This is a genomic window from Hasllibacter sp. MH4015 (assembly GCF_020177575.1).
Classification (GTDB): domain Bacteria; phylum Pseudomonadota; class Alphaproteobacteria; order Rhodobacterales; family Rhodobacteraceae; genus Gymnodinialimonas.
In genome coordinates, this window is record NZ_JAHTBK010000001.1 from 992,700 (window position 1) to 1,214,697 (window position 221,998).

At 64.9% G+C, this 221,998-nt stretch carries 222 protein-coding genes, 4 tRNA genes, 2 pseudogenes and 1 riboswitch (1 of these 229 running past the window's edge); of the genes and pseudogenes, 106 read left to right on the plus strand and 122 right to left on the minus strand.

Features of this window, described 5'->3' with window-relative positions; all coding sequences use genetic code 11:
* Positions 1 to 750 carry the 3' portion of a DUF3445 domain-containing protein gene (locus tag KUW62_RS05285; RefSeq protein ID WP_224814471.1) on the plus strand. The gene continues 45 nt to the left of window position 1, outside the view, so the window shows 750 of its 795 coding nt (coding positions 46-795); its start codon lies off the left edge, out of view; the stop codon is at positions 748 to 750.
* Between the two features lie 135 nt (positions 751 to 885).
* Here KUW62_RS05285 and KUW62_RS05290 read toward each other — a convergent pair whose 3' ends face one another.
* The 8 genes from KUW62_RS05290 to KUW62_RS05325 form a co-directional block, all read right to left on the minus strand.
* Complete coding sequence (locus KUW62_RS05290) at positions 886 to 1,959, minus strand: 2'-deoxycytidine 5'-triphosphate deaminase (protein WP_224814472.1); 1,074 nt, start codon at positions 1,957 to 1,959, stop codon at positions 886 to 888.
* 106 nt (positions 1,960 to 2,065) lie between these two features.
* Positions 2,066 to 2,142, minus strand: a tRNA-Pro gene (locus KUW62_RS05295).
* Positions 2,143 to 2,199: 57 nt separating this feature from the next.
* The gene (locus tag KUW62_RS05300; RefSeq protein WP_224814473.1) at positions 2,200 to 2,958 is read right to left on the minus strand and encodes a MerR family transcriptional regulator; all 759 of its coding nucleotides are present in this window, start codon (positions 2,956 to 2,958) and stop codon (positions 2,200 to 2,202) included.
* A 175-nt stretch (positions 2,959 to 3,133) separates the two neighbouring features.
* Entirely contained in the window at positions 3,134 to 3,436 is a 303-nt protein-coding gene (ihfA, locus tag KUW62_RS05305) for an integration host factor subunit alpha (RefSeq protein WP_224814474.1), read from the minus strand.
* Between the two features lie 98 nt (positions 3,437 to 3,534).
* Entirely contained in the window at positions 3,535 to 4,515 is a 981-nt protein-coding gene (locus tag KUW62_RS05310; protein ID WP_224814475.1) for a beta-ketoacyl-ACP synthase III, read from the minus strand.
* Positions 4,512 to 5,609: a phosphate acyltransferase PlsX gene (plsX, locus tag KUW62_RS05315; protein ID WP_224814476.1), complete on the minus strand. Its 1,098-nt coding sequence runs from the start codon at positions 5,607 to 5,609 to the stop codon at positions 4,512 to 4,514. The genes KUW62_RS05310 and plsX overlap by 4 nt, the downstream gene beginning before the upstream one ends.
* Positions 5,610 to 5,641: 32 nt before the next feature.
* Positions 5,642 to 5,848, minus strand: coding sequence for a 50S ribosomal protein L32 (gene rpmF / locus KUW62_RS05320; RefSeq protein ID WP_224814477.1), 207 nt, complete (start codon positions 5,846 to 5,848; stop codon positions 5,642 to 5,644).
* A 229-nt stretch (positions 5,849 to 6,077) separates the two neighbouring features.
* On the minus strand, positions 6,078 to 6,632 hold the full coding sequence (locus KUW62_RS05325; protein ID WP_224814478.1) for a YceD family protein: 555 nt from the start codon (positions 6,630 to 6,632) through the stop codon (positions 6,078 to 6,080).
* A 154-nt stretch (positions 6,633 to 6,786) separates the two neighbouring features.
* Between KUW62_RS05325 and KUW62_RS05330 the strand changes: the two genes are divergently transcribed.
* From KUW62_RS05330 to KUW62_RS05340, 3 genes are all read left to right on the plus strand, one after another.
* On the plus strand, positions 6,787 to 7,251 hold the full coding sequence (locus KUW62_RS05330) for an outer membrane protein assembly factor BamE (RefSeq protein WP_224814479.1): 465 nt from the start codon (positions 6,787 to 6,789) through the stop codon (positions 7,249 to 7,251).
* A 76-nt stretch (positions 7,252 to 7,327) separates the two neighbouring features.
* A complete protein-coding gene (locus KUW62_RS05335; protein ID WP_224817039.1) occupies positions 7,328 to 8,059 on the plus strand; it encodes a GNAT family N-acetyltransferase in 732 nt (243 codons plus the stop codon).
* An 84-nt stretch (positions 8,060 to 8,143) separates the two neighbouring features.
* Positions 8,144 to 8,875 (plus strand): hypothetical protein, encoded by a 732-nt coding sequence (locus tag KUW62_RS05340; RefSeq protein WP_224814480.1) that lies wholly within the window; start codon positions 8,144 to 8,146, stop codon positions 8,873 to 8,875.
* Here the strand turns inward: KUW62_RS05340 and KUW62_RS05345 are convergent.
* Positions 8,872 to 9,924: a GNAT family N-acetyltransferase gene (locus KUW62_RS05345; protein ID WP_224814481.1), complete on the minus strand. Its 1,053-nt coding sequence runs from the start codon at positions 9,922 to 9,924 to the stop codon at positions 8,872 to 8,874. The two genes, KUW62_RS05340 and KUW62_RS05345, sit on opposite strands and share 4 nt — an antisense overlap.
* 54 nt (positions 9,925 to 9,978) lie before the next feature.
* Positions 9,979 to 11,232, minus strand: a complete 1,254-nt coding sequence (gene tyrS, locus KUW62_RS05350; RefSeq protein ID WP_224814482.1) for a tyrosine--tRNA ligase — start codon at positions 11,230 to 11,232, stop codon at positions 9,979 to 9,981.
* Positions 11,233 to 11,275: 43 nt separating this feature from the next.
* Between tyrS and KUW62_RS05355 the strand changes: the two genes are divergently transcribed.
* Positions 11,276 to 12,394 carry an anhydro-N-acetylmuramic acid kinase gene (locus tag KUW62_RS05355; protein ID WP_224814483.1) on the plus strand — a complete coding sequence of 373 codons (1,119 nt, stop codon included), beginning with the start codon at positions 11,276 to 11,278 and terminating at the stop codon, positions 12,392 to 12,394.
* Between the two features lie 46 nt (positions 12,395 to 12,440).
* On the opposite strand, the pseudogene KUW62_RS05360 reads toward KUW62_RS05355, so the two are convergent.
* From KUW62_RS05360 to KUW62_RS05395, 8 genes and pseudogenes are all read right to left on the minus strand, one after another.
* Positions 12,441 to 12,862: pseudogene (locus KUW62_RS05360) on the minus strand (cupin domain-containing protein).
* Positions 12,859 to 14,562: a flotillin family protein gene (locus KUW62_RS05365; protein ID WP_224814484.1), complete on the minus strand. Its 1,704-nt coding sequence runs from the start codon at positions 14,560 to 14,562 to the stop codon at positions 12,859 to 12,861. The pseudogene KUW62_RS05360 and the gene KUW62_RS05365 overlap by 4 nt, the downstream one beginning before the upstream one ends.
* A 36-nt stretch (positions 14,563 to 14,598) precedes the next feature.
* Positions 14,599 to 15,342 carry an OB-fold-containig protein gene (locus KUW62_RS05370; protein ID WP_224814485.1) on the minus strand — a complete coding sequence of 248 codons (744 nt, stop codon included), beginning with the start codon at positions 15,340 to 15,342 and terminating at the stop codon, positions 14,599 to 14,601.
* 156 nt (positions 15,343 to 15,498) lie between these two features.
* Positions 15,499 to 16,854 (minus strand): sensor histidine kinase, encoded by a 1,356-nt coding sequence (locus KUW62_RS05375; RefSeq protein WP_224814486.1) that lies wholly within the window; start codon positions 16,852 to 16,854, stop codon positions 15,499 to 15,501.
* Positions 16,855 to 17,044: 190 nt separating this feature from the next.
* On the minus strand, positions 17,045 to 18,322 hold the full coding sequence (gene eno, locus KUW62_RS05380; RefSeq protein ID WP_224814487.1) for a phosphopyruvate hydratase: 1,278 nt from the start codon (positions 18,320 to 18,322) through the stop codon (positions 17,045 to 17,047).
* Positions 18,323 to 18,422: 100 nt separating this feature from the next.
* A complete protein-coding gene (locus KUW62_RS05385) occupies positions 18,423 to 19,355 on the minus strand; it encodes a DMT family transporter (RefSeq protein WP_370632848.1) in 933 nt (310 codons plus the stop codon).
* 105 nt (positions 19,356 to 19,460) lie between these two features.
* Positions 19,461 to 19,874: a Fur family transcriptional regulator gene (locus KUW62_RS05390; RefSeq protein ID WP_224814488.1), complete on the minus strand. Its 414-nt coding sequence runs from the start codon at positions 19,872 to 19,874 to the stop codon at positions 19,461 to 19,463.
* A gap of 109 nt (positions 19,875 to 19,983) precedes the next feature.
* Complete coding sequence (locus KUW62_RS05395; RefSeq protein WP_224814489.1) at positions 19,984 to 20,892, minus strand: tellurite resistance TerB family protein; 909 nt, start codon at positions 20,890 to 20,892, stop codon at positions 19,984 to 19,986.
* Between the two features lie 151 nt (positions 20,893 to 21,043).
* Here KUW62_RS05395 and KUW62_RS05400 point away from each other — a divergent pair, with 151 nt between their 5' ends.
* Complete coding sequence (locus KUW62_RS05400; RefSeq protein WP_224814490.1) at positions 21,044 to 21,931, plus strand: DMT family transporter; 888 nt, start codon at positions 21,044 to 21,046, stop codon at positions 21,929 to 21,931.
* 9 nt (positions 21,932 to 21,940) lie between these two features.
* On the opposite strand, the gene KUW62_RS05405 is transcribed toward KUW62_RS05400, so the two are convergent.
* From KUW62_RS05405 to KUW62_RS05415, 3 genes are all read right to left on the minus strand, one after another.
* Positions 21,941 to 23,383 carry a YdiU family protein gene (locus tag KUW62_RS05405; RefSeq protein ID WP_224814491.1) on the minus strand — a complete coding sequence of 481 codons (1,443 nt, stop codon included), beginning with the start codon at positions 23,381 to 23,383 and terminating at the stop codon, positions 21,941 to 21,943.
* Positions 23,384 to 23,453: 70 nt separating this feature from the next.
* On the minus strand, positions 23,454 to 23,894 hold the full coding sequence (locus KUW62_RS05410) for a hypothetical protein (RefSeq protein WP_224814492.1): 441 nt from the start codon (positions 23,892 to 23,894) through the stop codon (positions 23,454 to 23,456).
* Entirely contained in the window at positions 23,891 to 24,826 is a 936-nt protein-coding gene (locus KUW62_RS05415; RefSeq protein WP_224814493.1) for a nucleoside hydrolase, read from the minus strand. Before KUW62_RS05415 ends, KUW62_RS05410 begins: the two co-directional genes overlap by 4 nt.
* Before the next feature lie 62 nt (positions 24,827 to 24,888).
* On the opposite strand from KUW62_RS05415, the gene KUW62_RS05420 reads away from it, so the two are divergent.
* From KUW62_RS05420 to KUW62_RS05440, 5 genes are all read left to right on the plus strand, one after another.
* Positions 24,889 to 25,308, plus strand: a complete 420-nt coding sequence (locus tag KUW62_RS05420) for a VOC family protein (RefSeq protein WP_224814494.1) — start codon at positions 24,889 to 24,891, stop codon at positions 25,306 to 25,308.
* A 31-nt stretch (positions 25,309 to 25,339) separates the two neighbouring features.
* Complete coding sequence (locus tag KUW62_RS05425; protein WP_224814495.1) at positions 25,340 to 25,807, plus strand: DUF1499 domain-containing protein; 468 nt, start codon at positions 25,340 to 25,342, stop codon at positions 25,805 to 25,807.
* Between the two features lie 71 nt (positions 25,808 to 25,878).
* Positions 25,879 to 26,934, plus strand: coding sequence for a peptide chain release factor 1 (gene prfA / locus KUW62_RS05430; protein WP_224814496.1), 1,056 nt, complete (start codon positions 25,879 to 25,881; stop codon positions 26,932 to 26,934).
* A gap of 62 nt (positions 26,935 to 26,996) precedes the next feature.
* Positions 26,997 to 27,809, plus strand: a complete 813-nt coding sequence (prmC, locus tag KUW62_RS05435; RefSeq protein ID WP_224814497.1) for a peptide chain release factor N(5)-glutamine methyltransferase — start codon at positions 26,997 to 26,999, stop codon at positions 27,807 to 27,809.
* A 269-nt stretch (positions 27,810 to 28,078) separates the two neighbouring features.
* Positions 28,079 to 28,720: a DUF4167 domain-containing protein gene (locus KUW62_RS05440; RefSeq protein WP_224814498.1), complete on the plus strand. Its 642-nt coding sequence runs from the start codon at positions 28,079 to 28,081 to the stop codon at positions 28,718 to 28,720.
* A gap of 43 nt (positions 28,721 to 28,763) precedes the next feature.
* On the opposite strand, the gene rsmA is transcribed toward KUW62_RS05440, so the two are convergent.
* The 6 genes from rsmA to lptF form a co-directional block, all read right to left on the minus strand.
* Positions 28,764 to 29,606 (minus strand): 16S rRNA (adenine(1518)-N(6)/adenine(1519)-N(6))-dimethyltransferase RsmA, encoded by an 843-nt coding sequence (gene rsmA, locus KUW62_RS05445; protein WP_224814499.1) that lies wholly within the window; start codon positions 29,604 to 29,606, stop codon positions 28,764 to 28,766.
* Positions 29,607 to 29,783: 177 nt separating this feature from the next.
* Positions 29,784 to 30,776, minus strand: coding sequence for a 4-hydroxythreonine-4-phosphate dehydrogenase PdxA (gene pdxA / locus KUW62_RS05450; protein WP_370632849.1), 993 nt, complete (start codon positions 30,774 to 30,776; stop codon positions 29,784 to 29,786).
* 9 nt (positions 30,777 to 30,785) lie between these two features.
* Entirely contained in the window at positions 30,786 to 32,030 is a 1,245-nt protein-coding gene (locus tag KUW62_RS05455; RefSeq protein WP_224814500.1) for a peptidylprolyl isomerase, read from the minus strand.
* 92 nt (positions 32,031 to 32,122) lie between these two features.
* On the minus strand, positions 32,123 to 34,174 hold the full coding sequence (locus KUW62_RS05460; RefSeq protein ID WP_224814501.1) for an LPS-assembly protein LptD: 2,052 nt from the start codon (positions 34,172 to 34,174) through the stop codon (positions 32,123 to 32,125).
* Between the two features lie 104 nt (positions 34,175 to 34,278).
* Positions 34,279 to 35,475 (minus strand): LPS export ABC transporter permease LptG, encoded by a 1,197-nt coding sequence (gene lptG, locus KUW62_RS05465; protein WP_370632850.1) that lies wholly within the window; start codon positions 35,473 to 35,475, stop codon positions 34,279 to 34,281.
* The gene (gene lptF / locus KUW62_RS05470; protein WP_224814502.1) at positions 35,370 to 36,488 is read right to left on the minus strand and encodes an LPS export ABC transporter permease LptF; all 1,119 of its coding nucleotides are present in this window, start codon (positions 36,486 to 36,488) and stop codon (positions 35,370 to 35,372) included. Before lptF ends, lptG begins: the two co-directional genes overlap by 106 nt.
* Positions 36,489 to 36,652: 164 nt before the next feature.
* Between lptF and KUW62_RS05475 the strand changes: the two genes are divergently transcribed.
* Both KUW62_RS05475 and KUW62_RS05480 read left to right on the plus strand, forming a co-directional pair.
* Positions 36,653 to 38,119, plus strand: a complete 1,467-nt coding sequence (locus tag KUW62_RS05475; protein WP_224814503.1) for a leucyl aminopeptidase — start codon at positions 36,653 to 36,655, stop codon at positions 38,117 to 38,119.
* Positions 38,120 to 38,149: 30 nt separating this feature from the next.
* Positions 38,150 to 38,611 (plus strand): DNA polymerase III subunit chi, encoded by a 462-nt coding sequence (locus KUW62_RS05480; protein ID WP_224814504.1) that lies wholly within the window; start codon positions 38,150 to 38,152, stop codon positions 38,609 to 38,611.
* On the opposite strand, the gene KUW62_RS05485 is transcribed toward KUW62_RS05480, so the two are convergent.
* From KUW62_RS05485 to KUW62_RS05505, 5 genes are all read right to left on the minus strand, one after another.
* The gene (locus KUW62_RS05485) at positions 38,608 to 38,805 is read right to left on the minus strand and encodes a hypothetical protein (protein WP_224814505.1); all 198 of its coding nucleotides are present in this window, start codon (positions 38,803 to 38,805) and stop codon (positions 38,608 to 38,610) included. The genes KUW62_RS05480 and KUW62_RS05485 overlap by 4 nt on opposite strands.
* A gap of 21 nt (positions 38,806 to 38,826) precedes the next feature.
* A complete protein-coding gene (locus KUW62_RS05490; RefSeq protein WP_224814506.1) occupies positions 38,827 to 39,444 on the minus strand; it encodes a MarC family protein in 618 nt (205 codons plus the stop codon).
* Between the two features lie 114 nt (positions 39,445 to 39,558).
* The gene (gene abc-f / locus KUW62_RS05495; RefSeq protein ID WP_224814507.1) at positions 39,559 to 41,403 is read right to left on the minus strand and encodes a ribosomal protection-like ABC-F family protein; all 1,845 of its coding nucleotides are present in this window, start codon (positions 41,401 to 41,403) and stop codon (positions 39,559 to 39,561) included.
* Between the two features lie 46 nt (positions 41,404 to 41,449).
* Complete coding sequence (locus KUW62_RS05500; RefSeq protein WP_224814508.1) at positions 41,450 to 41,947, minus strand: DUF2087 domain-containing protein; 498 nt, start codon at positions 41,945 to 41,947, stop codon at positions 41,450 to 41,452.
* Between the two features lie 190 nt (positions 41,948 to 42,137).
* Positions 42,138 to 42,467, minus strand: coding sequence for a helix-turn-helix domain-containing protein (locus tag KUW62_RS05505; RefSeq protein WP_224814509.1), 330 nt, complete (start codon positions 42,465 to 42,467; stop codon positions 42,138 to 42,140).
* 88 nt (positions 42,468 to 42,555) lie between these two features.
* Between KUW62_RS05505 and KUW62_RS05510 the strand changes: the two genes are divergently transcribed.
* Positions 42,556 to 43,203, plus strand: a complete 648-nt coding sequence (locus tag KUW62_RS05510; RefSeq protein WP_224814510.1) for a hypothetical protein — start codon at positions 42,556 to 42,558, stop codon at positions 43,201 to 43,203.
* Between the two features lie 85 nt (positions 43,204 to 43,288).
* Positions 43,289 to 43,711, plus strand: a complete 423-nt coding sequence (gene ndk, locus KUW62_RS05515; RefSeq protein ID WP_224814511.1) for a nucleoside-diphosphate kinase — start codon at positions 43,289 to 43,291, stop codon at positions 43,709 to 43,711.
* Positions 43,712 to 43,729: 18 nt separating this feature from the next.
* Here ndk and KUW62_RS05520 read toward each other — a convergent pair whose 3' ends face one another.
* Positions 43,730 to 44,140: a DUF4112 domain-containing protein gene (locus KUW62_RS05520; protein ID WP_224814512.1), complete on the minus strand. Its 411-nt coding sequence runs from the start codon at positions 44,138 to 44,140 to the stop codon at positions 43,730 to 43,732.
* A 60-nt stretch (positions 44,141 to 44,200) separates the two neighbouring features.
* Entirely contained in the window at positions 44,201 to 44,548 is a 348-nt protein-coding gene (locus KUW62_RS05525; protein WP_224814513.1) for a TfoX/Sxy family protein, read from the minus strand.
* A gap of 809 nt (positions 44,549 to 45,357) precedes the next feature.
* Here KUW62_RS05525 and KUW62_RS05530 point away from each other — a divergent pair.
* The 7 genes from KUW62_RS05530 (at position 45,358) to KUW62_RS05560 (ending at position 51,879) form a co-directional block, all read left to right on the plus strand.
* Positions 45,358 to 45,684, plus strand: a complete 327-nt coding sequence (locus KUW62_RS05530; protein WP_224814514.1) for a hypothetical protein — start codon at positions 45,358 to 45,360, stop codon at positions 45,682 to 45,684.
* A gap of 214 nt (positions 45,685 to 45,898) precedes the next feature.
* Positions 45,899 to 48,790, plus strand: a complete 2,892-nt coding sequence (locus KUW62_RS05535) for a monovalent cation/H+ antiporter subunit A (RefSeq protein ID WP_224817043.1) — start codon at positions 45,899 to 45,901, stop codon at positions 48,788 to 48,790.
* 1 nt (position 48,791) lies between these two features.
* The gene (locus tag KUW62_RS05540; protein WP_224814515.1) at positions 48,792 to 49,163 is read left to right on the plus strand and encodes a Na+/H+ antiporter subunit C; all 372 of its coding nucleotides are present in this window, start codon (positions 48,792 to 48,794) and stop codon (positions 49,161 to 49,163) included.
* Entirely contained in the window at positions 49,163 to 50,710 is a 1,548-nt protein-coding gene (locus KUW62_RS05545; protein ID WP_224817044.1) for a monovalent cation/H+ antiporter subunit D, read from the plus strand. Before KUW62_RS05540 ends, KUW62_RS05545 begins: the two co-directional genes overlap by 1 nt.
* Before the next feature lie 3 nt (positions 50,711 to 50,713).
* On the plus strand, positions 50,714 to 51,205 hold the full coding sequence (locus KUW62_RS05550; RefSeq protein ID WP_224814516.1) for a Na+/H+ antiporter subunit E: 492 nt from the start codon (positions 50,714 to 50,716) through the stop codon (positions 51,203 to 51,205).
* On the plus strand, positions 51,202 to 51,471 hold the full coding sequence (locus KUW62_RS05555; protein WP_224814517.1) for a K+/H+ antiporter subunit F: 270 nt from the start codon (positions 51,202 to 51,204) through the stop codon (positions 51,469 to 51,471). Before KUW62_RS05550 ends, KUW62_RS05555 begins: the two co-directional genes overlap by 4 nt.
* A gap of 9 nt (positions 51,472 to 51,480) precedes the next feature.
* On the plus strand, positions 51,481 to 51,879 hold the full coding sequence (locus KUW62_RS05560) for a Na+/H+ antiporter subunit G (RefSeq protein WP_224814518.1): 399 nt from the start codon (positions 51,481 to 51,483) through the stop codon (positions 51,877 to 51,879).
* Positions 51,880 to 52,061: 182 nt separating this feature from the next.
* Here the strand turns inward: KUW62_RS05560 and KUW62_RS05570 are convergent.
* Together KUW62_RS05570 and KUW62_RS05575 are read right to left on the minus strand one after the other, a co-directional pair.
* Positions 52,062 to 52,136, minus strand: a tRNA-Asn gene (locus tag KUW62_RS05570).
* 59 nt (positions 52,137 to 52,195) lie between these two features.
* Positions 52,196 to 53,077: an MBL fold metallo-hydrolase gene (locus KUW62_RS05575; protein ID WP_224814519.1), complete on the minus strand. Its 882-nt coding sequence runs from the start codon at positions 53,075 to 53,077 to the stop codon at positions 52,196 to 52,198.
* Positions 53,078 to 53,107: 30 nt separating this feature from the next.
* Between KUW62_RS05575 and KUW62_RS05580 the strand changes: the two genes are divergently transcribed.
* On the plus strand, positions 53,108 to 54,415 hold the full coding sequence (locus KUW62_RS05580) for an ATP-binding protein (RefSeq protein WP_370632851.1): 1,308 nt from the start codon (positions 53,108 to 53,110) through the stop codon (positions 54,413 to 54,415).
* 13 nt (positions 54,416 to 54,428) lie between these two features.
* On the opposite strand, the gene KUW62_RS05585 is transcribed toward KUW62_RS05580, so the two are convergent.
* Positions 54,429 to 54,505, minus strand: a tRNA-Ile gene (locus tag KUW62_RS05585).
* A gap of 132 nt (positions 54,506 to 54,637) precedes the next feature.
* Between KUW62_RS05585 and KUW62_RS05590 the strand changes: the two genes are divergently transcribed.
* Entirely contained in the window at positions 54,638 to 55,039 is a 402-nt protein-coding gene (locus KUW62_RS05590; RefSeq protein ID WP_224814520.1) for a hypothetical protein, read from the plus strand.
* Here KUW62_RS05590 and KUW62_RS05595 read toward each other — a convergent pair.
* Entirely contained in the window at positions 55,036 to 56,664 is a 1,629-nt protein-coding gene (locus KUW62_RS05595; RefSeq protein WP_224814521.1) for a hypothetical protein, read from the minus strand. The two genes, KUW62_RS05590 and KUW62_RS05595, sit on opposite strands and share 4 nt — an antisense overlap.
* A gap of 260 nt (positions 56,665 to 56,924) precedes the next feature.
* Between KUW62_RS05595 and purM the strand changes: the two genes are divergently transcribed.
* From purM to rnd, 3 genes are all read left to right on the plus strand, one after another.
* Positions 56,925 to 57,974, plus strand: a complete 1,050-nt coding sequence (purM, locus tag KUW62_RS05600; RefSeq protein ID WP_224814522.1) for a phosphoribosylformylglycinamidine cyclo-ligase — start codon at positions 56,925 to 56,927, stop codon at positions 57,972 to 57,974.
* Positions 57,971 to 58,573: a phosphoribosylglycinamide formyltransferase gene (purN, locus tag KUW62_RS05605; protein ID WP_224814523.1), complete on the plus strand. Its 603-nt coding sequence runs from the start codon at positions 57,971 to 57,973 to the stop codon at positions 58,571 to 58,573. The genes purM and purN overlap by 4 nt, the downstream gene beginning before the upstream one ends.
* Before the next feature lie 105 nt (positions 58,574 to 58,678).
* Positions 58,679 to 59,839: a ribonuclease D gene (gene rnd, locus KUW62_RS05610; protein WP_224814524.1), complete on the plus strand. Its 1,161-nt coding sequence runs from the start codon at positions 58,679 to 58,681 to the stop codon at positions 59,837 to 59,839.
* A gap of 5 nt (positions 59,840 to 59,844) precedes the next feature.
* On the opposite strand, the gene KUW62_RS05615 is transcribed toward rnd, so the two are convergent.
* Positions 59,845 to 60,282, minus strand: coding sequence for a hypothetical protein (locus tag KUW62_RS05615; protein ID WP_224814525.1), 438 nt, complete (start codon positions 60,280 to 60,282; stop codon positions 59,845 to 59,847).
* Positions 60,283 to 60,426: 144 nt separating this feature from the next.
* Between KUW62_RS05615 and KUW62_RS05620 the strand changes: the two genes are divergently transcribed.
* Positions 60,427 to 60,837 (plus strand): SufE family protein, encoded by a 411-nt coding sequence (locus tag KUW62_RS05620; protein WP_224814526.1) that lies wholly within the window; start codon positions 60,427 to 60,429, stop codon positions 60,835 to 60,837.
* A 76-nt stretch (positions 60,838 to 60,913) separates the two neighbouring features.
* Here the strand turns inward: KUW62_RS05620 and gltA are convergent, their stop codons facing one another.
* Together gltA and gltX are read right to left on the minus strand one after the other, a co-directional pair.
* Positions 60,914 to 62,206 (minus strand): citrate synthase, encoded by a 1,293-nt coding sequence (gene gltA, locus KUW62_RS05625; RefSeq protein WP_224814527.1) that lies wholly within the window; start codon positions 62,204 to 62,206, stop codon positions 60,914 to 60,916.
* A 79-nt stretch (positions 62,207 to 62,285) separates the two neighbouring features.
* On the minus strand, positions 62,286 to 63,698 hold the full coding sequence (gene gltX, locus KUW62_RS05630) for a glutamate--tRNA ligase (RefSeq protein ID WP_224814528.1): 1,413 nt from the start codon (positions 63,696 to 63,698) through the stop codon (positions 62,286 to 62,288).
* Positions 63,699 to 63,814: 116 nt separating this feature from the next.
* Here gltX and KUW62_RS05635 point away from each other — a divergent pair, with 116 nt between their 5' ends.
* The 4 genes from KUW62_RS05635 to KUW62_RS05650 all read left to right on the plus strand — a co-directional run bounded on the left by KUW62_RS05635 (position 63,815) and on the right by KUW62_RS05650 (position 69,049).
* Positions 63,815 to 65,962, plus strand: a complete 2,148-nt coding sequence (locus tag KUW62_RS05635; RefSeq protein WP_224814529.1) for a ComEC/Rec2 family competence protein — start codon at positions 63,815 to 63,817, stop codon at positions 65,960 to 65,962.
* A 20-nt stretch (positions 65,963 to 65,982) separates the two neighbouring features.
* A complete protein-coding gene (locus tag KUW62_RS05640) occupies positions 65,983 to 66,150 on the plus strand; it encodes a DUF2256 domain-containing protein (protein WP_224814530.1) in 168 nt (55 codons plus the stop codon).
* Between the two features lie 98 nt (positions 66,151 to 66,248).
* Complete coding sequence (locus KUW62_RS05645; RefSeq protein WP_224814531.1) at positions 66,249 to 68,387, plus strand: malate synthase G; 2,139 nt, start codon at positions 66,249 to 66,251, stop codon at positions 68,385 to 68,387.
* 95 nt (positions 68,388 to 68,482) lie between these two features.
* A complete protein-coding gene (locus KUW62_RS05650; RefSeq protein ID WP_224814532.1) occupies positions 68,483 to 69,049 on the plus strand; it encodes a cytochrome b in 567 nt (188 codons plus the stop codon).
* 286 nt (positions 69,050 to 69,335) lie between these two features.
* On the opposite strand, the gene KUW62_RS05655 is transcribed toward KUW62_RS05650, so the two are convergent.
* The 6 genes from KUW62_RS05655 to KUW62_RS05680 all read right to left on the minus strand — a co-directional run bounded on the left by KUW62_RS05655 (position 69,336) and on the right by KUW62_RS05680 (position 74,687).
* Positions 69,336 to 69,626, minus strand: a complete 291-nt coding sequence (locus KUW62_RS05655) for a hypothetical protein (protein WP_224814533.1) — start codon at positions 69,624 to 69,626, stop codon at positions 69,336 to 69,338.
* A gap of 113 nt (positions 69,627 to 69,739) precedes the next feature.
* A complete protein-coding gene (locus KUW62_RS05660; RefSeq protein WP_224814534.1) occupies positions 69,740 to 70,855 on the minus strand; it encodes an SPFH domain-containing protein in 1,116 nt (371 codons plus the stop codon).
* Between the two features lie 114 nt (positions 70,856 to 70,969).
* On the minus strand, positions 70,970 to 71,599 hold the full coding sequence (locus tag KUW62_RS05665) for a DUF4241 domain-containing protein (protein ID WP_224814535.1): 630 nt from the start codon (positions 71,597 to 71,599) through the stop codon (positions 70,970 to 70,972).
* Positions 71,596 to 72,492, minus strand: a complete 897-nt coding sequence (locus KUW62_RS05670; protein ID WP_224817047.1) for a DUF2927 domain-containing protein — start codon at positions 72,490 to 72,492, stop codon at positions 71,596 to 71,598. Before KUW62_RS05670 ends, KUW62_RS05665 begins: the two co-directional genes overlap by 4 nt.
* A gap of 45 nt (positions 72,493 to 72,537) precedes the next feature.
* Complete coding sequence (locus KUW62_RS05675) at positions 72,538 to 73,743, minus strand: toxic anion resistance protein (protein ID WP_224814536.1); 1,206 nt, start codon at positions 73,741 to 73,743, stop codon at positions 72,538 to 72,540.
* A 5-nt stretch (positions 73,744 to 73,748) separates the two neighbouring features.
* Entirely contained in the window at positions 73,749 to 74,687 is a 939-nt protein-coding gene (locus tag KUW62_RS05680) for a 5-bromo-4-chloroindolyl phosphate hydrolysis family protein (RefSeq protein ID WP_224814537.1), read from the minus strand.
* Positions 74,688 to 75,014: 327 nt separating this feature from the next.
* A riboswitch (SAM riboswitch) is annotated at positions 75,015 to 75,093 on the plus strand.
* A gap of 61 nt (positions 75,094 to 75,154) precedes the next feature.
* Here KUW62_RS05680 and metZ point away from each other — a divergent pair.
* The 4 genes from metZ (at position 75,155) to folE2 (ending at position 78,805) form a co-directional block, all read left to right on the plus strand.
* Entirely contained in the window at positions 75,155 to 76,348 is a 1,194-nt protein-coding gene (metZ, locus tag KUW62_RS05685; RefSeq protein ID WP_224814538.1) for an O-succinylhomoserine sulfhydrylase, read from the plus strand.
* Positions 76,345 to 76,839: a GNAT family N-acetyltransferase gene (locus tag KUW62_RS05690; RefSeq protein ID WP_224814539.1), complete on the plus strand. Its 495-nt coding sequence runs from the start codon at positions 76,345 to 76,347 to the stop codon at positions 76,837 to 76,839. The genes metZ and KUW62_RS05690 overlap by 4 nt, the downstream gene beginning before the upstream one ends.
* Positions 76,836 to 77,594, plus strand: a complete 759-nt coding sequence (locus tag KUW62_RS05695; RefSeq protein ID WP_224814540.1) for a glutamine amidotransferase — start codon at positions 76,836 to 76,838, stop codon at positions 77,592 to 77,594. The genes KUW62_RS05690 and KUW62_RS05695 overlap by 4 nt, the downstream gene beginning before the upstream one ends.
* A gap of 122 nt (positions 77,595 to 77,716) precedes the next feature.
* A complete protein-coding gene (gene folE2 / locus KUW62_RS05700; protein WP_224814541.1) occupies positions 77,717 to 78,805 on the plus strand; it encodes a GTP cyclohydrolase FolE2 in 1,089 nt (362 codons plus the stop codon).
* 82 nt (positions 78,806 to 78,887) lie between these two features.
* On the opposite strand, the gene KUW62_RS05705 is transcribed toward folE2, so the two are convergent.
* On the minus strand, positions 78,888 to 79,208 hold the full coding sequence (locus KUW62_RS05705) for a hypothetical protein (protein WP_224814542.1): 321 nt from the start codon (positions 79,206 to 79,208) through the stop codon (positions 78,888 to 78,890).
* A gap of 89 nt (positions 79,209 to 79,297) precedes the next feature.
* Complete coding sequence (locus KUW62_RS05710) at positions 79,298 to 79,498, minus strand: hypothetical protein (RefSeq protein WP_224814543.1); 201 nt, start codon at positions 79,496 to 79,498, stop codon at positions 79,298 to 79,300.
* Positions 79,499 to 79,683: 185 nt separating this feature from the next.
* Here KUW62_RS05710 and KUW62_RS05715 point away from each other — a divergent pair, with 185 nt between their 5' ends.
* Positions 79,684 to 81,138: a TrkH family potassium uptake protein gene (locus KUW62_RS05715; protein WP_224814544.1), complete on the plus strand. Its 1,455-nt coding sequence runs from the start codon at positions 79,684 to 79,686 to the stop codon at positions 81,136 to 81,138.
* A 145-nt stretch (positions 81,139 to 81,283) separates the two neighbouring features.
* On the opposite strand, the gene KUW62_RS05720 is transcribed toward KUW62_RS05715, so the two are convergent.
* The 3 genes from KUW62_RS05720 to KUW62_RS05730 are packed head-to-tail and all read right to left on the minus strand — an operon-like array spanning position 81,284 to position 84,144.
* On the minus strand, positions 81,284 to 82,468 hold the full coding sequence (locus tag KUW62_RS05720) for an aminoacetone oxidase family FAD-binding enzyme (RefSeq protein ID WP_224814545.1): 1,185 nt from the start codon (positions 82,466 to 82,468) through the stop codon (positions 81,284 to 81,286).
* Complete coding sequence (locus KUW62_RS05725) at positions 82,468 to 83,508, minus strand: DUF1963 domain-containing protein (RefSeq protein WP_224814546.1); 1,041 nt, start codon at positions 83,506 to 83,508, stop codon at positions 82,468 to 82,470. The genes KUW62_RS05720 and KUW62_RS05725 overlap by 1 nt, the downstream gene beginning before the upstream one ends.
* 3 nt (positions 83,509 to 83,511) lie before the next feature.
* The gene (locus KUW62_RS05730) at positions 83,512 to 84,144 is read right to left on the minus strand and encodes a J domain-containing protein (RefSeq protein ID WP_224814547.1); all 633 of its coding nucleotides are present in this window, start codon (positions 84,142 to 84,144) and stop codon (positions 83,512 to 83,514) included.
* Positions 84,145 to 84,220: 76 nt separating this feature from the next.
* On the opposite strand from KUW62_RS05730, the gene KUW62_RS05735 reads away from it, so the two are divergent.
* On the plus strand, positions 84,221 to 84,478 hold the full coding sequence (locus tag KUW62_RS05735) for a BolA family transcriptional regulator (protein WP_224814548.1): 258 nt from the start codon (positions 84,221 to 84,223) through the stop codon (positions 84,476 to 84,478).
* Here KUW62_RS05735 and KUW62_RS05740 read toward each other — a convergent pair.
* The 3 genes from KUW62_RS05740 to KUW62_RS05750 form a co-directional block, all read right to left on the minus strand.
* Positions 84,440 to 84,838, minus strand: coding sequence for a DUF4177 domain-containing protein (locus KUW62_RS05740; RefSeq protein ID WP_224814549.1), 399 nt, complete (start codon positions 84,836 to 84,838; stop codon positions 84,440 to 84,442). The two genes, KUW62_RS05735 and KUW62_RS05740, sit on opposite strands and share 39 nt — an antisense overlap.
* 174 nt (positions 84,839 to 85,012) lie before the next feature.
* Positions 85,013 to 85,780: a leishmanolysin-related zinc metalloendopeptidase gene (locus tag KUW62_RS05745; RefSeq protein WP_224814550.1), complete on the minus strand. Its 768-nt coding sequence runs from the start codon at positions 85,778 to 85,780 to the stop codon at positions 85,013 to 85,015.
* A gap of 151 nt (positions 85,781 to 85,931) precedes the next feature.
* The gene (locus tag KUW62_RS05750) at positions 85,932 to 86,570 is read right to left on the minus strand and encodes a LysE family translocator (RefSeq protein ID WP_224814551.1); all 639 of its coding nucleotides are present in this window, start codon (positions 86,568 to 86,570) and stop codon (positions 85,932 to 85,934) included.
* 58 nt (positions 86,571 to 86,628) lie between these two features.
* Here KUW62_RS05750 and KUW62_RS05755 point away from each other — a divergent pair, with 58 nt between their 5' ends.
* Entirely contained in the window at positions 86,629 to 87,120 is a 492-nt protein-coding gene (locus KUW62_RS05755) for a GNAT family N-acetyltransferase (protein WP_224814552.1), read from the plus strand.
* Between the two features lie 136 nt (positions 87,121 to 87,256).
* Here the strand turns inward: KUW62_RS05755 and gatB are convergent, their stop codons facing one another.
* The gene (gene gatB, locus KUW62_RS05760) at positions 87,257 to 88,783 is read right to left on the minus strand and encodes an Asp-tRNA(Asn)/Glu-tRNA(Gln) amidotransferase subunit GatB (RefSeq protein WP_224814553.1); all 1,527 of its coding nucleotides are present in this window, start codon (positions 88,781 to 88,783) and stop codon (positions 87,257 to 87,259) included.
* A gap of 128 nt (positions 88,784 to 88,911) precedes the next feature.
* Here gatB and KUW62_RS05765 point away from each other — a divergent pair, with 128 nt between their 5' ends.
* The gene (locus tag KUW62_RS05765) at positions 88,912 to 89,472 is read left to right on the plus strand and encodes a type 1 glutamine amidotransferase domain-containing protein (protein WP_224814554.1); all 561 of its coding nucleotides are present in this window, start codon (positions 88,912 to 88,914) and stop codon (positions 89,470 to 89,472) included.
* 55 nt (positions 89,473 to 89,527) lie between these two features.
* Here KUW62_RS05765 and KUW62_RS05770 read toward each other — a convergent pair whose 3' ends face one another.
* Complete coding sequence (locus KUW62_RS05770) at positions 89,528 to 90,052, minus strand: hypothetical protein (protein WP_224814555.1); 525 nt, start codon at positions 90,050 to 90,052, stop codon at positions 89,528 to 89,530.
* Positions 90,053 to 90,297: 245 nt separating this feature from the next.
* Between KUW62_RS05770 and KUW62_RS05775 the strand changes: the two genes are divergently transcribed.
* Both KUW62_RS05775 and KUW62_RS05780 read left to right on the plus strand, forming a co-directional pair.
* Positions 90,298 to 90,909 carry a transglycosylase SLT domain-containing protein gene (locus tag KUW62_RS05775; protein ID WP_224814556.1) on the plus strand — a complete coding sequence of 204 codons (612 nt, stop codon included), beginning with the start codon at positions 90,298 to 90,300 and terminating at the stop codon, positions 90,907 to 90,909.
* A 93-nt stretch (positions 90,910 to 91,002) separates the two neighbouring features.
* Positions 91,003 to 91,920: a transglycosylase SLT domain-containing protein gene (locus tag KUW62_RS05780; protein ID WP_224814557.1), complete on the plus strand. Its 918-nt coding sequence runs from the start codon at positions 91,003 to 91,005 to the stop codon at positions 91,918 to 91,920.
* On the opposite strand, the gene KUW62_RS05785 is transcribed toward KUW62_RS05780, so the two are convergent.
* Positions 91,917 to 92,330: a hypothetical protein gene (locus KUW62_RS05785; protein WP_224814558.1), complete on the minus strand. Its 414-nt coding sequence runs from the start codon at positions 92,328 to 92,330 to the stop codon at positions 91,917 to 91,919. The genes KUW62_RS05780 and KUW62_RS05785 overlap by 4 nt on opposite strands.
* 160 nt (positions 92,331 to 92,490) lie before the next feature.
* Here KUW62_RS05785 and KUW62_RS05790 point away from each other — a divergent pair, with 160 nt between their 5' ends.
* On the plus strand, positions 92,491 to 93,228 hold the full coding sequence (locus KUW62_RS05790) for a DUF1624 domain-containing protein (protein WP_224814559.1): 738 nt from the start codon (positions 92,491 to 92,493) through the stop codon (positions 93,226 to 93,228).
* Here KUW62_RS05790 and pepN read toward each other — a convergent pair.
* The 8 genes from pepN to KUW62_RS05830 form a co-directional block, all read right to left on the minus strand.
* Positions 93,225 to 95,789 carry an aminopeptidase N gene (gene pepN / locus KUW62_RS05795; protein ID WP_224814560.1) on the minus strand — a complete coding sequence of 855 codons (2,565 nt, stop codon included), beginning with the start codon at positions 95,787 to 95,789 and terminating at the stop codon, positions 93,225 to 93,227. The genes KUW62_RS05790 and pepN overlap by 4 nt on opposite strands.
* A gap of 159 nt (positions 95,790 to 95,948) precedes the next feature.
* Complete coding sequence (gene lexA / locus KUW62_RS05800; protein WP_224814561.1) at positions 95,949 to 96,629, minus strand: transcriptional repressor LexA; 681 nt, start codon at positions 96,627 to 96,629, stop codon at positions 95,949 to 95,951.
* A gap of 126 nt (positions 96,630 to 96,755) precedes the next feature.
* Positions 96,756 to 97,955 (minus strand): gephyrin-like molybdotransferase Glp, encoded by a 1,200-nt coding sequence (glp, locus tag KUW62_RS05805; protein WP_224814562.1) that lies wholly within the window; start codon positions 97,953 to 97,955, stop codon positions 96,756 to 96,758.
* Positions 97,952 to 98,431: a cyclic pyranopterin monophosphate synthase MoaC gene (moaC, locus tag KUW62_RS05810; protein ID WP_224814563.1), complete on the minus strand. Its 480-nt coding sequence runs from the start codon at positions 98,429 to 98,431 to the stop codon at positions 97,952 to 97,954. The genes glp and moaC overlap by 4 nt, the downstream gene beginning before the upstream one ends.
* Complete coding sequence (gene trpC, locus KUW62_RS05815) at positions 98,431 to 99,231, minus strand: indole-3-glycerol phosphate synthase TrpC (protein ID WP_224814564.1); 801 nt, start codon at positions 99,229 to 99,231, stop codon at positions 98,431 to 98,433. Before trpC ends, moaC begins: the two co-directional genes overlap by 1 nt.
* 42 nt (positions 99,232 to 99,273) lie before the next feature.
* The gene (locus KUW62_RS05820; protein WP_224814565.1) at positions 99,274 to 99,777 is read right to left on the minus strand and encodes a hypothetical protein; all 504 of its coding nucleotides are present in this window, start codon (positions 99,775 to 99,777) and stop codon (positions 99,274 to 99,276) included.
* Positions 99,774 to 100,805 (minus strand): anthranilate phosphoribosyltransferase, encoded by a 1,032-nt coding sequence (gene trpD / locus KUW62_RS05825; protein WP_224814566.1) that lies wholly within the window; start codon positions 100,803 to 100,805, stop codon positions 99,774 to 99,776. Before trpD ends, KUW62_RS05820 begins: the two co-directional genes overlap by 4 nt.
* On the minus strand, positions 100,802 to 101,389 hold the full coding sequence (locus KUW62_RS05830) for an aminodeoxychorismate/anthranilate synthase component II (RefSeq protein ID WP_224814567.1): 588 nt from the start codon (positions 101,387 to 101,389) through the stop codon (positions 100,802 to 100,804). The genes trpD and KUW62_RS05830 overlap by 4 nt, the downstream gene beginning before the upstream one ends.
* Positions 101,390 to 101,544: 155 nt before the next feature.
* On the opposite strand from KUW62_RS05830, the gene KUW62_RS05835 reads away from it, so the two are divergent.
* Complete coding sequence (locus KUW62_RS05835; RefSeq protein WP_224814568.1) at positions 101,545 to 103,290, plus strand: divergent polysaccharide deacetylase family protein; 1,746 nt, start codon at positions 101,545 to 101,547, stop codon at positions 103,288 to 103,290.
* On the opposite strand, the gene trpE is transcribed toward KUW62_RS05835, so the two are convergent.
* The 4 genes from trpE to KUW62_RS05855 form a co-directional block, all read right to left on the minus strand.
* Positions 103,287 to 104,798, minus strand: a complete 1,512-nt coding sequence (gene trpE / locus KUW62_RS05840) for an anthranilate synthase component I (RefSeq protein ID WP_224814569.1) — start codon at positions 104,796 to 104,798, stop codon at positions 103,287 to 103,289. The genes KUW62_RS05835 and trpE overlap by 4 nt on opposite strands.
* Before the next feature lie 11 nt (positions 104,799 to 104,809).
* A complete protein-coding gene (locus tag KUW62_RS05845) occupies positions 104,810 to 106,663 on the minus strand; it encodes a SurA N-terminal domain-containing protein (RefSeq protein ID WP_224814570.1) in 1,854 nt (617 codons plus the stop codon).
* Between the two features lie 79 nt (positions 106,664 to 106,742).
* Positions 106,743 to 107,930, minus strand: a complete 1,188-nt coding sequence (locus KUW62_RS05850; RefSeq protein ID WP_224814571.1) for an aminotransferase — start codon at positions 107,928 to 107,930, stop codon at positions 106,743 to 106,745.
* A gap of 78 nt (positions 107,931 to 108,008) precedes the next feature.
* The gene (locus KUW62_RS05855; RefSeq protein ID WP_224814572.1) at positions 108,009 to 108,530 is read right to left on the minus strand and encodes a single-stranded DNA-binding protein; all 522 of its coding nucleotides are present in this window, start codon (positions 108,528 to 108,530) and stop codon (positions 108,009 to 108,011) included.
* 191 nt (positions 108,531 to 108,721) lie between these two features.
* Here KUW62_RS05855 and KUW62_RS05860 point away from each other — a divergent pair, with 191 nt between their 5' ends.
* Entirely contained in the window at positions 108,722 to 109,291 is a 570-nt protein-coding gene (locus KUW62_RS05860; protein ID WP_370632852.1) for a lytic transglycosylase domain-containing protein, read from the plus strand.
* Entirely contained in the window at positions 109,275 to 109,877 is a 603-nt protein-coding gene (locus tag KUW62_RS05865) for a hypothetical protein (RefSeq protein WP_224814573.1), read from the plus strand. The genes KUW62_RS05860 and KUW62_RS05865 overlap by 17 nt, the downstream gene beginning before the upstream one ends.
* Before the next feature lie 11 nt (positions 109,878 to 109,888).
* Here KUW62_RS05865 and KUW62_RS05870 read toward each other — a convergent pair whose 3' ends face one another.
* The 3 genes from KUW62_RS05870 to KUW62_RS05880 all read right to left on the minus strand — a co-directional run bounded on the left by KUW62_RS05870 (position 109,889) and on the right by KUW62_RS05880 (position 111,960).
* Positions 109,889 to 110,107: a hypothetical protein gene (locus KUW62_RS05870; RefSeq protein WP_224814574.1), complete on the minus strand. Its 219-nt coding sequence runs from the start codon at positions 110,105 to 110,107 to the stop codon at positions 109,889 to 109,891.
* 6 nt (positions 110,108 to 110,113) lie between these two features.
* A complete protein-coding gene (locus KUW62_RS05875) occupies positions 110,114 to 111,259 on the minus strand; it encodes an aromatic ring-hydroxylating dioxygenase subunit alpha (protein WP_224814575.1) in 1,146 nt (381 codons plus the stop codon).
* A 119-nt stretch (positions 111,260 to 111,378) separates the two neighbouring features.
* Positions 111,379 to 111,960 (minus strand): RNA polymerase sigma factor, encoded by a 582-nt coding sequence (locus tag KUW62_RS05880; RefSeq protein WP_224814576.1) that lies wholly within the window; start codon positions 111,958 to 111,960, stop codon positions 111,379 to 111,381.
* Positions 111,961 to 112,287: 327 nt separating this feature from the next.
* Between KUW62_RS05880 and KUW62_RS05885 the strand changes: the two genes are divergently transcribed.
* Complete coding sequence (locus tag KUW62_RS05885; RefSeq protein WP_224814577.1) at positions 112,288 to 112,557, plus strand: hypothetical protein; 270 nt, start codon at positions 112,288 to 112,290, stop codon at positions 112,555 to 112,557.
* Positions 112,558 to 112,638: 81 nt separating this feature from the next.
* On the opposite strand, the gene KUW62_RS05890 is transcribed toward KUW62_RS05885, so the two are convergent.
* Genes KUW62_RS05890 through KUW62_RS05915 form a run of 6 tightly spaced genes read right to left on the minus strand, consistent with a single transcriptional unit; the run spans position 112,639 to position 117,472 of the window.
* A complete protein-coding gene (locus KUW62_RS05890) occupies positions 112,639 to 113,229 on the minus strand; it encodes a hypothetical protein (protein ID WP_224814578.1) in 591 nt (196 codons plus the stop codon).
* Positions 113,230 to 113,232: 3 nt separating this feature from the next.
* Positions 113,233 to 113,790: an acetolactate synthase small subunit gene (gene ilvN, locus KUW62_RS05895; RefSeq protein WP_224814579.1), complete on the minus strand. Its 558-nt coding sequence runs from the start codon at positions 113,788 to 113,790 to the stop codon at positions 113,233 to 113,235.
* A 55-nt stretch (positions 113,791 to 113,845) separates the two neighbouring features.
* Positions 113,846 to 114,487 carry a hypothetical protein gene (locus KUW62_RS05900; RefSeq protein ID WP_224814580.1) on the minus strand — a complete coding sequence of 214 codons (642 nt, stop codon included), beginning with the start codon at positions 114,485 to 114,487 and terminating at the stop codon, positions 113,846 to 113,848.
* The gene (locus KUW62_RS05905; protein ID WP_224814581.1) at positions 114,484 to 115,098 is read right to left on the minus strand and encodes a hypothetical protein; all 615 of its coding nucleotides are present in this window, start codon (positions 115,096 to 115,098) and stop codon (positions 114,484 to 114,486) included. Before KUW62_RS05905 ends, KUW62_RS05900 begins: the two co-directional genes overlap by 4 nt.
* Positions 115,095 to 115,718 (minus strand): hypothetical protein, encoded by a 624-nt coding sequence (locus KUW62_RS05910; protein ID WP_224814582.1) that lies wholly within the window; start codon positions 115,716 to 115,718, stop codon positions 115,095 to 115,097. The genes KUW62_RS05905 and KUW62_RS05910 overlap by 4 nt, the downstream gene beginning before the upstream one ends.
* A complete protein-coding gene (locus tag KUW62_RS05915) occupies positions 115,715 to 117,472 on the minus strand; it encodes an acetolactate synthase 3 large subunit (RefSeq protein WP_224814583.1) in 1,758 nt (585 codons plus the stop codon). The genes KUW62_RS05910 and KUW62_RS05915 overlap by 4 nt, the downstream gene beginning before the upstream one ends.
* A 390-nt stretch (positions 117,473 to 117,862) precedes the next feature.
* Here KUW62_RS05915 and KUW62_RS05920 point away from each other — a divergent pair, with 390 nt between their 5' ends.
* From KUW62_RS05920 to KUW62_RS05935, 4 genes are all read left to right on the plus strand, one after another.
* Positions 117,863 to 119,752: a PhoX family phosphatase gene (locus tag KUW62_RS05920; RefSeq protein ID WP_224814584.1), complete on the plus strand. Its 1,890-nt coding sequence runs from the start codon at positions 117,863 to 117,865 to the stop codon at positions 119,750 to 119,752.
* 504 nt (positions 119,753 to 120,256) lie between these two features.
* Positions 120,257 to 121,339: a TRAP transporter substrate-binding protein gene (locus KUW62_RS05925; protein ID WP_224814585.1), complete on the plus strand. Its 1,083-nt coding sequence runs from the start codon at positions 120,257 to 120,259 to the stop codon at positions 121,337 to 121,339.
* Between the two features lie 141 nt (positions 121,340 to 121,480).
* Positions 121,481 to 122,377, plus strand: coding sequence for a TRAP transporter small permease subunit (locus KUW62_RS05930; protein ID WP_224814586.1), 897 nt, complete (start codon positions 121,481 to 121,483; stop codon positions 122,375 to 122,377).
* A 63-nt stretch (positions 122,378 to 122,440) separates the two neighbouring features.
* Positions 122,441 to 124,795, plus strand: coding sequence for a TRAP transporter large permease subunit (locus KUW62_RS05935; RefSeq protein WP_224814587.1), 2,355 nt, complete (start codon positions 122,441 to 122,443; stop codon positions 124,793 to 124,795).
* Between the two features lie 108 nt (positions 124,796 to 124,903).
* On the opposite strand, the gene KUW62_RS05940 is transcribed toward KUW62_RS05935, so the two are convergent.
* The 5 genes from KUW62_RS05940 to KUW62_RS05960 form a co-directional block, all read right to left on the minus strand.
* Positions 124,904 to 125,296 (minus strand): VOC family protein, encoded by a 393-nt coding sequence (locus tag KUW62_RS05940; protein WP_224814588.1) that lies wholly within the window; start codon positions 125,294 to 125,296, stop codon positions 124,904 to 124,906.
* On the minus strand, positions 125,297 to 126,139 hold the full coding sequence (locus tag KUW62_RS05945) for an arginyltransferase (RefSeq protein ID WP_224814589.1): 843 nt from the start codon (positions 126,137 to 126,139) through the stop codon (positions 125,297 to 125,299).
* Between the two features lie 98 nt (positions 126,140 to 126,237).
* Positions 126,238 to 126,675: an RDD family protein gene (locus KUW62_RS05950; protein WP_224814590.1), complete on the minus strand. Its 438-nt coding sequence runs from the start codon at positions 126,673 to 126,675 to the stop codon at positions 126,238 to 126,240.
* A gap of 83 nt (positions 126,676 to 126,758) precedes the next feature.
* Positions 126,759 to 127,196: a DUF2852 domain-containing protein gene (locus KUW62_RS05955; RefSeq protein ID WP_224814591.1), complete on the minus strand. Its 438-nt coding sequence runs from the start codon at positions 127,194 to 127,196 to the stop codon at positions 126,759 to 126,761.
* A 76-nt stretch (positions 127,197 to 127,272) separates the two neighbouring features.
* Positions 127,273 to 127,680 carry a DUF2852 domain-containing protein gene (locus tag KUW62_RS05960; protein WP_224814592.1) on the minus strand — a complete coding sequence of 136 codons (408 nt, stop codon included), beginning with the start codon at positions 127,678 to 127,680 and terminating at the stop codon, positions 127,273 to 127,275.
* Positions 127,681 to 127,882: 202 nt separating this feature from the next.
* Here KUW62_RS05960 and KUW62_RS05965 point away from each other — a divergent pair, with 202 nt between their 5' ends.
* Entirely contained in the window at positions 127,883 to 128,383 is a 501-nt protein-coding gene (locus KUW62_RS05965) for an SRPBCC domain-containing protein (protein WP_224814593.1), read from the plus strand.
* A 194-nt stretch (positions 128,384 to 128,577) separates the two neighbouring features.
* On the opposite strand, the gene mmsB is transcribed toward KUW62_RS05965, so the two are convergent.
* The 4 genes from mmsB to KUW62_RS05985 form a co-directional block, all read right to left on the minus strand.
* The gene (gene mmsB / locus KUW62_RS05970) at positions 128,578 to 129,453 is read right to left on the minus strand and encodes a 3-hydroxyisobutyrate dehydrogenase (protein WP_224814594.1); all 876 of its coding nucleotides are present in this window, start codon (positions 129,451 to 129,453) and stop codon (positions 128,578 to 128,580) included.
* A 19-nt stretch (positions 129,454 to 129,472) separates the two neighbouring features.
* Positions 129,473 to 130,510 (minus strand): enoyl-CoA hydratase/isomerase family protein, encoded by a 1,038-nt coding sequence (locus KUW62_RS05975; RefSeq protein ID WP_224814595.1) that lies wholly within the window; start codon positions 130,508 to 130,510, stop codon positions 129,473 to 129,475.
* A 93-nt stretch (positions 130,511 to 130,603) separates the two neighbouring features.
* Complete coding sequence (locus KUW62_RS05980) at positions 130,604 to 131,749, minus strand: acyl-CoA dehydrogenase family protein (RefSeq protein WP_224814596.1); 1,146 nt, start codon at positions 131,747 to 131,749, stop codon at positions 130,604 to 130,606.
* 72 nt (positions 131,750 to 131,821) lie between these two features.
* Positions 131,822 to 132,958, minus strand: a complete 1,137-nt coding sequence (locus KUW62_RS05985; RefSeq protein WP_224814597.1) for a carboxylate-amine ligase — start codon at positions 132,956 to 132,958, stop codon at positions 131,822 to 131,824.
* Positions 132,959 to 133,174: 216 nt separating this feature from the next.
* Between KUW62_RS05985 and KUW62_RS19030 the strand changes: the two genes are divergently transcribed.
* Positions 133,175 to 133,306: a hypothetical protein gene (locus KUW62_RS19030; protein WP_255598592.1), complete on the plus strand. Its 132-nt coding sequence runs from the start codon at positions 133,175 to 133,177 to the stop codon at positions 133,304 to 133,306.
* A gap of 167 nt (positions 133,307 to 133,473) precedes the next feature.
* On the opposite strand, the gene KUW62_RS05990 is transcribed toward KUW62_RS19030, so the two are convergent.
* The gene (locus KUW62_RS05990; protein ID WP_224814598.1) at positions 133,474 to 133,899 is read right to left on the minus strand and encodes a hypothetical protein; all 426 of its coding nucleotides are present in this window, start codon (positions 133,897 to 133,899) and stop codon (positions 133,474 to 133,476) included.
* A 56-nt stretch (positions 133,900 to 133,955) separates the two neighbouring features.
* Positions 133,956 to 135,452: a CoA-acylating methylmalonate-semialdehyde dehydrogenase gene (locus KUW62_RS05995; protein WP_224814599.1), complete on the minus strand. Its 1,497-nt coding sequence runs from the start codon at positions 135,450 to 135,452 to the stop codon at positions 133,956 to 133,958.
* Between the two features lie 96 nt (positions 135,453 to 135,548).
* Between KUW62_RS05995 and KUW62_RS06000 the strand changes: the two genes are divergently transcribed.
* The 6 genes from KUW62_RS06000 (at position 135,549) to KUW62_RS06025 (ending at position 139,789) form a co-directional block, all read left to right on the plus strand.
* On the plus strand, positions 135,549 to 136,442 hold the full coding sequence (locus tag KUW62_RS06000; protein ID WP_224814600.1) for a LysR family transcriptional regulator: 894 nt from the start codon (positions 135,549 to 135,551) through the stop codon (positions 136,440 to 136,442).
* A gap of 84 nt (positions 136,443 to 136,526) precedes the next feature.
* A complete protein-coding gene (locus tag KUW62_RS06005) occupies positions 136,527 to 136,961 on the plus strand; it encodes a CBS domain-containing protein (protein ID WP_224814601.1) in 435 nt (144 codons plus the stop codon).
* 92 nt (positions 136,962 to 137,053) lie between these two features.
* Positions 137,054 to 137,548, plus strand: a complete 495-nt coding sequence (coaD, locus tag KUW62_RS06010; RefSeq protein ID WP_224814602.1) for a pantetheine-phosphate adenylyltransferase — start codon at positions 137,054 to 137,056, stop codon at positions 137,546 to 137,548.
* A gap of 51 nt (positions 137,549 to 137,599) precedes the next feature.
* Positions 137,600 to 138,100, plus strand: a complete 501-nt coding sequence (locus tag KUW62_RS06015; protein WP_224814603.1) for a peptidylprolyl isomerase — start codon at positions 137,600 to 137,602, stop codon at positions 138,098 to 138,100.
* The gene (locus tag KUW62_RS06020) at positions 138,093 to 138,698 is read left to right on the plus strand and encodes a peptidylprolyl isomerase (protein ID WP_224814604.1); all 606 of its coding nucleotides are present in this window, start codon (positions 138,093 to 138,095) and stop codon (positions 138,696 to 138,698) included. Before KUW62_RS06015 ends, KUW62_RS06020 begins: the two co-directional genes overlap by 8 nt.
* Positions 138,699 to 138,820: 122 nt before the next feature.
* Complete coding sequence (locus tag KUW62_RS06025) at positions 138,821 to 139,789, plus strand: DUF3179 domain-containing protein (RefSeq protein WP_224817049.1); 969 nt, start codon at positions 138,821 to 138,823, stop codon at positions 139,787 to 139,789.
* Between the two features lie 4 nt (positions 139,790 to 139,793).
* Here the strand turns inward: KUW62_RS06025 and KUW62_RS06030 are convergent, their stop codons facing one another.
* Positions 139,794 to 140,660: a porin gene (locus KUW62_RS06030; protein WP_224814605.1), complete on the minus strand. Its 867-nt coding sequence runs from the start codon at positions 140,658 to 140,660 to the stop codon at positions 139,794 to 139,796.
* Positions 140,661 to 140,820: 160 nt separating this feature from the next.
* Here KUW62_RS06030 and KUW62_RS06035 point away from each other — a divergent pair, with 160 nt between their 5' ends.
* Positions 140,821 to 142,632 (plus strand): ABC-F family ATP-binding cassette domain-containing protein, encoded by a 1,812-nt coding sequence (locus KUW62_RS06035; RefSeq protein WP_224814606.1) that lies wholly within the window; start codon positions 140,821 to 140,823, stop codon positions 142,630 to 142,632.
* Positions 142,633 to 142,638: 6 nt separating this feature from the next.
* Here KUW62_RS06035 and KUW62_RS06040 read toward each other — a convergent pair whose 3' ends face one another.
* Both KUW62_RS06040 and KUW62_RS06045 read right to left on the minus strand, forming a co-directional pair.
* A complete protein-coding gene (locus KUW62_RS06040) occupies positions 142,639 to 143,082 on the minus strand; it encodes a DMT family transporter (RefSeq protein WP_224814607.1) in 444 nt (147 codons plus the stop codon).
* A gap of 11 nt (positions 143,083 to 143,093) precedes the next feature.
* The gene (locus KUW62_RS06045; protein ID WP_224814608.1) at positions 143,094 to 143,780 is read right to left on the minus strand and encodes a hypothetical protein; all 687 of its coding nucleotides are present in this window, start codon (positions 143,778 to 143,780) and stop codon (positions 143,094 to 143,096) included.
* A gap of 112 nt (positions 143,781 to 143,892) precedes the next feature.
* On the opposite strand from KUW62_RS06045, the gene KUW62_RS06050 reads away from it, so the two are divergent.
* Entirely contained in the window at positions 143,893 to 144,291 is a 399-nt protein-coding gene (locus tag KUW62_RS06050; protein WP_224814609.1) for a c-type cytochrome, read from the plus strand.
* Here KUW62_RS06050 and KUW62_RS06055 read toward each other — a convergent pair.
* Entirely contained in the window at positions 144,288 to 144,692 is a 405-nt protein-coding gene (locus KUW62_RS06055; protein WP_224814610.1) for a PaaI family thioesterase, read from the minus strand. The genes KUW62_RS06050 and KUW62_RS06055 overlap by 4 nt on opposite strands.
* Positions 144,689 to 145,117 (minus strand): DUF4440 domain-containing protein, encoded by a 429-nt coding sequence (locus tag KUW62_RS06060; RefSeq protein WP_224814611.1) that lies wholly within the window; start codon positions 145,115 to 145,117, stop codon positions 144,689 to 144,691. The genes KUW62_RS06055 and KUW62_RS06060 overlap by 4 nt, the downstream gene beginning before the upstream one ends.
* Positions 145,118 to 145,561: 444 nt before the next feature.
* Between KUW62_RS06060 and KUW62_RS06065 the strand changes: the two genes are divergently transcribed.
* Positions 145,562 to 145,720, plus strand: a complete 159-nt coding sequence (locus tag KUW62_RS06065; RefSeq protein ID WP_224814612.1) for a hypothetical protein — start codon at positions 145,562 to 145,564, stop codon at positions 145,718 to 145,720.
* Positions 145,721 to 145,972: 252 nt separating this feature from the next.
* Here KUW62_RS06065 and KUW62_RS06070 read toward each other — a convergent pair whose 3' ends face one another.
* From KUW62_RS06070 to KUW62_RS06085, 4 genes are all read right to left on the minus strand, one after another.
* A complete protein-coding gene (locus KUW62_RS06070; RefSeq protein ID WP_224814613.1) occupies positions 145,973 to 146,665 on the minus strand; it encodes a DUF4145 domain-containing protein in 693 nt (230 codons plus the stop codon).
* Positions 146,662 to 147,090, minus strand: coding sequence for a hypothetical protein (locus tag KUW62_RS06075; RefSeq protein WP_224814614.1), 429 nt, complete (start codon positions 147,088 to 147,090; stop codon positions 146,662 to 146,664). The genes KUW62_RS06070 and KUW62_RS06075 overlap by 4 nt, the downstream gene beginning before the upstream one ends.
* The gene (gene parE, locus KUW62_RS06080; RefSeq protein WP_224814615.1) at positions 147,083 to 149,044 is read right to left on the minus strand and encodes a DNA topoisomerase IV subunit B; all 1,962 of its coding nucleotides are present in this window, start codon (positions 149,042 to 149,044) and stop codon (positions 147,083 to 147,085) included. Before parE ends, KUW62_RS06075 begins: the two co-directional genes overlap by 8 nt.
* Positions 149,045 to 149,167: 123 nt before the next feature.
* Complete coding sequence (locus KUW62_RS06085; RefSeq protein WP_224814616.1) at positions 149,168 to 150,340, minus strand: Bcr/CflA family efflux MFS transporter; 1,173 nt, start codon at positions 150,338 to 150,340, stop codon at positions 149,168 to 149,170.
* Positions 150,341 to 150,661: 321 nt separating this feature from the next.
* Between KUW62_RS06085 and KUW62_RS06090 the strand changes: the two genes are divergently transcribed.
* Together KUW62_RS06090 and ppk2 are read left to right on the plus strand one after the other, a co-directional pair.
* Entirely contained in the window at positions 150,662 to 151,867 is a 1,206-nt protein-coding gene (locus KUW62_RS06090) for a Hint domain-containing protein (RefSeq protein WP_224814617.1), read from the plus strand.
* 71 nt (positions 151,868 to 151,938) lie between these two features.
* Positions 151,939 to 152,865 (plus strand): polyphosphate kinase 2, encoded by a 927-nt coding sequence (gene ppk2, locus KUW62_RS06095; RefSeq protein WP_224814618.1) that lies wholly within the window; start codon positions 151,939 to 151,941, stop codon positions 152,863 to 152,865.
* A gap of 89 nt (positions 152,866 to 152,954) precedes the next feature.
* Here the strand turns inward: ppk2 and KUW62_RS06100 are convergent, their stop codons facing one another.
* Positions 152,955 to 153,464, minus strand: a complete 510-nt coding sequence (locus KUW62_RS06100; RefSeq protein ID WP_224814619.1) for a hypothetical protein — start codon at positions 153,462 to 153,464, stop codon at positions 152,955 to 152,957.
* 169 nt (positions 153,465 to 153,633) lie between these two features.
* Between KUW62_RS06100 and KUW62_RS06105 the strand changes: the two genes are divergently transcribed.
* A complete protein-coding gene (locus KUW62_RS06105) occupies positions 153,634 to 154,290 on the plus strand; it encodes a DUF1007 family protein (RefSeq protein ID WP_224814620.1) in 657 nt (218 codons plus the stop codon).
* On the plus strand, positions 154,278 to 155,249 hold the full coding sequence (locus KUW62_RS06110) for a nickel/cobalt transporter (RefSeq protein ID WP_224814621.1): 972 nt from the start codon (positions 154,278 to 154,280) through the stop codon (positions 155,247 to 155,249). The genes KUW62_RS06105 and KUW62_RS06110 overlap by 13 nt, the downstream gene beginning before the upstream one ends.
* An 8-nt stretch (positions 155,250 to 155,257) precedes the next feature.
* On the opposite strand, the gene KUW62_RS06115 is transcribed toward KUW62_RS06110, so the two are convergent.
* Complete coding sequence (locus KUW62_RS06115; RefSeq protein WP_224814622.1) at positions 155,258 to 156,607, minus strand: MATE family efflux transporter; 1,350 nt, start codon at positions 156,605 to 156,607, stop codon at positions 155,258 to 155,260.
* A 161-nt stretch (positions 156,608 to 156,768) separates the two neighbouring features.
* On the minus strand, positions 156,769 to 158,142 hold the full coding sequence (locus KUW62_RS06120) for a M20/M25/M40 family metallo-hydrolase (RefSeq protein WP_224814623.1): 1,374 nt from the start codon (positions 158,140 to 158,142) through the stop codon (positions 156,769 to 156,771).
* A gap of 396 nt (positions 158,143 to 158,538) precedes the next feature.
* Here KUW62_RS06120 and KUW62_RS06125 point away from each other — a divergent pair, with 396 nt between their 5' ends.
* The 8 genes and pseudogenes from KUW62_RS06125 to KUW62_RS06155 all read left to right on the plus strand — a co-directional run bounded on the left by KUW62_RS06125 (position 158,539) and on the right by KUW62_RS06155 (position 166,336).
* Positions 158,539 to 159,135 carry a cytochrome P460 family protein gene (locus tag KUW62_RS06125; RefSeq protein ID WP_224814624.1) on the plus strand — a complete coding sequence of 199 codons (597 nt, stop codon included), beginning with the start codon at positions 158,539 to 158,541 and terminating at the stop codon, positions 159,133 to 159,135.
* Positions 159,136 to 159,321: 186 nt separating this feature from the next.
* Positions 159,322 to 160,581, plus strand: a complete 1,260-nt coding sequence (gene hemA / locus KUW62_RS06130) for a 5-aminolevulinate synthase (RefSeq protein ID WP_224814625.1) — start codon at positions 159,322 to 159,324, stop codon at positions 160,579 to 160,581.
* 287 nt (positions 160,582 to 160,868) lie between these two features.
* Positions 160,869 to 161,177, plus strand: a pseudogene (locus tag KUW62_RS19070) (helix-turn-helix domain-containing protein); the annotation flags it as partial.
* Positions 161,178 to 161,315: 138 nt separating this feature from the next.
* Entirely contained in the window at positions 161,316 to 162,317 is a 1,002-nt protein-coding gene (locus KUW62_RS06135) for a DUF4115 domain-containing protein (RefSeq protein ID WP_370632917.1), read from the plus strand.
* Positions 162,318 to 162,431: 114 nt separating this feature from the next.
* Positions 162,432 to 163,565, plus strand: coding sequence for a flavodoxin-dependent (E)-4-hydroxy-3-methylbut-2-enyl-diphosphate synthase (gene ispG, locus KUW62_RS06140; RefSeq protein WP_224814627.1), 1,134 nt, complete (start codon positions 162,432 to 162,434; stop codon positions 163,563 to 163,565).
* Between the two features lie 10 nt (positions 163,566 to 163,575).
* Complete coding sequence (locus tag KUW62_RS06145; protein WP_224814628.1) at positions 163,576 to 163,956, plus strand: rhodanese-like domain-containing protein; 381 nt, start codon at positions 163,576 to 163,578, stop codon at positions 163,954 to 163,956.
* A gap of 250 nt (positions 163,957 to 164,206) precedes the next feature.
* Positions 164,207 to 165,616, plus strand: a complete 1,410-nt coding sequence (locus tag KUW62_RS06150) for an FAD-binding oxidoreductase (protein ID WP_224814629.1) — start codon at positions 164,207 to 164,209, stop codon at positions 165,614 to 165,616.
* A complete protein-coding gene (locus KUW62_RS06155) occupies positions 165,617 to 166,336 on the plus strand; it encodes a VIT family protein (protein WP_224814630.1) in 720 nt (239 codons plus the stop codon). It abuts the gene before it with no gap.
* On the opposite strand, the gene KUW62_RS06160 is transcribed toward KUW62_RS06155, so the two are convergent.
* Positions 166,333 to 168,456 (minus strand): Wzz/FepE/Etk N-terminal domain-containing protein, encoded by a 2,124-nt coding sequence (locus KUW62_RS06160; RefSeq protein WP_224814631.1) that lies wholly within the window; start codon positions 168,454 to 168,456, stop codon positions 166,333 to 166,335. The two genes, KUW62_RS06155 and KUW62_RS06160, sit on opposite strands and share 4 nt — an antisense overlap.
* Positions 168,457 to 168,772: 316 nt before the next feature.
* Here KUW62_RS06160 and KUW62_RS06165 point away from each other — a divergent pair, with 316 nt between their 5' ends.
* Entirely contained in the window at positions 168,773 to 170,629 is a 1,857-nt protein-coding gene (locus KUW62_RS06165) for a nucleoside-diphosphate sugar epimerase/dehydratase (RefSeq protein WP_224814632.1), read from the plus strand.
* A 112-nt stretch (positions 170,630 to 170,741) separates the two neighbouring features.
* Here KUW62_RS06165 and KUW62_RS06170 read toward each other — a convergent pair whose 3' ends face one another.
* From KUW62_RS06170 to KUW62_RS06185, 4 genes are read right to left on the minus strand one after another with little or no spacing between them, the layout of a single operon-like run.
* Positions 170,742 to 171,854 carry an N-acetylglucosamine-6-phosphate deacetylase gene (locus KUW62_RS06170; protein WP_224814633.1) on the minus strand — a complete coding sequence of 371 codons (1,113 nt, stop codon included), beginning with the start codon at positions 171,852 to 171,854 and terminating at the stop codon, positions 170,742 to 170,744.
* Positions 171,851 to 172,696 carry a BadF/BadG/BcrA/BcrD ATPase family protein gene (locus KUW62_RS06175; RefSeq protein WP_224814634.1) on the minus strand — a complete coding sequence of 282 codons (846 nt, stop codon included), beginning with the start codon at positions 172,694 to 172,696 and terminating at the stop codon, positions 171,851 to 171,853. The genes KUW62_RS06170 and KUW62_RS06175 overlap by 4 nt, the downstream gene beginning before the upstream one ends.
* A gap of 23 nt (positions 172,697 to 172,719) precedes the next feature.
* The gene (locus tag KUW62_RS06180) at positions 172,720 to 173,808 is read right to left on the minus strand and encodes a Gfo/Idh/MocA family protein (RefSeq protein WP_224814635.1); all 1,089 of its coding nucleotides are present in this window, start codon (positions 173,806 to 173,808) and stop codon (positions 172,720 to 172,722) included.
* An 18-nt stretch (positions 173,809 to 173,826) separates the two neighbouring features.
* Positions 173,827 to 174,561 carry a GntR family transcriptional regulator gene (locus tag KUW62_RS06185; RefSeq protein WP_224814636.1) on the minus strand — a complete coding sequence of 245 codons (735 nt, stop codon included), beginning with the start codon at positions 174,559 to 174,561 and terminating at the stop codon, positions 173,827 to 173,829.
* A gap of 96 nt (positions 174,562 to 174,657) precedes the next feature.
* Here KUW62_RS06185 and KUW62_RS06190 point away from each other — a divergent pair, with 96 nt between their 5' ends.
* Positions 174,658 to 175,812, plus strand: a complete 1,155-nt coding sequence (locus KUW62_RS06190; protein WP_224814637.1) for an LLM class flavin-dependent oxidoreductase — start codon at positions 174,658 to 174,660, stop codon at positions 175,810 to 175,812.
* Complete coding sequence (locus tag KUW62_RS06195) at positions 175,812 to 176,702, plus strand: aldo/keto reductase family oxidoreductase (RefSeq protein WP_224817050.1); 891 nt, start codon at positions 175,812 to 175,814, stop codon at positions 176,700 to 176,702. The genes KUW62_RS06190 and KUW62_RS06195 overlap by 1 nt, the downstream gene beginning before the upstream one ends.
* Here the strand turns inward: KUW62_RS06195 and KUW62_RS06200 are convergent.
* From KUW62_RS06200 to KUW62_RS06210, 3 genes are read right to left on the minus strand one after another with little or no spacing between them, the layout of a single operon-like run.
* A complete protein-coding gene (locus KUW62_RS06200) occupies positions 176,699 to 177,646 on the minus strand; it encodes an ROK family protein (RefSeq protein WP_224814638.1) in 948 nt (315 codons plus the stop codon). The genes KUW62_RS06195 and KUW62_RS06200 overlap by 4 nt on opposite strands.
* A 26-nt stretch (positions 177,647 to 177,672) precedes the next feature.
* Positions 177,673 to 178,977, minus strand: a complete 1,305-nt coding sequence (locus KUW62_RS06205) for a GH1 family beta-glucosidase (protein WP_224814639.1) — start codon at positions 178,975 to 178,977, stop codon at positions 177,673 to 177,675.
* Between the two features lie 36 nt (positions 178,978 to 179,013).
* Positions 179,014 to 180,048 (minus strand): LacI family DNA-binding transcriptional regulator, encoded by a 1,035-nt coding sequence (locus KUW62_RS06210; RefSeq protein ID WP_224817051.1) that lies wholly within the window; start codon positions 180,046 to 180,048, stop codon positions 179,014 to 179,016.
* Between the two features lie 260 nt (positions 180,049 to 180,308).
* Between KUW62_RS06210 and KUW62_RS06215 the strand changes: the two genes are divergently transcribed.
* The 5 genes from KUW62_RS06215 (at position 180,309) to KUW62_RS06235 (ending at position 186,788) form a co-directional block, all read left to right on the plus strand.
* Positions 180,309 to 181,658: an ABC transporter substrate-binding protein gene (locus KUW62_RS06215; protein WP_224814640.1), complete on the plus strand. Its 1,350-nt coding sequence runs from the start codon at positions 180,309 to 180,311 to the stop codon at positions 181,656 to 181,658.
* Between the two features lie 154 nt (positions 181,659 to 181,812).
* Positions 181,813 to 182,796 carry a carbohydrate ABC transporter permease gene (locus tag KUW62_RS06220; protein ID WP_224814641.1) on the plus strand — a complete coding sequence of 328 codons (984 nt, stop codon included), beginning with the start codon at positions 181,813 to 181,815 and terminating at the stop codon, positions 182,794 to 182,796.
* Between the two features lie 12 nt (positions 182,797 to 182,808).
* Entirely contained in the window at positions 182,809 to 183,957 is a 1,149-nt protein-coding gene (locus KUW62_RS06225) for a carbohydrate ABC transporter permease (protein WP_224814642.1), read from the plus strand.
* 14 nt (positions 183,958 to 183,971) lie between these two features.
* Complete coding sequence (locus tag KUW62_RS06230; RefSeq protein WP_224814643.1) at positions 183,972 to 185,636, plus strand: alpha-glucosidase family protein; 1,665 nt, start codon at positions 183,972 to 183,974, stop codon at positions 185,634 to 185,636.
* An 18-nt stretch (positions 185,637 to 185,654) separates the two neighbouring features.
* Complete coding sequence (locus KUW62_RS06235) at positions 185,655 to 186,788, plus strand: ABC transporter ATP-binding protein (protein ID WP_224814644.1); 1,134 nt, start codon at positions 185,655 to 185,657, stop codon at positions 186,786 to 186,788.
* A 24-nt stretch (positions 186,789 to 186,812) separates the two neighbouring features.
* Here KUW62_RS06235 and KUW62_RS06240 read toward each other — a convergent pair whose 3' ends face one another.
* Positions 186,813 to 187,808, minus strand: a complete 996-nt coding sequence (locus tag KUW62_RS06240; protein WP_224814645.1) for a YihY/virulence factor BrkB family protein — start codon at positions 187,806 to 187,808, stop codon at positions 186,813 to 186,815.
* Between the two features lie 194 nt (positions 187,809 to 188,002).
* Between KUW62_RS06240 and KUW62_RS06245 the strand changes: the two genes are divergently transcribed.
* From KUW62_RS06245 to KUW62_RS06265, 5 genes are all read left to right on the plus strand, one after another.
* Positions 188,003 to 188,398 carry a BLUF domain-containing protein gene (locus KUW62_RS06245; protein ID WP_224814646.1) on the plus strand — a complete coding sequence of 132 codons (396 nt, stop codon included), beginning with the start codon at positions 188,003 to 188,005 and terminating at the stop codon, positions 188,396 to 188,398.
* Positions 188,399 to 188,506: 108 nt separating this feature from the next.
* Positions 188,507 to 190,312, plus strand: coding sequence for a phosphogluconate dehydratase (gene edd, locus KUW62_RS06250; RefSeq protein ID WP_224814647.1), 1,806 nt, complete (start codon positions 188,507 to 188,509; stop codon positions 190,310 to 190,312).
* Between the two features lie 191 nt (positions 190,313 to 190,503).
* A complete protein-coding gene (locus KUW62_RS06255) occupies positions 190,504 to 191,142 on the plus strand; it encodes a bifunctional 4-hydroxy-2-oxoglutarate aldolase/2-dehydro-3-deoxy-phosphogluconate aldolase (RefSeq protein ID WP_224814648.1) in 639 nt (212 codons plus the stop codon).
* A gap of 159 nt (positions 191,143 to 191,301) precedes the next feature.
* On the plus strand, positions 191,302 to 191,928 hold the full coding sequence (locus tag KUW62_RS06260) for an outer membrane protein (protein WP_224814649.1): 627 nt from the start codon (positions 191,302 to 191,304) through the stop codon (positions 191,926 to 191,928).
* Between the two features lie 260 nt (positions 191,929 to 192,188).
* Positions 192,189 to 192,782: an outer membrane protein gene (locus KUW62_RS06265; RefSeq protein WP_224814650.1), complete on the plus strand. Its 594-nt coding sequence runs from the start codon at positions 192,189 to 192,191 to the stop codon at positions 192,780 to 192,782.
* Positions 192,783 to 192,841: 59 nt separating this feature from the next.
* Here KUW62_RS06265 and KUW62_RS06270 read toward each other — a convergent pair whose 3' ends face one another.
* The gene (locus KUW62_RS06270) at positions 192,842 to 194,017 is read right to left on the minus strand and encodes a pyridoxal phosphate-dependent aminotransferase (RefSeq protein ID WP_224814651.1); all 1,176 of its coding nucleotides are present in this window, start codon (positions 194,015 to 194,017) and stop codon (positions 192,842 to 192,844) included.
* 100 nt (positions 194,018 to 194,117) lie between these two features.
* The gene (locus tag KUW62_RS06275) at positions 194,118 to 194,435 is read right to left on the minus strand and encodes an MmcQ/YjbR family DNA-binding protein (protein WP_224814652.1); all 318 of its coding nucleotides are present in this window, start codon (positions 194,433 to 194,435) and stop codon (positions 194,118 to 194,120) included.
* Between the two features lie 229 nt (positions 194,436 to 194,664).
* Here KUW62_RS06275 and cysS point away from each other — a divergent pair, with 229 nt between their 5' ends.
* The 5 genes from cysS to KUW62_RS06300 all read left to right on the plus strand — a co-directional run bounded on the left by cysS (position 194,665) and on the right by KUW62_RS06300 (position 199,765).
* Positions 194,665 to 196,005: a cysteine--tRNA ligase gene (gene cysS, locus KUW62_RS06280; RefSeq protein WP_224814653.1), complete on the plus strand. Its 1,341-nt coding sequence runs from the start codon at positions 194,665 to 194,667 to the stop codon at positions 196,003 to 196,005.
* 130 nt (positions 196,006 to 196,135) lie between these two features.
* Positions 196,136 to 197,755: a citramalate synthase gene (gene cimA, locus KUW62_RS06285; RefSeq protein ID WP_224814654.1), complete on the plus strand. Its 1,620-nt coding sequence runs from the start codon at positions 196,136 to 196,138 to the stop codon at positions 197,753 to 197,755.
* A 52-nt stretch (positions 197,756 to 197,807) separates the two neighbouring features.
* Positions 197,808 to 198,296, plus strand: a complete 489-nt coding sequence (locus KUW62_RS06290) for a hypothetical protein (protein ID WP_224814655.1) — start codon at positions 197,808 to 197,810, stop codon at positions 198,294 to 198,296.
* Positions 198,297 to 198,299: 3 nt separating this feature from the next.
* Complete coding sequence (locus KUW62_RS06295; RefSeq protein ID WP_224814656.1) at positions 198,300 to 199,022, plus strand: trans-aconitate 2-methyltransferase; 723 nt, start codon at positions 198,300 to 198,302, stop codon at positions 199,020 to 199,022.
* A complete protein-coding gene (locus KUW62_RS06300) occupies positions 199,019 to 199,765 on the plus strand; it encodes a squalene/phytoene synthase family protein (RefSeq protein ID WP_224814657.1) in 747 nt (248 codons plus the stop codon). Before KUW62_RS06295 ends, KUW62_RS06300 begins: the two co-directional genes overlap by 4 nt.
* 9 nt (positions 199,766 to 199,774) lie before the next feature.
* Here the strand turns inward: KUW62_RS06300 and KUW62_RS06305 are convergent, their stop codons facing one another.
* Positions 199,775 to 201,007, minus strand: coding sequence for an MFS transporter (locus tag KUW62_RS06305; protein WP_224814658.1), 1,233 nt, complete (start codon positions 201,005 to 201,007; stop codon positions 199,775 to 199,777).
* A 116-nt stretch (positions 201,008 to 201,123) separates the two neighbouring features.
* On the opposite strand from KUW62_RS06305, the gene KUW62_RS06310 reads away from it, so the two are divergent.
* The 9 genes from KUW62_RS06310 to pgi all read left to right on the plus strand — a co-directional run bounded on the left by KUW62_RS06310 (position 201,124) and on the right by pgi (position 210,316).
* Entirely contained in the window at positions 201,124 to 201,759 is a 636-nt protein-coding gene (locus KUW62_RS06310) for a DNA-3-methyladenine glycosylase (RefSeq protein ID WP_224814659.1), read from the plus strand.
* A gap of 27 nt (positions 201,760 to 201,786) precedes the next feature.
* Positions 201,787 to 202,452: an alpha/beta hydrolase gene (locus tag KUW62_RS06315; RefSeq protein WP_224814660.1), complete on the plus strand. Its 666-nt coding sequence runs from the start codon at positions 201,787 to 201,789 to the stop codon at positions 202,450 to 202,452.
* A gap of 192 nt (positions 202,453 to 202,644) precedes the next feature.
* The gene (locus KUW62_RS06320; RefSeq protein WP_224814661.1) at positions 202,645 to 203,241 is read left to right on the plus strand and encodes an HNH endonuclease; all 597 of its coding nucleotides are present in this window, start codon (positions 202,645 to 202,647) and stop codon (positions 203,239 to 203,241) included.
* A 113-nt stretch (positions 203,242 to 203,354) separates the two neighbouring features.
* On the plus strand, positions 203,355 to 204,311 hold the full coding sequence (speB, locus tag KUW62_RS06325; protein ID WP_224814662.1) for an agmatinase: 957 nt from the start codon (positions 203,355 to 203,357) through the stop codon (positions 204,309 to 204,311).
* 70 nt (positions 204,312 to 204,381) lie between these two features.
* On the plus strand, positions 204,382 to 205,602 hold the full coding sequence (locus KUW62_RS06330; protein WP_224814663.1) for a reductive dehalogenase domain-containing protein: 1,221 nt from the start codon (positions 204,382 to 204,384) through the stop codon (positions 205,600 to 205,602).
* Positions 205,603 to 205,706: 104 nt separating this feature from the next.
* Positions 205,707 to 206,357 (plus strand): LysE family translocator, encoded by a 651-nt coding sequence (locus KUW62_RS06335; protein ID WP_224814664.1) that lies wholly within the window; start codon positions 205,707 to 205,709, stop codon positions 206,355 to 206,357.
* Positions 206,358 to 206,555: 198 nt separating this feature from the next.
* Positions 206,556 to 208,001, plus strand: a complete 1,446-nt coding sequence (gene zwf / locus KUW62_RS06340) for a glucose-6-phosphate dehydrogenase (RefSeq protein WP_224814665.1) — start codon at positions 206,556 to 206,558, stop codon at positions 207,999 to 208,001.
* 24 nt (positions 208,002 to 208,025) lie between these two features.
* Complete coding sequence (gene pgl / locus KUW62_RS06345) at positions 208,026 to 208,697, plus strand: 6-phosphogluconolactonase (RefSeq protein WP_224814666.1); 672 nt, start codon at positions 208,026 to 208,028, stop codon at positions 208,695 to 208,697.
* Between the two features lie 5 nt (positions 208,698 to 208,702).
* Positions 208,703 to 210,316, plus strand: coding sequence for a glucose-6-phosphate isomerase (gene pgi, locus KUW62_RS06350; protein WP_224814667.1), 1,614 nt, complete (start codon positions 208,703 to 208,705; stop codon positions 210,314 to 210,316).
* Here pgi and KUW62_RS06355 read toward each other — a convergent pair.
* On the minus strand, positions 210,313 to 210,801 hold the full coding sequence (locus KUW62_RS06355) for a thioesterase family protein (protein WP_224814668.1): 489 nt from the start codon (positions 210,799 to 210,801) through the stop codon (positions 210,313 to 210,315). The two genes, pgi and KUW62_RS06355, sit on opposite strands and share 4 nt — an antisense overlap.
* Positions 210,802 to 210,862: 61 nt before the next feature.
* Here KUW62_RS06355 and gph point away from each other — a divergent pair, with 61 nt between their 5' ends.
* Entirely contained in the window at positions 210,863 to 211,510 is a 648-nt protein-coding gene (gph, locus tag KUW62_RS06360; RefSeq protein ID WP_224814669.1) for a phosphoglycolate phosphatase, read from the plus strand.
* Positions 211,511 to 211,519: 9 nt separating this feature from the next.
* Positions 211,520 to 211,702 (plus strand): hypothetical protein, encoded by a 183-nt coding sequence (locus KUW62_RS06365; RefSeq protein WP_224814670.1) that lies wholly within the window; start codon positions 211,520 to 211,522, stop codon positions 211,700 to 211,702.
* Between the two features lie 16 nt (positions 211,703 to 211,718).
* Here KUW62_RS06365 and KUW62_RS06370 read toward each other — a convergent pair.
* The 7 genes from KUW62_RS06370 to KUW62_RS06400 form a co-directional block, all read right to left on the minus strand.
* Positions 211,719 to 211,792, minus strand: a tRNA-Gly gene (locus KUW62_RS06370).
* A gap of 294 nt (positions 211,793 to 212,086) precedes the next feature.
* On the minus strand, positions 212,087 to 213,685 hold the full coding sequence (locus KUW62_RS06375) for a VCBS repeat-containing protein (protein ID WP_224814671.1): 1,599 nt from the start codon (positions 213,683 to 213,685) through the stop codon (positions 212,087 to 212,089).
* A gap of 184 nt (positions 213,686 to 213,869) precedes the next feature.
* A complete protein-coding gene (locus KUW62_RS06380; protein ID WP_224814672.1) occupies positions 213,870 to 215,915 on the minus strand; it encodes an ASKHA domain-containing protein in 2,046 nt (681 codons plus the stop codon).
* A gap of 11 nt (positions 215,916 to 215,926) precedes the next feature.
* Complete coding sequence (locus tag KUW62_RS06385) at positions 215,927 to 216,718, minus strand: hypothetical protein (RefSeq protein WP_224814673.1); 792 nt, start codon at positions 216,716 to 216,718, stop codon at positions 215,927 to 215,929.
* A complete protein-coding gene (locus KUW62_RS06390) occupies positions 216,690 to 217,757 on the minus strand; it encodes a methyltetrahydrofolate cobalamin methyltransferase (protein WP_224814674.1) in 1,068 nt (355 codons plus the stop codon). Before KUW62_RS06390 ends, KUW62_RS06385 begins: the two co-directional genes overlap by 29 nt.
* Before the next feature lie 27 nt (positions 217,758 to 217,784).
* The gene (locus tag KUW62_RS06395) at positions 217,785 to 218,729 is read right to left on the minus strand and encodes a methylenetetrahydrofolate reductase (protein ID WP_224814675.1); all 945 of its coding nucleotides are present in this window, start codon (positions 218,727 to 218,729) and stop codon (positions 217,785 to 217,787) included.
* A gap of 24 nt (positions 218,730 to 218,753) precedes the next feature.
* Positions 218,754 to 219,065, minus strand: a complete 312-nt coding sequence (locus KUW62_RS06400) for a virulence factor (RefSeq protein WP_224814676.1) — start codon at positions 219,063 to 219,065, stop codon at positions 218,754 to 218,756.
* Positions 219,066 to 219,358: 293 nt separating this feature from the next.
* On the opposite strand from KUW62_RS06400, the gene KUW62_RS06405 reads away from it, so the two are divergent.
* From KUW62_RS06405 to KUW62_RS06415, 3 genes are read left to right on the plus strand one after another with little or no spacing between them, the layout of a single operon-like run.
* Positions 219,359 to 220,534, plus strand: coding sequence for a Ppx/GppA phosphatase family protein (locus KUW62_RS06405; protein ID WP_224814677.1), 1,176 nt, complete (start codon positions 219,359 to 219,361; stop codon positions 220,532 to 220,534).
* A complete protein-coding gene (locus KUW62_RS06410; protein WP_224814678.1) occupies positions 220,509 to 221,177 on the plus strand; it encodes a pyridoxamine 5'-phosphate oxidase family protein in 669 nt (222 codons plus the stop codon). The genes KUW62_RS06405 and KUW62_RS06410 overlap by 26 nt, the downstream gene beginning before the upstream one ends.
* 18 nt (positions 221,178 to 221,195) lie before the next feature.
* Complete coding sequence (locus KUW62_RS06415; protein WP_224814679.1) at positions 221,196 to 221,897, plus strand: RlmE family RNA methyltransferase; 702 nt, start codon at positions 221,196 to 221,198, stop codon at positions 221,895 to 221,897.
* Positions 221,898 to 221,998: the final 101 nt, after the last annotated feature.

Genomic DNA, 221,998 nt, shown 5'->3' on the forward strand with positions numbered 1-221,998 from the left:
GCGGAGGCCACGCGGCGCTTGCCGGGTATGCAGCCGCTGGCGGAGGGCGAGGATTGGCTGCAGCGGGACGAGGCCTTCGCGGCACAGATGGCGTTGCGGGATCGTCTTGTACGGACCCGGCCGGGGGAGGTGATTGCGGACGTGCCGGGCTCCGATAAAGGCACCGCGGAGCTCTACGAGCGCGTTCTGGCCCACCTTCGCCAGGACGCGGGATACACGTGGGCCGACACATCCTGCCGACGTCCGGACGGGGTCGAAGTGACGTTGGAGCCGACAGATCCGCTTGGTACTTTGGCGCGGTTGGTGCAGCAGGATCTTTGCCTGTTGGAGAAGCCCGCAGGCGCGCGGGAGCATGTGTTGACGGCGGCGATCCTGTGTTTTCCCGCCTCGTGGTCCCTGCACGAAAAGATCGGGCGACCACTCACGACGATCCACGATCCGGTCTCGCCCTATGACGCAAGAATGGCGGGGCGGGTGCAGCGATTGTTCGACCATCTGCGGGTCGATACCGCCCTTTGGCGGCAGAATGCGCTGATTTATCGTGACCCGCGGCTTTTCCAGCCGCGAAGACAAGCGGATCCGCGGATGGATCGGGACGGCGGCGGTTTCCTCCGATCCGAGCGGCAGACGATCATGCGATTGAAAGACAGCCGGGCGGTCGTGTTCTCCATCCATACTTATGTTGTGGCACTCGATGCGTTGACGGAGGAGCAGCGGGCCGGGTTGGGAGAGGTCGCGCACCCAACCTGAATGGGTGGTCGGGGCCCACACGCGTTTGCGATTGCGTTGGCACGCAGCCATACGGGCCCATGGCCCGTTCCGGGGCGCGGCCCCGGACCCCGGGATATTTGGAGCACATGGAAGACAGGCGCCGTAATCGTCGGCTCAAGTTCTGAAATGCTTGGAAAGTTTCAGGCCCTGGCCCTGGTAATTCGACGCGATGTCCACCCCGTAGAGCTGTGAGGGTGCGGCGGCCATGCGTTCGTAGACGAGGCGACCCACGGTCTGCCCGTGTTCGAGCACGAACGGGCTTTCGTGGCAGCGAACCTCCAGCACGCCGCGCGCGGGCACGCCATGGCCGAAGCCGGGGTCGAAAAAGCCCGCGTAATGCACCCGGAATTCGCCGACCATGGCCAGATAAGGGGCCATTTCGGCGGCGCAATCGGGCGGAATGGTCACGGCTTCGCGGCTGACGAGAATGTAGAAGGCACCGGGATCAAGGATGATGCGGCCTTGATCCGTGTGCAGCTCCTCCCAGAAATCCGCGATCTCGTGTGTACCAATCCGGGTCAGGTCGATGACGCCGGTATGGGGTTTGGCCCGGTAGCCCACCAGGGTCTTGTCGGCAGGTGAGAGGTCAACGGAAAATCCGAGCCCCTCGTCGATGAGCGGCGTGCCGTCCACAAGCGGGGTCTCCGTGTGGCGCGCGCGAAGATCGGCGTCGCTCAGCACCGCCTGGCCGCGGCGGAAGCGGATTTGGTTCAGGCGCAAACCCGGCTCCACCTTCACCGAAAAAGAGCGGGGACAGATTTCGGCGTAGAGCGGGCCGTGGTAGCCCGCCGGGATCCGGTCGAATTCCACGCCGCCATCGGCGATCACGCGGGTCAGGCAATCGACACGGCCCGTGGAGCTCTTTGCGTTGCAAACGGCGGTGACGTCGCCCGGAAGCGCGAGTTCTTCCATCAGCGGCACGAGATAAACGCAGCCCTTTTCCAGCACCGCGCCCTGGCTCAAATCCATCTCGTGCATCGTGAAATCCGGCAAGCGGTCGGCTATGGCACGGGTCGGTCCGGCAAGGAAAGAGGCGCGCACACGGTAGGCGCGCGACCCCAGCCGAAGATCGAGGCTGGCGGGCTGGATCTGCCCCTCGGGCATTGTGTGGGATGCGGCGACGGCACCGTCCTCGATCATGGCGGTGATCGCGTGGTCGGGCAGGACGCCTTCGGTCTTGTCGCTCATGTCTTGGTGATCCTTGCCCCGCCATCCCGTTCGGCGCAGACCAAAGCCGAAACGCGCCCCCGAGGCAAGGCACCCGGATGGCGGTGGAAGGGGTAGTGCGGTGAAATGGTCGGGCTAGCAGGACTCGAACCTGCGACCTTCCGTCCCCCAGACGGACGCGCTACCAGGCTGCGCCATAGCCCGACTTGCTGCCCTTCTACCCATTTCTGGGGGCGGCGCAAGGGCGGTTCGCGGCGAAGCTCAACGGGTGGGTGGGGGTGCGGCCATCCGCGATTGCAGGCGGGAAAGGTCAGCGATTTGCGAGCGGTGCAGCGCGCGCGTCTGCGGCGGGAGCAGAGAGATGGCTGCAAGCGTGTCGAGGCGCCCCTCGGCCGGGTCGGCAGCGGGCAGGGGGGACGGCGAAGGTGTCGCGGCTTGCGGTTCCGCACCGGTCTGGGGTTGCGGCGCATCTTCGGGTGACGCAGCAATCTCAGGCTCAGGCTCAGGCTCAGGCTCAGGCTCAGGCTCAGGCTCAGGCTCAGGCTCAGGCTCAGGCTCAGGCTCAGGCTCAGGCTCAGGCTCAGTGTCCACGTCTGGCTCAGGGGCCTTGGAGGTGGCCGCCTCCTCGTCGCTCGCGTTCGATTTCGCATCTTCGGAGGAATCGATTTTGGCTTCGGCCTCCGCGTCCGCATCCCAGGCATCGGAAGCCGGAAGGTCGACTACATCGGCAGTATCAGCCATGGTATCGACCGGCGGCGACAGGGCGGTCACCGCCGCGATGCCCTCGTCGGAGATCATCTTCTGCACGCCGCGAATCGTCATGCCGCGGTCATGGAGGAGGACCTTGATGCCGCCCACCAGCGCCATGTCATCGGGGCGATAATAGCGTCGACCGCCGGCGCGCTTGACCGGTTTGATCTGCGAAAACTTCGATTCCCAGAACCTCAGGACATGGGCGGCGACGCCGAGCCAATCGGCGACCTCGCGGATCGTGCGGAAGGCTTGTGCGGATTTCGCCATGGCTCCTGTCCTCTGCTCGGCGGGGATGGGTGTGGCCCGCCATCGGCCAATTCCGGCGGGTCTCCCCGCCTATCGCCTTTGGCGGTCCGAGCGGGATATTTCCGTCCCGTGCCGCCGTGGATGCCTCTGCCTGCGGATCACCCTCTTGCTTGGGGCGGTTCCGCATATCGTGTCTTCAGCTTTTGTTGCCCGCCGCAACGCGGTCTTTCATCAGGTGCGACGGGCGGAAGGTCAGCACGCGGCGCGGGCTGATCGGAACTTCCTCGCCGGTCTTGGGATTGCGACCCACGCGGGCCGTCTTGGAGCGGACCGAAAACGTGCCGAAAGACGAGATCTTGACCTGCTCGCCCTCCACCAGACCATCCGACATCAATTCCAGCACACGCTCGACCAGCTGCGCGGATTCATTGCGTGACAGACCCACCTCACGAAACACCGCTTCGCTCAGGTCCATGCGCGTCAAGGTCTTTGCCGCCATAATATATGTCCCCCATCTTTGCGTGGCAGATTGAGACATGCGGATTTATTAGTCAATCCAGTGCGTTGCCCGTTCGCGTTCGTCCGGCACTTCAACGCCTACCAGCGGAGGATCACCGCACCCCAGGCCAAGCCACCGCCAATCGCCTCGGTCACCAGCAGATGTCCGGGCTGGATACGGCCATCCTGTACACCGACCGACATGGCGAGCGGGATGGAAGCAGCGGAGGTATTGCCGTGGTCCTGCACCGTGACGATGACCTTCTCCATCGGCAGGCCGAACTTTTTCACGGTGCCGGTGATGATGCGGATATTGGCCTGATGCGGTACGACCCAGTCGACATCCGCGACGCCGACGCCGGCCTTATCCAACGCGATCTCGGCGGTTTTCGCAAGTTTCTCAACGGCATGGCGGAAAACTTCCTTGCCCTGCATTTTCAGAACGCCGGTCGATTGGGTAGCGGAAACGCCGCCGTCCACGTAGAGCAGGTCGCGGTGTGTGCCGTCGGAATGCAGGTCGGTGGACAGGATGCCGCGGTCGTCGGATGTGCCCGCGCCCTCCTGCGCTTCAAGGATCAGCGCGCCGGCGCCGTCACCGAAGAGCACACAGGTCGTGCGGTCGGTCCAATCCATGATGCGACTGAACGTTTCCGCCCCGATGATAAGCACACGGCGGGCCTGTCCGGAGACGATCAGAGCATTGGCATTCGACAGCGCATAGACGAATCCCGCGCAGACAGCTTGTACGTCGAACGCAAAGCCCTGCGTCATGCCAAGGCCTGATTGCACCATCGTTGCCACCGACGGGAATGTCAGGTCCGGTGTCGAGGTTGCCACGACGACCGCATCGATGTCATCGGGCGCAAGGCCTGCCATGGCCAATGCATTTCGTGCGGCGGCGATGGCCATTTGGCTCGTCGTCTCCCCCTCGGCGGCGAAATGACGACGCTCGATCCCGGACCGCGCGCGGATCCACGCATCCGACGTATCGAGCCCCTCCATCGCTTCAAATTCCGCGTTCGGAACAACACGTTGCGGGAGGTAATGGCCGATTCCAACCGGGACTGCACGGATCGTCATTTTGGCAGGTCCTCTTGCTGGATCACGCTCGCTGCCGCGACTTCGGCCTGGGCGATGCGTGCAGCCAGACGCCGTGAGAAGCCCGATTGCCCCAATTGCGCGGCGAGCTTGATTGCGGCCGCAACGCCCGTGGGGTCGGCGGAGCCGTGGGATTTCACGACCGTCCCGTTCAGACCCAGGAACACCCCTCCATTGACGCGGCGTGGGTCGATACGTTTCCCGAGGCGACGCAGGGATGTGTAGGCCAGAAGGGCGGCAATGCGCGAAAACGGGGTCTTCTTGAACGCCTGTTCAAGCAATTCGCGTATCAGCTTGGCCGTGCCTTCGCCGGTCTTGAGGGCTACGTTGCCGGTAAATCCGTCCGTGACGATCACGTCAACACGGTCCGACGGAAGGTCGGAACCTTCGACAAAGCCCACATAATCGAAATCGGCAGCGTCCGCGGCCCGCTCGATCAGCTCGGAAGCCACTTTCAACTCCGCCCGGCCCTTGTGTTCTTCCGTGCCCACGTTCAGCAGGCCGATCCGGGGGCGCGGCAAATCCATGCCGTTGCGGGCGTAGCTTGCCCCCATCAAGGCGTATTGCAACAAATCCTCGGCATCGGCACGGATATCGGCGCCCACGTCCAGCATCACGTTGAAGCCCGACGGATTGCGGGATGGCCAGAGGCAAGCGATGGCGGGGCGGTTCACGCCTTCCAGCTTGCGCAGGCGGATCATAGATATCGCCATTAACGCGCCGGTATTGCCACACGAAACCGCGACGGAGGCGTCGCCCGCGCGCACGGCTTCGATGGTCGACCACATGGACGTGTCCTTGCCGTTGCGCATCACGTGGCTCGGCTTGGCGTCCATCGTCACCACGGACTCGGCGTGGCGGATTTCACATTTTCCGGCAAGTTCGCGCCGCTTGGCGATCAGGCACTCCAATTCGGCCTGATCCCCGTGAACGATATAGCGCAGATCGGGGTTCTTGGAGGCGGCCTTGGCCAATCCTGCAACGACCGCAGAGGGGCCCAGATCGCCCCCCATCGCGTCCACGGACAACACGGTGCCGTCCACCGCTTCTGCCGTTAACGCTGTGTCATCGCTCATGTAACCGGGCCCGCCTCAGGTCAGGCGGCAGATTATGCCGCGTCTTCGTCGAGGTCGATTTCGTCGGCCAGGGCGATCACTTCACGTTCGTTGTAGGTGCCGCAGGACGGGCACACGTGGTGCGGGCGCTTCAGCTCGCCACAGGACGGGCATTCGTTGGGGTTTGCGCCGTCCAGCGCATCGTGGGCGCGGCGCATATTGCGCTTGGAACGGGTCACGCGATTCTGGGGGACAGCCATGTCACAACCTCGGGGTTCAGGGACCGCGCCGCCCCATTGGCCACGCTTTGTCCGATCATCATCAAATCTCTGCTCGTCCGACCGGGGATTTTCCTGTGCCAAACGGGCCTGCGCGACGGTTTCGCGGCAAGGCCCTGAGACGTGAAAATCCGGGGGCGAATGAGGCCGGGAACATACTCGGATTCCCCGGCCATGCAAGCCCTTTTCCCACAGGGTGCGTGTGCAGCGTTCAGCCTTCGTTTTCGTCCCCGTTCCCGTTGCCCGAAAGCCTGTCACGCAACGCCGCCAGACCGGCCAGCGGCTTGGCATCTTCGTCGCGCATCGGGGTGACGCCGGGGGCGGCGAAAATGGCCTCACCCAGTTCCACCCCCTCGGCGCGGGGATAGTCAGGCAAGGCCAGGGCCAACGCCTCGGTCAGAAGGGCCATCAGATCGACCTCGGCGCGCAGCGGCTCCAGCGTATCGTCCTCGGGCATCTCCATCTCTTCCCCCGATGGCTCGGGCATGTGGGCGCGGTACTGGCGAACAAGTGGCACGTCGATCCGCGTCGTGACAGGCTCCAGCGTGACAACGCAATTCTGCACGGCTGTTGCCCCCAGCTTGGCCTCCAGCCGCCAATCGGCCTTGCCTTCGGGGATCGCGCGACCGTCGAGCCGCACCTTGCGCAACGCCGGAACTCCGAGGTCACGGGCCATGGAGGCGCGCGCATCCGCGTCCGGTTCAACCTTGAACGGCGTCTCCGTGGCGCGGTTCAGGCGGGCCAGGGGAAGATTATGATCTGACATGATACCTCCATGCGCGGGATCGTGAGGGTCGCATCGCTTGCTACAGACGTGTGGCTGCGCTAAGCCGATAGGCAGGTTAAGGCGCGTTCGCAAGCGCACGAATACCGTGATGCCCCGATGGGGCCGGTCGAGCAATGATACACAGGGCGTCTGCATGAAACGTCAGTCGAGTTTTCCGATGGTCCGCCCGCTGGCCCTGGCCCTTGGCTTGGTCCTGGGATTGGCGGCCTGTTCGGCAACCTACACCAATCACGGCTACGTGCCGCCGCCCGAAATCTTGGCGGAAATCGGTGTCGGTGCGACGCAGGAACAGGTGGCGGAGCTGGCCGGCGCGCCGGGATCGGCCGGTGTGATGCGAGACGAGGCGTGGTTCTATACCCAGTATCGGGTCCGCAATTTCACCTACAACGCGCCGCAGGTCATTGAACGCGACATCGTCGCGATTTCCTTCAACGAGGCCGGGCGCGTGTCCAATATCGAACGGTTCGGTCTCGAGGACGGGCAGATCATCCAATTGTCGCGCCGGGTCACCGAAAGCTCCGTTCGCGACATCGGTTTCCTGCGGCAGATCTTGTCGAATTTCGGGCGGATCAACCTTGGCGATGCGCTCGCCAACTGAGGCCCCTTTCTCCGACAGGGCGCCATCGGCGCCCTCCATCGCCGTTCGCCTTCCGGCCAAGGAAAAGCGCGATACGATGTTGTCCCTGCGCCGGGGCCGCTATGCCTCTCGCATCGCCGAGACGGAGGCGGATTTCGCCGCGGCGCAGACCCTGCGCGCGCGCGTCTTTCCGACAGACGCCGCCCGGAAGGCCGATCCGTTCGATGACCACTGCATCCATGTGCTGGTGGAGGATACGCAGACCGGCACGCTCGTGTGTTGTTTTCGCCTGCTGCATCTGTTCAGCGGGAGGGAGATCGAACGCAGCTATTCGGCGCAATTCTACGACCTCTCCGCCCTGCAGACCTTCAACGGCCCAATGGTGGAGCTGGGTCGGTTCTGCGTGGACCCCGATACCGCGGACGCGGATATCCTGCGCGTGGCTTGGGGCGCGATGACGGCTTATGTGGACGGGCAGGGGGTGGAGATGCTGTTCGGTTGTTCGTCCTTCGCAGGAACCGAACCGAGCGCCTATGCCGACGCCTTTGCAATGCTGCGAGACAAGCATCTGGCGCCTGATCGGTGGTTGCCGTGCGTCAGGGCACCGAAGGTTTTCGCGTTTGCAAAGAGGCTAGACATGCGCGCTGACCCGAAGCACGCGCAGGCGCAGATGCCGCCACTTCTGCGCACCTACCTCGTGATGGGCGGCTGGGTCAGCGACCACGCCGTGATCGACAGGGAAATGGGGACGTTGCACGTTTTCACCGGGCTGGAGATACGCGCCGTGCCACCGGGGCGCGCGCGATTGCTTCGGGCGATGGCGGGCTAGCCCCGCGGTCGGGATTTCCCCCAATGGATGCGCGCGGTTCAATCGCTTATGGTGCGGAAATTCATTGGTTTTCGGGACATTTCCATGGCTGCTGACTTTGAGGATGAAAACCCCGTCGCCACTTTGTTGTCGCGCAGATCCGCGCCAGATCTCGTGGGCGGCCTCCGCCTTCCTGAGATAAGTGACGGGCCAGTCGTGGTGGTGTACGGGGAAGGGCGGCCCGGCTCCCGCGCGATCAACGGCAATGTGCTGACGCTCCTCATCGGGGCCCTGTGCGTTCTGATTAGTGGGATCGTCACGATCAACGCGGTCAGGTCGGGGAATTTCGACCTGAATAATGTCATGGGCATTGTCCTGCCGCTCGTGATCGGCGCCTTCATCGCGGGGCCGAGCCTCCTTCGGGCCAAGGGCGGGACGTTGCAGTGGACAAGGCGCGCAGAGCTGCGGGCTGACGAGGTCGTCGTGACAGACAAGACGGGATCGACTGAGGTCCGTTGGTCGGAGCCGCTTGCCGCCTACCGCGACATCCACCAGGCGTTTGTGCATCTGTCCTCCCCAGATGGGGAGGGGGATGGCCTGACGCTGGAAACCGTCACCCTGCGTCACCGCGATCGCGGCAAGGACATCTACGTGCTCGGGACCAAGAAGACGGTCATGGGCGGAATGAATTTCTCCGACATGGTCCGGGCGGGGCGCGAAGGTCGCAAGGCGGACGTGGAGGCCGCGTTCGGCGACACCCGCAACCCACAGGTGGAGGCGATTGTGGCCGCATTGGTGGAGCGGACGGGTTTGCCCCTGACCCAAGATCTCGACTAGTGCCGCGCGCGTGGCCCGCTGTCGGCGGGGCTGCGGCTTGCGCTTGTGGCCGCGTCGGGCAAGGCGCGTGCCGACGCACTTTGCGCTGAACACGTTCTCTCATGTACCGTGACGGACGGTCGCTCGCTGCGTGTAACGGGTCGGCGGCGCATCCACCCGGTATCGAGCCAGGTTGAGGATAGCCAAGTCCCACCAAGCGGTCGGATTCGCGCACCGGTGCCGCATTTGAACCGCGCAAGTCCGGGGTTCTGGCCGCTATCGGCAGATCCCAGATCAAGAAGCTCCACACCCATTGTCTGCAAATCCAGCATCGCCCGCCACATCAGGGCGTGGCCTGCGCACTTTTCCCGACCCGCGCGCGTGGTCCAGCCGATCTGATAGGTGGCACGTCGCCCGTGCCGCAGGAAAACCAGTGCGGCCAACTTCTCCGCCCCAAGGTAGGCGGTGAAAATCTGCGGGGCACCGGGTGTACATGCGGCGATGGCGGCGATGAGCCGCGGCGGAAGCGGTTGGTAGGACAGCGCCTTCGCCTGTGCCGCTTCCGCCCGAAAAATCCAGTGGGAGGGGGAGGGCGGAAGCGGACGGCGCGTGACAAACAGTCCCGACGACAGGCCCTTGCGCAGGCGATTGCGCCATTTGCCGTGGAGCCCCGCGGCCATCGCATCGCTCGATGGATCAAGCGACACTTCCGCAATCTGACGGGGGGCGGCCATGCGCCGGAACCCGGCGGCACGTAACGCATCCGCATCGTCGGGCGTTTCTGCGTTCACCAGTAAGTGCCGTGTGCCGCATAGCGCGCGAAGTTCCCGGGCGGCCGCTGGTGTCAGATCAAGCTGCGCCCTGGTCAGGAGCGCCGTGTTCCCGATCACCGGCTTGGTTTGCCTGATGACCAGGGCGGTGTGATCGCCGAACGCTTCGATCCGGGCGTCACGGCCAAGCAGCCGCAAGGCCCGCAGCCATGGGCGGCTTTGCTGAAGGGGCGCATGTGGCTTGGGTCCGGATACGCGCGTGTCGGCGCAAGACGTCTCTGAGGGGGCGAGGTCAAACATGACGGGACCATTGACCACGATCCCTGAATTCGAGGTTAATGCCCGCGTGGGCCCTCAGCCCTCCAGCACGACCAGCGCGTGTCGTTTCTTTCCGGCCGACAATTTGATCGGCTCCGCCAAATCCACTTGCCCGATCATCAGCCCGGCTTCCGACAGGGCCGCGTCGTTCATCCTCGCACCGCCCTCGGCAATCAGGCGCTTGGCATCTTTGCCGGATTTCGCGAGACCAGACCTGGCGAACAACTGCACGATGGAGATGCCGTCACCGATATCCGCTGCGCTGAGCGTGAGCGTTGGCAGATCATCGCCGGTTCCGCCCTTCTCGAACACCTCCCGCGCGGTCGCTTCGGCGGAGGCTGCCGCATCGGCGCCGCGGCACAATGTGGTCACTTCATTGGCGAGAATGACCTTGGCAGAATTGATCTCCGCCCCGTCCAATGCGCCCAGACGGTTGCATTCGTCGACAGGAAGTTCCGTAAACAATTTCAGGAACTTGGCGACATCAGAGTCATCGACATTGCGCCACCACTGCCAGAATTCGTAGGACGACATCCGCTCCTCGTTCAGCCAGACGGCCCCATCGGCGGATTTGCCCATTTTCTTGCCGTCGGCGCGTGTCACCAGCGGGGTGGTCAGCCCGTAAGCCTCCCCCGCATCGACGCGCCGGATCAGGTCCGCGCCGGAAACGATATTGCCCCATTGATCCGAGCCGCCCATCTGCAAGACGCAGCCATGGCGGCGGTACAGTTCCAGATAGTCATAGGCCTGCAAGAGCATGTAGTTGAACTCGATGAAGCTGAGCGCCTGTTCTCGGTCCAGGCGCGACTTGACGCTGTCGAACGCCAGCAGGCGATTGATCGTGAAGTGTTTTCCGATGTCGCGCAGAAAGTCGATGTATCCCAGTTTGTCGAGCCATTCGGCGTTGTTGACGAGCGGGCTGTCGGTGGGCCCATCGCCGTAGGAAATGTAATTGGCAAACACTGTGCGGATGCCGTCGGCATTGGCGTTGATCTGATCGACGGAGATGATCTTGCGCATCTCGTCCTTGCCGGACGGGTCTCCGACTTTCGTCGTCCCGCCGCCCATCAACGTGATCGGGCGGTTGCCGGTCTTTTGCAGCCAGCGCAGAAGCATGATTTGCACGAGATTGCCGATATGGAGGCTGGTGGCCGTCAGGTCGAAGCCGATATAGCCCGTAATCGGTCCTTTCAGCATCGCTTCATCCAGCCCTTGCAGGTCGGTGCAATCGGCGAGGAATCCGCGTTCGACAATGATGCGCAGGAAGTCGGATTTGGGCTGGTAGGTCATGGAATGTCCAGGCAATTGTGGGCCGAGGGAGGGTCTATCGGGAATGTCGAAAAAGGAAAAGGGGCCGGTTTGGGCGGCAGGGGCGATGTCGGGCACGTCGTTTGACGGGGTCGATGTGGCAGTGATTGAAACCGATGGTCTCGACATCCTCGATTTCGGCGACATCCACGAGGTGATCTACTGCGATGAGGACCGGGACGTCTTGCGCGCGGCGATGGGTGCATGGCCGGGGGCGGCGCGCGCAGACGCAGCCGCGCTCGTGGTCGAAAACGCCCACATCGCCGCCATGGCGGGCCTTCCCGATGTGGCGGTTCTGGGATTTCACGGACAGACTTTGGCCCATGATCCCGACGGTGGGCGCACCCACCAGGTCGGCGATGGCGCGCGTCTTGCGACCGCTTTGGGCTGCGAGGTGATCTGGGATTTTCGCAGCGCGGATATGGAAATGGGCGGGCAGGGCGCGCCGCTTGCGCCCTTCTACCATTGGGCCTGCGCGCGCTGGGTGGGGGCGGAAGGGCCCGTGGTATTTCTCAATCTTGGCGGCGTCGGCAACCTCAGTTGGGTCGATCCCACAATGGATGCGCCGGAGCTGCTGGGCGCGTGTCTGGCCTTCGATACGGGACCGGCCAACGCGCCCATGGATGATCTGATGGCCGCGCGCGGGCTTGGGCGGTTCGATAGCGACGGGGCGTTGGCGGCGCGAGGACAGGTTGATCTGGGTATCCTCGAAAGAGCTCTGGGCGATCCCTGGTTCGATCTGGCTCCACCGAAATCCCTCGACCGTGACGCCTTCGCGGGGCTCCAGGACGCGGTCGCGGGCCTTGCCGATGCCGACGCGCTGGCCACGCTTGCGGCGTGCGCGGCGGGGGCGGTCGGGCGCGGCATCCCGCACTTGCCGCGCCGCCCGGAAAGGATTTTCGTGACCGGCGGGGGGCGGCGCAACAAGACACTCATGGCGATGCTGGCGGAGGCCACCTCCTGTCCCGTCTCGCCGGTGGAGGAGGTTGGCCTGAACGGAGACGCGTTGGAGGCGCAGGCCTTCGCCTATCTCGCCGTGCGCGCTTCCCGTGGATTGCCGACCTCCGCCCCTGGCACGACGGGCGTCGCCGCGCCGGTTGGCGGCGCGCGGAGGTCGCGGCCCGGAACGCGCGCACTGAGCTAAACGACCGGTTCGCCGGCAAAGGGGGCCAATTGCGGCCTGCCGCGCTTCAGACCCTCGGAATGTCAAAACCGGACGGCGCGAGGGTGAAACCGTCAAAGGAGAACCCCGGGGAAACGGTGCAGGAAACCAGCGTGAACGCACCGGTCGTGCGGGCGGCCTGCCAATGATCCTTCGGCACGATCAGTTGAGGGGCACCTTGCGTCAGGTCCGGGGTCAGCAGGTGGTCTTGGGCGGGTCCTTCATCGCTGTCCGAAAGTGAAAGGATCAGCGGTGCGCCGGAATGGTAGAGCCAGATTTCCGTCGCATCCACGCGGTGCCAGTGGCTCGCCTCGCCGTCCTTCAGAAGGAAATAGATGCAGGTTCCGCTCGGGCGTCCGCTGCCCGTATCATCCACCCACGTCTGACGATAATGGCCCCCTCGGGATGGGGGGCCAGGTTCAACGCCTCGATGATCTCATCGGCGGTCATTCTGCGGGGCGTGCGTCGCCATTGGATTGTGCATCGGCCGCTGGCGGCTCGATCGCGCCGGGCGCCGCGCCGTTGGGCCGGTCTTTGAGCGCACTGTCGGCCAACCCTTCGACGCCGTTCTCCAGGCTCAGGCCCAGTTCATCGCCGAGCTTTCGCAAGGCCGGCATCTGAACCGCCATACCCATGATCGAATCGAGCGCCTGGTTCACGACGGGCTTGTCGCCCGCGCCGCCCGTTGACCCGCCGGCCCCGTTGCCACCGCCAAGGCCACCGACCTGGTGGATCTTGATCGAGTCGATCTTCTCCACCGGCTTGACCATCTGTTCCATGATCGCGGGGATTGCTTCGATCCGTGCCATGTCGACCTTCATGCCGACGATCTGCTCGGACAACGCATTCTCCGCCTCGGTGATGGCGCGCGTGCCTTCCGCCTCGGCCAGCATATCCTTCTTCTTGGCGTCGGCCCGGATGGAGATCGCGTCGGCCTCGGCCTGCGCTTCCTCCCTGCGGGCTTCTGCGCGGTCGGCGGCGGCAATTTTCTCGGCTTCCGCCGCGACACGGATACGTGTGGCTTCGCGCTCGGCCTCGCGGGTGGCTTCGATCAGGGCGATCTGCTTCTGGCGCTCGGCTTCCGCGACTTCGCGGGCGGTTGCCACGGCTTCCGTCGCCTTGGTGGCTTCGGCCCGGGCGAGGTCGGCGGAGGCGCGCGCGCGGCTTTCCTCTTCGGACTTCTGCTGGATGATGATCTGGCGTTCCTGCTCCGCCACTTCCAGCTCGCGTTCCTTGGTGATTTCGGCGTCACGAATGTTGCGCTCGCGGGCGATTTCGGCGGAGCGGACCTGCTCCTCCCGTGCAATCCGGGCGCGCTCGCTTTCGCGCATCGAGTCTTCCCGCCGCAGGGCAATCTCCATCTCCTGCGCGGCTTTCATGGTCTCCACTTCTTGGACCTGCGCAATCGCGGCGCGCTCTTCCTCTTCCTGGATGCTGAGCTTCTGGCGCTCGGCTTCCATCGCGGCGCGGCGCACGGCGACTTCGGCTTCCGCGTCGATCTCCGCGCGTTCCTTCTTGGATTTCGCGATCACCTCCGCCAGCTTGCGCATACCCACGGCGTTGAAGGCGTTATTTTCATCGAGCGATTCAAACGGCGTCTGGTCCAGCGCGGTGAGTGAGACCGATTCCAGCGACAGACCGTTCTTCAAAAGATCCTCGGAAATCGCGTTCTGTACCTGCTGAACGAAGTCCGAACGGTTTTCATGGAGATTGTCCATCGTCATCTTCGCGGCCACGGCGCGCAGGCCGTCGATCAGCTTACCTTCGATCATCTCACGCAGCTGGTCCACGTAGAAGGTGCGGTCGCCGAGCGTCTGGGCGGCCCGGGCAATGCCCTCATCGGTCGCCATGACGGAGACGTAGAATTCCACTCCCACATCAACGCGCATCCGGTCTTGCGTAATCAATGCACCTTCGCCCGTCCGGCGCACTTCAAGGCGCAGGGTTTTCATATTGACCGGGCTGACCTCGTGCAGGAGCGGGATCACGAGCGTGCCGCCATCCATGATCACCTGCTTGCCGCCCGCACCGGTCTTGACGAGCGACACCTCGCGCGTGGTGCGTTTGTAGAGCCGTCCGATGACGAGGCCCAGAAAGACCAGTGCCCCGATGATGGCGATGACGATAATTCCAAGAAATCCGAGTTCCATATGTTCAACCTTTCAAATGTTTGCGCCCGAAGGGGATCAAAGCGCGATCAAGCGGAAACCGCCGGTAGGGCGGTGGCGCAGTACCAGTACCTCTGCGCCTTGGGGAATGACGTCCGCGTCCTTCATGGGCTCGGCGCGGATATAGTGGGTGTTGCCGTAACGGTCGGTGACGCGAACCTCTGCAGGTGCCCCACGAGCAGAGGTGCCTTGCGTCACGATACCCTTGCGACGGCCCAGTTGGCGGGCGGACACCGATTGGGTTTCCGTTTTCGGGAGGAGGCGGGCGAAAATTGCGCCGAACCTCGCCGTGAACCAGATCGCCACAATGGCGCAGGGGATGACCGCGATCCCCGCCGGAAGCGGCCCGCCAAGCAATGTGGTCGCGACGCCCTGCAGCGCCACGCCGGACACTCCGAAAGACAGGAAGATGGAGGCCAGCCAGATCAGCGTGGGCATTCGCCCCAATCCAAGCCAGTGGAGCGGATGGTTCGGCACGCCCTGCGGCACGTCCACCGCGATATCTTCGGCTGCGGTGACGTCGAATTCTGCGGTGTCGATGTCGAAGGATTCAAGATCGAATGCCTCAAGCTCGACATCAAGGTCCAGGTCCATGTCGAGATCCGGCCCATCAGCGATCTCAGGCCCGTCAACGTCACTCCCGTCGCCCATCAGGGACCCGCCGATCAGCAGAAACACAACCTCCAGTGCCAGAAGCGCGAAGAGCAGGGCGAGCGAGAGAGTAAAGGGCACAAATGGCCCAGACAGAAGCGTGTCGAGCATTAAGATCCAGTCTTATCAGTATACAGTGGTATACAATAGATATAGGCGTTCATGGGGCCGTTGCAAGGGGATGGCGCGGGAAGGGGTGCGCAGCTTGGCGACAGGATTGCGAAGAAAACGATGGGGGACAACGGTGTAAAACCCGCACTTGCGGGGCTATTGCTGGTCTGTGACCGTTCCGCCGCGTCCGGCGGCCAATGGCAGGTGCAATTCCACGATTGTCCCGTCGGGCGAGCTCTTCAGCCTCAACGCGCCACCTGATTGTTCGGCGAAGCCCTTGGCCATGGACAGGCCAAGGCCGGAGCCGCTTCCTACCGTCTTGGTTGTGAAAAACGGCTCAAACACCCGGTCACGGATAGTGCGGGGAATGCCGGGCCCGTCGTCCGCAATCGAAAAGACGACATGGGTGTCGAGGTCATGCTGCGCCGGCACGTTTCCACCACCATCGGCGGGCCCGCAGACCAGATCGGCCGCCAGCGTGATCTGACCGCGACCGTCCAACGCGTCCCGGGCATTGAGGATCAAATCCAGCAATGCCGCGTGAAGCCCGTCGGCATCCGCCAGCGCCATGACCCCGTTCTCCGGTGCGCGGCTGTCGAGCGTCACGCTGTCGGGCACCAAATGGGAGGCCAACGCACGCATGTCGTCGATGATCTTGGCCGCGTCGACCGGTTGCGGGTCCAACGGCGCGCGGCGCGCGAATGCCAGAAGGCGCGACACGAGGCCCGATGCGCGCTTGCTGGCAAACTGCGCCTCCTCCACCAGCGCGTCGCGTTCCTCTCCCGGAGGCATGACGTGGTAGAGGTCGAGACTGCCCTGAAGCGCCGTGAGAATATTGTTGAAGTCATGGGCCATGCCGCCGGAAAGGCGTCCGATGGCTTCCATCATCTGGGCCGTGGATTCGCGTTCAGCCGCCGCGCGAAGGTCGGCCCGGACCTTGCGGGTCGTGATCAGGGCTATCGCGTAATAGGCGCCAACCACAACGCAGATCAAAGTCATCACGCCCTGGGCGGCGAGGCTGGGTTGCGGGGCCACGAACTTGATCCACACGATCAAGATAGCCACCCAACCCACGGCAATGTCGATGGGCTGCACGATGGCGGGCGGCTCCTCCCGAAACAGCGTGAACGCGCCAAGACCCACGATGGCAAGCATGCCGCAAAACGCGAGCACGAGGTCATCCGATGTCATCAAGTAAAGCGGCAGAGATGCGAAGGTCAGGGCGATGAACACATGGCTCGCGATCCCTATCCCCCAGGCAGAGGGGCGCGTCGGGTCGGTCGGGCGCATTGTGTAGTAGGATGCGAGCAGACCGCAGAGATAGAGACATGCCCAGATCGGCCCGATCAGCGATCCGCTGTAAAGCCACAATCCGCCGCCCGCCGCCGCGACGGATGCGATGCGTGTATAAACCTCGGGCGGTTGGCCGAATTGCGCGAACCACAGGCGGTCGAGGTCCGACAGGTCGGCAAGTCTGCGTTCCGCCTGGGCAGTGTGGTAGGCAACGGCCAAGGGATCAGAACCTGTCTTTGTATAGGTTATATTTGTCATACCCTTGTTTGCTTCGCTTTGTCAGCCCCATCGCCGCGAAAATCGGCGGCGCGGCGGGGTCACACCTGCATCACGGCCCTGAGCCCATGAAAAAAGGCGGCGCAGGGGGCGCCGCCTTCCTCGAAATGAACGGGTCGGGTCGAAGCCGGGGTCAACCTCGCAGAATCGACTTGCCCGCGTAAGTTGCCGTTTCGTCCAACTGTTCCTCGATCCGGATCAACTGGTTGTATTTCGCCAACCGGTCGGAACGGGCCAGCGACCCGGTCTTGATCTGTCCGCAATTCGTGGCCACCGCCAGATCGGCGATCGTGGCATCCTCCGTCTCACCCGAGCGGTGGGACATCACGGAGGTGAAGCCCGCGCGGTTGGCCATATTCACGGCGGCCAAAGTCTCGGTCAGGGTGCCGATCTGGTTCACTTTCACCAGAAGAGAGTTCGCGGCACCCCGCGCGATGCCATCGGCGAGGCGGTCGGGGTTCGTTACGAACAGATCGTCGCCCACAAGTTGCACCTTGTCGCCAAGGGCCTCCGTCAGGGCAATCCAGCCGTCCCAATCGTCTTCACCCATGCCGTCTTCGATGCTGAGGATCGGGTAGTCCGCCACCAGGGAAGAGAGGTAGGCAACGTTTTCCTCCGACGTGAGCGATTTGCCTTCGCCCGCCAATTCGTACTTGCCATCGCGGTAATATTCCGTCGCCGCGCAATCGAGCGCCAGCATCATGTCGTCGCCGGGTGTGTAGCCTGCCTTCTCAATCGACTTGAGCACGAAATCGAGCGCGTCTCGGGTGCTGCTCAAATTCGGCGCGAAGCCCCCCTCATCCCCGATGCCGGTGGACAGACCCGCGGCGGACAACTCGCCCTTCAACGTGTGGAACACCTCTGATCCCATCCGCACCGCCTCCGCAATCGACGTGGCGGAGATCGGCATGATCATGAATTCCTGGATGTCGATCGGGTTGTCTGCGTGTTCACCGCCATTGATGATATTCATCATTGGCACGGGCAGAACATGGGCCATCGTCCCGCCCACATACCGGTAGAGCGGCTGCGCGGTGTAATCCGCGGCGGCCTTCGCGGTGGCGAGGCTGACGCCGAGGATCGCGTTTGCGCCAAGGCGCCCCTTGTTGTCCGTGCCGTCCAACTCGCACATGGCCCCGTCGATGGCGACTTGTTCGGTGGCGTCGAAGCCCAAAAGCGTCTCCGCAATCTCACCGTTCACGGCGGCCACGGCCTCCCGCACACCCTTGCCCTTGTACCGAGACGTGTCTCCGTCGCGCATCTCCACCGCCTCATAGGCGCCGGTCGATGCGCCGGACGGAACCGCCGCACGCCCCATGGTACCATCGTCCAGCGTGACATCGACCTCTACCGTCGGGTTGCCCCGGCTATCGAGGATTTCGCGGGCGTGAATGTCGATGATCGTGCTCATGCGGCCGTCTCCGGACTAAGGGTGGTTTTGCGCGGGCTATAGCAGAGGGGGCGTTGAGGCAAAAGCGACATGTTACCGCTAACAGTGCTGCCGACCCGGTTCAGGCCGCGACTGCCCGCTCTCGGAAGAGGGTGTAGAGGCCGGTTGAGATCACGATGGCTGCGCCAATGAGCGTCCAGGCGTCGGGCCGCTCCCCGAAAATAAAGAAGGCCAGTGCCATGGCGAAGACGAGCCGCGTGTAGCGGAACGGGGTGACGGCGGCGATCTCGCCCACGCGCATGGCGGCGGTCACGGCGTAATAGGCCACAAGCGCGCAAAGCAGCGCGCCGGTCAATTGCAGGGTCAGGACCGCATCGGGCCACACGGCGCCGCCTTGCACCAACAAGATGCCGAGGCCCGCAATCCCCGCCGCGAGGAAACCCCAGGCGGCCAAAAGCAAGGTCGAGATGGTCTGTGGTATCGCGCGTGTCGCAAGGTCGCGGCCCACAAGTCCGAACGTCGCGCCGATACCCAGAAGGCTTGCGGCCTCGAACCCGGCCATGCCGGGCCGCACGATGATCAATACGCCCACCAAGCCGATCAGGATCGCAACCCAGCGCCGCCAACCAACCCGTTGGCCAAGGAACAACGCCGCGCCCAGGGTCACGAGAAGCGGGTTTGCCTGGATGATCGCCGACAGCAGCGACAGGTCGATCAGCGACAGCGCCATCACGAAACAGACCGTGCCGAATACTTCGAAGACAAGGCGCAGCACGAATGCGCGGGTGAATAGCTTCCGGTCCATTACACGCTCGCCACGCGCCTTCGCCCATAGCCCGAAGATCGCCGCCCCGCCGAAACCGAAAACGGCAATGACCTGTCCCACGGGCAGCGCACCCAGGGTCAGTTTGATGAACGTGTCGGCAAGCGCAAAGCCCAACATGGCCAGCGTCATCCATGCCATGCCCTTGTAATTGTCCATGGCCTTCATCCCGCGCTGCCCTTGCCGGAACCGCTCTAGTGCGCCGGTGGGCCGAGGGGAAGGCTCGGTCATCACGCGCTGCCAGCAATGCTGGTCTTTGCTGCATGACGTGGCTCGGGGGATGGTGGAGCCAAGGGCAGCGCCTCTTCCGCCCTCTGACACGTCAGGACGGCCCGATCAGCCCTTCTTGATCGGCACGCCGTAGAGTTCCAGCTTGTGGCCCTTCAGCCGATAGCCGAGCTTTTCGGCAATCTTTTCCTGCAACGCCTCGATCTCAGGGTCGACGAATTCGATGACCGCGCCGGAATTCATGTCGATCAGGTGGTCGTGGTGATCCCGCTCCGCATCCTCGTAGCGTGCGCGTCCGTCACCGAATTCCAGCTTTTCGAGGATACCCGCCTCCTCGAACAATTTCACGGTCCGGTAGACGGTCGCGATGGAAATCCGCGGATCGACGGCACTGGCACGGGCGTAAAGTTCTTCCACATCGGGATGGTCGTCGGCCTCGTCCAAGACCCGGGCGATCACCCGACGCTGCTCGGTCATGCGCAGCCCGTTCTGGGCGCAGCGGGCCTCGATCGTGTCACTCATCGGCGCGGTTCCTGTTGCAATCGGCGCGTAGACGCCGGTCGGACAGGAGATGGTCTATGGGATTCCCCCGCCCGGATAAAGACCGGGCAGGGGCAGTCGTCAGGCGCGTCTACTTGCGGTAGGGGCTGCGCTGACCGCCCGGCGTGCCTTGCATTCCCTTTGCCCCGTGCGCGCGTCCGCCCGCACTTGTGGGCGCGGTGATCGGTTGGGAATACGCGCGGGTGTTGTCGGACTTCTCCCACGGTTGATCGGGCGGCGCGCCGTAGGTGCCAGACATGCGCCGTTGCACATGGCCGCGCGCTTTGTCTTCCAATCCCAGCGCGTTGGCGAGGTCTTCGGCGAATTGCCGTTCGCGCGCGCTGTCGATGTCGATCGCCGACATGGCGGCGGCAAAGATCTGCGCCTTGAGCGCCGGATGGTCTGGGACGTCGCGCGCGAAATCGTCGATGTCGATCCTTGCGTTAAGCTCTTCCATGACGAAAGCCCGTTCGCCGGGATCAAGATCGCCCAGATGGCGGGTCAAGGCTTCACGCTCTGCGCCGTCGATGCGGCCATCGGCCTTCGCGGCCATGATCATCGCGCGGATCATCAGGCCTGCCATCGCCTCCTCATCACGGGTGGGCGGGTCCTCGGGCTCCCCGCCGTTCATCAAAGCCTGATTGAGGCGTCGCCCGAAGGCCGGTTGCTGGCTCGGGCTGCTGCCGCCCCCCAGCAATCCGCCAAGCAGCCCGCCCGCGGCGCCGCCACCCAGCATGCCACCCAGGCCGCCCATCGCGCCGGAGCCTCCGAATTCTTCCAGAAGATCGCCAAGGCCGCCGCTCGACCGCCCCTGCGATCCCCCGCCGCCCAAAAGCGCGCCGAGCCCGCCCGCGCCGCCACCTCCGCCATGTTCGCGTAGGCTGTCGAGCAAGCCTCCGCCGCCCGAGGCGGCACTGCTGTTGCGATTTGCAAGGGCTTGGGCGCCCTTCGTTGCGGCCACGCCCACCGCGACGGCGGCCAGGGTTCTCATCAAGCTCATGGTTCATCCTCCCAGAAATGATCCTCTCCCGTCAGCATGGCAGAGGTGGCGCGCAATCTCCACGCCTTTACCCCTTGGCGTGTTCCGCGCGCGCCTTGACACCGACGCGGATTCCTTATCGGGTCGCCCGACCCACTTGCCGGAGCCCCCCATGCCACCCAAGAGCCGCATCGACGCCTTCGGCGCGATCTCCCTGACCGGCTTTGCGGTGTTGCTGGCGTTCAATCAGGTCGTCATCAAAGTGGTGAACGAAGGCTTGCAGCCGATCTTCTTCGCGGGCCTGAGATCGCTCGGCGGTGCGTTGGTCATCTTCGTGTGGATGAAGATGCGCGGGATGAGCACGTCGATTGCACCGGGAACGCTGCGCCCCGGGCTCTGGATAGGGGTGATCTTCGCGGTGGAATTCGTCTGCCTGTTCATGGCGCTGGACCTGACCAGCGTCACGCGGACCTCGGTGATCTTCTACACGATGCCGATGTGGCTGGCGCTAGCGGCGCATTTCCTGATCCCGGGCGAGCGGTTGACAGCGACGAAATCGGCGGGCCTGGGCCTTGCATTCGTCGGCGTTGTGATTGCCATCGTGATGCGCGGCGGCGGCGGAGAGGCATCGCTGCTTGGCGACGCATTGGCGCTTCTGGCGGCGATCGCTTGGGCGGGCATCGCGCTCTGCGCCCGCGCCACAACCCTGCGGGAGGTGCGCCCGGAGATGCAATTGCTCTGGCAATTGGCGGTCTCCGCCCCGCTTCTTCTGCTGGCAGCCCCCCTGTTCGGAGAATTGCTGCGCGACCCGCAACTGATCCACTGGGCGGGCCTTGGCTTCCAGATCATCGCCATCGTGTCAGCCGGTTTTCTGTTCTGGCTGTGGCTCCTGACAATCTATCCCGCCAGTTCCGTCGCCGCCTTTTCGTTCCTGGCGCCGGTCTTCGGCGTGGTGATGGGGTGGCTCTTGCTGGGGGAGGAGGTCGGGCCCGGCTTGATCGTGGCGCTGGTCTGCGTCTGCGCGGGCCTCATCCTCATCAATCGCCCGGTACGTGGCTGACCGGAGGGGTCACGTCCCGCAAAACGTCTGTGTTACGCGTTCGTCCTGCCGCGGCGCGAGTTGCAGATCGGCGATGTCCGCGCGGTCCGTAAACGGGTCCTGCAAGGCAGAATTCAGACGATGGAACGGCGCGTAATCGCCGCCCAGGGCGGCTTGGATCGCCTCTTCCACCCGATGATTTCGTGGGATGAGGGCGGGATTGGCCGCTTGCATCATGGCCACGCGCCGCGCCTCGGGCAGTCCGTCCTTGGTCAGCCTCGCCCGCCACTCCTCAAGCCACGGCGCGAAGGGGGCGGGTGCCGCAAATGCCTCCGCCGCGCGGTCGGGCGTGGGGGAGGAGAGGAGGCGGAAGGTCTGCGTGAAATCGGCCCCGCCCTGCGCCATGCGGTTGAGGAGGTCGAACGCCAGCGCCGCGTCCCCGTCTTCTTCCGACGCAAGGCCCAGTTTCGCGCGCAACACGCCGTGCCATTCTGCATCGAACCGGCCCGCGAACCCATTCACGGCCTCGGTAAATTCCTCGATCGCCGCATCCCGGTCGGGCATCAGGGGAAGCAGCGCGGTGGCCAGCTGTGCAAGGTTCCAGGCGCCGATCTGTGGCTGGTTGGCGTAGGCATAGCGTCCGCCATGGTCGATGGACGAGAACACCATCTCCGGATGGTAGGCATCCATGAAGGCGCAGGGGCCGTAATCTATCGTCTCGCCCGAAAGGGTCATGTTGTCGGTGTTCATCACGCCGTGGATGAAGCCCACGCCCATCCAGGCCGCGATCAACTTGGCCTGTGCCCCGATCACCGCGTTCAGCAGGCCGGACGGCCCTTCGGCACCCGGATAGTGGCGCGCGATTGTGTGGTCGAGCAGCGCCTGCAACGCTTCGGTGTCCTGTCGTGCGGCGAAGAACTGAAACGTGCCGACGCGGATATGGCTTGCGGCCACGCGGGTCACGATAGCACCGGGCATCCGGCCCTCCCGAAGCACGATGTCCCCCGTCTCCACCGCCGCCAGGGCGCGGGTCGTGGGAATGCCGAGGGCCGCCATGGCTTCGGACACGATGTATTCGCGCAGCACCGGCCCGAGCCACGCACGTCCGTCGCCCATGCGCGAATAGGGCGTTTGCCCCGCGCCCTTCAACTGGATGTCAAATCGCGCGCCGTCGGGTGCCACGACTTCCCCCAACATCACCGCACGTCCATCGCCCAATTGCGGGGACCATCCGCCGAATTGATGCCCCGCATAGACCTGGGCCAGGGGTGTCGCACCATCGGGCAGGGTGTTCCCGGCGAAAATTTCGGCCAGGTCCGCATCGTCATTCGGCAGGGAGAGCCCCAGACGCTCGGCCAATGGGGTGTTGATCGCGATGAGCTTGGGCGCGGAAACGGGGACCGGTGCCTGCCGCGTGAAGAAGCGGTCGGGAAGGCGGGCGTAGGAATTGTCGAAGGGGAAGGCGACGGTCATGATCGTATATCCTGGCGCTGTTGCCTCTGATGTAGAGGTCGGCGGCAGGAGTTGCCAGTGGCCGCGAGGGTTATGGCGACCGCAGGGACACCTCGACATTGTAGGGCATGGGAATGATTGCGCCGGTCGCGTCGGGGGCCAGCGCCTCTCCAGCGACGGTAAACTGTCGATCAAGACCGGTGCCCGTCACCGAAACGCTGTGCGGCGGACCGAGGGCCGGAGTGATGCCACCGGTCTGTTGCAGGTCGATATGGTCGACATGCCAGCCCGCGTCGTCTTCGATCAGGCGGATCGTCAGGATCGGCGGCATCGGAAACCCCAGGTGCAGTTGCGCGAACCGCAGGGACAGCGTCGTCCCGTCTTGGTGGATCATGGGATGGGCGCTTGCGTCGTTGTCTGCGGACAAGGTGAGTGTGCGTCCGTCGATGGTCAGATGCGCCAGCGCGGGACCATCGGCTTGGGCCGGGCAGGTGGCCAGCGACAGGACTATCGCGACCGCGCCGGCCTTCACAGGGTGCCGATCCGTTCGGTCAGAAGCGCGAAGAACCCCTGCGCGTCGACATCCCCCATGAACATCGCGTTGGGGGCGCGGTCGGTGACGCGCCACCAATCCGCAACGCTCATCCCCCGTGTGAGCTCCGACTGCGTCTCAATCTCCACATTCACATGGCGACCGGAGAAGAGGTCCGGGTCGATCAGGTACGCGATCACGCAGGGATCATGGAGCGGCGCGCCGGCAGAGCCGTATTTTTCCTTGTCGAAACGCTCGAAGAAATCGGTCCATTCCGCGACCATCGTGCCGGGCTTTGTACCAAGGTCCCGGAACGCCTGCACGCGCGGTGCGGTGGTCAGCGCCTTGTGGGTCACGTCCAGCGGCATGACCGTGACCGGTCGTCCGCATTTGAACACGATATCAGCGGCTTCCGGATCGACGTAAATGTTGAATTCGGCGGCCGGTGTAATGTTCCCAACCTGGAAATAGGCCCCGCCCATAAGCACGATCTCTTGCACGTTTGCGACGATGTCGGGGGCTTTCTCGAATGCCGTGGCGATGTTCGTAAGCGGGCCAAGAGGGCAAAGGGTGACAGTTTCCGGCGCTTCTTCCCGCAGCGTTTCGACGATGAAGTCCACGCCGTGCCTGTCCTGCAACGGCATCGTCGGCTCGGGCATCACCGGGCCGTCGAGGCCGGTTTTGCCGTGGACATGCTCCGCTGTGACCAGCGTATGTCGCAGGGGCCGATCGCATCCTGCAAACACTCTCACGTCCGGCCGCCCCGCCAATTCGCAGACGATCCGCGCGTTTTTTGCCGTCAGTTCCAACGGGACATTTCCGGCCACGGCGGTGATCCCCAATACCTCCACCTCGGGTGAGGCCAACGCGAGAAGGATCGCGACGGCGTCGTCCTGTCCGGGGTCGGTGTCGATAATGATCTTGCGCGCCATGGCTGCCTCCGCTTGCGGCGCTATCTGAGGCGAGGCAGGGTGCGGATGCAAGGAGGGCGGACATGAAACTGACGCTACATCACGTAAACCTGGTGACCGACGACGTGCCGCGGGCGGAGGCGTTCTGGCGCGATGTGATGGGGCTGGCCCGCCCGACGCAAGGATTGCCGAAGCTGGAAAAGGGCAGGGGATATGCCGGTGACGTGGCGTTCCTGAGTGATGGAGCGATCCAGACGCATTTGGCGCAAAAGGATATGGGCGCGGGGTTCCGTGCGGGTCAATTCGTCAACCCGGTCAGTCGAGGCCATATCGCCTATCGCTGCGATGATCTGGACGCGTTCATCGCGCGCCTCGATGCACAGGGCGTGCCGTATTCCGATTGGGGCGATCAGGCGGTGCAGGGCTGGCGGCAAATCTTCTTCTACGACCCGGATGGCCACGTGATCGAAGTCCATGAGGTCGCCCCGGGAGCGGAGACTTGACGCGGCCCGCCCCACACAGCATGTCAAAGGGATGCGGATCGTGCTCTATATCCTGATCGCCCTTGTCCTTCTGGCCGTGGCCGCCGCGATCTACGTGCGCGTGGCCCCGCTGGATGTGGAGGCGCTCCATGTCGATCCGTCAACGGCGACACCACCGAGTTCACCCAACTACGCACTGATGGCGGGCACCGGCGGCTCTTACATCGACGCCGATCCGGTGGAGGTTGCCAGCCGTCTGCACGCCGCTGCCGAAGCCGACGATGCGACGGTCCTCGCGGGGTCGCACCTTGAGGGACATGTCACATACGTCGTCCGCTCGCGCCTGATGGGGTTTCCCGATGTCATCTCCGTCCGGTTCAGCCCGGAGGGGGAGGGCACGCAGGTCGATATCTTCTCCCGCTCCATCTACGGATATTCGGATATGGGCGTGAACACGGCACGGGCACAGCGGTGGATGCAGGCCGCACGCGGGGCGACAGTGTTCAACGACGGCGATTAGCGGACGCTTGAATTGCCTCAAAATGGTGCGCCGGGATGGCACACCAACATCCGCGCCAGGAAGCCCCAAGCATGTTGCCCCAAGACCGCCTTCGCCAGATCACTGACCGGTTCGAGTACCTCGAAGCGCAACTGAATGCCGGGCCAGATGCGTCCCAGATCGCCCAGATCAGCCGCGAATACGCGGAGCTGAAGCCGGTCGTCGGGGAAATCGCCGCCTATAATCAACTGCTTGCGGATATGGCCGAGGCAGAGATGATGCTGGATGATCCCGACATGCGGCCGCTTGCCGAGGAAGAGCTTCCCCGCCTTCGCGATGCCATCCCGGCGGCCGAAAAGTCGCTGCAACTGGCGCTTCTGCCCCGGGACGCCGCCGATGCGAAACCCGCCATGATCGAAATCCGCCCCGGTACCGGTGGTGACGAGGCCGCCTTGTTCGCGGGCGACCTTCTTCGGATGTATACCCGGTACAGCGAGACGCGCGGCTGGCGGCTCGAAATCATCGACCTCGCCGAAACCGAGCTTGGCGGGATCAAGGAGGTCACGGCGCGGATCGAGGGCGAAAACGTCTTCGCCCGGCTGAAATTCGAATCCGGTGTCCACCGGGTGCAGCGCGTTCCGGAAACCGAATCCGGCGGACGCATTCATACGTCGGCTGCCACCGTCGCCGTCCTGCCGGAAGCGGAGGAGGTGGATATCGACATCCCCGCGCAGGACATCCGCATCGACACGATGCGGGCCAGCGGGGCAGGGGGACAGCATGTGAACACCACCGATTCCGCGGTGCGGATCACGCACCTCCCCTCGGGGATCGTTGTCACCAGTTCCGAGAAGTCGCAGCACCGCAACCGGGAGATCGCGATGCAGGTGCTGCGCGCCCGGCTCTACGATGCCGAACGCCAGAAGGCCGCCGATGCGATGGCCGCGGACCGCAAGGCGCAGGTGGGCTCCGGCGACCGGTCGGAACGGATTCGCACTTACAATTTCCCGCAAGGTCGCTTGACCGATCACCGGATCAACCTGACGCTTTACAAGCTGGACCAGGTGATGGCGGGGGATCTGGACGAGATCATCGACGCCCTGACCGCCGAGGATCAGGCGATGAAGCTGGCGGAGATGGAGGGGTGAGCGCGCAGTCCGCGCGTCCCGGCATGATTGACCAGAATGGCCCGGCGACGTTGCGGGAGGCGATGGCATTTGCGCTTTCCATTCCACTTGACGCGGCGCAGGGGCCAGAATTTGCCCGCGATGTGTGCTTGCTTATGGCGGAGGCGACGGGCCTCGACCGGGCGCAGGTCCTCATTGAACCGGACCGCCGCCTGACCCATGAGGAAGAAGCGAAATTCCTGCATCTCGTTGCCGAAAGGCGGAAGGGAAAGTCTCTCGCCCATGTGGTGGGCCACGTGGCCTTCTGGAACCGCCGCTTTCGTGTGACCGAGGACGTGCTGGTGCCGCGTCCGGAGACCGAAACGCTGATCGCGCTGGCCCTTGAGGAGCCGTTTCGCGATCTTCTGGATCTTGGCACCGGATCGGGGGTCATCGCCGTGACCCTTCTGGCCGAATGCCAAGACGCCGTGGGGATCGCTTGCGACATCTCCGCCACGGCCCTTGCGGTGGCTGAGGGCAACGCGCGCTCTCACGGTGTCGCGGACCGCCTGCACTTGGAGCAGTCCGATTGGTTCGAATGCATTGGCGGGGACTACGACCTCATCGTCTCCAACCCGCCCTACATCACGGAAGACGCCTACGCAGACCTGGCGCCCGAGGTCCTGCATGAGCCGCGCATTGCGCTGACCCCCGGTGGCGACGGGTTGGCGGCCTACCGCGCCATAACGGCGGAGGCGCAAACCCATTTGCGGCCCCGCGGCCGCTTGATCGTCGAGATCGGATACGACCAAGGCGCCGCCGTTGCCGAACTTTTCCGCGAGGCCGGTCTTGACGAAGTCGCGGTGCATGCCGATCTGGATGGCAGGGATCGCGTCGTCGCGGGCCGATCCACCTGACATGAGCCGTCACGCCGGATCACCGCGAAAACCCGCCCATTTGTTAAGAAAACCGCTCTATGGGGTGTTTTGCGCTGGACAGGCCCGCGCGGCCATGCTTACTCAAGTCTAGGTGCGAAACTCGGCCCTTCCGGCCAGCCGCGCCTTTCTTACCAGACAGCGCAGGTGCCGGTTGCTAGCAACGGGCCAGCCGCAAACTGAGACCTTTTCGGGCCCCGCCGCATCGCGTGTGAGAGGCCGCCCACCAGGATAACTGGACAAGACCACACATGAGATCATCGAAGAACCGCTCGCGGTCCAAGGGAAATCGCAACCGCTCCGTCGGCAATATCGTCAATCGGGTGTTCGACAGTTCCGGCCCCGAAGGCAAGGTCCGCGGCACGCCGCAGCAGATCATCGACAAGTACAACCAGCTGACGCGCGATGCGCAGTTGTCCAATGACCGTGTCGCGGCGGAAAACTTCCAGCAGCATGCGGAGCATTACCTGCGCATGTTGGGCGAGGCGCAGCGCGAGCAGGACGCCAAGCGCGACCAACAGCAGAACAACCAGAACCAGCAAGGCGGTGGCGGCAACAATCAGAACCACCAAGGCGGCGGAAACAACGCCAACCAGGGCGGCAATAACCAGCAAGGCGGCAACCAGAAAAACCGCTCTGGCGGTGACAATCAGCAACCCAACGGACAGCAGCCCTCCGCGGATGCGTCCGACGGGCAGGGCGCGTTCGACGCGGTGATCGACCCGGCCGCGGACAGCGATGCCGGTCTCGTGCAGACCCCCGAAAGCGCGCCCAAGCCGAAACGGCAACGTCGCCGTCGCAAACCCGATGCTGAGGATGCGGCAGGTGACGGTGGCGGTGGCGGCGGCGAAGGCGGCGGAGGCGGTCAGCCCCCGCAAGAAGCCGCCGAATGACCGGATCGGAAAGGGGGCCACGCGGCCCCTTTTTCGTGCGTCCCTAACCCCGCGCCATAATTCGGGCCAGGGCACAGAACCCTTCAATGGGCACCTGTTCGGCCCGGTCGGTCGGCCTCAATCCTGCCTCCGCCAACCGGTCCTCGATATCGGGCGCCAGAGCCTTGAGCGCGGCACGTAGCATCTTGCGCCTTTGTCCGAATGCCATTTGCACAACGCGCGACAGGATCTCCGGATCGGCCGGGAACCGCGGCTCGGGCAAGGCCGTCAGGTGAACCACCGCCGATCGCACTTTCGGCGGCGGGGTGAAGGCTTCGGGTGGAAGGGTCATTGCGATCCGCGCATCGGCGCGCCATTGGGCCAAGACCGCCAGCCGTCCATAGGCTTTCGATCCGGGCTGCGCCACGATCCGATCCGCCACTTCGCGCTGGAACATCAAGGTCAGGCTGTCCCATTGCGGCGGCCATTCGGGCGGGGTCAGCCATCGGACCAGCAATTCCGTGCCGACATTATAGGGCAGGTTGGCCACGATCTTGCGCGGGGGCCGCAACTGCGCGGCCCAGTCGATGTCCAGCGCGTCGGCGTTGAGCACCTCCAACCGACCGGGGTAAGCCGCCGCGATCTCCGCCAAAACCGGCAGGCAGCGCGCATCCTTTTCCACCGCCACCACGCGCCGCGCGCCTTCGGCCAAAAGCCCGCGCGTCAGCCCGCCGGGGCCGGGTCCCACCTCCAGAACATCCGTGTCCGAAAGATCGCCCGCCACGCGCGCGATCTTGGCGGTCAGGTTGAGATCCAGCAAAAAGTTCTGCCCCAGCGCCTTGCGCGCGCTCAATCCGTGGGCGGCAATCACCTCCCGCAAGGGCGGCAGGTCATCAATCGCGGCCATCGACCCGCCCCTCTTTGCTTCTCAAGTACCTTCGGGGGGGCTGCGCAGCAGCGGGGGGCAGACAGCCCCCCTCCGCCGCGTCCGTTCGCACCTTCCGCTCCGCGATATCGCGCAAAAGCGGCGCAGCCGCCACCGCGCGCGCAGCGCGCAACCGCCGAAGGCGGACAGAGCATCGTGTCATCCCGGCCCCCCCGCGGCCCGGGCCACCGCCATGTCGCGCGCCAATTCCAACGCCGCAACAAGCGATGTCGGATCGGCCACACCCTTGCCCGCGATGTCGAAGGCCGTGCCGTGGTCGGGGGAGGTGCGGATGAACGGCAGGCCAAGGGTCACGTTCACACCGCCTGCGAAATCTATCGTCTTGATCGGGATCAGCGCCTGGTCGTGGTACATTGCGAGGGCCGCGTGATAGCCGCGCCGCGCGCCGGGATGGAACATCGTGTCAGCCGAATGCGGACCGCTCAATCCCAGGCCCTCCGCGCGCAAGGCGTCCAGGATCGGAACGATCACCTCAATCTCCTCACGCCCCATTGCGCCGCCTTCGCCGGCATGGGGGTTAAGGCCCGCCACGGCAATTCGCGGCGCCTCAATCCCGAAATCGCGGCGCAACGCCCGGTCCGTGATCCGGATCGTGTCGCTCAGAAGGGTGGGGGTCAGGGTCGCCGGCACGTCAGAGAGGGCGATGTGGATCGTCACCGGCACCACGCGCAATGCGTCGCAGGCCAGCATCATCACCACCCGGTCGACGCCCGCCAGATGGGCGAGGTACTCGGTATGGCCCGGAAAACGAAAGCCGGCCCCGTCCATCAGTGCCTTCTTGTGAATCGGTCCCGTGGTCAGGGCCGCCGCCTCGCCGCGCATCACAAGATCAACACCGCGCGCGATCACGTCGATCACACCCTGGGCGTTCGCCGGATCGGGCAGGCCGGGCCGTGCGTCGCCCGCGAAGTCATGGGGCAGGACAGGCAGCCCGCGAGAGGTGGCCCCCATCGCATCGGCAGGGGCGGCAATTTCGTGGATCGGGCAGCCGTGGCCTGACAGGTGGCGCGGATCCCCGATCACGAAAAACGGCAGGCGTGCGCCCAGACGATCCCAGGCGCGTGCCGCAATCTCCGGGCCGATGCCGGACGGCTCCCCCACGCTGACTGCAATCGGAAGCGGCAGACCCATGCGGCGACGTCAGTTCAGGTAGACGATATTGGCATCCGCGCGCAGCTCTTCGAGGTAGCTGTTGGCATAGGCTTCGATGCGCTGGCCGACCAGGCGTTCCCGCACCGCGTCGCGGCCAATTTCGGGCTCCGCCGTGACACGGTCGCACAGCATGAGCGCCAGAAGAACCGTGCCGTTGTTGCGGGTGACGGATGTGGACATTTCGTGGTTGTCGAGCGAGCGGAGCGCCAGTGCCACGTCGTCGGGCAGGGCGCCGGGGGCCACGCTTTGGCGTTCGAACCCGCCGGGTATCACGCCATTGAAATCGTTGCAGGTATCGACCGAAACCCGCAATTGCTCGGCCCGCGTCAGCGCCTCGGTGCTGCGCCCCCCGGGGATCGCGATTGAGACATAGTCGATCGCCGTGATCGGCAATTGCGGTGCCTCCACTTCACGTTGACCGCGCATCTGGAAAAGCGCGTAGGCCTGCCCGCCGCCAAGGGGCACCGGCTCGGTCACACGGCCGACGCCCATGGTCAGGAACCGTTCGCGCAGACCTTCGGGCAATTCCTGCAACGGACGCCAGCCGGTCAGGCCGCCGTTTTCACGGGTGGGTGCGGCGGAGAAACGGCTTGCGGCCTCCGAGAAGACCTCCGTCCTGCCACCGATCTGCTCGCGCAGGCGCAGAAGCTCTGACACCAGGTTGGCCTGGTTTTCGGGCGTGACCGGAATGATGATCTCGGCAAGCAGGATCTCGATCCCGCCGCCCAGGACCGTGCCAAGCTCGATTGCCTCGTCGATATCTTCCTCGGTGATCTGCGCGCGCGATCCAAAGCGGGTGCGCACGACGTTGCGCCACGTGATCCCGTTGGCGATGAAGTCGCGCACGGTTTCCGGCGCAATGCCGGCCTGACCCATCTGGTTGAGGAATTGTTCCGGCCCAAGATTGGCGCGGGCGGCGAATTCGTTCAGCCCCGCCTCGATCTCCTCGGGTGATGCCGAAACGCCCAGGCGCAGGGCTGCGTCCACCTGAAGCCTCTCGTTCACCAAGGCGTCAATCGCCTGCTGGCGCAAATCGCCTTGCGCGTTGAGGACCTCGAGAAATCGCATCCGTTGCGAGATCTCGAAATTCGTGACGATCTGGTCATCGACGCGCACCGCCGCCTCGAACGGGTTCTGGGCCGCGACCGGTGTACCGAGCGCGAGGGTAAGGGCAAATGCACAAGGTGCGATGCTGCGTGCCGCGCGGTGGATCGCTTGGAAGATGCCGTTCATGCCCGAAACCCCAGTCACTTTTCATTCGCCCCCACGGGACGTGTGTTGTCCATTGCCGCCTGGTCTGGCGTGGCGCGGCGAAGGCGCGCCCGTCATCCCCTGCAACTGCGCGCCGTTGACCGGCCTTCGCGTCCGGCGCCGAAGCCCGCTAGAGACACGGTAAATCCGAAGCTGGTGGCCGGTTCAAGCGTCGCCGATGTCGTATAGCGGCGCGAGACGGAAAATTCCATATCCACGCATTCGTTCTCGAACCCCAGCGACAGGCCCGCGCGCGAGGGTCCCGCCTCGATGAAATCGTAGCGCCAGTTGACCCCGGCCTCCCATCCGCTGGCAAGGCCGTAATTGGCATCAAAGGCCCATTCCGAGAGATCGCGCGGGCGCTGCTCGCCCAGATCAGCCTCCAGGAAGGTGTAGCTTGTCACGACCTCGTGCCTGTCCCCGGACCAGTAGAGCGAAAGCTCCGACGATGTGAAATCGAAGGAGGAGTCGAAAAGCGACCGGTTCACCAGCGTCAGTTGATCGTTGAAGCCCAGATGCGTGGCCATCAGGAAATCCGATTGCGTCCCGTTCAGGCCCGACCCGTCGGTCAATTGCCCCTGTTCATCGGTGCGGAAGACAACACCGCCCGCCACGCCAAGGCGCCAGCCCGATGGGGAAAGCCGGGAATAGGCGAGGCCCACATTGGCCCGCGGCCCCACTTCGCGCAGATCCGATCCGGGGAACCGGTCGAGGGAGAAGAGGTTCGCTTCATCGAATTCCACGATGAAGCTGTCTTCGTTCGGCACGGCGTTGCCGTAGGTTTCTGACCAGACAAGTTGCGCCACGGGCTCGATCACGTGGCTGACCCCACGTGCGCTGATCGCTTGCAGGGGATAGCGGAATTCGATGGCCCCATAGGGCGTGATGCGGGTTTCCGCGCCGTCGAGCGGGCCATCTTGCTGGGTGGCGTAATACCCGCCGTGTAAGGCCGCCTCGAACGTGGTCAGAAGGCCGCCGAAGGTCTCGGTCCGTCGCCAATCCAACTGGCCGGTCACGCGGGCCACGTCGCGACCATTGACCATCGTGCCGACGGTATCGGCAGTCGAGAAACGGTAGAAGCCGGTCCCTTCCAACTCCGCCGTCAACATGCCGCCGATCAGGGGCGGGGTGATCCGGCGGGTGATCTCTGCATGGGCGACGCGGGTGGGCAGGACATCGTTGTCCTCCCCCTCGATCAGCGATTGGTAAAGCGTGGCGGAGGCTTCGATGTATTCCTCTCGCCGGACGCGGCTGATCCGCGCGAAGGTTTCAAGGATGTCGGGATCCTCGAACCCGTAGGTCGTCAGGTAGGCCCGGTCGCTGACGGCCTGGACCTGCAGGTCCAGCGTGAATTCCCGCGGCAAATCGAATTGGCCGGTCCCGAACAGGTAGGCGCGGGTCGGATCGTCAGTGATGTCATCCCAAGACACGGCGCCCTGCAAGGCGATCTCCCCGTTGCGGAAGGCATGGCGATAGCGCGCCTCCAGCGTTTGGGAGCCTGGTCCGATCCAGGGCGTGACGGTGATGTCCGCGTGGTCGCCCAGACGCACGAAATAGGGTACGCGCACCTGCGTACCGGTGCGGTCATTGGCGCGGATGGACGGGGCAAGGAACCCGGTCGCGCGGTCCAGCGTCGGATCGGGCAGACGCATGCGGGGCAGAAAGAAAACCGGCACGCCGAGGACGCGGAACTGCGCATTCTCGAAATAGAGCTGCTGCTCCTGCTCGTCATGGATGACACGCCGGGCACGGATCTCCCACAAAGGTGTCGGGTTCTCGAAACAGACCTCGCAAGATGACGCGACGGCCTGGTAAAGCTGCGTATAGCGCCCTTCCGACCGCTCGATCTCGGTCGCGGCGATCTGAAGCTGGCGATCCAGCACAAGGCGTGCAGATTGCAATACACCGTTCTGCAGATCGTCTGAAAGCTCAGCGAAGTCTGCCACGATAACCGAATTGCCCGACGCATCGGTCAGGGTCAGCGGACCCTGGACCTGAAGCGTGTCGGTGCCGCCATCGTAACGGATGGATTGCGCGCGCAGGCGTGCGCCGTTGAAGAAGACCTCGACCGAGCCACGGGCGGTGACGTTCTGCCCGCCATCAAAGCGGATGTTGTCGGCAATCAAGGTGGCGGGGGCAAGCGTAGGGACGCCCTGCGCTGTCGGGGGAGCCCCCCAGCAGACGGTCGCAGCCAGTACTGTGGCTGCCAGCCTATGGCTCACCCAGCGCCTCACCCGTCCTCCGTATGCAAAAGTAGGCCCGTGGCCAAGAGAATTGCGGCAATCGGCGGCGTCCAGGCGACAAGTGTTGCCGAAACCTGACCCGTTTCCCCAAGCACCTCGGCAAACCGCCGCAGGAACACCACGCCGAAGCCCAGAAGGATCGCGCTCATCACCATGATGCCGGTCTTGCCGAACCGCGTGTGGCGCATGGTAAAGCCGGCCCCGATCAGGACCATGGCAGCCAAGAGGAGCGGGGACGACAATTGCATTTGGAACCAGGTCCGGTGTTGCAGCGCGGCAAAGCCTGCGTCGTTGAGTTGCCGGATGAACCCCGGAAGCTCGAAGATCGGCACCGTTTCGGGATTGCCGAAGCTGTCGCGGATCTGCTCGGCCGTCAGGGTAGAGGGCAGGGTCAACGTCTCGAAATCCTCGGCGTCGGCCTCCGGATTGCCGGACCCCGCGATGGGCCATCGTTTCACATCCGTCAGGGTCCAGGCGCCGAAGCTCAGGATCGCTTCCCGTGCGTCCAGCCGTTCGGTCAGTACGCCGTTCACATCGAAGGTGAAGAACGAGGCATCGAACAGATGCGTCCCGTCGGAATTTGTGGCGCTGGCACGGATGACCGTCTGTTCGCTGGCCACCCCCTGGCGCAGCCAAAGCCCCTGTCCCGTCACGGAAACGGTGCGGCTTTCCAGCCCGGAGAGCCGCGCCAGCGTCAGATCGTACTGGCGCGCGGTGCTTGCAACCAGCGGGTTCAGCAGGACCAGCGACAGGATCCCGATCAACAAAGCCACGATGACCGGAGATGCGGCAGATCGCAGGGCGGAGCGTCCGGCGGCGCGCACCACGACCAGTTCGGACGTGCGCGACAGGCCAAGAAACAGGACCAGCGTCGCTAGCATTACGAAGAGCGGCATCAGCCCGATCAGGCCGCGCGGCAGGTTCAGCAGGGCGAGCGACAGGACCGCCATGAAGCCCTGGTCCGATCCGATCCGGCGCAATTGGTCGGCCATGTCGATCGGCAGGATGATGGCGATGAAGACGGCCAGTACGATCCCGAAGGCCCGCAGGAAACGGCGCGCGATGTAGAGGTGCAGGATCACGCCGGGATCCCCCGCCAGCCCTGTCGCCGCCGCATCGCCAGCGCCACCATGATCGCGGCGACGATTGCCGCCACCGCCGGTTGCGCATAAGCCATCAGCCACGCGTCGGCATCGGCGCGCACGGCGGCTTCTCCGGCATTGCGCACGATCTGCATCGGCAAGACCAGCGCCACGGCGATCAGGACCTGTTTCCAGACGCCGAACCGAGAAAACGTGCCCAACATCAGAGATGCGGCCCCGATCAGCGGCACGAAGATGACGAAGAGGGATTGCGCGATCCTGTCATGGCCTTCGAAGACCATGTGGGCCAGCGGCAGGTTCAACTCCTCCGCCATCTGGGCGTCCGCGCGCAGCAAGGTCGGGGTCGAGACCTCTCTCACATCCACGCGGCGCGTGGTGTCCGGGTTGATCAACCCACCCACGTCATAGGTGAAATCGCTGAATTGCACGGTGCCAAGTCGCCCCGTCTCAAGATCCAGGGTCTGGGCCACGCCATCGAACATCACCAGCCGCGGACCGGTGTCTGACCGAACCAGAAGCGCGTTCGTGGCGGTGTAGGTGACTTCCACGCCGGGATTGGTGGCGTCTTGCAGGAAAATGTCCTGAAACTCGCCCAAGTCGCTGATTTCGCGGATGTAGACGGTCAGGCCAGCGGTGGGGTGGATAAACTCACCCGCGCGCAGGAACTTGCCGGTCAAGTCGTCGCGCACCTCATCTTGGCGCATCATGAATTGTGACCGGGCGGCGGGGGCCAGAACGTTGCCAAGAACGCCCACCAAAAGCGCCATCAGGATCCCGAAATAGAACACCGGACGCAGCAACCGCAGTGCCGACAGGCCCGCGGTTTGCAAAACCACCATCTCGGACTCGCCGATCATGCGGTTGAAAATGTAGAGCGTCGCAACGAACGCCGCGACGGGCAGGATCAACTGGATGATCCAGGGCAGGGTCAGGGCCGAGAATTCAAGAAAAACCCCGACATTCTGACCATCGGCGATCAGCGAATCGAACAGGCGCGCGGCCTGGTTCACCCAATAGACCGAGACCAGCACCAGGCTGAAGAACCCGAACAGCATCACCAACTGGCGCAGAATATATTTGTCGAACTGACCCAAGCGGCCCGGACCCCCATATGCGGTATCCGGATGGCAGTCCGACCGCGTCATCTATGTTTTAATGCAGTTTTTCGGGGATGCGTAGGGGCGATCTGGCCAAGGCCATGTCTCCGCCCTAAGGTCGCGTCCTGAATGTCACGCTTTTCCCAGTCAGGAGCCCGTTAATGACCAGTGTCGCCCCCGTGGATTTCGCCGAAACCGACCTCGATACGCTTGCGGAATTGGAGGGGAAGCTGGCCATCCTCGTCACGGCGGACGGCAAGCTGGACAATGCCGGACGGCGTGTGAACCGCCTGTCGAAACAGGCCGTCGCACGGATGTTGGAAAGCGAAAGGTGGGAGAAGGTGAAATCCGGCGAAGGGTTCACCATGGGGTTTCCGGCGGGGCTCGCGGCCAAGGCGCTGTGTGTCATCAAGCTGGACCGGCGTCCATCGGTGGAAGATGCGCGCAAGGCCGGCGCGTCCCTTGCGAAATTCAAGGGTAAGGACCCTCTGACGATCTGTGCAGGCTCCACCACGCGGTTGAGCGACCTCGCCCTTGGCCTCGTCCTGCGCGACTACACGTTCGATGCCCATAAGACGGCTGACAAGACCGTGGCGGAAGGTTCTGTGATCCAATGTAACAAACCCGAAGACGCTAAGGCCGACGCCGAAGCGGCGATGGCCGTGGCAGACGGCGTGTTCTTCACCCGCGATCTGGTCAATGAACCGGCCAACGTCTTGACAACGCAGGAATTCGCAGACCGGCTTGAGGCGATGCGCGACATCGGGCTGGACGTCGAGGTGCTGGAGGAAAAGGACCTCGCCAAGCTTGGAATGGGCGCCCTTCTGGGGGTGGGGCAGGGCTCCGACGCGCCATCCAAGGTTGTGGTGATGCAATGGAATGGTGGCGCGGATGAGAAGCCGCTGGCCCTGATCGGCAAAGGCGTGGTCTTCGACACCGGCGGGATCAGCCTGAAGCCTGCGGGCGGCATGGAAGACATGACCATGGACATGGGCGGCGCGGGTGTTGTGGCGGGCGTGATGCGAACGCTGGCGCTTCGCAAGGCCAAGGCGAACGTCGTGGGTTTGGTCGGATTGGTGGAGAACATGCCCGACGCCCGCGCGCAGCGCCCGGGCGATGTCGTGACCTCCATGAAAGGTGATACGATCGAGGTCATCAACACCGATGCGGAGGGGCGCTTGGTTCTGTGTGACGTGATGTGGTACGCGCAGGACCGGTTCGAGCCTTCGGGCATGATCGACCTTGCCACGCTGACCGGCGCGATCATCATCGGGTTGGGGCACGAGAATGCGGGTGTCTTCTCCAACAACGATGCGCTTAGCAATGCCTTTCTCAAGGCCGCGGCTTCGGAGGGGGAAGGGGCATGGCGCCTGCCCATGGGCCAAGCCTATGACGACCTGCTGAAATCGCGGATCGCCGATATGAAGAACGTGGGCGGACGGGCCGCCGGTTCTATCACCGCCGCGCAATTCCTGGGCCGTTTCGTGAAGGATGACACGCCGTGGATCCATCTGGATATCGCCGGTGTCGCGTCGGTGAAGTCGGAAACGAAGCTGGCCCCCAAGGGTGCGACAGGCTGGGGCGTGATGGCTCTCGACCGGTTGGTGCGCGACGAATACGAAAGCTGATGCAATACATGAGGAACCACTCGTAAGCCCATGGGAGACTGTTATTTCTACCATCTGACGCAGGCTCCGCTGGAAGTGACCTTGCGGGTGCTGCTGGAGAAGAGCTTGCAGGCCGGATGGCGCGTGGCCGTGCGCGGGCGGAGCGACGCGCTGCTCGACAGGCTCGACGCACAGCTATGGCTTCAGCCTGAGGATGGCTTTCTTCCCCATGGCCGCGCGGGTGGGACCCATGACGCCGACCAGCCCGTGTTGTTGACGACGGGGGACGCCGCAAACAACCCAACCTGCATCGTCGCCGTCGAAGGTGCGGCTGTTACGGTGGAGGAAATTGCGGAAATGGCGCGGGTCATGGTGCTGTTCGACGGCCATGACGACACAGCGCTGCAAACCGCGCGCGAACAATGGAAGACGCTCACCAATGGGGGCGCTGCGGCGAAATACTGGTCCGAGGCCTCGGGCAGGTGGGAGATGAAGGCGGAAGCGGGCGGCTAGGGTGTCGATCCGCCAAAGATCGAGTCGATGAGCGCGATGCCCGCCAGAAGCGCAAGGAAAATTCCGCCCCAGATAAGTCCGTATTTGGCCATCTGACCCAGATTCTGCTCTCTCCGCCCGCCGAAATAGAGCGCGATTACCCCGCAGAGCAGCACGATGAGGTAGATCAGGTTTCCGGTCACCATCGAATCCATGATCCCAGATATAGCGCCTTGTCAGACAACTTGCAGGTCCCGAAGCCCGTCGATCACGAATTGCACCGACAGGGCGGCGAGCAACATGCCAAGAAGCCGCGTGACGACGTTGATACCGGTTGGACCCAGAAGGCGCTCCAACGGCGCGGCAAGCAGGAACAGGGCAAAGACGCAGGCCACGACCAGCGCCATGACCCCGTGGACCGCAGCGATATGGGCGACAGAGCCATCCTGTCCCGTCAGCAGGATCATCGAGGCGATGGCACCGGGGCCGGAGATCAGCGGGATGGCCAGTGGGAATACGGATGGATCGGTATTGTCAGGCTCCGCGTCGGCCTGACCCTGGCGCCGCTCGGTCCGCCGTTCAAACAGCATGTCGAGCGCGGTGAGAAACAGCAAGATGCCGCCGGCCATGCGGAAGGCGGGCATGGAAATGCCAAGGAAATTGAGCACCGCTTCACCGGCAAGGCCGAAGAGCGTCAGAAGCGCGAACGCCACGAGACACGACCGGATCGCAATCGACCGTCGCCGTGCGGCATCCGTGCCCGCGGTCAGCGCCACGAACAGCGGGGCGAGGCCGATCGGGTCGATCACCACGAAAAGCGTGACGAAAGCGGGGATGTAGGTGGCGATGTCCATTTTGTGTTTCTTGTTAAATTGTGCGCCTTTGGCGCATTCGTTGGCTTAAGTGTGTTGGGGCGCTGCCCCGGCCTTCGGCCCCCCCGAGGTATTTTGGAAGCAAAGAGGGCGGGGTCAGCCGGTTTGCACCCGGTCGAGCGTGTCTTGTGCCTTGAGCCAGAGGGATTCCGCGCGGTCGAGCCCCTCCATCACCTCGGCATATTTCTTCTGCCACGTTTGCAGCTCCCCCACGCGGGTTTCCTCGTAAAGGGCGGGATCGGCGAGCTTCTTGGCGAGTTTCTCGCGCATCTCCTCGATCTTCTGGACGCGGGCCTCCGCGCGTTTGACCTCGGACCGCAGGTCCTTGATCTGGTCGCGGCTCAGTTGCGGCTTCTTCTTCTCCTTGGCGGGTTTGGACGGCTTCGTTTCCTGCCCCAGAAGCGATGCGCGGTAGGTTTCCAGATCATGGGCGTAGGGCGCCACATGCCCATCCTTCACGAGCCAGAGCCGGTCGGCCACGAGGCTGAGCAGGTGCATATCGTGGGAGACGAGAACGACCGCGCCGGAATAGGCGGTCAAGGCTTCGACCAGCGCCTCACGGCTTTCAATGTCGAGGTGGTTGGTCGGCTCATCGAGGATCAGCAGATGCGGCGCATCGAGCGTGGCCAATAGCAGCGACAGGCGCGCTTTCTGGCCGCCGGAGAGTTTGGCGACAATCGTGTCGGCCTGATCCACCCCAAGCCCGAATGAGGCGAGGCGCGCGCGCAGTTTCGGCGGCGCGTCGGCAGGGCGTTCCCGTCGAATGTGGTCAAGCGGCGTCTCATCCAGGTGCAATTCATCGACCTGATGCTGCGCGAAATAGCCGATGCGCAGCTTGGAGGAAGACGTAATCCGCCCCTCCATCGTCTTGAGTTTTCCCGCCAGCAATTTCGACAAGGTCGACTTGCCTTCGCCATTGCGTCCCAAAAGTGCGATGCGATCATCTTGATCCAGCCGAAGGTTCAGGCGCTTGAGGACCGGCGTGTCGGTATAACCGACGGCGGCATTGTCCATGGCCACAATTGGGGGGCTGAGTTCCTCGGGCTCGGGGAAGGTGAAGACGGTGCGCGCGGCATCTTCGGGGGCGCGGATCGTCTCCATCTTTTCCAGCATCTTCACACGGGATTGTGCCTGTTTTGCCTTGGACGCCTTTGCCTTGAACCGGTCCACGAAGCTTTGAAGGTGGGCGCGCTGCGCCTCCTGCTTCTTGGCGGCCGCCGCCTGTACGGCGCGCCGCTCCGCCCGGGTCTTGGCAAAGGTGTCGTAGCCGCCCGCGTATAGCGTCAAGTCCCGGTCGGCGAGGTGCAGGATGTGGTTCACGGCCCGGTTCAGAAGCCCGCGGTCGTGGGAAATCACAAGCACCGTGTGGGGGTATTTGGCCAGATAAGCCTCCAACCACAGGGCACCTTCCAGATCGAGGTAGTTGGTCGGCTCGTCCAGCAAAAGCAGGTCGGGTTGGGCAAACAACACACCGGCCAGGGCCACGCGCATCCGCCAGCCGCCGGAAAAGGCGGAACACGGCATCAGCTGTTCGTCGTGGGTGAAGCCAAGACCCTTGAGGATCGTGGCCGCCCGCGCCTCCGCCCCCCAGGCGTCGATGGCTGTCAGACGTTCCTGCACTTCGGCAATGCGGGCCGGATCGTCCGAGGTTTCCGCCAGGAGGGCGGCGCGTTCGGTATCGGCTTCCAGCACCGTGTCGATCAGGGATGTGTCCGAGGAGGGCACTTCCTGCGCGACGCCTCCGATCTTCGCGCCGGACGGCAGGGTGATGGAGCCGGCATCCAACGTCAGCTCCTCCCGGATGAGGCGGAAGAGCGTGGTCTTGCCCGTGCCGTTGCGCCCCACGATGCCGACCTTGTGGCCAGTGGGAATGCTGGCGCTGGCGCCTTCCAGCAGGGGGCGGCCCGCTACCGAATAGCTGATGTCCGAAATCCGTAGCATGGGGCGCGGCCTAGCAGAGGGACGATCCCTCCGCTAGGGGCGGTGATCAGCGGCCCGACAGCGTCTGGATCAGGACCAGCGCATCGTCGGGCGGGCGCTGCTCGATCCGTCTGTTCACCCGGCCGTCGCGGGACCGCGCCATCATCCCGTGATCCACCAGGGAACGCCGCAGCAGTGCATGGTCCCCGAAGCTGTGATGGGCGTTCAGGATCGCATTCACCTCGGGCTCTTCCATCTCGCGACGCGGGGGCAGGTGGTGCCACATCACCCAAAGGCACAGGCCCTGGATCACCGTCTGCTTCGGCCAGCGGACCATCTGCCCGTCCGCGAAGCAGCGCATGGCGCGGCCCACCCGGTCGGACGGGCGCGGGGTGAGTCGCGCGGCGCGGCGCGTTTGTTGATTACGAAACCCTGCGGCCTTGGCGATCAGGTCCATCATCTTCGCCTGACCGGGCGGCGCGGTCTGTGCCTCCAGTGCGGTGCGGAGCGATTTGGCGAAAAGCGACAAGTCCGCGATGAAAAGCGGGTCGGGTGAACGGGTCATGTGATGTGCCTCGTGCAGCATGCCATCCCCCGCGCGGCGGGGTCCGAGTGTCGCCCTTGTCGGTGGCATGCGGGACAATCACGCATGGAACCGTCTGCAACTGACAGGTTTAGCGAAGGCTGAATGCCCGGCGACGACTGGGTGAACTGCGGACCCTTGCGCGGCCTATAGCAAGCGCACGGGCGTGGGTCTAGGCATTCGCCTCACCCCACGCGCGCATGGCGCCGATCACGGGCAAGAGCGACCGGCCCTTGTCGGTCAGACTGTACTCCACACGTGGCGGGATCTCGGCGAAAATCTCCCGATGGAGCAACCCATCGGCCTCCATCTCTCGCAATTGCTTGGTGAGCATCTGTTTCGTGCAACCCGGTGCCGCGCGTTGCATCGCGCCGAATCGGTTCACACCATTTGTGACCATGAACAGGATCACAGGTTTCCATTTCCCGCCGATCATCGACAGGCATCGTGTGACGGGGCAGGCGGGATCGCCCTGTTCCGGCACCAATGGTTCTGTATTCATGACTACCTCAATTTCGAATGCCTAGTTGCAGAAAGCATATTGAAGCGCGCATGCCTTGGCCATCGAAATCATGACCCGGAGATTCCAGATGACACGGCTTCCCCTTTCCATCGCCCTGATAGTCGCGGCCACGCCGACCGTCGCCGATACGTCCCTTGAAGGTCTGCAGGAGCGGATTGTCGGTACCTGGACCTCCATCAGTTGCGAGTTGCGCCCGACCGCCGATCCCGAAGGCGGCGCGCCGACCCCGTCCTACCTGACACGCGACTTTGTCTATGATGCCGAGGGCGGGTTCACCGCTAACATCACCGTCTACGCGGACCCGGCTTGCGAGATGCCCGCCGTGGCCTATGACTTCGCCGGCGAAATCGAGTGGCACGGCCCCAACCCGGCGGTCGACGGCGCGTGGAGCCAGGATTACGTCCTCAACCGTCAACTGGAACTGACGCTTCTCGCCCCGCCGATGGTGGAACAGATGAACACGCTGCCCGATGGGGCCTGCGGGGAGGGGCCGTTCGTGCTCAACGAAGTGCGTGACATCCTCGGTCAGCCCTGCGCGCTTCTGAATTTCGTGGAAGGCTCCGACATCGTCGTCGATCACGATTTTCTCTACGTGCGGGAAGACACACCCAACATGCTGTTCATGGGTGGCAAGCATGTGGACGGCACCGGCTTCTACTACCCCGAAAACCGGCCCGAAGTGGGGCTGCAACAGCCGCTGATCCGCGTGGAGTGACAGGGCAGGGGGAGGGCCTTTCCAAAGGCGGGTGGGCATGGTAGCCCGCCCGCGAATTGACTGACGCCCTCAATGGAGCATCCCCATGGCTATCCAACGCACCTTCTCGATCATCAAACCCGACGCCACCAAGCGCAACCTGACCGGCAAGATCATTACCAAATTCGAGGAGGCGGGGCTGCGCATCGTCGCCTCCAAGCGCATCCAACTGACGTTGGCTCAAGCGCAGGCGTTCTACGGCGTCCACAAGGATCGCCCGTTCTTCGATGAGCTGTGCGAGTTCATGATTTCCGAGCCGATCGTGGTGCAGGTCCTCGAAGGGGAAGACGCGATCGCCAAGAACCGCAAAGTGATGGGGGCCACGAACCCGGCCGAGGCGGCGGAAGGCACGATCCGCAAGGAATTCGCGCTTTCTATCGGTGAGAATTCCGTCCACGGCTCCGACGCGCCCGAGACGGCAGCGGAAGAGATCGCGTTTTTCTTCTCCGGTCTTGAGCTGGTTGGCTAAGTCGAAGGGTCAGTTGCCCTAGATCGTTTCCTGAAGACGGGCCGCGTGTGCGCGCGGCCCTTTTTTGTGGCGCATCGTGGGGTTCTGCCGCTCCACATGCGCCCGTACCAAGGCAACGTTGCGCCGGTTCGCCTTGAAGGCCGCGTCAAACAGGTCGCCCAGAACCGGAATACCGCCGATCAGCGTATCCAGGGCCACATTGCCCCCCATCCGGGCCAGCCGGGGCAGGGACACGCCCATCTGCCAAGCCTTCCAGAGAATGTAGAGGGAGGGAGCGAGGGTCAGCGCATCGCCGATGCCCGGGATCAGGCCCACGATTGAATCGTAACCCACACGGAACCCGGTGCCGGGGATGCGAAACGCGCTGTCCATGCGAATGGCCAGCCGTTCCAGATGTTCGATATCTTCCAGTGGATCGCGCTCGGTCATGCCTTGGCTCTGCAATTTTGGGGCTTAGCCATATAACCGACGAAAGGGCCAAACGGTTCCCTAGCGTCGCAATCCCGTGCCGATGGAATTCAGCAAGCGTTCCAGCTCCGGATCGTTTCCGGCGGCGGCTTCCTCTGCCTTGAGGGCATCGAACCTCGCGCGCAAGGCATCCTTTTCCGCCCCCTTGCAATCATTCCAGGGTCGATTCTGCGCCGCCATGTGCAGCACGTAATATGTAATGAAGTGGGGACGCGCGCCGGTTCGCAAAACCGCGCGATACGTCTCGTGTGCGCCAACATCGCGAAACTGCGTCGCGGTAACGATCCCGGCCTTGCCGAGGATCTCGGCCAAGGCGGGGCCGATATTTCGGATCGCGGTGACAGGGTCGCCGCTTGGATCATCGCTCATGAGACCTCCAAGGAGGTCCGGTCTATCAGATGCTGGCCCAATCGGAAAAGCGGACAGGCACCGGGCGTTCCTTGGTGGGGGACTGGCCCTTGGCGGGGGTGGGTTTCTGCGTTGGCATCGCGCTGCTCCTATTATTGTTTTGCGTCGATAACTCCGTACGGTGCGCGCGAAATCGGGCAAAACCCGGGGCAGAAATGTGGCGACAATGGGGCAGGCGATGGAGAGGGGGCAATAAAGGAAGGCGCTGGCGACCGGCCAAATGGAAGAGAGACGAGGAGGCAGGCCGCCAGCTTCAGGTTATGCTGATCACCCAGAGGTCAGAAAGGGAGGAGACGACCCAAGGCTGCATCAACTGACCCCACTATTCCGTCCGGGCCCGCGCCGGGGGAAGGGCTGGGTGCAATCTGGGACGGTCGATTTCCGGGCCGCACAAGAAATAGGCGTCACACCGGGCGCCTGAGTTCGATTTACGCGGGATGCCAAGGAAGCGACGCTCGGGCGATTCCCCCCGAAGCCGCCCCAAGCCCGGCGACCGCATCCGCCACACCCCAGAATATTTCAGCAAAGCGCCGGAATTCTCACGGCGCCGAGACCGGGGCTCACGCATCCGTGGGCTCCGTGCGCTTCGAGCGGGTTGTGTGCACATGCGCACCAATATTACCGGATTCTCGCGCTTCCGTGTCTGGATTGAGAGCGCCACCCCCCGCATATTCATTCCATCGACGGGCCACAGAGGTTCGCCAGAGAGACACACCAAACCAGGGGCCACAATCAAAGCCGGTCCCAACACACTCAAAAGGATAGAGAAAATGAAAAAGATCGCACTCATCGCCGCCGTTGCCGCCACCGTCGCCGCCCCGGCCTTCGCCCAATCCGCAGCGTCCATCTTCGCGTTCGACCACTTCAACCAATCCGCCGAAAGCACCTCTGACCTGCGCTTCGCACCGTCGGGTGAGAACACCTCCCGCGTGGCATCGACCGGCGCGCTCGGCACCGCGTTCGACGTCGTCAACGCGTCCCAGGACACGCCCTCCGACCTGCGCGGCCTGAACGGCGCCACGCTCGTCAACGGCACCCCCGCCCACGGCGCCGACATCTTCGACCGCCTGCGCGCCGCATCGCTCGAAGACGAGTGATCGCCACCAGATAGAGCTTCCCGCTCTCTCTCCGGATGCCCCTCGCCACCATGGCGGGGGGTGTCTGCGTTCGGGGGGGCCGGTTTTGCGCCCATTTGCCACGATCGCGTCCGGTAAGCGGTCAAACAGATTGTCGCTGACCGCCAAGTCGTGTTTTACACCCGGAAGGGCTGCGGATAACGATGGTCCGAAGGCGACGGGACAAGGGCGCATGATGAGCCTCGGGGGCACATTACTGATCTATATCGCGGTTTTACCGTTCGTGGGCGCGCTCTTGCCGGGCGTCATGATCCGCGCGGGCCGCAATGCCTGCGCGATATTCACGGCGGTCCCCACGGCGCTGGCCCTGATCATGCTCTTGTCGTTGGCCCCCGCCGTCCTGCGAGGGGAGGTGATCCAGGCGGAGCTTGATTGGCTGCCGCAACTGGGCCTGTCGGTCTCTTTCTTCCTCGACGGGTTGGGACTGCTCTTTGGGTGCATGATCCTCGGCGTCGGCCTCCTCATCACGCTGTATGCGCGGTTCTACCTGTCGGGCGACGACCCGATGGGGCAGTTCTTTACATATCTGCTGTTGTTCCAGGGCGCGATGCTGGGGATCGTGATTTCCGACAACATTCTGCTCTTGCTGATCTTCTGGGAACTGACCTCCCTGTCCTCCTTCCTGCTGATTGGCTATTGGAAGCACTTGCCCGAGGGCCGCCAAGGCGCACGCATGGCGCTCGCCGTGACCGGTGCAGGCGGGCTGGCGATGATCGGGGGCATGTTGATCCTCGGCAATATCGTGGGCAGCTACAACCTGACGGACATCTTGCAGGCAGGGGAGGAGATCCGCGCCTCGGATTGGTACATGCCTGCGTTGATCCTGATCCTTTTGGGCGCCTTCACCAAATCCGCGCAATTCCCGTTCCATTTCTGGCTGCCCCACGCGATGGCGGCACCCACGCCGGTCAGCGCCTACTTGCACTCGGCCACGATGGTCAAAGCGGGCGTGTTCCTGCTGGCGCGAATGTGGCCGGTTCTGGCGGGGACGGATGCGTGGTTCTACATCGTCACCACGACCGGGCTCATAACGATGGTTCTGGGCGCGCTGATCGCGCTTTTCAAGGATGACCTGAAGGCGCTTTTGGCGTTTTCGACCGTCAGCCACCTTGGCCTTCTGACCATGCTTCTGGGCTTCGGCACGACCGCGGCAGCGGTGGCGGCAGTCTTCCACATCATCAATCACCTGACCTTCAAGGCCGCGCTTTTCATGACGGCGGGGATTGTGGATCACGAGACCCATACGCGCGACATCAAGCGGCTTGGCGGGCTCAGGCACCTGATGCCGATCACCTTTGCAATCGGAACGATAGCCGCGCTGTCGATGGCAGGTATTCCGCTTTTGAACGGCTTCCTCTCCAAGGAAATGATGTTGGAGGAGGCGTCGCATACCGACTGGCTCGGCAGCCATTACGTCGTGCCGATCGCGGCCACGCTTGGCGCGTTGTTGTCGGTGGCCTACTCCTTCCGCTTCGTGGCTCATGTCTTTCTGGGACCCAAGCGCGATGATTATCCCGCCACTCCCCATGATCCGCCCTTCGGCATGTGGGCCGCGCCCGCGCTGCTTTGCGTGTTGGTCGTGGCAATCGGGGTGGCTCCGTTCCTCGCCGAAGGGATCGTGACCGCGGCGGCAAACGCCGTCACTGGCGCGGATCTACACCCGCATCTGAAGATCTGGCACGGCGTCACACCGGCCCTGTGGATGTCAATCACAGCCATTGTCGGTGGCGCGATCCTTCTGGCGCTGCACCGCTGGCTCAACGGCGCATGGCTTGCAGCGCCACGGCCCGAGGCAAAGGCAATATTCGACTGGCTCGTCGCCGGCATCGTCGGTCTGGCGCGGTCCGTCACGTGGGTCAGCCACAACGGCGCAATCAGCAGATACCTTGCCGTCTTCACCGTGGCGTCTGTGGCGTTAGGATGGGTCGCCTATTCCGGCAGCGGTCTATCGGCTCCGACGCGCGAACACCTTCCGGTGCCGCCGGTGATCTTCGTGGTTTGGGTCATGGTGGTCGTGGCCACGATCTCAGTCGTCGTGATGCACCACCACAGGTTCCGCGCGCTTGTTCTGATCGGGATTATCGGCCTCTCGATCTCGGCCGGGTTCGCGTATCTCTCGGCCCCCGACCTCGCCCTCACCCAAATCTCGGTGGAGACGGTGACGATCATGCTCCTCCTGCTGGCGCTGCATTTCATGCCGAAAGTCACGCCGCGCGAAAGCTCCGTCGCCCGCAGGGTGAGGGACGGTATCATCGCCCTGACAGCGGGCGGCGGCGTGGGGGCCTTGGCCTATGCGTTCCTGATGCGTGACATCGACACGATCTCGGACTTCCATATCGCCAACAGCTATGAAGGCGGCGGCGGCACGAATGTGGTCAACGTGATCCTTGTCGATTTCAGGGGTTACGACACCTACGGAGAGATTATCGTCCTGGGGATCGCGGGATTCGTGATATATGCGCTTATGCACGCGCTCTTGGACGGCCCCGCGGCGCGGCGGCTCAAGAACATGGACTATTCCCAGGATCGGTCGCGCGACCGCCACCCCCTGATGATGGTGATCGTCACCCGCGTGCTGATGCCCATCGCGGTGATCGTCGGCATCTACATCTTCTTGCGCGGCCATAACGAACCCGGCGGCGGTTTCGTGGCCGGGCTGGTGATCGCCATCGCTCTGCTCATGCAATACATGGCGTCCGGATTCGCCTGGGCGCAGGAACGGCAGAGGATCGAATACCACACGATGATCGGCCTTGGTGTCGTGATCGCCGGGCTGACGGGGGCGGGCGCGTGGTTGTTCGGGTATCCGTTCCTGACCAGCGCCTACACCTATGTCCACCTGCCCCCGATCGAAGAGTTCGAGCTTGCCACCGCCATGCTGTTCGACCTTGGTGTGTTCCTGACGGTTCTGGGGGCTGTGATGCTGATGCTCTACAGCCTGTCGCGGATCGCGCGCTTCGCCGGGGAAACAGTGAATGTGAGTCCGATGGATTACGACCCGGGCGAGGAGGCCGCATCGTCGGCACCGACCGGCGCACCTGCCCCCGCCCCGAGGGGGGACAGCTGAGATGGAGATGATTGTCGCAAGCACGATCGGTATCCTTACCGCAGGCGGCGTTTACCTGATGCTGCGCCTGCGGACCTTCCCGGTGATCCTGGGCCTCACGCTTTTGTCCTATGCGGTGAATGTGTTTCTGTTTGCCAGCGGGCGCCTGGCCATCGACCTTTCACCGATCCTGTCGCCTTACGGGGAGGGCAGCTATACCGATCCGTTACCCCAGGCCCTTGTCCTGACGGCAATCGTGATCTCCTTCGGGATGACGGCGGTTCTGGTGATGATCGGCCTCGGCGCGTTTCTTGAGGCGGAAAGCGACCGGATTGACATGGATGCGGAGGACGACGCGCCCGCGTCATCCGACGAGAAGGACGGATCGGCATGATGATGCACTGGATCATCCTTCCGGTATTCCTGCCGGCCATTCTTGCGCCGCTGATCGGGTTCGTGATGCGCCACGATATGGTGCTGGCACGAGCCGCCTCTCTCACCGGGACGGTGGTTCTTCTGGGCATCGCGCTCAAGCTGATGGTGATGGCCGCAGACGGCACCACCCATGTCTACCGCCTGGGCGACTGGCCCGCGCCGTTCGGGATCGTGCTGGTGCTGGACCGATTGTCAGCGCTGATGGTCCTGATGACGGCACTTCTGGCACTGATCGTGGTCGTGCATGCCACGTCGACCGGGTGGGACGCGCGGGGCCGTCATTTTCACGCGCTTTTCCAGTTCCAGCTGATGGGCATCTGCGGCGCTTTCCTGACGGGCGACATTTTCAACCTGTTCGTGTTCTTCGAGGTCCTTTTGATCGCCTCTTATGGTCTGATGATCCATGCAGGCGGGCGGGAGCGTATCCGCGCGGGCCTGCAATACGTCGTGATGAACCTTGCGGGATCGACGTTGTTCCTCTTCGCGCTCGGCACGCTTTATGCCTCCACCGGAACGCTGAACATTGCTGATCTGGCCGCGCGTATCCCAGAGATACCCGTGGAAGAGGCCGCATTGGTGCGTGTCGCCGCGATCCTTCTGATGATCGTCTTCGCGGTGAAAGCCGCGCTCTTTCCAGTCCAATTCTGGCTACCCGCCACCTATGCCAACGCGCCCGCGCCCGTGGCCGCCTTGTTCGCGATCATGACCAAGGTGGGCGCCTACGCGATCCTGCGCATCCATACGACCGCGTTCGGCCCCGGCAGCCCGGGGACGGAGGATCTGGCGGGCACATGGCTGTTCCCGGCGGCCATCGTCACAATCGCCGTGGGCGCATTGGGTGTTCTTGCCGCGCGGCGTCTTATGAGTCTAATCGCCTTCTCGGTCGTCGGCTCCATGGGGACACTTCTGGTTGCCGTCGCCGCGTTTTCGCCCGATGCAACATCGGCCGCCCTTTACTACATGGTACATTCCACCTTCGCGGCCGCCTGCCTGTTCCTGATCGCTGATCTGGTGGTCACGCAGCGGGGGGCCGACACGCTGAAGCCGGTGCCTGCGACCGTACAGAACGGCCTCTTCGCCGCGCTCTTCTTTGCCGGTGCGATCGCCATGGCCGGGATGCCACCGCTCAGCGGGTTCTTGGGCAAATTGCTTGTCCTCGACGCGCTGCGTGACCCCGGCACATTGGTTTGGGCCTGGTCTGCAATCCTGATCGGATCGCTTCTGACCATCGTGGGCTTCGCCCGCGCAGGCAGTGCCCTGTTCTGGAAATCGACGGCCACCCTGCCGCCTGCGCCCGATCCCGAGAAAATCACGGTTCATGCCGTCGCGGAGCCGTTGCGCGCCTCGTCCCTGCAACTCGCCCCCGCCATGGCCGCCATCGCCACGCTGGCGCTTCTCGCGGCGTTCGCGGGTCCCGTCGCCGCGTATCTGGAAAGCACCTCGGCGCAGCTTTTCGACCGCCAAGGCTACGTCACTTCGGTCATAACCGCGGAAGAGGAGGGCTAGGCCATGCTGTCGCGTCTCATCCCCCATCCGTTGCTGAGCGTAACCCTGACCCTCGTCTGGCTTGGCCTCGTCAATACCTTCACCCTGGGCAATCTGATCCTGGGCAGTTTTTTCGGGCTTGTGATCCCCATGGCGACCGCCGCCTATTGGCCCGACCGGCCCAAGCTGGCCCGTCCGCTCAAAATAGTGGAATATGTCCTTGTGGTGATCTGGGATATCATCGTGGCCAACGTGCAGGTCGCGCTGATCATCCTGTTTCGGCGCGAGCCCACGATCAATTCCCAATGGGTGCCGGTCCCGCTGGACCTCACCTCCGCCGAGGCGATCACGGTTCTGGCCGGAACGATCACCATGACGCCCGGAACGGTATCGGCCATGTTGTCCGCCGACGGTCGCTCCATCCTCGTCCATTGCCTGCACACCGACGACCCCGACAGCGTCCGGGACGAGATCAAGACCCGGTACGAGCGGCGATTGAAGGAGATTTTTCCATGATCGAATACGCCTTGATGTTTGCGGCTGGCTGCTATGGCGTGGCGCTCCTGCTGGACCTTTGGCGCATCGCCGTGGGGCCGGACGCCGCCGACCGCATCCTCGCGCTCGACACGATGGTGATCAACGTGATCGCGCTTTTGGTGCTGTATGGCGTCTGGCGCGGGACGGCGATCTATTTCGAGGCCGCGATGCTGGTCGCCATGGTCGGCTTCGTATCCACAGTCGCGTATTGCAGGTTCCTGCTGCGCGGCGACATCATCGAGTGAGGTAAGGCCATGAATTTCATCGCGGAACTCCTCATCTCCGGCTTCCTCGTCATCAGCGGGATCTTCGGCTTTGTCGGCTCTTTCGGCCTCGTGAAACTGAAGGACACCCTGCAACGCCTCCACGCGCCGACAAAGGCGACGACCCTCGGCGTCGGTGGGGTTCTTTTGGCGTCAATCCTCTATTTCTATGTCGATACCGGCCACGTGTCGGTCCACGAACTGCTGATTTCGCTGTTCTTGTTCCTGACCGCTCCCATCACGGCGAATTTCATCGCCAAAGCCTACCTCTCTCACAAAGTGCGCGCGAAAGACCTGCCTGACACGGGCGGGGCATATGGCTGGTCCGTCTATGATGACGCGCCGGATGGATCCCAGGACGCCAGACAGAAACGCGAGCCGTCTGCCTGAGTCTAGCGCGTGAAGGATTTGCCTTGCCGGTGCCCGCTGGACCAACCTTGCCACGCCGAAGTGCTTTTCAGATTGGCCAACCAATAGGTTCTGTCCGAGCGTCCGAATTCGGACGGCGCTCGGACACTCGGACGGCAGGCATAAGCCGCTACCCGTAACGCTCTGTCAAATATGGACGAAATTGGCTCCGGCGGTAGGGATCGAACCTACGACCAATTGATTAACAGTCAACTGCTCTACCGCTGAGCTACGCCGGAACTGAGCGTCGATATAGCAAGGTGGATTCGGGGCGTCCAGTGGGGGAAACCGGTATTTTTCATCTCAGCGCGAAGCGGGCATTCGCCGCGATTTCGCTTTCCGGAAGCGTTGCGGATTTTTCCGTGAGATCAATGAGATGGGCAAGGACGTTGCGTTCCGCGGCGCGCAGAAGGGCTGGGGCGACGTCGGTGTAGATCGCGCGCGCAAGCTCGGACGCCGTGCTTGGCCCCAGATCCTCCAACGCCGCCATGATCTGCGCCTCCCGCTTTTTTCGATGGGCGATCAAGGCGTTGGCGCGATCCTGCGGGTCGGGAATTGGTTCTCCATGCCCGGGGTAATAGACGCGGTCATCACGGGCAGCGAGCCGGGTGGTGGAGGCGAGGAAAGCGGTCATGTCCCCGTCGGGCGGGGACACGAGGGAGGTGGACCACCCCATGACCAGGTCGCCGCTGAAAAGCGTCCCGTTCCACGCAAAGCTGAGGTGGTTGGCCATGTGGCCCGGCGTGGCCAGCACGTCGATCCGGCCCCACGCGCCCTCCACGTTGTCTCCCTCCTTGATCTGTGTGTCGGGGGCGAAGCTCTCATCCACGCCCTCGCCGCCGCCAAGTCCGCCTGCATCGGCCAGCGCACGCATCACCGCAGAGCGGCCCCAATCGCTCGGGCCAGCGGCCAGGACCGGCGCACCCGTCGCCTCGGCCAAGGGCCGGGCAAGGGGCGAATGGTCCAGATGGGAATGGGTCACGAGAATTTGGGCCACACGCTCACCCGGCTCCAGCGCGCCCAGGATCGCGCGAAGATGCGCTTCCATCGCAGGGCCGGGATCAATGACCACAACCTCGCCTTCGCCGATCAGATAGGTCTGGGTGCCGGTAAAGGTCATGGGCGAGGGGTTCGGCGCGGTGATCCGGCGCACGCCATCCTCCAGCCTTTCGCTTTGCATGGCGCGTGCCCCCTCGCTTAGATGTGGCCCATGAAACTGTCACAATGGATCAAGAAATTCCTGCCCCGCGGCCTTTACGGTCGTGCGGCCCTGATCCTGATCGTGCCGGTGGTCACGATCCAGCTTGTCGTCAGTTCCGTGTTTCTGCAACGCCATTTCGAGGACGTGACCCAGCAATTGACCAACGCCCTGTCGCTGGACCTCAACCTGATTTTGCAGACTTGGGACGCTGAGGGAGAGGACGCCGCCCGTGCCATCGCGGAGCAGCTGGACATTGGGATTGACGAACGGATCGCGGAACCAGGCGAAAACCGGTGGTTCTATGACTTGTCGGGGGTCGTTGTGCAGGACGTGCTTGAGGCTCGCGTAAGTGGTGTCATGGGCCTCGATCTGGCAAGCGAGGACCGGGAGATTGCGATCCTGGTGGAGCCGGACACCCGCGATCCCGTCGTCTTCAGCGCGGCGCGGCGGCGGGTTTCTGCGGCCGCACCCCACCAGTTGCTGGTCATCATGGTTGCCACGGGCGTGCTCATGACGCTTGTGGCCTTCGTGTTCCTGCGCAACCAATTGCGCCCCATTCGCCGTCTGGCCGGCGCGGCGGAGGCGTTTGGCAAGGGTCAGCCCGCCGAGTATCGCCCCTCCGGCGCATTGGAAGTCCGCTCTGCGGGACGTGCGTTTCTTGAGATGCGCGCGCGGATCGAAGGCCATCTGGAACAGCGGACGTTGATGCTGTCGGGGGTGAGCCACGACCTGCGCACCCCGCTGACCCGGATGCGGCTGGCGCTTGGCATGATGGAGCCGGGGCCCGACCGCGATGACCTGGCCCGCGATGTCGACGAGATGGAGGCGCTTCTCAACACCTTCCTCGATTTCGTGCGGGGGGAGGCGCTTGATGATCCCGAACCGGCTGACCCCGTCGCGCTTGCGCGCAAGGTGGTCGATGCGGCCCGGCGAGGCGGGGGAGAGGTGGCGCTGAGTGTGCCCGCGGATGGGGCGGACGTGCCGATGCGTCCAATGGCCGTGCAGCGGGCGCTGACGAACCTCGTCTCCAACGCGTTGCGCTATGGGAAGACGGCGCAGGTTTCCGTCGCGCTCTACGATCGGGCGGTGCGGTTCTCGGTGGAAGACGACGGGCCCGGCATCCCCGAACATCGCCGCGCGGATGCGATGCGGCCCTTCACCCGGCTGGACGCGGCCCGCAACCAGAACCTCGGCTCCGGCGTCGGCCTCGGCCTCGCGATCGCCAACGACATCGCGCAGCGCCATGGCGGGTCCTTGCGGCTGTCGGAAAGTACGACGATGGGTGGGCTGCGCGCGGATCTGACATTGCCGCGCTAAGCAGGGGGAGTTTTGGTAGGCCCGGCAGGACTTGAACCCGCAACCAAAGCGTTATGAGCGCTCTGCTCTAACCAATTGAGCTACAGGCCCCCATGATCGCTGCGAGAGGTAGCAGAGCCACCCGCCGGTGAAAAGCGGCCTTCTTGCGGCCTGCGGCGTTGCGCGGCAGCCGCCGACCCCTTACCAGATGCCCCGCAAATGGCCCTTCAGGAGACGCCCGCCATGCCACCGATCACCCCCCTGGCCCTGCGCTATCTTCTTTGGCTGATCGGCTTGCGCATCCTCTATGTCGGTGCGGTGAATTTCCTTGGCCTGCCCAACAGCCTGGCCACCACGGTCATTCTTGCCGCTGCCCCGGCGATGGATATCGGGGTGCAAGCGGTCCGCCGCGCCACGCGGGCTTTGATGCTCCGGGATTGGGCGATCCTTTGGGCCGTCCTGGTTGCGATCTACGCGATCCTCAACATCGCCATTCCTGCGATCCTCGTGGCTGAATTCCGCGCGATCCTGACGGGGCCTGACGGACTGCGCGGCCCGTTGATCGTGGCTTGCGCGACGGCAGCCATGATCGCCCTGTTCCTCTGGATCGGTGCACGCACGGGGCGGGGACAGCAGGCGCCCTAGCGCTTGTGGATCACCGCGACCTGGTGCCGGGCGCTGCGGTCATAATTCTCCTGGAACACGAAACAGCCCGAGATGTCGGGGACTAGCGCATTGAATTCTTCCCCGATCTCCGGATTGGAGTGTTTGAATTTCCGCGTGCGTTGGAATTCGTCGAACAAGTCGCCGGTCTTCGTGATCCCGCGCTGCTCCATCACGCCCGGTTGCCAGCGCAGATCCTCGATAATGTAGAGCCCGCCGGATTTCAGGCGGGGAAACAGCTCCAGAAACCCGTTCTGCTGATGGTGTGATGCGTGGGAGGCGTCGTCGATGATGATGTCCATCGCGGGCATCTTGTCGGCCGCCGCCACGATATTCTCGCGCGTGTCCATGTCACAGCGGAAGAATTCGAACCGCTCGTGTTTGAACCAGGAGAAATCTGATACGTCGAGGCCGTGGATCTTGGCGGTGCTGAAGAAATCGAGCCACATGCGGATCGACGGGCAATCCCGTGTCTCGCGATCCTTGCTGATCGAATGCTCCGGCCCCCCGATCAGCAGCCCCATCTCCAGGAAATTGATCTTTCGGTTGGCGTAGGGCCAGAAGAGCATCTGGTACAACTCGGTGTAGCGGTGCTTGCTCGGACCCTTGTCCGATCCATAAAGTGCCGCAAGATCGGACAGGTTGTGCAGCCGCCCATCCGCAAGGTGACGTTCCACCATGCCGGGGACGACGAATTTGCGATGCGCCCAGGCCAGGACCTCGCCATAGGTGTCGATGAATTCACGCGTCACCTTCTTGCCGAAGAGATGCTCGATATTCATCACCGCCGCATACCCGACGGACGGGTGGTGGCGCAGGATCGTACCGAAGGTGTGGTAGTGGGCGATGGCGATGTCTTCGCCACTGGGCACGCCATGGGCCTGCACGTTGTAATTGATCGCCTGACGGCCTTGTGTGAACTTCGCCCCGATCCGACGGATGGTGATGGGATAGATCGTCTGATCCAGCCCCTCGCGCGCATCGTCGAACCCGTCGGCATGGTCCAGCTTCAGGCAATCGGCCAGCCATGCCTCCCCGAAATGTTCTTTCGTCTTGCCAATGGGCTTCTCGCGGAAGATCGAAAAGCCGCCGTTGAAATAGGGCGGAAGCTCCAGCTTGCGACCGGCAAGAAGGGCGATCCGCTCCTCCGGCAGGTCCATGCCGAAGAACTCGTAGACCTCGCGCCACGCCTCGGGGCTGTTGAGCGCGCCGAAGCTGTAATCGGCGACGCAGGCCAGCACTTCGCCGTCGCCCAATTCCGCCTCGAAATCCACCGGCTTCATCATCACCATATCGGTGTCGAGGTAGACGGAGATGTCGCAATCGCGCTTCTGGGCCTTGGCGAGATTCTTGTTGCCCACGGGCCAGGGCCGTGACCACGGGTTCGGGTCATCGGGGCCGGTATCGGGCAGGGGGACCAGCGTGACCTTGCAGCGCTTGAGAAAGGATTTCACGAAGCTCGACAGCTCGTAATCCTGCCGATGATACGCGATGACGGGGGTTGATTTCGGCATGTGGCGCCGGATCGAGGCGGCCAGCAGACAGGCCTGCGCTTCCAGCTTTTCGCCGTCCACGACGAAAAACAGACACAGTTTCGATTTCGCCATGGTCCCGCTCCGTAACCCCGCCGCGCTGCCCGCACCATCGATGCGCGTGGCGGCCTTTTCTCGCGCGCTTGGATGCGCGCCTGTGTCATTGCGCGAAACCCTAGCCGCACAGCACCCCGTCACGCAACGGATCTGCAAAGTGATGCCTGTTCGGGGCGGGAACGTGTTGCCGCAAAGCAAGGGCCATGGACGCCGCCGGGGCAGGCTGGTATCGGGCGGAGCATCCAGAACGTGCGCGTGATGACCAGGGGGATCGGGACATGAGCGACGGGCCAAAACCGGGGCTGACCTATGCACAGGCAGGTGTTGATATCGACGCGGGCAACGCGCTTGTGGATCGAATCAAACCAGCCGCCGCGGCCACGACACGTCCCGGCGTCATGGCGGGCCTTGGCGGGTTCGGCGCGCTCTTCGACCTCAAGGCGGCGGGCTATCACGATCCGGTTCTGGTGGCGGCGACCGACGGGGTCGGCACGAAGCTCAAGATCGCCATCGACACCGGCCAATTCGACACGATTGGCGTCGACCTTGTGGCGATGTGTGTGAACGACCTGGTGTGCCAAGGCGCGGAGCCTTTGTTTTTCCTGGATTATTTCGCCACGGGCAAGCTGGAGGTCGAGGCCGCTTCGACCATCGTTGAAGGCATAGCGGCGGGCTGCAAGGCGTCCGGCTGCGCGCTGATCGGGGGGGAGACGGCGGAAATGCCGGGCATGTACGCGCCGGGCGATTTTGACCTCGCAGGCTTTGCCGTGGGTGCGATGGAGCGTGGCGCGGCCTTGCCCGCCGGTGTGGCCGAGGGTGATATTCTCTTGGGCCTTGCCTCGGATGGGGTGCATTCCAACGGATATTCGCTTGTTCGACGGGTGGTTGAGCGTTCGGGTCTGGGCTGGGATGCACCGGCGCCGTTCGCGCAGACCACCCTCGGCGCGGCCCTTCTGGCGCCCACACGGCTTTATGTCACCCAAGCCCTCGCGGCGATCCGCATCGGCGGGGTCCACGCGCTCGCCCATATCACGGGCGGCGGGCTGACGGAAAACCTGCCGCGTGTTCTGCCCGACGGCCTCGGGGCGGAAATCGACCTCAGCGCGTGGCCGCTTCCGCCTGTGTTCGGCTGGCTGGCATCGGAAGGGGGGCTTGCAACGGACGAGATGCTCAAGACCTTCAACTCCGGGATCGGCATGGTCCTTGCCGTTTCGCCGGATCGCGCGAAGGACGTCACGCAAGCCCTTGAAGAAGCGGGCGAAACCGTGTTCCGGATCGGCCATATCGCGGCTGGGGAGGGTGTGCGCTATTCCGGCAGCCTGAAATGACGAAACGGGTCGCGATCCTGATTTCGGGCGGCGGGTCCAACATGGTGGCGCTTGCCCGCTCCATGCACGGCAATCACCCGGCGCGGCCCTGTCTCGTGATGTCCAACGTGGCGGGGGCAGGCGGGCTGGCCAAGGCGCGCGATCTCGGCATTCAGACGGCGGTCGTGGATCACCGCCCATTCGGAAAAGACCGCGCCGGGTTCGAGGCGGAGTTGCATAAGGCGCTCGCCGCCGCCGCACCCGACATCATCTGCCTTGCGGGGTTCATGCGCATCCTGACCGCCGATTTCGTGTCAAAATGGAACGGTCGGATGCTCAACATCCACCCCTCACTCCTACCGAAATACAAGGGCCTCCACACCCACGCCCGCGCGATCGAGGCGGGCGACGGGGAGGCGGGCTGCACCGTGCATGAGGTCACGGCCTCCCTCGACGATGGTCCTATTCTTGGACAGGCCCGCGCGCCGATCCTACCGGGCGACACCCCTGACACTTTGGCCGCCCGCATCCTGCCTCTCGAACACAGCCTTTACCCTGCCGTCCTGCGCCGCTTCGCCGATGGCGATCGGACGCCTCTGTTCCTGCCGGGAAGCGATTGATCGCGCGTCCTAAGTCATTCCCCCCGGGCCTCCCTTTTCATCGGCGCTCTCCTCCTCTATCACGCTTCCACGGCCTATTTCCCCAGCAAGAAAACTCCTCATTCCGTGCCCAATACCCTGACCACCACCGCCGCACTGGCCGAGTTTTGCGCCCGTGCCGCCGATGCCCCCTATGTGACCGTCGACACCGAATTCCTGCGGGAACGCACCTATTTCGCACAGCTTTGCCTCGTTCAACTGGCATTGCCGGGCACCGATGATTCCGATGCCGTCCTTGTTGATCCACTGGCGGACGGCATGTCGCTTGACCCGCTTTACGATCTGTTTCGAAGTCCCGACGTGGTGAAGGTCTTTCACGCCGCCCGGCAGGACCTTGAGATCTTTCATGTCGAAGGTGGCGTCGTTCCCGCGCCGCTGTTCGACACGCAAGTGGCCGCGATGGTCTGTGGCTTCGGCGATCAAGTGGGCTACGAGACACTGGTGCGCCGGATCGCCAAGGCGAGCCTCGACAAATCCTCGCGCTTCACGGATTGGTCACGCCGCCCGTTGTCGGACGCGCAGAAGACCTATGCGCTGGCCGATGTCACCCATCTGCGCCAGATCTACGAATACCTCTCGGCGGAATTGGCGCGGACCGGCCGCACACATTGGTTGGAGGAGGAGCTTGCCTATCTCACCAATGCCGACAATTACGTGGTCGACCCCGAGGAGGCGTGGCGCCGGCTGAAGCTGCGGTCGAATTCGGGCCGGATGCTGGCGATTGCCAAGGAACTGGCGGCCTTCCGCGAGCGCTATGCGCAGGAACGCAACGTGCCGCGCAACCGGATCGTGAAGGATGATGCCTTGGTGGAGCTGGCCTCGACCAAGCCGAAATCCGTGCAGGACCTTGGAAAATCACGACTCTTGCTGCGCGATGCCCGGAAGGGTGCCATTGCCGAAGGGCTGGTGGCCGCCGTTGCGCGGGGTCTCGCCGTGCCCAACTCAGAGCTGCCGAAACCAGCACCGGGCAAGGACCGGTCCAACCTCAACCCCGCGCTTGCCGATCTGCTGCGCGTGCTTCTGAAGGCCAAGGCGGAAGAGGCGAACGTGGCCCCGAAGCTGCTCGCATCCTCCAGCGACCTGGATGACATCGCATCGGGCCACGTGGAAGGGGCATGGTCCCACGGATGGCGACACGAAGTGTTCGGGGCAGACGCCGAACGTTTGCTGCGCGGTGAGATTGCCCTGTCGGCGAAAGGCCAGAAGGTGAAGATCGTCGCGGTCTGAACGGATCAGCGCCGCGAGACGGAGCGGCGATTGTTCTGCGCGATCACGGTGATGGTCCGAATGCCCGCCAGCTCCCCGAAACTCAACGAGACACCCGCCACGATCTCTTGCAGACCGGGTGTCGCGTTGTCCAATGGCGGGGCGGCCCGGAAGTCGTAGACCAGCGAATTCGGCGTACGTTCCACAAGAACCAGTTCCGCCTCGTAGAACCCCTGCAACCCGGTCACGCCGGTGGCGCGCACGATGGCGCCGGAATTGGTTTGCTCCACGGACAATTGCGTGATTTCACCCACAAGCCCGCGCGGGTCGATCACCGTGCCGTCCACCGGATCGACCTGGATGCGCTGTTCGCGATCGCCCCCGAACCAGTTGAGCGGATTGAGGTTGCTGTTACAGGCCCCCAGCGACAGGATCACGGACAGGACAATCAGGCTGCGCAACATGGGGTGGTCTCTTTTCGGCAAACGCGTCGGTGTCTTTGCCTAGCCCATTGCCAGCGTGTTGGGAAGTGCGCGCGCCCGCCCTTTACCTTGCACGGCCCGCGGCTTACCTCAGGGGCAACATACGCACCTCGGGAAAGGGTCGGAATGGCCAGCGAAGCCTTTGAAGAAATTGCCGAAACCTTTGACTTCCTTGACGATTGGGAAGACCGCTATCGCCATGTCATCGAATTGGGCAAGGCCATGCCTCCGATGGACGACGCGGTAAAAGTCCCCGCAACCAAGGTCGACGGCTGCGCATCGCAGGTCTGGATCCTGCCGCGTCTGGAGGGGAAGACCTTTGATTTTCAGGGCGACAGCGACGCGATCATCGTGCGCGGGCTGATCGCGGTTCTGCACGCACTTTATGGCGGGTTGCCGGTGGATGAGGTTCTGGAGGTCGATGCCGGGGCCGAATTGGCGCGGCTGGGGCTGGACGAACACCTGTCCTCGCAACGCTCCAACGGCGTGCGCGCGATGGTGGAGCGGATCCGCCTGCTGGCATCGGACGCCGCCTAGGGCACGACGATACTGGCCAAAGCAAAACGGCCACCCGAATGGGGTGACCGTCTGTCGTTCTAAAAGGGTTTTCGACCTACCGCTTTTCGATCGGTACGTAATCCCGCATCGTCTCACCCATATAGAGCTGCCGGGGCCGCCCGATCTTGAGCGCCGGATCGGCCAACTGCTCTTTCCACTGCGAAATCCAGCCCACGGTGCGCGACAGCGCGAAGATCGGGGTGAACATCGAGGTGGGGAAGCCCATCGCCTCCAGGATGATGCCGGAGTAGAAATCGACATTCGGGAACAGCTTCTTGTCCGAGAAATACGGATCGTCGAGCGCGGCCTTCTCCAGCGCCTTGGCGACCTGCAGCTTCGGGTTGTTCTCGACCCCCAGAAGCTCCAGCACCTCGTCCGCGGATTTCTTCATCACCGTCGCGCGGGGATCGAAGTTCTTGTAGACGCGGTGGCCAAAGCCCATCAGGCGGTAATCGTCGTTCTTGTCCTTGGCCCGCGCGATGAATTCCGGGATGCGGTCCACCGAACCGATCTCCTCCAGCATCTCAAGGCAGGCCTGGTTCGCGCCGCCATGGGCCGGCCCCCAGAGGCAGGCAATGCCGGCCGCAATGCACGCGAACGGATTGGCGCCGGAGGAGGACGCCAGACGCACGGTCGAGGTCGAGGCGTTCTGTTCGTGATCGGCGTGCAGCGTGAAGATGCGGTCCATCGCCGTCTCGAGGATCGGATCGACGACATATTCCTCGGCCGGGACGGCAAAGCACATGCGCAGGAAATTCGCCGCGTAGGACAGGTCATTGCGCGGATACACGAAGGGCTGCCCGATCGTGTATTTGTAGGCCCAGGCCGCAATCGTCGGCATCTTCGCGATCAACCGGTGGGACGCGACCTCTCGCTGGTGCGGGTCGTGGATATCGGTGCTGTCGTGGTAAAACGCGGACATCGCGCCCACGACGCCGACCATGACGGCCATCGGGTGCGCATCGCGGCGGAACCCCCGGAAGAAGTTCGCCATCTGCTCGTGCAGCATCGTGTGATTGGTGATGGTGTGCTCGAACTTGTCGAGTTCCGGCTTGGTCGGCAGGTAGCCGTAGAGCAGCAGGAAGCAGACTTCGAGGTAGTGGGAATGCTCCGCCAACTGATCGATCGGATAACCGCGGTGCAGAAGCTCCCCCTTGCCGCCGTCGATGAAGGTGATGGACGATTCACACGCCGAGGTGGAGGTGAAGCCGGGATCGTGTGTGAAGACGCCCGCTTGCCCGTAAAGCTTGCCGATATCAATGACATCCGGGCCGGCGGTCGGTGAATGGATCGGCAGATCGTAGGATTGCCCGTCAACGGTCAAAGTGGCGGTTTTGGTTTCGGCCATGGTCGTCCCTTCATGCATCTGGCGGGCCAGCGCGTTCGCTGGCTGTGGGGCAGGGGACGTATCCCCCAGGCAACCCCCATCAGTCGCTGAGGGAGGCCGCATCCGTCAGGCGGCCGAGCGTTTCGTCCCGGCCAATGACAAGCATCATATCGAACACGGAAGGCGTGACGCTGCGCCCGGCCAGCGCCGCACGAAGCGGGGCAGCCAGCTTGCCGAATTTCAACCCACGGGTGTCTGCGGCGGCGTTCAACACGCCCTCCAGCGTGTCACGGTCCCAGCTAACATTCTGCAACTGCGTAGTCAATTCCGACAGTATACGACGGGATACAGTATCAAGGGCGCCGCGCGCCTTCTCATCCATGTCGACGGGCCGGTTTATCAATGAAAACCGTCCCTTATCCAGAAGCTCGGGCAGGGACTTCGCCCGATCCTTGAGGCAATACATCGCGGATGTCAGGCGATCTTTCTGCGCCTGCGAAAGGGAGGACTGCCCCGTCAGGGCAAGGAAATCGGTGATTTCGGTCACCAGTTCGGCATCTTCGGTCCGCGCGATATGCCAGCCAGCCACATTGCCCAGTTTCTTCATGTCGAGCCGGGCAGGGGATTTGCCGATCCCATCGAGGTCGAACCAGTCGCGGGCCTGCGCATCGGTGAACAATTCGTCGTCGCCGTGGGACCAGCCAAGGCGCGCGAGGTAATTGCGCATCGCGGCGGCGGGTATGCCCATCTCGGCGTATTCCATCACACCCGTGGCCCCGTGGCGCTTGGACAGCTTCTTACCATCCTCGCCGTGGATCAGCGGAATATGGGCCCAGATCGGCTCCTCCCAACCATTCGCGCTGTAGACCTGGATCTGACGGGCCGCATTGTTGAGGTGATCGTCCCCCCGGATCACATGGGTCACGCCCATATCGTGATCGTCCACCACCACCGCATGCATGTAAGTCGGCGTCCCGTCAGAGCGCAGGAGGATCATGTCGTCGAGCGTGGCATTCTGGATCGTGACGTCCCCCTGAACCTTGTCAGCGATGAGGGTCTGTCCCTCCCTCGGGGCCTTTAGGCGGATCACGTAAGGGGCGCCTTGGGGATGATCCGTGCGATCCCGCCACGGGCTGAGGAAGAGCGTGGAACGCCCCTCCGCTTTTGCGGCGTCCCGGAATGCCGCGATCTCTTCTTGGGTGGAGAAACATTTGTAGGCGGTGCCGTTTGCGAGCATCGACTCGGCCACTTCGCGGTGACGGTCGGCGCGGGCGAATTGGCTCACGGCCTCCCCGTCATGGTCCAATCCCAGCCACGCCATTCCGTCAAGGATCGCCTGCGTCGCCTCCGGCGTGGAGCGTTCGCGGTCCGTATCCTCGATCCGCAGCAGGAATTGCCCGCCGTGCTTGCGCGCGAACAGCCAGTTGAACAGCCCCGTGCGCGCGGTGCCGATATGCATGTAGCCAGTCGGCGACGGCGCGATACGGGTCACGATGGGGCGATCGGTGGACATCTGGAAACCCTTTCCGGCACGGGCGGGCGGCCGCGTGCGTTAACCTTTTGGAAACCATGCTCTGGTCAAGTTAACGGCGAGATAACTTGGTGGGCGCAGCGGAGCAAGGGCAGGTCTTGGCAGAGACGGCAGGACAGCTATGGCGCACGGTGAACGCGGTCCAGCAGCGCCAGCGCGGGGCGTTGATGCCGTGGGCCGCCGTGATGCTCGGCATCGGCGTCGCGCTCTATTTCTCCCTCTCGGTGGAGCCGGGGGCATCGGGTTACGCGCTTGCAGCTTGCGCGGGCCTGCTTGGCCTTGGTATCCTGGCATGGCGTCGCGAAACACTCGGCCCCCTTGGCGTTGCCGTGATCTGCATTGCCGTGGGGTTCTGCGTCGCGGGGTGGCGCGCCCACCAGGTCGCGGGCCCGGTGATGGAGTTACGCTATTACGGTCCCATCGAGGGGCGCATCGTCGGCATCGACCGCTCCGCCAGTGACGCGATCCGGCTGACGCTTGACCAGGTGCGGCTCGACGATGTGCGCGACACGCCGCTCCGGGTTCGCGTCTCGCTCCACGGGGACCAGGATTACCTCGACCCCGAACCGGGCGCGCTTGTGATGATGACCGGCCATCTGTCCGCCCCCGGCGGTGCTGCGGAGCCCGGCGGTTTCGATTTCCAGCGCCATGCGTGGTTCCAATCCCTGGGCGGCGTCGGATATACCCGCGTCCCCGCGCTTCTGCTGGCCCCGCCGGAGGATGGCGCGACCCCGCTCTTCCACCTCAGGATGCGGATGTCCGCCGCCATTCAGGACGCGATCCCGGGACAGCCGGGTGCGTTTGCCGCGGCGGTCCTGACCGGCGACCGGTCGGGGCTGGAGCAGGGGCCGATCCAGGACATGCGTGACAGCAACATCGCGCACCTTCTGGCGATCTCGGGCCTGCACATGGGCCTTCTGACCGGCTTCGTCTATGCCGCTTTGCGCGTGGTGCTCGCCCTGATCCCCGCGCTCGCCCTTCGCTACCCGACGCGGAAATGGGCCGCTGCCGTGGCGCTCGTGGCGGGCGCGTTCTACCTCGCGCTGTCCGGCGGCAATGTCGCGACGGAACGGGCCTTCGTGCAGGTCGCCGTGATGTTCACCGCGGTTTTGCTGGACCGGCGCGCCATCACGCTGCGGTCGGTGGCGATTGCGGCGGTGATCGTCCTCCTGCGACGTCCGGAAACGTTGATGTCCCCCGGGTTCCAGATGTCGTTTGCTGCGACCACGGCCCTTGTCGCCGTCTTCAACGGGATGCGTGGTGTCACGTGGATGCAGCATTGGCCCGGCTGGGGGAAGGGGGCCTTTGCGCTGGTGATGTCGTCGGTGGTGGCGGGCGCGGCAACGGCACCCTTCGCGGCGGCGCATTTCAACCGTATCGCGGTCTATGGCCTGCCTGCCAACCTTCTGACGGTGCCGGTCATGGGCTCCGTCGTGATCCCCTGCGCGGTGCTGGCACTTCTGCTGATGCCGTTCGGCCTGTCGTGGGTGGCGTTTTGGGTGATGGAGCAGGGCCTGATCTGGATCCTCGCCGTGGCAGAGCGGATCGCCGACATGCCCGGCGCTGTGGATTGGGTCGCCAGCCCGCCCGGATACGTGCTTGCCATGATTGCCATGGGTGGCATCGGCTTGTGCCTATGGTCGGGGCGCGGGCGCGTGGTCGGAGCTGTGCCGATGATCGCAGGTCTGCTCCTGTGGCAGATGGCGGACAGGCCCGCGATCCTCGTCTCCTCCACCGGCGGACTGGTGGGCCAGATCGAGGACGGCGAACGGGTGTTGAGCCGCGCGCGGGGCGATGGGTTCGTCGCGCGGATCTGGTTGGAGAATGACGGCGACGGCGCGGATCAGGCCAGCGCCGCCGCGCGGGTCGGCTGGATCGACGATGGCTCGGGCCTGATGACCACGTTTGGCGACATGACCCTCTGGCACGGTGCAGGCCGGGCCGCATCCCGCGAGGCTCAGGCCGCATGCGCAACCCATGACATCGTCGTCCTCAACAATCAGCCGGAAGATCGTGCGCCCTGGCTGGAGGTGGCGATCGACGAAAGCCGTGCCCGACTGGCCGATCCCGGCGCAGGACCGGGGGCGGCCCTGGCGTCCACCGAACTGCCCGACACGTCGTGCCTTTTGCTTGCACCGGCCACTCTGACCAGACCGGGCGCCGTCGCGCTTGATCTGCGCGACGGAACGCTCGTGCTCGATACCGCGCAGCGCCATCAGGGCCGTCGCCTCTGGTCCCCGCGCTAAGGTTCACTAGATCCCTGCCCATGGCCAAGACCCGCAAGAAATCCGACCTTCCGCAAAAGCTCTGCGCCACCTGCGGGCGTCCGTTCGCGTGGCGCAAGAAATGGGCGAAGGTCTGGGAGGAGGTCCGCTATTGCTCCGACCGATGCCGGGGCGCGCGCAAGGGGTCCGGCTCGGTGCCGGGGGGATAGGCGCGCCGATATTGCCTCTTGCCGCCTTTTTGCCTAACCGAGTGTCGGGAACCGGGGCGCATACCACGGTCCACAATGACGCAAAGGGAGGGGGCAGCATGGGCACCCGTGTAGATCGCAACGGCCTGCAGGTTGATCGAATTCTGGCCGATTTCATCGAAGATCACGCCTTGCCCGGTACCGATGTCGCCCCCGACGCGTTCTGGGCCGGCTTTTCGGACCTCCTCCACGACCTTGCCCCGAAGAACGCGGCCCTGTTGCAGGAGCGGGAGGATTTGCAGGCAAAGATCGACGCGTGGCACATCGCGCGCCGCGACGATGCGCACGATCCCGACGCCTACCACGCCTTTTTGCAGGAGATCGGGTATCTGCGCAGTGAAGGGGATGACTTTGAGGTCGAGACGACGAAGATCGACCCGGAAATCGCTACGGTTGCCGGTCCACAGCTTGTGGTCCCGATCACAAACGCGCGTTTCGCCCTGAACGCCGCCAATGCCCGCTGGGGCAGCTTGTACGACGCGTTCTACGGCACCGATGTCATGGGGTCGCGGCCTGCTCCTGGCGGCTATGACCGGGGCCGCGGCGCGCGGGTCGTGGCGCGGGCGCGGGTCTTCCTGGACGAGGCCTTTCCGATCGCGGGGGCATCCCACGCCGATATCCGTCGCTACCATGTCGAAAAGGGTGCGCTTCTGGTGGATGACAAGCCCTTGTCCGATCCCGCGCAATTCGTGGGTCATACCGGGCGCGCCAAGGCCCCAGACTCGGTGCTTCTGGTCAACAACGGGTTGCATGTGGAGTTGGTCTTCGACCGCGCCCATCCAATCGGCGCGCGCGATCAGGCGGGGCTGGCCGATGTGCGGATGGAGGCAGCGGTCAGCGCCATTATGGATTGCGAGGATTCCGTCGCCTGCGTCGATGCGGAAGACAAGGTGCTGGCCTATTCCAACTGGCTTGGCCTGATGCGCGGCGATTTGACGGAGACGTTCCAGAAGAGCGGGGCGGAGATGACCCGTCAGCTCGCCGACGACAAAACCTTCACCGGCCCCGACGGTTCGGACCTGACGATCAAGGGCCGCGCGCTGATGCTGGTGCGGAACGTCGGCCACCTGATGACGAACCCCGCGATCTTGTTGCGCGACGGCTCGGAAGCGTTTGAGGGGCTGATGGACGCGATGATCACCGTGCTGATCGCCAAGCATGACCTTGCGCGGCAGGGCGGCAATTCCGTTGCGGGCTCTGTCTATGTCGTGAAGCCGAAGATGCATGGCCCCGACGAAGTGGCGTTTTCCGACGAGATTTTCACCCGCGTGGAGGCTGCACTGGGATTGGAGCAGAACACGGTCAAGCTCGGCATCATGGACGAGGAACGGCGCACCTCCGTCAACCTCAAGGAGTGCATCCGCGCGGCAAAGCGCCGGGTGGCGTTCATCAATACCGGTTTCCTCGACCGCACGGGCGATGAGATCCACACCTCGATGGAAGCGGGTCCGTTTTCCCGCAAGGATTTCATCAAGCGCAAGGGCTGGATCACCGCCTACGAGAACCAGAATGTCGATATCGGCCTGGAATGCGGCCTGCGGGGCCGCGCGCAGATCGGCAAGGGCATGTGGGCCAAGCCCGACGCCATGGCGGAGATGCTGGAGCAAAAGATCGAACACCCCCGCGCGGGCGCCAATTGCGCCTGGGTCCCTTCGCCCACCGCCGCCACGCTCCACGCACTGCATTACCACAAGGTCAACGTGGCGCAGGTGCAGCAGAAATTGGAGCAGGGCGGCCGCCGCGCCTATGTCACGGCGCTTCTGGACATTCCCCTGGCCGCCTATCGCCGCTGGACCCGCGAACAGGTGATCCGGGAGGTAGAGAACAACGCCCAGGGCATCCTTGGCTATGTGGTGCGCTGGATCGACCAGGGGATCGGGTGCTCCAAGGTGCCAGACCTGAACGGCGTGGGCCTGATGGAGGATCGCGCGACCTGCCGGATCAGCGCGCAACATATCGCCAACTGGATGCATCACGGCGTCATCACCGAGGCCGATGTGGGCGACGTGTTCCGCCGCATGGCCGAGGTGGTCGATCATCAAAACGCCGCCGACCCTGCCTACATCCCCATGGCGCCCGGCTTCAACGGTATCGCCTACGCCGCGGCGTTGGACCTGGTGCTGAAAGGCCGCGCGCAGCCATCGGGCTACACTGAACCGGTGCTTCACGCGCGCCGCCTGGAATGGAAGGCGGCGTGAACCGACGCCTCCGCCTCTCGGCATTTTGAGGGGAAATCGCTGGCGCAACCAAGGCGTGTCTTCCATGGTGCGTGAAAGTGCGTGGGAGAAAACCGATGGGCCTGACCAATTCCGCCGCCGGATACGGCAGCCTGACCAAGCTGTTTCACTGGCTGATCGTGATCCTTTTCGCCGCGCAATATCTGGGCGGGAATATCATGGTGGCGATCGGTTTCAATTCCAGCTTCGCGGGGATCGAGACCAACACCTATTACAACTGGCACAAATCCCTTGGCCTGTTGGCGCTTCTGGTGGCCGTGCTGCGCCTGATCAATCGCCGGGTGGGCGAGTTGCCGCCCTGGGCCCCGACACTCACGAGTTTTGAGCAAAAATTCATCCACCGGGTGGAGCAGGTCTTCTATACCGCCATGTTCGTCATGCCGATCTCAGGCTGGCTTTACGTGATGTACGGCCATTACGGGGTGAACCTGTTCGGCATCTGGGAAATGCCGCGCCCATTGCCGCGCGATGACACCCTGCGCGATGTGTTCAAGTGGGTGCATATCGTGGCCGGCTGGGTCCTTCTGGCCGCGATGGTGGGCCATATCGGATTGGTCCTGCGGCACAGTTTGGTCAAGAAGGACGGGTTGCTGAAACGGATGCTGCCGGGGCGGGGGGAGTAGCGGCCGGATTTACGCCGCCAATTGCCACGGGGTCGTGTTCTGCTTCAGCAAGGTGGCGACCAACGCGGCCTCATGCCGACGCAGAACCCGTTCGGCCGTATGCCCGAATTGCTGTGCGGCCAGCGGGATATCCGGGAAAAGTGTTCTGAGGAGACGGAAACTCTCGCTCCCCCGACTTCCAGCACAGCGAATGATCTGGTGGGTGTCAGGCAAAAGGTGATGGTATGTCACCTTATCTACGTCTCGCGGCGTGATCCCCGGAACGCCAACGCCATGTTTTTGCGCATCACGTGCACGCAGATCCTCGATCCGTTGCCGCCTTGCCGACGAGCCCACCCAAGGAGCTTGAGATGACGACAAAGGTGTCGTTGTCGAAGGCAACGAACCTACGGGTGACCATGGCGGGATCCTTGGAATACCAGCCCGGAATCCGCGGCGGAACACTGCGGTGAAAATGTAAAGGTTCAGTGGCGAAACCCAGCTGGCGAACCGCTTGCCGCTTGGCGCGCACTACGATCACGGGAATTTCCCCGAATACACGCTCGAACGATTGCCAAATGGTAAAGCGATAAGGCACCAGAATAGCCGCCTGCGCAGGACGTTCAAAGGCGACGTCTTTGGGTGCGCCGGCGTGTCGAAGCGCAAAAAAGGCCCCGGCGCTGTGACGCGGCAGGGCCTTAAATCAGGGAATTACATCGGCGGCGGCGGAGGCGGCGGCATCACGGTGAAGAGCTGCGCCAGCTCCGTCACGTCGCCCGCGCCCATCCAGCCATCCTGACCGGCGGTCCAAACCATCGTTTCGCGCGTCAGCGAGCCGTCGGACACCATGCGCCCCAGATCAGCCTTGGAGAACGGACCCTTCGTCTGACCGTTCTCGGCCACGTGCCAGACATGCTCGACCGGCGGTGGGGGCGGGGCCGCGTGGGCCGCTTGGTGGGGCTGCGCCTGGGCTGCGTTCATGTTGTTGGCCATCTGGTTGGCCATCGCCATGCCCATACCCATGCCAAGGCCTTCGCCCATTCCCCCGCCGGGGGTGGAGGCGGCGGCGGCCATGGCCTCTGCCGTCTGGAATTGCGTGTATTTGTTGAGGTCACCGACCACACCCATCGACGTGCGCTTATCCAGCGCCTCCTCCACCGCGGGCGGCAGGGAGATGTTTTCGATATACAATTCCGGCAGGGTCAGGCCGTAGGACGCGATCGTCTCGGAGATCCGTTCCGCAACCAGATCGCCCATCTGGCCGGTATTGGCGGCCATGTCGAGGACCGGGATGCCCGATCCGGCCACGGCCTGGCTGAATTGCTGTACGATGATGTTGCGGATCTGGTGCGTGACCTCGTCGGTGGTGAATTCCCCGTCGGTCCCCACGATCTCGGTCATGAACAGGCCCGCATCGGCGACCTTCACGGTGTAGGTGCCGAAGGCGCGGATGCGTGTCGGGCCGAAATCGCTGTCGCGGATCATGATGGGATTTTTCGTGCCCCATTTCAGATCCGTGAAGCGGTTCGTGTTGACGAAGTAGATCTCGGATTTGAACGGGCTCGCGAAGCCATGATCCCAATGCTGGAGATTGGTCATGATCGGCATGTTGTTGGTCTCAAGCATATAGAGACCGGGGGTGAACACGTCGGCCAGCTGCCCTTCGTGGATGAAGACCGCGACCTGGCCCTCGCGCACCGTCAGCTTGGCGCCGTACTTGATCTCATGCCCGTACCGCTCGAAGCGGTAGACCATCGTATCACGGCTGTCGTCGGTCCATTCGATGACGTCGATGAACTGACCCTTGAGGAAATCCATAATGGGCATGTGGTGCGAACCCCTGTTTCTGAAAAGGCTGTTGGTTTTCCCCTATGATATAGGCACCCCTCGTCCCAAGCCATAGGGAAATGGGGGAGGGAATTCCGTAGCTCTTTTCACCGCTTATCCGCTTGCCCGCGCGCAGGGCGGCGGGAGGAGCCAATCGTCGGACCCGCCGATGAACTGGGCGTAAAGGGCAACCATGTTGCCGTCGGCATCATAGAGGCTTGCGACCGGATATCCGCCATCCCCCCAACCGGACCCGGTGGCCGGAAAACGCGCGCCGCCCGGCAATTGCGCGATGAAGGGGATCGTTGGAATGGCGGCATCCAACTGCTCTGCATAGGTGCCGTGATAAGGCCCAAGGCTGGGGTCGGCATAAGCGTCGAGCGCGCGCGCATCGGACGGGGTCAGGAAGGCCGCGGTCCCGGTATCCACACCTATCGTGCGCAGGTCTTCACCGCATGCCACGGGCGCATTGGACCAGATCAACGCAAAGATCGCCGTGCGCCCCTGTTCGGTTTCCAGAAGGCCGATCACGCGGGCAGGGGCGTCAGGGACCCGGATCGGCTCCCCCTCTGCTTGCCACAGGATCAGGGCGTCGGTGGCATAGATCGCGCCACCCCTGGGGTGCCACATGTCGCTGACATGCAGGTCCGTTTGCATACCGATCCCCTGGCGCAACCAGGTCGTGGCATCTTGGGCCAGCACCGGTGACCCGAGGAGGGACAGGCAAAGCACCGCACGTATCAAGATGGTCCGCCAACGAGTTCGCCGGCGATACGCCGGACCATGCCGCGCGCCTCCGCCGGGGTCAGGCCGGGGGACAAGCGATCATCGTAGAGGATTCGCAACATCAGTTCATCTTGCCGGGTGAGGAAGGCGAATTCCTGGTCCTCGTTGAAGATGGACGGCCGCGCGGAGGGGCTGTCATTGGGCAGGCCCAGGCCTTGCGCGATCTCCTCATGCACGCAACCACGGCGCAGCAGGTCGGGATGCTCGTCGCGAATGATGGCGATCGCGGAGACGTATTCGGATTGCCCACTGGGTGAAAACGCGAAGACTACGCAAAAGAACGAGCGGCTCATATTCGTGATCGTGCGGATCGTGGAGGGGCCGATGCTCGGTACCAATTCACGCAGCAACGGCTCCGACGCGGCAAGGCTGTCGGAATTCATGTAAAGGACGTGGAAATTGCCGCCCGAGGCGACGGTGCTGACCGGATGGCCGGTCAGGCGCCCCAGCCGTGCGGCATAGGTTGTGAGGACCGCGCGGTCGGCGGCGCGCTGTTCGGCATCGACCGACGCGCCGAAATGGGCCTGAAGGCGCACCGGCACAGTCCAGCGGCGCAGGCGCGATTCCGTTTGCTGCGCCACGAACCGGCCCCCTTGCAGGGAATACTCGTCGTAAAGCGCGATGCGCTCGAAATTTTCGGCCAGTTGCTCGGCGGTGAAGGGCGTGTCCGGTCCGCCGCCGTCGGTGCGCAACATGCCCTGGCCCACCAGTCGCGCCTCGACCGAGCGGTAGTAGCGCGCGAAAGCCTGGCTTTCTGCGGACGGCTCCGCCACGACCGGGGCTTCCTCCCGCGGCTCGGGCCGGGGAGAGATTTCGGGTGGCGTCGGGACACAGGCCGCAAGGGCCAGCATCCCGACAATTGCAAGGGCGGTGAAACGCGCCAAAACGGGCTCCGGTCAGCTTTCGGTGGCAGTCCCGTCGACGACATCGCCATCGGTGGCACTGGCCACGGGGCGGCGGGCCGACGCGGCGGACAAGGTATCGCGCAACTCGGCTTCCATCTTCTCCATCTCGCGCTCTGCCTCGGCCCGCTTGCGCTTGCCTTCATCCGCGATTTCAAGGCTTTCGTTAATGGTCGCGATCAATTCCGCATTGGCCTTCTTGACCGCTTCGATATCAAAGACACCACGCTCCATTTCCTGGCGGACCATACGGTTGCTTTCGCGCAGGTTTTCCGCGTTCTGGGTCAACAGCTCGTTGGTCAGGTCGGTCGCTTCCTTCACGGCCTTCGCCGCTTCGGTGGAGCGTTGGATCGTGACCGCCTGGGCCAGTTGGGTTTCCCACAGCGGCACGGTGTTCACGAGGGTGGAATTGATCTTCGTGACCAGGCTCTTGTCGTTTTCCTGCACCAGGCGGATCGACGGCAGGGATTGCATCGTCACCTGGCGCGTCAGCTTGAGGTCATGGACCCGGCGCTCCAGGTCGTCGCGGGCCGCCCGCATATCGCGCAATTCCTGCGCCTTGATGATCTGCTGATCCTCGGGCGCGGCGTTCACCTCCGCTTCCTTAGCGGGGATCGTCGTCTCGTCGAGTTCCTTCAGCTTCTCTTCACCGGCGGCGATGTAAAGCGCCAACTCGTCGTAGAAATCGAGCGTCTTCTCGTAGAGTTTGTCGAGCGACTTGATGTCCTTCATCAGGACATGTTCGTGTTGCAGCAGATTGTCGGTGATCTTGTCGATCTGCTCCTGCACGTCCTCGTACTTGGCCATGAAATCGTGGATCGGCTTGGCGCGCCCGAACAGGCGCTCCCACCAGCTTTGCTTGCGGTTGGGGTCCAGCTCATCGACGGAAAAGCCGCGGATCGTGCCCACGATCTCTCGCAGGCTGTCACCGGCAGGGCCCGCGTCCTTGTTCTTCACACCCGCCAGCATCGCCTGGGAGATCTGCTGCAATTCCGCCTGGGCCGACGACCCGAAGGACACGATGGAATTCGTGTCGGTCATGTCGATCTCCGCCATGCGGGCGCGGATCTGCTCGGCCGTGGGTTCATCGGCGGCCGGCAGCGGCACCAGATCGGCGGACGGTTCGGGCAGGACAACCGCGTTCAACTCGTTGACGAGCGTTTCGACTTCCTGGGCTTGCTTGTGGGTTTCAGATTGCATGGCGTTTATCCCTGTCTTTCCAGATATTGTGTTTCGCGGTTCAGGCGGTCTTGCAGGACCTCGATCTCCACGTCGAAATTGGTGCGATCGTCGATCAGAAGCGTTTCCTTGCGGGCCGCGAAATTCTGTTCGAGATCGTCGAGAAAGGCGATGTAATCGCTGCGGATCTGATCATCGCGCTTGTTGGCGTAAAGGTTCGCGAATTGCACCGTCGCATCGCGCGCGCCTTGCAAATAGACGCCAAGATAGCGGCGCGCGGCGTTCAGGTCGCGGGGGTCTTCCTCCACCTGCCGGAACAGGGTCCGCACGGTCGCCTGGAACTGATCGACGCGGGCCTCCAGCTGCCGGTCGCGGGCGCGCAGGATGGCGTCCTTCTGTTCGGTCAGCAACGCCTCCGCCTCCTCGATCTTGCGGGCCACGCGGTCGGAGGTGAAGGTATCCACCCCCTCCAGCCCCTTGTTCTTCAGGGGATCAAGACCGAAGGCGAACATGTGCAGACCCGCCGCAAGGAACCCCACGATATTCGCCCCGACAAGGTCAGACACGCCAAAGCCGGAACCGCCGAGGATCAGCAGCGCCACGCCGATGCCGGTGCCGATGGAGCCGAAGATTTTGCGCGGGATCGCGGGTTTGCGCGCCACCTTGCGCTCGTTGAATGCATCCTCGGCCCGCACGCCGTCGCGCGTCAGCCACGCCGACAGCAGCAGCATCGCGCCGCCCGCCAGGTCCGTGGCCATCTGCGTGACGCCGGAATTGAATAGAACTGCCGGGAAGATCACCAGAAGCGGCAAAAGGAACAGGATGTTGAGCTTCGCCCCGTGGCGCATGGGCTTGCGGCCCTTGAAGGGCGCCACTTCCATCGGCTGATGGCTCACGGTTTCGCGGGGGGTCTCACCGGATCGCTGGCCGGTCGGGCTGTATGCGCCACCAAATCGTTTCGACATGGCTCTACAATACTCCGAAGCCGCCAAAGATCGCGCCGAGGATCACGAGGACCAGCACGAAGAAAGACACGCCTTGAAGAAAGCTGGATGACATAATCGCCCCGTTCATCGTTCTTTTCACACTCCTGCCACGGCGGGCAGGTGGTTTCCACAGCTAAGATTTGCAGGATTCCCCGCAAATAACCAGAGAGACAGGCGGTTTGACGCCGAGCTTTCCGGATAGGGATCAAATCGGGTGGACAGACCCCGATCGCAAGGGGGAAAGCCGACATCGACCTCCCCCGGCGCGCGCAGATGCGCCTTGACGGACGGGGCGCGCGGGCGTAGCCAAACCCCCGTGGCGATTTGTGAACCGGATTGCGGGCCACTCTAAACATACCGCTAAAGAGGTCGAGGGTGTCGGATACGGCGCTATCCCCGACCATAATGTCGACCGCCTGGCCGGTCCGAAGCATGGAGAATGGGGCATGAAAGATACCGCCCGACACACCTGGTCCAAACGCACCCGCGCGGTGCATTCCGGCACAAGACGCAGCCAATACGGAGAGCTGAGCGAGGCGATGTTCCTGACCCAGGGCTTCGTTTATCCCAGCGCGGAAGCCGCCGAGGAACGCTTCATCGAAAGCGGACCCGATGAATTCATTTATGCCCGGTACGGCAATCCGACGGTCGCGATGTTCGAGGATCGCATCGCCGCGCTGGAAGGGGCGGAGGCGGCCTTCGCCACGGCCAGCGGCATGGCCGCGGTCAACGGCGCGCTGGTGTCGATGCTGCGCGCGGGCGATCACGTCGTCTCGTCACGGGCCCTTTTCGGATCGTGCCACTATATCCTCGACGAGGTTCTGACGCGCTACGGGGTGGAGGTGAAGTTTGTGGACGGCACCGACCTCGACGCATGGCGTGCGGCCGTGCGGGCAGACACGAAAGCTGTCTTTTTCGAGAGCCTGTCGAACCCGACGCTGGAGGTGATCGACATCCCAGCCGTGGCGGAGATCGCCCATGCGGTCGGCGCCACGGTGATCTGCGACAATGTCTTTGCCACGCCCGTCTTCTCCGACGCCATCGCGCAGGGGGTGGATGTGGTCGTCTATTCCGCCACCAAGCATATCGACGGGCAAGGGCGGTGCCTGGGCGGGGTGATCCTTGGGACGGAGGCGTTCATCCGCAAAACGGTCGAACCCTACCTCAAGCATACCGGCGGGGCGATGTCGCCGTTTAACGCCTGGGTCATGCTCAAGGCGTTGGAGACGATGGATTTGCGGGTCCGTGCGCAGGCGGCGTCCGCCGTGGCCGTGGCGGAGGCGTTGGACGGTGCCGCGGGCGTGGCGCGCGTGATCTTTCCCGGCCTTCCCTCCCATCCGCAACAGGCCTTGGCCGCACGGTTGCTGGAGCAGCCCGGCACCGTGATCGCGCTGGAGATCGAGGGCGGGCAGGCGGGGGCTTTCCGGTTCCTCAACGCGCTTGAAATCGTGAAAATCTCCAACAATCTCGGCGATGCGAAGTCGATTGCGACCCATCCCGCCACCACGACCCACCAGCGGCTGACCGACGAGCAGCGCGATGCGGCGGGCATCACGCGGGGACTTGTGCGCCTTTCGATCGGGCTCGAAGATCCGGGCGATCTTATCGCCGATCTCAAGGGGGCTCTGGCGGCTTTATGAACGGGCTCATCATCAGGCCGTACCGGCCCGCCGATGCCATCGGGCTTGCCACGCTTTTCCACCGCGCGGTTCAGGAGGGGACGTCGCGGCATTACTCCCCCGAACAGCGGGAGGCGTGGTGTGATCGCCCGCCCACGTCGGCCGGCTGGCGCGCCCGGGTGGAGGAGGCGGAGACGATCGTGGCGGAGCGCGACGGCGCTTATCTGGGCTTCATGACACTGGATATGGAGACCGGATACCTCGATTTCGCCTATGTCGCGCCGGAAGTGATGGGCAAAGGCGTGGCCGATGCGCTCTACGCCGTGGTGGAGGGACGCGCGCGGGTGCGCGGGCTGGACCGACTGGACACCGAGGCCAGCCTTCTGGCGCAGCCCTTCTTCGCGCGCCACGGCTGGCGACTGATCGCGCGCCAGGAGGTGGAGCGCGCGGGCGTGAAAATCCCCAACGCGGTGATGGAAAAGCGCCTTGGCGCGCGGGTCGCGGCGGCATGACCCGATCACCGGACAGCGGTACTTTCCTGATTCTGCAACTGCGCCCTGAAACGGAGGCCGCGGACGAGGAATTCGCGGCCTTCCTGTCGCGGGGCGGCTTGGACGAGGCGGATGTGACGCGCCTGCGCCTGGACCAGACGCCCATGCCCGCCCTGTCGCTCGACGATTTCGCTGGCGTCATCGTGGGTGGCGGCCCCGGTTGCATCAGCGACGATCCCGTAACCAAGGACCCGCTGGAGGCCCGGATCGAGCGCGATATCATGGACCTGATGCCGGAAATCCTGGCGCGCGACATGCCCTTTCTGGGCTGTTGCTACGGTATGGGGATCCTGGGCGCAGCCCTTGGCGCATCGGTCGGCAAGGGCCGGTTCGGGGAAGCCATCGGCGGTGTGGACTGCGCCATCACCGAGGACGGCGCGCGTGATCCGTTGCTGGCGGACCTGCCCCGGGAATTCCGTGCGCTGGTGGGCCACAAGGAAGCGGTGGAGGATTTGCCTGAGGGGGCGACTCACCTCGTCTCCTCCGCCCCGTGCCCGTTCCAGATGATCCGGGCGGGCCAGCACGTCTATGCCACGCAATTCCACCCCGAGGCGCGGGGCGAGAATTTCGCTCAACGCATCGCCATCTACCGCGACCGGGGCTATTTCCCGCCCGAGGATGCGGGCCGACTGACCCGCGATGTGCTGGCAGAGCCGATCACGGTGCCCGAACGCATCTTGCACAATTTCGTGACGCGGTTCCGCGCGAACGCCTGAAACGCAAGGGCATCACGCGCTCCAACGTCTCGCTAGTGTGGAACATTCCGAAAACAAGTCTTGGGAAGTCGCCCTGCTGCGCCATATTGTGACGTGCAACCAGAGACAGGGAAGGGTGGCTCATGAATATGCATGTTAAGACCGCCGACCGGCAGCCGTCGGACGGACAAGTGAATGACGCGTTGCTGGTGCTGAGTATGTGGGCGGACACGGCCACGCCCTCTCAGATGGACGCGCTCGACCCCGCCATCGCGCGGCTTCTGCGCGAACGGACCTATCCGGAGTTCAAACGGGATTATCCCGCGGATTTCGCCGTCGATGAGGCCTACAAGGCCAGCTTGCCCGATCTGCAAAACGGCCCCGCCAGCCTGATCCGGGGCGAGAACCGTCGCATCCAGCATGTCGGCATCTCCAACTTCCGCCTGCCGATCCGCTATGGCGTGCGCGATGGGGGGGAGGTGTTGCTTGAGACCTCCGTGACCGGCACCGTCAGCCTCGAGGCCGACAAGAAGGGCATCAACATGAGCCGCATCATGCGGTCCTTCTATAAGCACGCCGACGCAGAATTCGGGTTCGACGTGATCGAAGCGGCTTTGGATGATTACAAGGCCGATCTCGACAGTTTCGATGCCCGCATCCAGATGCGCCTGAGCTATCCGATGCAGGTGGAAAGCCTGCGCTCGGGCCTGAAAGGTTGGCAGTACTACGACATCGCCTTGGAGCTGGTGGAAAAGGATGGAGTCCGGCAGCGGATCGTGCATCTCGACTACGTCTATTCCTCCACGTGTCCGTGCTCGTTGGAATTGTCGGAACATGCCCGCGCTACGCGGGGCCAATTGGCCACACCCCATTCGCAACGGTCTGTCGCGCGGCTTTCGGTTGAGTTGAAAGGCGAGGGTCTGTGGTTCGAGGAACTGATCGAGATGGCGCGCGACGGCGTGCCGACCGAAACGCAGGTCATGGTCAAGCGCGAGGATGAACAGGCCTTCGCGGAACTCAATGCCGCCAATCCGATCTTCGTGGAAGACGCGGCGCGGTTGTTTGCGGAGCAGCTTCAGGCCAATGACGGCGTGGGCGATTTCCGCGTCATGGCCAGCCACCAAGAAAGCCTGCACAGCCACGATGCCGTCAGCCTGCTGACCGAAGGGGACACCTTTGCCGAGGTAAGCCTTGATCCGAAGCTCTTCCCCTCGCTGATCCACGTGGGCTGAGCATCACCCGCCAATGTGTTGACCCCAAAGAAAAAGCCCCGGCCAAACGGTCGGGGCTTTCGCGTTGCAGCCTTGCGGCGCTTCAATAATAGGGTGCGCCGCGGCCATAGCCCACGCGGTCGGTGATGTTGCCACCCCAATCGCGGTCCGTGATGCCGGAGCGGTAGGCGAGCGGCGAGCCGCGCCCTGCACCAACCGGATCGGTGATGTTGCCGTTATCGACGTCCGTGATGCCGTAAGGCACACAGGCCGAGACGCCCACGGCACCCGCACCGAGACCGGCGAGGCCGACGGAGCGCAAGACCGTACGGCGATCGACGCGCTTGGATTTGATCTGATCTTCGGAAAGCGGCTTGCCGGCAGAGGCGGCCTTGCCCTTCTTGTCGTTGTTATTCTCGTCCATGTGACATGTCTCCCTTGCGAAATGGGCTGGGGTTGAAATGGCTTGGCACCTGATGCCCTGGTCGGGCATTGGCGCTTCTTATGGCGGTGTCAGCTCGTATCCTTATCGGTCGGTGCGGCGGCATGGGAATCCACGTCGGTGGCCGCGTGCGCATCTGTACCAACGTCCGAATGGGCATCGGAATCGGTGCCGGGCGCTCCGGCACCGGGCCCGCCGCGGCGCGCATAGGTTGCGATATCCTTGTCGCTCAGGCTCGGTTTTTCACTTGTTTTTGCGGTGTCGTCAGACATCGGCAGCATCCCCTTGCGCGCATCCCGCACGCCGATCATGGCGGATCAACGGATGGCGGACACTCCCCCGATCCCGTTACTTGAACAAAACGGTAGCCGGGAAGATGGGCCAAATCAATCATTTAGTGCCACCGTCACCGGGCGGTTCTTGACACCGGCAGGGCCGCGCGCCAACGCTCCGCCCCATGTTCGATCTGCGCCCCGTGGGCTATGTCCTTGGCCTGTTGGTCATGACGCTTGGCGTCACCATGCTGATCCCGCTGGCCGCGGACGTGATGGCGGATAACGGCCACTGGGGTTCTTTCGCGGAGGCCGCGGCGATCACGGGCGTCACCGGGCTGTTCCTGACGCTGGCCTGCGCCAACGGCGTCACGCAGGGCCTTTCGATCCAGCAGACCTTTTTTCTGACCACCGGCGTCTGGCTCGTTCTGCCGATTTTCGGCGCGCTTCCCTTCGTGTTGGGAGAGACCGATGCCCGCTTCGTCGATGCGGTGTTCGAGGCGATGTCGGGCCTGACGACGACAGGGGCCACGGTGCTGAGCGAACTGGACCGGCTGCCCGTGGGCCTGAACCTCTGGCGGGGCCTCATGCAATGGTTCGGGGGCATCGGGATCATTGTGGTCGCCATGGTCTTCTTGCCTGAATTGCGGGTGGGGGGCATGCAGATCTTCCGCTCCGAAGGGTTCGACACGTTCGGAAAGATCCTGCCCCGTGCGGGCGAGATCGCGAGCCGCATTTCCGTCATCTACCTCGTGCTGACGGTGGCCTGCGGGCTGACCTACCTGTCGCTCGGGATGGAGCCGTTCGATGCGTTGATGCACGCGCTCACCACGCTGTCGACGGGCGGATTCTCGAACCACGATGCGTCGTTCGGCACCTTTGCGGGGCCCTTGGAATATGCCGGTGCGGCCTTCATGCTGCTCGCGAGCCTGCCCTTCGTGCGCTACATTCAACTGGTGGCCGGCAGCGCGCGGCCGATCCTGCTCGACAGCCAGATCCGGGCCTACCTGCTGACGGTACTGGCCCTCACGCTGGCCTTCACGCTCTACCGGGTGGCGGTGAACGGAACCGGGTTCGAGTTGAGCCTGCGCCAGACGATCTTCAACGTCACCTCGATCATTTCCGGCACGGGCTATGCCAGCACCGATTACCAGACCTGGGGCACGGTCGCGGTGCCCGCGTTCTTCTTCATCGGCCTGATCGGCGGCTGTGCAGGCTCCACCTCGTGCTCGATCAAGGTGTTCCGGTATCAGCTGCTGTTCGCGGCCATCTCCACCCAGGTGCGCCGCCTTTATGCGCCCCACGGCATATTCGAGCCGCGCTATGACGGGCGCAAGGTGGCGGAGGAGGTTATCTCCTCCGTGATGGCGTTTTTCGTGCTGTTCTTCGTCACGCTTGGCATCACGGCGGTCCTTCTGGGGCTGACGGGCCTCGACGTTGTCACGGCGGTGTCGGGGGCGGCGGCGGCGCTTGGCAATATCGGCCCCGGTCTTGGCGATCTGATCGGACCTGCGGGCAATTATGCCCATCCCGAGATCAGCGACGCGGCCAAGTGGATCTTGTCGGCGGCGATGCTGATCGGGCGGCTGGAGCTGATGGCGGTGCTGGTCCTGTTCACGGCGACCTTCTGGCGGACGTAGGCGGTTCTTTCTGAATAGGGCGGGCAAAGCCCGCATTCTCTTGCCTCGCCGTCGCGCGCAAAGCGCGCTTTGGGCTCAGGTCAGGGGGCGCTGCCCCCCGCCTTGCGGCGTCCCCCGAGGTATTTTCAAAGCAAAGAGGGGCGTGTCAGCCCTGGAGGGCGCGGGCGGCAGCCATGGCGGAACTCCACGCCCACTGAAAATTGTAGCCGCCGAGCCAACCGGTGACGTCCACAGCCTCCCCGATGACATAAAGGCCGGGCAGGTGGTTGGATTGCATGGTCTTGGAGGACAACCCGTCGGTGGCGACGCCGCCCAACGTGACCTCGGCCGTGCGGTAACCTTCGGAGGAGGTGGGCGTGACGGGCCAACCGGAAAGGTGGGCGGCAAGGGCGTTCAGGGCCGCATCGGATTGATCCGCGAGGTTGCTGGACAAATCGAGGTCGGCGGCAAGGTGGGTGACGAGGCTTTTCGGCAAAACCTCCGCGAGGATCGTGGTCAGGGATTTTGCGCCCCCCGTTGCGCGCCGCGCGCGCAGGTGCTCCAGAAGCGGCAGGTCCGGGCGGAGATGCAAAGACAGGCTGTCACCCTCCCGCCAGTAGGAGGAGATTTGCAGGATCGACGGGCCGGACAGGCCGCGATGGGTGAACAGCATCCCCTCCTCGAAACTGGTGCCGTTGCAAGAGACGCGGGCGGGGATGGACGTGCCCGACAGCGCCGCGAAACGCACCTTTGCAGGGCCGTCGAAGGTAAGCGGGACAAGGGCCGGGCGCGTCTCTGTCACGCGGTGGCCGAATTGCGCCGCGATGCGATAGGCGAGGCCTGTGGCGCCCATCTTAGGGATGCTCTTTCCGCCGGTCGCCAGGACGAGATTGTCGGCAATGATCTGGATCGACCGTCCCTCTCGTGTCACGCGCACATGGAAACACCCGTCGCGGTAGGTCACGTCGTCGATATTTGTCTGCAACCACAGCTCCGCATTGTCCATTTCCGCCAGCAACATGGCGATGATGTCCTTGGCGGAATTGTCGCAAAAGAGCTGTCCGAGGGTCTTTTCGTGCCACGCGATGCCGTGTTTCTGCACGAGGTCGAGGAAATCCCATTGGGTGTACCGGCTGAGCGCAGATTTGGCGAAATGTTTGTTCTCGCTCAGGAAATTCTCGGGAGCCGTGTGCATGTTGGTGAAGTTGCAGCGCCCGCCGCCAGAGATGCGGATTTTCTCTCCCGGGGCTTTGGCGTGATCGACCACGAGCGTGTCCGGCCCAGCATGGGCGGCGCACATCATCCCCGCCGCGCCTGCGCCAAGGATCAGCGTCCGGACCGCGCGCGCCATCAGGTGCGCTGACTGATCGCCCAGACCTGGCCCAGCGCATCCGGCGCGGCAGGATCGGGGCGGTGTTGCACGTAGAGATCACCGTCGCCCCAAGTCGACGGAAAGGCCGAGAGGTAGCTTTCGCCCGCGATGCTGAACAGATGCGCCCAGCGCATCGGGTCCCACCGGCCCTGCTGTTCCGCCTGCGTGACGGGGCGCAGGATCGGTTCTACGACCGCAAAAAGGTCACGCTCGACGTTGTTCTGGATCGGATGGGGGTGGCCGCCCAGTTGATCGCCGAAAAAGATCGGGGCGTCGGGGCCGAGGCCGCCCATGAGCGGAAGGAAATCGGCCAGGTGAAGCTCCCTCAACGCGCGGCGCGCATCGAGTGGCAGGCGTTGCGCGTCCATCGGCAGCGTGATCGCCGCGTGGGGCGTCAGCGCCTCGCATTGGGAGAGGTCGCGCGGTGTTCCCAGATCGCGCCCGACCTCCGCGTTTTCCCTGGCGCGCATCGTATCGAAGATTTCAGGCGGGGGCGCGCGCCGCGCGAGATCCGCCACCTCCGTTCGGTCGTGGATCACCTCCAGCCAGCCCGCATCCCGATGCGATGCGCCGCTTGAGAAACTGGCGACATCCACGAAGAGGAGCAGGCGACCATGGGCAGGTAATCCGATGTCGAAAGGACCGATTTCGCGCAGGTTGGAGAGGTTAAATTGCCCAAGAAAAGCAAGGGGTTGGGGCGTCTTCAAATGGCCGGTATAGAACGCCATCAGCAGGGCGTTGGCGACATAGCCGCCCGGCCCATAGGTGAGCGACAATTGCTCCAGCATCTCGGGCGCATGGGGATAGGGCGGGCGTGTCGGCCAGTCCATGTTCTCCGGCAGATCGGGCGCGCCGCCGAGTTTGGAGGCTCCGATCTCCGTCTCGTCCTCCGGCTGCACCTGGCGCGTGAAGACCAGCGCATCGCGCGCCGCGTCGGTCAGGTCCGCGATTTGCGCGGCGGGAAGGCCCGCCTCGTGAAGCTGATCCTCGGCGCTGTCCAGATTCGCGAAGGTGGCCATGGGTCAATCCGCGAAATTGCGGCTGACTTTCAGCTGGTCCCAGGCCCACACGACTTCTTGCAGACGATCCTCGTCGGACCGGTCGCCGCCGTTCATGTCCGGGTGCAGCACCTTAATGAGCGCCTTGTAGGCCTTGCGGATCTCGGGCTTGGTGGCGTTGTCCTTGATCTCGAGGATCTCCACGGCGCGCCGTTCGGTGGGGGGCAGGCGGCGGCCCTTCGTGCCAGCGCCGCGTCCGGGATTTTGCGTGGCGTTCTGGCCCAGAACCTGGTGCGGATCCTCGATACCGAGGCGCGCCCAGGCGCGTTCCTCCGCCGATTGCTTGAGCGGTTTGGTGGGCCGGTCCCAAACCCTGTCGCGGTCCATCTGGGCGTTCATCTCGGCCTCTGTGGTGCCTTCGAAGAAGTTCCATTTCAGGTTGTATTCGCGGACATGTTCGCGACAGAACCAATGAAAATCGTCAAGGTTATCAGGGCCTTTCGGCGCACGGTACTGTCCTTGCTCTTCGCAGCCCTCATGCTCGCACACGCGCTGGGATGTCTCGAACGCGCCGGACATGCCGCGCCGTCCGGTGCGGCGTTTCTTCTTGTCCGTGGAGACGCGAAGATCGAAATTGAACGGATCTTTCTCAGCCATGTGCCCAACCTGTTCGACTCGGAAGAAGCAGTTTAGGGTTTTGACGGCTGAGGGGAAGGTCTTGACGGGGTAAAAGATGACGCGGACGGAGAAAATTGAAGCGGCTTTGCGGGCGGCGTTTGCGCCGAGGGTGTTGGAGGTTGTGGACGACAGCGAAGCGCATCGGGGCCATTCAGGATACCAGGATGGCGGCGAGAGCCACTTCAACGTGGTGATAGAAAGCGAGAAGTTTCAGGGCCTTAGCCGGATCGCGCGGCACCGGGCGGTGCACGATGCGCTGGGGCGGGAGCTGATGTCAGAGATCCACGCGCTTGCGCTCACCCTCAGGGCGTGAGGGGGCGTTTTCGTCTTCGATATCAAGGGCTTGCCAAAGGTTCGTGACCTCTTCGTCGTCGTCCGGGAGGGCGGGCGGTGCGGGTGTGTCTTGCGGGGTCGGATCGGCGGCGACGTCGGCCTCGTCATCCTCAATTTCGCGCTGGAAAACCAATAGGTTACGGTAGGTTGTGGTCTTGTTTGTCAGGCCCGAACGCTCCTCCTGCGGGAGGGTATCGGCGCGCACGTATTGCCAGCCGTCCGCGCCCAATTCGTTCATCACCTCTTCCAGCGCGTGGGCGAACAGGGCAGGACCCTTCAAGCCCCTGACCTTACGCGCTTTTTCGGGGGCGGGGACGACTTTGTATTCGTAACTGGGCATGGGATGTTCCGGGTCGGTTTCGGCGGATGTTATGGCCCCCGCCGGGCGAGGCGGCAAGGGTATAGGGACGGTATAGGGCCGGTATAGGTTTGGTATATACGCGATCAGCGCACCGAAGCAGGGCGCGTGCGCGAAGTCAGTGCATCGGCGCAAGGGGTGGATCGGGTCGGATCGCTAGCGGTATCCGGGCGCCCCACGGCGCTCGTACAGGATCACGGGCTCGGGTCGCAGCATCCGGCACAAGTCGCAGATGCGGACGGCTTCGGTGATGCCCATGATGGCAAGATCGCGGAAATCGGGCAGGGCGTAGGTGTCCGCGCGGGCGTAATCGACGCCGTAGCCCAGATCCTCGAACGCGGCCAGCGACAGGCGTGACAGGGGGCGGTCGGTGCCGGAAAGGAAGCCGGTCAGAAGCTCGTCCCCGAATACCAGCTCGCGCCAATGCCCCTCCCGCGTGCCGGGGCCGCCGGTATTCGCGATGGGCACGCCGATTGCCGCATCACTGCCCACGAGCGCGCGGTATTCCCCGATCGCGCGCGGGCCGGTGAATTCGGGGTTCATCGTGCCCGACCCCGCGATCAGGCCAAACATGCCCCAAAGCGTCCCGAAGCCGAGCACATGGGCCATCTCGTGCAGGATCACGTCCTGAAAGCTGCCCTGCAATTCGAGGCGTTCCAGATCGGCGGCGTCGAATTCCATGACACCGCGGGCGGGCAGGCGGGTGTCGGGGCGCAGATGGGTCGGCCCGGCCTGACCAAGGACGCCTTCGGGGCCGTCGATGTCTGTCACGGAAACCTCGATCAGGACACCAGTTTCGGGCGTGCCATTAAGGTCAACCTCGGGGAAATCGGTGATGAGAACCTCGTTCCAGCGGGCGGCGGCGGCATCGAAGACGGTGCGGCGCGCGTCGGAAAGATCGGTGGCGTAGGTCAGGTGGATCATGTGCCTACGGTAGCCGGGGAATTGGGGGTCGCGAAGGCGGATGTCGGGTGGTGGTTTGAGTCGGCGGAAAATGGCGGTATTGCGGACTTAGCTGCCGTTCCGCTTTGCCAATTGAAGGTCTGCTTTGGCATGCGGTCGGGAATTTACCGCACTACGACGGACTGCGCGACGCCATAAGACCTGCACCAAGGGAGATGAAAGTCAGCCCGGTCACTTGTGCGATCCGTTCCTTGATCTTCGCTGAAACGATCCGGCCCCGGACAGCGCGGGCGGCGTACCCGTAGGACAGGTGGATAGCCAAGATCACAATCGCATTGGTCAGATACATGACCGCAAGCTGTGGGGCGAGCATCCGCTCGGGATCGAGGAACTGCGGAAGCAGAGCGGCAAGGAACAGGACCGTCTTGGGATTGCTGGAGGAAACCAGAAACGCCTCTACAAAGCGCCGCCTAGATGGCGGAGGGGCCGCAACCACGTCTGCTGTCACCTCCACGGATGAACTGGACCGGGCGTTCAGCAACATCTTGAGGCCGAGATAGATGAGGTAGAGCGCGCCAATGGTCTTCATCGCAAAGTAAAGAAGGGGTGTTTGCGCGAGAATTGCGCCAAACCCATAGACGACCAGAGTCATGAAGATGAGTTGGCTCGTGAGGTTGGCCGTGATCGTGAGCAAGCCAGCCCGCATTCCGTATTTAGCCGAATGCACCATGACAAGCAGCGTGTTTGGCCCCGGCGATAGGGTCGTGATGAGAGAGGTCAGTAGAAAAACGCTCCAGATCGCAAGCTCCATGTGCTGCCACTCCCTTCAAATCATTGATGCTACGGCCCCTTTATGGTGCAGTCTCCGCATGAAAACTAGCCGATCCAAACCTTCAGGCGTTGTGGTAGTGCGACCCGCAAATGCCGCTGACGTTGCGACCATCGTTCACATGCTTTGGGATGATGAGCAGGGCCGCAAACGAGAGAGCGTTTCGCAAGATCAGGCCAGCACCTACCTTTCGGCTTTTGAATTGATCGAACGCGATCCCAACAGCCAGGTTCTTGTTGCAACGATTGATGACGCGGTGGTGGGCTGCTTGCAGCTTACAGTAATTCCGGGCTTGTCGTACCGAGGCGTCAAGCGCGCATTGGTGGAAGACGTGCGCGTTGTGAAATCTCATCGAGGGCACGGCATAGGTAAACAGATGCTCGCTTTTGCCGAGTTCAAAGCAACGGAGCTAGGGTGCGGACTGATCGAACTCTTCGTCCACGATGGTCGAAGTGATGCTCATCGGTTCTATGAAAGTGCAGGATATTCCGGTGCCCATCGCGGTTTCAGGAAGAACTTGAACTCGGGATAGCCGGTCCGTTTTCGGTCGTTCGCCGCTGCGCAACAACTTAGTAGGTATGGGCTCAAAGCCGCCATTCGCTGCAAGCGCAGGCGCAGCGCGGGCGTTCGCGGCGGGACAAGTGCCGCCCTACGGGCGAGGCGTATCGTCAGCCGTTCAGCTTTTGCGCGACGATCTGGTTGACCGCTTTCGGGTTCGCCTTGCCGCCGGTGGCCTTCATCACCTGACCGACGAACCAGCCCGCAAGTTTGGGATTTTCTTTCGCCTTGGCGACCTGGTCGGGGTTGGCGTCGATGATCTCGTCCACCGCGGCTTCGATGGCGCCGGTGTCCGTCACCTGTTTCAGGCCCTCCGTCTCCACGATCTCTTCGGGGTCGCGGCCTGACGTGTAGCTGATTTCGAACACGTCCTTGGCGATCTTGCCGGAGATGGTGTCGGCCTCGATCAGCGCGATGAGGGAGGAGAGCTGGTCGGGGGTGACGGGGCTGTCCTCGATCTGGCGCTCGTCTTTCTTGAGGCGGCCGAAGAGCTCGTTGATGACCCAGTTGGCCGCCAGCTTGCCGTTCGTCTTGCCCGCGACCGCCTCGAAATAGGCGGCGGCGTCGAGGTCTGCTGTCAGGACGGAGGCGTCGTAATCCGACAGGCCGAAATCGGCGATGAAGCGCGCCTTCTTGGCGTCGGGCAATTCGGGGAGGTTGGCGGCGATGTCGTCCACGAAGCTTTGCTCGATCTCCAGCGGGAGGAGGTCGGGGTCGGGGAAATAGCGGTAATCATGCGCCTCTTCCTTGGAGCGCATGGAGCGGGTTTCGCCTTTGTCCACGTCGTAGAGGCGGGTTTCCTGGACGATCTCTCCGCCCGCTTCCAGAATGGCAATCTGGCGCTTGGCCTCCACCTCAATGGCGGCCTGGATGAAGCGGGTGGAGTTCATGTTCTTGATCTCGCACCGCGTGCCGAGATGGGAGAAATCCTGCGTCGCCTGGTATTTCTCGTATTGGCCGGGGGCGCAGACGGAAACGTTGACGTCCGCGCGTAGGTTGCCGTTTTGCATATTGCCGTCGCAGGTGCCCAGATAGAGCATGATCTGGCGCAGTTTCAGCAGGTAGGCGGCGGCTTCTTCCGGGCCACGGATGTCGGGGCGGGAGACGATTTCCATCAGGGCGACGCCGGTGCGGTTGAGGTCCACGAACGACAGCGCGGGGTCCATATCGTGGATCGACTTGCCCGCATCCTGTTCGAGGTGGATGCGTTCGATGCGGACCGTGCGCGCCGTGGGAGTTCCTGAAGAGTCGGGGCCCAGTTCCACCAGCACTTCGCCTTCGCCCACGATGGGGTGGTAGAGCTGGGAGATCTGGTAGCCCTGGGGCAGGTCCGGGTAGAAGTAGTTCTTGCGGTCGAAGGCGGAGCGGAGGTGGATGTCGGCCTTGAGCCCCAGCCCGGTGCGCACGGCTTGCGCCACACAGGCCTCGTTGATGACGGGCAGCATACCGGGCATGCCTGCATCCACGAAGGCAACGTTGGAATTGGGTTCCGCCCCGAATTGCGTGGAGGCGCCGGAGAAGAGCTTGGCGCGGGTGGCGATCTGGGCGTGGACCTCCATCCCGATCACAAGCTCCCAATCGTGCTTGGCACCGGCGATCACTTTGGGTTTCGGGGTCTCGTAGGTCAGGTCGAGCATGGGGGCCTCCGCGCGTGCAACGGCCCCGGTCTTAGGGCAGGGCGCGAAGGCGGGCAAGGCCGAGATGGAACGCAATCGCGGCAGGGCGCGTTTGTGTGCCGAACCCCAACGCAAAGAGGAGATGCAAGATGCCATCCATCGACCAGTCCAAGATCCTGATCCTGTCCACCAACGGCTTCGAGCAATCGGAGCTGGAATTCCCCCGCGACCAGCTGCGCGCGAAGGGCGCGACGGTGCATGTCGCCACGCCCGACGGGGAGACGATCCGCGGCTGGGACGGCGACGATTGGGGGCGCGACGCGGAAGCCGATCTGGGCTTCGACGAGGTGAAGACCATCGAATATGACGCGCTGGTCCTGCCCGGCGGTCAGATCAACCCCGATATCCTGCGCGTGGACGACCGCGCCATCGAGATCATCCAGACCTTCGCGGAAGAGGGCAAGATCATCGCCGCGATCTGCCACGCGCCGTGGCTGCTGGTGGAGGCGGGCATCGCCAAGGGGCGCGAGATGACGTCCTACCAGTCGATCAAGACCGATGTGATCAATGCGGGCGCCGATTGGGTCGATCAATCGGTCGCCATCAGCAACGGCATCATCACCAGCCGCAATCCCGACGATTTGAAGGATTTCGTGGCCAAGATCGTGGAAGAGGTCGAGGAAGGCCGCCACGAGCGCCAGGCGGCGTAGGCCGGGGCGACCGCGATACAGATCGGAGGAGGGGGCTGCGGCCCCCTTTTTCACGTCAGCGCCGGAAAATGCGCTGCAAATCGTGGAGCGCGTCGCGCTGGCTGTCGGTCAGGCCGCCCGAGGCGCCCGCGACATCGTTGATGACCTGCAACGGCGCATCGAGGGCGTGGGAGCCTGTCAGCTTCATCAGCCGCTTGCCGAGCCGTGTCACGGCGGGGGCGGGGCCGCTGCATTCATTGACGAGCCAATGGCCCATCACCAGAAGCTCCTCCGCCTCGTCCTTGCCGATCACGAAGTGCTTTTGCAGCGCGAGGATATGGGTGCGGCGCATCTCCTCCGTCTGGGTCTGGCCGAGATCGAGGAAGGCGACGGTCAGCGCGCCGGCCGCGAGCGTCGTGTCGTCAATGCAATCGACGGGATGCATGTCGTGGCGGCGGCGAAAGCCGAAGCGGCGTGCCGCGCCCATCACCGTGCCGGCCATATCGGCCAGGTCGGATGCGGCCGTCGCGGCCATCCGCGCGCGGTAGACCCAGAAGACGATGCCGCCGATCACGGCGAGTAATCCGACAAGAATATGCATGGCTCAAACTCTTTTCCTGCGCCCCCGACAGACCGAATAGCACAGGGGCGCAACGCGGGAGAATGGAGGATGTCCGTAACTCGCAACGCCGCCGCGCAATGTTGCCGCGCTACAACCGCCGCCGCGCGCCACCGGTTTTGGGCGAAAAGGCGCGCATGTGCCGCGTGGCTTGCGAGGCGGGCTTGCGCTGCGGTGGATAATTCTGGAAACGTGCCGCGTCTGCAACGGTTTACGGTTTTATGAGAATGCGAGTTTTGTTGAGATGGGCCGTGGGGGCGGCTGCCATCTTGTCACTGTCGTCCTGTGCGGCTTTGACGGATATCGAGTTTCCGGGTTTTGGGGCGAATGAGCCCGAGGCGGAAGTGGTGATGCGCTGGGATCACCGGCCGGAGGCGGGGGAATGGACGCGCACGGCCTTTGCCGCGCTCGACACCCATGCCGCGATCCTGCCCACATTGGTTCCCGAAGACATCGAGGCGTGGTGCCCGGCCTACGCGGAGGCCCCGCAGGACGACCGCGAGGCGTTCTGGATCGGCCTGATGTCGGCGCTGGCCCGCCATGAAAGCACTTGGAATCCCGAGGCCGTGGGCGGCGGCGGACGCTGGTTCGGCCTGGTTCAGATCAGCCCCGCCACGGCGCGCCATTACGGGTGCCAGGCAACCTCTGGCCAGGCGCTGCTGGACGGATCGGCCAATATCGCCTGCGCCTTGCGCATCTGGGCGCGCACGGTGCCGCGCGACGGTGTCGTGGCTCAGGGCCGGGGCGGTGTCGCGGCCGATTGGGGCCCGTTCGTGCAAACGCCCAAGCGCGAGGAAATGCGCGCCTGGATCTCGTCCCAGCCCTATTGCCAGCAATAGGCGCCGGGGCGTCCCATGACATTTAGTGTTGCCCGAACGCGGCGGGACCGGCATTCTTATGGCTTCGTGCCAGACCTGGGGGGGTGTCGGCCCATGGGCGCTTTGCGTCTGCTGTATCTGATCGCCGGAGTGACGGGGTTGAGCGCGGCCCTGACCGATCCTGTTCACGGGCAGGAGGAGGCCGCGGCCCTGGGTGCGGCGGTCGAGGTGACATCGAGCATTCTGGACGAGGGCGCGTTGCCCGACTTTCCCGACGTGGCGGAGGAGGCGCTGGAAGAGGTGGCCCCGCTTCTGGGCGAGGCGCTGCCGGATGGCGGCGCGCTGGCCGATTTGCCGGAAGAGATTTCGCCCCTTGCCCCCGCTGTTTCGCTTCGGCCGGAGCCGCGGGATACCTGGGCGGTGCCCGCCGCGGCATGGGATGACCATCCCCGCGGCCCGGCCTGGACGGCGGCCGTCCTGTCGGCCCTGCGCGGGCCGGGGGCGGCGTTGCTGGAGGTGGAGCCGCGCGACATCCGCGCGTGGTGTCCGGGATACCTCGAGGCCACGCCATCGCAACGGGCGGCGTTCTGGACCGGCCTCGTCTCCACCCTCGCATGGCACGAAAGCACCCACAGGCCCCGTGCGGTGGGGGGCGGCGGACGCTGGTTCGGGCTGGTGCAGATCGCACCGGGCACGGCGCGCTGGCGGAATTGCGATGTGGGATCGGGTGAGGCGCTGCTGCACGGGCCGTCCAACCTGCGCTGCGGCATCCGGATCATGGCGATCACCGTGCCGCGTGATGGCGTGGTGGCCGACGGGATGCGGGGGGTGGCCGCGGATTGGGGGCCGTTCCATTCCAGCCGCAAGCGCGAGGAGATGCGGAGCTGGGTGCGGGAGCAATCCTATTGCCAGTTGCCGCCGCCGCCGATGCGTCCGGTCATGCGCCCGGTCGATTTGGGCGTGACGGCGGACCTGACGGCCTCAGCCGATGACGGACGGCTGCGCCCGATGCCGCGGCCGGCGGTGAATTAGGAGAATTCACGCACCGGGATGCCGCGGGCAGTGGCTTCGCGGATCAGCTCCAACGGGCCGGGAACCACGTCTGAGGACAGCACGACCTCGGTTCCATCGACGAGCATCAGCCCGGCGCGCAGGACGCCGTTGCGATCCACGATCTTGAGATACGAGATCTGGCCCGTGGGGATGGCCATTTCCTCGTGCCCGCCCAGGATGTGCCAGTGGCCCGGCGTGATGCGGATGCCGTAGGTCGGGACCCGCGCCAATTGCCAAAGGCAAACCGCCAGCGTCGGGATCATGAACAGGAGAGCGAACCCGGCAGAGGTCTGCCACAGGAACGCGGTGAGCGCGCCAAGGCCCGTGAAAGCGACGACGCTCAGCGTGGCGCTTCCGGGGCGGACGGTATATTCAAACGTATCGGTCATGGGATGCATGTAGCCGCTCAATTGTGCCCGGAATGAGGAACGGGTCGGTCGGGGGCGCGGCGGGTCTGGCGTCTTTTCTGGACATGTTCCCGGCCAGATTTGGACCACGGCTTCGATGATCCATGGGCAAGGGCAGGGCGGGCTGATAGAGGATTGCGCCATGAGCGATGTGACCTTGCCCCGCGCCCGTATCCCCGCGCTTGACCTGGCCCGCACGGCGGCGCTGGGGGCGATGGTCGTGTTCCATTTCGTCTTCGATCTGGAATTGTTCGGCTACGTGGCGCCCGGCACCACGGGGGCGGGGTTCTGGCGCGCGTTGGCGGTGGCGACGGCGGGGTCGTTCCTGTTCCTGGCGGGTGTGTCGCTGTGGCTGGCCCATGGCGACGGCATCAGGTGGCGCGCGTTCTGGTGGCGCTTCGCGAAGGTGGCGGGAGCCGCGGGGCTGGTCAGCATCGGCACCTATATGGCGTTTCCCGATGCGTTCGTGTTTTTCGGCATCCTGCATTCCATCGCGTTGTGCAGCCTGTTCGGGCTGGCCGTCCTGAGGCTGCCCTTCTGGGCGCTGGGGATCTTGGCGGTCGCGGTGTTCTTTGCGCCCGATTACCTGCGGTCCGATGCGTTCGACGCGCCCTATTGGTGGTGGAGCGGGTTGCAGACTGTGCCGCTGCGCACCGTCGATTACGAGCCGATCTTCCCGTGGTTCGCACCGTTCCTGGCGGGGATGGCGATGGGCAGGCTGTTCACGCAAGCGGGGATCTGGGCGCGGCTGGCCGATCCCGCGCCATCGCGGGGCGCGCGCATCTTCAGCTTTCCCGGGAAGCACAGCCTCATCATCTACCTGGTGCATCAGCCGATCCTGATCGGCGTGATCTGGAGCGTCACGCAGGTCCTGCGCTAGGCGTCGTCGCCGCGCATCCGGTCGATCATCTCGCCCAGATCCCTGCTGAGCGACGGGGCGGCGGAAATACGCTCCAACTCCCCCAGGATCAGCGCCTGCCGGTCGGCATCGTAGCGGCGCCAGGTCTCGAACGCCGTGGACATCCGCGCGGCGGTCTGGGGGTTGGTCTGGTCCACCCGGATCAGCCAATCGGCAAGGAAGCGATACCCCGCGCCGGAGCGGTGGTGGAAACCGGCGGGATTGGCCGCGGTCAGCCCGGCCATCAAAGCGCGGAAGCGGTTGGGGTTCTTCCAGTCAAAGAGCGGATGGCGGGTGAGCCCTTCGGCGATCGGCACGGCGGCGTCGGGCGCGGCCTCGCTCACCTGCAGCATGAACCATTTGTCCATCACCAGCCGGTCGTCGCGCCATTGCCCCTCGAACCTTGCGGCGATGTCGGGATCGCCCACCTCCAGCAGCGCGGAGAAGGCGGCGATCTGGTCGGTCATGTTCGTGGCCCCATCGTAATGCGCACGGGCAAGCGCCGGCCCTTCGGCGAGGGTGAGGTAGGACAGGCAGGTGTTGCGCAAGGTGCGGCGCGCGGCCTGGGGCGCGTCGGGGCTGTAGGGGCCATCGGGGGCCATGGCGTCGAACTGGCGACGAAATTCCGCCGCCATCGTCGTGGCGATGTCGTGGCGCACCGCCCGCCTGCTGTCGTGGATCGTGTCGGGATCGGGCACGATACCCGCATCGACGCAGGCCTGGGCCAGGTCATCCTCGGATGGCAGGGCAAGCATCAGCGCCCGGAAGGCGGGATCGAGACTTTTGTCCCGCAGGTTGACCTCCAACATCGCCAAGAGGCCGGGCGGCACGAATTTCTGGCCCTTGATGTGGTTCACGAGCGTTTCGCGCATCGCGCTGCGCCCGGCCTCCCACCGGTTGAAGGGATCGGAATCCTCCGCCATCAGGGCAAGGCGCTGGCCGAAGCGCAGGGGCGCATCGAGGATCACGGGCGCGGAAAAGCCGCGCAGGATCGAGGGCGCGACCTCCGCCAGCGGCGGCAGGTCCTTGAGCGGCCAGCGCAACGTCATTTCCGGGCTGTCGAGCAGGACCAGCGTGTCGGGCACAATCTCCGCCCCGCTGTCGTAGAGCGCGAGGCGCACGGGGATCAGCATCGGCTCCTTCAGGGGTTGGCCGGGCGTTGGCGGCACGTCCTGGCGCAGGGTGAGGGTGAAATCCTCCGCCTCCACCGCCCAGGACGCGCTGAGAACCGGGGTGCCGGCCTGGGTATACCACCGCTTGAACTGGCTGAGGTCCTGGCCCGCCACCTCCTCGAAACAGGCCAGCCAATCCTCGATCGTGCAGGCCTGCCCGTCATGGCGGTCGAAATAGAGATTGCAACCCGCGCGGTAGAGATCTTCCCCAAGGATGGTGCGCAGCATCCCGATCACCTCCGCGCCCTTCTCGTAGACGGTGGCGGTGTAGAAATTGTTGATCTCCACGTAGCTTTCGGGCCGGACGTTGTGGGCCAGCGGCCCCGCATCCTCCCGAAACTGGCGGGCGCGGAGTTGCAGGACGTTGCCGATCCGCTCCACCGCCGCGGAGCGCATGTCGGCGCTGAATTGCTGATCGCGGAAGACGGTCAGCCCCTCTTTCAGGCACAGTTGGAACCAGTCGCGGCAGGTGATGCGGTTGCCGGTCCAGTTGTGGAAATATTCGTGCGCCACGATGGCCTCGATGAACGCATAATCGCGGTCGGTCGCGGTTTCGGGCGAGGCGAGGACATATTTGGAGTTGAAGATGTTCAGCCCCTTATTCTCCATCGCGCCCATGTTGAAATCGTCCACGGCCACGATGTTGAAGACGCTCAGGTCGTATTCGCGGCCGTATTCCCGCTCGTCCCAGCGCATGGAGCGTTTGAGGGCGTCCATGGCATATGCGCATTTGTCCTCATCCCCCGGACGGACCCAGATGTTGAGGTCCACGGGCGCGCCGCTGGCGGTGGTGAAGGTATCGGAATGGGCGACCAGATCGCCCGCGACCAGCGCGAAGAGATAGGCGGGCTTGGGCCAGGGATCGTGCCAGAGACCGGGGCCTTGCGGGTCGCCATTGGACAGGAGCACGGGAAGGTCGCTGTCGATCGCGACGGTGAAGGGGGCCATCACGTCGGGGCGGTCGGGGTAATAGGTGATCTTGCGGAAGCCTTCGGCCTCACACTGGGTGCAATACATGCCGTTCGACATGTAGAGGCCTTCGAGCGCGGTATTCGCCTCCGGATTGATCTCCACCTCCGCCTCCCACGTGAAGGGGGCGTCGGGGACGGCGGCTTCCAGCCCGGTATCGGTGAGGGTCGGGGCGCAGTCCTGCCCGTCGATGCGGGCGGAGATCAGCGTCAGCCCTTCCCCATGGAGGAAAAAGCGCCGGTCGCTGGCATCGGGGTTGGGGCGGAAGGTGATGCGGGATTTGACCCGCGTGGCGGTGGGGTGGAGCGTGAAAGACAGATGCACCGCGTCGATAAGGAAGCCGAAGGGCGTGTAATCGGCCAGGCGGACCGGCTGCGGGGCCGGGGGGACGGCGTCTTTCATGGATGAGGCTCCGATGCGAGGGTTTCGGGGCAAGCTAGGGCGTGGGGCGCGGGCCGGCAACCAGACGGCGCGCATGGGGGCCGTGAACGTGGAAACGGCGGCGACACGTTTCCGTATCACCGCCGCTTTGATATCGGGCGCCGGGGCCCCGGAGGATCGTCAGTAGGTGCGGATCAGCCCGACGAGCTTGCCCTGCACCTTCACCTGATCGTCGCGGAACACCCGCGTCTCGTAGGCCGGGTTGGCGGCTTCGAGTGCGATCATCCCGCCCTTGCGGCGCAGGCGTTTCAGCGTCGCCTCATGATCCTCCACCAGTGCCACGACGATATCGCCGCTGTCGGCGGTGGTGCCTTCCTCGATCACGACGATGTCGCCGTCATTGATGCCTGCGTCGATCATCGAGTCGCCCTTGACCTCCAACGCGTAATGGTTCTGGCCGGAATTGAGCATCTGCTGGGGCACGGCGACATGGGCCGCGACCTGGCTGATCGCCTCGATCGGGACACCGGCGGCGATCTTGCCCATGACGGGCAGTTCGGTGGCGGCGGCGGCGCGGACCGACAGAGCGCCGGCGGGCGGATCGCGGCGGTCGCCTTCGATCACGCGGGGCGCGAAGCCTTCCATCCCCTCGGGCATCTTCACGATCTCGATGGCGCGGGCACGGTGGGCGAGGCGGCGGATGAAGCCCCGTTCCTCCAGCGCGGTGATCAGGCGGTGAATGCCGGACTTGGACCGCAGGTCGAGCGCTTCCTTCATCTCATCGAAGGATGGCGGCACCCCGTCCTTCTGCATCCGCTTGTGAATGAATTCCAGAAGATCGCGCTGTTTGCGTGTCAGCATATCTCACCCTCCAATGTGCATCGGCCCGGTGGCGGGTCCGATCCCAAACTGCTCTGACATGACGGACCACGTTTCGGGACCGTTCCTTGTATGTTCTACACCTGTTCCGAACAATCTGTCAACGAATCAGGAAAACAGCGGGGTGAGGGGGATGTATTCGACGATTTCGCCCGCACGGCGGCGGGGATCGTCGATGGGGCGCACCATGAGCGCGGTGGCGCTGGACAGGATCGTCAGGAGCGAGCTGTCCTGCACCGAATAGGGCGCGATCTGCGGCAGGCCATCGCCCGGCGTGACCTCCGCGCGCATGTAATGTTCCCGCGGGCCGTTGGCGGGCAGATCGACGGAGAGTTCCGCGCGAAGGCGCGGGCGGGCGCGGCCAGGCAAGCCCATCATCGCGTGCAGCATCGGGATCAGGAACAATTCCCCGCACACCATGGCGGAGACGGGGTTGCCCGGAAGCCCCAGCAGCGCGGATTTGCCCAGGCGCCCGGCCATGAGCGGTTTACCGGGGCGCATGGCGACCTTGTAGAACGCGCGGTCGAGGCCCAGATCGGCGGCGACGTCCCCCACCAGGTCGTGATCGCCCACGGATGCGCCACCCACGGTCACGATGATGTCGGCATCCTTGGCCAGATCGAAAACCTGCTTGAGGCTGTCGCGATTGTCCCGCGCGATGGGCAGGAGGCGGGCCTTGGCCCCCTCTGCCTCGATCCGCGCTTTCAGGCCATAGGTGTTCGACGCGATGATCTGGTCGGGGGCGGGGTCCTCGCCCGGTGTCACCAGCTCATCCCCCGTGGCGATCAGCGCCACGTCCGGGCGCTTGCCGACGCTGAGGCGCGGGGCGTTCATCGACGCGGCAAGGGCCACATCGGCGGGCGACAGGCGACGCGGCGCGGCGAGCGTGTCGCCCACGACGAAATCGGCGCCCGAGGGGCGGACGTTGTGGCCCGAGGACAGGTTGCGCCCCAGCGTGATGCGGTCGCCGTCGCGTTCCACATCCTCCTGAATGACGACGCGGTCGGTGCCGTCGGGCAGCGGCGCGCCGGTGAAGATGCGCAAGGCTTCGCCCGGGCCGATCGTGCCCGGCCAATGGCGCCCGGCGGGGGCCTCCCCCACGACCTTCAGGCGACGGCCGGGGATCGCCTCCACATCGCGGACGGCATAGCCATCCATCGCAGAGGCGGAGAAGGGTGGCTGATCCCGGCTGGCCACAACCGGTTTCACAAGGACGCGGCCTCCGGCCTCGGCCAGCAGCACCGTCTCGGACCCGAGCGGCGTGGCCAGACCCAGGCATTCTGCCAGCGCCTCCTCGACGGAGATCACGGTGCGGCCTCGTACCGGCCGGATTTGCCGCCGTCTTTCAGGACCACGCGCAGACCGCCGATTTCCATAGTCTTCTCCGCGGCTTTCAGCATGTCGTAGACCGTGAGCGCGGCGGTGGAGGCGGCAGTGAGCGCCTCCATCTCAACCCCGGTCTGGCCAGTGGTCTTGACGGTGGCGGTGATGCGGATGCCCGGAAGCGTGTCGTCGGGGACCAGATCAAGGGCGACCTTGGTGATCGGCAGGGGATGGCAGAGCGGGATGAGGTCGGCACATTTCTTGGCACCCATGATGCCCGCCAGCCGGGCTACGCCAAGCACGTCGCCTTTTTTGGCGGTGCCTTCCACAACCTTTTCAAGGGTTTGCGGCAACATCTTCACATGCGCCTCCGCCACGGCGACGCGGTCGGTCACGTCCTTGTCCGAGACATCGACCATATGGGCCGCGCCGGTCTCGTCGAAATGGGTGAGGTCCGCCATCAGGCCGGCACCGGTTCGGCCAGAAGCGCGCGGGTCGCGGCGGTGACATCGTCCTGCCGCATCAGGCTTTCGCCGATCAGGAAGGTGCGCGCACCGTGGCGGGCCATGTCGGCGAGGTCTTGGGGCGCGAAGAGGCCGGATTCGGAGATCACCATGCGGTCGGACGGGACACGCGCGGCGAGGTCGCGGGTGGTCTGGAGCGTCGTCTCGAACGTGTTGAGGTTGCGATTGTTGATCCCCAGAAGCGGGGATTTCAGCGCCATGGCCCGGTCCAGTTCCGCGCCGTCATGGACCTCGATCAACGCATCCATGCCCCAGGCGAAAGCGGCGTCTTCCAGCTCTGCTGCCTGGGCGTCGCTGACGGAGGCCATGATGATGAGGATGCAATCCGCGCCCCAGGCCCGCGCCTCCGCCACCTGGTAGGTGTCGTAGAGGAAATCCTTGCGCAGGCAGGGCAACGCCACGGCCGCGCGGGCGGATTGCAGGAATTCGGGCGCGCCCTGGAAGGACGGCGTGTCGGTCAGAACCGAGAGGCAGGTGGCCCCGCCGTCCTGATAGGCGCGGGCAAGTGCGGGCGGGTCGAAATCGGCGCGGATCAGGCCCTTGGACGGGCTGGCCTTCTTGATCTCCGCAATCAGGCCGTAGCCGGTTTTCTGGGCCGTCCACAGCGCGTCGGCAAAGCCCCGGACGGGGGCGGCGTCACGGGCGGCGGCCTCAACCTCTTGTGGCGGGCGGGCGGCCATGGCGGCGGCCACTTCCTCCAGCTTGTAGGCCTTGATCTTGTCGAGAATGGTGCTCATGGATTTTGTCTTAGGCGAGGGGGGTGGGCCTGTCGAGGGCAGCTAGGGCGCACCGGCGCGTTTGCGCACAACAAGGCCCGCGATCGCGCCGATCAGGGCGAAGGTGATCCCGAAGGCGGCGCAGACGACGATGGTGAGGGTCTGGCCCCTTGCGGCGTTGAGGCGCGCGCCCCGGCTCCGCTCGATCTCAAGCGGGTCGTCGGGGAGGTAGAGGATGGGCACGCGCACCTCCTCTCCCGATGAAAACGCGGTGAAATCCGCCTCGTTGATCGTAAGGGTGGTGACCGCGCGCCGACCTTCCACGAGGTAAACGATCTGCCCCAACGCAAAGTCCGACGGGCGGCACACCTTGATCGTGCCGCCGCGGCACGACAGGCGTTCGCGGTGTTCGGCGGTCACGAGAAGGGCGTCGGTGGCGACGCCATCGGCCACCAGCCGCTCGCCGATACGCAACTCGGAAAGCATGTGCAGGTAAAGCACCAGCGCAAGGGCAAGCATGGCCAGGCCGATGAAGCCGAAGCCGAAGGGCAGGGCGTAGCGCGTCACTTGGCGGAGGTGATCCGCGCCACGGTATCGACCGCCGCCTTGGCCTTGCCACTGTCGATGGCGTCTGCCGCGATCTCCACCCCGTCGCGCAGATCCGACACGCGGTCGGCCACGATCAGGGCGGCGGCGGCGTTCATCAGGACGGCATCGCGGTAGGCACCGGGTTCACCGGCCAAGACGGCGCGGAAAGCCTGGGCGTTCTCCTCGGGCGTGCCGCCGAGGATATCGCGGAACGGATGCACCGGAAGGCCCGCATCTTCGGGGTGGATTTCCCGCCCGCGCAGGGTGCCGTCGCGCAATTCCACGACAGATGTGGGGCCTGAGATTGAGATCTCGTCCGTGCCGTCGGAGCCGTGGACGAGCCATGCGGCCTCCGACCCCAATTCCTTGAGGGTCTCGGCCATAGGGTAGATCAGGTCGATGGCGAAGGCCCCGGTCAGTTGCCGTTTTACGCCGGCGGGGTTGGTGAGGGGGCCGAGAATGTTGAAGATCGTCTTGCAGCCCAGTTCCTGGCGCACCGACATGACATGTTTGACGGCGGGGTGGTGCATCGGGGCCATCATGAAGCCGATCCCGGCCTCCTTGATCGACGCCTCCACCACGTCCGCGCCGACCATGACGTCGATGCCCATGGCGCCCAGAACGTCCGCTGCGCCGGATTTGGAGCTGAGGTTGCGGTTGCCGTGCTTGGCCACCGGCACGCCCGCGCCTGCCACCACGAAGGCCGTCGCGGTGGAGATGTTGAGCGTGCCCATCCCGTCACCGCCGGTGCCGACGATATCCATCGCGCCGTCGGGGGCGGCGACCTTGACGCATTTGTCACGCATCACCTGGGCGGCGGCGGCATATTCCGCGACGGATTCACCGCGCGCGCGCATCGCCATGATGAGCCCGCCCATCTGCGCTTGCGTGGCGGCCCCGTCGAACAGCGCGTGGAACGCCTCTTCCGCCTGGGCGCGGCTCAGCGGGCCTTCGGAGGCGGCGAAGATGATGGGTTTCAGCGCATCGAGCGCCTTTGTGTCTGTCATGCCGTCACTTTCTGGCGCGTGGTCTTGAGGAAATTCTCCAGCATCGCGTGGCCGTGTTCGGAGCGGATGCTTTCGGGGTGGAACTGCACCCCTTCGATGGGCAGCGTCCGGTGGCGCAGGCCCATGATTGTGCCGTCCGCCAGATCGGCGGTGATCTCCAGCACATCGGGCAGGCTGGAACGCTCCACCACGAGGCTGTGGTAACGGGTGGCGGCAAGCGGCGAGGGCAGGCCCGCGAAGACGCCCGCGCCTTGGTGCCGGATCTGGCCCAGTTTGCCGTGCACGATCTCCGAATGGCGCACGACCTTGCCGCCGAACGCCTCCCCGATTGTCTGGTGACCCAGGCAGACGCCCAGAAGCGGCATGTTCGCGCCGGCGGCGGCCTTGGTGAGCGCGAGGCAGATGCCGGCCTGGGAGGGATCGCAGGGGCCGGGGCTGAGCACGACGCCGTCGGCCCCGCTTGCCATGGCGTCCTGCACGGTGATCTGGTCGTTGCGCACGACGCGGATATCGGCCCCAAGCTCCCCCAGGTAATGGACGAGATTGTAGGTAAAGCTGTCATAATTATCGATCAGCAGGAGCATTCGGGCCACCTCGGGGCGAAAAGGGGTGAAGGCGTCGCGCGCCCGCGCTATACATGTTTCAAAGCCGCGCGCAGTGGTCAAGCTATGGCCGCGAGCCCGTGGCATCGACCTGCCGGGGATTTCAGCCCCGGGGCGAGCAGACAGGAGCATGGGCCATGGGCGGGCTGAGCGTTGGTGTATTCTGGGGATTGATCGTGTCGGCCATCGGGCTGGCGGCGGTGTCGTTGAGCGTGCCGTTGCCGCCGAGGGACGGAACGGCGGCGGTTGAGGTGGCGGCGGAGGCGGCTGAGGACAGCGCGCCTGCGGAGGTGGATGCGGTGGCGGAGGAAGCACTAGCGCCACTGCCAGCGCCAGCGCCGGAGGCTCCGGTGGAGGAGGCGACCGTAGGGGACGCCCCCGCCGCCGAAGCCGAACCCCCCGCAGAAGACGCCGCGCCCGCAGCCCCGGCAGAAGATGCGGCCCCTGACGCGGAGGAGGTCCCGGCGGAGGAGCAGGACGCGACGCGGCCCGCGACCGAAGTGCCTTTGCCCTCGGGCAGTGAATTCAACCGCCCGCCGCCCGAAGAGGAAGCGGTCTTGCCCGCCCCCGATGCCGCCCCCAGCACCAATGCGCCCGCGCCCCTGGTCGTGGCGGATGTCGAGGCTCCGACGCTTGATGTGGCCCCCGCCGCGCAACCCGATGTTTCCGTCGACGCGCCCGCCGCACCGGTCGTTGCCGCGCTCGGCGCCGCGCCGGAGCAGCCATCGGCCAATGCCCGTCCCTCCGTCGCCGCGGAGCCCACGACGTTGAGCCAACCCGTCGCCAGCGCCAATCCCGATGTGGACACGGCAACGGCGGCGCTGCCGGAGCCCGAGGCCGCGCCCGAGCCTGCCCCCGTGGTGGCCCCCGAAGAGGACGTGGCAGAGGCCGCTGGCGTGGGGGAGGATGCCGCGCCGGAGTCCGACCCCGCGCCCGATCCCACGCCCGACCCAGCGCCCGAAGCCATCGCCGAAACGCCCCAGATCGCCCCAAGCCTTCCGACGATCAGCGCGCCCCCAGCGGCACCTGCCTTGGGGGAGGAGACGGCCGGTCTTGCCACGCCCGTTTTCCCGCAGACCTCCGGCCTTCCGCAGGTCACGCCCGGCGCGGGGGAGGTGGACGTTCCCGCCTTCCCGCAAGCGCCCGAAACGGAGGGCGACCTGGCCGAGGTCGCGGTGGAGGCTGACCCCGATGCCACGTTACCGGCCATCGAAGCCTTCGCCGCGCCGTTCGATACCAGCGAGGAGCGTCCGCTTCTTGCGGTTGTCCTGATCGACGATCCCGAAAGCCGGATCGAATTGGCGACGCTCACACGGTTCACCTTCCCGGTGGCATTTGCGGTGGACCCGCTGCATCCCGACGCGCAGATCCGCGCCCAGACCTACCGCGAGGCGGGGTTCGAGGTGGTGATCCTTGGGTCCATGGTCCCGGAAGGGGCCACGCCAGCCGATCTGGAAGTGGCTTTGTCCTCGGCGTTGTTGATCTTGCCGGAAGCGGTCGCGGTCATGGATACGCCCGGCGGCCGCATCCAGTCCGACCGCCCGATCCTGGACGCGACTGTGGCGGCATTGGGGGAGACGGGCCATGGCTTGCTGGCCTTCCCCCGGGGTCTGAATGCGGCGGAGCAGAGCGCCAGCCGTGCGGACGTGCCGGCCGCCACGCTTTTCCGGCTTCTAGATGACGAGGATCAACGCGCGACCGTGATCACGCGCTACCTGGCCCGCGCGGCGTTCACCGCATCGCAGGAAGGGGCCGTGATCGTCGCGGGATATACCCGGCCCGACACGGTGACGGCGCTGTTTTCATGGGCGCTTGGCGGACGGTCAGAGGCGGTGGCGATCGCGCCGGTATCCGCCGTGATCCAGCGGGCATCCGCGCCCTAGGAATTGCCACCGCGCTGGAACAGGGCCGCGTCTTCGGCGGCCTTGCGGATGGCGCGGGACTTGTTGACGGTTTCCTCGAATTCCGCCTCGGGGTCGCTGTCATAGACGACGCCGCCACCCGCCTGGATATAGAGCTTTTCGTCCTTCACCACCGCCGTGCGGAGCGCGATGCACATGTCCATGTCGCCGCCCGCGCTGAAATAGCCGACACCGCCGCCGTAGACGCCGCGTTTCTCGGGCTCCAGCTCATCAATGATTTCCATCGCACGGACCTTGGGCGCGCCCGAGACGGTGCCGGCGGGCATGCCGGCCATGAAGGCCGAGAGCGCGTCTTGGTCGTCGGCCAGCTCGCCCACGACGTTGGAGACGATGTGCATGACGTGGGAGTAACGCTCGACGATGAATTCCTCGGTCGGGCGCACGGTGCCGATTTTGGAGACCTTGCCGGTGTCGTTGCGGCCCAGATCGAGCAGCATGAGGTGTTCGGCCAGTTCCTTCTGGTCGGCCAGCAGATCTGCCTCCAGCGCGCGATCCTCATCGGGGGTGGCGCCACGGGGGCGGGTGCCCGCGATGGGGCGGATCGTGACTTCACCATCGAACACCCGCACGAGGATTTCGGGGGACGCGCCCACGACCTGGAAGCCGCCGAAGTTGAAGTAGAACATGAAGGGCGAGGGATTGGTGCGGCGCAGCGCGCGGTAGAGCGAGAAGGGGGCCTGGGGAAAATCGAGGGTCCAGCGCTGCGAGGGCACGACTTGGAAAATGTCGCCCGCGCGGATGTAATCCTTGGCGACTTCCACCGCGTCGAGATAGCCTTGGTGGGTGAAGTTTGAAACCGGCTCCCCCAAGGGTTGTGCGTCGCCCATTTCGCGGGCGGCCACGGGCGGCGCGCGTTCCAGATCGCGCAGCGCGTCGGAGACGCGTTCGGCGGCCTGGGCATAGGCGGCCTTGGCCGAGAGGCCGGTGGATTGCCAGGCGGGGGAGACCACGATCACCTCTCCCTTCACGCCGTCGAGCACGGCGATGACGGAGGGGCGGATCAACACCGCATCGGGCAGGCCGAGGGGATCGGGGTTTACGTCGGGCAGATGTTCGACGAGGCGGATCATGTCATAGCCGAGATAGCCGAAAAGGCCTGCGGCGGCGGCGGGCAGGTCGGCGGGCATGTCTATGGCGCTTTCCGCCAGCAGCGCGCGGATCGCATCGAGCGGCGGCTCCGCGCAGGGCGTGAACGTCTCCCGGTCATAGCGGGCGGCGCGGTTGGTCTGGCTTGTCTCGCCCCGGCATTCCCAGACCAGGTCGGGTTTCATGCCGATGATGGAATAGCGCCCGCGCACCTCCCCCCCGGTCACGGATTCAAGGATGAACGCATCGCGACCCGCATCGGTCAGTTTCAGCATGACGGAGACCGGCGTATCGAGATCGGCGGCCAGGCGCGCGTGGACCAGCTGGTTTTCCCCCCGCTCCCACGCGGCGGAGAAGGCGTTGAAATCGCTGAGCTGAGCCATGGGCGCTGCCTTTACGGGAAGGAGGCGTGGACGGAGTTGATGACACCGGAATTCGTGGTGATCCCCGCCTCGGCCTGGGCGGCCTGACCGTAAGCCTCAAAGATATCCTGGGCCAGCGATTGCGCGATGGTCTGCTCAAGGATCGTGAGCAGGATCGAGGTGTCGGGCGCGTTGCGCGCGGCGGCGTTGATCGCGTCCAGCCGCACGATATGGGCGGCCTGCGCGCCGGGGATCATCACGACATCGCCGATGTTTTCCAGCTGGAAGACCTGCGGCACGGTGGTGGGCGGCAGATCGGGCAGCAGGTCCTGGCGGCGGATCAGGCGTTCTTCGGCGGTGTCGCCCAGATCCTCCAGCGTGGCACCGGTGGCCATTTGGCCCACAAGTTCCTGCGCGCGGGCGGCCACGGCATCGCGCACGGCGGTCATGTCCCAGGCGGCTTCGACCTCCTCCACGATCTCGTCGAGCGGCGGCAGGGTCGGCGGCACGATTTCGTCGAGGCGCAGGGCGAAGAGGCCGCCATCGGACAGCTCCAGCAATTCCGGGAAATCGCTTTCCTCCACCGCATCGGCGGCGTCTCGGAAGGCGTCGTAGCCCGCGATGCCGTCCTCGGACGACACGGTATAGTCGATCGTGCCGAGCACCATGTCGGTGTCTTCGGCCACCTCTTCCAGCGTCGCACCGCTGGCCAGCAGATCGTCGAGTTCCTCGCGCATGGCGTCGATGGCGCGGCGCGCGGCCTCATCGGCCAGTTCCTCGCGCAGATCGGCGCGGGCGTCCTCGAACGGGACTTCGGAGGCTTCCAGCACGGCGTTCACCCGGAAGATCGCGGGCCCGAGGCTGCTTTGAACCGGGCCGATGATCTCACTCTCGTCATCGGCGAAGATCATCTCGGCGGCGTCTGGGTTGAGGTCTTCGCGGGCGACCTCTCCCACATCCACGTCTTCAAGTGTCAGATCCCGGTCCGCGACGAGTTGATCGAAATCCGTCTCCTCCGCGGCGATAGCGTCCACAGCTGCCTGCGCCTCTTCCTCGGACCCGAAGACAAGGCGCTCCAGAAGGCGGCGTTCGGGCTGCACGTATTCGTCGATACGATCCTCGTAAAGCTCCCGCAGGGCGTCCTCGTCCACGTCGACCTCGTCGATCAACTGGCTGGGGATGATCCACGCATAGGTGATCGCGCGCGCCTCGGGGCGGGTGAAGCGCTGGGGGTTTTCCTCGTAATACGCGGCAAGGTCTTCATCGGTGGGTTCCGGCACGCCGTCGACCAATTCGTTGCGGGTAATGGTGACGCGGGTGAAATCACGGGTCTCGCCCTGGTAGGCGACGATGGTTTCCGCGAAAATGTCGGGCGGCGTCAGGCCGCCTATCACGGCGGTTTGCAGAATGGCGCGGGCGATATCCTCGCGCGTTTCCTCTTCGTATTCCCGCGGTGTCGCGCCTTGCTGTTGCAACAGGAATTCGTAGGTCGCGCGGTCGAACTGGCCCGCCGTGCCCTGGAATTGCGGGGTCTGCTGGATCTGGCGGGCGACCTCTGCATCGCCCACGGAAATCCCCATCTCGTTGGCTTCATGGCTCAGGGCTGCGCGTGCAACAAGCCCCGCAAGAACCCGTTCGTCGATGCCGCGTGCGCGCAGGGACGCGAAGTTCACGGGCTGGCCGGTCTGGGCGATCTGGGCCGAAATCTCGTTATTGAGGGCGCGGAAGTAATCCTCCGCCGTGATCTCCACGTCGCCGACCGATCCGACGCGCGATGCGCCGCCGGTGAACGAGCCGATGCCGAAGCCCGCCAGGGCCACGAACAGCAGGCCCATCAGGATCCAGACAAAGATGTTGGAGGCTTTCTTGGCGGCGGTTCTTGCCATGTGTGTGTCTCGCCCTTCGCGCGCGTGGAACTCTTGGGGCAAACCGATACGCAACCTCGCTTGCGGGGGCAAGGGCGGGTCAGGCGGTGAGCGTGCCGAGCCTGTCGATGAGATCGGAGATGCCGGTGCGGTCCGCGTTTGCGAACGCGATGCGCAGCGTCGCCTCCGCCTGGCCCGATCCGCCCTGCGCGCGGGCAGGGCCGAACATGGTGCCGGGCAGGATCAGAAGGCTCGCGCGGTCCACGAGGTCGCGCGCCACGGCGTCGGAGCGGGCGTCGAACGGGTGGCGGACATAGGCGAAATAGGCGCCGCATCCCATTAGCGTCCAATCGGGCAGCCGGGCAAATCCCTGGGTGATCGCATCGCGCCGGGCGAGGATTTCGAGCCGCTCGCCCGCCAGCCAGTCGCCCAAGTTCCGCATCCCCCAAAGCGCGCCGATCTGGCCGATCTGGGGCGGGCAGATCGCGACGGTATCAAGGAATTTCTCCACCTCCGCCAGGCGCGCCGGGCTCGCCATGATCGCGCCGACCCGGTGGCCGGTCAGCCGGTAGGCCTTGGAGAAGGAATAGAGGTGGATCAGCGTGTCGTCCCAGTCGGGGTCGCGGAACAGGTCGTGGGGCGCACCGGGGGCGGAGTGAAAATCGCGGTAGGTCTCATCCACGACAAGCGCCAGCCCGTGGGCGCGGGCGAGGTCGAAGAACGCCCGCAGAAGGGGGGCCGGATATTCCACGCCCGCCGGATTGTTCGGGGAGACGAGCACGATGGCCTTGGTGTCGGGCGTGATCAGCGCCGCCGCACGCTCCGGATCCGGTAGCAGATCGTCGCCCGTGGGCAGGTAGGCCGCGCGTATGCCGGCCATGTCGAGCCACATCTGGTGGTTGAAGTAATAGGGTAGGGGGACGATCACCTCATCCCCCGCGCGGGCCAGCGTGGCGATGGTGGAGGTGAAGGCCTGGTTGCAGCCCGCCGTGACCGCGACCTGGTCAGACGTGACGCTGCCGCCGTAGTTTGCGGACCATTGCGACGCCAGTTCGGTGCGCAGGTCCATGCGCCCCAGGACGGGGCCGTAAAGATGCGCCGCCGGATCGGTTAGGATCGCGTCGGCCATGGCCTGCATCAGGCCCTCGGGCGGGGGATCGACCGGGGCGGCCTGGCTGAGGTTGAGAAGCGGGCGGTGGGCCGGGAAGTTCCTGCCGTCCACCCAGCGGCGCGCCTCCATCACCGGGGGGGCGAAGGTATGCGTGAAATTCGGGTTGGTGGGTTGCATCGCAGGCCCTTCCGAATGCGGCGCGCCCGTTACCCGTGGCCCCTGGCCGGTGCGGTCAGCGGGCGCGCGGGTCAGGCATCAGAACGGGATTTCGTCGTCCAGATCGGAATTGCCGCCGAAACCGCCGCCGCCGCCCTGGCCACCGCCGCTGCCGCCGCGATCGTCGGACGGGCCGCCGAAACTGCCGCGATCGTCATAGCCACCGCCGCTGTCGCCGCCGCCGTAACCACCGCCACCGCCGCCGCCATCGCGACCGTCAAGCATCGTGAGCGTGCCGCCGTAGCCTTGCAGAACGACTTCCGTGGAATAGCGGTCCTGGCCGGACTGGTCCTGCCATTTGCGGGTCTGAAGCTGACCTTCGATGTAGACCTTGGAGCCTTTGCGCAGATATTGCTCTGCCACGCGCACGAGCCCTTCCTGGAAGATCGCCACGGAATGCCATTCCGTCTTCTCGCGCCGCTCACCGGTATTGCGGTCTTTCCACGTCTCCGATGTCGCGATGCGGAGGTTGCAGACCTTGCCGCCGTTCTGGAAACTGCGCACTTCCGGGTCGCGGCCCAGATTGCCGATTAGAATGACCTTGTTGACGGACCCTGCCATCGCTCTTCCCCCATTTGTCTCGTCCTGCCGGGCGGGCCGCCCGATTCCGGTTCGCGCCCGCGTTTGCCCGGTTAGACCACCCCATCAAGGTTAATAAAAGCCTTATCCCGCCGACAATGCGCGATGCACTGGCACAAAGCGGTCCAAAGCGTTAATGTCGCGCGCATTATTGCAATCGGTCCGAGGATATCGTGCCAGTATTTCGTCTGCTTGTTCCCGCCATTTGCGGCGTCTGCCTTGCCCTGCCTGCCACCGCGCAAAGCGGATTGGACCGGCTGGACCGGGCGATGGGGGTGCTCGATAACCGGGCGGCCACCCAGTATGAATTCTCCTCCCGCCTGCGCCCCGAAAGCGAAGAGACGCGCGGCCTGCCGCGTTACGAGGGCGGCTATGACGGCCCGTTCCTTGGCGTGGCGCAATCCGCCGCCCGGCGCCATGGCATTCCCGAGGACATCTTCCTGCGGCTCGTCCAGCAGGAAAGCGGCTGGAACACGGAGGCGTTGAGCCATGCGGGCGCCATCGGTCTGGCGCAGCTGATGCCCGACACGGCGCGGCTGCTTGGGGTCGATCCGACCGATCCGGTCGCCAACCTTGACGGTGGCGCGCGGTACCTTGCGCAGCAATATCGCCGGTTCGGCAACTGGCGGCTGGCGCTTGCGGCCTACAATGCGGGGCCCGAGGCGGTGGAGCGCCACGATGGCGTGCCGCCTTATGCCGAAACCCAGCATTATGTCCGCGTGATCCTTGGCACAAGAAGCTGAGCCCGGCGGGCCGGACGGCCCCGGGCAGGAACCGGACCCGCAGCCGATCAACCTCGACTGGGCGTTGCGGGTACTGGAAGGGGTCATCTTCTGCTGCCTGTCGGCACTGGTTCTGTTCTGGGTGGGCGACCGGGTGCGGAGCCTCGATTTCGATCCGTTTGTCCTGACCCCCTGCACCGGGGCGGACTGCGAAACCTATGACGGGCCAAGCGCGGCGCGGCCCTATAACCAGTTCACCAATATTCTGGAGCCCCGCCGCGTCACGACCTTCGCGCACGCCGATCTCTGCCGCTTGGTGGGCGACTTCGTTGAGACCTACGGCGCGGAGGCCGACGGCGTCGATCTGGTCCTGACCCTGATCGTGGAGCGGGGCACAATCGTTCTGACCCCCGCCGAGGACGGGGTCCTTGTCGCGTCGCCCGGCCCGGCCAATGATACTTGGGACGACGTGCTGCGCGACGCCCTGCACTTCGCGCCCGCGCGCGGCTGCCACCCAATCAATTACAGGCCGGTCTTCTGGCCGCTTTTGTTCAGTTGGATGCTGTTGATGGGATTGCGGTTCTACCGCAAGAGCGCCGGGACGTAGGCGGACCTGCCCTAGGGCGCTTCGGCGTTCAGGGCCACGAGGCGCGCCTTGAGCTCTTTCGCGACGGGATCATTCGCCTCCAGCGCATGGACGTAGGCGTGGGTGAGGTAGAACGCCTCCGACACCGGATTCGTGTCGGCGGCTTCCCTGTAGAGCGCGATCACCTCTGACCAATCCCCCGACCGCTCCGCCAGGGCGATGGCGGCGTGCAGCTTTGCATCGTCCGCCAAGGTGCGTCAGGCCCCGGCCGCGTCGATCCGGCTGGCGATCCAGGCGTGGAACAGATGCGTCGGCCCGTCCATCGCGGGGGAGAAGCGGCCCCCGTCAAAGCCCGACGCGGCGCGTCCACGCTGCATGCCTTCGACCACGAAGATATCCTCCTCGAACACGCTTCTCCATTGGGCGGAATTGGTCGCGCGCAGGGCGTCGTCGGTCTCGGGCGTGGGATAGTAGATATGGACATGCTCCCGGGTGCAGTCATGGGCGACCGGTTCCAGCACGATGGCGTAGGCATGGTCGCGGTGCACGCCGAGAAGCACGTTGGGGTAGAGCGCGATATACTCCGCGCCCGCGTCCCAATGGTCGCTCAGCCCCGCGAAATCGGGGAAGGTCTTGCCATCCTCGCCGATCAACTGGCGATAGACATAGGTGCCCTGGCCGGAAAACTGGCCCGGCGCCTCGATATGGTAGTGATCTTCCAGCCGCGAATAGGTGTTGAGCGACGGATGCACCCAGGGCAGGTGATAGCTTTCGCAGTAATTCTCCACCGCGAGCTTCCAGTTGGTCGCGACCTCCAGGGTGAAGCTGCTGTCGGCACCGCCGTGATACTGGGGCTGTTCGAATTCCGCCCACCGTTTCAGCAGGTCGGCGTGCAGCTCTTCAAAGGCCGGTGCGTCGCCGGAAAGATTTATGAACACCACATCACGCCAGATATGGCTGCGCACCTCGCTCAGGCCGAGGGTGGCGCGGTCGATCCCCGCATGGGCGTTCTGGCCCGGCCCGCCGACATGGGGCGTGGCCACAAGGCGACCGGACTTGGAATAGCACCACGAATGGTAGGGGCAGCGGATAGCGCCTTCGATCCGGCGCGGTTCTTCCACAAGGATCATGCCCCGGTGGCGGCAGATGTTGAAAAAGACGCGGATCGTCCCGTCTTCGTCCCGCAAAAGCAAGAGCGGCTGACCCAGGAATTCGATCGGCTTGGCATCGCCGGGTTCCGGCACGTCGGCGCCGACGGCCAGCGCGGCCCATGTCGTCTCCAACACCGCGCGGTTTTCGGCGGCGATGGTGGCGGGGTCCGTGTAATGGGCGTTGGGCAGGCCGCGGGCGCGGTCGATGGGGGCCATCACATCGGCCAGCGGGCGCATCAGATCGTCGGGCATCGGGCAACTCCGTCCAAACCTATGGACCGGATCGTGGCGCAGTTCCGCCGGGCGCGTCTTGCCGCACAGCGACATATCCTTTTCCCATCAAGACATGGGCCGGGGGCGACGAGGCGGGCTCAGCTGCCGCCCAGAAGGTCCGTGACCGGCGCGCCGGGGGGCAGGTCCAGCGCCTCGCGCATCGCCGCGCGCCCGCGCGCAAGCCTTGAGGTGACGGTGCCAAGGGGCAGGCCGGTCTTCTTGGCAATCTCCGCATAGCTCAACCCGTCCATCGCGCGCATCCGCAAGAGCCGCTGCTGATCCGCCGGCAGATCGTCAAGCGCGGCCAGGGCTTCGGCACAGCCAAGACGTGTGGCGGCGTCAGAACCGCGCGGTGCCGGGAAATCCTCATCCTCCGCCTCCAGGGGCGGCGCGATGGAGAACCGCGCGAAGGCCCGGTGGCGCAGGGTGGCAAAGGCATAGGCGCGCAAATCCTCGATCGGGGCGGCATCGGAGGCGGCCTCCGCCGCCATGGCCATGCGCGACCAGACCCGCAGGAGCGTGTCTTGCACCAGGTCATCGGCATCCTGGGCGGAGCGGGTCAGGCGACGGGCGGAGGCCCTGAGATCGGACAGCAGGGCCGCGAAGATGCGGGATTGGGGCAGGGGGCCTGCCTTTTCTTCATCCTTGAGCGGAAGCGCGGGGGCGGAGGGACGGGGCATGGGACCTCGGGGGGGCGAAGGGGAACATTCCGTGAGTGATCGAAACGCTGCGCCCGCCGTCCGCCTTGCCGCAAGATGGCGGTTGACGCGTGGGCCGATCCGGGGGCCTTCCCGCCCATCGCGGGCGATGTCTTGCCGATCTGCGTTCCCCTCGGCGGGACGTCGCGGGGGACGTGCGCGTGATTGGGCGAGGTGCCGCCGATGGCACGGGCTGTCGTCGGTCGCAGGGACGAAACCACCCCCCGGACCGCTCTTCCCAAGTAGGCACCACGCCAATCCCGGCGAACCCGGTGCCTGACACGCAACCTTTATGGAGGGATAATTCCCATGCGATCCGAATTCGACAAACCGCGCCTTGGGGCGATCACACTTGCCACCGCCTTCGCTGTGCTTGTGGGGGGCGCAAGCCTTGCCATGGGGCAGGCCGAAAGCGTCGATGGTGACGGCGACGGTATGGTCAGCTTCGCAGAGCTTCTCGTGTTGATGCCTGCCCTGACCGAAGAGGAGTTCCAGGCGCTTGACGCGGATGCCGACGGCCTCCTGAGCGCGGACGAGATCGGCGCGGCGCAAGAAGCGGGCCTGATTCCGGCCGGCTGAGTGCAGCGTCTTTCAAGCCGTCCGCCCCGGACCGGCTTGAGAGTGGGCGCGGGGGAGGGGCAGACGTCCCCCGCGTCTTCGTTATTCCGCCTGGTGCGGAAAAGGATCGGCAATGGGCCGATATCCCTCCGGTACATTTCTGTCGACACCGCGCGTTGCGGCCATGTAACTCGCCCGGCCAACCATGATGGTATTCAATACACCTTCTCGGACGGTGTCCGCTGACGCCGTTTCGATGGGCTGGTGGGTCACGAAGATCACGACACTATCCGTGCCTTCGATCTCATAACTCAGGTAATGGGCGAGGATCGTATCGGTGGCCACGAAGCGGCCCCGATCCGCATAGGCGAAGCCGCCGGAGCCGAACCGCGCGACGATGTCTTCGGTCGTAGTCTCTCCAAACCGGATCCCGTCAATGGGGGTGTCGTGCGCGACCTCGGCGTTAATCCACATTTCTATGTAGAGGATTTCCCCGGTTTCCGCATCGCGGCTTGCGGTCAGGCCAATCTCGTCTTCGAGGGCCCAGATCGTAATCGCGAACGGCTCGACGATATGGGTGCCCAGGGGGTCCGGCGCGGTGTCCGGTATCAACTCACCGAGGGTCAGGCCGCCCAACGTCTGCGCCGACGCTGACCCGGCAAGAACGGCAAAGATCAGCGCCGCAAGCCGCATCGCTCAGAGACCGCGCGCAATCGCGGCCACGCCCGTCCGGGCCAGTTTCACATCGCCCAGGGGTCGCATCAATTCGGTGAAGGCGTCGATCTTCTCGGGCATGCCGGTCAGCTCGAAGACGAAGCTTTCAAGGGTTGAATCGACCACGTTGCAGCGGAAGATCTCCGCGATGCGCAGCGCCTCCACCCGGTGTTCGCCCTTGGCGATGACCTTGATGAGCGCCAGTTCGCGGCTGACGAAGGGGCCTTCGACCGTCAGATCCGCGACCTCGTGGACCGGCACCATGCGCTCCAGCTGCATCTTGATCTGGTTGATGATCTGCGGCGTGCCGGAGGTAACGATGGTGATCCGCGACCGGTGTCCGCCATGGTCGACCTCGGCCACGGTCAGGCTCTCGATGTTGTAGCCCCGGCCCGAGAACAGGCCGATCACGCGCGCCAGCACGCCGGGTTCGTTTTCCACGAGGATGGCAAGCGTATGGGTCTCGATCTCGTCGGACATGTGCGAGCGCAGGTCATAGGCGGAATGGCTGGTGGAGCCTTCTTCGATCTTGAGGGGCATGGGCAGGTCTCCTTTGCGGGCGGTCTTTGCCGCCGCAGGTCTCAAATGGCAAGGGTCAGGGCAGGAGCGGCGGGAACGCCTCCTCCAGCGGAACCGGGAAGAGGATCGGGTCGTCCCGCGCGTCGTCCAAGAAATCGGCGGGGCGGCGCAGGCTGTCGGCTTGCGACCAGAAGGTCAGGTTGGCCGCGACGAAGACCGTGTCAGCGAAGGCGTCCAACCTGTCGCCCGGTGCCACGTCCCGGTCCAGGGCGCGTTCGCCCGCAAAATCGAGAAACAGCACGAGGTCTGGCTGATCGGGTATGTCGTAGACAAGCGACAGGCGACCGGGCGCCAGTGGGTCGGCGAAGATCAGGCCCGGTGTCTCGATCCGGGCCGCGTCACCGCCCAGGCGGTCGACCACGTCGCGCAGCGTCATGGCGCGCAATTGAAGACCGCCCGTCTCCGGCGCGTCGGGCGCGTTCGGTGCGGCGAAGGTCGCCACGAATTGCACGCCGTCCTCGGGGGAATAATCGACCATCAAGCGTTGTTCGAACGGCAGGGGGTAGATCGCGCTGTATCCCTCGTCCGTCTGCAGCAGTTCAAGCGGTTCGCCGATCGGCCCAAGCGCCGAGGCGGGCATGCCGGGGCGCAGACCGCGGAAATCCTGCGCCGAGGCGGGCAAGGCGACCAACAGGCAAAGGGCAAGCGCGCGGATCATGAGATCGGAACTCCGCAGGCCGGTTCGGGGGGAAGCTGCGGGAAATCGGCGTCGAAGCTTTCGAGCGCCACGAAAGGATGTTCGGGCAGCAGGTAGGGCGGCTCCCCATCCCTGAGGCCATAGCGGTCGCCCGGGAACACGCCGCCTTCGACCACGGTTTCAAAAAGGTCCCGCTCCGTGAAGCAATGGAAGCCGCCGGGATCGAATGGCCCGAACGCGCCGGGCGCATATTCGTAACAGACCTGCGCGCCCGAGGTCGGCGTGTTGAACAGATCGCCGCTGTCCAGCCCGCCATCGCGCCCCTCGTCGCCCGAGCCGTCATTGCCGCGCTCCGCGACCTCCGCATCGGAATAGACGCCCCAGGTCCCCACGATGACGTCCTCGATCCCGTGGAACCACAGATAGGCCGTTCCGTCGCCCGCCGTGTATTCGATCTGGTTGCCGGAGGCGTCGTAGAAATGCACGGTTCGCCCGCACAGAAGGTCGAAGAGGGCATCGACGGCGCCCTGTGCATTTGCCGGTGCTGAAAGGGCCAAGGCGGCCAGCGTCGCAGCGCCGGCACATCGCGAGAGACGCGCGGCAGCGGCCTTTGGTGCATCTGCGGCATTCATTCGTTCAAAAGATCCCTGATAGAGCGCCCCATCCGGCGCTGTTCGGCTCCGTTGAGCGTGTGGAGGTCGAGTGACTGGCCCGCTACGGACATGGACATCACCATGATGGCCGACAAGACCGCCTCATCCGGGACGTAAGTCGAAAGCTGATCTTCGGGCAGGGTGTCCGCCGTGAAGGTCAGCTGCAGATATTCGCGCGGGACGCCCGCGACCGGCCATGTAACCCGCCAGGACCATTGATCATCGACGGGCAACATCAGTGTATGGGCCATGTCCAACGCCGCTCGCCCGCCAACGTGTGCAAGGAGGTCGTTGACGGTGGTTGCGCCAATCTCGATGCCGGCCTCACTACGATATGTCTCCGCGCGCATGGCGAGGGTTTCTCCGTTTGGGGCGATCCAGACCCGCACGCTAAGTGCGAGCGCCTCTGCGCCACCACTGATCTCGTAGTCCCGAACGCGGACGCCTTGCGCCGTGGTGATGTCGCTTTCCGGATCGCCGAGAACAACATCGACGAGATTGACATCAGCCCCCACGGTCAGCCCGCGAAACGGATCGGCCTGCCCGACAATCGGGAGACAGGCCAGACCCGCCGACAGGAAAGCTGCGGGTGTCTTCACACCAGAACCCCGCCGCCCGCGTCGATAACGCCCTGCGTCTCGGCCTCTCCCAGGAGCATCTCGTTATGGGCCTTGCCGGACGGGATCATCGGGAAGCAGTTCTCGTGCTTCTCCACCAGGCAATCGAAGATCACCGGGCCGTCGTAGGCCAGCATCTCCATGATCGCGTCGTCCAGATCGGCGGGGTCGGAGCATAGGATGCCCTTCGCGCCGAACGCTTCGGCCAGCTTGACGAAATCGGGCAGCGCCTCGGACCAGCTTTCCGAATACCGCTCTCCGTGGAGCAGTTCCTGCCATTGGCGGACCATGCCGAGGCGCTCGTTGTTGAGGATGAATTGCTTGACCGGCAGGCGGTATTGCACCGCCGTTCCCATCTCCTGCATGTTCATCAGCCAGCTCGCCTCACCGGCCACGTTGATGACCAGCGCATCCGGATGGGCCACCTGCACGCCGACCGAAGCCGGGAAGCCGTAGCCCATTGTGCCAAGGCCGCCGGAGGTCATCCAGCGATTCGGATCATCGAAGCCCATGAATTGCGCGGCCCACATCTGGTGCTGGCCCACCTCGGTCGTGATGTAGCGCGCCTTGTGGTCCTTGGTCAGCGCTTCCAACCGCTCCAGGGCGTATTGCGGTTTGATCGTCTTGCCTTCCTGCGTGTAATTCAGGCAGCGCACGGCCTTCCATGCCTCGATCTGGGTCCACCACGTCTGCACCGCGGCGGAATTGGACGTGCGCCCGCGCGCCTTCCACACCCGCAGCAGATCCTCCAACACATGCGCCACATCGCCGATGATTGGGAAATCGGCATGGATCACCTTGTTGATGGATGACGGGTCGATGTCGATATGGGCCTTGATCGAATTCGGGCTGAAATCCGCGATGCGGCCCGTGATGCGGTCGTCGAACCGCGCGCCGATATTGATCATCAGATCGCAGCCATGCATCGCCAGGTTGGCCTCGTAGGTGCCGTGCATCCCCAACATGCCGAGCCATTTGTCGCCGGAGGCGGGGTAGGCGCCCAGACCCATGAGGGTGGAGGTGATCGGGAAGCCCGTCGCGTCCACCAATTCACGCAGCAGCGCGCTGGCCTTGTCGCCGGAATTGATGACGCCGCCGCCGGTATAGAAAACCGGGCGCTCGGCCTGTTCCATCGCCTCCACCAGCGCGGTGATGACCTCGATATCGCCTTTCATCTTGGGCTGGTAATGGCTGACGCGCGCCTTGGGTTTGGTCGTGTAGCTGCCGGTCGCAAACTGCACATCCTTGGGGATGTCGACCAGAACCGGGCCGGGACGCCCGGACGTGGCGATATGGAACGCCTGGTGGATCGTGTCGGACAGCGCGTCGGTCTCCTTCACCAGCCAGTTCATCTTGGTGCAGGGTCGCGTGATGCCGACCGTATCGGCCTCCTGAAACGCGTCCGAGCCGATCATGAAGGTGGGCACCTGGCCCGTCAGGCAGACAATCGGGATCGAGTCCATCAGTGCATCGGTCAGGCCGGTGACGGCATTGGTCGCGCCCGGCCCGGACGTCACAAGAACCACGCCGGGCTTGCCGGTGGACCGCGCATACCCCTCGGCCGCGTGGACCGCACCCTGTTCGTGGCGCACCAGGATGTGCCGGATCGCGTTTTGCTGGAAAATCTCGTCGTAAATCGGAAGGACCGCACCGCCGGGATAGCCAAATACCGTGTCGACGCCCTGTTCCTTCAGGGCCTCGACGATCATCTTCGCTCCGGTCATTTGCTCTGACATTGCGCTTGGTCCTTCTCTTCGCGCTTCACCGTTCGTCTGCGACACAAAAAAGCCCCCGGGGTTTGATCCGGGGGCGCATGGGTTCCGTTATGGATGCCGGTTTACCGACCCATGCGCCTTTTTTCTACAAGTACGAGAATGCCGGACATGTCCGAGGCTCCTGTTATCGCGTGGGCGGGACGATAGAAAGCTGCTCCGGCGGCGTCAAGCGGTGGAAGGGCGAGTCCCGGAATAAAATGTCGCGGATCGGCGGTTTTGCGAAACTTCTGTCAGCGGGCCGCCTGTCGTCAATCTGTCGTCAGACCATTACATCCCTGTCGCAATCCCCCGGTAGCGTCCGTCGCGGCGCGGCACGGGTCGCGCAATGCGCATCCAGGGGAGTTATCCAAGATGAAAGATATCGACACGAGCGACCTGAGTTGGGACGACTGGGACGAAAAGGTGCGTCCGGCCCCCGAGACCACGGATTTCGACCAGGTTGTTGATCGCGCCATGGGCCGACGCGGCTTCCTCGGCTCCATCCTCGCCATCGGGTCCGGCGCGGCGGTGATGGGCACCGGTTTTCTGCGGGGCACGACGGCGATGGCCGACACGCAAGGCGCGGGCTTTGCGTTCAACCCGATCCCGATTTTCACGGACAACGAGGTTCACGTCCCCGAAGGCTATATCTGGCGCGTGGTCGCCCGGTGGGGGGATCCTTTGTTTTCCAATGCGCCGGAATTCGCCAACGGGCATGGCGTCGACGGCTCCGACCTGATGTTCGGAGAGAACACCGACGGCATGGAGCTGTTTGAGATCGACGGGGCGGAAGTCATCGCGATCAACCATGAATATGTGAACCCCGCCATCAACATCCCCGACCGGGGGGAGGGCGTGCCGCCGACCGCCGATGATGTCATGACGTTGATGAACCTTCAGGGCGTCTCCGTCATGGAAGTGGCGCGCGGGGAGGACGGCTACGAGGTCGTGGTCGACAGCCCCTATAACCGCCGCATCCACCACAACACGCCGATGACCATCGCGGGACCTGCCGCCGGTCATGCGCTGTTGCAGACCTCCGCCGACCCCAGTGGCACGCAGGTGCTTGGCACGATGAACAATTGCGGGTCGGGGCGAACGCTTTGGGGCACGTATCTGACCTGTGAGGAGAACTTCAACGGCTATTTCGGGTCCACCGATCCGGAGCTGGCGCTGCCCGAGGGATTCGATCGCTACGGCATCGACCATGACAGCCGCTATGCCTATGAGCTCTATCACGCGCGCTACGACATCTCCCAGGAGCCGAACGAGGCCAACCGCTTCGGCTATATCGTGGAGATCGACCCCGCCGATCCGGAGGCGCAGCCGGTCAAACGCACCGCCCTGGGGCGCTTCAAGCACGAAAACGCCGCGATGACCCTGGCCGCCGATGGCCGCGTCGTCGTCTATATGGGCGATGATGAGCGTGGCGAATTCATGTACCGCTATGTCTCCAACGGGACCTACAGCGAGGGCGGCTCGACCGAGGGGCTGCTCGACGACGGCACGCTCTACGCCGCGGTCTTCCATGACGATGGCACCGGCGAATGGCGCGCATTGACGCCCGAGGCGACCTCGATGGATCAGGCGATGATCTGCATTCATACCCGCCAGGCGGCCTCTGCCGTGGGGGCGACCACGATGGACCGTCCGGAATGGATCGCGGTGTCGGGCGTCCATCCCGAGGCCTATTGCTGCCTGACGAACAATTCCCGTCGGGCCGAGGGATTCACCAATGCGGGCGGCGATCCGGCGGGCTACGCGCCCAACTCCCCCAATCCGCGCGTCGACAACCATTATGGCCAGATCGTCCGCTGGCGCCCGGCGGGCGAAGACCACGGGGCGGACGGCTTCGATTGGGATCTCTACGTTATGGCGGGAAACCCCGTTGTCGGCATGGGGCCCTATGCTGGGTCGGACAACGTGACCGAGGGCAACATGTTCAACTCGCCCGACGGGATGCAGGTCGACACACACGGCATGGTCTGGATCCAGACCGATGGGGACGACAGCAACGAAGGCCCCTATGCCGGGATGGGCAACAACCAGATGCTCGTGGGCGACCCGGTCAGTGGAGAGATCGCACGCTTCCTGTCCGGTCCCTCGGGCTCGGAAGTGACGGGTCTGACGTGGAACGCCGATCGCACGGTCGCGTTCGTGGGCATCCAGCACCCCGGCGGCACCTGGCCCGACGGCGGTGACGCGCTCCCCCGATCCTCCGTGATCGCCGTTTGGCGGGAGGATGGCGCGGCGATCGGCTGAGTCGCCGATTGCAAACTCGCGCAGCTAGGGCCGCCTTCGGGCGGCCCTTTTTTGGTTGAGCTTGGTGCGGACGGTGCGCGTGTCACACGCGTTGGTTCGTCATCCAACGGCTTGTCCCGTTCGGGGTTCGGCGGCTCCGCAACGCCGCAGCATTCTGCGGTCCAGCGTTGATCACGCAATATTGTGATGAAACGCCGCGGAGATTCGGAGGATTGTTACCCGTACGTCAACCAAGCAATTTGCTAAGCGCCTATTATTTGGGCATAATTTCCGCCGTTTGCCGATCATTTCCACCAAGTGCTGTTAGCGCAAAATGCAACTATCTCAGGCGTGTAACGGGTGTTTTGGGCGAAATTGGTAAGAAAATTTTACAAAAAACACCCGTTCAGACAAGAAAACCTGTTTTCGACGGGGCCTGCCTTCGCTAACGTGCCGACACTTATAAACCATCCACGGCCCAGGAGGGGTCGGGAGGAAAGATCCAAACGGGGAGGAAATATACTCATGGATCGTCGTTCTTTCTTGCGCACGTCCGCCGTTGGCGGTGCCGCCGCTGCCACAACGTCGCTGGCCGCTCCGGCCTATGCCCAGGGCAACCGCACGCTGACGCTTGTCACGACCTGGGGTCGCGGCCTGGCTGGCGTGCATGACGCCGCGCAGCACGTTGCCGACAGCATCACCGCCATGTCCGATGGCTCTCTGACCATCGACCTGCGCGCCGCCGGCGAACTCGTCGGTGCGTTCGAGGTGTTTGACGCCGTGACCTCCGGTCAGGCGGACATGTACCACGGTGCGGACTACTACTTCGTCAACCAGCATCCCGGTTACGCCTTCTTCACCGCCGTGCCCTTCGGCATGACGGCGCAGGAACTCGTGAACTGGTACTACCACATGGGTGGGCACGAGCTGCATGACGAACTGGGCCAGATCTTCGGCCTGAAGTCGTTCCTGGCGGGCAATACCGGCGCACAGGCCGGTGGCTGGTTCCGTTCGGAAATCACCAGCCCCGAGGATTTCAACGGCCTGCGCTTCCGTATGCCGGGCCTCGGTGGTCAGGCGCTCGGTCGTCTTGGCGCATCGGTGCAGAACCTTCCCGGCGCGGAAGTGTACCAGGCGCTGGCCTCCGGTGCGATCGACGGCACCGAATGGATCGGCCCCTGGGCGGACCAATCGGCCGGTTTCCAGGAAATCACGCAGACCTACTACACCGCGGGCTTCCACGAGCCGGGTGCCGGTCTGTCGCTGGCGACCAACCGCGAAGTCTTCGAAGAGCTGAGCCCCGCGCATCAGAAGATCATCGAAGTCGCCGCCGCAGAAGCGCACCAGTGGTCGCTGTCGCAGTTCCTGTCCAACAACGGTTCGGCCCTGCAGCAGCTGGTCAATGGTGGCGTTCAGGTTCGCGAATTCCCCGATTCCGTCTGGGATGCGTTCGGTCAGGCCTCCAACGAAGTGCTGGAAGAGTACATGAGCGACGAGCTGTTCGCGCGCATCCGCGAAAGCGCGATGGAATCCATGGCGTCGTCCTCCAGCTGGATCACGGCTGCCGAAGGCACCTACCGCACGCAGCGTGACCGCGTTCTGGGCTAATCCCCTGATCCGCACCTGATATCGACCCCGCCCGCCGAATATCGTGCCGGGCGGGGTCCCTCCAAAACCCGCTGATCCCGCCGGGGACAACATGGCTGGATCCCACGGGTCACTTCGACCGACTGCTGAGGGGCGATCACCATGCTCGACGCCATTTTATGGGTGCTGACCAACCTGGCCATGGCACCGGTCAATCTTGTCCGGGCCCTGCTTGATCCCGGCGCGTGGTTGAACTGGTCCGATGGCGAGGCGTTGGCACGGTTCATGTATTACGGCGGGTCCGTCGAATTCTTCTTCGTCGTTCTGGTCTTCTTCCTGACGCTGACTTTCATCGGCTTCTGGAAGCGCGAATTCCTGTGGGGCGCCGTCGGGGTGCTGGAAGGCTTCGCCAACGGCATCGGGCGTTTTGCCGCGTGGGCGGGCCTTCTGATGGTCCTGCAACAGGTAATGATCGTCTTTTTGCAACGCATCTTCCGGGTGGCGGAGATCGGGATCGGCCCGATCGGGATCGGCTTCACCCAGGACCTCAGCTGGTGGTCCGAAGAACTGAAACTCTACAACGCCCTCATTGTCTGCCTTTGCGTCAGCTACACCTTCGTGCAGGGCGGACATGTGCGGGTCGACCTGGTCTATGCCGCCGTGAAATTCCGCACCAAGAAGGTGATCGACATGTTCGGTGCGGTGTTCTTCATGATGCCGGCGATTGTCCTGACCTACATGTATGCGTGGTTCTTCATGTGGCGGCACCTTGTGGTGCCCAACCCCTCGGCTTCGTCGGATCTGGACCGGATGCTGATGCAGGCCCGCGCGCTGCGCTGGAACGTGGAGACGATCGGGTTCAGCCCCAATGGCTTCAACGCTTACTTCCTCTTCAAGGTGCTGATCGTGGCCTATTGCATCCTGGTCTTCCTCCAGGCTTGGGCGATGCTGTGGCGGTCGTATCTCGAATGGAAGGAGGGGGAGGCCTCGGAAGGCAAGAACCTCGACAAGGATGTGCTCGGCGATGAGGACGCGGAAGCCGCGGCCGCCATCCACTGAGCGAAGAATTAGAGCGTCCCGAAACGGGCCGCCAATAAGAACGACGAAGGATTGGGGACAGCCATGCTGTTTGGATTGGACGGGGTCGAAATTGGCCTGATAATCGTGTTCCTCACGCTGTTTGGCGGGATCATGACGGGCTTCCCGGTGGCCTTCTCGATCGGCGGGGCAGGGGTGATCTCGTTCGCGATCATCGCGGCGCTGGACAGCTCGGGCCTGCTGATCCACCAGGCCATCGACACCAGTTCCGCGGAATACGCCGCTCTCGTTGCCGAAGGGGTGACGCGCGAAAGCATATCCGTCTTCCGATACCCCGAATTGCCGCGATACGGGGAGCCGCTGTTCCCGCAAGGCTGGGAAACCGCGCTGGACCGCAACCTCGCCTTCATCGTCAACCGCATGAACGAGCGTGTGATTGCAGGCCAGTCCATCGAGACGTTGCTGGCGGTTCTGATGTTCGTGATGATGGGCATCACGCTGGAACGCTCCAAGATCGCCAATGACCTGCTGACCACCATGGCGCGCGTCTTTGGCCCGCTGCCCGGCGGTCTGGCCGTGTCCATCGTGATCGTGGGCGCGTTTCTTGCCGCCTCCACCGGCATCGTCGGCGCGACGGTTGTGACCATGGGCCTGCTGGCCCTGCCAACGATGCTGCGCAACAATTACTCGCCCGAGCTTGCGACCGGTGTGATTGCCGCCTCCGGCACGTTGGGGCAGATCATTCCACCCTCCATCGTGATCGTCTTGCTCGGCACGCTGGCGGGGGACCTATACGCCACGGGGCAGGAGACGCGGGCGCAGCTTGCGGGGTGCCGTGATGCGCTGACCTTCCTGGGCGAACCGGCCGTTCTGTCGGTCGGCACGCTGTTCCAGGCGGCCCTTCTGCCGGGCATCTTCCTGGCCTTCCTCTATGGCGCCTATGCGTTCGGCTACGCGCTTGTCTTCCCGTCCCGCGCGCCCGCCGTGCAGATGGGCGAGGGCACCGGTGAGCCGGTCACGCGCAACGAGGCGCTGACCTGGTTCCTCGGTCTGCCCGCGGCCCTGATCATCGGTGTCAGCCTGATGGCGTCGGCCGGGATCATCGGTGGCCAGGCCATCAACGTCTCCAGCTACTCCGACGCGGGCGAGAGCGCCTCGCTCCGGACCAATGTGCCCGAGCAATGCGCGGCCGCAATGATCGACCTGCATGGCCAAGCCGCCTGGGACCGCGCGGTTGCCGAACAGGCCGCCATTGACGAGGCCGGGGGGGCGGAGGCCGCCCACGAGCGTTCACCCGAGGAATTGGAAGCCGCGACCAACGCCGCACTGGCCGCCGCGGCGCCCATCGGCTCGGGCGTTGCTGCGCTCTTCACCATCCTTGCGCTGACGCTGATCCTGGCGCGCGGCATCTCGCCGTCATCCAACCCGGTTCCGCTCATCGTGGGCGGGTTGGGTGTCGTGTTGGCGGTGATCGTCGACATCGCCCTCATCACGCCGCTGACCGGGCCGGGGGCGACCTTCGTGCTCCTCGCCATCCCCTTCGCCTTGACGATCTATGGCTGCTACCACGCGGTGCTCCGGCTTTCGAAGAACGACCTGTTGCGGGTCGTCTTCCCGCCGCTCGTGCTGATCGTCGCGGTTCTGGGCTCGATCCTCGGCGGGATCACCAACCCGACGCCCGCCGCCGCCCTGGGGGCCGCGGGCGCGATCATGCTGGCGGCCTATCGCAAACTCGGCGACGACCGCAAAGGCTCCAAGATCATCATCTGGGCCAGCTTCGCCGTGGTCATCATGATCCTGGTCGGCGTGAATTTCGATCTGCGCCTCGGTCGGGAATCCGTCACCGGAGCCGATTACATCGCCTATATCGTGACGCAGATCGCCTACCACTTCTCGTTCTTCGGGCTGCTTTTTGCCTGCTGGGTGTTGTTGCGAACGAGCGTTCTGGGGCCGGTGGTGCGCGAGACGGCGAAGGTCACGAGCATGGTCTTCACCATCCTCATCGGCTCACAGGTTCTCAACCTGACACTGATCGCCTTCGGCGGCGAACATTACATTCAGGACTTCCTGAGGGCATTCGACCAGGAATGGGTCGTGTTCCTCCTGGTGATGGCGATCCTGTTCGTCCTCGGCTTCGTGCTCGATTTCCTTGAGATCATCTACATCGTGATCCCGATCGTGGGGCCGGTGATCTATGGCGGGACGCTGGATCCGAAATGGGTGACGATCATGATCGCGGTGAACTTGCAGACCTCGTTCCTGACGCCACCCTTCGGTTTCGCGCTCTTTTACCTGCGCGGGGTCGCGCCGAAATCGGTGACGACCGGCCACATCTATCGCGGGGTCATACCCTTCGTGGGGATCCAGGTGATCGGATTGGCGATCCTGTGGTTCTTCCCCGGCATCGTGACGATCGTGCCCGACCTGCTTCCAAACTGACCCCGGGTGACAAGACGGATGCGGAGGGGGGCTTTCTGCCCCCCTCTTGCTGTCCGGGGGACAGCAATTCACCCCCCGAGGATATTTGGGGCACATGGAAGAGGGGGGTCAGGCGCGGGGCGGTGCGATCAGGTCCCACAGATTGCCCCATGGGTCGCGCCATTGGGCGACCCGGCCATAGGGCTCATCGCGCGGCGCCTCGATGAAGGTGCCACCGGCGGCGGTGATCCGCGCCGCGTCCCGCTCGAAATCGTCCGTTTGCAGGAAGAACCCCACACGGTCCCCGGTTTGCTGCCCGAGGGCCGCGCGTTGCGCCGGGGTTGTCGGAACGGCGAGGACAAGCGACGGCGCGTCCGGCGCAGCCAGATCCCGCGTCACCACGACCCAGCGTTTGCGCCCCTGGTCTTCGTCGCTGACCAGATCCCAGCCAAGCCCGTCGCCGAAGAAGCGCAGGCCGGTATCGTAGTCGGGAACGAGAAACGTGATGAGGCCGAGGCGCACCTAGCCGTCGCCGCGCAGGTCCGGCAGCGTGATCTGGGCCACCTGCTGCGCAATGGGATCGGTGGACAGCGGGTGGGTCTGGGTCGAGTACTCTTCCGGATCACCGAGGCTTTGCCATTGCCCGCCCACATAAACCTCCAGCGCCGGGAAGCTCGCCTTGTATCCCATCTTGGACGATCCCGGCACCCAATAGCCGAGATAGACATAGGGCAGCCCCGCTTCCTGCGCGAGGGTGACGTGGTCGAGGATCAGGTAGGTCCCGAGGGAGGATTTCTGCAACGCGGGCTCGAAGAACGAATAGACGAGGCTCAACCCGTCATCGAGGATGTCGGTCAGGCACACGGCGGCCAGCGGCCCCTCTTCATCCGTGTCCGGTCCGATCCGGTCGGGGTCGCGATATTCGATCACGCGGGTGCGGACCGGCGTTTCCTCGATCATCGCGGCGAATTCGAAGACATCCATATCCGCCATGCCGCCATCGGCGTGGCGCGCATCGAGGTAGGTGCGGAAGAGGTTGTACTGCTCTTCCGTCGCCCAGGCGGAGCGCGGCGCGCGGGTCAAGCGCGCATTGCGCCGGGCGACCCGGCGGTGGCTGCGGGTGGGGGCGAAATCCGCCACCCGGATCCGCGCCGAAAGGCATGCCGCGCAATCGGTACAGGACGGACGGTAAAGGACATTCTGCGACCGCCGGAAGCCCTGCTTGGACAGGGAATTGTTCAGGGTCTCCGCCTGGTCGCCCTGCAACGCGGTGAACAGCTTCCGCTCCCGCCGCCCATCGAGATAGGGGCAGGCCTGTGGGGCCGTCACATAGAATTGCGGCGCGATTGGCAGGGTATGGCGCATGTCACGGTGGTCCTGAACGTCTGCAAAACAGCCTGCAACAGGGGCGGGGCGGGGGGCAACAGCTATTTCCGTGGTCGGTTACTGCCGCGTGCCCCGGGTCAGGCGCAGCGGTTGAGCATGACCGATCCCACAATCTCGTCCGGCAGCGACCGGTTGAGCGGCCGCCCCAGCATCATCGCGATGGACACAAGCTGGAGGAGGAAAAAGAACGCGAAGCCCAGGAAGCTGACGGTGTGGATCGCGGCCTCCCCCGAGGTCAGGGGCGCGCCGTTTGGCCCACGCAACTCGATATTCATCACCCGCATCCCGAAGGTGGCCGACCGGTTCTTGATCGTCGTCCAGCGGTAGAGGAAAGCGAGGGTCGCGTGTACGGGAATCCACAGCACGAACGCGATGCCCGCGGTCACGATGCTGAGCAGGATCATCCCGGCGACGATCAGGCTGGCGTCGATCACCCAGGCGAAGAGGCGCTTGGGCAGGACACCGTCATAGAACGCGGCATCGTAATGGGGATCGGGCAGACTCGCATTGGTCATGACATGGGACATGGGAAACGGATTCCGGGTTTGAAAGGGGAAAAAGGGCGGGGCGCGCGCCACGAATTCGGGCGCGCCCCGGATCAGGCGTCTATCGCCTCCGCACTCAGGCGGACGCGGCGGGCGCGGTCATCCATGAAGGTGTCGAATTCCCGCTTGTCCTTGGCATCGCGCAGGCGGTCGAGGAAGCCTTCGAACTGGCCCTGCTCCTGCTCCAGCCGGTGCAAAAGGGTGGCGCGATAGGCATCGAAACTGGAATTTCCGCTGGCGGGTTGTTCCGCCATTTCCGCCACGTCGGGACGCAGGGCGGCGATCCCGTCTTCCAGGGCGAAACGTCCGCTCAGCACCGGGATGCGGCCCCATTGCCAGGCGAAAAGGGCGGCCAGCGCGATGCCGATCATGCCGAACATCGCCATCGTCACGATGGAGACGGAGATCGCGAAGCCCGCGTAGAGCAGGATCGAAATGACCTGTACGGCCGGGGCAACCGGGGCAGCGGGGGAGGGTGCGGGTTCAGCCATGATCGGATCTCCTTGCGCAGGGCGTCATTCCTCAAAAAAAACCGGGCCCGGATCATCTCCGGGCCCGGCCATTCTATCAGGCGGAGGCAGGTTTGCCGTCGTCGGATTTCGCGCGATCTTCCATGAACTGGTCGAATTCCGCCTTGTCCTTGGCTTCCCGCAGGCGCTGGAGGAAATCCTCGAACGCGCCCTGTTCTTCTTCCAGGCGGCGCAACGTGTCGGCCTTATAGGCGTCAAAGGCGTTGTTGCCGGTGGTGCGGAAATTGGCGCCGCGGTGGCGGCGGGACGAACACGATCCGTTGAACATGCGTTTGCTCCATATCATATAGGCCAGAAGGGCGAGGCCGAGCGGCCAGAAGAAGATGAACCCGAGCACCATGGCGGCGATCCATGCGCCTTTGCCGCGGGCGTCGAGCCAGGATTCCGCCTTCGACAGCCAGCCCTGATGGTCGGCTTGAATGGCGGGGGCTGCGGTACTTGTCATATCTGTCTCCTGTTTGGTGTGTTGGTGAATGTAAATGTTAATCACATTAACTCATATGGGATCGTCCACGGCGGAGGCAAGAGGAAAGTGAATCTTTTTTACATGCCGTCCCGCAAGCCGATTTCCGGAACGCGCAACGGCCTGTTAGGATAGGGAAGCTAGACAATGCTCTGATTGTGCAACGGCACCAAAGGATGAAGCCATGCCCGAGCCCTGCAAGGTGACAGAAGACGGCGACAGCGCCCTTGTGATCGACCGCCAATTCGATGCTCCGCGTCCGGACGTCTGGCGCGCCAACATCGAACCGGATCAATTGGTGCAATGGCTTCTTGGGCCACCGGGCTGGGACATGACCCTTTGCGAGGTGGAGGCGCGGGCCGGCGGCACCTACCACTGGCGCTGGCGCAACACGCAATCGGGGGAGGAATTCGGCTTTTCCGGCATCTATTCGGAGGTCGATCCAGGCCGAAGGCTTGCCGACACCCAGACGTTTCACCAAGGCACGAGCGATGCGGCGATGGGGCCGCCCACGAAGAACATCGTCACGTTTGAGGATACGGAAGGGGGCGGAACCCTCGTGCGTACCCGTATCGAATATGCCGACGCGGCGACCCGGAAAATGGTGCTCGACCATGGCATGGTCGACAGGATGGAGATGTCCTACGCCCGGCTTGACGCGCTGTTGGCGAACGGCCGGGCCTGATCCCAAAAAGAAACGCTCCGCAGGTTAGTGCGGAGCGTTCTGTGACACATCTGTCCGACGATCCCGGGCGGCAAGAACGAGGTGCACCTTCCAAATGCAGCGTACGGGACCGACGAGGTGGACATATCTTGGAGTGTCTTGCATCAGTATGCCACATTTTCGCAACAACACCTAGAAAAAGAAAATGAGCACCTTCAACCGCTTCGCCCCCGTGATTCGAAGCGTGGCAGCATGGCGGAGAAATCTTGTCCGCGTCCGTCCTCGTCCTCCACGAATTGCCGGTAGAGCGCCAGCGCCGCAGCGCCCATGGGCGTATCTGCATCCGCCGCCTCCGCCGCCGCCTGCGCAAGTCCCAGATCCTTGACCATCAACTCCGCCGCGAAGCCGGGTTTGTACCCGTTATCCGCCGGGCTCTGCGGCCCGACGCCGGGGGCGGGGCAATAGGCGTTCATCGTCCAGCTATAGCCGGAGGAGGTGGAGACGACGTCGAACATCGCCTGACGGCTCAATCCCAGCTTGTCGGCCATGGCGAAGGCCTCGCAGGTGGCAATCATCGTGACGCCCAGGATCATGTTGTTGCAGATCTTCGCGGCTTGCCCGTTGCCGGCGGGCCCACACAAAACCGCCTTCTGCCCCATGATTTCGAAAAGCGGCTGGACCGTTTCAAATGCTGTCTCCGACCCGCCGACCATGAAGGTGAGCGTGCCGCCCGCCGCCCCGCCCACACCGCCCGAGACCGGCGCGTCCAGCCATCCCAGGCCCTCTGCCTCGGCCTGTTTGGCCACCTCGCGCGCCGCGTCGACCTCCACGGTGGAGCAATCGACGAACACGGCGCCCTGCGCCATGGCCGGGATCACTTCCGTCGCGACACTGCGCAAGATCGCGCCATTGGGCAGCATGGTGATGACCACATCCGCACCCTTTGCCGCCTCCGCGGCGGAGCTTGCGCGCGTCACGCCCTCTGGCGCATCGGCGATGGTATCGAAACCGCGGACATTGTGGCCCGCCGCCGCCAGATTGGCCGCCATCGGCGCGCCCATGTTCCCCAATCCGATGAACCCGATCTCCATGGCCTGGCCTCCCTCTCACTCAAATCTTCAGTTCGTCCGGCCCCAGCGGGCGCAGCATGTTCGATACGTCCAAGGGGGACGGATCGGTCAACCCCGCGTGCTTCCACGACGGGTTGCGGTCCTTATCGATGATCGCGGCGCGGATGCCTTCAAGGAAATCACCGTGCTCCATCGACCGCGCAGTGAACCGGTATTCGTTCTGAAGCGCGTGGCCGATATCGTCGCGCAGACGCGCGCGATGGACCAGCTCGATCGCGCAGGCCATCGAAAGCGGCGAATTGCGCGCCATCATCTTCATGGCCTCCCGGCAGGTGACGCTGACGCCGTCATTTTGTAGGTCCGTCGCCACATCGCGCAGCGTCTCTCCCCCGAAAAGCCGATCAATCGCGTCTTGCTGAAAGTTCAACACGCCCTGGGGCGGGGCCTCGGCGGCGCGGTCCACCGCCTCCCAATCGCCGGTCTCGATCAGCGTATCCTTCAGGCTCTGCCACGTGTCCTCGGGGATGTAGTAATCCGCGAATTCGGCATAGATCGCGTCGGCGGGCCCCATGCGGGCTGCCGTCACGCCCAGATATTCCCCCAACCGCCCCGGCGCGCGCGCGAGCAGCAACGAGCCGCCGACATCCGGCACCAGCCCGATCCCGCATTCCGGCATCGCGATCTGGGAGCTTTCGCAGACGATCCTGTGCGACCCATGGCAGCCGACGCCGACGCCGCCACCCATGGTGAAGCCGTGCAGGAACGTGACCACCGGCTTAGGGAACCGGAACATCTTGGCATTCATCCGGTATTCATCGGCCCAGAACCGGCGGCCATAGGCGAAATCGCCCGCCATCCCGGTGTCGTACATCTCCTGAATATCGCCACCCGCGCAAAAGGCCCGCTCGCCCGTGGCGTCGATCAGGACCAATTCGACTCGGTCGTCACCGGTCCAATCATCCAGCGCGGCCTCGATCGCGAGGCACATCTTGTAGGTGATCGCGTTCAGCGCCTCGGGCCGGTTCAGCGTGATCCGCCCGGCGCGGCCTTCGATGCGAATGTGGATGTCGTCGCTCATCTGGCGCAGGCTCCCTGTATGATCTTGCCGAAGAACCGCCTGCCTGGGGCATCCGGTACCGGCCATTCTCGGACCATGACGCGTCTACGCGGCTCAGCCACGGTCGGCCAGCATTTGGCGGGCCACGATCATCCGCATGATCTCATTCGTGCCTTCAAGGATCTGATGCACCCGCAAATCGCGGACGATCTTCTCGATCCCGTAATCGGCGAGGTAGCCATAGCCGCCATGGAGTTGCAGGCATTGATCGGCGATGCGTGACCCGGCCTCGGTGCAGAATTTCTTGGCCATCGCGCAGGCCTTGGTGGCATCGGGCGCGCCGGTGTCGAGCTTCCACGCCGCCTGGCGCAGGAACACGCGGGCGGCTTCAAGCTCGATCTCCATATCCGCGAGCCGAAACTGCAACGCCTGGAACTGGTCGATGCTTTTGCCGAACGCGCGACGTTCGCCCATGTAATCCAGCGTTGCACGCAGACCCGCCGCCGCAGCCCCGAGGGAGCAGGCCGCGATGTTGAGCCGCCCGCCGTCCAGGCCCGCCATGGCATAGCGGAACCCCTTGCCCTCTTCGCCAAGCAGGTTCTCTGCCGGGATCGCGCATCCGTCCAGCTGCACCTGGCGCGTCGGTTGCGACCGCCAGCCCATCTTTTCCTCAAGGCCCCCAAAGGACAGCCCGTCAGCGCCGTCCTCGACAATCACTGCCGATACGCCCTTCGGCCCGTCCTCGCCCGTGCGGCACATCACGATATAGGCGTCCGAATAGCCGCCGCCCGAGATGAAAGCCTTGGTGCCGGTCAGGCGATAGCCCTCGTTCGTGCGCTCAGCCCGCGTTTTCAGAGCTGCCGCGTCCGAGCCGGACCCGGGTTCCGTCAGACAATAGGAGAAAACGGTGTCCATCGTCAGGGCGGGGGGCAGAAACCGCGCGCGCATCTCGTCCGACCCGAAGGTCTCGATCATCTTGGCGCACATGTTGTGGATCGACAGAAACGCCGCAACCGACGCGCAGCTTTCCGACAGCGCCTCGAACACCAGCGTCGCCTCCAGCCGTGACAGGCCTGATCCCCCGTTCTCCTCGGACACGTAAAGCCCCGCAAAACCCAGTTCGGCCAGTTTCGGCCAAAGCGCCTTGGGAATGTCGCCGTCGCGCTCCCATTGCAGGGCGTTCGGCGCGATCTCGGCCTCACCGAAGGCCCGCGCCATGTCGTAGATCGCCGTGGCCTCTTCGCTCAGTGCAAAATCCATCTCCGCCCCTCCGAGGAATTGAACGCTTGTTTAATTACCGAGTGTTGCAGGACTTTTGCAAGCGGTGGCCACTCAAAGGTCCATGTGGAATTCGTCGACCAAATGCTCGACCACGCTGCGCATCCCCGCGTCATGGTCGCCACCCGCGTTCCGGATCCCCTGGTACACCTTGCGCTGTCGGTCGGCGCTGGTCTCGGTGGCCATGCTATGCAGGCGCTCAAGCTCCTCCCGGCAGCCAAGGATTTCGGCATCCTCCTCCACCAAAGCGATCAGTTCCTTGACCAGCACGCCCATGTCCACGATCTCCCCGCGTCCGAAATCGATCAGCCCTTCGGACACGCCGTAGCGTTGCGCGCGCCAGCGGTTTTCGTTGATGAGGAACCGGTCATACACCCGCCAGCGTTGATTGTTCTGGCGCAGCCGCATCAGCATCCGGACGAGGCACTGGATCAGGGCCGACAGCGCCAGCTGATCCTCCAGCCGGGGGGACACGTCGCAGATCCGCGTCTCCAGCGTCGGGAAATTCGCTGACGGGCGCAGGTCCCACCAGATTTTTGACGTATCCTCGATCACCTCCAGCCCGAGCAGCACCTCGACGGAGCGGCGGAACTCCCCGAAGGAGGAGAATTCGGGCGGCAACCCCGTGCGCGGAAGATTGTCGAACACGGTCAGCCGGTAGGATGCGAGGCCGGTATCACGCCCCTGCCAGAAGGGAGAGGACGTCGAAAGCGCCAGGAGATGCGGCAGGAAATAGGCCAGCTGCCCCATGATGTCGATGCGCACGTTCTCGGCGGGCAGGCCCACGTGGCAATGGGCCCCGCAGATCAACATGCGCTGCACGACGCCGCCCAGATCGCGCGCCAACTGGTTATAGCGGTCGCGGTCGGTGTGGGGCTGGTCCTTCCAATCGGCGAAGGGATGGCAGGACACGGCGATGGGCGCGAGGTTGAAGCGTTCGGCGCAATCCGCAACGGTGGCGCGCAGGCGGCCAAGATCGGCGCGGGCGTCGGCGATCGTCGGGCAGATCCCGGTGCCGACCTCGATCTGGCATTGCAGGAATTCCGGGCTGACCTGCCCGGCCAGCTTGTCGACGCAGGCGGCCATCAAACCGTCGGGCGCTTCGGCCAATTCATAGGTATCGCGATCCACGAGGAGGTATTCCTCCTCCAACCCGAGGGTGAAGTGGTCGTCATCGAAGCTATAGGCCATGGCATCCCTCCCGCATCCCATGCAGCGTGGGCCGGGGCAGGGGGGCTTGGCAAGTGGGCAGCGGCGCGGTGGGCGGTTTCGAACCACGCAGGCAACGGCCTCGGGTACGGATTCCCCGACCGGTCCGGCACCTGAGGGTAGGGTTTCCCGCAATCGCGGAACACGGGGGCGGGGCGGTAGGGTGATCTCAACAAAAGCCACCAAGGACCTCGCCCGATGCTGATCCGCTCCATCCTGACCATCGCCGTCCTCGGCTCCCTCGTCTTCGGAGCCGCCGCGAATGCCGCGCCCCTGGCCGTTCCGGTGACGGGCAGCGCCCCCCAGATTTCCAGCGTGGCCTCGCGCTGATCCCCCACGACCCTCCCTCCCTGTTGGACTTGCCCCCGGAGCCTGCTCCGGGGGTTCTTTTTTGCGCCGGGGGCAGGGCGTATCACGCGTGATAAATCGCGTAAGTCATTGAAATACTTTGAAGTCGAATGTGATTTTAACGGAATGTTAACCCGTCGGAGAGCCGCTCAATCCTCCGCCACACGGCGCTTCAATTCGGCGATGCGCGTCTCCGCACAGCCTACGAGGGCCAGTGCCTCCGCCTCATCCTCAATCATCGCAAGCGCGGGTCCACCCACGCCGTCCCAGCTTTTGTAGACCATTTCGGCCATGCGGCGGGCGATGGGCGTGGGGCAGAAATAGACCAGCATCGACGGCATGATGGGCAGGCCCAGTTCCCCGGCCTTGCGGGCCTGGAGCGCCATAAGGCGGGGAAAATCCTGTTCCACCTCCGTGACCTGTGACAGGTCGATCAGGTGCTTCTGCCCCGGCGCGGCGTCGGGATGCTGCGCGAATTGGGCAAAGACGCGGCCCGTCTCCTCGATCTCGGCCCGACCGATATAGGTGATGACAACCAGGCCGCGATCGGGGAAGATTTGATAATTCAAGGACATAGACGACAATTAACCACGGACGCCCCGCCCCCCGCAAGGGGCGCGGCGCGGGGGACTTATTCCATCACGGGAATGGTGAATTCCCCGCCTTCCTTGATGCCCGAGGGCCAGCGGGAGGTGACGGTCTTGGTCTTGGTGTAGAAGCGGAAGGCGTCCGGTCCGTGCTGATTCAGGTCGCCAAAGGCCGATTTCTTCCATCCCCCGAAGGTGTGATAGGCCAGCGGCACGGGGATCGGGACGTTGATGCCCACCATGCCCACGTTCACACGAGACGCGAAGTCCCGCGCCGCGTCACCGTCCCGGGTGAAAATCGCGGTGCCGTTGCCGTACTGGTTGTCCATCGCAAGTTTCAGGGCTTCCTCGTAAGATCCCGCGCGCAAGGTGCTGAGGACCGGGCCGAAGATCTCCTGCTGGTAGATGTCCATGTCGGGCGTCACGCGGTCGAAGAGGTGGGGACCGACGAAAAAGCCATCCTCGTAACCTTGGAGCGAGAAGTCGCGACCATCGACGACCAGCTCCGCCCCCTGTTCGACGCCGGAATTGACCAGCTTGAGGATGTTGTCCTTCGCCATCGGCGTGACGACAGGGCCATAATCCACGTCATCGCCCGAGGTGTAGGGGCCGACCTTCAGCGCCTCGACCTTCGGGACCAGCTTCTCGATCAGGCGATCCGCCGTCTCCTCCCCCACCGGGACGGCGACGGAGATTGCCATGCAACGCTCACCCGCCGCGCCGTAGCCCGCACCCACAAGCGCATCGGCGGCCTGATCCAGATCCGCGTCGGGCATGATGATCATGTGGTTCTTGGCCCCGCCGAAGCATTGCACGCGCTTCCCGTTGGCGCAGCCACGGCTGTAGATATATTCGGCGATCGGCGTGGAGCCGACGAAGCCGATGCCCGCGATGGTCTCATTATCCAGGATCGCATCGACGCTTTCCTTGTCGCCGTTGACGACCTGCAGGACGCCATCGGGCAGGCCCGCCTCTTGCAGCAATTCCGCCAGCATCATCGGAACGGACGGATCGCGTTCGGACGGCTTGAGGATGAAGGCGTTGCCGCAAACGAGCGCGGGGGCCATTTTCCACATCGGGATCATGGCGGGGAAGTTGAAGGGCGTGATCCCTGCCGCCACGCCGATCGGCTGGCGCATGGAATACATGTCGATGCCGGGGCCAGCGGCGTCGGTGAATTCGCCCTTGAGGTGATGCGGGGCGCCGATGCAGAATTCCACCACTTCTAGGCCGCGCTGCACGTCGCCCTTGGCATCGGGGATCGTCTTGCCGTGTTCGCGGCTGAGCGCCTCGGCCAGTTTGTCCATGTCGCGGTGCAGAAGCTGCACGAAAGCCATCATCACGCGCGCCCGGCGCTGCGGGTTCATCGCGGCCCAGGCGGGTTGCGCGGCGGCGGCGTCGGCCACGGCCTGATCCAACTCCGCCTTCGAGGCAAGGGCGACCTGCGCCTGAACCTCACCGGTGGCCGGGTTCCACACATCCGCCGTCCGGCCCGAGCCGGCGACATGGCTGCCGTTGATCCAATGTCCGATCTGCTGCATCTGATCTCTCCCCAATAAACGTTATGCGCAGCTTACCCTTGCATTCTCGCCGGGAAAAGAGACAGGTTCGCAGGATCATTTTGCGGAAATACAAGAATGAACTGGGACGATCTGCGTGTATTCCTGGCCACGGCGCGGGCCGAAAGCCTGACGGCGGCCAAGGGCGCGCTGCGGATGGACCCGGCCACCATCGCCCGCCGGATCGCGCGTCTGGAGGAGGCGGCGGGCGCGAGCCTGTTCCTGAAATCGCCACAGGGCTACCGCCTGAGCGAGGCAGGCCAGCGCCTTCTGACCCATGCGGAGGAGGCGGAGGGCGCGTTGGCGCGCGGCGTGGGGGCCCTGACGGGGGCGGGGGAGCGCCTGTCGGGCGCGATCCGCATCGGTGCGCCGGACGGGTGTGCCACCTATCTTCTGCCGCAGGTCTGCGCGCGGATCGCGGAGAGCCACCCGGATCTGGACCTGCAAATCCTCGCCCTGCCGCGGATCGTGAACCTGTCCCGGCGGGAGGCTGATCTGGCGATCAGCGTCTCACGCCCGCAGACGGATAAATTACTGGCGGAGAAGTTGGGGGATTATCGCCTGTCGCTGGCCGCGTCCAAGGACTGGCTGGCGCGAAACGGCGCGCCGCGCGGGGTAGCGGACCTCCGCGATGCGCGGATGATCGGCTATATCCCGGACATGATCTTCGATGCGGAGTTGGATTACCTCTCCGCCCTCGGGGTGGTGCGGGTGCCGCTCACCTCCACCTCGATCTCGGTTCAATTGCAGATGGCGCGCGCGGGGGGCGGGTTGGCGGTGGTCCACGATTTCGCCCTGCCGGCCGCCCCGGAACTGGTGCGGGTCCTGCCCGGCGATGTCGCGCTCACGCGGACCTTCTGGCTGACCCGCCATGCGGGGCAACGGGACGCGCGGCTGGACCGGGTGGCGGGGCTTCTGGGCGATGGCATCCGGGGTGAGATCGCGCGGCTGGAGGCGCAGAGCCTTGGCTAAATGGCGCAAAACCTTGACAGAACGCCCCGTGCCGGGGGACGCTTGCCCATGCAATCGAGCCACAGGTGGTAAAGGAGCGTTCCCATGCTGGTCCAAGAAATCCTGAAGGACAAAAGCGGTGACGGCGTGGTGTCGGTGGCACCGGGCTCCAGCGTCGGGGATGCGGCCAAGATCCTGTCGGCCAAGCGGATCGGCGCGGTCGTGGTGTCGTCGGACGGCACCTCCATGAACGGCATCTTGTCGGAACGCGACATCGTGCGCGCCATAGGGGCGACCGGCCCGGGCTGCCTGAGCGATCCGGTGGAAAAGTTGATGACATCCAAGATCATCTCCGCCACGCGGGACGAGACCGTGGACAGCGTGCTCAAGAAGATGACCGAGGGGCGGTTCCGCCACATGCCCGTGATGGACGGGGCGGAGATGATCGGCCTGATCTCCATCGGTGACGTGGTGAAGGCGCAATTGGCCGAGCTTTCGATGGAAAAGGCCGCACTTGAAGGCATGATAAAGGGCTTCTGACCGCCGACGCCCCGCCGCCCGTCCCCTGACTCGGTTGCAACCGGCGCGCCAATCGTGTTTGCCTCCGTCGCGACGCACGAGGGAGGGCGCCGATGCGCACAGGGCTTTATCCGGGGACATTCGACCCGATCACGCTTGGCCATGTCGATGTGATCAAGCGGGCCTGCAAGCTGGTCGACAAGCTGGTGATCGGCATCGCGATCAACCGCGACAAGGGGCCGTTGTTCGACCTCGATGAACGCGTCGCGATGGTTGAGGCCGAATGCGCCAAGATGACCGATGCCTTCGGGACGGAGATCGTGGCCCACCCGTTCGAGAACCTGCTGATCGACTGCGCCGTGGACGTGGGGGCGGAATTCATCATCCGCGGCCTGCGCGCGGTGGCGGATTTCGAATACGAATTCCAGATGGTCGGCATGAACCGGAAGCTGAACGCCGACATCACCACCGTCTTCCTGATGGCAGAGGCCGAACACCAGGCCATTGCGTCGAAACTCGTCAAGGAAATCGCGCGCCTTGGCGGGGACGTCTCCCCCTTCGTGACGCCCGCCGTCCACAAAGCGCTGAACGAGAAATATGCCCGCTGAGGCGGGACATCCCGGACACTTCACACAACAGACATCTCAAGGAGAGCCAAATTGGCCGATATCAAAGACCCCGAAAACACGATCCTCATGGAACTCAAGGACGGCACCGTCACGATTGAGCTGATGGCCGATGTCGCGCCCGAACACACCAACCGGATGAAGGAGCTGGCCCGCGAAGGTGCCTATGACGGCGTGGTCTTTCACCGGGTGATCGACGGCTTCATGGCGCAAACCGGCGACGTGCAGCACGGCAAGGACGGCGGCAATCTGCGCATGGCGGGGACCGGCGGGTCGGACAAGCCGGATCTGCCGGCGGAATTCTCCAAACTGCCCCATGCACGCGGCACCCTTGGCGCGGCGCGATCCTCCAATCCCAATTCCGCCAACAGCCAGTTCTTCATCAACTTCAAGGACAACGATTTCCTCAACGGTCAATACACGGTCTATGGCCGCGTCATCGACGGGATGGAGCATGTGGACGCGATCACCCGGGGGGAGCCGCCCGCGAACCCCGACAAGATGATCTCCGTCAAGGTGGCCGCCGATGCGTAAGGGGCTGGTCCTTGCGATGATCGTGGCGGGCGCGGCGACGCAGGCCGCGGCCACCGGGCTGGAGATCGATATCGCGGGCGAAGGCGAAGGCACGATCATCATCGACCTGTTCGAGGAGACCGCCCCGCTTCATGTGGAGCGGATCGTGACCCTGGCCGAGGAAGGCGCCTATGACAACGTGGTCTTTCACCGGGTGATCGACGGCTTCATGGCGCAGACGGGCGACGTCGAATTCGGGCGCATCGGCATGGACATGCGCTATGCCGGGCGGGGTGGGTCGGAATATCCCGATCTTCCCGCTGAATTCTCGGACCTGAGCTTTGAGAGGGGCACCATCGGCATGGCCCGCGCGCAGCGGCCCGACAGCGCCAACTCGCAGTTCTTCATCATGTTCGAGCCCGCCGCGCATCTCAACGGCAGCTACACGATCGTGGGGCAGGTGGTCGAAGGCATGGAGCATGTCGATCTGATCCGCCGGGGCCGGGGACGGAACGGTGCCGTGGTGGGGGAGCCGGATCGCATGGTCGCGGTTCGCGTCCGCGCCGATGATCCCGTGCCGCCGCCGCCCGAGGACGAAGAGGCCGAGGTGACGGAGTAACCTCTCGCCCGCGCACATCTGCGTGAAAGGGGCTGTGACCCGCCTCGTCCGCCTGACATCCTGAACGGGCGCGTCCGAGCGAACGGCGCGCCCGTTTCTTGTGGGAGGGGACGCAGATGATGATGGGACATTTGAAACCGTTGGCGCTGGCCGCCGCTCTGCTGGCCGCACCTGCCGTGGCCCAGGGCATCGACCCGACCGCCGGCTGGCCCAACACCGATTTCAGCACCGCGATTGTCGATCTGTCGGAGGTCCGCTCCGGCGGGGTGCCGCGCGATGGTATCCCCGCGCTCGACATGCCCCGGATGATCGACGCCGCGCGCGAAGACGGCCTCGCGGGCGCGGAGCCGGTTCTGACCGTCGCCTTCGAGGGCACCGCCGCGCGCGCCTATCCCCTGCGCTACCTGACCTGGCACGAAATCGTGAATGATGAAGTGGGCGGGTTCCCCTTTGCCGTCACCTATTGTCCTTTGTGCAACTCCGCCATGGTGTTCGACCGGCGCGTGGGGGGCGAGGTGCTCAGCTTCGGGGTGTCGGGCAATTTGCGCCATTCCGACATGATCATGTTCGACCGTCAGACCGAAAGCTGGTGGCAACAGGCGGTCGGAGAGGGGATTGTGGGCGTCCATGCGGGCACGGAGCTGGTGCAGCTGCCGGGCTGGCTGGAAAGCTGGGAATCGTTCCGTGCCGCCTATCCCGACGGTGTCGTCATGGCCGAACCGCGCGGATTTCGCAGGCCTTATGGGCGCAACCCCTACGTGGGCTACGATACGGAGAATTGGCCGTTCCTCTATTCGGGGGAGGAGCCGCCCCACGGCATCAGCCCGCTGGCCCGCGTGGTGCGGGTGGGCGACCGCGCCTGGACGCTGGAGCGCCTGTCGCAGGTGGGGGAAGTGACGGAGGCGGGGGTGACGATCACGTGGGAAGCGGGCGCGGCCTCCGCCCTCGACGCGGCGCGGATCGCCGACGGGCGCGATGTGGGCCAGATCCGCGTGCGTAACGCCGCGGGCCAGGACCTGCCCCACGACGTCATGTTCGCGTTCGCCTTCCACGCCTTCTGGCCGGACGGCACCTGGATGCTGGGGGGTTGAAGGCCTACTCCATCACGCCGCCGGACAGGGCCGACCAGTTTTCGAGGTAGCCGAGATCCGCCATCGTGGTCATGGGCCCCTGGCCACCGAAGCGGTAGGTGGCTCCGAGCGAGATTGTGTTGTCACGCATCTCCTCACCACCACTTTCGTCCTGGAAGAGCCGGGTTTGCGTGATCTCAGCGTGCAGGAAGAGGTTCTGTACGCTGGGGACATCGAAATCCATCCGGACGGAGAAGGTGCTCGCTTCCATGTCATCCCCGTCCATCCGTCCGTTTGCATCCGCGAACGATCCGGTCAGAGTGACAAAGTCGGACAGGTCATAACTTGCGCCCAGAAGATAGAAGTCCGCGTCGTGAATGGAATCGTCACCACCCCCATCGGTGCCGCCCGGCCCCCCGATCTGACCGATCTGCACAAAGGCGGTGACGTTCTGCGGAAGACGATAGCTGCCTTCGATGCCCCAGAATTCACGTTCACTCGTTCGATTGTTGGCATCGTTATCCTGGATCGTCTCGAACGCGCCGTAGAACGCACCAATGACAAACGTTCCGCCGACATAGCCACCGCGAACAGCATAGCGATAGCTGCTGAGATAGGCGTCCTCCACCGTCTGATCATCGAGGTCCGTTTCGGCGCTGCTGAATTCCAGCTGCCCGTAGACCATGTCATTCCAAAGGTATCCGATCGTGCCGGTATAGCGATGCAACGTGTTGTCGAAGGGTTCGTTCGTCGGGCTACCTACGATCGGATTTTGTGCGACATTGCTCAGATGAGTGTCGCTGAACGTGAAGCCCGCCGAGCCATAGACCTGCGCCTGGGCCGCGACGGTGCCGAGCGCGAGGAGGCTCGTGGAGAGAATCAGGGTCCGCATATTGAAATCCTTCAAGAAATGGGCAGCTTTCCTGCGGGTACTATCGTGCAGAGGTGACCCCACGGCAATCGCCCCGTAGCCAACAAAACAAGACCTGTGACCGATCTGTCTCACCACGGATCGCCTTGACCGCGGCGGGCGCGGGGACTAGCCCGGGGCCATGGCCAGACCTCCGCTTCTGCAACTCTCTGACATTGCCCTCACTTTCGGGGGCGATCCGGTTTTCGCGGACCTCGAATTGATCGTGCAGGCGGGGGACCGTATGGCGCTGGTGGGGCGCAACGGGTCGGGCAAGTCGACGCTGATGAAGGTGATGGCGGGGCTGGTGGAACCCGATGCGGGCAGCCGCGTCCTGCCCGATGGCACCTCCGTGGGCTACCTGGAGCAGGACCCGGATTTCACCGGGTTCGCCACCTTGCGGGACTTCGCGCTCGCCACGCTCGGCCCGTCCGAGGAATGGCGGGTGGAGGCGGCGGCGGAGGGGCTGAAGCTGCGCCTGGATGCGGATGTGGCGGCGGCCTCGGGCGGGGAACGGCGGCGCGCGGCGCTGGCGCGGCTTCTGGCCGAAGCGCCGGACCTGATGTTGCTGGACGAACCCACGAACCATCTGGATATCGAGGCGATCGAGTGGCTGGAGCGGGAATTGTCGGCCAGCAAGGCCGCGTTCATCGTCATCTCCCACGACCGGGCGTTCCTTCAGGCGCTGGCGCGCGGCACGCTCTGGCTCGACCGGGGCGTGGTGCGGCGCCGTGACGGGGCGTTTGACGGGTTCGAGGCATGGCGCGACACGATCTGGGCGGAGGAGGATCTGGCCCGCCACAAGCTCGACCGCAAGATCAAGGCAGAGGCGCGGTGGGCCGTGGAGGGCATCAGCGCGCGGCGCAAGCGCAACATGGGACGGGTGCGTGCGCTTGGGGAATTGCGCGCCGAACGCTCCGCCATGATCCGGCGGCAGGGCACTGCGGCGATGGCGTTCGAGGCCGGGACCCAATCCGGCAAACGCGTGATCGAGGCGCAGGGGATTTCCAAGACCTACGGCGACACGGTGATCCTGAAACCTTTCGACCTGCGCGTCCTGCGTGGGGATCGTGTGGCCTTCGTCGGGCCCAATGGCGCGGGCAAAACGACGCTTCTGAACATGCTGACGGGCAGGCTTGCGCCCGATACGGGGTCGGTGACGCTTGGCACCGGGATCGAAATGGCGGTCTTCGATCAGACCCGCTCCGCCCTTGACCCGAACCAGACGCTTTGGGACGCGCTGGCGGGTGATCCGGAGATCGGGGTCAGTGGCCGGGCCGATCAGGTCATGGTGCGCGGCACGCCCCGGCATGTCGTGGGCTACCTCAAGGATTTCCTGTTCGACGATGCCCAGGCCCGCGCGCCCGTGCGTTCGCTCTCGGGCGGGGAAAAGGCGCGGCTCCTGCTGGCGCGGATCATGGCGCGGGAAAGCAACCTGCTGGTCCTCGACGAACCGACCAACGATCTGGATGTGGAAACGCTCGACCTGTTGCAGGACCTGCTCGGCGATTATCCCGGAACGGTCCTGCTGGTCTCCCACGACCGCGATTTCCTCGACCGCGTCGCGACGGTCACGGTGGCGCTGGAAGGGGCGGGGCGGGCCGTGGCCTATGCCGGCGGCTGGTCCGACATGCTGGCGCAGCGGGGCGACCGGACGCTGTTGCAAGGTGCTCCGACCAAGGCCAAGCCCATGAAGGTCGCCGCGCAAGCCGCTGAAAAACCGGCGAAAGACGGCCTGTCCTATACGCAGAAGCACCGGTTGGAGGAACTGCCCGCCTTGATCGAGCGGCTGGAGGCGGAGATTGCCAAACTCTCCGAGCTTTTATCCGATCCCGACATCTATACCGCCCATCCCGTCAAGGCCCAGAAGGCCACGGAAGCTCTGGCAGAGCGGCAGGGCAAGCTGGACGCGGCTGAAATGGAATGGCTGGAGCTGGCCGAAAAGGCCGGCTGAGCGTCCCTAGCGCGCGAGGCCCAACTGGGTGATCGCCACGCCGATCCCCATCACCGCGATCCCGGCAAGGCGCAGGCCCGTCACCGGGGCCACCTGCGCGCCGAACAGGCCGAAATGGTCGATCGCCGCGGCGCTGACCAATTGGCCCAGAAGCACGAAGAAGACCGCGTTTCCGATCCCGAAACTGGGCGCGACATAGGTGATGCTGAGCACGTAGAACGCCACCAGGAGCCCCGCAAGGAACAGGTGTTTTGGCTGACCGGGCAGGGCGCGCAAGGGCTCCACCCCCGTCAGGATCATCGTCGCCCCCGCCGCACAGAACGCCACGATGAACAGGATCGTGGCCGCCGCCGCAGGAGAGCCGATATTCGCCCCAAGCCGCGCATTGAGCGCCGCCAGAAGCGGAATGCCGATCCCGGCGGCGAACATGATGAGCGCTTGGGTGGGCATGGGACCCCCGATCAGGAACAGATACCGGAGAGGGGCGCATCCTCCCACGGCAAGAAGATGGGTGTGCTGTCGGCCCGCTCCCGCAGGGGGGTGACGGGCATGACCTGTCCGATCAGCGCCTCCAGCCGCGCGGTGCGCCCGCCTTCGGGATGGACGGCACGGCAGCAGACATATTCCTCCACCAGCGAGGCCTGCTGCTCGAAGCCGTAGGACAGGAACGCCCGCGGCTCATCGGTGGAGAACAGGTACGGGTCCTCGATCGTCGCATGTTCCCAGAAGGCGCGGAACGGGTGGTAATTGGTGATCGCCCGGTTCTGCCATTGCCAGATATGGGTCATCTCATGGGCGAAGAACATCGCCGCGACAAGGCCGCGCGTTCCATCGGGGAACCGGGTGTAATCGGGCAAGACGAGGTCTTCGCGCAGATGCAGCGTGTTGAAAAACACGATCCCACCGGTGCGCGCGGAAATGGTGGCGGTCTCGGGCGGCGGGACGATCCGTTCGCGGCAGGTCACGGGCGGGCGCGTGGGGTAGGTCTGGGTGAAGATGCCCACCAGCGGGTTTTCGGCGATCCGAACGGGGCGAGGGTCGAACGTGTCACCCTGAAGCTCGGCCATATAGGCGGCCTCAGCCTCGGTCAGTGGACGGCCGCAGGCAGCGAGGATCAGGGTCAGAACAATCAAAAGCGTGAGGCGCATAACCGGCACGTTGGCGCGAATCCCCGTCCGGCACAAGCAACACCGAACCGGTTTGACGGGGATCAAGGCGCGCGCCGTTTCAACCTTTAATCTGGGGGGAGGAGGATCACCCATGTCATTTCTGCGCCACCTTGCACTGGCCGCCCTCATCGCGCCCATGCCCGCCGCCGCCCAAGACCTTGAGGCGGGGGCGACGCTTTATGCCGAGAACTGCGCCGTCTGCCACGGCATTGACCTGCGGGGCAATGGTCCGATGGCAGAGATCCTGGTGATCCCGCCCCCCGACCTGCGCCAGATCGAGGCGCGCTATGGCGGCTATTTCCCTCGTGTGGGCGTGGCGTGGTTGATTGACGGGCGCGACCCGCTGGTGGGCCATGGTGGCGAGATGCCGATCTTTGGCCGGGTCTTCAGCGACATGAGCGAGGTGATGACCAGCCCCGGCGGGCAGACGGTGCTGACCAGCCCGGAAGTGGTGGACCTCGTCGCTTTTCTGGAAAGCCAGCAGGATTAGGGCAGGGCGAGCGTGGCGGTGACCGTGGCGACGGGTTTGCCGCTCTCCTCCGCGCGCAGGTCGGCCCGGGCGAAGGCGAGGGTCTTGCCCGCCCGGATGATCGTGGCGTGGCAGAGGATCGCGGTCCCGCTGCCGGGGCGCAGGAATTGCGTGTCCAGCGTGACGGTGCCTGCGGGCACGAAATCCCCCACATAGCCCGCAAGCGCGAGGATCATCGTCGTGTCGGCCTGGGCCGCCAGCGCCTGGCCGCAGACGATGCCGCCCACCCGCGCGAGCCGGGGAGTGAGGGGCAGGCGGGTCAGGGCGTGGCTTTCGCCGATCTCCGCCACGCTGAGATTCAGGTCGAGGACCCAGGGCGCGAAATGGTCGGCGAGGAGCGTCTGGGCGTCGGCGGGCGTCACTGGATCGACAGGACGTGATACATGTCGCGGGTCAGGAGGATCTGTCCGTCGATCACCTCCCACAGATGCATGTAACGGGTGACGACGCGGTTCTCCCCGGCTTGCAGAACGGTCTCTCCCACCTCCACGGCGGTGGCGTCGGTGGAGCGGATGTCGAAGGTCATGAACTGCACGTCCCGCGCGCCGGAGGCGATGGCGTCGGCGTAGTGCTGGACGATGGCCTCGCGCCCCAGGATCGCGGCCTCCCCCGGCGGGAAGAGGGCGGCATCCTCGGCATAGATCGCGCCGATCGCGGCGAGGTCCTGGGCGTTGTAGGCGGCGACCAGCTGAGCCATGCGGGCGATGATCGGGTTGGAGGTGTCGTTGGTCTGGGCCTGGGCCGCGAGGGGCAGGAGGAGGGCGAGGGCAAATATGAGGGCGCGCATGGGGTCTTCCTTATGGGTCAATCAATGGGCCTGAGTGTGGGCGCGGGAGGTGGGGTGTGGCAAGGGGGAGTGGGTTGCAAGGTTGCAACCGGGGGTTAAGGTGTTGGTTTTGTTTGGGAAAGGGATTTTTGTTAACGGTTTGTTAAGGGGGGGGGCGTGGAAGAGGGAGGGTTGGCCGCAGCCGAAAAACGCGCGTTTTCCGGTCCGTTTTGCGGGCGCAAAACGGCAGTGCGGTGGGAGCGCGAAGGGCGGGGTTTGACCCGGCCGATGGGGAGACGGCGGGACAAGTCCCGCCCTACAGTCGAGCGGGCCAAGGCGCGAGTGGCGGACGGTGAGACTCCGGGCTGAAGCCCGGTCTACGGGCGAGGCGGAGACCCAAGCGCGGAACAGCACCTGTGGTGCCCGCGCCAGCGCCTGCCCGTTCCGGCGCACCGGAGATGCGCCGTGTATGAGCGGCACGCCTTCGGCGTGACGGGCTGGCGCTTTGGTGAGGCTGGGCGTGCGGCAGATGGCCGGGAGGGGTTTGGCCGGGATAAAGTGGAGCAAACCGGCGTCGCTGCGCCATCCCACGGGCAGGCGATGGCGCGTCTGATCTACGGATGAGCAGAGGACCCGGCCACGGAATCAAGCGCGCAGCGCGCCGTGGCCAGCGCCGACCCGCCCCGTCGCACCGGAGGTGCGCCATGATTAGTCGGCACGCTTTTGGCGTGACGGGGCGGCGCTTTGGTGGATCTTGGTCCGCGGTTGATGGCTAGGAGTGCTTTGGCTGCAATAAAGTGGGTCGATCAGAGGGCGGATGCGCCGCCCCGCGGGTCTACGTGTAACCTTCAGACGAAGATCCACCGAGGTTTTGCGTTATTCGGCATCCAAATGACGTTTGCTGCGAACATGTTCAATTCTTGCAGGAAGACTAAAGGTAAAGGTCAAAAAGAGGTCGGCAAAGTCACGAGCTGCGTCGCAATCTTCTTTGGTTGGATCTAGATCGTCATGAATGGCGTCGTTACCAAAAAGGCGAACTTCATCGAGCAGGTCGACTAAGGATTTGGGTAAGGAACGCTCTTTTTCGATCTTTCGTATTCTCGAATTGAGCATGCCTTTTCCTGCAGAGTCCAGTATCCTGACAGCCCGCTCAATAGCTTTTCGGTAGCATGAACCGGCTGCGGAAAAATGACCTGCGATGAAACACTCTTCCGCTTCCGCAAGCGGCACTGAAACTTTTTCAGGAATGTGTGCGGCCAACTTTGGCTCAGGGGGCTTTGGATAAAATCCCACAAGAGTGTATTTTGTAATGCCGTCTTCCTGTTTAGCGTTTTCGATTGGTCCCGCGCCCCGACCAGAATGCAAATACTGGAACTGGAGTAAGATATTTCGCCTGCAAACCCCGCACGCCCCTATAGTGCTAACCATTCTATCAGTACCCAAGTCGGGATAATCTCGAGCGAGTTCAAATGCCGATTTTCTTGAGCCACAGTGCGGACAATCCAACGCAATCGATACCATTTTAGCTCCACAGTTCTTTGCTTTTGGAAAGCTGAAGTCCAGGCTCACGACACCTGCAAATCAAACACTTCCCCGTCCGTTGTCTCACACACCCCAATCGCCGTGATGTTCACGCCCGTATACCTGAACTCACACCGCATGGAGCGGCCGCCGTCGCTGGTCAGGATCGCCGTGCCGAAGCCGGCCTCGGTTTCGGACAGAAGCTCCGCCGTGCCGCGGAGGATCGACCCGCCGGCGTAGCTTTGCAGCAGCTCGAGCCCCTGGTTCGCGCCCTCGCGGACGGCGACCCAGCGGCCGGTGAAGGTCTCGTATTGGGTCTCGATCCGCATTTCGCCGGAATTGCGCAGCGCGCCTTGGGTGATCTCTCCGCTGCCGGTCAGGCCGGTGCGGCGGGACATGATGAGCGTCTCGGGCGCACTGCCGCATGCGGCGGTGGCGAGGATGAGGGTGGCGAGGCAGAAGCGGTTAAACATCCAACTCCTCCACGAACCGCGCGTTTTCCTGGATATACTGGAAGCGCAATTCCGGCTTCTTTCCCATCAGGCGTTCGACCAGATCGCCGGTTTCCCCGGGCGCGTCTTCGTCCACCGACACGCGGATCAGCTTGCGTGTGCGCACATCCATCGTCGTCTCCTTGAGGTCCTTGGCATCCATCTCTCCCAGGCCCTTGAAGCGGGAGACGTCGATCTTGCCCTTGCCGCCGAGGCCGCGTTCGAGCCATTCGTCACGCTCCGCCTCATCAATGCTATAGACGCGCTTGGCGCCTTGGGTCAGGCGGAACAGCGGCGGGCAGGCGAGGTACAGGTGGCCCGCGTCGATCATCGGGCGCATCTGGGAGAAGAAGAACGTCATCAGCAGCGCCGCGATATGGGCGCCGTCGACATCGGCGTCGGTCATGATGATGACCTTGTCGTAGCGCAGATCCTCGATATTGAATTTGGTCCCCATGCCGACGCCGAGGGCCTGGCAAAGATCGGAAATCTCGGCGTTCTGGCCGAGCTTGGAGGAGGCCGCCCCCAGCACGTTGAGGATCTTGCCGCGCAGGGGCAGGAGGGCTTGGGTCTTGCGGTCACGCGCCATCTTGGCCGACCCGCCCGCGCTGTCGCCCTCCACGATGAACAATTCGGTGCCGTCGCGGGTGGCGGTGGAACAATCGACGAGCTTGCCGGGCAGGCGCAGCTTCTTGGTGGCCGATTTGCGCTGCGTCTCCTTTTCCTGCTTGCGGCGCAGGCGTTCCTCGGCGCGCAGGACGAGGAAATCGAGGATCGCGCCCGCTTCCTTGGTGTTGGAGGCGAGCCAGATGTCGAAATGGTCGCGCACGGCGGCCTCCACCAGCCGGTGCGCTTCGGTGGTGGCGAGGCGGTCCTTGGTCTGGCCCACGAATTCCGGTTCGCGGATGAAGCACGACACCAGCGCGCAGGCCCCGGTGATCAGGTCGTCGCGGGTGATCAGGCCCGCTTTCTTGTTGCCCGAAAGCTCCCCGTATCCGCGGATGCCCTTGTGGATCGCGACCCAGAACCCGGCTTCGTGGGTGCCGCCTTCGGGGGTAGGGACGGTGTTGCAGTAGGATTGGATGAAGCCGTCACGCGCGGGCGTCCAGGAGATCGCCCATTCGACGGAGCCGGGGACGGAAAAACGCGCCTCGAACTCGACCTTCCCGGCGAAGGGCTGCTCGGTATAGGTGGCGGTCTGGCCCAGGGTTTCCTTGAGATAATCGCTGAGGCCGCCGGGGAAGTGAAAGGTCGCCTCCGCCGGGGTTTCGCCGTCGTCGATGGCGGTTTTCCAGCGGATCTCCACCCCCGAAAAGAGATAGGCCTTGGAGCGGACCATCTTCATCAGGCGGGCGGGTTTGAACCGCAGGGAGCCGAAGATCTGCTCATCGGCATGGAACGTGACGGTGGTGCCGCGCCGGTTGGGGGTGGCGCCGAGGGATTGGACAGGGCCTTGCGGGACACCACGGGAGAAATCCTGAGCGAAGAGCTCCCGGTTGCGGGCCACCTCCACCCGGAGCGTGTCGGACAGCGCGTTGACGACGGAGATGCCGACGCCGTGCAAACCGCCGGAGGTCTGGTAGGCCTTGCCGGAAAACTTGCCGCCCGCGTGGAGGGTGCAGAGGATCACCTCCAACGCGGATTTGTCGGGGAATTTCGGGTGCGGGTCGACGGGGATGCCGCGTCCGTTGTCGCGGATGGTGACGGAATGGTCGGCGTGCAATTCGACCTCGATCCGGGTGGCGTGGCCCGCGACAGCCTCGTCCATGGAATTGTCGAGCACCTCGGCCACCAGGTGATGCAGCGCGCGTTCATCGGTGCCGCCGATATACATGCCGGGGCGCTTGCGCACGGGCTCCAGCCCCTCCAGCACCTCGATGGAGGAGGCGTCATAGGCATTCGCGTCGGGCTGCCCTGAAAGAAGGTCGTCGGCCATGGTGCTGCTCTATCTTGTGTGCCTGAACGCCAATAATGGCAGGTTTGGGGGGCCGGGGGAAGAGGATACGGCCCATGGACGTCGCGAATTCGGCGGCGTGCGGGGAATTGCGTGGCGTGGCGCTCACACCCCGCCCCGTCGCGCGGCCATGGCGGCCAGAAGACCCACGGCGGAGGCGCTGAGCATCAGCCCGAGCAAGACGGCAGGGGCGGGGTGGTCGGAGACGAGCGCGCCCGCCAGCGCCGTCAGCGCCGCCCCGGTGCCCACGGTCAACGCGCCCATGACACCGGCCGCGGTGCCTGCCAGATCGGGCCGGACGGACAGCGCGCCGGAATTGCTCGACGGCATTGTCAGCCCGTTGCCGAGGCCCACGCAGATCGTCGCCGCAAAGAACGTGAGGGGCGTTACGGCGCCAAACGCCACCGCGATCAGACCCAGGGACAGGCCGAGGCAGGCAGTGATACGGCCCACAAGCATCATGCCCGTCACACCCACGCGCGCGGCAAGCCGGGTCGTGAGGAAAGAGCCGGTCATATAGCCCGCGGTGATCGAGCCGATGGCCACGCCGATCCCGGCGGCCCCGATGCCGAACGTGGCGCTCGCCACAAGCGGTGCGCCAGTGATGAAGATGTAGAAGGCCCCGGTCGAAAACGCGGTGCAAAGCGCGAAGGCCCAGAAGCGCGGCTGGGCCAGCAGCGTCCAGGCCCGTTGCCGGGGGCGGTCGGGATCGGCCTTGCCCGCCGTCTCCCCCAGATCGTGCCAGCACCACGCGAACAGCGCGGAGCCGGCCAGTGCATAGGCAAGAAAACTCGCGCGCCAGCCCAGAAACGTCTCGATCAGGCCGCCGAGCATCGGCCCCAGCATCGGGGCGAGCGCCATGAACATGGCGATGGTGGCGATGCGCGCGGCCGCAGCCTCGGGCGCGGTGGTGTCGCGGGTGATGGCCAGCGACATGGCATAGCCCGCGCTGATCGCCGATTGGGCGAGCCGCGCGGCCAGAAAGACCCAGATGGATTGCGCAATGGCACAGACAAGCGAGGCGATCACGAAGATCGCCAGACCGCCCAAAACCACGGGCCGTCGCCCGATCCGGTCCGACAAAGGACCCACGACCAGTTGCGCCAAGGCGGTGACGGCGAGGTAGCCCGCAATGGAGAGCGAGACGAGGGCGTAGTCGGCCTCCAACGCCGCGGCGATGGCGGGCAGGGAGGGCAGGAACATGTTGAGCGACAGCGTTGTCAGCCCGCTCAGCAGGATCAGGGTCAGAAGGCGGGGCGGGTGCCGGGACGATTGCATGGGACGGGCCGGGATGAAGGGACGGGGGAGGGGACGAAAAAACCCCCGACCATCTGGGCGGGGGCGCGTGGGACAGGCAAAGATAGCTCCGCTCAGCGGGATCAGGGCCTGTCGCCGGGCGGTACGAATGGAATGCGATGCGTCATGGCAGGAACCCTAGGCGCGATCGCCCGGTTGGGTAAAGGAAAACCGTGCCGAGCGCGGCACGGCCCGGCGCGCCGCGCGCGCCATAATCCTACCGCAAAAGCCCGGTAGCCTGCGCGTTACACGCGCAAGCCGGTAACCCGCGCGGTGCACGCGCAAGAAAGGTAGTCAGGCCCCATGCCCGATACGCTGCTGGGTGGCATAGCGATCAACGAGGTCCTGGTGGACCCCAACAGCTCGGGCGGGTTCAACACCGACACCGATGGCAGCGGCGTGGCCCGTGGCGGAGACGAATACCTGGAACTGGTCAACACGTCCGGGTCGGCCATCGACATCTCGGGGCTGGAATTGTGGGATGCCGGGCGCGGCAATTGGTTCACCTTCCCGCCGGGCACGGTTCTGGAGGCCGGGGCCCACGCGGTGGTGGTGCGCAATGTCCAGAATGGCGGCAACCTGCCCGCGACAACCGGCGACAACCTGGCCTTCGACGCGGATTTCGGTGGCGGGGTCTTCAACAATGGCCGCGACAACATCGTCGTCTACGACCCTGCGAACGACGAATATATCCAAGCCACGTATAACGGCGACACGCTTGATGACCCGCCCAATGACTACGCCGGGTTCTCCGGCACCGCGACCCGATCGGGCAGCGGCGAGGATCTGGGCAATGATGTCGACGGACGCTCCATCCAGCGCGCCTCGACGGGCTTCGACAATGACGAGACGCCGACGCCGGGCGGCCCGAATATCTGTTTCACCGGCGGCACTCCGATCCTGACGCCCCGGGGGTTCGTGGCGGTGGAGGCTTTGCGCCCCGGCGATCTGGTGGTGACGCAGGACGCGGGTCTGCAGGCGGTGGCCTGGGTCTTCAGCCGTGATGTCAGCGTGGCGGAGGCGCGCGCCGATCCCGCGCTTTGGCCCGTGTCGATCAAGGGACCGGCGGGCGGATCGCTGCGCGTGTCGCGCCATCACCGCATCGCCGTGCGCGGCCCCGCCGTGGCGCGCATGTTCGCGGCGGCCTGCGTGCTGGCCCCCGCCAAGGATCTGCTGGGCCTGCCCGATGTGCGGGCCGAGGCGCCAAAGGCGCCGTTCCGGTATGTCCACCTGTTGCTGGAGGGGCACCATATCCTGAGCGCCGGCGGGATCGCGGTCGAAAGCCTGCTTCTGGGGCCCCAGGCGTGGGACGGGATGAGCGACGGGGCGCGCGCGGACCTGCACCTTCTGTTCCCCGATGGCCTGCCCGAGGATCTGCACGGGCCGGAGCGGTCGGGCGACGTGCTTGCGATGGGCCGCCGGGTGCGGTCGCTGGTGGCTGGGGCGGCCAATGGCTCCACCGCCTTGTCGTTCGATTTTGCGGGGGTGTCGGCATTGCACGCGGTTTGACATGGCTCAAGGCGCGGGCGGGCGAAGCGGTCTAATCTGCGCGGCAGATCCAACCGAACAGGGGCGCTGCCATGAAAGACATCGTTGAACTGCCAAGCCGGGCTAAGGCGAAGGCCAAGGCCACACCCGCATCCACACCCGAACCGACCCGGCGCGAGATCGAGGACGTGTTCGAGACGGGGTCCTACCCCTATGAAGACCGGCTCGACCGCGGCACCTACGAGCGCGAGAAGGCGAAGTTGCAGGCGGAGCTTCTGAAGGTCCAGAAATGGGTGGGCGAGACCGGCGAACGGATCGTGATGCTGTTCGAGGGCCGCGATGCGGCGGGCAAGGGCGGCACGATCAAGCGCTTCAACGAGCATCTCAACCCGCGGGAGGCGCGCGTGGTCGCGCTCAACAAACCCACCGACGAGGAGCGCGGGCAATGGTATTACCAACGCTACGTGCAGCATCTGCCGACGGCGGGCGAAATGGTGTTCTACGACCGCTCCTGGTACAACCGCGCGGGTGTGGAGCGGGTGATGGGCTTTTGCGAGCCGGGTGAATACCTGGAATTCATGCGCCAGACCCCGGAATTCGAGCGGATGCTGACGCGCGCGGGCATAAGGCTCTACAAATACTGGTTCTCGGTGACGCAGGACGAGCAGAAGCGCCGCTTCGCCAGCCGGGAGACCGACCCCCTGAAACGCTGGAAGCTGTCGCCCATCGACAAGGCGAGCCTTGATAAGTGGGACGACTACACGGAAGCCAAGGAGGCGATGTTCTTCTACACCGATACCGCCGACGCGCCGTGGACCGTCATCAAGTCCGACGACAAGAAGCGCGCGCGGCTCAATTGCATGCGCCATTTCCTGTCGACGCTGGACTATCCCGACAAGGACGACGAGGTGGCGCAGGCGCCCGATCCCTTGATCGTGGGCCATGCGGGGCAGGTGATCCATCGCACGGATCACATCCTGGGCGCGGCGCTGCATCCCAAGGGACGGCGGAAACCGTAATCGTCGCCATCCGCGCGCTTGCGCGAACAGAAAAACGCGCCCGGTGCGGAGGCACGGGCGCGGCTGTGTCATCGGAAGATGGCCGGAGGTCAGCCTGAGCCGGTGGATGTCGGGGCATCGGCGACCGTCATGTAATACGGATCGCTGCCGTCGAGGCCGAAATAGTGGTTCAGGATCGCGTCATCGACGATATTGCGCTGGAACGCGACCGAGGCCATGGAGATCAGCTGCACCAGCTCTTCTGCGGTGATCGTGCCATCCTCGATCTCAGCGATACCGGCGGTCAGCGCCTCCACCAGGTCGTGGTTCATCATGCCGTCGGCGATGTTGTAGAGTTCTTCGGCCTGGGCCTCGTCGATGAAACCGGTTTGCAGCACGGGCTCGAAGTGGACGGCCATGAAGGTCACCCATTCCTGCGCGAGGTTCCGGGAGCGCAGTTCGGCGTCCATCCGGCTGCCCAGGATGTCGATCGAATCCGACATCACCGCCGTGGTGGCGATCGCCATGCCCACCGCGGCCGCCGATAGCACCGTCCAGTCGACGGTGACGGCACCGCGATCATCGGCGAGGAAGTGCTTGAATGTCGTCTGGCCTGCCACTGGGTGCGTCCCTTGTACTGCTTACCTGCCGGGTCTGCCCTACAAACCGGGCGCAAATGTGGCGGATTGGAGCGGCATGGGGAACAATACCCGGCGGATTTGTGAACAATCGTCCTGACCCGGTGACAATCGGCTTGCGGGCCGGGGCCGGGCGGCCAATATCTGCGCCATGTCGCGCGTTCCCCGCAAATCCCTTTTCCTTGCCCTGAGCGCCGCCCTTGCCCTCTGGCCCGCCGCGCCGAAGGCCCATCCCCATATCTTCATCGACGCGGGCCTGCGCTTGATCGTGGAGGAGGGCCGGGTGACGGCGGTGGAGGTGACGTGGCTCTACGATGAGCTCTACACCCTGATCTTGCTGGAGGATTACGGGCTGGACGAGGATTTCGACCTGACCCTGACGGAAGACGAGGTCGCGGCAACGCTGGGCTTCGATCTGAACTGGAACAGCGGGTTCGAGGGCGGTCTGACGCTCTTGCGCGGCGACACCGCGCTGGACCTGGGCGCGCCGGAGCCGGTCAGCCTTGACCTGGTCGCGCCGGGGCAATTGCGCACGACCCATCGCCGGGCGGTCAGCGATCTGGGGGACGGCGCCCTGACGGCGCAGGTCTATGACAGGGAGTTCTACATCGCCTTCGAGATGACCGGGGCGATGGAGGTGGCCGGTGCCGATTGCACCGATGAATTGATCCGTGCGGATCTTGACGCGGCCTATGACGCATTGGAAGCGGCGATGGAGGAGATCGGCGGCGTGATCGCGGCGGAGGACAATTTCCCGCCCGTGGGCGCGCTTTTCGCGGACAGGGTGGTGTTCGAATGCGCTGGGTGATCGTGGGTGTGGCCGTGGCATTGGCGGCGGGGCTTCTGGGCCTTTGGCTGGCGGGCGCGGACCGCGTGGTGACGGCCTGGGCGCTCGACGGCCAGCGGGAGGCGCAGGGCGCGATGGCGGGCGCGCTACGCCGTTTGCGCGCGGGCGATCCCGGCGCGGTGGCCGCCCTGATGGCGGTGACATTCGGATACGGGTTCTTCCACGCGGCGGGGCCGGGCCATGGCAAGCTGCTGATCGGCGGCTATGGCGCAGCGCGGGCGGTCGGGGCCGTCAGGTTGTCGGCGGTGGCCCTTGCCTCCAGCCTCGCCCAGGGGGTCACGGCGGTCGCGCTGGTGGGCGTCGGCCTGTGGCTGGTCGGCTGGGGACGGGAACGCATGACCGACATGGCCGATCAGGTCTTCGCACCGCTCAGCTTCGCCGCGATTGCGCTGGTGGGTCTGTGGCTGGTCTGGCGCGGGGCGCGCGGCCTGTGGCGGTTGCGCGCGGCGGGGTCGGGCGCGACCCACGGGCATGACCATAACCACGACCATCACCACCACGATCACGACCACCATCACCCCCACAATCACGCCCATACCGGCGACGACCATGTCTGTTCGACCTGCGGCCATGCCCATGCGCCGGACCCCGCGGCGCTTGCCCAGGCGACGTCGTGGCGGGAGGTTGCGGCCCTGATCGGCGCGGTGGCGATCCGGCCCTGCACGGGCGCGCTGTTCCTGTTGATTCTGACGGCGCAAATGGGAGTGTTCTGGGCCGGAGTGCTGGGGACATTGACCATGGCACTTGGCACGGCATCGGTGACGGTGGCCGTCGCGGTGGCCGCCGTGACCCTGCGCAAGGGCGTGCTGGCGGGGTGGAGCGAGAGTGTCGTGCTGGCCCGCGCGCAGCCGATCCTGGAGCTGGCCGTGGGCGCGCTGGTCGCCGTGCTGGCCTCCCAACTGGCGCTGGCCGCGCTTTAGGTCGCGCGTCAGGTGGCCCGCGCCCGGCGCAGGATGCCGAAGAACCGCGCCATCATCAGCGCCGCCGCAATCGCCAGCCCCACGACCAGTCCCGCCCAGATGCCTTCGCCGCCCCAGCCCATCGGCAGGCCAAGCACGTAGCCCGCCGGAACCCCGATCGCCCAGTAGGAGATCACGGCATAGATCATCGGCACGGTCGTGTCCTTGACCCCGCGCAACAGCCCCAGCGCCATGACCTGCCCCGCATCGGCCAGCTGGAAGATCGCGGCCACGACCAGAAGCGAGGCACCGATCGTGATGATCTGGTCACGCAGGGGATCGGTCGGGTCGACGAACAGCCCGATAAGCGGCCCGGCGAGGGTGATGAGCAGCACGATGGTGGCCGCCACGGTGATCCCCGACAGAAGCAGGGCCGCGCGCGCAGCTTGGGCCAGCCCCTCCGCATCGTTCTTGGACCAGGCGCGACCGGCGCGGATCGTCGCCGCGGAGCTGAGCCCGATATGGATCATGAACGTGGTCGAGATGATCTGGAGCGCGATGCCGTGGGCCGCAAGCTCCGTCGTGCCGATCCAGCCCATCATGATCATCGTGGCCATGAAGATCCCGGCCTCCGCCAGAAGCGTCAGGGCGATGGGCCAGCCGAGGCGGAAGACCTCTGCGATGGCCTGGGGATCGGGGCGCCAGAAGCGGGCGAAGAGCGTGTAGTCGCGCATGCCCTGCGCACGGGCGGCATAGAGCGCGAGGATGGTGAAGATCAGCAGATGCGTGCCGAGAGAGGCGATGGCCGCGCCGCGGGCCCCCAGTTCCGGGGCACCGAGATTTCCGAAGATCAGGATCCAGTTGAGGGCCGCGTTCAGGACCAGCCCGCCCAACCACGCGTAAAGCACGATATTGGGCCGATCCAGCGCCGAGAGGTGGGAGCGGAGCGTGATGAGTAGGACACCGGGCCAGATCGACCAGCCCGCGATCATCAGGTACTCCGACGCGATGGACGCGATGACCGGATCCTGGCCCGCGGCCAGCAAGATCGCCTCCGAATACCAGAAGACGGGCATGACGAGCGCGCTGAAGGCCAGCCCGATCCAGAGGCCCATCCGCGTGACCCGGCGCACTTGCCGCGCGTCGTCGCGCGCCGAGGCCTGGGCCACCATCGGCATCACCGCCAGGCCGAAGCCCATGCCGAGGATCAGGATAAGGTGGAAATAGGTGGAGCCGAGTGCGACGGCGGCCAGCTCCTCCACCCCGTACCAGCCAGTCATGATCGTGTCGGTGACGCCCACGAAGGTCTGCGCCAATTGCCCGCCGATCAGCGGCAGGCCAAGTTTCAGCGTGGCGCGGATATGATCGGCGAAGGTCATGGCCTGCGCTTACGCCGGGGCGAGAGGCCCCACAAGGGTGCGCTAGGGCGACGAAGCGACGCCCGGTTGCGCAGCGAAACCGGAGGACTGGACGCCGCGCATGGTGCGGTGGCGGGGCAGGATGCGCCGACCGATGCGCCCCCGTCGCCGCCTTGGCCGCCTCAGCCCGACAGGCCGTGCAGGATGCGCGCCCAGGACCGGATGCCGTGGTGGAAGCTCGACAGGTCGTATTTCTCGTTGGGGGAGTGGATCGCGTCGTCGTCCCGCCCGAAGCCCGCAAGGATCGAATCCATGCCCAGGATCTCCTTGAAATAGCCCGCGACCGGGATCGACCCGCCCGAGCCGATGAAGGCGGCCTCGTTCGGCCATTCCTCCGACAGCGCCGTGCGCGCCACGTCGAAGGCGGGGTGCGAGATGTCCATGGTCGAGGCGGGCGAGGCACCGTGGGCGATGAAATCGGCGCTGCAATCGGGCGGCAATTGCGCCTGGACCCAATCACGGAAGTTCTCCCGCAGGCGCAGCGGGTCCTGGCCCGCGACAAGGCGGAAGCTGATCTTGGCATGGGCCTGGCTTGGCAGCACGGTCTTGAAACCCGCACCGGTATAGCCGCCCCAGATGCCGTTGACCTCTGCCGTGGGGCGCGACCAGATCATCTCAAGCGGGGTACGGTCGGCTTCGCCGGCCGGGTGGCTGAGGCCGACCGGGCCAAGGAAGCCTTCCACGTTGAAGCCCAACCCCTCCCATTGTGCGCGCAACTCCTCCGACAATTCCGGAATGCCGTCGTAGAAACCGGGGACCTGAACGGTTCCCTGCGCGTCGTGGAGGTTGGCAAGGATGCCGGACAGCACGCGGATCGGGTTCATGGCGACGCCGCCGAACATGCCGGAATGCAGGTCGATGGACGGCCCGGTGATCGTGATCTCCTCCTGCAACATCCCGCGCAGTTGGGTCACGATGCCCGGCGTGCCGTCGGAGAAGAGGCCGGTGTCGCAGATCAGCGCGACCTCTGCCCTCAGCTCCTCGGCATTGGCTTCAAGGAACGGGACGAGGGAGGGGGAGCCGGATTCCTCTTCCCCCTCGAAGAAGATGGTGACGCGGGCGGGCAGTTTGCCGGTGACGGCTTTCCAAGCGCGACACGCCTCCACGAAGGTCATCAGCTGGCCGTTGTCGTCGGACGCCCCGCGCGCGCGGATCACCTTCACGCCATTTTGCTCCTCGATCGCGGGATCGAACGGGTCGCGGTGCCAGAGATTGAGCGGATCGACCGGTTGCACATCGTAATGGCCGTAGAAAAGCACGTGGGGCCCGTCATCGGCGCCATGGGCCACGACCATCGGGTGGCCCGTCGTGGGCCGGACGGAGGCGTCGAAGCCGATGCGGCGCAGATCCGCCGCCAGCCATTCGGCGGCGCGCGCGACCTCCGCATCGAAGGCGGGATCGGTGGAGATGGACTGGATGCGCAGAAGCTCCATCAGGCGCGCGGTCGATTGGTCGAGGTCGGTGTCGATACGGGCGAGAACGGCGTCGAGGGACATGGAGGCTCCTGCGGGATTTGGGGTTGTGGCGGCCATAGTGGAGGGGTGGGGCAGGGGGTGCAAGGCGGGACCGTTGCCGACCTGCCGGGGCGGCATTGCGACCGATGGATCGAGGCAGTTTATGCTGGCCAAGTCATCTGCGCGTGCAACCGAAGCGCGCTGGCTGGCCAAATCGCCACCCCGGTGGGGCGGGGCGGCGATGGTTCGGCGGCCTGACGGCCTATGTTCCGAACCTGGCGCGACATGGCGGCGGCGGGTCAGCGACGGACCGGCGTGCAACCCCCACTCCCGCCTTTGTGATCGGCCTTGTGTTTCTTTTTCGCGCGCGCCCGGTCTACCGTCGCATACGCACGGCCGCATTGGCCAAGGGACACCAAACCAGCAGGGACGCCAGTCATGAATACCCGCCTTCTTCTTTCCGCCGCGATGCTTGCGGCGCTTTTCGGCACTTCCGCCGCCGCCGACAGCCATGCCGATGGCTGCACGTTCGAGGCCGAAATCCCCGATTTCACGCAAGAGCAGATCGACGCGCTTTACGCCTGTGTCGAGGCCGAGTTGCTGGAGAATTACACATCCGGCGACAACGAAGTGGCGGCTGTCTACCGCGAATGGGGCCATGCCCAGACCGGACCCGCCGCGCCGGGCTTCCATGGCGGGCGGTTCCTGAACACCTTCGTCAATGACGTGGGATACGACGCCTATATCCAGTACGAGGAAGATGACGAGAGCTTCGAGATGCCGGTGGGCACCGTGATCGCCAAGGAAAGCTATACGTTGCGCGAAAACGCCCCGCGCCGGGGGCCGCTTTTCATCATGACGCGCGTGGCGACGGACGAAGCACCGGACACGGACGGATGGGTCTATTCCGCGGTGCAGCCCAACGGCAATCCGATGAGCATCTCGCAGGCGTTTTGCCACGATTGCCACGGCGGTTTCGCGTTCTCCGACAGCTTGGGATATCCGGCGGTCGAGGTGCGCCTCGGCGCGGAATAACGCAACGTCACGGGCCGCGTCCCCGGGCGCGTAGGGGGGCTGCCCCCCCCTGTTCCATGGACCGATCCCGCGCGGCTTGACCCAGATCAAGGCTTGCCTCGCGGCAAATTGTAGCTTGGCCAAGACGCATGTTGCGCCATATGAACGGCCAAACCGGGTGCGCCCGGACGACAGCCAGCGATCGGAATGCGTGCGGTGCACGGGTTCCGGAGGAGACCGCCAGTGACTTACGACCACGCGCTCGACGCCGCCTTGGGCAAGCTGCACGAGGAGGGGCGCTACCGCACCTTCATCGACATCGAACGGCGCCGTGGCAATTTCCCCCATGCGGTCTGGACCAAGCCCGACGGGTCCGAACAGGACATCACCGTGTGGTGCGGCAACGACTACCTCGGCATGGGGCAGCACCCGGCGGTCCTGGCGGCGATGCACGAGGCGCTGGAGGCGACCGGCGCAGGCTCGGGCGGGACGCGCAACATCTCCGGCACGACGATCTATCACAAGGCGCTGGAAGATGAGCTGCGCGACCTGCACGGCAAGGACGCGGCCCTGGTTTTCACCAGCGCCTATATCGCCAATGACGCGACTTTAAGTACGCTGCCCAAGCTCTTCCCCGGCCTCATTATCTACTCCGACGCGCTGAACCACGCGAGCATGATCGAAGGGGTGCGCCGCAATGGCGGGGCGAAGCGGATCTTCCGGCACAACGACGTGGCCCATCTGCGTGAATTGCTGGAGGCCGACGACGCGGACGCGCCGAAGCTGATCGCGTTCGAATCGATCTATTCCATGGACGGCGATTTCGGCCCGATCGAGGCGATTTGCGATCTGGCGGAGGAGTTCAACGCGCTGACCTACCTTGATGAGGTCCATGCCGTTGGTATGTACGGCCCGCGTGGGGGCGGCGTGGCCGAACGCGACGGGCTGATGGACCGGGTCGACATCATCAACGGCACGCTTGGCAAGGCCTTCGGCGTCCATGGCGGGTACATCGCGGCGAGCGCGAAAATGTGTGACGCCGTAAGGTCTTACGCGCCGGGCTTCATCTTCACGACGTCCTTGCCGCCGGTGGTGGCCGCAGGTGCCGCAGCGTCGGTGCGGTGGCTCAAGGACCATCCCGAACTGCGCGACCTGCACCAGGAACGGGCCGCGGTTCTGAAACTGCACCTGAAGGGTCTTGGCCTGCCGATCATCGACCACGGCAGCCATATCGTGCCCGTCATGGTGGGTGATCCGGTCCATACCAAGGCGATCTCGGACATGCTGCTGGAGGATCACGGCATTTATGTTCAACCGATAAACTATCCCACCGTGCCGCGCGGGACGGAGCGTTTGCGCTTCACGCCGTCGCCGGTCCATGACCCCAAGATGCTGGACGCCCTGGTGCAGGCGATGGACGGCCTATGGTCCCATTGCGCGCTGAACCGGCAGGAACTGGCGGGCTGACGCCGCGCGTTTCCGGGCGGGAATGCGCCATTTTTTCCGGGGCCGTGCCGATTTGGCGCGGCTTTTTTGCAGGTGCCTGAAATACCGCGGAAATCATGGGCTGAAACACGCCGAAACGCACCGTTCGGTGGGTCAACAGGGTGCAACACCCGCCCGCGCCATGGTAATCGGATTGAAATGTCACGGATGGCCTTTGGGAATCATCCGTTTTGGGGTAACATCTAGGGACACAAGGGACGGCCACCACTAGGCATGGTGGTACGACCCATAGAATCGGGGCAGGCCACATGGGCCAGGACAAGGGTCAGTATCGGGACCGGGACGATCGGGACGGGGCACGCGCCTTCGATCCGTCGTCGCAGGTCGTGCAACCGGCCCCAGCCCCCGGATTTGACGGATATGACCTGCTAGACGTGCCGCTCGGCGATCTGCTGCGCGGGGAGCGTGCGACGCTTGGCAAGTCGCTGCTGGACGTGGAGCGGGAGCTTCGCATCCGTGCCACCTATATCGCGGCCATCGAAAATGGTGATGTGGGCGCGTTCCAATCCCCCGGCTTTATCGCCGGTTACGTACGGTCCTACGCACGCTACATGGGGATCGACCCGGAATGGACCTTCCGCCGCTTCTGCGAGGAGACGGGGTTCCAGGGCATCCACGGGGGCAATTCCTCCAAGGCCAGCGACGTCAAACGCTCCATCTCCGACGCGCCGCGCCGCATGGACCCCAACGAGGTCATGTCGTCGTCGCGCATCTCCTACGCGCCGGAGCGTGACAGCGTGTTCGCGCGGGTCGAGCCCGGCGCGCTTGGCTCCATCGCCGTGCTGCTCGTCCTCGCCATCGGCATCGGCTACGGCGCCTGGGCGATCCTGAACGACATCCAGCGCCTGCAGATCGCGCCCATCGACGAGGCCCCCGCCGTGCCGCTGGCGCAGTTGGACCCGCTGTCGGGCGTCGCCGAAGGCGCGTTCGACGTGGCCCAGGGCTTCGATATCGCGGTGCCGGGGCCGGAAACGGCGGATCGCCTCTATCGTCCGCAGGCGCTGGAAGCGCCGGTGCTGACGCCGCGCGATTCCGCCCTGTCCACGCTCAACCCCGATGAGGTCGGCACGCTCGGCACCATCGCGGCGGAGGATCGCGCCGCCCCGCAACTGGCCGGTGCCGCGCCGCAGGCCGCCGCCAGCCCGGTGCAGGTCACGCAGGCCAGCGACCAGGTGATGATCTTCGCCACGCGCCCCACCTGGGTGCGGGTGACGTCGGCCAGCGGCGATACGATCGACGAAATGACGCTCAATGCCGGGGACAGCTACCTCGTGCCCGAGGATGTCGGCACGCCGCTTCTGCGCACGGGCAATGCCGGATCGCTCTATTTCGCGGTGAACGGCGTGGCGCTTGGCCCGGCCGGGCAGGGGGCGACCATCGTGCGTGACGTGGAGCTGACCGCCGATGCGCTGTCGGCCAATTTCACGATGGCCGATACCAGCGCCGATCCCGACTTGCCGGAAATCGCGTCGCTCGTCCTGGACGTCAGCGCCTTGCCCGCCGCCCCCGTCACCGTGCCGGAACAGCCGCAAAGCATCGTCTACGATCCCACAGGCGCGGCGGAGGCCGAGGCGATGCAGGCGGCCTATGCCGATCTGCCCGCGGACGTGGCCGCGGCCCTGGTGGCCGCCAACGCGCGGCCCGTCGTCGTCCTGACCCCGGGACCGGACGTGCAGCGGCCCGAGCAGCGGCCCTAAGCCAGGTTCTCCGCCCGGCCGCATCGGGCAATTCGCAGCACCTGGCGCGCGCGTCATTGTCCAGCCCGCCTGACATGTCTATCTTGGCCCCAAGCTGTGCGAAAAGGCCCGAGCATGTCCCACAATCCGATCCGTCCCTGGCGCAATATCGACCGCCGCAAGACCCGTCAGATCAGGGTGGGTAACGTGCCGGTGGGCGGCGACGCCCCGATCTCCGTCCAGACGATGACGAACACGCTGACCACCGATGCCAGCGCCACGATCAAGCAGGTGATCGCCTCGGCGGAGGCGGGGGCGGATATCGTCCGCGTCTCGGTGCCCGACGCCGACAGCGCGGCGGCCATGCACGAGATCTGCCGCGAAAGCCCGGTGCCGATCGTGGCGGACATCCATTTCCACTACAAGCGCGGGATCGAGGCGGCGGAGGCCGGCGCGGCCTGCCTCAGGATCAATCCCGGCAATATCGGGGACGCGGCCCGCGTGAAGGAAGTGGTGCGCGCCGCCCGAGACAATGATTGCTCAATCCGGATCGGGGTGAATGCGGGGAGCCTGGAACGGCACCTGCTGGAGAAATACGGCGAGCCGTGCCCTGACGCGATGGTCGAAAGCGGCATGCATCACATCAAGCTGCTGGAAGACAACGACTTCCACGAATTCAAGATTTCCATGAAGGCGTCGGACATCTTCATGACCGCCGCCGCCTACCAGCAATTGGCCGATCAGACCGACGCGCCGTTCCATATGGGGATCACGGAAGCGGGCGGATTTGTCGGCGGCACGGTGAAATCGGCGATCGGCCTTGGCAATCTGCTCTGGGCCGGGATCGGCGACACGATGCGCGTGAGCCTCAGCGCGGACCCGGTGGAAGAGGTGAAGATCGGCTTCGAGATCCTGAAATCGCTCGGGCTGCGGCACCGCGGCGTCAACATCATCTCCTGCCCGTCCTGCGCGCGGCAGGGCTTCGACGTCATCAAGACGGTCGAGGTACTGGAGCGGCGGCTGGAACATATCAAGACGCCGATGAGCCTGTCGATCATCGGCTGCGTGGTGAATGGGCCGGGCGAGGCGCTGATGACCGATGTGGGCTTCACCGGCGGCGGGGCGGGCAGCGGCATGGTCTACCTTGCGGGCAAGCAGAGCCACAAATTGAGCAATGACCAGATGGTCGACCACATCGTCGAACAGGTCGAGAGGAAGGCCGAGGAGATCGAGGCCGCGAAAACCGCCGCCGATCAGGCCGCGGAATAGGGAGCGCGACATGACCAAGAGTGCCAAGGATTACATGGAGGCGGCGAATGCGACCGTCCCCAAACTGTCCGCAGAGGAGGCGATCGCGAAGCACGCCGCCGGTGCGGGTGTGTTCATCGACGTGCGCGACAGCGCCGATATCGCCAAGTCCGGTACCATCAAGGGGGCGCATCGCGTGCCGCGCGGCATGATCGAGTTCCGCGCCGACCCGGGCGTCGAGGCGCTCTATGATCCGGTCTTCCGCAAGGACGCGGAGATCTACCTGATCTGCGGCGCGGGCGGGCAGGCGGCCCTGGCGGGCAAGACCCTGCAGGAGATGGGGTTCGCCAACGTCACCAATATCGGCGGCTTCCCCGCCTGGAAAGACGCGGGCGGCCCGACGGAGGACTGACCCGGCGCGCCCGGATCGGGCAAGGGCGGTCCCGCCCACGACGCGAAGGCAGGGCCTTCGGTCGCGGTTGGGCGTGGCGCCGCGGGCGCGGGCCGGGGCCCGCGCGGCGCGACGTGGGGCGCGCGCGGCAGGCTCGGGTGCGCGCATTCGGGCCGAGTGGTCCGGGATCGGACCCTCCGGGGGAGGTATTTTTGAAGCAAAGAAGGCGCCGCTGCGTGATCTTTGGGGGCTTAGCGGGGGAGGAGACGGGATGGCATTGCTTGCGGATTTGCCGAGAAACGAAGAGGGCATCGCCACGGCGCTTGGGGTTCTGACCCAGCGCCTTGGCCCCAGGGTGGAGACCGGCCAGGCGCTGCGGGAACAGCACGGCCACACCACCACATGGCTGCGCAACCAGCCGCCCGATGCGGTGATCTTTCCGCAATCGACCGACGAAGTGCAGGAGATCGTGCGCATCTGCGCCACCCATCGCGTGCCGATCATCCCCTTCGGCACCGGCACCTCGCTCGAGGGCCACGTGAATGCGCCCGCGGGCGGCATCTCGCTCGATTTCAGCCAGATGGACGCGATCCTGGCGGTCCATGCCGAGGATATGGATGTGGTGATCCAGCCCGGGGTGACGCGCAAGGCGCTCAACACCCATCTGCGCGATACGGGGCTGTTCTTTCCGATCGATCCCGGTGCGGACGCGTCGCTTGGCGGGATGGCGGCCACCAATGCCAGCGGCACCTGTGCGGTGCGCTACGGGACGATGAAGGACAACGTCCTGGCGCTGAAGGCGGTGTTGCCCTCGGGCGAAGTGGTCAAGAGTGCGGCGCGGGCGCGCAAGACCTCCGCCGGATATGACCTGACCCGGCTGATCGTGGGAAGCGAGGGCACCCTTGGCCTGATCACGGAGCTGACGCTGAAGTTGCAGGGCATTCCGGAGGCGATGTCGGCGGCCACCTGTTCCTTCCCGAGCGTGGAGGCCGCGTGCAGGGCGGTGATTGGAGCGTTCCAATACGGCCTGCCGGTGGCGCGGATCGAATTGCTCGACGCGCTTCAAGTGCGGGCCTGCAATGCCTATTCCAAACTGTCCCTTCCGGAGACACCGCTCCTGCTGCTGGAATTCCACGGCTCGGAGGCCGGTGTCACGGAACAGGCGGAGATTTTCGGGGAGATCGCGGGCGATCACGGCGCCACCGGCTTCACCTTCACCACGCGGGAGGAGGAGCGCATTGCCCTTTGGCAGGCGCGCCACGATGCCTATTGGGCGGCGCTGCAACTCCGCCCCGGTGCGCAGGGCATTTCCACCGATGTCTGCGTCCCGATCAGCCGCCTGGCCGATTGCGTCACCGGGGCCCAGGACAAGCTGGCCGAACTGGGCTTCACTGCGCCCATCGTGGGCCATGTGGGGGACGGGAATTTCCACACCCTGCTGCTGATCGACATGGAGGATCCCGAGGAGATCGCGAAGGCGGAAGGCTTCGTGGGCTGGCTCAACGATCTGGCGATTTCTATGGACGGGACCTGCACCGGGGAACACGGGATCGGGCAGGGGAAGGCGAAGTACCTGGACCGCGAATTGGGGCCCGGCGCGGGTGCCATGATGGCGGCGATCAAGCGCGGGGTCGATCCCGACAACATCTTCAATCCCGGCAAGATCGGCTTGCCCGTCTGAATGGTGCGGCCCGTCGCATCCAGCGTCCCGTCGGCCCATGCCGAACCGCACCTGTCGGGCCGCAGCGGGTGGTTGCGGGCCGCGGTGATGGGGGCCAATGACGGCATCCTGTCGACCGCGTCCCTGATTGCGGGGGTGGCGGCGGGGGTGGCCGACAAGCCCACGATTCTGCTGGCGGGGCTTGCGGGGCTGGTGGCGGGTGCGCTTTCCATGGCGGCGGGGGAATACGTCTCCGTCTCGTCCCAGGCGGATGCGGAAAAGGCGGATGTGGCGCGCGAACGCGCGGAGCTGGAGCGCAATCCCGAGGCGGAACTGGCGGAGCTGACGGCGATCTACGAGGAGCGGGGACTAACACCGGACCTCGCCTCCGACGTGGCGCAGCAATTGACGGAGGCCGACGCCCTAACCGCCCATCTGCGCGACGAGATCGGGCTGACGGATCTGTCGCCACCCCGGCCCGTGCAGGCGGCACTCGTCTCGGCACTTACGTTCGCGGGCGGGGCGGCGGTGCCCCTTGGCATAGCGGCCATCTCCCCGCTCAACGGCATCACGTGGTGGGTGGCGGCGGCGACGCTGGCCGCGCTTGGCACGCTTGGTGCACTGGGCGCGCGTGTGGGCGGGGCGCCCAAGGCGCGCGCGGCCCTGCGGGTGATGATCTGGGGGGCGGTAGCCATGGCCGCGACCTCCGCCATCGGCACATTGGTGGGCGAGGCGCTCTAGTCGGTCGAGTAATAGCCCGACGAATAGCCGTCATACCCGTATTGCCCGGAATAGCCGTAGCTTTTCATCTTCTTGGCATCGACCTGTGTCAGCACCGCGCCGTCGGCGGGATGCCCGACGGAGGCCAGCATCTCCAGCCCCTGGCGCACTTGCGTGCGGGTGGTGGAGCCCCAGCGCACCGCGAAGATCGCGATATCGGCATAGCGCGTCAGCACGCGCGCATCGGGCACGGCCAGAACCGGCGGGCTGTCGATGATGATGTGGTGGTAATGGCCACGCAGGCGGGTGATCAGCTCCTTGAAGCGGCGGGTCTCGAACAGATCGGCGGCGTTGAAATCCCCGCCCGAGCCCATCAGGACCTCGATCCCCAGCTCCTCGTCGAACAGATCGACCTCCTCCAGACGCTTGCGGCCAAGCACCACGTCGATGAGTTGCACGCAGTTGCGCGCCTCCTCGTTGACATAGGCGCGCAGGGTCTGGCGGCGCACATCGGCCTCCACCAGCAAGGTGCGCTTGCCTTCCAGCGTGGCGAAATACCGCGCCAGCGCCAGGGACAGGGTCGTCTTGCCCTCTCCGGGGATGGAGGAGGTGACGAGGATGACCTGAGGCTCGGCTTCCGTATTGGTCATCAGGATCGAGGTGCGCAGGTTGCGCACCGCCTCCGCGAAGACCGAATTGGGCTTGTCCTTGAGGCTTTTCAACACGCCGCGCCGGTCGCTGGTGGACATGGCGGGCAGGCTGCCCAGAACCGGGGTGCGGGTGTATTGCTGCACCTCGTCGGAGGTGCGGAAGCCCGCGAAACGCATCTCGCGCACCAGCGCGATCGCGGCCCCGAGGACCGCACCCAGGAACCCGCCGACCATCAGAAGGAACATGACGCGCGGGCTTGACGGCGGGCGTGGTACCGCTTCGGACAGGATGCGGCTGTCGGCGCTTTCTAGGCCGCGCTGGACGCTGGCCTCCTGCAGGCGCGTCAGGAATGTCTGGTAGAGCAGGCGCGCGGCGTCGGCCTCCCGTTCCAGTTGCTGCATCGCGATCAATTCGTCCGATTGCGTGCTGATCTGGTCGGTCAATTCCTCCGCCGAGCGTTCGAGGGAGGTCAACTGCGCCTCGCTGCGGCGGATGTCGCTGGCCACGTCGTCCACGATCCCCTGGATCGCGAGTTCGGCCGCATCTTCGTTCAGGCGACCGGCGCGGAACCGTTGCACGATGCCGCTGAACCGTCCGTCGCCCGCGGATTCGGCCACGTCCACCATTGCCGCGCCACCCTCGACGCCCTCGAACAGCGTCAGCAGGGATTGATCCGTGGCGATGCTGGCGCGTGCCTCGTCGATGCGGGCGCGCAGGTCGCGCAATTGCAGGTTCTGGGCCTGCAACAGGTCCGCGTCGATCACATCGGAGGCTTCCATCCGCTGTGCGAGGTCCTGTTCCAGCATCTCCACATTCGCCTCAAGCTCGGTGGTGCGTTCGGACAGGAACTCGATGGCCCGGGTGGAATCGTCGAGCTTCCGGCGGATCTGGTTGTCGATATAGAGCTCCGCCAGCCGGTTCACGATCAGCGCCGATTGGTTCGGGTCCGTCGTCTCGATCGAGATGCGGAATGCCAGGGACTGGCGCACGTTGGTGACCCGGATCAGGCCGCTCAGGCGGTCGATCACGATATTGCGCAGCGCGCTTTCGGGCGGGGTGCGCGGTTCCGCGCCTGACAGGAAGGCGGTCAGACGGCCCATCAGGTTCAGCTCCGTACTGGCGAATTCCGGCACCTCGGTCAGGTTGAGGTCGTCGACCAGCTCCCCGATCAGGTTGCGGGAGCGGAAGACCTCGATCTCGGTATTGATCGCGACGGTATCGGTGCCACCGCCCGCAAAGATGCTCTCGATATCGCCGATGACCTGTTGCTCGCCCCCTTCCAGCGCCACCGTGGCGGTGGCGGGGTACAGCGGCACGGCGACGCGGGTGGCGTAGTAGCCGGTGCAAAGCACGCCGATGATGGCGAAAAGGAGTATCCACCACTTGCCGCGCCACAGCGTCGAGAAGAGCGCCATGAGGTCGATTTCAGCAACGATATCGGCAGGGGGATCGAAGGAGCGTGTGTCGGATCGCTCGTCAGCTCGGCTCATCTGCGGTGGGTGTCCGTCTTTTGTCGTAGAGGTCGTTGGGCCGCGAGTCTAAGCGACGGGTCCGGGAATGGCGATAGGGAAATCCCCGGGCGCAATCCCCCTTGGCGGCACGGTGCCCGGCGGGTCGGCGGGATCGCGCGGCGGGCCGGGCGCTTGATCGGCAGAAGCGCACCGATGGCGGGGACGGTTGCAGAAAATGCTGACATCGCGGGGCATTGTGGCCTATAGCGCGCTTGGGATCGCGTCTGCACACGCGACATTAAGGGAAAATTAACCTGATCCACGTCCGAATGGTCCAAGGGATCGGGGTGCCGATATGCTGAACGATATGACGCGCCGCCAGAAGCGGTACATGTTTCTGCTCTTTGACTGGGCGATGGTGCCGCTGGCCCTCGCCGCCGCGTTTGCGTTGCGTTACGGCGATCTCTTCCCCGGTGAACAATTGCGCGCCTCCCTTCCGCTGATCGCGGTGATGGTGGGCTTCGCGCCCTTCGTGGTCATCACCTGTCGGTTGCCATGGATCAAGCTGACGGCGCTGGACGTCACCGCGATGATCCGGATCGCCACGGCCTCCGTCATCCTCGGCGTGGCGGCGATGGTGGCAAGCTACCTTCTGTCGGTCAGCGCGCCGCGCTCCGTGCCGATCATCTTCGGCGCGCTGTTTTTCGTGTTGTCGGTGATCGGGCGCAATGTCGGTGCCGTGGTCATCGGCGGGCTTTTGGACCGCAATCACGGTGTGCCCGTGGCGATCTACGGGGCCGGGGCGGCGGGTATCCAGCTGGCCTCCGCCCTGCGGGCCAGTTCCGAAGTCCGCCCCGTCATATTCATCGACGATAACCCGTCGCTCCATGGCCTGCTGATCTCGGGCCTCAGCGTCGCGTCCCCTGAATCCCTGCGCCGTTTGGTGGAAGAGGGGCAGATCACCCGTATCCTCGTGGCCATGCCGTCCCTGTCCAAGGGGCAGCTGGACCGATTGGTGGAGGATCTGTCGGCCTTTGGCGTCGAGGTGCAGGTTCTGCCGTCCTATGTCGACCTGATCTCGGGCAAATCGAACGAGTTGAAGACCGTGGCGCCCGATGCGCTTCTGGGCCGCGACAAGGTGGATCTGGACGTGCCCGACATCGCCAAGGCCTATGCGGGACGGGTGGTGATGATCACCGGGGCGGGCGGGTCAATCGGGTCGGAATTGTGCCGCCAATTGCTCGATTGCGGGCCGTCGCGGATCGTCTTCTACGAACAATCGGAATACGCGCTCTATGAGATCGACCGCGAATTGCGCCCCCGGGCGGAGGAGGCGCGGATCGCGGTGTCCGCGCGGCTCGGCTCCGTCACCAACCCCGCCCGCGTCGCATCCGTCATGGCCGATGAGGGCGTTGATATCGTCCTGCACGCCGCCGCCTACAAGCACGTCCCCCTGGTGGAGGACAATGAGCTGGAAGGCGCGCGCAACAACGTGATCGGCACCCAGATCGTCGCCGCCGCCGCGGAGGCCGCGGGGGTCGAACGCTTCATCCTCGTCTCCACCGACAAGGCGGTGCGCCCGACCAACATCATGGGCGCGACCAAGCGCATGGCTGAAATGGTGGTGCAGGACATGGCCTCGCGCGCCACACGCACCCGTTTCGCCATGGTGCGCTTCGGCAATGTGCTGGGATCGTCGGGCTCCGTCCTGCCGCTGTTCCAGCGCCAGATCCGCGTGGGCGGGCCGGTGACGGTCACGCATCCCGATGTCACCCGCTTCTTCATGACCATCCCCGAGGCCGCGCGCCTTGTGCTTCTGGGCGGGGCCTATGCCACGGGCGGCGATGTCTTCGTGCTCGATATGGGCAAGCCGATGCGCATCTACGACATTGCCGAACGGATGATCCAGATGTCGGGCGCCAAGGTGCGCGATGCGGATCATCCCCAGGGGATCGAGATCAAGATCACCGGCCTGCGTCCGGGCGAAAAGCTCTACGAGGAATTGCTGATCGACGATGACAGCCTGATCGCCACGCCGCATCCCAAGATCCTTAGGGCGGAGGAGGATCGGCTGAGCCAGATCGAAGTCGCTGGCATGGTGCGGGAGGCCAAGGCCGCGATCGAGCAGGGTGATGCAGAGCGGTTCCGCGTGACGGTGGAGGGCTTCGTGAAAGGCTACTCCCGCCCGCCCCATACCGACAAATCCGCCTGACCCATAGCGGTTTGTCCAGACCCTCAATCGGGTGTCGGGAAGACGTCGCAGCGCGGCATTGATGGCGCCGCATTTCTCAAAAAACTGATCTCTCAGGCTTTGACGAAAGGCTTTAGGCCTGTTGCCATCCCTCCAGCAGATGCAGGCGCGGTGCCGCGCCTTCGGGCCAGGCATGGAAAACAGCCGGGTCGCCAGGTGCAAGATCGGGCGCGATCCCCATCAGGGCGCGCGGCGTGGTGGTCGCCATGCGGATCACGGCATCGCGGGGCAGGGCGGTCGCCGCCTCCATCACCGCCACCGCGCGCGCCAGCGTCAGGTCCGCGCCCGCCAGCGTTCCATCCTCCAATGTCAGCCGCCCGTCTTGCCGCGTGATCCTGCGCCCGCCCAGTGCGAACACCGCGTGATCCGTTCCCGCCACGGCCATGGCATCACTGACCAGATAGGCCGCCGCCCCGTGCCGCGCGGCAAGGCGCAGCATGTCGGGATGCACATGAACCCCGTCGGCGATCAATCCGAAGCTGCCACGCTCCAACGCCGCAAGGGCCAGACCCGGCGCGCGGTGGTCGAGCCCGGACATGGCGTTGAACAGATGTGTCGCAGCCACGGCACCTGCATCGAATGCCGTCCGCGCCGTGGCGCTGTCACACCCGGAATGGCCGAGCGCCACGATGATACCCTCCGCGCAGAGGGCGGCGATCCGCTCCGGCGGCACAAGCTCCGGCGCTATCGTCAGTTTCAGCCGCCCGACCTGCCCCTTCACGCGGGCGTAGAGCGCCAGGTCATCGTCGGTGAGCGGGCGCAGCATCGCCGGGTCATGGGCACCGGGCCGCGTCAGATGCGGCCCTTCCAGATGCAGGCCCCGGATCTGCCACAGACCCGCGCGGCGGGCCTCCTCGATCAGATCGGCGATCCGCGCGATCTCCGCCGCCGTGTCGGAAATCAGCGTGGGCAGGATATGGGGCACGCCATCGTGCAAATGCGCCTCGGCCATCGCCCGCAAATCCGCCACGTCGCGGCACGCCCCCAGCATCAGGCCGCCGCCGCCATTGACCTGCACGTCGAACATCGGCGGTGACACGATCTGCCCGCCAAGGTCTTCGCGCGTATCACCCGTGCCGTCGCCCGCCGCGACGATGTCCGCGATGCACCCCCCTTCCACGACCAGGTCGCGCCAGTGCATGTCCTGCGCCCCGATCAGGGCGGCATTGGCGAAGACATGCCTCATGGCAGGGCCCGCGCCATGGCAAGCGCCCCGTCGAGCGCGGAGCCCTTGGGCGCTTGCAGCCCCGCTGCCTCTGTGTCGCGCAACCGCCCCGCCAGCGCTTTCCCAAGCCCGCCGGTCAGGACCCAGGGCGCGCCCTCGGGATGGCCGATGTCGCGCAGGCCGCGTCGCAATTCCGCCTCCACCGATCCTTGCAGGTCGTCCGCCCACGCGCCGGGATGTGCCAGCACTATGGGGGCGAGCGCAGCGAAGTCCTCGGGCCCCGCGTCGCGCGCGAACAGGACGGGATGCGCGCCGATCTCCGCTAGCAGGGCCGCGCGCAGGGGATCGTCGCGGAAATGGTCCAACCGCCCATCCTCGATCCGGCAAAGTTGCGACAGGGCCAGATGCCCCAGCCACGCGGCGGAGCCTTCGTCCCCCAAATCGAAGCCCCAGCCGCCCTGATGGGTCACGCCCCGCCCGTCGCGGCGGATGAGGAACGACCCGGTGCCAAGGTTCACAAGCGTCCCCTCCGCCCCCGCAAAGGCACCTTCCAACGCCGTGACGCTGTCATCGACCACGTAGGCCAGAACCGACAGGCGCATGGCGAAGGCATCGGCCACGCCGGGCAGGCGGCACCCGGCCAGCCCCGCCACGATACGCGCGCCGGTAAGATCCTCCAGGCTCAGGTCCAATGGCCCAAGCGCATCGGCAAGCGCCAGGCGGATCGCGGCCTCCGCCGCTGCGGGGTCGGTGACGACGTTGGCGGGCCCGCCTTCGGCCCGCGCCTCCCGCCCGCCCGCCACGGCGACAACCCGGCACCCCGTGCCGCCGCCGTCGATCCCGATATGCAAGGTCGTGTCCATCGCGGGGCAGCTTAGGGCAGGGATCAGATCAGCGAAACCACCCGGCCGGTCAGGGCCGCCTCCTGCGCCGCCATGCCCATGCGCACTGCCGCCGCCCCGTCGGCCAGCGTCACCTGCGGCTGGTGGCCATGGCGCACGACTTTCAGGAATTGTACGTGCTGGTAATAGGTGGAGCCGTGGTGATCGCCTGCCGTCAGCAAATCCTTGTCGACCGGGGTGTCATGCACGACCTGCCCCGTGGTCGGCGCGCGGGGGCTGACGATCACCTTGGGCATCGGGGCCGGGCCCAGATCGGGGTTCCAGAACCGGGTGGGGCCAGGCACCTTCGCCTCGATCTTGCCGGAGGGACCGACGGCGCTGATCTCCTCCTGGTACTCGCTGCCCTCGGCGAACATGCACAGGTCCAGAAGCGCGCGCGCGCCGCGGGCGAAATCGACGATGACATAGCCATGGTCCCAGATGTCAGGCACGCGCCCGCCATAGACCTCATCAAGATGGTTCACGGCCTGACCGGCACTGGCCATCACGCGCACCGGCTCATCGCGCAGGATCAGGCGCATCAGGTCGAAGAAGTGGCAGCATTTCTCGACGAAGGTACCACCGCTATTTTCGTTAAAGCGGTTCCAGTCGCCGACCTTTTCGAGAAACGGAAAGCGGTGTTCGCGGATTGACAGCATCTTGATCCCGCCGGTGGCGGCATCCACCAGCTCCCGGAACTTGGCCACGGGCGGCATGTAGCGGTATTCCATCGCTACCCAGACCGGGGCGGCGTAGCTGTCCGCGAAGGCCGCCACATCGCCCGCATCCTCCGGCGCGGTGAAAAGCGGCTTCTCGCACAGGATCGGCAGGGTGCGCAGGCCCGCGATCTGCTTGAGCGTCGCGACATGGGTGTGGTTGGGCGACGCGATCACCAGCGCGTCGACATCGTTGCGCGTCACCAGGCTTTCGAGATCGGGGGCGCGGGTCGCCCGGGGCTCCGTCGCCTGCGCGCGCGCGGCCATCGTGTCATCGGGCTCGAAGAACCCCGTGACCTGCGTGTCGGCCAGAAGCGCGATGTTGCGCATATGCTCCTGCCCCATCATGCCCGCACCCACGATGCCGTATCGCGTCATAGTCTTTCGTCCTTCACGTCAGGGCACCCGCGCGAAATACCGCGCGCGGGTGGGATCGAACCAGGTTCGGGAAAACTCGCAAGGGGCGCCGTATTGGTCGAAGGCGCGGCGCTCCACGTAGCCCATCATGTGCCCGGGCGCGAGGCCGAGGTCCTCGGGCGCCCAATCCGGCAAGGCGGCGGCGCTGATGCGATCCTCCACGTTGCGGATCTTCAGGAACAGCCGCTCCTCATAGGTGCGGTAGAGCGATTCGGAGATTGTTCTAGGCGTCAGGCCATTGTCGTCATGCCAGCGCCCGTCGAGCCAGATCTCCTCCAACGCCACAGGCTCCGCGCTCAACGACCGCAGCCGGCGCATCCGGATACCGAAGGGCAGGGTCGTCCCGATATCGGGGATGTCGGCGGGCTTGGTCATCTTGGCCATGTCCAGAAGCCGCGCCGTGGGCAGGCCTCCGCCGCCCGGGTTCCGTTCCAGCCGGAACAGCGCGTAGGTGCCGACGTTGGATTTGCCCCCCAGCACGTAATTGCCCGACCCCTGCCGCCGGTCGATCAGCCCCCGGTCGGCCAGCACCTGAAGCGCCTTGCGCAGGGTCGCGACGGCCACGCCGAAATCGGCGGCCATCTGGCGTTCCGGGGGCAGCTTGTCCCCCTCACCCAGACGCCCGCCGCCGATGTCGATCGTCAGCTCTTCGGCGATGCGAAGATAGGTCGGAAGCGCGCCCTGTTCGGACGCGTCGCGCGTGTCACCCGGCATCGCGTCCTCCCTTCGCTTGGCCGAAATTGATATACCATTGATATACCTATTCATCGTTGCTACGCCTGAGCAGGCGAAAGATCAAGGGAGGCGGCGATGAGTGTGGTTCCGGTCACATCTGGGGATCTGACGGGCGCGGAAGTCAGCTGGTTCGCGGCCCTTTGTTCGGACGATTACGAATTTCTCGGCGTGCCGGACGGGCGGCTGCGGTCGTCGTGGGACCATTGCTCGGGCCTCGTGAAAGAGGCGGAGGCACAGGGCTTTCGCAACATCCTGTGCCCGTCGTCGTACCAGGTGGGGCAGGACACGCTGTCCTTCGTGGCTGGTTGCGCGCCGATTACCAGCAAAATTAACCTCTTGGCCGCCGTCCGGTGCGGGGAAATGCAGCCGATCATGCTGGCGCGCACCATCGCCACGCTCGATCACATGCTGGAGGGGCGGCTGACGGTGAACATCATCTCCTCGGATTTTCCGGGGGAGAAGGCGGAGAGCGGGTTCCGGTATCAACGCTCCCGCGAGGTGGTGGAAATCCTCAAGCAGGCCTGGACCCAAGACGAGATCAATTACCACGGCGAAGTCTATGATTTCGAAGGATTAACCACCGACCCCGCCAAACCGTATCAGACCGGTGGGCCGCTTTTGTATTTCGGCGGCTACTCGCCCCCCGCGCTGGAGCTTTGCGGGCAGCATTGCGATGTCTACCTGATGTGGCCGGAGCCGAAGGAGGCTTTGGCACAGAGGATGAAGGACGTCCACCAAGTCGCCGAAAAATATGGAAGAACGCTCGATTACGGCCTGCGCGTTCACATGATTGTCCGCGATACGGAGGCGGAGGCGCGGGAATATGCGGAACACCTGACCTCAAAGTTGGACGACGAATACGGCCAGTTGATCCGCGAACGCGCATTGGACAGCACGTCCTTGGGTGTTTCGCATCAGGCGAAAGCCCGCGAATTGGCGGACAAATACGGCTATGTGGAGCCGCATCTGTGGACCGGGATCGGGCGGGCGCGCTCGGGCTGTGGGGCGGCGCTTGTGGGCTCCGCCGACCAGATCCTGACCCAGATCGAGGATTACAAGAAGATGGGCATTCGCGCCTTCATCTTCTCGGGCTATCCGCATATGGATGAATGCAAGCATTTCGGCCGACTGGTCATGCCGGAGCTGGAAACCTGTTCATTGCCAGAGGTTTACGGGCGCGTCCCGGCCTCCGTGCCAGAAACGCCACTGGGCGTGGGAGAGAGACGATGATGGATCGCGTTGATGTCGGCGGGGTGGAGATGTCCCGCATCGTCTATGGCATGTGGCGGCTTGGCGACGACGACGATACCTCACCCGCCCATGTGCAGGCGAAGGTGGAAGCGTGCGTGGAACAGGGCATCACCACCATGGACCAGGCCGATATCTACGGCGGCTACATCGCCGAGGCGCTGTTGGGGGAGGCGTTCAAGGCGTCCCCCGGCCTGCGCGACAAGGTCGAGGTGGTGACGAAATGCGATATCGTGGCGCCCATCGGCAAGCATTCCGACAAGCGGGTGAAGTATTACGACACCAGCGCGGAATATATCTCAGCGTCGGTCGATAACTCCTTGAAAGATATGGCGATTGATGTCATCGACCTGTTGCTGATCCATCGTCCCGACCCGCTGATGGATCACGTGGAAACCGGGGCCTGCCTCGACCGGCTTGTCGCCTCCGGCAAGGTCCGCGCGGTGGGCGTGTCGAACTTCCGCCCCTGGGATTGGGAGCTTCTGCAATCCGGGATGGAGACGCAGCTGGCCACCAACCAGATCGAGATGTCCGTCCTGCACCATGCTCCGTTCACCAATGGCGATGTGGCGTTTCACCAGCGTGGGGGGCAGCCGCTGATGGCGTGGTCGCCTTTGGCCGGGGGAACGCTTTTCGGGGATGACGGCGCGGATGTGCGCGCGGTGTTGGAGCGGATCGGTGCGGATCATGACGTTGGTGCGGATGCCGTTGCGGTCGCGTGGCTGCTCCATCACCCGGCCCGTATCCTGCCGGTGATGGGGACCAATAACCTCAACCGGATCAAAGGCTTGTCAGACGCAGTTAAAGTGACCCTGGATAAGCAGGATTGGTACGAGATCTACACCGCCGCGCTTGGCAAAGAGGTTGCCTAGAGGTGAGACAAATGCGTCGCGCATCCCGTGAGCGCGGCGTAATCGTCACTGACGACTGAGACCCCGAACTGCTCCATGAAATCGGAGAACCGACCCTTGGACCGGAACGCCTGCGCAAAGCCACAGGCGTCCAGATGCGGCGTGAAGGCGCGGGTGACGCCGCCGACAAGATAAATGCCGCCGAACGGCAGATGCGAGAGCGCCAGATTGCCAGCGACGTCGCCCAGGATTTTCACGAACAAGGTGCCGGTCACCACCGCGTCCGCATCGCCCCGGCCCATGGCGGCAAGGACATCGGAGGCCTCCATCACTGACCCGTGGAGCGCCTTGTGCAGATGGCAGACCCCGCGCCCCGAAAGGACCTCCTCCACTGACGGATAGCCACCGCTATCCTCCAGCTGGGACAGGATCGGATGCAGCTCCGCGATGGAGGCGGGGAGGCTGACATGTCCGGCCTCCGACGGGGGTACGAACCGCCCGGCACTGGTGTCGAAGACGGGGCAGGCGTTGAATCCGGTGCCGAGGCCGATGACCAGTTTGGCCGCGTTTTCGTTTGCGTAGGGCTGCGGCAGGATCACCTGAAGGTCGTCATCGGCGATGTGCCCGATTGCGTGACCCTGCGCCTGCAAGTCGTTGAGAACGGCCACTTTCTCCGCCGTCAGAACCTCCGCCAGCACCGCCTTGTCGATCCGCCAGTCAAGGTTCGTGAGCGTGCCGACACCATCGTGGACCGGCCCGGCCATCGCCACGCAAACGCCGGTGATCGCATCGGCGGAGACGCCGGTCTTGTCGAGGTAGCGTTGGATCACATCGCCGATCCCGCCATGTTCGGCGTTGCGGAAGCGATCCACGCTGTCCTTGCGCACATCCGCCCCGTCGGCCAGCGCAACGCGGGTGTTGGTGCCACCGATATCGGCCACCAGGGACAGGGTTTGCGCAGTCATGCGTTCGGTCCTTCCTCAGGGGCGCGTCAGCCGCGCCACCATTTCGCCAGCGCGTGATAGGATGCTTTGGGCGTCCGTGCCAAGGTGTCAAAGTCCACATGGATGAGGCCGAAGCGTTTGTCATAGCCAAGCGCCCATTCGTAATTGTCCATGAGCGACCAGACGAAATAGCCGTGCACGGGCGCGCCATCGGCCAATGCCTGCTGCACCGCACGCAAGTGCCGGTCGAGGAAGTCGATGCGATCAGGATCCGGCGTGGTGGCCGATGCCATGCCGTTTTCGGTGACATAGATCGGAAGGTCGCCGGTATATTCGCGCGCCGTGCGGGTCAGGAAATCGCGCAGGCCGTCGGGATGGATCTCCCATTCCATATCGGTCAGGGGGCCTTGGGTCGGTGCCTCCGCGTAATTGGGCCAGGGGCCGTCGACATGGGCGATGCGCTTGCGGGTGTAGTAATTCACGCCGACCCAATCGAGGGGGGATTGAATCGTGGTAAAATCGTCCTGCCAGCCCTGGGGGAGGTGAGGCTCCAACCCGTCCAGCACCTCGGCGGGATATTCGCCGCGGAACAGCCCGCCAAGGAAGAAGCGGTTGTAGATCGCGTCGTATCGCTCGCTTGCCGCCACATCCTCGGGCGCGTCGCTTGCAGCGGTGGCCCATTCGAAATTGCACACCGCACCGAGGTTCTGGACGCCGAGGCCCTTACAGACCTGAATGGCACGCCCATGGCTGAGCAGGACATGGTGCATGGCGCGGGCGGTGGCGCGGATGTCGCGCAGGCCGGGGGCATGGTGGCCGTCGAAATGGGACAGCCAGCCGACGCACCACGGCTCGTTGATTGGGGCGGCGGACCAAGTGCGGTCGCCGATGCGGGCCATGATCGTCTCGGTGTAATCCGCGAACCAGTTGGGCATGTCCGCGTTGCGCCAGCCGCCCCGGTCGGCCAGGGCCTGCGGCAATTCCCAATGGTAGAGCGTCACGGCGGGGGCGATGCCGCGCGCCAGCAGGCCGTCGACCAGCCTGTCATAGAAATCCAGGCCCTCGGGGTTTGCCGCCCCGGTCCCGTCGGGCATCACCCGCGCCCACGAGGTGCTGAAACGATAGACATCCGCGCCGAGGTCACGGATCAGGTCCAGATCCTCGTCCAGCCGATTGTAATGGTCGCAGGCCCGCGCGCCGTTTTCGGCCCGCGCCACGTTGCCCGGCGTCGCGGCGAAACTGTCCCAATGGGTCAGGCCCGCGCCGCCCTGTCCGTGGCCTTCGATCTGGTAGGCGGAGGTTGCGACGCCAAAGCGGAAGCCGTCGGGAAAATCGGCGCGTGTGAAGTTCATGTCGATGTCCTTGAAAGGCCGGGGATGGCCGTTGGATCAGGTGGGGGCAGGGCCGGTGGACCGGCCAAGCGTCAGCTCTGTCTCCCACAATTCCTGTTTCGGGGGCTGGGTCGGGTTGTCGATCAGGTCGAGCAGGATCTCCGCGCACCGTTTGCCGGCCGCCCGGATGGAGGACCGCGTGGCGGTGAAGGCGGGACCTTCGGGGGCGGTGATCCCCTCGTTGCCCAGGTAGCTGAGCACGTCGTCGTGGCAGATGATGGAGATGTCGCGCCCGGTGCGCAAGCCACGCTCGCCGGCCGCGCGGCGCACGCCGATGGCGGGAATGATGGAGGAGACGAGGAACGCGGTGGGCGCGTCGCCGCTGTCCAACATCTCGGACGCGGCGCGGTAGCCGTATTGTTCCGTCATGATCTCGGCCCGCATCCAGGCGGGGTTGGCCGTGAGCCCGCGGGCGGCCAGACCTTCCTCGAACCCGCGGCGGCGGCGGCGGGCGAAGTCCAGGCTCTCCTGTCCGTTGAGAAGCGCGATCTTGCGATGACCGAGGTCCAGCAGAAGGTCGGTGGCCCGCCGGAACCCGCGGACATTGGCCACGTCGAGCCAACTGTAGGAATCGGCACTGGCGGTGCGGCCATGGACAAGGAACGGCAGCCCCAGTTCGTGCAAGAGCGGCACGCGCGGGTCCTCGAACATCGGGGCCTGCACCATGACGCCGTCGACCGACGCATTGGCCGCCATCTGGCGATAGGCGGCTTCGGTGGATTGTGCGGGAACCATGGATAGAAGCAGGTCATAGCCTTCGCGGGCATAGACCTCTCCGGCGCCGGCGATGAAGTCGGCGAAGATCGGGTTCACGATCTCTTCCTTGCCGGTGAGCGGCATCACGTGGCCGATCGCCATGGCGCGGCCCGTGGCGAGCCTCCGGGCGCGGGCATTGGGGATGTAATTGGCCGCCTCCGCCGCCGCGAGCACGCGCTGCCGCGTCTCCTCGCGCACCTCGGGGTAGCCGTTCAGCGCGCGGCTGACGGTGGTTTGGCTCAGGCCGAGGGATTGCGATAATTCCTTCAGGTTCATCGGGCCGATACGCATCCAAAGCGATTTGAATATGGCTTTGAAGCTATCCAGCCCACGGGCGCGATGTCAAAGGGGGAATGTCGGATTGGCGGATCAAACCCGTCAAGGACCGATATTTTCAACGCCGCGACAGAGTCTCATTGACAGGGATCATTGCTTGCGCAACATTGCCTCCACCTCAAAGCGCTTTGGAGAGAAGGCGCTGATGACGAACACCTATTGCCGGGGGACATGCCGGCAAACCGACTGGGAGGTCACCTATGAAGAAGATGTATCTCGCGAGTGCCGCGGCACTGGCGCTTTCCGCAAGCGGTGCGTTGGCTGACGGGCACGTCAACCACGTCTTTCCCGTTGGCGAAGGCGATTTCAACTGGGACAGCTACAACGCTTATGCCGACGCGTTCGACCTGAGCGGGCAGGAGCTGACGATCACCGGTCCGTGGACCGGCGCGGACGCCGAATTGGTCAATTCCGTGATCGACTATTTCGAATCCGCGACCGGCGCGACGGTGCAGTATTCCGGCTCCGACAATTTCGAGCAGGACATCGTGATCGCGACGCAGGCGGGCTCCGCCCCCAACATCGCCGTGTTCCCGCAGCCCGGCCTGGTCACTGACCTCGCCTCCCGTGGTGCCCTGACGCCGCTGAGCGCGGAGACGGCGGACTGGATCCGCGAAAACTACGCCGCCGGTGAATCCTGGGTGTCGCTTGGCACCGCGGCAGGCGCCGACGGGGAAGAGGCGCTTTACGGCTTCTTCTACAAGGTCGACGTGAAATCGCTGGTCTGGTACTCGCCCGAAGCCTTCGACGAGGCGGGCTATGACGTTCCCACCACGATGGAAGAGCTGATCGCGCTGAGCGACCAGATCGTGGAAGACGGTGAGACGCCGTGGTGCATCGGTCTGGGATCGGGCGGCGCGACCGGCTGGCCCGCGACCGACTGGGTCGAGGATATCATGCTGCGCACCCAGGCGCCCGAGGTCTATGACGGCTGGGTTTCCAACGAGATCCCCTTCGATGACGAGCGCATCGTCAACGCGATCGACGTCTTCGGCTCCTTCGCGCGCAACGAGGATTACGTGAACGGTGGCGTTGCTGCCGTCGCCTCCACCGACTTCCGCGACAGCCCCGGCGGTCTCTTCACCTTCCCGGCGGAATGCTACATGCACCGCCAGGCGTCGTTCATCCCGACCTTCTTCCCGGAAGATGCGGATGCGGACTTCTTCTACTTCCCGGCCTTTGAATCCGAAGATCTCGGCAGCCCCGTTCTGGGTGCCGGTACGCTCTTCGGGATCACCCAGGACAGCGAAGCGGCCCAGGCGTTCATGGCGTTCCTCCAGACGGAGATCAGCCACGAAGTGTGGATGGCGCAGTCCGGCTTCCTCACCCCGCACCAGGGCGTGAACTCGGATCTCTTCGCGTCTGACAGCCTGCGTCAGATGAACGACATCCTTCTGGGTGCCACGACCTTCCGCTTCGACGCATCCGACCTGATGCCGTCCGAGATCGGGCAGGGCATCTTCTGGTCCGGCATGGTCGATTACGTGGGCGGCGAAGACGCAGCCTCCGTCGCCGAGCGGATCCAGAGCCGTTGGGCCGAAATCCAGTAAGCGGCTGACACCATAGGATTGCCCCCGGCCGGTGCGCTGCCGGCCGGGGTGCGCAGACGACAAGAGGGCCCGACAAGGGTTCATCGGTCCGCAAAAGGACCGCGCTGTGGCCGAGCGTATCGACCACTCAAATGACCGGGGGAGGGCGCGCGCCATGTCGCCAATCATTCAAGGCATCATCACGATCATTGTCGGCGTCGGCGGGTGTGTGGGGTACTTCTACTTCGCCAACCTGTTCCTCGACAAAGTGCTGTTTCCCGCACGCGGCGAGAATGCCGGGCGCAACATCAACCGCGCCAACCAGATCCGGCCGTGGCTGTTCCTGTTCCCTGCCATGTTCGCCCTGGGTCTCTACCTCATGTATCCGGTCGTGGGATCGTTCATCCGGTCGATGTATGACCGCGCGGGCGACGAATTCGTGGGCGCGGGCAACTACGTGCGCCTCTTCAATAACCCCGATTTCCGGCAGGCTTTCTTCAACAACATCCTGTGGGCGCTTGTCGTGCCCGCGACGACGACCTTCATGGGCCTTCTGATCGCGCAGCTGACCGACCGCCTGAAATGGGGTGCGTTCGCCAAGTCGCTGATCTTCATGCCGATGGCGATTTCCTTCGTGGGCGCGTCGCTGATCTGGAAATTCGTCTACGCCCAGGACCCCGACATCGGCATCATCAACGCGATCCGCGTGAATGTCTTCGGCGCGGAGGAGGGGATCGACCCGCTTCAGACGGCGTTCTGGAACAACTTCCTGCTGATGGCGATTCTGATCTGGATCCAGACCGGTTTCGCCATGGTGATCCTGAGCGCCGCACTGCGCGGCATCCCGGAGGAAACCATCGAGGCCGCGATCATCGACGGGGCGAACCCGTTCCAGGTCTTCTTCAAGATCAAGGTGCCGCAGATCATGGGCACCATCGTCGTGGTCTGGACCACGATCACCATCCTCGTCCTGAAGGTCTTCGACATCGTCTATACGATGACGGGGGGCAATTTCGGAACCGAGATCCTGCCGTCGTTCATGATGGACTTCATGTTCCGCGATGACGGGCAAGCCACCGCCGTGGCCTTCGTGATCATGCTGGTCGTTCTGCCGGTGATGATCTGGAACATTGCGCAAGCGCGCAAAGAAATGCGCTGAGGGGACGGGATCATGGACAATATCGCAGGTAGCAAATCGAGTCTTTCCTGGGCCACGAACATCGCCGTGTTCATCATCGTCCTGGCCTGGCTGATCCCGACCGTGGGGCTGTTCGTCAGCTCGTTCCGGGACCGCGACCAGATCAGCGCCTCGGGCTGGTGGGTGGCGCCGTTCTCGGTCGAGCTGACCTATCGCACACGGGCCGACGCGGTCCCCACGGAGGACGGAAACCTTTTCGTCATCGAGGGCAACCTCTTTGAATCCGAGGAGGTGCGCGAAAGCTTCGAGGGCGGTGAAAGCACCATTGCGGGCTTCGGCCTGCGCGGGCGGGAGCCGGGCGTGTTCGAGCCGGGTGTCGAGGTGGAGAACCGCGATGACGGAACCATCGTCGTCAACACCGACGGCACCTATCGCTATACCTCGGCCGAGCCCATAGACAGCCCGCCAAGGGTCTATTTCGTGGCCGAGACGCCACCGGATTTCACGTTGGACAATTACCGAAACGTGTTGACGGCGGACAACATGGACCGGGCCTTCATCAACACGCTGACCGTGACCATCCCGGCGACGATCATCCCGATCCTGATTGCGGCCTTCGCGGCCTATGCGCTGGCGTGGATGGAGTTTCCGGGCAGGGGGCTTTTGATCGCGACGGTTGTGGGGTTGCTGGTGGTGCCGCTACAGCTTGCGCTGGTGCCCCTTCTGAACCTGCATAACCAGATCGGGATCGGGCAGAGTTTCGTGGGCATATGGTTGGCCCATACCGGGTTCGGCCTGCCGCTCGCCATTTATCTGCTGCGCAACTACATGGTCGGTCTGCCGCGCGACATTATTGAGTCCGCCAAGGTCGACGGGGCCACCGATTTCCAGATCTTCACCAAGATCATCCTGCCGCTCAGCTTCCCGGCGCTGGCCTCCTTCGCGATCTTCCAGTTCCTGTGGACGTGGAATGACCTGCTGGTGGCCAAGGTGTTCCTGCCCTCGGCGGGGGACGCGCAGGTGATGACGGTCAAGATCGCCGACGACCTTCTGGGCTCTCGCGGTGGCGATTGGGGTATCCTCGCGACGGCTGCCTTCATCTCCATCGCGGTGCCCTTGTTGGTCTTCTTCTCGATGCAACGGTATCTCGTGCGCGGCCTGCTGGCCGGCTCGGTCAAGTAAGGAACGATACGGCCATGAACCTGATGCAGGACATGCCCCAGGGCGACATCGTGGTGTCCGACAAGGATTGGTGGCGCGGGGCGGTGATCTATCAGATCTATCCGCGCAGCTTCCAGGACAGCAACGGCGACGGGATCGGCGATCTGGCGGGGATCATTCACCGCATGGATCACATCGCCGATCTGGGCGTCGATGCGATTTGGATCAGCCCGTTCTTCCGGTCGCCCATGCTCGACTTCGGCTATGACGTCAGTGATTATCGCGATGTCGATCCGATGTTCGGCACGCTTGGCGATTTCGACGCGCTGATCGCGCGGGCCCATTCGCTTGGGGTCAAGGTGCTGATCGACCTGGTGCTTAGCCATACGTCGAACCAGCATCCCTGGTTCCAGGAAAGCGGATGCAGCCGGGAAAACCCCAAGGCCGATTGGTATGTCTGGGCCGACGCGAAGCCCGATGGCAGCCCGCCGAACAATTGGCTGTCGATCTTCGGCGGCTCGGCCTGGGAATGGTCGGGCGACCGGATGCAGTATTATCTGCACAATTTTCTGAAGGAACAGCCGGACCTGAACCTGCACAACGAACAGGTGCAGGACGAATTGCTGGCCGTGGCGAAATTCTGGCTGGATCGCGGGGTCGATGGCTTCCGTCTGGACACGATCAACTTCTACTTCCACGACAAGGAATTGCGCGACAATCCCGCGCTGGACCCCGAACAGCGCAACGCGACCATCGCGCCCGAGGTGAATCCCTATAATTGGCAAGATCACCTCTATGACAAGAACCAGCCCGAGAACCTCGATTTCCTGCGCCGCCTGCGCGCGTTGATGGACGAATACCCCGCCGCCACCGCGGTGGGCGAGGTGGGGGATGGGCAATACGGGCTCCAGATCCAGGCCGAATACACGAGCGGCAACGACAAGGTGCATATGTGCTATTCGTTCGAGTTCCTGTCGGGCCAGACGCCGTCGCCGGAACGCTTCGGGGGCGTGCTGGAGGATTACGAGCGCGAGATCGGGGACGGATGGGCCTGTTGGGCGTTTTCAAACCATGACGTCGTGCGCCATGCCAGCCGCTGGAACCTCGGCGAGGAGGCGCGCAGGCTTTACGCGGGCCTGCTGCTGTCGATGCGCGGCTCGATCTGCCTCTACCAGGGCGAAGAGCTTGGCCTGACGGAGGCTTACGTCGCCTTCGAGGATTTGCAGGACCCATACGGCATCCGGTTCTGGCCCAAGTTCAAGGGCCGCGACGGGTGCCGCACCCCGATGCCGTGGATTTCCGACAACCAGAATGGCGGGTTCACCGACAGCAAGCCGTGGCTGCCCATGGCCGTCGAGCACCTGGCGCGCGCCGTGGGCAACCAGGCCAAGGACACGGAGTCCATCTTGCATTTCTATCGCAAGATGATCGCGTTCCGCCAAAGCTACCCCGCGATGACAAAAGGGGCGCTGGAATTGCTGAGCCAATCGGACGGCATCCTGTCCTTCATCCGGACCTACGACGACCAGCAGGTCTTTTGCGCCTTCAACATGACGGGGGGGGCGTTGCCGATCGACGTGCCCGAAGGCGAATGGACACAAGACAAGGGCGCCCCCTTCACGGCGCTGGAAACCGACAAGGGCGTCACGCTGCCGCCCTTCCAAGCCTATTTCGCGGCCAAAGCCGCCGACACAGAATAAACGGGAGGAGACGGGGACATGGCCAATCTGAAGCTGACCGACGTCGAGAAGACCTATGGCGGCACCGTGCAGGTGCTCCGCGACATCAATCTGGACATCGAACAGGGCGAGTTGATCGTCTTCGTGGGCCCGTCGGGCTGCGGCAAGTCCACGCTTCTGCGGATGATCGCGGGGCTGGAGCGGATCACCGGGGGGGAATTGGTGATCGACGACCAGGTGGTCAACGACATCCCGCCGTCCGAGCGCGGCATCGCCATGGTGTTCCAGTCCTACGCGCTCTACCCGCATATGACGGTGCGCGACAACATGGCCTTCGCGCTGAAGATCGCGGGCGACAGCCCGGACGAGATCAACCGCAAGGTGCAGGCGGCGGCGGAAAAGCTGCAACTGGAAAACTTCCTCGACCGTCTTCCCAAGGCGCTTTCCGGTGGTCAGCGGCAGCGGGTCGCCATCGGGCGGTCCATCGTGCGGGACCCGAAGGTGTATCTGTTCGATGAGCCGCTCTCCAACCTCGACGCCAGCTTGCGCGTCGCCACACGCATCCAGATCGCGCAGCTGAAGGAGGAAATGCCGGACAGCACGATGATCTACGTTACCCACGACCAGGTGGAGGCGATGACGCTCGCCTCCCGCATCGTGGTGCTGGCAGGCGGCGGCGTGGCGCAGGTGGGCAGCCCCCTGACGCTTTACGAGAAGCCGAACTCGACCTTCGTGGCGAAATTCATCGGCTCACCGGCCATGAATCTGATGCGCGGCAAGATCGTCGGCACCGGGGCCACTACGACGCTTGAAATGGAGCAGGGCGGGGGCACGATCACCTCCAACTATCCCTCCACCGACGCCGATATGGGCGCGGAGGTCGAAGTGGGTATTCGCCCCGAGGATATGGTAGAGGCTACGGGCTCAGACTTCGCCTATCACGGAACGGTGGAAATCACGGAAGCCTTGGGCGAGGTCACGCTGCTCTATTTCCAGCGCGCGAATGCGGAAGATGATCCCGTCATCGGCAAGCTCGCGGGTATCCACAAGAACCTGCGCGGCAATGACGTGAAGCTCACGGCGAGCGCCGACAAGGTGCACGTGTTCCGCGATGGCGTGAGCCTGCTCTACCGCGACGAGGCCGTGTTCCTGCCGGGTGTCCAGCCGCACTGACGCGCGCCCGGCCCAACGGTTCCGTCAGGGCACTTCACCGAGGTTGTCGGCCTTCTCCGCCCCGCGCACGCCCATCGGCTCACGCGGGCCGGTGGTCGTGTCGCGCCGGGTCTGGTGCTCCATCTCGGAATTGATCTCCGCCCCCAGCATGACGATCAGCGCCGACATCCAGAGCCAAGTCAGCAACACGATCACCGCGCCGATTGATCCATAGGTTTCGTTGTAGGAGCCGAAACTCTCCACGTAGATGGTGAAGGCGAAGGACCCCGCGACCCACAGGATCGCCGCGAGGGTTGCCCCGGGCGTCAGCCAGCGCCAGCGCGCGTCGTCCCGGTCCGGCCCCAGCCGGTAGATCACCGCAAGTCCCGCCAGCGTGAACAGCAACAACACGGGCCAGCGCGCCAACGACAGGATCGTGTTGGCCGTCTCACCCAAGCCCACGGTCTCCAACACGATCGGCACGACGACAGCGGCCGCGATGCCAAGGATTACGCCCGCAGCGACCAGAAGCGTCAGCCCGATAGCCAGCGCGTTGAGGTGCAGGAAACCGCGCGTCTCCTCCTCGTCATAGGCGATATTCATGCCCTCGATCAGCGATTTCATCCCCTTGGCGGCGGCATAGACAGCCAGCACGAGGCCAAGCACGAAGGTCCAGCCCGCTTCCCGGTCGCCTTCGAGAACCGTCTCGATCTGGCCCGCGATGATCTCCGCCGCGCCCGTGGGCAGGGCGGCCAGTGCCGCGTCGAGCTGCGTGCTGATCTGGCTCGGTTCCAGCAGCAGCGCGGCGACGGAGATGACGGCAACGATGGCGGGGAACAGCGCCAGAAGGCCGAAAAATGCGACGCCCGCCGCCACGACCGAGACGTGGTCGCGCGCCATCTCGTCCTTCACCCGAAGGGCGATGTCGCGCCAGCCCTTCACCGGGATCTCGGTCGGCGATGTCGCGCCGCGCCCGCGGGCGGCCTTGGGGTTGATCGACAGGGTCGGGCGATCTTTCGGTGTCTCGCTGAGGTCGGTCATGGGCGCTCCGGCAGAAATGGTATTTCTTTTGGAACGCGTCGGTGGCCCGGGCGGTTCCCCGTGACGGCCCTGCCGGAGCTGCGGCGGCGCGGATTGGACGACGCAAGCTGCACCCGCCCCGGACCCGCGCGTTGCCGCGCGACAGGGGCGGCGGGGTGCGCTAGGGTAGGGGGACCCAATCAAGGACCGGCCCCATGGATCTGACGCAGATCATCTATGCCTCAAGGCCCTTCGGCTTCGATGCAAGCGTTCTGAGCAACCTCCTCGTCGATGCCCGCCGCTGCAACGCGCGCGACGGGATCACCGGGGCGCTGGTCTGCCGGCGCGACATCTACCTGCAATATCTCGAAGGCTCCGACCGCGCGGTGCGCAATACGTTGGAGCGTATTCGCCGTGACGACCGCCATGTGGAGTTGGTGGTGCATCACGATGCCCCTTCCCACACGCGCCTGTTTTCCGATTGGGCGATGCTGCACGATCCGGCCCATTCCTGGACCTGGTCGGAGGCGGAGGTCGCCGACGGCGCGTTGGACCGGGCCTTGCCCGCCGATTTCCTTAACGTGTTTCTGGGCATCGCGCAGCGGCAATAGGGCGGCCCGGTCCCTGCGACGCTTTCTCACTGGCCTTGTTAGCGCTAACATGCTAGCCACTCTTCGAAGCCGAACGGCCCAGAGTCACTGCCAGCCCCGGAGGTATCCATGCCCCTCGACGCCCGCATCGCCGACGTCACCGACCGCATCATCGACCGCTCCCGCGACACACGCGCGCCCTATCTTGAGCGGATGCGCAAGCTGGCCGAGGAGGGGCCGCGCCGCGCGCATCTGACCTGCGGTAACCAGGCCCATGCCTATGCCGCGATGGGCGATGATAAGGACGCGCTTGTGGCTGCGCGGGCGCCCAATATCGGGATCGTGACGGCCTATAACGACATGCTGTCGGCGCATCAGCCGTTCGAGACCTATCCGCAAAAGCTCAAGGATGCCGCGCGCCGGGTCGGGGCGACCGCGCAGGTCGCAGGCGGGGTGCCTGCAATGTGCGACGGGGTCACGCAGGGCCAGGTGGGGATGGAGCTGTCGCTTTTCTCCCGCGATGTGATCGCGTTGGCCGCGGGTGTCGCGTTGTCCCACAACACTTTCGACGCGGCGCTTTACCTTGGGGTCTGCGACAAGATCGTGCCGGGCCTCGTGATCTCCGCGGCGACGTTCGGATACCTGCCGGCGCTTTTCGTGCCCGCCGGTCCCATGGTCTCGGGCCTGCCCAACGACGAGAAAGCGAAGGTGCGCCAACAATTCGCCGCCGGAGAGGTGGGCCGCGAAAAGCTGATGGAGGCGGAGATGGCCTCCTACCACGGGCCGGGCACCTGCACCTTCTACGGCACCGCCAATTCCAACCAGATGCTGATGGAATTCATGGGGCTGCACCTGCCCGGCGCGTCCTTCGTCAATCCCGGCACGCCGCTGCGTGATGCCCTGACGGCGGCGGCAGCGGAACGGGCGGCGGCGATCACGGGCCTTGGCAACGAATACACGCCCGTTTGCGACATCCTTGATGAGAAAGCCTTCGTGAACGGCATCGTCGGGCTGATGGCCACGGGCGGCTCCACCAACCTTGTCATCCACCTGATCGCGATGGCGCGCGCGGCGGGCGTGATCCTTGATTGCAGCGATTTCAACGACTTGTCCGAGGCGACGCCCCTGATGGCGCGGGTCTATCCCAACGGCCTGGCCGATGTGAACCACTTCCATGCGGCCGGTGGGCTGGCCTACATGATGGGGGAACTGCTAGATGCGGGGCTCCTGCATGGCGACACGCTGACCGTCGCGGGCAAGGGCCTTGGCCTTTACACCCAGGAGCCGAAGCTGACGGACGGCACCCTGACCTTCGAGGCCGGCGCGGGCCGCTCGCTCAACGACAAGATCCTGCGGCCCGTCAGCGATCCGTTCCAGCCCGCGGGCGGTCTGGTGGAGTTGACGGGCAATCTGGGGCGCGGGGTGATGAAGGTGTCCGCCGTCGCCCCCGAACGCCGCGTGGTGGAGGCGCCCGCCGCAATCTTCCACTCCCAGGAGGATGTGAAGGCCGCCTTCAAGAACAACGAGCTGAACCGGGACGTCATCGTCGTCGTGCGCTTCCAGGGGCCCAAGGCCAACGGCATGCCGGAATTGCACGCGCTGACGCCGGTGCTGGCGGTCTTGCAGGACCGGGGCCACAAGGTGGCACTTCTGACCGACGGGCGGATGTCGGGCGCCTCCGGCAAGGTGCCCGCTGCCATCCATGTCGCGCCGGAGGCGCTTGATGGCGGCCTGATCGGCAAGCTGCGCGACGGCGACCGAATGCGCGTCGACGCCACGAACGGCGTGATCGAAGTGCTGGAGGAGGGGGTGGAGGCGCGCGCGCCCGCAACCCCGGACCTGTCGGCCAATGCCCACGGCGTCGGGCGTGAGATGTTCGAGATCTTCCGCCAGGCGGCAGGCCCGGCCACATCGGGCGCGGGCGTCGTGGTCTAAGCGCGACATGCCCGTCTTTGCTTCAAAAATACCTCCGCCGGAGGCAGCGCAACCTGTCCAAGGGCGAACCGGCCGGATATCAAGGTGAGAAGCGTCCCGATAGCGCCCGCGGATTTTCCGCTTGCGGAAAATCCGCCCCCGGCGACGCGCGCAAGCGCGGCGCAATCCCTGAACCGAAAAAGGCCCAAGACATGACCCCCGCTGCCCAATCCGTCGAAGCCCGCCGCATCGCGGAGCTTGCCCCGATCATCCCCGTCCTGGTGGTCGAGGACGTGGCCCATGCCCGCCCGCTTGCCCAGGCGCTTGTCGATGGCGGCCTTCCCGCCCTTGAAGTGACGCTCAGAACCCCCGCAGCGCTCGATGTGATCGCGGAGATGGCGCAGGTCGAGGGCGGTGTGGTCGGGGCAGGGACGCTGCTCACACCCCAGGACGTGGCCGATGCGAAAGAGGCGGGCGCGCTGTTCGGTGTCTCGCCCGGGGTGACACCGAAATTGGTGGAGGCCTGCATGCACCATGAATTACCGCTTCTGCCGGGGGCGGCCACGGCGACGGAAGTCATGGCACTCTACGAGCAAGGCTTTGACATGCTGAAATTTTTCCCCGCCGAAGCCTCGGGCGGTGCGGCGGCGCTCAAGGCGATCGGCGCGCCGATCCCGCAGGTCGCCTTCTGTCCCACGGGCGGTGTGTCGCCGGGCAATGCGCGCGACTACCTGTCGCTTCCCAACGTGATCTGCGCGGGCGGATCCTGGGTCGCGCCAAAGGATGCCGTCGCGCGCGGCGGTTGGGAAGAAATCACCCGCCTGGCCCGGGACGCGGCGGCGCTTCGCTGATCCCGGCCCCTGCCATGGGCAGGATTTGGCCGGATGTGCGCGCACACGGTCTCGTGACATGAATTGGAGCCCGACCGCCTTAAGTGTCGCCTCGGAACCACACGCAGGATGCTGCGTTGGGGGACCGGATGTAACACGGAACAGAAGGATCCGAATACAATGAGACACGCAGTTTTCGCAGGCACCTTCGCGATGACGCTCGCCCCGCTGGCCGCAATGGCGGGGGGATATGTTGAACCCGCAGCCCCTGCGCCGGCCCCGGTGCCGGTCGCACCCGCCCCGATCGGTTACGACTGGTCCGGTTTCTACGGCGGTGTGCAGCTTGAGTATGGTGACGTGACCGCCACGACCGCAGCCACCGGCGTCGATGCCGCCACTGGCGACGGCGCGCTTTATGGCCTGTTCGGCGGCTACCGCTATGATTTCGGCACCTTCGTTGTCGGCGGTGAGTTGGACCTGAACCTGGCCGATATCGACCTCAACGACGCCGGTGGCGCGACCATCGGGTCGCTCGACAGCGTTCACCGCCTCGGGCTCGAGGCTGGCTACGATGCAGGCCCCGCCTTGCTTTACGGCACCGTCGGTGTGGCCCAGGCGACCGCAACCGTCGGCGCGGCTGAGCTGCAGGATACCGGGTACTTCTTCGGCGCAGGCGTGGATTACCTCGTGACCGACCAGATCATCGTGGGTGCCGAAGTGCTTCAGCACGAGTTTGACGACCTCGACGGTTCCGGCCTCGACGTCAGCGCCACGACCTTCGGGATCAACGCCGCGTTCCGCTTCTAAACGACGCGCCGCTCGCTTGACCATGACCGGTCCGGACGATGATCCGGGCCGGTTTTGCCAGAGAAGACCGGGACGGGCGCAGTGCCCCGATCCATCGGTCTTCTGCGGCGAGATCGGCCATTTTTTGCCGAGACCTGCCCTTTTCAGCGACAATCATGCAACTCAAACGCCCTTAGATGTGTTGTCGGGGTGTGATGGGCTTGCCAAAATCATGGCGACGCCCCACGTCACGAACAGATCATTGTCAATGGAGAGCCCCCATGCGTGCCGCCCTGACCGCCCTTGCCGTTGTTTTCGCAGCCCCCGCCTTCGCTGGCGGCGTGGCCCCTGTCACGCCCCTCCCGCCCGTGATGATCGAGCCGGAGCAGACCTGGGACGGCTGGTATGGCGGTCTTCAGCTGACCTACGGCCAGGGGGAGATCGACACGCCCCCCGCCGCCGATATTGAGGGCAACCTTTACGGCATCTTCCTCGGCTACCGCTATGACATGGGCGATTTCGTTCTGGGTGGAGAGCTGGATTACGAACACGGCTCCGTCGCGCTTGATGCGCCGGGCGACACCGAGGTGGACTGGATTTTCCGCAGCGCGGTCGAGCTTGGCTATGACGCGGGCAACCTGCTGCCTTACGCAACCGTTGGCGTGGCGACGGCCCACTTCACCGATCCCACGCCGCCTGCCGGCTTTGATGCCACGTCGCTCGGCTATTTCGCGGGCGTTGGCCTCGACTATGCCATCAGCGAGCGGTTCACCGTGGGTGCAGAGGTTCTCTTCCACCAGTTCGACGAGGGCCCCTCGGCCACGTCGTCCACATCGCTCCAGACCCTCAGCGTGAACGCCGCGTTCCGCTTCTGATCGGAGCCAAATCTATCGAAAGAGCCTCCCGCACCGCGGGGGGCCTTTTTCGTTTGTCCCTAGGCCATCTGCCGGGCCGCGAAGGCAAAAAGCCGCCCGATCGCTTCCCGGAAGAGATCATCGGGAAGGGTCAGGGCGACGCGGATATGGCCCGCGGCCGCCGATCCGAAGCTTTCGCCGGGCATGATCGCGACTTGCTCTTCATCCAGGAGCGCCTCTCCGAAGGCCTGCCCGCTGAGGCCCGTGGCGCGCACATCCAGCATCACGTACATCGCGCCCGCCGGGGGGATCGCACGCAGATGCTGCTGCTTTGCCAAGGCGTCCAGCAGGATGTCGCGGCGGCGGCGGAAGGGCTCGGCCACGCGGGCCTCCGCCTCCGCGCCGCGGCTGAGCGCAAGCAGGCCCGCATCCTGGATGAAGCCCGGCACGCCATAGGTCGTGTGGGTGGCGAGGTTGATCAGATGGGCAATCACATCGTCCGGCCCCGCGATCCAGCCAAGGCGTGATCCGGTCATGGCATGGCTTTTCGACAGCGACCCGACGGTCAGCGTGCGGTCGAACATGCCGGGCAGGGCGGCGAAGGGGCGATGAGCGCCATCCCAGACCTGCGTGTCATAGACTTCGTCGGAGATGACCCACAGATCCTCCGCCTCCGCCACGCGGGCAATCGCACCCAGCGTGTCGTCGGTATAGACCGCGCCGGTGGGGTTGTTGGGCGAATTGATCAGAAGCGAGCGCGCGCCGCTGGCTGCGGCCCGCAACTCCGCCTCCTGCGGTTGGAACCCGTGATCGGGATGGGTCGCGACGGGCCGGGGCAGGGCACCCGCGCCGCGGATCGTGCCGGGATAGGTGGCGTAATAGGGGTCGATCAACAGGGCGATGTCGCCGGGATCACAGGCGGCCTTGTGGGCGGCGAACAGGCCCGCCTGCCCACCCGGCGTGATCAGCACGTTCGCAGCACCGTAGGTGATCCCGCTTTGCCGGGACAGCCGCGCGGCCACCGCATCGCGCAGGGCGGAGGTGCCGGGAACGGCGGCGTATCCGGTATGCCCGGCGAGCGCCGCACGGTGCATCTCGTCAAGGATCTCGGGATCGGTGCCGATGTCATGCTCGCCGATGGTCAGCTCTAGGATCGGTGCACCCGCGGCCTTCAGGGCGCGCGCGCGGTAAAACAGACCCCATCCGTCATCGCCGCCGCCCGTCAGCCCGGCCAGAGTTGCTGAGATATCAGGCATGGCCGCGCGCCTCCCCCATGTCATGGCAGATTACCGGGACGGAGATGGCCACGGACGCGGCCGGGCCGCAAGCCCGATTGTCAGGGCGCGGTCCGCGCTGTCAGCGGTTCTTGTCGGACAGGACGAGGCGATAGCTCTTGCCGATGCGATCGCGAAGCTCCTCCGGGCGGGTGTCCCAGGGGAACAGCACCCAACCGTCGCCCTTGAGATAGGGGGTGGAGGCCGCACGCCCCTGACCGACGGCCAGATGCGCGGCGATCTTGTTGTCCAGACGCAGGGATACGCCTTCACCGCCCTTGGTATATGCCGCGAACATATGGCCGTGGACGGTCCACACCACGGTGTCGTCACCGAAGGGCGTGGTCCGCTCCGTGCCCGGGAATCCCCGGCAATAAATGTCGACGAAGACCTCCTGCATGGGCGGACCCTAACTTGTGCCCGAAAAATTTGCAGTTGAAATGTCCTGCGGCTTGTTAACGCAGGGTCGACCGTGGTATGCGCTTGCCCATGACCCCTGTGATGACCTGTATCGGTATTTGCATTATCCGCTGAACCCAGCGGATCGGTCAGTCGTGGTTTTCATCATAAATCCAGAGTGCTAGGCCGGTCCCGCGCCCGCTGAACGCCTGTCTGAAAGCCCGCCTGCCATGGTCGAGATCCGCCTGAAAAATTCCAAGTCGCGCCGTGTCGAGGTCTTGGACCCGATCATTCCGGGCAAGGTCTCGATGTATCTGTGCGGACCCACCGTCTATGACCGCGCGCATCTGGGAAATGCCCGGTCCGCCGTGGCCTTCGACCAGCTTTTCCGCCTGTTGCGCCATGTCTACGGGGCCGAGAACGTGACCTTCGTGCGGAACTTCACGGATGTGGATGACAAGATCAACGCCCGCGCCGCCGAGACCGGGCGCGAGATTTCCGACATCACGGCCGAGACGACGCAATGGTACCTGGACGATATGGGCGCGCTGGGGGTGATGGAGCCGACCCATATGCCGCGCGCAACCGCTTATATCGCGGAAATGGTTTCCTTCATCGAGGACCTTATCGCGCGCGACCACGCCTATGCCCGCGACGGCCATGTGCTCTTTCGCGTTCGGTCCTTCGCGGAATACGGGAAATTATCGGGCCGGTCGGTCGATGACATGATCGCGGGCGCACGGGTGGAGGTCGCGCCCTACAAGGAAGACCCGATGGATTTCGTCCTGTGGAAGCCGTCTGCGGACGACATTCCAGGATGGGACAGCCCGTGGGGCCGGGGGCGGCCCGGCTGGCACATCGAATGCTCCGCCATGTCCCACGCGATCTTGGGAGAGGAATTCGACATCCATGCCGGCGGCTCGGACCTGCTGTTTCCCCACCACGAAAACGAGGTCGCGCAATCCTGCGCGGCGGGCCACGCCTTCGCGCGCATCTGGCTCCATAACGAGATGTTGCAGGTGGAGGGCAAGAAGATGTCCAAGAGCCTGGGCAACTTCTTCACCGTCCGCGATTTGCTGGACCAGGGCGTGCCGGGCGGGGTGATCCGCTTCGTGCTCTTAGGCACCCATTACGGCAAGCCGATGGACTGGACCGAGAAGAAGCGGGAGGAGGCGGAGAAGACCTTGCGCAAATGGTACGATGCGGCCCGTCCGGGCGGCGCGGTGCCCGAGGCGGTTGTGGCCGCGCTTGCTGACGACCTGAACACCCACGCTGCCTTGGCGGAAATACACAGGCTTGGCGGAGCCGATCTGGGTGCCGCGCTTTCGCTGATGGGATTGTGGGACGGGACCGTGCCGGATTGGGCCACGGCCTTCGACGTGGATTTGTCCGCATTTGAGGACCGCCTGCGCGCCGCGCGGGTCACGGCCATGCAAAGCAAGGATTTCTCCGAAGTGGACGCCCTGAAAACGGCGCTCCTCGGTGCAGGCGTCGAGGTCCGCATGACGAAAGAGAACGTTGAACTCCTGCCCGGGCCAGATTTCGACCCCGCCAAGCTGGAGGACCTTTGATGTTGGACGGACCACTGGCCTGTCCCCGACCGCGGGTGGGGGTGAAGCCCCCGCCCGGGGGGGCGGTCGGGGGCTGGCCGGGCCGCAAGCGCCCCGGCCAAGGCGACGCCAAGACCAAAGGCTGTGACCGATGACCGAACGCCTCTACCTCTACGACACCACGCTGCGCGACGGGCAGCAGACCCAGGGCGTGCAATTCTCCACCCCCGAAAAGGTGCGGATTGCCGAGGCGCTGGATGACCTCGGCATCGACTATATCGAGGGCGGCTGGCCGGGTGCGAACCCGACCGACAGCGCGTTTTTCGACGATGCCCCGGCGACGCGGGCGAAGATGACGGCGTTCGGGATGACCAAACGCTCCGGGCGGTCGGCGGAAAACGACGATGTGCTGGCGGGGGTTCTGAATGCGGGCACCGGTACGGTCTGCCTCGTCGGCAAAAGCCACGATTTCCACGTCACGGACGCGCTCAACATCCCGCTGGAGGAAAATGTCGCCAATATCCGCGCCTCGATCGCGCATCTGGTGGCGCAGGGGCGCGAGGCGCTGTTCGACGCGGAGCATTTCTTCGATGGCTACAAGGCCAATCCCGACTACGCCCTGACCTGCGCCAAGGCCGCGTTCGAGGCGGGCGCGCGGTGGGTGGTTCTGTGCGACACCAATGGCGGCACCTTGCCCGACGAAATCCACCGCATCACAAGCGCGGTCATTGCGGCGGGCATTCCGGGCGACCGCCTTGGCATCCACACCCACAATGACACGGAAACTGCCGTGGCCGGATCGCTGGCCGCCGTCGACGCGGGCGCGCGGCAGGTACAGGGCACGCTGAACGGTTTGGGGGAGCGGTGCGGGAACGCGAACCTGACGGCGCTGATCCCCACGCTCCTTCTAAAAGACCCCTACAAAAGCAGGTTCGACACCGGCATCGCGGCGGAGAAGCTGGAAGGGCTGACCCGGCTCAGCCGGATGCTGGACGATATCCTGAACCGCGTCCCGCAACGGCAGGCGGCCTATGTCGGGGCCAGCGCGTTTGCGCACAAGGCGGGGCTGCATGCGTCGGCCATCGTCAAGGACTCCACGACCTACGAACACATCGCGCCTGAGATCGTGGGCAACGACCGCATCATCCCGATGTCCAACCAAGCCGGTCAATCGAACCTGCGCAAACGGCTGACGGAGGCGGGGCTGGACGTGGCCCCCGACAACCCGGCGCTGGCGGAGATCCTGGAAGAGATCAAGCTGCGGGAGGATCAGGGCTACAGCTTCGACACCGCCCAGGCCTCGTTCGAATTGCTGGCCCGGCGCGCCCTTGGCCTGTTGCCGACCTTTTTCGAGGTGAAGCGCTACAAGGTCACGGTGGAGCGGCGGAAAAACAAGTATGACCGGATGGTCAGCCTGTCGGAAGCCGTCGTCGTGGTGAAGATCGGCGACGACAAGAAGCTGTCCGTCAGCGAGTCGATGGATGAGACCGGCAGCGACCGCGGCCCGGTCAACGCGCTCAGCAAGGCCCTAGCCAAGGACCTGGGGCCGTACCAGCAATTCATTGACGATATCCGCCTTGTGGACTTCAAGGTCCGCATCACCCAAGGCGGGACGGAGGCCGTGACCCGCGTGATCATCGACAGCGAGGACAGCACCGGGCGGCGCTGGTCGACGGTGGGCGTTTCTGCCAACATCGTCGATGCCAGTTTCGAGGCGCTGCTGGACGCGGTGACCTGGAAGCTGATCCACGAAGGGGCCCGTGCCGGATGATGGCGGGCGCCCATTCAACCGAAACCGCTCGCAGACAAGGGGATACACATCCATGGCACGGCAATTTCTTCTGGGCGCGGCCATTTTCTTGGCCATGCCGATCCCGGCCATCGCCCAGGACATGACCAGCGTTTGCTATTCGCGCGGGTCCGAGGCCGAAGGCGTGACGGGCTTCACCCACGTCGCCGACGGGCGCGCCGTTCGCGTCGACAGCCCCCGGGCCAGTGACAGCCGTACCCGGGTCGTGGAATGGGTGGATGAGGGCTTTGCGACAGAGTTTCTGGACCGCCTCACCCCCGTCTGGGAAGAGATCCCCACCGATCTGATCGCTCAATGCGACGAGGGCTGGCGCGATACGATCGTGGTGCGGTTCGATGATGGAAGCATGGATATGCGCGAAGGGTCCTGCATCCGCAATCCCGTCGCGCAGGCGCTGGACGCCATCTTTGCCGAGATCTCCTCGCTGGCGGAAAGCCGGACCGAGACCTTCACCGAAGGCGCAATCGACGGCGTCCACAATCCCTGCTTCCATGATTGGTAGATTATGACCGACTTCGACGCCGAAAGCTTCTTCACCCTACATGCCGATCTGCCCCGCGAAGGGCCGGGGGAAACGGCGGATGTCGCTTGGGCGGCGGAGGTGGGGGAGGTGACGTCGCGCGCCCACGTGCTGGATGCCGCGTCGGGGCCGGGTGGCGACATCGGCGCGCTTCTGCGCGTGGCGGCGCGCGGCCACGTGACGGCGATCGACCAGCACGCGCCGTTCATCGAAGCGGCGCAGGCACGCTGGGGCAAGGATGATCGGGTCACGCTCCTGACCGGGGATTTCCTGTCCCCCGAAGGGCCGTTTGATTTCATCTGGTCTGCGGGTGCGGTCTATTTCGTGGGGATCGAGACGGCGCTGGACGCATGGCGCAAGGCGCTGGCGGATGGCGGCGTGATCGCGTTTTCCGAGCCGTGCCTGTTTACGGACAATCCCTCCGAAGGCGCGGTGGCGTTCTGGGGCGGCTACGACAAGCTGACAAACCCGGACGGCATTGCGGCACAGATCGCGGCGGCGGGGTTCGAGACGCTGGCCGCGCGCCCGGTCTCCGACATCGGGTGGGAAAGCTACTATCGCCCGTTGGAGGACCGCGTTGCCAAGCTGCGCCGGGGGGCGGATGAACGGTTGCTGAAGCTGCTCGACGACGAGGGGCAGGAGCCGGAGCGCTGGCGCAAGCACAAGCACGAGACCGGCTATCTTCTGTCCGTGGTGCGCCCGACGTGAGCCTTCAGGCCTGCGCCGAGCTGGTCGCGCGCGGCGACCCGCGCCGGTTCCGCGCTGCGATGGCCGGGCCGTTGAAGGCGCGCGAGGTCCTGCTACCGCTTTACGCGTTCAACATCGAGGTCAGCCGCGCCCCGTGGCTGACGGAAGAGCCGATGATCGCGGAGATGCGCCTGCAATGGTGGCGCGATGCCCTGGAAGAAGTGTCCGACGGCCGAGGCAGGCGGCACGAAGTGGTCGATGCGCTGGGGTTTCTGGACCGCGAGAGCGCGGGGCTGCTCGACCAACTGGTCGCCGCCCGCCGCTGGGACATCTACAAGGACCCGTTCGAGGATGCGGGCCATTTCACCGACTACCTGACCCAGACCTCCGCGCATCTGATGGAAGCGGGGCTGCGCGCGCTTGGCGGGACGCCCGATGCGGGAACGCGGGCCATTGGCTTTGGTGCGGGCCTCGCGCGGTTCCTTCTGGCGATCCCGGATCTGGAAGCGCGGGGGCGTGTGCCGCTGGTGGACGGACGGGCGGAGACGGTCGCGGGCCTGGCACAAACGGCACTCGGGAATTGGCCGGGGCGTGTGGATCAGCCGATGCCCGCGCGGGCGGCCCTGTTCGAGGCGGCGGGGGCGAAAGCGATCTTGCAACGCGCCGCCCGCACGCCGGGTCTGGTGGCGCAAGGCGGGCTGGACGCTTCCCCCATCAGCGAACGGCTGAGCCTGATGGGCGCGGCGTTTCTGGGCCGCATCTGAAGCCGCGGATCACGCGGTGCTGGTCTGCGGGCGCAGGGCCAGCCAGATCAGCGCGGCACCGGCAAGCACAAGGAACGGCACCATCGCGATATTCACGGCGGTCCAGCCCTGTACCACATCCTCCCCGCCCGAATACATCAGCAGACCGGAGCTGAAGGAGGCGATCGTCACGGTGCCGAAGACGACGAAATCGTTCATGCCCTGGACCGCGCCGCGTTCCTCCGGCGCATGGGCGGCAGTCAACATCGCCGTCGCCCCGATAAAGCCGAAGTTCCAGCCGATGCCCAGGAGGATCAGCGCCCCGAAGAACTGGAACAGCTCCACCCCCGTCAAGGCGACGCCGCCCGCGCAGGCCAGCAGGAACAGGCCCAAAGCCACGATCCGGGTGGCCCCGAACCGCGCGATCAGGTGGCCGGTGAAGAACGACGGCCCGAACATCGCGATCACGTGGGCTGACACCACATCGGCCGCGTTGCCCGTGGTGAACCCGCATCCCACCACGGCCAGCGGCGTGGAGGTCATCATCAGGTTCATCAGGGAATAGGAGACGGCGCCGCAGATCATCGCCACGACGATCTGGGGGTTGCGAAGCAGCTCGGCCCGGCTACGGCCACGGGGGGCATCGGCCCGCGCGGGTTCCGGCTTGGGCAGGTCGAGGAAGGCGAACAGGGCCGCGCCGATCACGTTGATCGCGATCACCACCGCGTAGGTGCCGAGGAAGGGCACAACCGTCGCCTCGGACGAGGCCTTGACCAGTTGTGGGCCAATGAAGGCAGACAGAAGCCCGCCCGCCATGACGTAGGAAATCGCCTTGGGCCGGTACGCATCGGATGCCGTGTCGGTCGCGGCAAAGCGATAGAACCCCTGCGCCGACATGTAGATGCCGGTCAGGTAGGAGCCGAACAGGAAGACCGGGAAGCTGTCGATCCAGAGCCCGTAGGCCGATGTCGCGGCCCCGATCCCGCCGCCAAGCGCGCCGATATAGAAGCCCACAGTCCGCCCGTGGCGCTGCATCACCGCCGACAGCCAGGGCGCGGTCGTCATGGACCCGAACACAATCAGCGAGATCGGGATCGTGGCCAGGGCGGGCGACGGCGCGATCATCAGCCCCGCAAGGCCGCCGACCACGAAGATCATCGGCATCTGGCTGCCCAGAAGGGCCTGCGCCATCACCAGGACGATCACGTTGCGCTTGGCCCTGCGATCATCCGGGACGGCATGGGTTTGCGTGCTGTCCACCATATCGCCAGCGGTATAGACTTTGCCGAGCCGGGTCCAGATGTGGGGATGTCACGTTTCGCGCGACGTCGCGGGGGACCGATTTCACGGTGCATGGGACAGTGAGGGGAGCGTGTCGGATGGCGAGAGAGCGAACGGTTCCCGATCGAATCGAGACGGCGGCGGATGTGGAGGCCGGTCGGCAATACCTGCTGCGACTGGAGCCTCGGTTTGCCGCGATCCCGGGGCCCTTGCCGCTTCGCCGTCGGGCGGACGGGTTCAGCGCGCTGTTGCACGCGATCGTGGGCCAACAGGTCTCCACCGCGTCGGCGGCGGCGATCTGGGGCCGGTTGCAGGCCGAAGGGTTCGACCGGGAAGAGGCGGTGTGCAGGGGCAGCGACGAAGACCTCAAACGCTGTGGCCTGTCGGGGCCGAAAGTCCGCTACGCCCGCGCGTTGGTGGATGCCCGCCTCGATTACGCGGGCCTGCGCCACGCCCCGGCGGAGGAGGTGTTGCAGACCCTGATCGCCGTGCCGGGCATCGGGCGCTGGACGGCGGAGATCTACGCCAAGTTCGCGCTTGGCCACGCGGATGTGTTCGCGGCGGGTGACCTGGCCTTGCAGGAGGGCGCGAAGCTTCTGTTCGACCTCCCCGCACGCCCCGCGGAAAGGGAAATGCGCGTGATGGCCGAAGACTGGTCGCCAGTGCGCGCCATTGCCGCCCGCGCGCTCTGGGCCTACTACCGGGCACGGACGAAACGCGAGGGCGCTCTTTAAGGCGCAATGAACGATAGGGACGCTGAGATGAGCCGCATTCTGGATTACAAGACCAAGGGCTCCCATTCGGGGGAAACGAAAAGCCTCGTGGTGTTCTTGCACGGCTACGGCGCGGATGGGGGCGACCTTCTGGGCCTCGCTGATCCGCTGGCCGAGCACCTGCCCGACACGGTCTTTGCCGCCCCCGATGCGCCCGAACGCTCCGCCATGAACCCGATGGGCTTCCAGTGGTTTCCGATCCCGTGGATCGACGGATCGTCCGAAGAAGCGGCAGCGGAGGGGATGGGGCGCGCGGTCCATGACCTCAACGCCTTCCTCGATCACCTGATGGCGGAGAATGGCGTGACGGTGGCGGAGACAGCCCTGGTCGGGTTTTCCCAAGGTACGATGATAAGCCTGCACGTCGCGCCCCGTCGGGCGGAGGCCTTCGCGGGAATCGTCGGTTTCTCGGGCCGGCTGCTGGAGCCGGAGGCGCTGGTCGATGACGTCGTGGTCCGCCCGCCGGTCCTTCTGATCCACGGGGATGCCGATGACGTGGTTCCGCCCCAAAGCCTGCCCGAGGCGGCGGAAGGCCTGCAAAATGCGGGCTGGGAAGAGGTCTATGCCCACATCATGAAGGGGACGGGCCACGGCATCGCGCCTGATGGATTATCCGTCGCGCTGGCCTTCCTGAAAGACAAGCTTCCGGGCTAGGAAAGCGGTCGCGCGCGCCGTCCCGACCCTGTCATCGGCGCGTCACGAAGCCCCCCTATCACTGGCCCCGAGCTACTTGATCTATTTTGCTTGCCGGTGGGCTGCACCTAGATATAGTGGCCCCAAGGCTGGAGCGGGTGCTCCCGCTCTGGTGCCGAACCGAGGCAAGCAGGGTGGAGGGTGAGTCCCTAAATGCAGGCGACCAGCGAGATTGAATTCCGAACGTCTTTCGTCAGGGAACCGGGGGCCTTGCGCCACAACCCGGCCCTCGTGCTGAACGCGGATTACCGCCCGCTCAGCTACTACCCCCTGTCATTGTGGCCGTGGCAGGAAGCGGTGAAGGCGGTATGGCTGGACCGGGTGCAGATCGTGGCTGAATACGACGATTACGTGCATTCCCCGTCGACCTCCATCCGCATCCCGTCGGTCGTGGTGCTTCGTGATTACGTGAAGCCGCAAAAGCGCGTGGCCTTCACGCGGTTCAACCTGTTCCTCCGGGACGGGTTCTCGTGTCAATATTGCGGGGCGAAAGGGGATTTGACCTTCGATCACGTGGTGCCCCGGGCGCGGGGCGGTGTGACATCTTGGGAAAACGTCGTTGCGGCTTGTTCCAGGTGCAATTTGCGCAAAGGCTCCAAGAGCTTGCGGCAATCGGGCCTGTCCCTGCGCCGCGCGCCGCGCCAGCCGGAGGCGGAGGAATTGCGCAATCGCGGGCGGCAATTCCCGCCCAATCACCTGCACGAAAGCTGGGTCGATTTCCTCTATTGGGATTCCGAGCTGGAAGCGTGAGACCGGATTGGGGGCCAGCCCCCAAACCCCCGAGGTATTTCCGAAGCAAAGAGGGGCGGTGACAGCGCGGGGCGGCGAGTTTAGCGTGGCGCCGAGCCAAGGGAGCCGCAGCCATGTCCGATCCGTTTTTCCAGCCACCGTCCGGTACCGATCTGCCGCGCTATGCGGGGGTGCCGAGTTTCATGCGGCTGCCCCACCTCGCGGCGGATGATCCGAAGCGCGCGGAGGTGGAGATCGGGATTTTCGGGCTGCCCTGGGACGGGGCCACGTCGAACCGCCCCGGTGCGCGTCACGGGCCGCGGGCGCTGCGCGATGCCTCCACCATGATCCGGGAGATGAACCGGTCCACCGGGCAAATGCCGTTCCAGGCCGCGCGCATTGCCGATCTGGGGGATGTGGCGATGAGCCCCGTGGACCAGGACGAGGCGCTGGCCGACGCGCAGAGCTTCATCGCGGGCGTCCTGGCGCAAGGCATCCGGCCCGTCATGGTGGGCGGCGATCACCTGTGTACGCTGACGGTTCTGCGGGAGCTGCGCAAGGCGCGCGGAGAGGCGTTCGGCCTTATTTTGCTGGACAGTCACACCGACCTCTACCCGCCCTATTTCGGCGGCAAGACCCTGACCCATGGCAACCCGTTCCGGCAGGCGATCGAGGAAGGGTGCCTGGATCCCGCGCGCTGCGTCATGGCGGGGATGCGGGGGACATCCTACAACACGTCCGATTTCGACTACGGCCACGAGCGGGGCGTGCGCATCCTGCCGATTGAGGAATGCATGGAACGGGGCTGGCCCTCCGTGATGCAGGTGGCGCGCGAGGTTGTGGGGGATGGGCCGACATACGTGTCCTTCGACATCGACTTCGTGGACCCGGCCTACGCGCCCGGCACGGGCACGCCGGAGGTGGGGGGGCCGACCTCGTTCGACGCGATCCAGTGCATGCGGGCGATCCGGGGCCTCGACGTAATCGGCGCGGATCTGGTGGAGGTCTCACCCCCTTTCGACACTGGGGGGATCACCGCGTGGCTGGGGGCGTCGGTGATGTTCGAACTGATCTGCGCGATGCAGCCGTGAGGCGCGAGATCGGGGATATAGGGTCGGTATATCCTGGGTATATTTCCGGTATATACCGGCGATGGCGTCCATGACCTATCCCAAGAACCGATTGCCGGAGCATCTTGCGGACAGCGACCGGGCCGCCGGGTTCGAAGTCTCGGACGCATTCGAGCGGTTCAGCCAGATGAACGACATCTTCACGCGGGCCTTCTGGGACGACCGAGTGCGCACGGACGACACGGACGCCTTCTTCGCCTCCTACCGGATGGAGGCCGCGCCGCGCCGGGGGGACGGGTTCACCCAGAAGGATTTCGCGCTGCGCAACGCGGCCTGGCTGATCTCGGACATCGTGTCGGAGCGAAGCGCGGCGGAGGGGATACGCGAGGGCTTCCAGGGGGCGATCCGCGACGACACGCCGGTTGCGCCGGACAAGGTGGAATTGGGCGATCCGGGCGTCGAGGCGGCGGAGGTGAAGGCGATTGCCAAGATCTTCGGGGCCGATCTTGTCGGCATCACCGATTTCGACGCGCGCTGGCATTACGCCGACCGCCCCGATGTGCGGGTGATGGAACCCGTCGCAAATGATCTGCCCGACGGCCTGTCCCGTGTCATCGTGATGGGCCACGCGATGGATGCCGACCTGGTGGAGACCTATCCCAGCGCGCTGGCGGGGGCGGCGACGGGTCGCGAATATTCCCACGAGGCGGCCATCGTGATGCAGGTCGCGGCCTATATCCGCAACCTCGGTTATCGGGCCGTCGCCTCCATGAATGACACGGCCCTTGTCATCCCCTACGCGATCAAGGCGGGGCTTGGGGAATACGGGCGCAACCAGATGGTGCTGACCCCGGACTTCGGGCCACGGGTGCGGTTCTCCAAGATCTTCACCGACATGCCCCTGGCGGTCGATGCGCCGCGCGCCCTGGGCCTCAACGATTATTGCGACGCCTGCGATGTCTGCGCCGTGGCGTGCCCGGTGAAGGCGTTGCCGTTCGGGCCGCCCGATTTCGGGGAGGAGGTGACGAAAGGCTCCCCCTCCACCCAGCGGGGCGTCAGGAAATGGTCGTCGGATGCGGAGGCGTGTTTCGGATATTGGGCCAAGCTGAAATCCGATTGCGCGATCTGCATGCGGGTCTGCCCGTTCACGCGCCCGCGCCCGCGCACGGGCTGGCTGGACCGGGCGTGGTATCGGCTGGCCACGGGCGCGTTCGGAGACCGGGGCCGCGCCTGGGCGCGCCGGATCGCCGCACGGCGGGCGCGGGCGCGGGTCAAGCCGAGGGAGTGGTGGGCTGCTCTGCGGAAGGAGTAGGGGGGCGTTGCTGGGGTGGCGAGGGTCGGGTTTGGGCCCATACCTCCTGTTTGCTGCGTGGCGAGCGAATGGCCGCTCATGCGCGATGATGTCTTCCACAGCCAATGCGCTATACTGCCTTCCCAAACGCACAGGATTTGGCCATGACGCTTGAACAACTTCTCATTTTCCTTCCGGCCGCGCTGCTTCTGGGGGTATCGCCGGGAGCAAACAATCTGCTGGCCTTCATTTCGGCAACAAAAGCCGGATGGCTCCGGACTACCAAGGGCATATTCGGTCGGCTGGCGGCATGGGCAGTGCTGGTCGTCCTAGTCTCTTTGGGTCTCGACGTATTACTTCGCACGTCCGAAGTCGCATTCGTCGCTCTGAAGTGGGTCGGCGTCGCGTATCTACTCTACCTAGCGTGGCAATTCTGGACTGCGGATGTCTCCAAGGAGATCGAAGCGCCGGAGGTGTCCACACTGATGCGCCGCGAGTTTCTTACGCTGATGGGCAACCCTAAGGCCTACCTTTTGCTGACCGCGTTCCTTCCTCAGTTCGTCAACGATGGTGCTGCCCTCATGCCGCAGCTCTTCGCACTGGGTACGCTTTATCTGCTGGTCGAAGGCGTGGCTGCGCTCCTGTGGGTTTCAGCAGGGACTCTGGTCGGAGCGCATGCCCTTACCCCCTTGCGACGTAGGATCATCAACCGCGCCTCAGCCGGGTTGATGGGAACGGCTGCTATCCTCCTCGCGCGAACTGAAAAGGCAGCATAGCGCCGCAAGCGGACTCTCACATCGTTCGAGTGAACGGCAGTAGAGTCCGCAAACCGAATCACTCCCCCAAGCGACCTCCCCTTTTCACGCCCACCCGAACACTCACATTGTCGCGGGTGCGTGTTTTGTTAGACTTCCCGAAACGGTCTCGCTAAGAGTGGCTCCGTTAGCGCTAACACTAGCTTTGAGAGGTGCCCCATGGTCTCACGCGTTATTCCGGTCGATCCGTTCGATCTGGTGATCTTCGGCGGCACGGGCGATCTGGCGCGGCGCAAGATCCTGCCGGCGCTCTATCGGCGGTTCCGGGACGGGCAGATGCCCGACGAGGCGCGGATCATCGGGGCGGCGCGCGCGGATCTGGACGCCGGTGGCTACCGCACGGAGATCCGCGCGGCCTTCGACGAATTCCTGCACGAAGATGAACGCGACGACCGGATGGAGGCGTTCCTGGAGCGCCTCGATTACCTGCCGATCGACGCGATGGGGGATGGCGGCTGGCCCGACCTGAAGGAGAAGATGCGCGACGGCGCGATCCAGGCTTTTTACTTCTCCGTCGGCCCGAGCCTCTTCGGTGCGTTGGCCGAGCGGCTGCACAGCCACGGGATTGCGCGCGACGATGCGCGGATCGTGGTGGAAAAGCCGTTCGGGCGCGACCTGGCCTCCGCCAAGGAGCTCAATGCCACATTGGCCGAACATTTCGACGAGACGCAGATTTACCGGATCGACCATTACCTGGGCAAGGAAACGGTCCAGAACCTGATGGCGGTGCGGTTCGGCAATGTCCTGTTCGAGCCGTTGTGGAACGCGCAATATGTCGACCACGTGCAGATCACCGTGGCCGAGGAAGTCAGCGTGGAAGGGCGCGGGGCCTATTACGACAAGTCCGGCGCGATGCGGGACATGGTGCAGAACCACCTGATGCAGCTTCTGTGCCTGACCGCGATGGAACCGCCGTCGAAATTCGACCCAGACGCGGTGCGCGACGAGAAGCTGAAGGTGATCCGCGCGCTTGACCCAGTTGATCCGGGCGACATCGTGCGCGGGCAATATGACGGGGCGCTCGGTGCCTCCTACCTCGACCATGCGGAGGACCCGGCCAGCCGCACCGAAAGCTACATCGCGATGAAGCTGCATATCTCCAACTGGCGCTGGAAGGGGACCCCGTTCTACCTGCGCACCGGCAAGCGGCTGAAGGCGCGGAAATCCGAGATCGTGGTGACGTTCAAGGAAACACCCCATTCGATCTTCGATGCCGATGCGGGCAGCCGCGCCAACGTGCTGTCGATCCGTCTGCAACCGGACGAGGGGATGGATTTGCGCGTGACGATCAAGGAACCGGGCCCGGGGGGCATGCGTCTGGTCGATGTCCCGCTCGACATGACCTTTGCCGAGGCGTTGGGGCCCGACGCGGCGCATGTGCCGGATGCCTATGAACGGCTGATCATGGACGTGATCCGGGGCAACCAGACGCTGTTCATGCGCGGTGACGAAGTGGAGGCCGCCTGGGCCTGGACCGATCCGATCATCGACGGCTGGCAATCGCGCGGCGACCGGCCCGTGACCTACGATGCGGGCAGTTCGGGGCCGGAGGAGGCGTTGATGCTGCTGCACCGCGACGGGCGCCGCTGGCGGGAATTGTCGTGATAGAGGCCTGCAAGGAGGCGTGAGATGAACCTGGTTGAATATCCCGACAGCGAAATGATGATGCTGGACCTGGCCGATACCCTGACGGGCGAATTGGCCGATTGCCTGCGCCGCCATGACAGCGCGACATTCTGCGTACCGGGCGGCACCACGCCGGGGCCGATCTTTGACGTGCTGAGCGAACAGGCGCTGGATTGGGACAGGGTCGCGGTGATCCTGAACGACGAACGCTGGGTGCCGGAGGATCACGACCGCTCCAACACGAGATTGCTGCGCCAGAGGCTTCTGACATCGAAGGCGTCGGCGGCGATGTTGCTGCCGCTCTACAAGGACGGGGCGGCGCCGGAGGACGCGATGGAGGAACTGGCCGAGGGGTTGGAGGGGCATTTGCCGATCTCGGTCTTGCTTCTGGGAATGGGCGCGGACATGCACACCGCCAGCCTGTTTCCCGGGGCCGACAACCTGGAGGCCGCCCTGGCCGGGGACGCGCCGCGCCTGATGCCGATGCGCGCCGAGGGCGCGGGCGAGACGCGGATCACCCTAACCGCCCCGGTTCTGAACGGCGCGCTCAGCAAGCATGTGGTGATTACCGGCGCGGAGAAGCGCGCGGCATTGGAACGGGCGATGCAATTGACGCCGAGCGAGGCCCCGATCCGCGCCGTGATCCAGGGCGCGACCGTGCATTGGGCGGAGTAGCGGCAATGGCGGATCTCTGGGCAAACTTGCGCGACCACGCAGATCGCAACGACGACCGGCATATCCTTGATCTTTTTGAAGATCCCGGACGGGCGGAGTCGTTCTCCGTCCGGGCGGACGGGATGCTGTTCGACTATTCCAAGACCCGGATCGACGCGGGCGCGCGCGGCCTGCTGCTCGACCTCGCGCGGGCCAGCGACGTGGAGGGCCGCCGCGCGGCGATGTTCTCGGGCGAGAAGATTAACGAGACGGAGGGGCGCGCCGTTCTGCACACTGCGCTGCGCGCGTCCGGGGGGCCGATCATTGTCGATGGCGCGGATGTCATGGCAGGCGTGCTGGAGACCCGCGCGCGGCTTTACGACTTTGCCGAGGCCGTGCGTGGGGGTGGGTTTGCCGGGCAGGGCGGCGCGATCACCGATGTGGTAAATATCGGCATCGGCGGCTCGGACCTTGGGCCTGCCATGGCGACGCTTGCGCTGGCGCCGTATCACGATGGGCCGCGTGTGCATTACGTCTCCAACGTCGATGGGGCGGACATCAACGACGCCTTGCAAGGTCTTGATCCGAAAACGACTTTGGTGATTGTTGCGTCCAAGACATTCACCACGATCGAGACCATGACGAACGCCCGCACCGCGCGCGATTGGATGGCGGAGGCGGTGGCCGATCCCTCCGCGCAGTTCGTGGCTTTGTCGTCGGCCACCGACAAGGCGGGCGCGTTCGGCATCCCGCCCGAGCGGGTCTTCGGGTTCGAGGATTGGGTCGGCGGGCGCTATTCGCTTTGGGGACCGATCGGCCTTGGCCTGATGATCGCGGTCGGGGACGCGGCGTTCCAGCAATTCCTGGACGGTGCCGCCGCCATGGACCGCCATTTCCAGGAGGCCGATCTGGGCGACAACCTGCCCGTGCTGCTGGCCCTTGTCGGCATCTGGCACAACCAGGTGCAGGGCTTTGCGACCCGCGCCGTGCTGCCCTATGACAACCGCCTGTCCCGGCTGCCCGCCTACCTTCAGCAATTGGAGATGGAGAGCAACGGGAAGTCCGTTGCCATGGATGGCACCCGGTTGCAGGTCGATTCCGGCCCCATCGTCTGGGGAGAGCCGGGGACGAACGGGCAGCACGCCTTCTACCAGTTGATCCACCAGGGTACGCGCGTGGTGCCGTGTGAATTCCTGCTTGCCGCGCGCGGGCATGAACCAAACCTGACCCACCACCACCGACTGCTCGTCGCCAATTGCCTGGCGCAATCCGAGGCGTTGATGCGGGGCCGGTCGATGGAGGAGGCGCGCGCGTTGATGGGGAAGAAGGGGCTGACAGGCGCGGAGTTGGAGCGGCAGGCCGCCCACCGTGTCTTCCCGGGCAATCGCCCGTCCACCACGCTGCTCTACGATCAGTTAACGCCGTTTACCCTTGGCCAGATCATTGCGCTCTATGAACATCGTGTGTTCGTGGAGGGGGTGATCCTCGGCATCAATTCCTTCGACCAATGGGGTGTGGAACTGGGCAAGGAGCTTGCCGTCGCGCTGGAGCCGGTCCTGACGGGGGAGGCGGAGGACGCGGACAAGGACGGGTCGACCCGCGCGCTGGTCGCGGCGGTCAAGGCGGCGGGCGGGATCTAGCCCTCCGCCACCGCGCCATCCTGCTCGGTGAACGCGGCGCGGCCTGCATCGGGGATCGGGTAGCGGCCCGGCGCGTCGCGGTTGAGAAGGACGACAATCGCGCCCCCCTCCGCCGTCCGCGCCACTTCGTCGCCGACCCGCCAGACCGCGAAATCCATGGTGAACGAGGTTCTGCGGAACCGGCTGGCGCGTCCCGTGACGATATAGTCCTCCCCCAACCCCATTTCAGCCAGGTAGGTGCAGGTCACTTGTTTCAGCACCAGGCGCGGGGCGGTCGGACCGTAATCGGTAACGGCGCGCGCCTTCAGGTAGGGCAGGCGAAAGCTTTCGAACCAGCGCAGGTAAGCGGTGTGGTTGACGTGGCCGATCGCGTCCAGCTCCCCGAAGCGGACCCGGTCCGCCAGCCCGTAGGTCCAGGGTGCGGGAATGCCGAGCGCGCGGAGCCTGTCGGGCCCAAGCGGCGTGTGATAGGGCAGGTCTGACATCTTCGGCCTTTGTGATTTTCGGGCGGGGACCATGGTGTCGCGTTGGGCGGAAGGGGGCAAGATGGCGCGCATCGTTTTCGATCTGGACGGCACGTTGATCGACAGTGCCCCGGATATCCGGCTGGCGGCCAACGGCGCGTTGGAGGGGACGGGCGCGGCGCCGCTCAGCCTTGCGGAGACGCGGGGGTTCGTGGGTGCCGGTGCGGCAATCTTCGTGACGCGCATGATGGCGGCGCGCGGTCTGCCGGACGGGATGCATGGCGACCTCCTCCACCGTTTTGTGGCGCGTTACGAGGGGGCGGTTCACCTGACCGAGATCTATCCCGGCGCGGCGGAGGTGCTGGCGGAGCTCAAGGGGCAGGGGCACCGGATGGGCCTCTGTACCAACAAACCGATCGCCCCCACCCGCGCGGTTCTGGCCCATCTCGACCTTGCCCGATTTTTCGAGGTCGTCATCGGCGGCGACAGCCTGTCGGTGCGAAAGCCCGATCCCGCCCCGCTTCGCGCTGCGCTGGATGCGTTGGGGGAGGGCGTACCGATCTATGTGGGCGACAGCGAGGTGGATGCGGAGACGGCCTTGCGTGCGGATGTGGCGTTCATGCTTTACACTCAAGGCTATCGCAGCACGCCGGTGGACGAGCTTGCCCACCACGCGGCGTTCGCGGACTGGTCCGAGGTGCCGGGGCTGGTGACGGATCTGACGGGGTAGGGGGACGATATGGAGATCATGGTCTGGGCCTTCGGGGGCGTGGCCGCCCTGGCCGTCGGAATCATCGCGGTCGCGGCCTACGTGGTGTTCTGGCGGGACCGTGATGCGAAGAACACGCGGACGAAACCCACGCGCCGAGGGGGCAAGGTCCGGCACACGAGCCCCGGGCGGGGCGGGCCGACGCGGCGCTAGGGACCGGTGGGAGAGCTGGAGCGGGTAACGGGAATCGAACCCGTAACTGAAGCTTGGGAAGCTTTCGTGATACCTTTTCACCATACCCGCCGCCTGGATGGCTGGATACGCTTGGGCCGCGCGGGCGTCAAGCGGGGAGTGGGTGAGGTCGCACGCGTGCGAGCGGGGGTTAAGCCTTTGAAAAGTCTATATAAGACTGATATTCATCACGAAATACGAGAGCTTTGACACCCCTCGGATCACCAAAGGCCGCCACCCGCCGCCCCCGCGCCAGCGATGCGCGGAACGGCAAGACGGGACGGCTGGCGGAGTAGGTTTCGGGTGCGGCGAAGGTCGGGTCGGAGCCCGACCCGCTCATTCGTCCTTGCGCCGACGTGCCAGCGTCTAGTCGCCTGCATTCTCGTAGAGTTCGTGAAACGCTCCAACCGCGAGGGGGCCGCGCGTGATCAGGCTGTAGCCAACCAGATCCACGCGACCGTCGCCGTTGAAATCGCCCGGCAGCAACTGGCGGGCGGAGCGGTTCATGCGCGTGGGCCAGGTCATCTCGATCGGCAGGAATCGACCCGTCCCGTCATTGAGCCCAAGCCGCCGCGCCAGGTCGCGGTCGCCGTTCGCGTCGAGGCCCTGGACGATCAGATCGAGGTCCCCGTCGCCGTCAAGATCCGCGAAGAACAGGTTGTGGGAGATCGAAATCCGTTCCTGATCGCGCCAATCCTGCCCCCAGATGCGGGTCGCGGTTTCGTCGCGGAAGTAATCGCCCTCGTTGATCAGGACCTGGATATACAGGCCGCGGAAGCCGCCGCGATCCTCGGACGGACCGAGGTGGAGAGATACGAGGTCGAGATCCCCGTCGCCGTCGATGTCGACGGCATCCACATCGTTCACGTTCGTGGCGTCCCCGTAAGGCCCGTGCGGCAGGACCAATTCGCGGTCGTCGCCGAACCGACCGTCCCCATCCCCAAAGAGAACGAAGCTTTGGGCGCGATCCCAGCGGCTTCCGGCGAGGATCAGGTCGGTGACGCCATCTCCGTCTACATCGACGATGCGCGCGGTCAGGAAATTGTGGCCGCCCCCCTGAATGCGCGTGAGCGCGGGGTCGATATGGTTGCTGGCCTCCGACAGAGTGAATTGGCCCGTGCCGTCATTGAGAAGCGCGTAGGGCGGATAATCCGTGACGTCGCCGTCATTCGTGACGATGAAGGCGTCGATATCGCCATCCCCGTCCAGATCGCCGACCCCGCCGCCATGGGAGAAGTCGTTGCGTTCCGGCAGATGCGAGAAGGATGCATCGAGGTGGGGCTGTCCCGGCCGCGACAGGAAAAGCGCGTTTTGCTCGCCCGGGAAGGGGCGGGTGTCCTGACCATGGGCGATCACCAAGAGGTCGTCGACCCCGTCACCGTTGAAATCGGCAACATGGGCTTCGCGTGCATGGACCCGCGACGGCAGGCCCCCTTCCACCGCGTCTTCGAAGACGGACCCGTCGCCACGGAGAACGACGATCCGGTTCGGCACATTGACGGCGATGTCGTCCTGACCGAAGGCCTCATGGGTCACGAGCAATTCGTCCGCACCGTCGTCGTCGAAATCAATCGCCGCCAGGAGCCGGGGCGTTGTCGTGCAGTCCGGACATCCCAGTTCGCGAATGTCCGTGCCGCCCAGAACCGTACTGGCGACCGTGAATGGACCGCCGACGAAATCGACCCGTTCCGGCGTGGGCAGCAGAAGCTGCCGGTCGTCGGTGCAGACCGCCTCTGCCGGGATGTCGGCGAGGCTCTCGGGCGATGTCCACCGCATGATCACGTAGGACGAGGTCGTGTTGAAGCGGTCGAGCGCGCGTTGAGACCCTTGCCCCCAGGCACCGTCAATCCCGCCCGGATTGCAGCCCCGTTCGGTGAGGAAGGTTTGAATGTCGCGGATATCCGCTTGGGCGGCGGTCGCAGCGCCAAGTGTCAGAGCAAGAAAAGTGATCGGCGCACGTGCCATATGAGACCTCAGGAATTTGATTCGCAGGTCCAATTTTCCAACGAAACAATTTGAAATCAAGATGTTCTGCCCCGTGCCGGTCGCGCGTGTGGCCCAACCGGCGAAGCCGATGACGCTTGGCGGGGCAATGTCCTAGGGCGTATTTTTCGGACGCTTTGGCGCAAGCGGCGGCCGGCCTGGATCGTCACCCCCGGCGGCGCCTGCGCCGTCCACCGCCTTCGCCCCCCGGCGCCGTCCCGCTGGCGCCGAAGGCCACGTCTGGCAAAGCCACCACCTGCGCCAGTTCGGGGAAGGGGTCGGTGGCGTGGGGGATGGCGTTGGCGTTGACGAAGTGGTCTTGGAATTTCGGCTCGATCGCAGTCTCGACCTTGTGGATCTTGTGGACAGTCTCCTCGATCCGGGTGCGGGCGGCGCGGTTGCAGAGCGCGATGCGCGCGCCGTGGCCGGCGGCGTTGCCCGCCGATTGCACCTTGTCGAGCGGCACGTCGGGGATCATGCCAAGCACCATGGCGTGTTTGGGGGAGATGTGGGCACCGAACGCGCCTGCCAGCACCACGCGGTCGACCTTGTCGACGCCGCGGTGATCCATCAGGAGGCGCGCACCGGCGTAGAGCGCGGATTTGGCCAGTTGGATGGCGCGGATGTCGCCTTGGGTGACGGTGATGCGGGGCCCGCCCTGATCGGTGGCGTCGTGGATCAGGTAGGCATGGGTGCGGCCCGTGGGTTCGCAGCGGGGCGTGCCGGTGGCCTCCGCGCTGCCGATGAGGCCGGAGGCGTCCAGAAGGCCCGCCATGCGCATCTCCGCCACCGCTTCGATGATGCCGGAGCCGCAGATGCCGGTGATCTGGGTGTCGGCGGGGAAGGCGGGGTCGTCGGACCATTCATCCACGCCGATAACACGGAAGCGCGGCTCCTTGGTGGCGGGGTCGATCTCGATCCGTTCGATGGCACCGGGCGCGGCGCGCTGGCCTGCGCTGATCTGCGCGCCCTCGAAGGCGGGCCCGGTGGGGGAGGAGCAGGCGAGAACGCCGTTGGTGTCGCCCAGCAGGATCTCCGCGTTTGTTCCCACATCAACGATGAGCGCGAGGTCATTGGAATTGTTGGGTTCCTCGGCCAAAGCGACGGCGGCGGCGTCGGCCCCCACATGGCCCGCGATGCAGGGCAGGATGTAGAGCTGCGCGGTGGGGGCGATGCCGGTCAGGCCCACATCGCGCGCCGGGAGTGTGAGGCTGCCGGAGGTGGCGAGCGCGAAGGGGGCCTGACCCAGTTCCACCGGGTCGATGCCGAGCAGAAGGTGATGCATAACCGGATTACAGACAATGACGGTTTCAAAGATGAGCGTCGGGTCGATATCGGCCTCCGCCGTGATTTCGAGGCTGAGCGTTTTGAGCGCGTCCTGCACGGCTGCCGTCATCTCCGCATCGCCGCCTGGGTTCATCATCACGTAGGAGACGCGGGACATCAAATCCTCGCCGAAGCGGATCTGCGGGTTCATCAGGCCCGACGACGCCAGGACACGACCATCGGAGAGGTCGCACAGATGCGCGGCGATCGTGGTGGAGCCGAGATCCACGGCCAGACCGTAAAGCCCGCCCTCGTGGAAGCCGGGCCAGATGCCGAGGATCTCGGACGTGTCAGAATAGGCAGGTGTATGGACGGCGACGGAGACCTGCCACTTGCCCTTGCGGAGTGCCGGTTGCAGCGCCTTGAGCACCGGCAGGCGTGCGGTCACGGGGCCGATGCCCCATTGCGATTGCAGCGCGTCGGCCACCCGCTCCAGATCACCGGAAGGGGAGTGCATGTCGGGTTCCACCACGTCGATCATCACCAGCTTGGTGGCGGGATCCATGACGATGGGCCGGGTGGAGGCGGCCTTGCGGACGACCTGCTTGTGGACCTGGGATTCGGGCGGCACGTCGACGACGATGTCGCCTTCCACGCGGGCCTGACAGCCCAGGCGACGGCCCGCCTTGAGGCCGCGCACCCGATCATAGCGCGCCTCCACCTCGTTCCAGTCGCTGAGCGCGCCGTCCTGAACCGTGACGCCGTGCTTGGGAAAGTCGCCGTAGGAGGGCGTGATCTGGCACTTGGAACAGATGCCCCGCCCGCCGCAGACGCTGTCGAGGTCCACCCCCAATTGCCGCGCGGCGGTCAGGATCGGGGTGCCGACCGGGAAATGGCCACGCTTGCCGGACGGGGTGAAGATGACGAGGGGCTGGGTATTGGGCATGGGGCGTCTTTTCACTGGGTCGGCAGAAGGGTCAGCATTCCGGTGCCGAACCACCAGATCATCAATGGCACGGGAAGCACGGCGATGGCGATGGTCAGAAGCGTCCCCACGGGATGGTAGAGGCGCGACAGGCCCGCCACGATCATCAGCCCGCCGCCGCCACCGAGGGCCACGTTGCCGGGAAGGTTCAGGAGCAGGGCGAGGGTCGGGTAGCGGTAGCGCAGGAACGGAACGGAGAGCCAACGCGGCAGCATCGCCTCCAACTCCGCCTCGCGCGCGGCGGTGCCCAGATGGGTGATGCGATGCACGAAGGCCGCCGGGCGGCGCAGGCGCAGGTCCGACAGAAGGCGCGACAGGGCGTCTTCCTTCATGAAGCGCCCGAGGAGGTAGGCAAGGATCAGGCCGAGGACGGTCGCGCCGTAAACGGCCGGTGCGATGGACGCGCCACGCAGGAACAGAAGCGCCAGCCCGATCTCGATACCCGGCACGAAGGGGGTGGCGATCAGCAGGGCATAGACGATTAGCGCCGCCATCAGGACCACGCCCTGCATCGGCGATGCCGCGGTTCCGGGCAAGGTCTCGGCCATGTCCATCGACAGGCCGAGCAGGTAATTGGCGAGGAGCACGACAAGCGCGATCAGCACGATGCGCCGCAGCATCCGGAGCGCGGGCCAGATCCAGTGCGATGGGGGCAGGGGTGGGGGGAGTGTCACGGAGCTGCGCACCCCGACACGGGCCGGGATGCGGGGAAGGACATGGGTTTGGCGCGCGCCGTCACCCACGGCCCCGTCGACCGCCCTCACGCCCGCGGCGGGGCGCGGCGTCGGGATCCTTGTTGAAGGCGATCCAGGCCCCGCCACCATCGTCGTGGTTCAGCAGGAAATTGGCGGCGCGGATCGCCTCCATCTCCTTGCCGGGGCGCGGCTTGGTGGAGCCGAGACCGAAGAGCTTGCAGAACGCCTCATCCTCCATACCCTCGGGCAGGACGATGCCCGCGGCCTCAACTTGCGCCTTTTTCTCGGCGATCTTCTTGGGGCCGGTGGGGAGCGCCACGGGGTTCATGATGGCGCTGGTCATGCCCGCACCGAAGGCCATGGGCAGGAAGGCGTTGTTGATGCCGTGGCGGTTGGGCAACCCGAAGGAGATGTTGGAGGCCCCGCAGGTCGTGTTCACACCCAACTCCTCCCGCAAACGCCGGACGAGGGTGAAGACCTGGTGGCCCGCCGTGGCCATGGCCCCGATGGGCATGACGAGCGGGTCGACGACGATGTCATGGGCGGGGATGCCGAAATCGGCGGCACGTTCCACGATCTTCTTGGCGACGGCGAAGCGGACGTCCGGGTCCTCGGAAATGCCGGTATCGTCGTTGGAGATGGCCACGACGGGGACGTTGTATTTCTTGACGAGCGGCAAGACGAGTTCCAGGCGCTCCTCCTCCCCGGTGACGGAGTTCAGGAGCGGACGCCCCTCCGCCGCCGCAAGGCCGTTCTCCAGCGCGCCGGGGACCGACGAGTCGATGCAGAGCGGGCAATCGGTGACAGCCTGCACAACCTCCACCAGCTGCTTCATCAGCGTGGGTTCCACGAAATTGTTGTCTGCGTAGCGCGGATCCTCGGCCATCTTGTTGGAGAAGACGGCGCCGGAATTGATGTCGAGCACCGTGGCCCCCGCGGCCACCTGGGCGATGGCGTCCTTCTCCACGCGGGAGAAATCGCCCCGCTCCAACTCCTCGTTGAGGATCTTGCGGCCGGTGGGATTGATCCGTTCCCCGATCACGCAAAACGGCTGATCGAAGCCGATCACGGTGGTCTTGGTTTTCGACTCGATGACTGTGCGCGTCATTTCACTGCTCTTTCGGGAAGGGGCGACTTAGATGTCGGCGTCGGGATTTGCGGGCGCGGCGGAAGCACCGCCATTGGCGATGGCCCATTTGGCGTTGGTCTTGATACCGCCGAGGGGGAAGAAATGAATGGCCTCGATCAGGCTGTCGGGGTGTGCGGCCTTGTGGGTTGCAAGCTCCGCCATGATCTCATCCGGCTCGAACGGCAGAAGCAGCTTGGTCACGTCCTTGGCGCGCTTTTGCAGCACTTTCAGCGACGGGCCGACGCCGCAGGCAATGGCGAACTTGATGAGCGTCTGCAATTTGGCGGGCCCCGCGATGCCCAGATGGATCGGCAGGGTGATGCCTTCCGCCTTCAGGCGGTCGGCCCAGGCGATGACCGGCCCGGCCTCGAACGCGAATTGGGTGGCCATGGCCATTTCCGCATCGGTGCGCTCGCTGAAGGCCTGTTTCCAGCGCAGAGCGTCCATGACCGCGGCGTCACCGCCATTGGGGTCGATGTCGCGGTTGCCTTCGGGGTGGCCCGCCACGTGCAGGCGCGTGATGCCCGCGCGATCGAAAAGGCCGGTTTCCAGAAGCTGCATGGAGGAGTCGAAATCGCCGCGTGGCTGGGCGATGCCACCGGCCAGGACGAGCGCCTGGTTGATGTCGGCCTCTCCCTTGTACCGCGCGATCCAGTCGTTGAGCGTATTCGCATCGGGGATAGAGCGGGCCGGGAAATGCGGCATCGGCTCGAACCCTTCGGCGCGCAGGCGGGCGGCGGTGGCAACCATGTCGTCAATTTCCGTCCCGTCGATATGGGCGATGTAGACGCGGGTGCCGGCCGGCAGGTAGCTGCGGAAATCATCCACCTTCTCGGCGGTGCGGGGCATCACCTCGATCGAGTGGCCGCGCAGGAGCGCCACCATCTCGGGCGTGGGGGCGGTGTCGGGTGCCGGCGCGGCGGCGGGCTTGCGGAACGACAGAAGCGACATCAGTTTCTCCCAGGGGGTCAAGGATCAGGCGGCCGTGGCGGGGTCATGCCCCTCGGCGTCGATCAGGGTTTTCAGGCGGGCATCGTCATAGGCGGCGTCGAGCGCCGCGGCTTCGGCCTTCGCGGCGTCGGCCAGGTCGCCCTGGGCCTCCCCCACCACGACCCGCCGGAACCCGGCCAGATAGGCATCCTCGTCCTTGGCGCCCACCTTCATGGCGGCGCGGTCGATGGCCTGCTCGAACCGTTCGGGCAGCGGTGCCTTGGCCCCCGTGCGGCCCTTGCCGATGATCACCTGGGCGGGGATGTCGCGCCAGAAGACATGAGTGATCGCAGCCATTGTCATCCTTCCTCGATCCGCCGAGTCGCCCCGGCCGGTTTGCGCCACCATAGGGGTGCGCCCGCGCCCCACCGGTCCTGTTTTCGACATGACGCGCGGCCAAAACGACGCGCGGCTTTTTCCCGGTCCCTCCATAGCCTGTCCAACTGGGCCACAGCCACCCTCGGGCGGGCCCGAAATCCTCATCAAGATCATGAGGGCGCGCGGGGGCAGGGGCGGTCGTGGAGTTGTTTCGCGTCCCCATCCGGGCTACGGTCAGGCCAACCAGCAATTCGAGAGGCATCGCACGGCCCATGTCGCGCAAACGCCCAAGCGGAGAAGGCCCGTTTCCAAGACCCGTTGCCCCGGTCGCCCCGAAAGGGGAGCCGGGACCGCTGCCGCCTGTCGAACACCGCGCACCGGCGCAGGTCAAGGCAGGCCCCGACCCCGATGACCTTTACGCCGCGCTGGATCTGGGCACCAATTCGTGCCGGATGCTGATCGCGCAGCCCAAGGGCAGCCAGCTTCACGTGGTCGACAGCTTTTCGAAGTCGGTCCAGTTGGGGCAGGGGCTTGAAGCCTCCGGCAGGTTGGGGCGGGCGTCGATGGCCCGCGCGGTAGGCGCGCTGAAGATCTGTCAGAAGAAGCTGAGCAAGCACCGGGTGGAACGCGCGCGCCTTGTCGCGACCGAGGCATGCCGCCGCGCCACGAATGCGGGCGAATTCATCGCGCTCGTCAAACGCGAGACATCGCTGGAGCTGGAGATCATCGAGCCGGAGGAGGAGGCGCGGCTTGCCGTCGTGTCCTGCGCGCCGCTCGTCTCCACCCGGACGGAGCAATTGCTGGTCGTCGATATCGGCGGCGGCTCGACGGAGCTGGTGTGGATCGACCTGGGCCGGGTGCCGAAGCTGGAGCGTCCCAAGGCGATCATGCGGCTGCACCAGGGCTTTGACTACGACGACACGGTGTTTCCCCGCGCCAAGGTGGTGGACTGGATCTCCATCCCGCTCGGCGTGGCCACGCTCAAGGACATGTATGACGACGTGGCCGACGATGGCGCGCGGTTTGCCTTGATGAGCTGGTATTTCGAGGAACAGCTTGCCGAATTCTCCCCTTATATCGACGCGGCCGATCAGGCGCGGGAGGGGTTCCAGATCATCGGCACGTCCGGGACGGTCACGACGGTCGCGGCCTCCCATCTTGGCCTGCGCCGCTACGACCGCAACAAGGTGGACGGGTTACGGATGACGTCGGATCAGATCGACACGGTCATCAACGGCTACCTGGCGCTCGGCCCCGACGGTCGCCGCCGCGACCCGCGCATCGGGCGCGACCGGCAGACCCTCATCATGTCGGGGGCCGCGATCCTTCAGGCGCTGCTCCGGGCCTGGCCCACCGACCGGCTGTCCGTCGCCGACCGGGGTCTGCGCGAAGGGCTGCTTTATGCGCAGATGAGCCGGGACGGTGTGCTGGAAGACGGGCCGTATTGAGGCGCTGATGCCCTACGAGATCACCGATCCCATCACCAGCGAGGCCCAGATAAGGGAGGTTGTGGACGGCATCCATATCGCCCAACGCCACAAGGTGCTGGACCATATCGACACCCATTGCCGGGTCTGGATCGAGCATTCGCCCTTCGTGGTCATGGCCACCTTCGATGCGGACGGGCGTGTCGACGCCTCCCCCAAGGGGGACCCGGCGGGGTTCGTGCGCGTCCTCGACGACAAGACCCTCGCCATTCCCGACCGTCCGGGAAATCACCTCTTCATGGGATTTCGCAATATCCTTGCGACCGGGCGGATCGGGCTTATCTTCCTTGTGCCCAACCGCAACGAGGTCGTGCGCGTGAACGGATCGGCAGAGATCGTCCGCGACCTGGCCTTGCGCGAGCGCATGGCGATCAAGGGTCGCGTACCCGATTTCGCGATCGTCGTGCGGGTGGAGGAGGCGTTCTACCATTGCGGCAAGGCGATCCTGCGCTCCGCCCTGTGGTCGCCCGATCGCGCCGCGCCCACCGAAGGGTTGCCGACCTATGGAGAGGCGATCCACGCCCAGGGCCAGCTTGACGTGCCCCTTGCGGAGGTGGAGAAGCGCCTGAAACACAATGACGAGAACCGGCTCTACGACGAGTAGCGCCCTGAAAGGCCGGACATGGTTAAGAACACGAGCGGACGCGGTCAGCGTGACCTGAAAGTGAAGGTCAAGACCGCCCGTGGACGCAAGCTCAGCTCGACCCGCTGGCTGGAACGGCAATTGAACGACCCCTACGTGGCGCGCGCCAAGCGCGACGGTTATCGCGGGCGGGCCGCCTACAAGATCCTCGAACTGGACGACAAGTACCGTTTCCTCGTCCCCGGTGCGCGGGTCGTGGACCTGGGCTGCGCCCCCGGTGGCTGGTGCCAGGTCGCCGCGCGCCGCGTCAACGCGCTGGGGGAGAAAAGCGGCAAGGCGGTGGGTCGCATCATCGGCCTCGACATTCAGGAGATGGAGCCGATTGCGGGCTGCGAATTGCATCAGCTCGACTTCATGGAAGACGATGCCGACGAGAAGGTGAAGGAATGGCTGAATGGCAAGGCCGATGTGGTGATGTCCGACATGGCCGCCAGCGCGTCGGGCCACAAGCAGACCGATCACCTGCGCATCATCGCGCTGTGTGAGGCGGCGGCGGAGCTGGCCTTCGACGTGCTGGAACCGGGCGGCACATTCGTGGCCAAGGTGCTCGCCGGTGGCGCGGAAGGCACGTTGCAGCACACGCTCAAGCAACGCTTCAAGAAAGTCGCCAACGTCAAACCCGGGGCCTCCCGGCAAGACAGCTCGGAAAAGTTCGTGGTGGCCACGGGTTTCAAGGGCTGACCCGCGGGCCCGTCTTCCATGTGCCGAAAATATCCCGGGGGAGTCGCCCCACGGGCGACGGGGGCAGCGCCCCCGCCCGCAAATTTCGCCCCGAAATTTGC

What these genes read in the sequence shown, in the direction of transcription:
- ilvN (WP_224814579.1), bottom strand. Translation starts at nt 113,790, where the DNA reads ATGCCCCTCAAGATCGAAGAAGGCTCCACCAGCCATTCCGCCTATGAC.
- KUW62_RS06260 (WP_224814649.1), top strand. Translation starts at nt 191,302, where the DNA reads ATGAGACACGCAGTTTTCGCAGGCACCTTCGCGATGACGCTCGCCCCG.
- KUW62_RS06170 (WP_224814633.1), bottom strand. Translation starts at nt 171,854, where the DNA reads ATGAGGCATGTCTTCGCCAATGCCGCCCTGATCGGGGCGCAGGACATG.
- KUW62_RS05740 (WP_224814549.1), bottom strand. Translation starts at nt 84,838, where the DNA reads ATGCCCAGTTACGAATACAAAGTCGTCCCCGCCCCCGAAAAAGCGCGT.
- KUW62_RS06210 (WP_224817051.1), bottom strand. Translation starts at nt 180,048, where the DNA reads ATGAACCTGAAGGAATTATCGCAATCCCTCGGCCTGAGCCAAACCACC.
- KUW62_RS19030 (WP_255598592.1), top strand. Translation starts at nt 133,175, where the DNA reads ATGCTGATCCGCTCCATCCTGACCATCGCCGTCCTCGGCTCCCTCGTC.
- metZ (WP_224814538.1), top strand. Translation starts at nt 75,155, where the DNA reads ATGAAAGATACCGCCCGACACACCTGGTCCAAACGCACCCGCGCGGTG.
- KUW62_RS06315 (WP_224814660.1), top strand. Translation starts at nt 201,787, where the DNA reads ATGAGCCGCATTCTGGATTACAAGACCAAGGGCTCCCATTCGGGGGAA.
- KUW62_RS05715 (WP_224814544.1), top strand. Translation starts at nt 79,684, where the DNA reads ATGTTCGATCTGCGCCCCGTGGGCTATGTCCTTGGCCTGTTGGTCATG.
- KUW62_RS06040 (WP_224814607.1), bottom strand. Translation starts at nt 143,082, where the DNA reads ATGCCCACCCAAGCGCTCATCATGTTCGCCGCCGGGATCGGCATTCCG.
- KUW62_RS06295 (WP_224814656.1), top strand. Translation starts at nt 198,300, where the DNA reads ATGACCGACTTCGACGCCGAAAGCTTCTTCACCCTACATGCCGATCTG.
- KUW62_RS05490 (WP_224814506.1), bottom strand. Translation starts at nt 39,444, where the DNA reads ATGGACATCGCCACCTACATCCCCGCTTTCGTCACGCTTTTCGTGGTG.
- KUW62_RS05650 (WP_224814532.1), top strand. Translation starts at nt 68,483, where the DNA reads ATGGGCCTGACCAATTCCGCCGCCGGATACGGCAGCCTGACCAAGCTG.
- KUW62_RS06220 (WP_224814641.1), top strand. Translation starts at nt 181,813, where the DNA reads ATGTCGCCAATCATTCAAGGCATCATCACGATCATTGTCGGCGTCGGC.
- KUW62_RS05985 (WP_224814597.1), bottom strand. Translation starts at nt 132,958, where the DNA reads ATGGCCTATAGCTTCGATGACGACCACTTCACCCTCGGGTTGGAGGAG.
- KUW62_RS06400 (WP_224814676.1), bottom strand. Translation starts at nt 219,065, where the DNA reads ATGGCTGCGATCACTCATGTCTTCTGGCGCGACATCCCCGCCCAGGTG.
- KUW62_RS06105 (WP_224814620.1), top strand. Translation starts at nt 153,634, where the DNA reads ATGTCGCGCGTTCCCCGCAAATCCCTTTTCCTTGCCCTGAGCGCCGCC.
- KUW62_RS05955 (WP_224814591.1), bottom strand. Translation starts at nt 127,196, where the DNA reads ATGGCTGAACCCGCACCCTCCCCCGCTGCCCCGGTTGCCCCGGCCGTA.
- KUW62_RS05835 (WP_224814568.1), top strand. Translation starts at nt 101,545, where the DNA reads ATGGGCGGGCTGAGCGTTGGTGTATTCTGGGGATTGATCGTGTCGGCC.
- KUW62_RS05485 (WP_224814505.1), bottom strand. Translation starts at nt 38,805, where the DNA reads ATGGATTCGATGGTGACCGGAAACCTGATCTACCTCATCGTGCTGCTC.
- zwf (WP_224814665.1), top strand. Translation starts at nt 206,556, where the DNA reads ATGGTCTCACGCGTTATTCCGGTCGATCCGTTCGATCTGGTGATCTTC.
- KUW62_RS06380 (WP_224814672.1), bottom strand. Translation starts at nt 215,915, where the DNA reads ATGCCCAATACCCAGCCCCTCGTCATCTTCACCCCGTCCGGCAAGCGT.
- eno (WP_224814487.1), bottom strand. Translation starts at nt 18,322, where the DNA reads ATGAGCACGATCATCGACATTCACGCCCGCGAAATCCTCGATAGCCGG.
- KUW62_RS05560 (WP_224814518.1), top strand. Translation starts at nt 51,481, where the DNA reads ATGAATTTCATCGCGGAACTCCTCATCTCCGGCTTCCTCGTCATCAGC.
- KUW62_RS06020 (WP_224814604.1), top strand. Translation starts at nt 138,093, where the DNA reads ATGCGTAAGGGGCTGGTCCTTGCGATGATCGTGGCGGGCGCGGCGACG.
- KUW62_RS06050 (WP_224814609.1), top strand. Translation starts at nt 143,893, where the DNA reads ATGTCATTTCTGCGCCACCTTGCACTGGCCGCCCTCATCGCGCCCATG.
- KUW62_RS05335 (WP_224817039.1), top strand. Translation starts at nt 7,328, where the DNA reads ATGTTGTCCCTGCGCCGGGGCCGCTATGCCTCTCGCATCGCCGAGACG.
- KUW62_RS05325 (WP_224814478.1), bottom strand. Translation starts at nt 6,632, where the DNA reads ATGTCAGATCATAATCTTCCCCTGGCCCGCCTGAACCGCGCCACGGAG.
- KUW62_RS05900 (WP_224814580.1), bottom strand. Translation starts at nt 114,487, where the DNA reads ATGATCCGCGCGCTTGCCCTTTGCCTGTTGGTCGCCTTGCCCGCCTCG.
- KUW62_RS05415 (WP_224814493.1), bottom strand. Translation starts at nt 24,826, where the DNA reads ATGGCGCGCAAGATCATTATCGACACCGACCCCGGACAGGACGACGCC.
- KUW62_RS05510 (WP_224814510.1), top strand. Translation starts at nt 42,556, where the DNA reads ATGACACGGCTTCCCCTTTCCATCGCCCTGATAGTCGCGGCCACGCCG.
- KUW62_RS06375 (WP_224814671.1), bottom strand. Translation starts at nt 213,685, where the DNA reads ATGGCACGTGCGCCGATCACTTTTCTTGCTCTGACACTTGGCGCTGCG.
- KUW62_RS06090 (WP_224814617.1), top strand. Translation starts at nt 150,662, where the DNA reads ATGCCCGATACGCTGCTGGGTGGCATAGCGATCAACGAGGTCCTGGTG.
- KUW62_RS05370 (WP_224814485.1), bottom strand. Translation starts at nt 15,342, where the DNA reads ATGCTCGACACGCTTCTGTCTGGGCCATTTGTGCCCTTTACTCTCTCG.
- trpD (WP_224814566.1), bottom strand. Translation starts at nt 100,805, where the DNA reads ATGACAGACACAAAGGCGCTCGATGCGCTGAAACCCATCATCTTCGCC.
- rpmF (WP_224814477.1), bottom strand. Translation starts at nt 5,848, where the DNA reads ATGGCTGTCCCCCAGAATCGCGTGACCCGTTCCAAGCGCAATATGCGC.
- KUW62_RS05575 (WP_224814519.1), bottom strand. Translation starts at nt 53,077, where the DNA reads ATGCAAAGCGAAAGGCTGGAGGATGGCGTGCGCCGGATCACCGCGCCG.
- KUW62_RS06115 (WP_224814622.1), bottom strand. Translation starts at nt 156,607, where the DNA reads ATGACCTTCGCCGATCATATCCGCGCCACGCTGAAACTTGGCCTGCCG.
- KUW62_RS05590 (WP_224814520.1), top strand. Translation starts at nt 54,638, where the DNA reads ATGCCACCGATCACCCCCCTGGCCCTGCGCTATCTTCTTTGGCTGATC.
- KUW62_RS05680 (WP_224814537.1), bottom strand. Translation starts at nt 74,687, where the DNA reads ATGTCGAAACGATTTGGTGGCGCATACAGCCCGACCGGCCAGCGATCC.
- KUW62_RS05340 (WP_224814480.1), top strand. Translation starts at nt 8,144, where the DNA reads ATGGCTGCTGACTTTGAGGATGAAAACCCCGTCGCCACTTTGTTGTCG.
- KUW62_RS06120 (WP_224814623.1), bottom strand. Translation starts at nt 158,142, where the DNA reads ATGTCCCTCGACGCCGTTCTCGCCCGTATCGACACCGACCTCGACCAA.
- KUW62_RS05770 (WP_224814555.1), bottom strand. Translation starts at nt 90,052, where the DNA reads ATGCATATTCTTGTCGGATTACTCGCCGTGATCGGCGGCATCGTCTTC.
- KUW62_RS05935 (WP_224814587.1), top strand. Translation starts at nt 122,441, where the DNA reads ATGCTGTTTGGATTGGACGGGGTCGAAATTGGCCTGATAATCGTGTTC.
- cysS (WP_224814653.1), top strand. Translation starts at nt 194,665, where the DNA reads ATGGTCGAGATCCGCCTGAAAAATTCCAAGTCGCGCCGTGTCGAGGTC.
- KUW62_RS06235 (WP_224814644.1), top strand. Translation starts at nt 185,655, where the DNA reads ATGGCCAATCTGAAGCTGACCGACGTCGAGAAGACCTATGGCGGCACC.
- ndk (WP_224814511.1), top strand. Translation starts at nt 43,289, where the DNA reads ATGGCTATCCAACGCACCTTCTCGATCATCAAACCCGACGCCACCAAG.
- ispG (WP_224814627.1), top strand. Translation starts at nt 162,432, where the DNA reads ATGTCCCACAATCCGATCCGTCCCTGGCGCAATATCGACCGCCGCAAG.
- plsX (WP_224814476.1), bottom strand. Translation starts at nt 5,609, where the DNA reads ATGAGCGATGACACAGCGTTAACGGCAGAAGCGGTGGACGGCACCGTG.
- KUW62_RS05785 (WP_224814558.1), bottom strand. Translation starts at nt 92,330, where the DNA reads ATGACCGATACGTTTGAATATACCGTCCGCCCCGGAAGCGCCACGCTG.
- KUW62_RS05670 (WP_224817047.1), bottom strand. Translation starts at nt 72,492, where the DNA reads ATGCTGGCCCTTGCGGCCTGTGTCCCGACGCCACCCGAAATCTCTCCC.
- KUW62_RS06320 (WP_224814661.1), top strand. Translation starts at nt 202,645, where the DNA reads ATGCAGGCGACCAGCGAGATTGAATTCCGAACGTCTTTCGTCAGGGAA.
- KUW62_RS05980 (WP_224814596.1), bottom strand. Translation starts at nt 131,749, where the DNA reads ATGGATTTTGCACTGAGCGAAGAGGCCACGGCGATCTACGACATGGCG.
- coaD (WP_224814602.1), top strand. Translation starts at nt 137,054, where the DNA reads ATGCGCACAGGGCTTTATCCGGGGACATTCGACCCGATCACGCTTGGC.
- KUW62_RS05995 (WP_224814599.1), bottom strand. Translation starts at nt 135,452, where the DNA reads ATGCAGCAGATCGGACATTGGATCAACGGCAGCCATGTCGCCGGCTCG.
- KUW62_RS05405 (WP_224814491.1), bottom strand. Translation starts at nt 23,383, where the DNA reads ATGACCGTCGCCTTCCCCTTCGACAATTCCTACGCCCGCCTTCCCGAC.
- KUW62_RS05580 (WP_370632851.1), top strand. Translation starts at nt 53,108, where the DNA reads ATGAAACTGTCACAATGGATCAAGAAATTCCTGCCCCGCGGCCTTTAC.
- prmC (WP_224814497.1), top strand. Translation starts at nt 26,997, where the DNA reads ATGGCATTTGCGCTTTCCATTCCACTTGACGCGGCGCAGGGGCCAGAA.
- rsmA (WP_224814499.1), bottom strand. Translation starts at nt 29,606, where the DNA reads ATGGCCGCGATTGATGACCTGCCGCCCTTGCGGGAGGTGATTGCCGCC.
- prfA (WP_224814496.1), top strand. Translation starts at nt 25,879, where the DNA reads ATGTTGCCCCAAGACCGCCTTCGCCAGATCACTGACCGGTTCGAGTAC.
- KUW62_RS05990 (WP_224814598.1), bottom strand. Translation starts at nt 133,899, where the DNA reads ATGTCCTTGAATTATCAAATCTTCCCCGATCGCGGCCTGGTTGTCATC.
- KUW62_RS05355 (WP_224814483.1), top strand. Translation starts at nt 11,276, where the DNA reads ATGTCGAAAAAGGAAAAGGGGCCGGTTTGGGCGGCAGGGGCGATGTCG.
- KUW62_RS06145 (WP_224814628.1), top strand. Translation starts at nt 163,576, where the DNA reads ATGACCAAGAGTGCCAAGGATTACATGGAGGCGGCGAATGCGACCGTC.
- gltA (WP_224814527.1), bottom strand. Translation starts at nt 62,206, where the DNA reads ATGGCCGAAACCAAAACCGCCACTTTGACCGTTGACGGGCAATCCTAC.
- KUW62_RS05660 (WP_224814534.1), bottom strand. Translation starts at nt 70,855, where the DNA reads ATGCCCATTATGGATTTCCTCAAGGGTCAGTTCATCGACGTCATCGAA.
- KUW62_RS05345 (WP_224814481.1), bottom strand. Translation starts at nt 9,924, where the DNA reads ATGTTTGACCTCGCCCCCTCAGAGACGTCTTGCGCCGACACGCGCGTA.
- KUW62_RS05695 (WP_224814540.1), top strand. Translation starts at nt 76,836, where the DNA reads ATGACCCGATCACCGGACAGCGGTACTTTCCTGATTCTGCAACTGCGC.
- parE (WP_224814615.1), bottom strand. Translation starts at nt 149,044, where the DNA reads ATGGCCGACGACCTTCTTTCAGGGCAGCCCGACGCGAATGCCTATGAC.
- KUW62_RS05505 (WP_224814509.1), bottom strand. Translation starts at nt 42,467, where the DNA reads ATGAATACAGAACCATTGGTGCCGGAACAGGGCGATCCCGCCTGCCCC.
- KUW62_RS05425 (WP_224814495.1), top strand. Translation starts at nt 25,340, where the DNA reads ATGCGGATCGTGCTCTATATCCTGATCGCCCTTGTCCTTCTGGCCGTG.
- KUW62_RS05845 (WP_224814570.1), bottom strand. Translation starts at nt 106,663, where the DNA reads ATGGCAAGAACCGCCGCCAAGAAAGCCTCCAACATCTTTGTCTGGATC.
- moaC (WP_224814563.1), bottom strand. Translation starts at nt 98,431, where the DNA reads ATGGCGGACCTCACCCATTTCGACGAGACCGGCGCGGCCCATATGGTC.
- KUW62_RS06405 (WP_224814677.1), top strand. Translation starts at nt 219,359, where the DNA reads ATGTCGCGCAAACGCCCAAGCGGAGAAGGCCCGTTTCCAAGACCCGTT.
- KUW62_RS06180 (WP_224814635.1), bottom strand. Translation starts at nt 173,808, where the DNA reads ATGACGCGATACGGCATCGTGGGTGCGGGCATGATGGGGCAGGAGCAT.
- KUW62_RS05530 (WP_224814514.1), top strand. Translation starts at nt 45,358, where the DNA reads ATGAAAAAGATCGCACTCATCGCCGCCGTTGCCGCCACCGTCGCCGCC.
- KUW62_RS05525 (WP_224814513.1), bottom strand. Translation starts at nt 44,548, where the DNA reads ATGAGCGATGATCCAAGCGGCGACCCTGTCACCGCGATCCGAAATATC.
- KUW62_RS06365 (WP_224814670.1), top strand. Translation starts at nt 211,520, where the DNA reads ATGGAGATCATGGTCTGGGCCTTCGGGGGCGTGGCCGCCCTGGCCGTC.
- KUW62_RS05905 (WP_224814581.1), bottom strand. Translation starts at nt 115,098, where the DNA reads ATGAATGCCGCAGATGCACCAAAGGCCGCTGCCGCGCGTCTCTCGCGA.
- KUW62_RS05920 (WP_224814584.1), top strand. Translation starts at nt 117,863, where the DNA reads ATGAAAGATATCGACACGAGCGACCTGAGTTGGGACGACTGGGACGAA.
- KUW62_RS06225 (WP_224814642.1), top strand. Translation starts at nt 182,809, where the DNA reads ATGGACAATATCGCAGGTAGCAAATCGAGTCTTTCCTGGGCCACGAAC.
- KUW62_RS05330 (WP_224814479.1), top strand. Translation starts at nt 6,787, where the DNA reads ATGAAACGTCAGTCGAGTTTTCCGATGGTCCGCCCGCTGGCCCTGGCC.
- KUW62_RS06165 (WP_224814632.1), top strand. Translation starts at nt 168,773, where the DNA reads ATGCTGAACGATATGACGCGCCGCCAGAAGCGGTACATGTTTCTGCTC.
- KUW62_RS05880 (WP_224814576.1), bottom strand. Translation starts at nt 111,960, where the DNA reads ATGCCCCGTCCCTCCGCCCCCGCGCTTCCGCTCAAGGATGAAGAAAAG.
- KUW62_RS05755 (WP_224814552.1), top strand. Translation starts at nt 86,629, where the DNA reads ATGAAAACTAGCCGATCCAAACCTTCAGGCGTTGTGGTAGTGCGACCC.
- KUW62_RS05395 (WP_224814489.1), bottom strand. Translation starts at nt 20,892, where the DNA reads ATGAGCTTGATGAGAACCCTGGCCGCCGTCGCGGTGGGCGTGGCCGCA.
- KUW62_RS06335 (WP_224814664.1), top strand. Translation starts at nt 205,707, where the DNA reads ATGCGCTATACTGCCTTCCCAAACGCACAGGATTTGGCCATGACGCTT.
- KUW62_RS05850 (WP_224814571.1), bottom strand. Translation starts at nt 107,930, where the DNA reads ATGCAACCCACCAACCCGAATTTCACGCATACCTTCGCCCCCCCGGTG.
- KUW62_RS05915 (WP_224814583.1), bottom strand. Translation starts at nt 117,472, where the DNA reads ATGTCAGAGCAAATGACCGGAGCGAAGATGATCGTCGAGGCCCTGAAG.
- KUW62_RS05930 (WP_224814586.1), top strand. Translation starts at nt 121,481, where the DNA reads ATGCTCGACGCCATTTTATGGGTGCTGACCAACCTGGCCATGGCACCG.
- gltX (WP_224814528.1), bottom strand. Translation starts at nt 63,698, where the DNA reads ATGTCCACCGATCGCCCCATCGTGACCCGTATCGCGCCGTCGCCGACT.
- KUW62_RS06075 (WP_224814614.1), bottom strand. Translation starts at nt 147,090, where the DNA reads ATGTTTAACCGCTTCTGCCTCGCCACCCTCATCCTCGCCACCGCCGCA.
- KUW62_RS05385 (WP_370632848.1), bottom strand. Translation starts at nt 19,355, where the DNA reads ATGACCGAGCCTTCCCCTCGGCCCACCGGCGCACTAGAGCGGTTCCGG.
- KUW62_RS05645 (WP_224814531.1), top strand. Translation starts at nt 66,249, where the DNA reads ATGGGCACCCGTGTAGATCGCAACGGCCTGCAGGTTGATCGAATTCTG.
- KUW62_RS05960 (WP_224814592.1), bottom strand. Translation starts at nt 127,680, where the DNA reads ATGACAAGTACCGCAGCCCCCGCCATTCAAGCCGACCATCAGGGCTGG.
- KUW62_RS06415 (WP_224814679.1), top strand. Translation starts at nt 221,196, where the DNA reads ATGGTTAAGAACACGAGCGGACGCGGTCAGCGTGACCTGAAAGTGAAG.
- purM (WP_224814522.1), top strand. Translation starts at nt 56,925, where the DNA reads ATGAGCGACGGGCCAAAACCGGGGCTGACCTATGCACAGGCAGGTGTT.
- abc-f (WP_224814507.1), bottom strand. Translation starts at nt 41,403, where the DNA reads ATGCTACGGATTTCGGACATCAGCTATTCGGTAGCGGGCCGCCCCCTG.
- KUW62_RS06150 (WP_224814629.1), top strand. Translation starts at nt 164,207, where the DNA reads ATGGCATTGCTTGCGGATTTGCCGAGAAACGAAGAGGGCATCGCCACG.
- KUW62_RS05545 (WP_224817044.1), top strand. Translation starts at nt 49,163, where the DNA reads ATGATGCACTGGATCATCCTTCCGGTATTCCTGCCGGCCATTCTTGCG.
- KUW62_RS05475 (WP_224814503.1), top strand. Translation starts at nt 36,653, where the DNA reads ATGACCAGTGTCGCCCCCGTGGATTTCGCCGAAACCGACCTCGATACG.
- cimA (WP_224814654.1), top strand. Translation starts at nt 196,136, where the DNA reads ATGACCGAACGCCTCTACCTCTACGACACCACGCTGCGCGACGGGCAG.
- KUW62_RS06245 (WP_224814646.1), top strand. Translation starts at nt 188,003, where the DNA reads ATGGATCTGACGCAGATCATCTATGCCTCAAGGCCCTTCGGCTTCGAT.
- KUW62_RS06060 (WP_224814611.1), bottom strand. Translation starts at nt 145,117, where the DNA reads ATGCGCGCCCTCATATTTGCCCTCGCCCTCCTCCTGCCCCTCGCGGCC.
- KUW62_RS06270 (WP_224814651.1), bottom strand. Translation starts at nt 194,017, where the DNA reads ATGCCTGATATCTCAGCAACTCTGGCCGGGCTGACGGGCGGCGGCGAT.
- KUW62_RS05640 (WP_224814530.1), top strand. Translation starts at nt 65,983, where the DNA reads ATGGCCAAGACCCGCAAGAAATCCGACCTTCCGCAAAAGCTCTGCGCC.
- KUW62_RS05720 (WP_224814545.1), bottom strand. Translation starts at nt 82,468, where the DNA reads ATGGCGCGCGCGGTCCGGACGCTGATCCTTGGCGCAGGCGCGGCGGGG.
- KUW62_RS06265 (WP_224814650.1), top strand. Translation starts at nt 192,189, where the DNA reads ATGCGTGCCGCCCTGACCGCCCTTGCCGTTGTTTTCGCAGCCCCCGCC.
- KUW62_RS05855 (WP_224814572.1), bottom strand. Translation starts at nt 108,530, where the DNA reads ATGGCAGGGTCCGTCAACAAGGTCATTCTAATCGGCAATCTGGGCCGC.
- KUW62_RS05540 (WP_224814515.1), top strand. Translation starts at nt 48,792, where the DNA reads ATGGAGATGATTGTCGCAAGCACGATCGGTATCCTTACCGCAGGCGGC.
- KUW62_RS06135 (WP_370632917.1), top strand. Translation starts at nt 161,316, where the DNA reads ATGTCGTCGTCGCGCATCTCCTACGCGCCGGAGCGTGACAGCGTGTTC.
- KUW62_RS06005 (WP_224814601.1), top strand. Translation starts at nt 136,527, where the DNA reads ATGCTGGTCCAAGAAATCCTGAAGGACAAAAGCGGTGACGGCGTGGTG.
- KUW62_RS05310 (WP_224814475.1), bottom strand. Translation starts at nt 4,515, where the DNA reads ATGACGATCCGTGCAGTCCCGGTTGGAATCGGCCATTACCTCCCGCAA.
- KUW62_RS06085 (WP_224814616.1), bottom strand. Translation starts at nt 150,340, where the DNA reads ATGCAATCGTCCCGGCACCCGCCCCGCCTTCTGACCCTGATCCTGCTG.
- edd (WP_224814647.1), top strand. Translation starts at nt 188,507, where the DNA reads ATGCCCCTCGACGCCCGCATCGCCGACGTCACCGACCGCATCATCGAC.
- KUW62_RS05730 (WP_224814547.1), bottom strand. Translation starts at nt 84,144, where the DNA reads ATGGCTGAGAAAGATCCGTTCAATTTCGATCTTCGCGTCTCCACGGAC.
- KUW62_RS05975 (WP_224814595.1), bottom strand. Translation starts at nt 130,510, where the DNA reads ATGAGCGACGACATCCACATTCGCATCGAAGGCCGCGCCGGGCGGATC.
- KUW62_RS05420 (WP_224814494.1), top strand. Translation starts at nt 24,889, where the DNA reads ATGAAACTGACGCTACATCACGTAAACCTGGTGACCGACGACGTGCCG.
- KUW62_RS06230 (WP_224814643.1), top strand. Translation starts at nt 183,972, where the DNA reads ATGAACCTGATGCAGGACATGCCCCAGGGCGACATCGTGGTGTCCGAC.
- KUW62_RS05745 (WP_224814550.1), bottom strand. Translation starts at nt 85,780, where the DNA reads ATGATCCACCTGACCTACGCCACCGATCTTTCCGACGCGCGCCGCACC.
- pepN (WP_224814560.1), bottom strand. Translation starts at nt 95,789, where the DNA reads ATGAAAGACGCCGTCCCCCCGGCCCCGCAGCCGGTCCGCCTGGCCGAT.
- KUW62_RS06025 (WP_224817049.1), top strand. Translation starts at nt 138,821, where the DNA reads ATGGGACATTTGAAACCGTTGGCGCTGGCCGCCGCTCTGCTGGCCGCA.
- KUW62_RS05925 (WP_224814585.1), top strand. Translation starts at nt 120,257, where the DNA reads ATGGATCGTCGTTCTTTCTTGCGCACGTCCGCCGTTGGCGGTGCCGCC.
- pdxA (WP_370632849.1), bottom strand. Translation starts at nt 30,776, where the DNA reads ATGGGTCTGCCGCTTCCGATTGCAGTCAGCGTGGGGGAGCCGTCCGGC.
- KUW62_RS06215 (WP_224814640.1), top strand. Translation starts at nt 180,309, where the DNA reads ATGAAGAAGATGTATCTCGCGAGTGCCGCGGCACTGGCGCTTTCCGCA.
- KUW62_RS06290 (WP_224814655.1), top strand. Translation starts at nt 197,808, where the DNA reads ATGGCACGGCAATTTCTTCTGGGCGCGGCCATTTTCTTGGCCATGCCG.
- KUW62_RS05765 (WP_224814554.1), top strand. Translation starts at nt 88,912, where the DNA reads ATGCCATCCATCGACCAGTCCAAGATCCTGATCCTGTCCACCAACGGC.
- KUW62_RS05550 (WP_224814516.1), top strand. Translation starts at nt 50,714, where the DNA reads ATGCTGTCGCGTCTCATCCCCCATCCGTTGCTGAGCGTAACCCTGACC.
- KUW62_RS05710 (WP_224814543.1), bottom strand. Translation starts at nt 79,498, where the DNA reads ATGTCTGACGACACCGCAAAAACAAGTGAAAAACCGAGCCTGAGCGAC.
- folE2 (WP_224814541.1), top strand. Translation starts at nt 77,717, where the DNA reads ATGAATATGCATGTTAAGACCGCCGACCGGCAGCCGTCGGACGGACAA.
- KUW62_RS05520 (WP_224814512.1), bottom strand. Translation starts at nt 44,140, where the DNA reads ATGACCGAGCGCGATCCACTGGAAGATATCGAACATCTGGAACGGCTG.
- speB (WP_224814662.1), top strand. Translation starts at nt 203,355, where the DNA reads ATGTCCGATCCGTTTTTCCAGCCACCGTCCGGTACCGATCTGCCGCGC.
- ppk2 (WP_224814618.1), top strand. Translation starts at nt 151,939, where the DNA reads ATGAAAGACATCGTTGAACTGCCAAGCCGGGCTAAGGCGAAGGCCAAG.
- KUW62_RS05535 (WP_224817043.1), top strand. Translation starts at nt 45,899, where the DNA reads ATGAGCCTCGGGGGCACATTACTGATCTATATCGCGGTTTTACCGTTC.
- KUW62_RS05455 (WP_224814500.1), bottom strand. Translation starts at nt 32,030, where the DNA reads ATGAACGGCATCTTCCAAGCGATCCACCGCGCGGCACGCAGCATCGCA.
- KUW62_RS05875 (WP_224814575.1), bottom strand. Translation starts at nt 111,259, where the DNA reads ATGCCCGACGATCTGATGCGCCCGCTGGCCGATGTGATGGCCCCCATC.
- KUW62_RS06355 (WP_224814668.1), bottom strand. Translation starts at nt 210,801, where the DNA reads ATGTCAGACCTGCCCTATCACACGCCGCTTGGGCCCGACAGGCTCCGC.
- KUW62_RS06160 (WP_224814631.1), bottom strand. Translation starts at nt 168,456, where the DNA reads ATGAGCCGAGCTGACGAGCGATCCGACACACGCTCCTTCGATCCCCCT.
- KUW62_RS06185 (WP_224814636.1), bottom strand. Translation starts at nt 174,561, where the DNA reads ATGCCGGGTGACACGCGCGACGCGTCCGAACAGGGCGCGCTTCCGACC.
- KUW62_RS06205 (WP_224814639.1), bottom strand. Translation starts at nt 178,977, where the DNA reads ATGAACTTCACACGCGCCGATTTTCCCGACGGCTTCCGCTTTGGCGTC.
- KUW62_RS05675 (WP_224814536.1), bottom strand. Translation starts at nt 73,743, where the DNA reads ATGCAATCTGAAACCCACAAGCAAGCCCAGGAAGTCGAAACGCTCGTC.
- KUW62_RS05365 (WP_224814484.1), bottom strand. Translation starts at nt 14,562, where the DNA reads ATGGAACTCGGATTTCTTGGAATTATCGTCATCGCCATCATCGGGGCA.
- purN (WP_224814523.1), top strand. Translation starts at nt 57,971, where the DNA reads ATGACGAAACGGGTCGCGATCCTGATTTCGGGCGGCGGGTCCAACATG.
- KUW62_RS05555 (WP_224814517.1), top strand. Translation starts at nt 51,202, where the DNA reads ATGATCGAATACGCCTTGATGTTTGCGGCTGGCTGCTATGGCGTGGCG.
- KUW62_RS05890 (WP_224814578.1), bottom strand. Translation starts at nt 113,229, where the DNA reads ATGCGGCTTGCGGCGCTGATCTTTGCCGTTCTTGCCGGGTCAGCGTCG.
- KUW62_RS05390 (WP_224814488.1), bottom strand. Translation starts at nt 19,874, where the DNA reads ATGAGTGACACGATCGAGGCCCGCTGCGCCCAGAACGGGCTGCGCATG.
- KUW62_RS05500 (WP_224814508.1), bottom strand. Translation starts at nt 41,947, where the DNA reads ATGACCCGTTCACCCGACCCGCTTTTCATCGCGGACTTGTCGCTTTTC.
- KUW62_RS06110 (WP_224814621.1), top strand. Translation starts at nt 154,278, where the DNA reads ATGCGCTGGGTGATCGTGGGTGTGGCCGTGGCATTGGCGGCGGGGCTT.
- KUW62_RS05735 (WP_224814548.1), top strand. Translation starts at nt 84,221, where the DNA reads ATGACGCGGACGGAGAAAATTGAAGCGGCTTTGCGGGCGGCGTTTGCG.
- KUW62_RS06330 (WP_224814663.1), top strand. Translation starts at nt 204,382, where the DNA reads ATGACCTATCCCAAGAACCGATTGCCGGAGCATCTTGCGGACAGCGAC.
- KUW62_RS05620 (WP_224814526.1), top strand. Translation starts at nt 60,427, where the DNA reads ATGGCCAGCGAAGCCTTTGAAGAAATTGCCGAAACCTTTGACTTCCTT.
- KUW62_RS05725 (WP_224814546.1), bottom strand. Translation starts at nt 83,508, where the DNA reads ATGGCCACCTTCGCGAATCTGGACAGCGCCGAGGATCAGCTTCACGAG.
- KUW62_RS06305 (WP_224814658.1), bottom strand. Translation starts at nt 201,007, where the DNA reads ATGGTGGACAGCACGCAAACCCATGCCGTCCCGGATGATCGCAGGGCC.
- ihfA (WP_224814474.1), bottom strand. Translation starts at nt 3,436, where the DNA reads ATGGCGGCAAAGACCTTGACGCGCATGGACCTGAGCGAAGCGGTGTTT.
- KUW62_RS05615 (WP_224814525.1), bottom strand. Translation starts at nt 60,282, where the DNA reads ATGTTGCGCAGCCTGATTGTCCTGTCCGTGATCCTGTCGCTGGGGGCC.
- KUW62_RS05300 (WP_224814473.1), bottom strand. Translation starts at nt 2,958, where the DNA reads ATGGCGAAATCCGCACAAGCCTTCCGCACGATCCGCGAGGTCGCCGAT.
- trpE (WP_224814569.1), bottom strand. Translation starts at nt 104,798, where the DNA reads ATGGCTCAGCTCAGCGATTTCAACGCCTTCTCCGCCGCGTGGGAGCGG.
- KUW62_RS05775 (WP_224814556.1), top strand. Translation starts at nt 90,298, where the DNA reads ATGCGAGTTTTGTTGAGATGGGCCGTGGGGGCGGCTGCCATCTTGTCA.
- KUW62_RS05750 (WP_224814551.1), bottom strand. Translation starts at nt 86,570, where the DNA reads ATGGAGCTTGCGATCTGGAGCGTTTTTCTACTGACCTCTCTCATCACG.
- pgl (WP_224814666.1), top strand. Translation starts at nt 208,026, where the DNA reads ATGAACCTGGTTGAATATCCCGACAGCGAAATGATGATGCTGGACCTG.
- KUW62_RS06000 (WP_224814600.1), top strand. Translation starts at nt 135,549, where the DNA reads ATGAACTGGGACGATCTGCGTGTATTCCTGGCCACGGCGCGGGCCGAA.
- KUW62_RS06035 (WP_224814606.1), top strand. Translation starts at nt 140,821, where the DNA reads ATGGCCAGACCTCCGCTTCTGCAACTCTCTGACATTGCCCTCACTTTC.
- hemA (WP_224814625.1), top strand. Translation starts at nt 159,322, where the DNA reads ATGCGTGCGGTGCACGGGTTCCGGAGGAGACCGCCAGTGACTTACGAC.
- KUW62_RS05595 (WP_224814521.1), bottom strand. Translation starts at nt 56,664, where the DNA reads ATGGCGAAATCGAAACTGTGTCTGTTTTTCGTCGTGGACGGCGAAAAG.
- KUW62_RS06155 (WP_224814630.1), top strand. Translation starts at nt 165,617, where the DNA reads ATGGTGCGGCCCGTCGCATCCAGCGTCCCGTCGGCCCATGCCGAACCG.
- KUW62_RS05965 (WP_224814593.1), top strand. Translation starts at nt 127,883, where the DNA reads ATGCCCGAGCCCTGCAAGGTGACAGAAGACGGCGACAGCGCCCTTGTG.
- KUW62_RS06200 (WP_224814638.1), bottom strand. Translation starts at nt 177,646, where the DNA reads ATGACTGCGCAAACCCTGTCCCTGGTGGCCGATATCGGTGGCACCAAC.
- KUW62_RS05790 (WP_224814559.1), top strand. Translation starts at nt 92,491, where the DNA reads ATGAGCGATGTGACCTTGCCCCGCGCCCGTATCCCCGCGCTTGACCTG.
- mmsB (WP_224814594.1), bottom strand. Translation starts at nt 129,453, where the DNA reads ATGGAGATCGGGTTCATCGGATTGGGGAACATGGGCGCGCCGATGGCG.
- KUW62_RS06275 (WP_224814652.1), bottom strand. Translation starts at nt 194,435, where the DNA reads ATGCAGGAGGTCTTCGTCGACATTTATTGCCGGGGATTCCCGGGCACG.
- KUW62_RS06030 (WP_224814605.1), bottom strand. Translation starts at nt 140,660, where the DNA reads ATGCGGACCCTGATTCTCTCCACGAGCCTCCTCGCGCTCGGCACCGTC.
- pgi (WP_224814667.1), top strand. Translation starts at nt 208,703, where the DNA reads ATGGCGGATCTCTGGGCAAACTTGCGCGACCACGCAGATCGCAACGAC.
- KUW62_RS05885 (WP_224814577.1), top strand. Translation starts at nt 112,288, where the DNA reads ATGCGATCCGAATTCGACAAACCGCGCCTTGGGGCGATCACACTTGCC.
- KUW62_RS05440 (WP_224814498.1), top strand. Translation starts at nt 28,079, where the DNA reads ATGAGATCATCGAAGAACCGCTCGCGGTCCAAGGGAAATCGCAACCGC.
- KUW62_RS06240 (WP_224814645.1), bottom strand. Translation starts at nt 187,808, where the DNA reads ATGACCGACCTCAGCGAGACACCGAAAGATCGCCCGACCCTGTCGATC.
- KUW62_RS05480 (WP_224814504.1), top strand. Translation starts at nt 38,150, where the DNA reads ATGGGAGACTGTTATTTCTACCATCTGACGCAGGCTCCGCTGGAAGTG.
- KUW62_RS05830 (WP_224814567.1), bottom strand. Translation starts at nt 101,389, where the DNA reads ATGCTCCTGCTGATCGATAATTATGACAGCTTTACCTACAATCTCGTC.
- KUW62_RS06390 (WP_224814674.1), bottom strand. Translation starts at nt 217,757, where the DNA reads ATGACGCGCACAGTCATCGAGTCGAAAACCAAGACCACCGTGATCGGC.
- tyrS (WP_224814482.1), bottom strand. Translation starts at nt 11,232, where the DNA reads ATGACCTACCAGCCCAAATCCGACTTCCTGCGCATCATTGTCGAACGC.
- KUW62_RS06190 (WP_224814637.1), top strand. Translation starts at nt 174,658, where the DNA reads ATGAGTGTGGTTCCGGTCACATCTGGGGATCTGACGGGCGCGGAAGTC.
- trpC (WP_224814564.1), bottom strand. Translation starts at nt 99,231, where the DNA reads ATGAGCACCATTCTCGACAAGATCAAGGCCTACAAGCTGGAGGAAGTG.
- KUW62_RS05400 (WP_224814490.1), top strand. Translation starts at nt 21,044, where the DNA reads ATGCCACCCAAGAGCCGCATCGACGCCTTCGGCGCGATCTCCCTGACC.
- KUW62_RS05950 (WP_224814590.1), bottom strand. Translation starts at nt 126,675, where the DNA reads ATGACCAATGCGAGTCTGCCCGATCCCCATTACGATGCCGCGTTCTAT.
- lexA (WP_224814561.1), bottom strand. Translation starts at nt 96,629, where the DNA reads ATGCTGACACGCAAACAGCGCGATCTTCTGGAATTCATTCACAAGCGG.
- KUW62_RS05690 (WP_224814539.1), top strand. Translation starts at nt 76,345, where the DNA reads ATGAACGGGCTCATCATCAGGCCGTACCGGCCCGCCGATGCCATCGGG.
- KUW62_RS05945 (WP_224814589.1), bottom strand. Translation starts at nt 126,139, where the DNA reads ATGCGCCATACCCTGCCAATCGCGCCGCAATTCTATGTGACGGCCCCA.
- KUW62_RS06310 (WP_224814659.1), top strand. Translation starts at nt 201,124, where the DNA reads ATGGCGAGAGAGCGAACGGTTCCCGATCGAATCGAGACGGCGGCGGAT.
- gph (WP_224814669.1), top strand. Translation starts at nt 210,863, where the DNA reads ATGGCGCGCATCGTTTTCGATCTGGACGGCACGTTGATCGACAGTGCC.
- KUW62_RS06175 (WP_224814634.1), bottom strand. Translation starts at nt 172,696, where the DNA reads ATGGACACGACCTTGCATATCGGGATCGACGGCGGCGGCACGGGGTGC.
- KUW62_RS06045 (WP_224814608.1), bottom strand. Translation starts at nt 143,780, where the DNA reads ATGCGCCTCACGCTTTTGATTGTTCTGACCCTGATCCTCGCTGCCTGC.
- KUW62_RS05290 (WP_224814472.1), bottom strand. Translation starts at nt 1,959, where the DNA reads ATGAGCGACAAGACCGAAGGCGTCCTGCCCGACCACGCGATCACCGCC.
- KUW62_RS05705 (WP_224814542.1), bottom strand. Translation starts at nt 79,208, where the DNA reads ATGGACGAGAATAACAACGACAAGAAGGGCAAGGCCGCCTCTGCCGGC.
- gatB (WP_224814553.1), bottom strand. Translation starts at nt 88,783, where the DNA reads ATGCTCGACCTGACCTACGAGACCCCGAAACCCAAAGTGATCGCCGGT.
- KUW62_RS06395 (WP_224814675.1), bottom strand. Translation starts at nt 218,729, where the DNA reads ATGTCGCTTCTGTCGTTCCGCAAGCCCGCCGCCGCGCCGGCACCCGAC.
- KUW62_RS06255 (WP_224814648.1), top strand. Translation starts at nt 190,504, where the DNA reads ATGACCCCCGCTGCCCAATCCGTCGAAGCCCGCCGCATCGCGGAGCTT.
- KUW62_RS05780 (WP_224814557.1), top strand. Translation starts at nt 91,003, where the DNA reads ATGGGCGCTTTGCGTCTGCTGTATCTGATCGCCGGAGTGACGGGGTTG.
- KUW62_RS06195 (WP_224817050.1), top strand. Translation starts at nt 175,812, where the DNA reads ATGGATCGCGTTGATGTCGGCGGGGTGGAGATGTCCCGCATCGTCTAT.
- KUW62_RS06125 (WP_224814624.1), top strand. Translation starts at nt 158,539, where the DNA reads ATGAATACCCGCCTTCTTCTTTCCGCCGCGATGCTTGCGGCGCTTTTC.